208 protein-coding genes, 3 pseudogenes and 1 riboswitch (2 of these 212 cut by a window edge) are annotated in these 230,686 nt (G+C 44.4%); of the genes and pseudogenes, 20 read left to right on the forward strand and 191 right to left on the reverse strand.

All coding sequences use genetic code 11. The features are described 5' to 3' along the window. The 8 genes from KCTCHS21_RS27415 to KCTCHS21_RS27450 form a co-directional block, all read right to left on the reverse strand. Positions 1-683: the 5' portion of a transketolase gene (locus KCTCHS21_RS27415; protein ID WP_130615367.1), read on the reverse strand. It extends 109 nt beyond the left edge of the window; only the first 683 of its 792 coding nucleotides appear in the window; the start codon lies at positions 681-683; the stop codon falls past the left edge of the window. 9 nt (positions 684-692) lie between these two features. Then, positions 693-1,637, reverse strand: a complete 945-nt coding sequence (locus KCTCHS21_RS27420) for an NAD-dependent epimerase/dehydratase family protein (RefSeq protein ID WP_130615369.1) — start codon at positions 1,635-1,637, stop codon at positions 693-695. Next, positions 1,634-2,854 carry a class I SAM-dependent methyltransferase gene (locus tag KCTCHS21_RS27425; RefSeq protein WP_130615371.1) on the reverse strand — a complete coding sequence of 407 codons (1,221 nt, stop codon included), beginning with the start codon at positions 2,852-2,854 and terminating at the stop codon, positions 1,634-1,636. Before KCTCHS21_RS27425 ends, KCTCHS21_RS27420 begins: the two co-directional genes overlap by 4 nt. Continuing rightward, positions 2,851-3,981, reverse strand: coding sequence for a CDP-glucose 4,6-dehydratase (rfbG, locus tag KCTCHS21_RS27430; RefSeq protein WP_232057981.1), 1,131 nt, complete (start codon positions 3,979-3,981; stop codon positions 2,851-2,853). Before rfbG ends, KCTCHS21_RS27425 begins: the two co-directional genes overlap by 4 nt. A 183-nt stretch (positions 3,982-4,164) precedes the next feature. Then, the gene (locus tag KCTCHS21_RS27435; protein WP_130615373.1) at positions 4,165-4,926 is read right to left on the reverse strand and encodes a class I SAM-dependent methyltransferase; all 762 of its coding nucleotides are present in this window, start codon (positions 4,924-4,926) and stop codon (positions 4,165-4,167) included. Positions 4,927-5,046: 120 nt separating this feature from the next. After that, positions 5,047-5,820: a glucose-1-phosphate cytidylyltransferase gene (gene rfbF / locus KCTCHS21_RS27440; RefSeq protein WP_130615375.1), complete on the reverse strand. Its 774-nt coding sequence runs from the start codon at positions 5,818-5,820 to the stop codon at positions 5,047-5,049. Between the two features lie 12 nt (positions 5,821-5,832). Further along, the gene (locus tag KCTCHS21_RS27445) at positions 5,833-8,574 is read right to left on the reverse strand and encodes a glycosyltransferase (RefSeq protein WP_130615377.1); all 2,742 of its coding nucleotides are present in this window, start codon (positions 8,572-8,574) and stop codon (positions 5,833-5,835) included. Positions 8,575-8,607: 33 nt separating this feature from the next. Next, positions 8,608-10,320, reverse strand: coding sequence for a glycosyltransferase (locus KCTCHS21_RS27450; protein ID WP_157994134.1), 1,713 nt, complete (start codon positions 10,318-10,320; stop codon positions 8,608-8,610). Between the two features lie 131 nt (positions 10,321-10,451). Here KCTCHS21_RS27450 and KCTCHS21_RS27455 point away from each other — a divergent pair, with 131 nt between their 5' ends. Both KCTCHS21_RS27455 and KCTCHS21_RS27460 read left to right on the forward strand, forming a co-directional pair. Further along, entirely contained in the window at positions 10,452-12,293 is a 1,842-nt protein-coding gene (locus tag KCTCHS21_RS27455; RefSeq protein ID WP_162309393.1) for a glycosyltransferase family 2 protein, read from the forward strand. A 58-nt stretch (positions 12,294-12,351) separates the two neighbouring features. Then, a complete protein-coding gene (locus tag KCTCHS21_RS27460; protein ID WP_130615383.1) occupies positions 12,352-14,319 on the forward strand; it encodes a glycosyltransferase in 1,968 nt (655 codons plus the stop codon). Between the two features lie 10 nt (positions 14,320-14,329). On the opposite strand, the gene KCTCHS21_RS27465 is transcribed toward KCTCHS21_RS27460, so the two are convergent. From KCTCHS21_RS27465 to KCTCHS21_RS27555, 19 genes are all read right to left on the reverse strand, one after another. After that, complete coding sequence (locus KCTCHS21_RS27465; RefSeq protein WP_130615385.1) at positions 14,330-14,698, reverse strand: hypothetical protein; 369 nt, start codon at positions 14,696-14,698, stop codon at positions 14,330-14,332. Continuing rightward, positions 14,695-15,084 (reverse strand): flagellar export chaperone FliS, encoded by a 390-nt coding sequence (gene fliS / locus KCTCHS21_RS27470; RefSeq protein WP_130615387.1) that lies wholly within the window; start codon positions 15,082-15,084, stop codon positions 14,695-14,697. The genes KCTCHS21_RS27465 and fliS overlap by 4 nt, the downstream gene beginning before the upstream one ends. Before the next feature lie 8 nt (positions 15,085-15,092). Then, positions 15,093-15,473, reverse strand: coding sequence for a flagellar protein FlaG (locus tag KCTCHS21_RS27475; RefSeq protein ID WP_130615389.1), 381 nt, complete (start codon positions 15,471-15,473; stop codon positions 15,093-15,095). Between the two features lie 125 nt (positions 15,474-15,598). Then, positions 15,599-16,648, reverse strand: a complete 1,050-nt coding sequence (locus KCTCHS21_RS27480; RefSeq protein WP_130615391.1) for a glycosyltransferase family 2 protein — start codon at positions 16,646-16,648, stop codon at positions 15,599-15,601. A 72-nt stretch (positions 16,649-16,720) separates the two neighbouring features. Next, entirely contained in the window at positions 16,721-17,536 is an 816-nt protein-coding gene (locus KCTCHS21_RS27485) for a flagellin N-terminal helical domain-containing protein (protein ID WP_130615393.1), read from the reverse strand. Positions 17,537-17,705: 169 nt separating this feature from the next. Beyond that, positions 17,706-18,521, reverse strand: a complete 816-nt coding sequence (locus KCTCHS21_RS27490; RefSeq protein ID WP_130615395.1) for a flagellin N-terminal helical domain-containing protein — start codon at positions 18,519-18,521, stop codon at positions 17,706-17,708. Positions 18,522-18,690: 169 nt separating this feature from the next. Continuing rightward, complete coding sequence (locus tag KCTCHS21_RS27495) at positions 18,691-19,506, reverse strand: flagellin N-terminal helical domain-containing protein (RefSeq protein ID WP_130615397.1); 816 nt, start codon at positions 19,504-19,506, stop codon at positions 18,691-18,693. Between the two features lie 99 nt (positions 19,507-19,605). Next, a complete protein-coding gene (gene csrA, locus KCTCHS21_RS27500; RefSeq protein ID WP_130615399.1) occupies positions 19,606-19,857 on the reverse strand; it encodes a carbon storage regulator CsrA in 252 nt (83 codons plus the stop codon). Further along, positions 19,851-20,261 carry a flagellar assembly protein FliW gene (gene fliW / locus KCTCHS21_RS27505; protein ID WP_157994136.1) on the reverse strand — a complete coding sequence of 137 codons (411 nt, stop codon included), beginning with the start codon at positions 20,259-20,261 and terminating at the stop codon, positions 19,851-19,853. Before fliW ends, csrA begins: the two co-directional genes overlap by 7 nt. Positions 20,262-20,358: 97 nt before the next feature. Next, positions 20,359-20,928 carry a DUF6470 family protein gene (locus KCTCHS21_RS27510; RefSeq protein ID WP_130615403.1) on the reverse strand — a complete coding sequence of 190 codons (570 nt, stop codon included), beginning with the start codon at positions 20,926-20,928 and terminating at the stop codon, positions 20,359-20,361. Between the two features lie 27 nt (positions 20,929-20,955). Then, positions 20,956-21,852 carry a flagellar hook-associated protein FlgL gene (gene flgL, locus KCTCHS21_RS27515; protein ID WP_179952647.1) on the reverse strand — a complete coding sequence of 299 codons (897 nt, stop codon included), beginning with the start codon at positions 21,850-21,852 and terminating at the stop codon, positions 20,956-20,958. Between the two features lie 30 nt (positions 21,853-21,882). Continuing rightward, positions 21,883-23,439 carry a flagellar hook-associated protein FlgK gene (gene flgK, locus KCTCHS21_RS27520; protein ID WP_130615405.1) on the reverse strand — a complete coding sequence of 519 codons (1,557 nt, stop codon included), beginning with the start codon at positions 23,437-23,439 and terminating at the stop codon, positions 21,883-21,885. Between the two features lie 28 nt (positions 23,440-23,467). Continuing rightward, positions 23,468-23,965 (reverse strand): flagellar protein FlgN, encoded by a 498-nt coding sequence (locus KCTCHS21_RS27525; RefSeq protein ID WP_130615407.1) that lies wholly within the window; start codon positions 23,963-23,965, stop codon positions 23,468-23,470. A gap of 11 nt (positions 23,966-23,976) precedes the next feature. Next, positions 23,977-24,264, reverse strand: coding sequence for a flagellar biosynthesis anti-sigma factor FlgM (gene flgM, locus KCTCHS21_RS27530; RefSeq protein ID WP_331872400.1), 288 nt, complete (start codon positions 24,262-24,264; stop codon positions 23,977-23,979). A gap of 76 nt (positions 24,265-24,340) precedes the next feature. Beyond that, positions 24,341-24,757 (reverse strand): flagellar protein, encoded by a 417-nt coding sequence (locus KCTCHS21_RS27535; protein WP_130615411.1) that lies wholly within the window; start codon positions 24,755-24,757, stop codon positions 24,341-24,343. A gap of 85 nt (positions 24,758-24,842) precedes the next feature. After that, positions 24,843-26,030, reverse strand: a complete 1,188-nt coding sequence (locus tag KCTCHS21_RS27540; protein ID WP_130615413.1) for an acyltransferase — start codon at positions 26,028-26,030, stop codon at positions 24,843-24,845. 114 nt (positions 26,031-26,144) lie between these two features. Then, complete coding sequence (locus KCTCHS21_RS27545) at positions 26,145-26,945, reverse strand: ComFC family protein (RefSeq protein WP_130615415.1); 801 nt, start codon at positions 26,943-26,945, stop codon at positions 26,145-26,147. Positions 26,946-27,011: 66 nt separating this feature from the next. After that, complete coding sequence (locus KCTCHS21_RS27550; protein ID WP_232057982.1) at positions 27,012-29,237, reverse strand: helicase-related protein; 2,226 nt, start codon at positions 29,235-29,237, stop codon at positions 27,012-27,014. A gap of 166 nt (positions 29,238-29,403) precedes the next feature. Continuing rightward, the gene (locus KCTCHS21_RS27555; protein ID WP_130615417.1) at positions 29,404-29,832 is read right to left on the reverse strand and encodes a hypothetical protein; all 429 of its coding nucleotides are present in this window, start codon (positions 29,830-29,832) and stop codon (positions 29,404-29,406) included. Between the two features lie 307 nt (positions 29,833-30,139). Here KCTCHS21_RS27555 and KCTCHS21_RS27560 point away from each other — a divergent pair, with 307 nt between their 5' ends. Next, a complete protein-coding gene (locus KCTCHS21_RS27560; protein WP_130615419.1) occupies positions 30,140-30,820 on the forward strand; it encodes a DNA-binding response regulator in 681 nt (226 codons plus the stop codon). A 540-nt stretch (positions 30,821-31,360) separates the two neighbouring features. On the opposite strand, the gene KCTCHS21_RS27565 is transcribed toward KCTCHS21_RS27560, so the two are convergent. The 61 genes and pseudogenes from KCTCHS21_RS27565 to KCTCHS21_RS31585 form a co-directional block, all read right to left on the reverse strand. Next, positions 31,361-32,083 (reverse strand): response regulator, encoded by a 723-nt coding sequence (locus tag KCTCHS21_RS27565; protein WP_130615421.1) that lies wholly within the window; start codon positions 32,081-32,083, stop codon positions 31,361-31,363. Next, positions 32,073-33,251: a sensor histidine kinase gene (locus KCTCHS21_RS27570; RefSeq protein WP_130615423.1), complete on the reverse strand. Its 1,179-nt coding sequence runs from the start codon at positions 33,249-33,251 to the stop codon at positions 32,073-32,075. Before KCTCHS21_RS27570 ends, KCTCHS21_RS27565 begins: the two co-directional genes overlap by 11 nt. A 148-nt stretch (positions 33,252-33,399) precedes the next feature. Then, positions 33,400-36,195 carry a stalk domain-containing protein gene (locus KCTCHS21_RS27575; protein WP_130615425.1) on the reverse strand — a complete coding sequence of 932 codons (2,796 nt, stop codon included), beginning with the start codon at positions 36,193-36,195 and terminating at the stop codon, positions 33,400-33,402. A 256-nt stretch (positions 36,196-36,451) separates the two neighbouring features. Beyond that, a complete protein-coding gene (locus KCTCHS21_RS27580; protein ID WP_130615428.1) occupies positions 36,452-36,805 on the reverse strand; it encodes an MmcQ/YjbR family DNA-binding protein in 354 nt (117 codons plus the stop codon). Then, positions 36,802-40,848 (reverse strand): S-layer homology domain-containing protein, encoded by a 4,047-nt coding sequence (locus tag KCTCHS21_RS27585; RefSeq protein WP_130615430.1) that lies wholly within the window; start codon positions 40,846-40,848, stop codon positions 36,802-36,804. Before KCTCHS21_RS27585 ends, KCTCHS21_RS27580 begins: the two co-directional genes overlap by 4 nt. Positions 40,849-40,983: 135 nt before the next feature. After that, positions 40,984-42,186 carry a methionine adenosyltransferase gene (gene metK, locus KCTCHS21_RS27590; protein ID WP_232057983.1) on the reverse strand — a complete coding sequence of 401 codons (1,203 nt, stop codon included), beginning with the start codon at positions 42,184-42,186 and terminating at the stop codon, positions 40,984-40,986. A 158-nt stretch (positions 42,187-42,344) separates the two neighbouring features. After that, positions 42,345-42,611 carry an alpha/beta-type small acid-soluble spore protein gene (locus KCTCHS21_RS27595; protein ID WP_130615434.1) on the reverse strand — a complete coding sequence of 89 codons (267 nt, stop codon included), beginning with the start codon at positions 42,609-42,611 and terminating at the stop codon, positions 42,345-42,347. Between the two features lie 113 nt (positions 42,612-42,724). Next, complete coding sequence (gene rfbD / locus KCTCHS21_RS27600) at positions 42,725-43,582, reverse strand: dTDP-4-dehydrorhamnose reductase (RefSeq protein ID WP_232057984.1); 858 nt, start codon at positions 43,580-43,582, stop codon at positions 42,725-42,727. Positions 43,583-43,585: 3 nt separating this feature from the next. Beyond that, positions 43,586-44,591, reverse strand: a pseudogene (gene rfbB / locus KCTCHS21_RS27605) (dTDP-glucose 4,6-dehydratase). 7 nt (positions 44,592-44,598) lie between these two features. Beyond that, positions 44,599-45,156, reverse strand: a complete 558-nt coding sequence (gene rfbC, locus KCTCHS21_RS27610) for a dTDP-4-dehydrorhamnose 3,5-epimerase (protein WP_130615438.1) — start codon at positions 45,154-45,156, stop codon at positions 44,599-44,601. Positions 45,157-45,170: 14 nt separating this feature from the next. Beyond that, positions 45,171-45,914, reverse strand: a complete 744-nt coding sequence (locus tag KCTCHS21_RS27615) for a sugar phosphate nucleotidyltransferase (protein ID WP_130615440.1) — start codon at positions 45,912-45,914, stop codon at positions 45,171-45,173. A gap of 120 nt (positions 45,915-46,034) precedes the next feature. Next, positions 46,035-46,529, reverse strand: coding sequence for a hypothetical protein (locus tag KCTCHS21_RS27620; RefSeq protein WP_130615442.1), 495 nt, complete (start codon positions 46,527-46,529; stop codon positions 46,035-46,037). A gap of 109 nt (positions 46,530-46,638) precedes the next feature. Next, positions 46,639-47,553 carry a glycosyltransferase family 2 protein gene (locus KCTCHS21_RS27625; protein WP_269472734.1) on the reverse strand — a complete coding sequence of 305 codons (915 nt, stop codon included), beginning with the start codon at positions 47,551-47,553 and terminating at the stop codon, positions 46,639-46,641. Between the two features lie 452 nt (positions 47,554-48,005). After that, positions 48,006-48,833, reverse strand: coding sequence for a glycosyltransferase family 2 protein (locus tag KCTCHS21_RS27630; protein WP_130615444.1), 828 nt, complete (start codon positions 48,831-48,833; stop codon positions 48,006-48,008). Further along, a complete protein-coding gene (locus KCTCHS21_RS27635) occupies positions 48,812-49,978 on the reverse strand; it encodes a glycosyltransferase family 4 protein (protein WP_157994137.1) in 1,167 nt (388 codons plus the stop codon). Before KCTCHS21_RS27635 ends, KCTCHS21_RS27630 begins: the two co-directional genes overlap by 22 nt. Further along, a complete protein-coding gene (locus KCTCHS21_RS27640) occupies positions 49,962-50,873 on the reverse strand; it encodes a glycosyltransferase family 2 protein (RefSeq protein ID WP_130615448.1) in 912 nt (303 codons plus the stop codon). Before KCTCHS21_RS27640 ends, KCTCHS21_RS27635 begins: the two co-directional genes overlap by 17 nt. 32 nt (positions 50,874-50,905) lie before the next feature. Then, positions 50,906-52,486: a glycosyltransferase family 4 protein gene (locus KCTCHS21_RS27645; RefSeq protein WP_130615450.1), complete on the reverse strand. Its 1,581-nt coding sequence runs from the start codon at positions 52,484-52,486 to the stop codon at positions 50,906-50,908. Next, positions 52,483-53,655, reverse strand: a complete 1,173-nt coding sequence (locus KCTCHS21_RS27650; RefSeq protein ID WP_130615452.1) for a class I SAM-dependent methyltransferase — start codon at positions 53,653-53,655, stop codon at positions 52,483-52,485. Before KCTCHS21_RS27650 ends, KCTCHS21_RS27645 begins: the two co-directional genes overlap by 4 nt. Before the next feature lie 13 nt (positions 53,656-53,668). Further along, positions 53,669-54,970: an ABC transporter ATP-binding protein gene (locus KCTCHS21_RS27655; RefSeq protein WP_130615454.1), complete on the reverse strand. Its 1,302-nt coding sequence runs from the start codon at positions 54,968-54,970 to the stop codon at positions 53,669-53,671. Further along, positions 54,970-55,749 carry an ABC transporter permease gene (locus tag KCTCHS21_RS27660; RefSeq protein ID WP_130615456.1) on the reverse strand — a complete coding sequence of 260 codons (780 nt, stop codon included), beginning with the start codon at positions 55,747-55,749 and terminating at the stop codon, positions 54,970-54,972. The genes KCTCHS21_RS27655 and KCTCHS21_RS27660 overlap by 1 nt, the downstream gene beginning before the upstream one ends. An 11-nt stretch (positions 55,750-55,760) precedes the next feature. Then, entirely contained in the window at positions 55,761-56,690 is a 930-nt protein-coding gene (locus KCTCHS21_RS27665; RefSeq protein WP_130615458.1) for a GDP-L-fucose synthase family protein, read from the reverse strand. Next, positions 56,677-57,630: a GDP-mannose 4,6-dehydratase gene (locus KCTCHS21_RS27670; RefSeq protein ID WP_145988988.1), complete on the reverse strand. Its 954-nt coding sequence runs from the start codon at positions 57,628-57,630 to the stop codon at positions 56,677-56,679. Before KCTCHS21_RS27670 ends, KCTCHS21_RS27665 begins: the two co-directional genes overlap by 14 nt. 3 nt (positions 57,631-57,633) lie before the next feature. Then, complete coding sequence (gene gmd, locus KCTCHS21_RS27675; protein ID WP_130615463.1) at positions 57,634-58,608, reverse strand: GDP-mannose 4,6-dehydratase; 975 nt, start codon at positions 58,606-58,608, stop codon at positions 57,634-57,636. A gap of 39 nt (positions 58,609-58,647) precedes the next feature. Next, on the reverse strand, positions 58,648-59,706 hold the full coding sequence (locus tag KCTCHS21_RS27680) for a mannose-1-phosphate guanylyltransferase (protein WP_331871491.1): 1,059 nt from the start codon (positions 59,704-59,706) through the stop codon (positions 58,648-58,650). Continuing rightward, positions 59,687-60,880, reverse strand: a complete 1,194-nt coding sequence (locus KCTCHS21_RS27685; RefSeq protein ID WP_232057986.1) for a glycosyltransferase — start codon at positions 60,878-60,880, stop codon at positions 59,687-59,689. The genes KCTCHS21_RS27680 and KCTCHS21_RS27685 overlap by 20 nt, the downstream gene beginning before the upstream one ends. A 284-nt stretch (positions 60,881-61,164) precedes the next feature. After that, complete coding sequence (locus tag KCTCHS21_RS27690; RefSeq protein WP_130615469.1) at positions 61,165-63,396, reverse strand: O-antigen ligase family protein; 2,232 nt, start codon at positions 63,394-63,396, stop codon at positions 61,165-61,167. 15 nt (positions 63,397-63,411) lie between these two features. Continuing rightward, positions 63,412-64,932, reverse strand: a complete 1,521-nt coding sequence (locus KCTCHS21_RS27695; RefSeq protein ID WP_130615471.1) for a sugar transferase — start codon at positions 64,930-64,932, stop codon at positions 63,412-63,414. Between the two features lie 146 nt (positions 64,933-65,078). Continuing rightward, a complete protein-coding gene (locus tag KCTCHS21_RS27700; RefSeq protein WP_130615473.1) occupies positions 65,079-67,145 on the reverse strand; it encodes a hypothetical protein in 2,067 nt (688 codons plus the stop codon). A 116-nt stretch (positions 67,146-67,261) separates the two neighbouring features. Beyond that, a complete protein-coding gene (locus tag KCTCHS21_RS27705) occupies positions 67,262-70,099 on the reverse strand; it encodes a hypothetical protein (RefSeq protein WP_130615475.1) in 2,838 nt (945 codons plus the stop codon). A gap of 561 nt (positions 70,100-70,660) precedes the next feature. Next, the gene (locus KCTCHS21_RS27710) at positions 70,661-74,848 is read right to left on the reverse strand and encodes an S-layer homology domain-containing protein (protein WP_130615477.1); all 4,188 of its coding nucleotides are present in this window, start codon (positions 74,846-74,848) and stop codon (positions 70,661-70,663) included. 163 nt (positions 74,849-75,011) lie between these two features. Continuing rightward, entirely contained in the window at positions 75,012-76,157 is a 1,146-nt protein-coding gene (locus KCTCHS21_RS27715) for a glycosyltransferase family 4 protein (protein ID WP_232057987.1), read from the reverse strand. A 121-nt stretch (positions 76,158-76,278) separates the two neighbouring features. Next, positions 76,279-77,049, reverse strand: coding sequence for a WecB/TagA/CpsF family glycosyltransferase (locus tag KCTCHS21_RS27720; RefSeq protein WP_232057988.1), 771 nt, complete (start codon positions 77,047-77,049; stop codon positions 76,279-76,281). Between the two features lie 62 nt (positions 77,050-77,111). Further along, positions 77,112-78,245, reverse strand: coding sequence for a polysaccharide pyruvyl transferase CsaB (gene csaB, locus KCTCHS21_RS27725; protein WP_130615479.1), 1,134 nt, complete (start codon positions 78,243-78,245; stop codon positions 77,112-77,114). Positions 78,246-78,376: 131 nt separating this feature from the next. Continuing rightward, complete coding sequence (locus KCTCHS21_RS27730) at positions 78,377-80,335, reverse strand: DUF5693 family protein (RefSeq protein ID WP_408621823.1); 1,959 nt, start codon at positions 80,333-80,335, stop codon at positions 78,377-78,379. Between the two features lie 112 nt (positions 80,336-80,447). After that, positions 80,448-82,151, reverse strand: coding sequence for a phospho-sugar mutase (locus tag KCTCHS21_RS27735; protein ID WP_130615484.1), 1,704 nt, complete (start codon positions 82,149-82,151; stop codon positions 80,448-80,450). Between the two features lie 23 nt (positions 82,152-82,174). Continuing rightward, positions 82,175-82,612, reverse strand: coding sequence for a 3-hydroxyacyl-ACP dehydratase FabZ (fabZ, locus tag KCTCHS21_RS27740; protein ID WP_130615486.1), 438 nt, complete (start codon positions 82,610-82,612; stop codon positions 82,175-82,177). A gap of 158 nt (positions 82,613-82,770) precedes the next feature. Next, on the reverse strand, positions 82,771-83,283 hold the full coding sequence (pgsA, locus tag KCTCHS21_RS27745; protein ID WP_130615489.1) for a CDP-diacylglycerol--glycerol-3-phosphate 3-phosphatidyltransferase: 513 nt from the start codon (positions 83,281-83,283) through the stop codon (positions 82,771-82,773). Positions 83,284-83,403: 120 nt separating this feature from the next. Next, the gene (locus KCTCHS21_RS27750) at positions 83,404-83,640 is read right to left on the reverse strand and encodes a DNA-directed RNA polymerase subunit beta (RefSeq protein WP_232057989.1); all 237 of its coding nucleotides are present in this window, start codon (positions 83,638-83,640) and stop codon (positions 83,404-83,406) included. 68 nt (positions 83,641-83,708) lie between these two features. After that, a complete protein-coding gene (locus KCTCHS21_RS27755; protein ID WP_130615491.1) occupies positions 83,709-84,551 on the reverse strand; it encodes a flagellar hook-basal body protein in 843 nt (280 codons plus the stop codon). Positions 84,552-84,576: 25 nt separating this feature from the next. Beyond that, complete coding sequence (locus tag KCTCHS21_RS27760) at positions 84,577-85,443, reverse strand: flagellar hook-basal body protein (RefSeq protein ID WP_130615493.1); 867 nt, start codon at positions 85,441-85,443, stop codon at positions 84,577-84,579. A gap of 29 nt (positions 85,444-85,472) precedes the next feature. After that, positions 85,473-86,471, reverse strand: coding sequence for a rod shape-determining protein MreB (gene mreB / locus KCTCHS21_RS27765; protein ID WP_130615495.1), 999 nt, complete (start codon positions 86,469-86,471; stop codon positions 85,473-85,475). Between the two features lie 106 nt (positions 86,472-86,577). After that, positions 86,578-86,865 carry a sporulation transcriptional regulator SpoIIID gene (gene spoIIID / locus KCTCHS21_RS27770; RefSeq protein ID WP_115993949.1) on the reverse strand — a complete coding sequence of 96 codons (288 nt, stop codon included), beginning with the start codon at positions 86,863-86,865 and terminating at the stop codon, positions 86,578-86,580. A 284-nt stretch (positions 86,866-87,149) separates the two neighbouring features. Next, positions 87,150-87,890, reverse strand: coding sequence for a M23 family metallopeptidase (locus KCTCHS21_RS27775; protein ID WP_130615497.1), 741 nt, complete (start codon positions 87,888-87,890; stop codon positions 87,150-87,152). A 103-nt stretch (positions 87,891-87,993) separates the two neighbouring features. Further along, positions 87,994-89,250: a stage II sporulation protein D gene (gene spoIID / locus KCTCHS21_RS27780; protein ID WP_232057990.1), complete on the reverse strand. Its 1,257-nt coding sequence runs from the start codon at positions 89,248-89,250 to the stop codon at positions 87,994-87,996. Between the two features lie 341 nt (positions 89,251-89,591). Beyond that, positions 89,592-90,980: a UDP-N-acetylglucosamine 1-carboxyvinyltransferase gene (gene murA / locus KCTCHS21_RS27785; protein WP_130615499.1), complete on the reverse strand. Its 1,389-nt coding sequence runs from the start codon at positions 90,978-90,980 to the stop codon at positions 89,592-89,594. Between the two features lie 230 nt (positions 90,981-91,210). After that, a complete protein-coding gene (locus tag KCTCHS21_RS27790) occupies positions 91,211-91,471 on the reverse strand; it encodes a DUF1146 domain-containing protein (RefSeq protein ID WP_232057991.1) in 261 nt (86 codons plus the stop codon). A gap of 18 nt (positions 91,472-91,489) precedes the next feature. Further along, positions 91,490-93,586, reverse strand: a complete 2,097-nt coding sequence (locus KCTCHS21_RS27795; RefSeq protein WP_130615503.1) for a S8 family serine peptidase — start codon at positions 93,584-93,586, stop codon at positions 91,490-91,492. Between the two features lie 977 nt (positions 93,587-94,563). Beyond that, the gene (locus KCTCHS21_RS27800; protein ID WP_130616739.1) at positions 94,564-96,111 is read right to left on the reverse strand and encodes an NADH-quinone oxidoreductase subunit N; all 1,548 of its coding nucleotides are present in this window, start codon (positions 96,109-96,111) and stop codon (positions 94,564-94,566) included. A 1-nt stretch (position 96,112) separates the two neighbouring features. After that, entirely contained in the window at positions 96,113-97,726 is a 1,614-nt protein-coding gene (locus tag KCTCHS21_RS27805; RefSeq protein ID WP_130615505.1) for a complex I subunit 4 family protein, read from the reverse strand. Continuing rightward, the gene (gene nuoL / locus KCTCHS21_RS27810) at positions 97,726-99,594 is read right to left on the reverse strand and encodes an NADH-quinone oxidoreductase subunit L (protein WP_130615507.1); all 1,869 of its coding nucleotides are present in this window, start codon (positions 99,592-99,594) and stop codon (positions 97,726-97,728) included. The genes KCTCHS21_RS27805 and nuoL overlap by 1 nt, the downstream gene beginning before the upstream one ends. Before the next feature lie 6 nt (positions 99,595-99,600). After that, positions 99,601-99,903 (reverse strand): NADH-quinone oxidoreductase subunit NuoK, encoded by a 303-nt coding sequence (nuoK, locus tag KCTCHS21_RS27815; protein ID WP_408621825.1) that lies wholly within the window; start codon positions 99,901-99,903, stop codon positions 99,601-99,603. 2 nt (positions 99,904-99,905) lie between these two features. Next, positions 99,906-100,433: an NADH-quinone oxidoreductase subunit J gene (locus KCTCHS21_RS27820; protein WP_130615512.1), complete on the reverse strand. Its 528-nt coding sequence runs from the start codon at positions 100,431-100,433 to the stop codon at positions 99,906-99,908. Between the two features lie 3 nt (positions 100,434-100,436). Further along, the gene (gene nuoI / locus KCTCHS21_RS27825) at positions 100,437-100,883 is read right to left on the reverse strand and encodes an NADH-quinone oxidoreductase subunit NuoI (protein ID WP_130615514.1); all 447 of its coding nucleotides are present in this window, start codon (positions 100,881-100,883) and stop codon (positions 100,437-100,439) included. A gap of 13 nt (positions 100,884-100,896) precedes the next feature. After that, complete coding sequence (gene nuoH, locus KCTCHS21_RS27830; RefSeq protein ID WP_130615516.1) at positions 100,897-101,904, reverse strand: NADH-quinone oxidoreductase subunit NuoH; 1,008 nt, start codon at positions 101,902-101,904, stop codon at positions 100,897-100,899. Then, positions 101,904-103,004: an NADH-quinone oxidoreductase subunit D gene (locus KCTCHS21_RS27835; RefSeq protein WP_130615518.1), complete on the reverse strand. Its 1,101-nt coding sequence runs from the start codon at positions 103,002-103,004 to the stop codon at positions 101,904-101,906. Before KCTCHS21_RS27835 ends, nuoH begins: the two co-directional genes overlap by 1 nt. 6 nt (positions 103,005-103,010) lie before the next feature. Next, positions 103,011-103,814: an NADH-quinone oxidoreductase subunit C gene (locus KCTCHS21_RS27840; RefSeq protein ID WP_130615520.1), complete on the reverse strand. Its 804-nt coding sequence runs from the start codon at positions 103,812-103,814 to the stop codon at positions 103,011-103,013. Then, a complete protein-coding gene (locus KCTCHS21_RS27845) occupies positions 103,814-104,329 on the reverse strand; it encodes a NuoB/complex I 20 kDa subunit family protein (RefSeq protein WP_130615522.1) in 516 nt (171 codons plus the stop codon). The genes KCTCHS21_RS27840 and KCTCHS21_RS27845 overlap by 1 nt, the downstream gene beginning before the upstream one ends. Further along, positions 104,314-104,685, reverse strand: coding sequence for an NADH-quinone oxidoreductase subunit A (locus KCTCHS21_RS27850; RefSeq protein WP_130615527.1), 372 nt, complete (start codon positions 104,683-104,685; stop codon positions 104,314-104,316). The genes KCTCHS21_RS27845 and KCTCHS21_RS27850 overlap by 16 nt, the downstream gene beginning before the upstream one ends. Before the next feature lie 205 nt (positions 104,686-104,890). Beyond that, entirely contained in the window at positions 104,891-105,328 is a 438-nt protein-coding gene (locus tag KCTCHS21_RS27855) for a Dps family protein (RefSeq protein WP_130615529.1), read from the reverse strand. 278 nt (positions 105,329-105,606) lie between these two features. Continuing rightward, positions 105,607-106,479: pseudogene (locus KCTCHS21_RS27860) on the reverse strand (IS3 family transposase); the annotation flags it as partial. 2 nt (positions 106,480-106,481) lie between these two features. Then, positions 106,482-106,778 carry a transposase gene (locus KCTCHS21_RS31585; RefSeq protein WP_157994139.1) on the reverse strand — a complete coding sequence of 99 codons (297 nt, stop codon included), beginning with the start codon at positions 106,776-106,778 and terminating at the stop codon, positions 106,482-106,484. A 220-nt stretch (positions 106,779-106,998) separates the two neighbouring features. Here KCTCHS21_RS31585 and KCTCHS21_RS27870 point away from each other — a divergent pair, with 220 nt between their 5' ends. Next, on the forward strand, positions 106,999-107,193 hold the full coding sequence (locus KCTCHS21_RS27870) for a hypothetical protein (RefSeq protein WP_130615536.1): 195 nt from the start codon (positions 106,999-107,001) through the stop codon (positions 107,191-107,193). Between the two features lie 386 nt (positions 107,194-107,579). On the opposite strand, the gene KCTCHS21_RS27875 is transcribed toward KCTCHS21_RS27870, so the two are convergent. The 18 genes from KCTCHS21_RS27875 to KCTCHS21_RS27960 form a co-directional block, all read right to left on the reverse strand. Further along, on the reverse strand, positions 107,580-107,990 hold the full coding sequence (locus KCTCHS21_RS27875; RefSeq protein ID WP_130615539.1) for a F0F1 ATP synthase subunit epsilon: 411 nt from the start codon (positions 107,988-107,990) through the stop codon (positions 107,580-107,582). Between the two features lie 26 nt (positions 107,991-108,016). Next, positions 108,017-109,435 carry a F0F1 ATP synthase subunit beta gene (gene atpD / locus KCTCHS21_RS27880; protein WP_130615541.1) on the reverse strand — a complete coding sequence of 473 codons (1,419 nt, stop codon included), beginning with the start codon at positions 109,433-109,435 and terminating at the stop codon, positions 108,017-108,019. 67 nt (positions 109,436-109,502) lie between these two features. Beyond that, positions 109,503-110,363, reverse strand: coding sequence for an ATP synthase F1 subunit gamma (gene atpG, locus KCTCHS21_RS27885; RefSeq protein ID WP_130615543.1), 861 nt, complete (start codon positions 110,361-110,363; stop codon positions 109,503-109,505). Positions 110,364-110,452: 89 nt separating this feature from the next. Beyond that, entirely contained in the window at positions 110,453-111,967 is a 1,515-nt protein-coding gene (gene atpA / locus KCTCHS21_RS27890) for a F0F1 ATP synthase subunit alpha (protein ID WP_130615545.1), read from the reverse strand. 45 nt (positions 111,968-112,012) lie between these two features. After that, positions 112,013-112,561, reverse strand: a complete 549-nt coding sequence (locus KCTCHS21_RS27895; protein ID WP_130615547.1) for a F0F1 ATP synthase subunit delta — start codon at positions 112,559-112,561, stop codon at positions 112,013-112,015. Then, positions 112,558-113,049, reverse strand: coding sequence for a F0F1 ATP synthase subunit B (gene atpF / locus KCTCHS21_RS27900; RefSeq protein ID WP_232057992.1), 492 nt, complete (start codon positions 113,047-113,049; stop codon positions 112,558-112,560). The genes KCTCHS21_RS27895 and atpF overlap by 4 nt, the downstream gene beginning before the upstream one ends. A gap of 103 nt (positions 113,050-113,152) precedes the next feature. Next, positions 113,153-113,377, reverse strand: a complete 225-nt coding sequence (gene atpE, locus KCTCHS21_RS27905) for a F0F1 ATP synthase subunit C (RefSeq protein WP_094047624.1) — start codon at positions 113,375-113,377, stop codon at positions 113,153-113,155. Positions 113,378-113,418: 41 nt separating this feature from the next. Continuing rightward, a complete protein-coding gene (gene atpB / locus KCTCHS21_RS27910) occupies positions 113,419-114,210 on the reverse strand; it encodes a F0F1 ATP synthase subunit A (protein WP_232057993.1) in 792 nt (263 codons plus the stop codon). Then, the gene (locus KCTCHS21_RS27915; protein WP_130615552.1) at positions 114,188-114,598 is read right to left on the reverse strand and encodes an ATP synthase subunit I; all 411 of its coding nucleotides are present in this window, start codon (positions 114,596-114,598) and stop codon (positions 114,188-114,190) included. The genes atpB and KCTCHS21_RS27915 overlap by 23 nt, the downstream gene beginning before the upstream one ends. Further along, complete coding sequence (locus tag KCTCHS21_RS27920; RefSeq protein WP_130615554.1) at positions 114,595-114,837, reverse strand: AtpZ/AtpI family protein; 243 nt, start codon at positions 114,835-114,837, stop codon at positions 114,595-114,597. Before KCTCHS21_RS27920 ends, KCTCHS21_RS27915 begins: the two co-directional genes overlap by 4 nt. 297 nt (positions 114,838-115,134) lie before the next feature. After that, positions 115,135-116,256: a non-hydrolyzing UDP-N-acetylglucosamine 2-epimerase gene (gene wecB / locus KCTCHS21_RS27925; protein ID WP_130616741.1), complete on the reverse strand. Its 1,122-nt coding sequence runs from the start codon at positions 116,254-116,256 to the stop codon at positions 115,135-115,137. Between the two features lie 115 nt (positions 116,257-116,371). After that, positions 116,372-117,001, reverse strand: a complete 630-nt coding sequence (gene upp / locus KCTCHS21_RS27930; RefSeq protein WP_130615556.1) for a uracil phosphoribosyltransferase — start codon at positions 116,999-117,001, stop codon at positions 116,372-116,374. A gap of 277 nt (positions 117,002-117,278) precedes the next feature. Then, the gene (locus tag KCTCHS21_RS27935; RefSeq protein ID WP_130616742.1) at positions 117,279-118,526 is read right to left on the reverse strand and encodes a serine hydroxymethyltransferase; all 1,248 of its coding nucleotides are present in this window, start codon (positions 118,524-118,526) and stop codon (positions 117,279-117,281) included. 42 nt (positions 118,527-118,568) lie between these two features. Beyond that, the gene (locus tag KCTCHS21_RS27940; protein ID WP_130615558.1) at positions 118,569-119,189 is read right to left on the reverse strand and encodes a TIGR01440 family protein; all 621 of its coding nucleotides are present in this window, start codon (positions 119,187-119,189) and stop codon (positions 118,569-118,571) included. A 174-nt stretch (positions 119,190-119,363) separates the two neighbouring features. Then, positions 119,364-119,446, reverse strand: a riboswitch (ZMP/ZTP riboswitch). A gap of 44 nt (positions 119,447-119,490) precedes the next feature. Continuing rightward, complete coding sequence (locus KCTCHS21_RS27945) at positions 119,491-120,081, reverse strand: low molecular weight protein arginine phosphatase (protein ID WP_130615560.1); 591 nt, start codon at positions 120,079-120,081, stop codon at positions 119,491-119,493. A gap of 37 nt (positions 120,082-120,118) precedes the next feature. Further along, positions 120,119-120,682: a manganese efflux pump MntP gene (locus KCTCHS21_RS27950; RefSeq protein ID WP_130615562.1), complete on the reverse strand. Its 564-nt coding sequence runs from the start codon at positions 120,680-120,682 to the stop codon at positions 120,119-120,121. 149 nt (positions 120,683-120,831) lie between these two features. Next, positions 120,832-121,932, reverse strand: coding sequence for an L-threonylcarbamoyladenylate synthase (locus KCTCHS21_RS27955; protein ID WP_130615564.1), 1,101 nt, complete (start codon positions 121,930-121,932; stop codon positions 120,832-120,834). Positions 121,933-122,009: 77 nt separating this feature from the next. After that, entirely contained in the window at positions 122,010-122,702 is a 693-nt protein-coding gene (locus tag KCTCHS21_RS27960) for a stage II sporulation protein R (RefSeq protein ID WP_130615566.1), read from the reverse strand. A gap of 274 nt (positions 122,703-122,976) precedes the next feature. Here KCTCHS21_RS27960 and KCTCHS21_RS27965 point away from each other — a divergent pair, with 274 nt between their 5' ends. Further along, positions 122,977-123,519 carry a hypothetical protein gene (locus tag KCTCHS21_RS27965; protein ID WP_130615568.1) on the forward strand — a complete coding sequence of 181 codons (543 nt, stop codon included), beginning with the start codon at positions 122,977-122,979 and terminating at the stop codon, positions 123,517-123,519. 80 nt (positions 123,520-123,599) lie between these two features. Here KCTCHS21_RS27965 and prmC read toward each other — a convergent pair whose 3' ends face one another. The 5 genes from prmC to KCTCHS21_RS27990 all read right to left on the reverse strand — a co-directional run bounded on the left by prmC (position 123,600) and on the right by KCTCHS21_RS27990 (position 129,270). Then, entirely contained in the window at positions 123,600-124,520 is a 921-nt protein-coding gene (prmC, locus tag KCTCHS21_RS27970) for a peptide chain release factor N(5)-glutamine methyltransferase (RefSeq protein WP_130615570.1), read from the reverse strand. A gap of 17 nt (positions 124,521-124,537) precedes the next feature. Further along, positions 124,538-125,611: a peptide chain release factor 1 gene (gene prfA / locus KCTCHS21_RS27975; RefSeq protein ID WP_130615572.1), complete on the reverse strand. Its 1,074-nt coding sequence runs from the start codon at positions 125,609-125,611 to the stop codon at positions 124,538-124,540. A 193-nt stretch (positions 125,612-125,804) separates the two neighbouring features. Then, positions 125,805-126,935 carry a stalk domain-containing protein gene (locus KCTCHS21_RS27980; protein ID WP_130615574.1) on the reverse strand — a complete coding sequence of 377 codons (1,131 nt, stop codon included), beginning with the start codon at positions 126,933-126,935 and terminating at the stop codon, positions 125,805-125,807. A gap of 175 nt (positions 126,936-127,110) precedes the next feature. Further along, the gene (gene ychF, locus KCTCHS21_RS27985; protein ID WP_130615576.1) at positions 127,111-128,211 is read right to left on the reverse strand and encodes a redox-regulated ATPase YchF; all 1,101 of its coding nucleotides are present in this window, start codon (positions 128,209-128,211) and stop codon (positions 127,111-127,113) included. Between the two features lie 141 nt (positions 128,212-128,352). Next, on the reverse strand, positions 128,353-129,270 hold the full coding sequence (locus KCTCHS21_RS27990) for a DUF6612 family protein (RefSeq protein ID WP_130615579.1): 918 nt from the start codon (positions 129,268-129,270) through the stop codon (positions 128,353-128,355). A 110-nt stretch (positions 129,271-129,380) separates the two neighbouring features. Between KCTCHS21_RS27990 and KCTCHS21_RS31420 the strand changes: the two genes are divergently transcribed. After that, entirely contained in the window at positions 129,381-129,524 is a 144-nt protein-coding gene (locus KCTCHS21_RS31420) for a hypothetical protein (protein ID WP_170211445.1), read from the forward strand. A gap of 329 nt (positions 129,525-129,853) precedes the next feature. Then, positions 129,854-130,567, forward strand: a complete 714-nt coding sequence (locus tag KCTCHS21_RS27995) for a hypothetical protein (protein WP_130615581.1) — start codon at positions 129,854-129,856, stop codon at positions 130,565-130,567. An 81-nt stretch (positions 130,568-130,648) separates the two neighbouring features. Here the strand turns inward: KCTCHS21_RS27995 and KCTCHS21_RS28000 are convergent, their stop codons facing one another. From KCTCHS21_RS28000 to KCTCHS21_RS28020, 5 genes are all read right to left on the reverse strand, one after another. After that, positions 130,649-132,673, reverse strand: a complete 2,025-nt coding sequence (locus KCTCHS21_RS28000; RefSeq protein ID WP_130615583.1) for a YhgE/Pip domain-containing protein — start codon at positions 132,671-132,673, stop codon at positions 130,649-130,651. Positions 132,674-132,762: 89 nt separating this feature from the next. Next, positions 132,763-133,338, reverse strand: a complete 576-nt coding sequence (locus KCTCHS21_RS28005) for a TetR/AcrR family transcriptional regulator (RefSeq protein ID WP_130615585.1) — start codon at positions 133,336-133,338, stop codon at positions 132,763-132,765. A gap of 451 nt (positions 133,339-133,789) precedes the next feature. Further along, positions 133,790-134,101 (reverse strand): thioredoxin, encoded by a 312-nt coding sequence (gene trxA, locus KCTCHS21_RS28010; protein ID WP_130615587.1) that lies wholly within the window; start codon positions 134,099-134,101, stop codon positions 133,790-133,792. 95 nt (positions 134,102-134,196) lie between these two features. Continuing rightward, positions 134,197-134,622 (reverse strand): RrF2 family transcriptional regulator, encoded by a 426-nt coding sequence (locus KCTCHS21_RS28015; protein WP_130615589.1) that lies wholly within the window; start codon positions 134,620-134,622, stop codon positions 134,197-134,199. Between the two features lie 133 nt (positions 134,623-134,755). Beyond that, positions 134,756-135,586: an aldo/keto reductase gene (locus KCTCHS21_RS28020; protein ID WP_130615591.1), complete on the reverse strand. Its 831-nt coding sequence runs from the start codon at positions 135,584-135,586 to the stop codon at positions 134,756-134,758. A gap of 154 nt (positions 135,587-135,740) precedes the next feature. Here KCTCHS21_RS28020 and KCTCHS21_RS28025 point away from each other — a divergent pair, with 154 nt between their 5' ends. Further along, positions 135,741-136,382, forward strand: coding sequence for a DsbA family oxidoreductase (locus KCTCHS21_RS28025; protein WP_130615593.1), 642 nt, complete (start codon positions 135,741-135,743; stop codon positions 136,380-136,382). On the opposite strand, the gene KCTCHS21_RS28030 is transcribed toward KCTCHS21_RS28025, so the two are convergent. Further along, the gene (locus tag KCTCHS21_RS28030) at positions 136,351-137,274 is read right to left on the reverse strand and encodes a LysR family transcriptional regulator (RefSeq protein ID WP_130615595.1); all 924 of its coding nucleotides are present in this window, start codon (positions 137,272-137,274) and stop codon (positions 136,351-136,353) included. The two genes, KCTCHS21_RS28025 and KCTCHS21_RS28030, sit on opposite strands and share 32 nt — an antisense overlap. Positions 137,275-137,352: 78 nt before the next feature. On the opposite strand from KCTCHS21_RS28030, the gene KCTCHS21_RS28035 reads away from it, so the two are divergent. Next, positions 137,353-138,462, forward strand: a complete 1,110-nt coding sequence (locus tag KCTCHS21_RS28035; protein WP_232057994.1) for a YeiH family protein — start codon at positions 137,353-137,355, stop codon at positions 138,460-138,462. 128 nt (positions 138,463-138,590) lie between these two features. On the opposite strand, the gene KCTCHS21_RS28040 is transcribed toward KCTCHS21_RS28035, so the two are convergent. Genes KCTCHS21_RS28040 through KCTCHS21_RS28050 form a run of 3 tightly spaced genes read right to left on the reverse strand, consistent with a single transcriptional unit; the run spans position 138,591 to position 141,917 of the window. Beyond that, positions 138,591-139,457 carry a transglutaminase family protein gene (locus KCTCHS21_RS28040; RefSeq protein ID WP_130615597.1) on the reverse strand — a complete coding sequence of 289 codons (867 nt, stop codon included), beginning with the start codon at positions 139,455-139,457 and terminating at the stop codon, positions 138,591-138,593. Next, positions 139,454-140,407: an alpha-E domain-containing protein gene (locus tag KCTCHS21_RS28045; RefSeq protein WP_130615599.1), complete on the reverse strand. Its 954-nt coding sequence runs from the start codon at positions 140,405-140,407 to the stop codon at positions 139,454-139,456. The genes KCTCHS21_RS28040 and KCTCHS21_RS28045 overlap by 4 nt, the downstream gene beginning before the upstream one ends. 55 nt (positions 140,408-140,462) lie before the next feature. Continuing rightward, a complete protein-coding gene (locus KCTCHS21_RS28050) occupies positions 140,463-141,917 on the reverse strand; it encodes a circularly permuted type 2 ATP-grasp protein (RefSeq protein ID WP_130615601.1) in 1,455 nt (484 codons plus the stop codon). A 357-nt stretch (positions 141,918-142,274) separates the two neighbouring features. Between KCTCHS21_RS28050 and KCTCHS21_RS28055 the strand changes: the two genes are divergently transcribed. After that, entirely contained in the window at positions 142,275-143,180 is a 906-nt protein-coding gene (locus KCTCHS21_RS28055; RefSeq protein ID WP_130615603.1) for a cation diffusion facilitator family transporter, read from the forward strand. 602 nt (positions 143,181-143,782) lie between these two features. On the opposite strand, the gene cyoD is transcribed toward KCTCHS21_RS28055, so the two are convergent. The 11 genes from cyoD to KCTCHS21_RS28110 form a co-directional block, all read right to left on the reverse strand. After that, entirely contained in the window at positions 143,783-144,127 is a 345-nt protein-coding gene (cyoD, locus tag KCTCHS21_RS28060) for a cytochrome o ubiquinol oxidase subunit IV (protein WP_130615605.1), read from the reverse strand. A gap of 1 nt (position 144,128) precedes the next feature. After that, on the reverse strand, positions 144,129-144,764 hold the full coding sequence (gene cyoC, locus KCTCHS21_RS28065; protein WP_130615607.1) for a cytochrome o ubiquinol oxidase subunit III: 636 nt from the start codon (positions 144,762-144,764) through the stop codon (positions 144,129-144,131). Next, complete coding sequence (locus tag KCTCHS21_RS28070; RefSeq protein ID WP_130615609.1) at positions 144,764-146,734, reverse strand: cbb3-type cytochrome c oxidase subunit I; 1,971 nt, start codon at positions 146,732-146,734, stop codon at positions 144,764-144,766. The genes cyoC and KCTCHS21_RS28070 overlap by 1 nt, the downstream gene beginning before the upstream one ends. Before the next feature lie 20 nt (positions 146,735-146,754). Continuing rightward, entirely contained in the window at positions 146,755-147,741 is a 987-nt protein-coding gene (cyoA, locus tag KCTCHS21_RS28075) for a ubiquinol oxidase subunit II (RefSeq protein WP_130615611.1), read from the reverse strand. A 300-nt stretch (positions 147,742-148,041) separates the two neighbouring features. Next, the gene (locus tag KCTCHS21_RS28080) at positions 148,042-148,278 is read right to left on the reverse strand and encodes a hypothetical protein (protein WP_130615613.1); all 237 of its coding nucleotides are present in this window, start codon (positions 148,276-148,278) and stop codon (positions 148,042-148,044) included. Positions 148,279-148,397: 119 nt separating this feature from the next. Continuing rightward, the gene (locus KCTCHS21_RS28085; RefSeq protein WP_130615615.1) at positions 148,398-149,849 is read right to left on the reverse strand and encodes an ABC transporter substrate-binding protein; all 1,452 of its coding nucleotides are present in this window, start codon (positions 149,847-149,849) and stop codon (positions 148,398-148,400) included. Between the two features lie 177 nt (positions 149,850-150,026). Then, positions 150,027-151,019 carry an ABC transporter permease subunit gene (locus tag KCTCHS21_RS28090; protein WP_130615617.1) on the reverse strand — a complete coding sequence of 331 codons (993 nt, stop codon included), beginning with the start codon at positions 151,017-151,019 and terminating at the stop codon, positions 150,027-150,029. After that, positions 151,009-151,893, reverse strand: coding sequence for an ABC transporter ATP-binding protein (locus KCTCHS21_RS28095; RefSeq protein ID WP_130615619.1), 885 nt, complete (start codon positions 151,891-151,893; stop codon positions 151,009-151,011). Before KCTCHS21_RS28095 ends, KCTCHS21_RS28090 begins: the two co-directional genes overlap by 11 nt. Beyond that, positions 151,868-152,278 carry a GntR family transcriptional regulator gene (locus KCTCHS21_RS28100; protein ID WP_130616744.1) on the reverse strand — a complete coding sequence of 137 codons (411 nt, stop codon included), beginning with the start codon at positions 152,276-152,278 and terminating at the stop codon, positions 151,868-151,870. The genes KCTCHS21_RS28095 and KCTCHS21_RS28100 overlap by 26 nt, the downstream gene beginning before the upstream one ends. Positions 152,279-152,765: 487 nt before the next feature. After that, on the reverse strand, positions 152,766-155,810 hold the full coding sequence (locus KCTCHS21_RS28105) for an EAL domain-containing protein (RefSeq protein ID WP_130615621.1): 3,045 nt from the start codon (positions 155,808-155,810) through the stop codon (positions 152,766-152,768). A 328-nt stretch (positions 155,811-156,138) separates the two neighbouring features. Further along, positions 156,139-156,615 (reverse strand): CcdC family protein, encoded by a 477-nt coding sequence (locus tag KCTCHS21_RS28110; protein ID WP_130615623.1) that lies wholly within the window; start codon positions 156,613-156,615, stop codon positions 156,139-156,141. 179 nt (positions 156,616-156,794) lie between these two features. Between KCTCHS21_RS28110 and KCTCHS21_RS28115 the strand changes: the two genes are divergently transcribed. After that, positions 156,795-157,727 (forward strand): ketopantoate reductase family protein, encoded by a 933-nt coding sequence (locus KCTCHS21_RS28115; protein WP_157994140.1) that lies wholly within the window; start codon positions 156,795-156,797, stop codon positions 157,725-157,727. An 86-nt stretch (positions 157,728-157,813) separates the two neighbouring features. Here KCTCHS21_RS28115 and KCTCHS21_RS28120 read toward each other — a convergent pair whose 3' ends face one another. The 7 genes from KCTCHS21_RS28120 to KCTCHS21_RS28150 form a co-directional block, all read right to left on the reverse strand. Beyond that, on the reverse strand, positions 157,814-158,812 hold the full coding sequence (locus tag KCTCHS21_RS28120; protein WP_130615627.1) for a zinc-dependent alcohol dehydrogenase: 999 nt from the start codon (positions 158,810-158,812) through the stop codon (positions 157,814-157,816). A gap of 68 nt (positions 158,813-158,880) precedes the next feature. Further along, a complete protein-coding gene (locus KCTCHS21_RS28125; protein ID WP_130615629.1) occupies positions 158,881-159,684 on the reverse strand; it encodes an amidohydrolase family protein in 804 nt (267 codons plus the stop codon). Beyond that, entirely contained in the window at positions 159,681-160,424 is a 744-nt protein-coding gene (locus KCTCHS21_RS28130; protein WP_157994141.1) for an amidohydrolase family protein, read from the reverse strand. The genes KCTCHS21_RS28125 and KCTCHS21_RS28130 overlap by 4 nt, the downstream gene beginning before the upstream one ends. Continuing rightward, entirely contained in the window at positions 160,417-161,250 is an 834-nt protein-coding gene (locus tag KCTCHS21_RS28135; RefSeq protein WP_130615633.1) for a hypothetical protein, read from the reverse strand. Before KCTCHS21_RS28135 ends, KCTCHS21_RS28130 begins: the two co-directional genes overlap by 8 nt. Positions 161,251-161,265: 15 nt before the next feature. Further along, complete coding sequence (locus KCTCHS21_RS28140; RefSeq protein ID WP_130615635.1) at positions 161,266-162,171, reverse strand: carbohydrate ABC transporter permease; 906 nt, start codon at positions 162,169-162,171, stop codon at positions 161,266-161,268. Then, a complete protein-coding gene (locus KCTCHS21_RS28145) occupies positions 162,125-162,994 on the reverse strand; it encodes a carbohydrate ABC transporter permease (protein ID WP_130615637.1) in 870 nt (289 codons plus the stop codon). The genes KCTCHS21_RS28140 and KCTCHS21_RS28145 overlap by 47 nt, the downstream gene beginning before the upstream one ends. 131 nt (positions 162,995-163,125) lie before the next feature. Then, on the reverse strand, positions 163,126-164,490 hold the full coding sequence (locus tag KCTCHS21_RS28150) for an extracellular solute-binding protein (protein WP_157994142.1): 1,365 nt from the start codon (positions 164,488-164,490) through the stop codon (positions 163,126-163,128). A gap of 331 nt (positions 164,491-164,821) precedes the next feature. On the opposite strand from KCTCHS21_RS28150, the gene KCTCHS21_RS28155 reads away from it, so the two are divergent. Then, positions 164,822-166,204 carry an extracellular solute-binding protein gene (locus KCTCHS21_RS28155; RefSeq protein WP_130615641.1) on the forward strand — a complete coding sequence of 461 codons (1,383 nt, stop codon included), beginning with the start codon at positions 164,822-164,824 and terminating at the stop codon, positions 166,202-166,204. A gap of 98 nt (positions 166,205-166,302) precedes the next feature. Here the strand turns inward: KCTCHS21_RS28155 and KCTCHS21_RS28160 are convergent, their stop codons facing one another. The 10 genes from KCTCHS21_RS28160 to KCTCHS21_RS28205 form a co-directional block, all read right to left on the reverse strand. After that, positions 166,303-167,211, reverse strand: coding sequence for a Gfo/Idh/MocA family protein (locus KCTCHS21_RS28160; RefSeq protein ID WP_130615643.1), 909 nt, complete (start codon positions 167,209-167,211; stop codon positions 166,303-166,305). After that, a complete protein-coding gene (locus KCTCHS21_RS28165) occupies positions 167,204-168,388 on the reverse strand; it encodes a M20 metallopeptidase family protein (RefSeq protein ID WP_130615645.1) in 1,185 nt (394 codons plus the stop codon). Before KCTCHS21_RS28165 ends, KCTCHS21_RS28160 begins: the two co-directional genes overlap by 8 nt. Further along, entirely contained in the window at positions 168,385-169,278 is an 894-nt protein-coding gene (gene sdaAA / locus KCTCHS21_RS28170) for an L-serine ammonia-lyase, iron-sulfur-dependent, subunit alpha (protein ID WP_130615647.1), read from the reverse strand. Before sdaAA ends, KCTCHS21_RS28165 begins: the two co-directional genes overlap by 4 nt. After that, on the reverse strand, positions 169,275-169,958 hold the full coding sequence (gene sdaAB, locus KCTCHS21_RS28175; protein ID WP_130615649.1) for an L-serine ammonia-lyase, iron-sulfur-dependent subunit beta: 684 nt from the start codon (positions 169,956-169,958) through the stop codon (positions 169,275-169,277). The genes sdaAA and sdaAB overlap by 4 nt, the downstream gene beginning before the upstream one ends. 5 nt (positions 169,959-169,963) lie before the next feature. Continuing rightward, a complete protein-coding gene (locus tag KCTCHS21_RS28180; RefSeq protein ID WP_130615651.1) occupies positions 169,964-171,046 on the reverse strand; it encodes a dihydrodipicolinate synthase family protein in 1,083 nt (360 codons plus the stop codon). Beyond that, positions 171,046-172,062, reverse strand: a complete 1,017-nt coding sequence (locus tag KCTCHS21_RS28185) for an NAD-dependent epimerase/dehydratase family protein (RefSeq protein ID WP_130615653.1) — start codon at positions 172,060-172,062, stop codon at positions 171,046-171,048. Before KCTCHS21_RS28185 ends, KCTCHS21_RS28180 begins: the two co-directional genes overlap by 1 nt. Positions 172,063-172,181: 119 nt before the next feature. After that, positions 172,182-173,498: a GGDEF domain-containing protein gene (locus KCTCHS21_RS28190; RefSeq protein WP_130615655.1), complete on the reverse strand. Its 1,317-nt coding sequence runs from the start codon at positions 173,496-173,498 to the stop codon at positions 172,182-172,184. Positions 173,499-173,522: 24 nt separating this feature from the next. Next, positions 173,523-173,867 carry a hypothetical protein gene (locus tag KCTCHS21_RS28195; protein WP_130615657.1) on the reverse strand — a complete coding sequence of 115 codons (345 nt, stop codon included), beginning with the start codon at positions 173,865-173,867 and terminating at the stop codon, positions 173,523-173,525. Positions 173,868-173,920: 53 nt separating this feature from the next. Further along, positions 173,921-176,281 carry an FUSC family protein gene (locus tag KCTCHS21_RS28200; protein ID WP_145988991.1) on the reverse strand — a complete coding sequence of 787 codons (2,361 nt, stop codon included), beginning with the start codon at positions 176,279-176,281 and terminating at the stop codon, positions 173,921-173,923. A 114-nt stretch (positions 176,282-176,395) separates the two neighbouring features. Next, positions 176,396-177,526 (reverse strand): DUF3900 domain-containing protein, encoded by a 1,131-nt coding sequence (locus tag KCTCHS21_RS28205; protein WP_130615661.1) that lies wholly within the window; start codon positions 177,524-177,526, stop codon positions 176,396-176,398. Positions 177,527-177,676: 150 nt separating this feature from the next. Between KCTCHS21_RS28205 and KCTCHS21_RS28210 the strand changes: the two genes are divergently transcribed. After that, on the forward strand, positions 177,677-177,817 hold the full coding sequence (locus KCTCHS21_RS28210; protein WP_130615663.1) for a DUF4023 family protein: 141 nt from the start codon (positions 177,677-177,679) through the stop codon (positions 177,815-177,817). Positions 177,818-178,022: 205 nt separating this feature from the next. Here the strand turns inward: KCTCHS21_RS28210 and KCTCHS21_RS28215 are convergent, their stop codons facing one another. From KCTCHS21_RS28215 to KCTCHS21_RS28300, 18 genes are all read right to left on the reverse strand, one after another. Beyond that, positions 178,023-178,373: a DUF3243 domain-containing protein gene (locus KCTCHS21_RS28215; protein WP_130615665.1), complete on the reverse strand. Its 351-nt coding sequence runs from the start codon at positions 178,371-178,373 to the stop codon at positions 178,023-178,025. A 630-nt stretch (positions 178,374-179,003) separates the two neighbouring features. After that, positions 179,004-179,369, reverse strand: coding sequence for a response regulator (locus KCTCHS21_RS28220; RefSeq protein WP_130615667.1), 366 nt, complete (start codon positions 179,367-179,369; stop codon positions 179,004-179,006). Between the two features lie 58 nt (positions 179,370-179,427). Then, on the reverse strand, positions 179,428-179,931 hold the full coding sequence (locus KCTCHS21_RS28225) for a chemotaxis protein CheX (protein ID WP_130615669.1): 504 nt from the start codon (positions 179,929-179,931) through the stop codon (positions 179,428-179,430). 12 nt (positions 179,932-179,943) lie between these two features. Then, complete coding sequence (locus KCTCHS21_RS28230; RefSeq protein WP_162309394.1) at positions 179,944-182,490, reverse strand: ATP-binding protein; 2,547 nt, start codon at positions 182,488-182,490, stop codon at positions 179,944-179,946. Between the two features lie 152 nt (positions 182,491-182,642). After that, positions 182,643-183,161 carry a peptide deformylase gene (def, locus tag KCTCHS21_RS28235; RefSeq protein WP_130615673.1) on the reverse strand — a complete coding sequence of 173 codons (519 nt, stop codon included), beginning with the start codon at positions 183,159-183,161 and terminating at the stop codon, positions 182,643-182,645. Between the two features lie 92 nt (positions 183,162-183,253). After that, positions 183,254-184,042 (reverse strand): hypothetical protein, encoded by a 789-nt coding sequence (locus KCTCHS21_RS28240; RefSeq protein ID WP_130615675.1) that lies wholly within the window; start codon positions 184,040-184,042, stop codon positions 183,254-183,256. 70 nt (positions 184,043-184,112) lie between these two features. Beyond that, complete coding sequence (locus KCTCHS21_RS28245) at positions 184,113-186,398, reverse strand: ATP-dependent DNA helicase (protein ID WP_130615677.1); 2,286 nt, start codon at positions 186,396-186,398, stop codon at positions 184,113-184,115. A gap of 175 nt (positions 186,399-186,573) precedes the next feature. Next, positions 186,574-187,881 (reverse strand): 6-phospho-beta-glucosidase, encoded by a 1,308-nt coding sequence (locus KCTCHS21_RS28250; RefSeq protein ID WP_130615679.1) that lies wholly within the window; start codon positions 187,879-187,881, stop codon positions 186,574-186,576. Positions 187,882-187,922: 41 nt separating this feature from the next. Next, entirely contained in the window at positions 187,923-188,897 is a 975-nt protein-coding gene (locus KCTCHS21_RS28255) for an N-acetylglucosamine kinase (protein WP_130615681.1), read from the reverse strand. Positions 188,898-188,999: 102 nt separating this feature from the next. After that, on the reverse strand, positions 189,000-190,337 hold the full coding sequence (locus KCTCHS21_RS28260) for an ABC transporter substrate-binding protein (RefSeq protein WP_130615684.1): 1,338 nt from the start codon (positions 190,335-190,337) through the stop codon (positions 189,000-189,002). Between the two features lie 45 nt (positions 190,338-190,382). Then, a complete protein-coding gene (locus tag KCTCHS21_RS28265; protein ID WP_130615686.1) occupies positions 190,383-191,264 on the reverse strand; it encodes a carbohydrate ABC transporter permease in 882 nt (293 codons plus the stop codon). Continuing rightward, positions 191,261-192,157 (reverse strand): carbohydrate ABC transporter permease, encoded by an 897-nt coding sequence (locus tag KCTCHS21_RS28270; RefSeq protein WP_130615688.1) that lies wholly within the window; start codon positions 192,155-192,157, stop codon positions 191,261-191,263. Before KCTCHS21_RS28270 ends, KCTCHS21_RS28265 begins: the two co-directional genes overlap by 4 nt. A 39-nt stretch (positions 192,158-192,196) precedes the next feature. Continuing rightward, the gene (locus KCTCHS21_RS28275) at positions 192,197-193,531 is read right to left on the reverse strand and encodes a family 8 glycosyl hydrolase (protein WP_130615690.1); all 1,335 of its coding nucleotides are present in this window, start codon (positions 193,529-193,531) and stop codon (positions 192,197-192,199) included. Positions 193,532-194,010: 479 nt separating this feature from the next. Further along, entirely contained in the window at positions 194,011-195,009 is a 999-nt protein-coding gene (locus KCTCHS21_RS28280; RefSeq protein WP_130615692.1) for a LacI family DNA-binding transcriptional regulator, read from the reverse strand. A 170-nt stretch (positions 195,010-195,179) separates the two neighbouring features. Beyond that, positions 195,180-196,055 carry a protease HtpX gene (gene htpX, locus KCTCHS21_RS28285; protein WP_130615694.1) on the reverse strand — a complete coding sequence of 292 codons (876 nt, stop codon included), beginning with the start codon at positions 196,053-196,055 and terminating at the stop codon, positions 195,180-195,182. 176 nt (positions 196,056-196,231) lie between these two features. Further along, positions 196,232-196,687, reverse strand: coding sequence for a hypothetical protein (locus tag KCTCHS21_RS28290; protein ID WP_130615696.1), 456 nt, complete (start codon positions 196,685-196,687; stop codon positions 196,232-196,234). Positions 196,688-196,769: 82 nt separating this feature from the next. Then, positions 196,770-197,429: a TVP38/TMEM64 family protein gene (locus tag KCTCHS21_RS28295; protein ID WP_130615698.1), complete on the reverse strand. Its 660-nt coding sequence runs from the start codon at positions 197,427-197,429 to the stop codon at positions 196,770-196,772. Positions 197,430-198,272: 843 nt separating this feature from the next. After that, entirely contained in the window at positions 198,273-200,123 is a 1,851-nt protein-coding gene (locus tag KCTCHS21_RS28300) for an LTA synthase family protein (RefSeq protein ID WP_130615701.1), read from the reverse strand. Positions 200,124-200,355: 232 nt separating this feature from the next. Between KCTCHS21_RS28300 and KCTCHS21_RS28305 the strand changes: the two genes are divergently transcribed. Continuing rightward, entirely contained in the window at positions 200,356-200,805 is a 450-nt protein-coding gene (locus KCTCHS21_RS28305; RefSeq protein ID WP_130615703.1) for a MarR family transcriptional regulator, read from the forward strand. An 85-nt stretch (positions 200,806-200,890) separates the two neighbouring features. Here KCTCHS21_RS28305 and KCTCHS21_RS28310 read toward each other — a convergent pair whose 3' ends face one another. The 7 genes from KCTCHS21_RS28310 to KCTCHS21_RS28335 form a co-directional block, all read right to left on the reverse strand. Continuing rightward, the gene (locus KCTCHS21_RS28310) at positions 200,891-201,166 is read right to left on the reverse strand and encodes an alpha/beta-type small acid-soluble spore protein (RefSeq protein ID WP_130616745.1); all 276 of its coding nucleotides are present in this window, start codon (positions 201,164-201,166) and stop codon (positions 200,891-200,893) included. 89 nt (positions 201,167-201,255) lie between these two features. Then, on the reverse strand, positions 201,256-203,178 hold the full coding sequence (abc-f, locus tag KCTCHS21_RS28315) for a ribosomal protection-like ABC-F family protein (RefSeq protein ID WP_130615705.1): 1,923 nt from the start codon (positions 203,176-203,178) through the stop codon (positions 201,256-201,258). 97 nt (positions 203,179-203,275) lie between these two features. Then, positions 203,276-203,419, reverse strand: a complete 144-nt coding sequence (locus KCTCHS21_RS31425; RefSeq protein ID WP_170211446.1) for a hypothetical protein — start codon at positions 203,417-203,419, stop codon at positions 203,276-203,278. A gap of 159 nt (positions 203,420-203,578) precedes the next feature. After that, the gene (locus tag KCTCHS21_RS28320) at positions 203,579-204,529 is read right to left on the reverse strand and encodes a DMT family transporter (RefSeq protein ID WP_232057995.1); all 951 of its coding nucleotides are present in this window, start codon (positions 204,527-204,529) and stop codon (positions 203,579-203,581) included. Continuing rightward, on the reverse strand, positions 204,505-205,278 hold the full coding sequence (locus KCTCHS21_RS28325; protein WP_130615707.1) for an ABC transporter permease: 774 nt from the start codon (positions 205,276-205,278) through the stop codon (positions 204,505-204,507). Before KCTCHS21_RS28325 ends, KCTCHS21_RS28320 begins: the two co-directional genes overlap by 25 nt. A 30-nt stretch (positions 205,279-205,308) precedes the next feature. After that, the gene (locus KCTCHS21_RS28330; RefSeq protein ID WP_130615709.1) at positions 205,309-206,079 is read right to left on the reverse strand and encodes an ABC transporter ATP-binding protein; all 771 of its coding nucleotides are present in this window, start codon (positions 206,077-206,079) and stop codon (positions 205,309-205,311) included. A 125-nt stretch (positions 206,080-206,204) separates the two neighbouring features. After that, positions 206,205-207,110, reverse strand: a complete 906-nt coding sequence (locus tag KCTCHS21_RS28335) for a LysR family transcriptional regulator (RefSeq protein ID WP_130615711.1) — start codon at positions 207,108-207,110, stop codon at positions 206,205-206,207. 124 nt (positions 207,111-207,234) lie between these two features. Here KCTCHS21_RS28335 and KCTCHS21_RS28340 point away from each other — a divergent pair, with 124 nt between their 5' ends. From KCTCHS21_RS28340 to KCTCHS21_RS28355, 4 genes are read left to right on the forward strand one after another with little or no spacing between them, the layout of a single operon-like run. Beyond that, positions 207,235-208,233, forward strand: a complete 999-nt coding sequence (locus KCTCHS21_RS28340; protein WP_130615713.1) for an aliphatic sulfonate ABC transporter substrate-binding protein — start codon at positions 207,235-207,237, stop codon at positions 208,231-208,233. A 59-nt stretch (positions 208,234-208,292) separates the two neighbouring features. Next, entirely contained in the window at positions 208,293-208,769 is a 477-nt protein-coding gene (locus KCTCHS21_RS28345) for a DinB family protein (protein ID WP_130615715.1), read from the forward strand. A 17-nt stretch (positions 208,770-208,786) separates the two neighbouring features. Further along, complete coding sequence (locus tag KCTCHS21_RS28350) at positions 208,787-209,278, forward strand: DinB family protein (RefSeq protein ID WP_157994144.1); 492 nt, start codon at positions 208,787-208,789, stop codon at positions 209,276-209,278. Further along, positions 209,275-210,453 (forward strand): amidohydrolase, encoded by a 1,179-nt coding sequence (locus KCTCHS21_RS28355; RefSeq protein ID WP_130615719.1) that lies wholly within the window; start codon positions 209,275-209,277, stop codon positions 210,451-210,453. The genes KCTCHS21_RS28350 and KCTCHS21_RS28355 overlap by 4 nt, the downstream gene beginning before the upstream one ends. A gap of 86 nt (positions 210,454-210,539) precedes the next feature. Here the strand turns inward: KCTCHS21_RS28355 and KCTCHS21_RS28360 are convergent, their stop codons facing one another. Further along, positions 210,540-210,932 (reverse strand): ArsR/SmtB family transcription factor, encoded by a 393-nt coding sequence (locus KCTCHS21_RS28360; protein WP_130615721.1) that lies wholly within the window; start codon positions 210,930-210,932, stop codon positions 210,540-210,542. A 1-nt stretch (position 210,933) separates the two neighbouring features. Next, positions 210,934-211,359, reverse strand: coding sequence for an SRPBCC family protein (locus tag KCTCHS21_RS28365; protein WP_130615723.1), 426 nt, complete (start codon positions 211,357-211,359; stop codon positions 210,934-210,936). Positions 211,360-211,565: 206 nt separating this feature from the next. On the opposite strand from KCTCHS21_RS28365, the gene KCTCHS21_RS28370 reads away from it, so the two are divergent. Then, positions 211,566-211,973, forward strand: a complete 408-nt coding sequence (locus KCTCHS21_RS28370; protein ID WP_130615725.1) for an exosporium protein C — start codon at positions 211,566-211,568, stop codon at positions 211,971-211,973. A 7-nt stretch (positions 211,974-211,980) separates the two neighbouring features. On the opposite strand, the gene KCTCHS21_RS28375 is transcribed toward KCTCHS21_RS28370, so the two are convergent. The 14 genes and pseudogenes from KCTCHS21_RS28375 to KCTCHS21_RS28440 all read right to left on the reverse strand — a co-directional run bounded on the left by KCTCHS21_RS28375 (position 211,981) and on the right by KCTCHS21_RS28440 (position 226,261). After that, the gene (locus tag KCTCHS21_RS28375; RefSeq protein ID WP_130615727.1) at positions 211,981-212,592 is read right to left on the reverse strand and encodes a flavin reductase family protein; all 612 of its coding nucleotides are present in this window, start codon (positions 212,590-212,592) and stop codon (positions 211,981-211,983) included. After that, complete coding sequence (locus KCTCHS21_RS28380; RefSeq protein WP_130615729.1) at positions 212,589-213,206, reverse strand: alpha/beta hydrolase; 618 nt, start codon at positions 213,204-213,206, stop codon at positions 212,589-212,591. Before KCTCHS21_RS28380 ends, KCTCHS21_RS28375 begins: the two co-directional genes overlap by 4 nt. After that, a pseudogene (locus KCTCHS21_RS28385) lies at positions 213,206-214,152 on the reverse strand (ring-cleaving dioxygenase). Before KCTCHS21_RS28385 ends, KCTCHS21_RS28380 begins: the two are co-directional and overlap by 1 nt. A gap of 167 nt (positions 214,153-214,319) precedes the next feature. Beyond that, positions 214,320-214,763, reverse strand: coding sequence for a MarR family winged helix-turn-helix transcriptional regulator (locus KCTCHS21_RS28390; RefSeq protein WP_130615731.1), 444 nt, complete (start codon positions 214,761-214,763; stop codon positions 214,320-214,322). Positions 214,764-215,350: 587 nt separating this feature from the next. Beyond that, positions 215,351-215,800 (reverse strand): Dps family protein, encoded by a 450-nt coding sequence (locus KCTCHS21_RS28395; protein WP_130615733.1) that lies wholly within the window; start codon positions 215,798-215,800, stop codon positions 215,351-215,353. A gap of 267 nt (positions 215,801-216,067) precedes the next feature. Then, positions 216,068-217,240 carry a M24 family metallopeptidase gene (locus tag KCTCHS21_RS28400; RefSeq protein ID WP_130615735.1) on the reverse strand — a complete coding sequence of 391 codons (1,173 nt, stop codon included), beginning with the start codon at positions 217,238-217,240 and terminating at the stop codon, positions 216,068-216,070. Positions 217,241-217,255: 15 nt separating this feature from the next. After that, positions 217,256-218,230 (reverse strand): ABC transporter permease, encoded by a 975-nt coding sequence (locus tag KCTCHS21_RS28405; RefSeq protein ID WP_130615737.1) that lies wholly within the window; start codon positions 218,228-218,230, stop codon positions 217,256-217,258. 2 nt (positions 218,231-218,232) lie between these two features. Further along, the gene (locus KCTCHS21_RS28410; RefSeq protein ID WP_130615739.1) at positions 218,233-219,732 is read right to left on the reverse strand and encodes a sugar ABC transporter ATP-binding protein; all 1,500 of its coding nucleotides are present in this window, start codon (positions 219,730-219,732) and stop codon (positions 218,233-218,235) included. Further along, positions 219,729-220,646, reverse strand: coding sequence for a polysaccharide deacetylase family protein (locus tag KCTCHS21_RS28415; RefSeq protein WP_130615741.1), 918 nt, complete (start codon positions 220,644-220,646; stop codon positions 219,729-219,731). The genes KCTCHS21_RS28410 and KCTCHS21_RS28415 overlap by 4 nt, the downstream gene beginning before the upstream one ends. A 15-nt stretch (positions 220,647-220,661) precedes the next feature. Next, positions 220,662-222,767 carry a glycoside hydrolase family 20 zincin-like fold domain-containing protein gene (locus KCTCHS21_RS28420; RefSeq protein ID WP_130615743.1) on the reverse strand — a complete coding sequence of 702 codons (2,106 nt, stop codon included), beginning with the start codon at positions 222,765-222,767 and terminating at the stop codon, positions 220,662-220,664. A gap of 92 nt (positions 222,768-222,859) precedes the next feature. After that, complete coding sequence (locus tag KCTCHS21_RS28425; RefSeq protein WP_130615745.1) at positions 222,860-223,906, reverse strand: sugar ABC transporter substrate-binding protein; 1,047 nt, start codon at positions 223,904-223,906, stop codon at positions 222,860-222,862. 84 nt (positions 223,907-223,990) lie between these two features. After that, positions 223,991-224,362 carry a sensory rhodopsin transducer gene (locus KCTCHS21_RS28430; RefSeq protein ID WP_157994145.1) on the reverse strand — a complete coding sequence of 124 codons (372 nt, stop codon included), beginning with the start codon at positions 224,360-224,362 and terminating at the stop codon, positions 223,991-223,993. A gap of 5 nt (positions 224,363-224,367) precedes the next feature. Beyond that, positions 224,368-225,378 carry a LacI family DNA-binding transcriptional regulator gene (locus tag KCTCHS21_RS28435; protein ID WP_162309395.1) on the reverse strand — a complete coding sequence of 337 codons (1,011 nt, stop codon included), beginning with the start codon at positions 225,376-225,378 and terminating at the stop codon, positions 224,368-224,370. A gap of 394 nt (positions 225,379-225,772) precedes the next feature. After that, a complete protein-coding gene (locus KCTCHS21_RS28440) occupies positions 225,773-226,261 on the reverse strand; it encodes a hypothetical protein (protein WP_130615752.1) in 489 nt (162 codons plus the stop codon). A 186-nt stretch (positions 226,262-226,447) separates the two neighbouring features. Between KCTCHS21_RS28440 and pepT the strand changes: the two genes are divergently transcribed. Then, entirely contained in the window at positions 226,448-227,689 is a 1,242-nt protein-coding gene (gene pepT, locus KCTCHS21_RS28445) for a peptidase T (protein WP_130615754.1), read from the forward strand. Here pepT and KCTCHS21_RS28450 read toward each other — a convergent pair. Both KCTCHS21_RS28450 and KCTCHS21_RS28455 read right to left on the reverse strand, forming a co-directional pair. Continuing rightward, entirely contained in the window at positions 227,655-227,984 is a 330-nt protein-coding gene (locus KCTCHS21_RS28450; protein ID WP_130615756.1) for an MGMT family protein, read from the reverse strand. The genes pepT and KCTCHS21_RS28450 overlap by 35 nt on opposite strands. A 149-nt stretch (positions 227,985-228,133) precedes the next feature. Next, positions 228,134-230,686, reverse strand: the end of a protein-coding gene (locus KCTCHS21_RS28455) for an S-layer homology domain-containing protein (RefSeq protein ID WP_130615758.1). Its footprint extends 4,146 nt past the window's final position; the window shows 2,553 of its 6,699 coding nt (coding positions 4,147-6,699); its start codon lies off the right edge, out of view — the gene reads right to left on this strand; its stop codon occupies positions 228,134-228,136.

The raw sequence follows: 230,686 nt of genomic DNA on the forward strand, positions 1-230,686 counted from the left end.
ACGGTATGGGCGATAACAACCTTAGGCCTGTCTGATTTGATTCTAAAAACTCGTTCAAGCTCAACCGTATCGTGACCATTGACTTCAAAAGCATTCCAACCAAAGGCGGTCCACCTAGCAGCCATATTTTCTTGATTAATGACTTCATTTGTTTCTCCGAACCCTTGAAGACGATTATAATCAATGATCGCAGTAATATTAGACAATCTTAAAGTAGCTGATAGCATGACAGCCTCCCACACAGAGCCCTCATTACATTCACCATCTCCCAGTAGCACATATACCTGTCCTGGATTTCCCGATGAACCGTTGGCGATAGACATGCCCACTCCGACAGAAAGCCCGTGACCCAAAGATCCGGTGGAAAGTTCTATCCCCGGAGCAGCAAACTTGTCTAAATGTCCTGGGAGTAATCCGCCATTCACATAATACCGATCAAGAAAATCCTTCGGAAAGAACCCTCTCTCGGCTAACGTCGCATAAAGCGCTGCACTCCCATGGCCCTTGCTTAGTATAAACTTATCCCTTTCGGGGCATTCGGGATTAAAAGGGTCTACGTTTAATACTTTAAAATAAAGGGTGTAGAGGATGTCTGCTATAGAAAGTGAAGTTCCTACGTGGGAGGATTTAGAATAATGCGTCATGTAGACGATCGATTTCTTGATATTAGTTTGCTGCATCATCGATCCCCCCTAACTTTGAGCTAGTCTACTATTGCGAATATATTCAACGGTTTGGTTCAACCCGTTCTTAAGATCAATCTTAGGTTTCCAACCCGTTTGTTCCCTAAGCTTGTCGACATTCGCTTCCAAGTGCATAACTTGATCAGGTCTATAGGGAATGTCTCCAAAACATAAGGGAATGTCCGGATCAATAATATCCCTGACCGTCTCAACGATAGCTCGGATGGTCTGGCTACTTCCTGATCCTAAATTATATGTATTGGAGTCCACTGGGGCTGATTCTGCAAGGGCAATAAGGGCTTCTGCAGCATCTTGAACATGCAGGTAGTCCCATAACTGTTCCCCTAGCGTAAGCTTAGGAGTAACTCCGTCAAGCAATTGCCCAATAACGTCTATTAGCATCCAACCGCCGCTGTCCCCAGGGCCGTAAGTACTGAATATCCGAACCCATTGACACGGAATACCCAGTTCCCTGCCCAAAATCGCCGACATATTCCCTCCCGCCACCTTGGTTGCACCATACAAAGTGGTAGGTTTATTGGGGGCCTCTTCTTGGATAATCTCATTTAATGGGCCGTACTCGGCTTGCGAGCCTGTTCCAATCCATTGGCTACAGCCCAATTCCTTAGCCAGCTTGATCGTTTCCAGAAGTGAGTTCAAGTTGTTAATCTGGATTTGATCATTGCGATATTTATTACCGACACCTTCCCAAGCCAAATGATAAAAGACGTCAAACCCACCTTGTACCCTCTTTAGCTCGGTACTCCATTGAATAACGTTGTTAAGATCACCCTCGACAATAATTAATCCTGAATGATTAAGCAACCGGGTACGCTGAGAAGAATTTGACCGAACGACGGCGTATACAGTTACTCCCCTGCTCAATAACTCCTCACAAAGCTTTGAACCGATGAATCCTGTTCCACCTGTCACAACCACTCTTGAAGAACTCATAGTACCTCCAGCATGGATATTACTTCTTTCGGTGCGTTATTGAAAGCAGAGACAGCTTCTTTAATTTCTTGCAGATACCCAAAGCTGAATACAAGGAGAATATCTACTGGGTTTTCTTCCAAATATTTTGGCGGCTTTACTATTACATTTGATTTGGGCGTAAGGAACCCATGGAAACTTGTGTTGTTGTCGCATACATAAGACAGCTTATGAGCGGATTGCATCGCCGCCATCGTCATAACGCCCCGACCACCAGCACCATAACCAGCTACTTTTTTCCCCTCGCTGATTTGTTTTTCTATGAAATCGTCAAGCCTCCTAATTCCTGCTACCATATCCTCATTAAAAGTATCAAATGAAATCAATTTGCTGCTCTTAATAGGCTCTTTAAACCGCTCAACGTTTTTCGATTCACTTGGCGTGGCGACAATTAATAGTGAATTACCCCGACGTTCCGATTCAGGAAGCAATTCGGTAGATAACAATTCAAAACCGTTTCGCTTTAACGCTTCCCCCATCGTATCCGAGGTTAAGTATACGAAGTGTTCATGCTCGAATAAGCAATACTCCCGACGTTCTACTATCTTCTCGAGATCGTGTACCTCAATGACCAACAAACCGGTTTCCGGATTGACCATCTGTTTAGCTGCTTCAAGGAAGTAGGTGGGTTCTGGGATATGATCGAAAGTGTATGTCAGTAGCAACACATCTGCATTTCTGTATTTGGTCGGAACATCCCTGATTGAATCTTTAGAAAACAAGCCTTGAAACACAGGCACTCCGATCTCTTCACTTCTTCTGCATAATTCGCTAGATGGTTCAAACCCAAATACATCTGCACCTAACTTTTGAAAATAAGTCAATTGCTTTCCGTCACCCGAACCTACTTCAAGAACGGTACAGTTTGAGGATAATTCGTACTTCTGAAATAGGCTTTCAGCCAGCCTCTCCATAAATCGATTTGCAAATCCCGAAGAAGCAACTGTGTAGGCATAATCCTTGTAGTACTCATTCAAGTCTATAACCTTCACCGTTTGGGACACACCGCATGATTCGCAAACGTACACATCAATATCAGCGAGAAAAAGATTATGATCTTGTATCTCGGTCCGTAAATCATCTGTTAGCGGCATTTGCGCCAAATGTACCCATCTATTTAGAGATGTGCTACCACAGACTCGGCAATCTTGCCTTTCCGTAATCCTGACTGCCGTCACTGCATTGCCCCCTTATCCATTCTTTGCTGATATTCTTCAATCTGGCCGAATGATAATTTTACTAAATCTTCCGAGTTGGCGTAGGCATTGGACCAGTCACATATTTTATCTATCGCCTCTTCTAGAGTCCATTGAGGAATCCATCCCAATCTTCGCTTTGATTTCGAGCAATCCAGTTTTAAGTAATTTGCTTCATGCAATTTTTCACTATCAGCAACAATTTCGAACGCCGCGCCATTGCCCCATTTTTCACAAAGCTTAGAAACAATCCATTGAACCGACTTTGCATCTGTTTCTTCGGGACCGAAGTTCCAGCCTTCTCCATACGTCGTGCCTGATAAATACAAGCGCTGAGCCAAAATAAGATACCCGCTCAAAGGCTCTAATACATGCTGCCAAGGTCTGATTGCGTTTGGGTTTCGGATAGAAACCGGACGTTGCTCTTGAAATGCCTTTAAAGCATCCGGAATCAATCGATCCTGCGCCCAATCACCGCCTCCAATTACATTGCCTGCTCGTGCGGAAGCAACAGCCACACCATGTTCGGTATATCCAGATGGATTAAAGAATGAACTCCTAAAGGCAGACGTGATAAGCTCTGAACATGCTTTGCTGCTGGAATAGGGATCATAGCCGCCCAATGCGTCATTTTCTCGATATGGCCAGTCCCATTCCTTATTCTCGTAGCATTTGTCAGTAGTAACATTCACGATAGCTTTAACGCTCCCACAAGCCCTCGCAGCTTCAAAAAGATGAACCGTGCCCATTACATTCGTTGAGTATGTCTCAATTGGATTACGGTACGATTCTCTTAAAAGAGGTTGTGCCGCCATATGAATAACAACTTCTGCCCGGGCATCTATCATTGCTTCGATTAACCGCTTGGGGTCTCTTATATCAGCATAGACGGAATGGACGTAATTATTTACGGAACAAACGTGAAACATGGAGGGGGATGTTGGAGCTTCAAGCGAAAACCCTGTTACCTCTGCGCCTAATTGATGTAGCCATAGAGACAACCACGACCCTTTGAAACCGGTATGTCCGGTAAGGAAAACTCTTCTTCCCTTCCAGAATTGACGATCGATTACTCCCATATCTCCCATGGTGCTTTCCCACTCTTCCATTTAGTCTTCCAGATACTTTTTAACGTACAATATCTACTTTTAGTTCAACCCTTCTTATATATCGGCCAAATAGGAAGGTTGATATTATAGCACAATCGAAAATTGTTTAGTTTAGTTCACCTTCAGACCATCCCATAAAAAAGAGCCGCGTGCGCGGCTCAAATATATGTGATATGGGATTAACTATAGCCGTAAGTAGGAAATCCATGGGTCAAACGGGAAACGACGGAGCTCTGAGCTCCGAATTGGCAACATTTCCAACATAGCAGTTGTCTCTCCTGGAAAAGTAGCACAATTTAGCTCATCAAAACAAATAATTGCTCCCTTAGGCATTCGAGGGAGGAATAGCTCCAGTGCCTTTTTCGTTGGTTCGTAGAGATCAAAATCAAGATACAACATTGCTATCAAAAGGTGTGGATTAGCCTCAAGGTACCCTTCAGCAGTTTCAAGGAAATCTCCAGCCACAAGCTCAACATTGGGAATATGGGATAGGTGGCGTTCTGCATTATACTTAGCGATAGATGCTTGAAGTTGTTCTACAGTATCTCCCTGAAGATCCCCTACTGCATAAGTACTATTAGGTTCAGAATCCTGTTCGGAGAGGTTCGGGAAACCAGCAAAAGTATCAAACCCAATAATTTTGCGTGTATAGTTTGATGGCTCAAAAATGTTTGCAAACTGAGCCCACGAAAAGAGCCCAGCACCATTGAAAACGCCACACTCTACGATACTCCCATTTACAGAGACCAATTCTTTATATATCTCATACCGGGCTAGAAAGCGAGCAGTACTTCGCTTTGTAGCGAACCGAGGAAATGCCTCTAGCTTATTAACTAGTGAAGTCTGTGATGAGAGAAATGTTTCTTCAATTAATTGAACCGCAAGTTTATCTTTGGATGAATGATGCTGAGGAATCGCAGCCATTTTTTGTCTAGGATTTTGCATATTATTTTAGAAGCTCCTTCTATTAGCAAGAGTTAATTTGAGTACCTATTCACACTGTTTGATCTTATCTTTACAATAAAACATTGTCTATCAAGCTGTGAATTAAAAGAAGCCCCTACTTTAATTTCCCCAAACTCTCCAAGGGTGATTCCCTGATTCCCACATCTGGTTCACCTTCTCAATATCTTTAAATGTATCAATCGAAGTCCAAAACCCTCGATGCTCAAAAACTGCTAATTGTCTCTCTTGAGCAAGCTTCATTAATGGTTCTTGCTCAAAATAACAATCTTGAATTGGAAAGTAATCAAAAACCTTACGATTCAATACCATATATCCACCGTTGATCATGTCATTAATTACAGGTTTTTCTCGAAATGAATGAACGGTATGATTATCAACCTCTAACAATCCGAATGGCGACAATGGAAAAACCCCTGTAAGTGTTGCGACATGTTGCTTTTCTTGATGGAAGGCTATCAATTGTTTAATATTCACATCACTAAGTCCGTCTCCATAAGTAAAGAGAAAATCTTCTCCATCTATGTAGTTCATCACTTTTTTTAATCGACCAGCGGTCATAGTTTCTAAGCCCGTATCAACGATCGTCACATTCCAGTTCTCTGGTGTCTCCGTATGATAAGATACCTTAGACGGGTGTCCGAAATGAATTGTAAAATCGTTGTTTCGCCAGTACATCTCCATGAAGTACTGTTTTATCATTTCTCCTTTATAACCTACACATAATACAAAATCCGTAATTCCAAAATGGGAAAATGTTTTCATAATATGCCAAATGATTGGCCTTCCTCCGATATTTACAAGAGGTTTGGGCCGATATTCCGTTTCTTCCCTCATGCGAGTTCCCTTACCACCACATAAAATAACTGCCTTCATGTTTCCCCCCCTTTAAGCATCAATCTGGAGTTTTCCTTGAGTTTGTAAAATAAAGTTATATGTTTGCTCATAATATGGCTCATCTTTATAATACTCAGTGAAATAACTGTCGAAATCGGAGACAAACTCCCTCATTCCCTTATCATGAAAGTTCTTGAACCTTGGAAGTAAAAACTCGAACAATACCTTCTTCTTATCATCTTGAATAAGCTGTTCTGATAACCCTCTATCTTTAAAATAACTAACAATATCTAGATAACTCTTTATAAACACGTCTCCAAAATTATATTCAAATGGTTCATTACCTGCATAGGAAAACGATACATCGTTAATAATACAAAACTTAGAGTTATTCTCCAATATACTATATTGCATGTATATGTGATTAAATGACGAACCAATATACTTCGTAGGTTCTGCTAACTTTTCAAATTCTTTTCTTGGAATAATTATTGAAGAAATAAATGAAGAATAGATCGAGGTTTCACGTAGAAATTGATCCATTCCTTCAAATATATTTATTTCTTTATCGTCATTAAACACATTAATGAAATATAACCCACAATCTTTTTGATTCATAATAGCTTGAAGTATTTTGTTTAAGATGCCAGGATTGAAAAAGTCGTCATCTCCATGGAGAATCATATACTTCCCTTTTGATCTTTCCATCGTTAATACAATATTTCTTTCTGCACCAATATTTTCACTGTTTTTGTTATAGGTGATATTCCCATATTTATTTTGGTATTTCATTACAACTTCCTCAGTGTGGTCAGGAGAGTCATTATTTGAGATAAAGACTTCATACAAAGAGTGATGACCTATTTGGTTAAAGATTGATTCCAAGCAGCGGTCTAAATCATTTGCTCTGTTATAGGTAGGGATACAAATGGATATCAGCGGATGTTCCTTACGATTAAGTAAGACTTCTTCGATTTCTTCGTTACCTCGAACTCTCACCCAACTTAAAGAAGTAGTATCGAACATTTTAATAATTTGGGCAGGGTTTCCGGCTACTACGCTAAAATCCGGGACATCTTTATTCACGAAGGAATTAGCAGCTATAACACAACCCTTGCCAATTCGCACGTTCCCTACTATTACACTATTAATTCCTATCCATGTACCTTCTCCAACAATAACCTCATTTGTAGTCGAAGTAACTCCCTGAAACATAATAGGTAATGCTATGTTTTCATATGCATGTCCGCAGTCTGAAATATAGACATTGGGTCCAATAATTACGTTTTTTTCAATAACTGCCCTATTTGAAACAGAAACCGTGAAATGCTTACCAATTTCGCAGCCATCGTCGATTACTATTTGGGGTTCTCCATAGAAGTTATTCACTGCTATATTAAGCCATGCATCTGGCCTGATAGTAACGTGGTCGCCAATAGATATTACTTCAGGGCGTACTATTTCAGCACCCAATTGTATAATAGAACTAGCCCCAAAATTAAAAAAGGATGATGCTTGCAAGCCTAGATTTTCCTTATTAACTACGGGGGGGGCAGAAGTATGTTCAGTATTTCTAGAATCCCTCTGTGGCTGTTCTACAGGCACTTGAGTCGTTTTACGCTTCTTTCTACAAACAGCTACTACATACAGGGGTTGGGCGTCTTTCACTTCACTTAATGAAACCAATTCATATTTTTTAGCTTGGTATTGTTGTACTGGCACGAATTGAGTGTCCAGATAACGGGCTTCTCTCATAACTTGAGTGTAATATAAATCATGATCGCTAGTGAATGTCTGTCCATATAGCTCTAGCACATCATATTCTTTAGTCAACTCACCTACAAACTCGGTAACCGTATATTCATATTTATGGTGGGTATTAAGCGGTTGCTCCACAAAATAAAGGCCTGGATTTGTAATTGTACGATTAGGAGTAGAGACTAAAAATATTCCATCCTCTTTTAATACTCTAGCAGATTCTTTAATCCAATTCGCACCGTTTTCGATATGTTCAACTGTCTCGAATGACACAACGATATCGAAGCTCTCATTTTCGAATTTAAGACTATTTACATCCCCGTAGGCAAAATCAACATTATTAGAACCATAAGTCTTTTTTGCGCTCTGTAAGCTCTCTTCTGAAATATCGACTCCAAATACTAATCTAGCCCCAGCTTGTTGAAGCATTTTGGAGCCGTATCCTGCGCCGCACGCCGCATCAAGAACATCTTTTCCTTTCACAAAGCGACATGCCAGCTTATATCTCTCTAAATGCTCTTCGAGGATATCGTTATATTTTTCCTTTACTTCCTGATTAATAACTAACCTCTCTCCGGTAAATTGCACATCATTTTGTTCTATGCTTAAAATATCGCCACTGTCCAAATTTTCGTTGTAGCCCAATTTATGTAACCATTCAAGCACATCCTCACTCTTGTCCTCGATCTGGCTAGCATATTGTATCGCAAGCTCCAATTCTCCAAACTGAGCGAGAATAATACTTAAATTTAACAATGATTCTTTATGACGACTATCATATTCTAGTGATTTCTGAAGTAACGGAATCGGCATATCATAATATTCATTTTCAAAACCTAGAACAGCTAAAGTGTTACATACTTTGTTTTTATTATTAATTGACGCATCGTCTATGATTTCAATAACTTCTTCGAAGAGTTGTTGATTGCTACTTAATCTCGTAAGAACTTCCTGTGCATTTTCAATCGCATTAACATCGTTATCCACATTAAGTAATAAACGACTTAAGCTCTGTTCGCCAATACCCACTTCCATGCCTAATTCCTCCAAAGTAATTTATTGTCTTCATTACACCTGTATGGAGATTTCCATTCGAATTTGCTCCATCCAGTGTAGTACTTGTGGACTTTTCTGGGGAATTAATTCAAACCATTCCAATGCTAACTCAAATTGTTCCATACGGTACATCGTCAGTCCCAGATTAAACAAAGTGGACGAATTACCTTGATCCTTTTCGAAAGCAGCTTTAAGGTAGGCAAGTGCTAGCTGTAAGTTATTCTGATCTAGATATTGGACAGCTAAAAAGTTGAGGATTTCAACAAACTGCCCGCCACCATTCTCTTCAATTAAGTTAATAACAATTTGCTCATCATAATCTAGCATTTTTTCTAAGTAAAACTCTGTATGAGTTTGTGTCAGGATGTAGTTAACCATTGATTTCATTTCGGCAGTCTTGTCCAATCGCTTAGCCTTCACATAAAAATGCGTAATCTCATGCACCGTCGAAATACTCATATTTTTTATTTGGTTTAAGGAGCTTAAAAATTGCTTATTCTCATCCGTTATTGTTTTCTCTACAACACCTACAATTTCTACATGACCAAATGCAGTCTTTTGAAATATTTCCTCTACTTCAACCAACGTCAATGCTTGCAGTTCTCGTCTGTTTATTCCGCCTGTTAACATTCCTTTAATAACTTTGTAGTGTAAAAGATGAGGGTACATGGTAATAAGTGTCCCATCTTCCTTTAACATTTTCGATACAGAATCGATATTAATCACTAGAGGATTTTGAATGTAGATATAATCAAAATAATTATTTAACAAATCCGCTTTACTGGGGTTTATATCAACATACTTAATATCTAATGATTTGTTTAGAAGTTGTACCATACTCTCATTCATCTCATGACCATATAATTCCGCGTTGGGATATTCATGTTTTATTCTTAGTAAAGTCCCACCCAACCCACTTCCAATATGTAATACACGTAGATAGGAGTCATTGGGTTTTTCTAATGAGGAAACAAAATCCATCTCAAAATGATGGGCTTCATCGGGATGAAAGCCCCACTTACTAATAAACTTTCCTCTATTTCTATTTAATAAGTCATAATAGCTTTTCTCAACCTCACCAAACGAAACACTCCCAAAGTGATGAATAAAAGTGTCCTTACACAGGAGAAGCTTGTAACCTTCCAATCTAATACGTAACGAGTAGTCATCATCCTCGTAATTTCCCGGCGTAAATCTCTCATCCAATAGCCCTATTTGATCCACAACTGATTTCCGGATAAGCATGCAATAACCAATTAGCTTTAATCTTTCTTCCCAACTCGATGGATTAGAATGGTTTATTTGATGTGCAAAATCCTGCATTTCTTCCATATTCGAATAATTTACTGGAATTGTCTGTAAATAAGAGCAATTATTCGTTACGGATCCAACTGCACCTACATTAGATGCACTATATAAGGCAGTAATTAAATTCGTTAGCCAATTACTTGTAACAATTGTATCGTTATTCAGAAGCAAAATATTATCTCCAGCTGAAATCTCAATGCCTTGGTTGCAAGCCTTGGGGAACCCCAAATTCTGATTATTATAAATTGCTTTGATATCATCTTGTTTTTTTAGCCAATCGACTGTCTCATCGGTGGACTGATTATCTACAACAATGATTTCGTAACTACCTCGCTCTGTATATTTCCTTATGCTCTCAATACATAACTGGGTATATTCCAATTTATTATAAGTCGCAATAACGATACTCGTTAACACGATATCTCCTCCAAGTCCCAATAAACTCTGCTATACTATCTATAACATTTATCGACAAAACATAAGTATAAATGTAGCCAATAAATATGGAAATAAAAGGTGACTCCATGAATCCTCTATTAAGCCTATGCATGATCGTTCGTAACGAGGAAGAGATACTAGAACGTTGCTTACAAAGTGTTACTGGCCTCGTTGATGAAATTGTAATTATTGATACTGGATCAAGCGATTCTACAAAGAAGATTGCTGCTCAGTACACCTCGAAAATATTTGATCTCGACTGGACTCAAGACTTTTCAGTAGCCCGAAATGAATCGATTGCGAGAGCTACAGGAGAATGGATACTTGTATTAGATGCGGATGAATACATGGACTCTTCTAGCTTTACAACACTGTTAACATTCTTACAAAACCATCGTAATAGAGCACCCATAGGAATCATTCTTCCCATTTATAATTTTGTAGGTGCTCATAATTCCGGGAAGATTTCTCAATCCAAGGCTATGCGGTTATTTACCCGACATCCCGATCTTATGTTCGTCCGACCTATTCATGAACAGCTAAAGCTTGTTAACGGTAACTTGACCGAATTCGAGCTGGAAATCCCTATTTATCACAGTGGATATATAGAGGAAGCAATTAAAAGTAAACAAAAAACGAAAAGAAATGACGAGATCTTTCAACAAATGCGAAATCAAGGGCGGCTAACTCCCTACGATTCCTTTACGCTTGGTAACGAATATATGGCTCAGGATCTCTATGAGGAAGCACTATCCTTTTATTTGGATGCAGACCAACCATCTGAGCAATATAAATCATGGCTCCCTAACTGCAAAGGTGCCCGGATAAGCTGCTTAATGAAGCTTCATCAATATACTGAAGCCTATGAACAAATTCAGCTCGCCATAAATAGGTGGACTGGCGTTTGCGACTTTTATTGGCTGGAGGGCTACCTGTATGCTCAACTTGGCATGGATAAGGAAGCTATTCTTTCACTTGAACGCTGTATTGCCATTGCTGAGAAGAAATCGGAGCACCCTACTTATCTGATTAGTCCAAATTACGGCAGCACTTTACCCTTACAGCAGCTGTATGTTCTTTATTCACGTTCTTTCGACTTACAAAAGACCGTTTTTTGTCTAACCAAGCTGTGCTATGCCAATCCAACCAATCAATCTGCACTTCTTCAACTAACTAAATTAATTATTACACCTGAGCAGTATGATCAGGTACAATCTCTCATCCAATCCTTATACCCACTTCCGACATCTAGCCAATTGACAATGATTGTAGATGTTTTTATTCAATTAGGACATAAGCCTTTATCAGAAATATATTGGAACAATTGCCGTGTCTTTAACATTGAATTACCTTTAGAAGTAAAATTAAAATACTACCTTCTGCATGAGGACTGGTCTCTCTTTCAACAGACACTTGTGCAAGAGTCTGAGGAGAGGAGTGCAAATTGGGACTTCTCGATTTATTGTGCAGCTATCGTATGGCCACAACACGCAGCAGAGCTTTATGCTCTACTATCACCAGAATTTGACTCCAATCCAGCCAATGTTGCTTCTGTTTGTTTATATTTATTTCGTACAGGTCAGTACAATCAATACGACGAATTGATTCAAAGACATGAAGAACATTTAGAAGATTTGGCTAATATTCTGGGCGGAGCTTTCTATGAAGATCGACAATATGAATTGGCACTAGATTATTACTCGCTCCTTCTCAAGCAAGAAACACTTTCAGCAAAGGGTTTTGAAAATTTAGCTCGCTTATACTTTATGCAAGAAGAAACAAACGAAGGTCTGCAGTTTGTCGAGAAAGCTCTTGAACTGCTACCAGAACGAATTGAGCTTTATATGATGATGCTCACACAAACAGTTAATTCCCATCATAAAATGCAAATTAAGTCGAGATTGATAAAGGCTTATCCAGGTCTTCTACATTTTCCGAAATTTCCGTTGTAAAAGATGGCTTTGAATTAGCCGATAGTAGAAGTAGAACAAGGTAATCACAGGAGGAACTATGGAAAAGCTATTATCGCTTTGTATGATAGTTAAGAATGAAGAGAAGGTGCTTGCACGATGTCTAGAAAGCGTGCAAGGATTAGTGGATGAAATTATTATAGTGGATACAGGGTCAACCGACGGTACTAAGGATATTGCAAAACAATATACAGAACATCTGTACGATTTCGTTTGGATAAATGATTTTGCTATTGCAAAGAATGAAGCTCTCCGAAGGACCACTGCAAAATGGATTCTAGTACTTGATGCTGATGAATACTTGGATAAGGATCAGCACGAGGAGCTAAGAGCATTTTTGTCCAAGACAGATTGTACTCAGCCCATCGGATACTCATTGCCGATATACAATATTATTGAGTCGATTAATTCTGGAAAGTTTTTAGAATCGTTTGCTATTCGCCTATTCCCTAACAGTCCTAATATTTATTTCGAAAGACCTATTCATGAACAAGTCGTTTATCGCAATGGTGAGCTTCCTATCAAGAATTATCCTTTAATCATTTTCCATACAGGATATTTGAAAGAGACGTTAGTGGAGAAGGAGAAGTCCTCACGAAATCTCGGTATTTTCAAAGATTTGAAGGCTAACAAAAATTTCTCGGAATACGATTACTTCACATTAGGTAATGAATATTCAAGCATTCGAGATTATAAGAAAGCACTATACTACTATGAAAGAGCTTTGACCAAAAATTCAGAGACGCTTTCCATCTTCCCCTTCTGCCGGTATCAAATTGTTCTTGTATACATAGAGTTACAACGATATAAAGATGCCTTAAGCTATATAGACGACAACATCAGAAGATGGCCACAGCACCCTGATCATTACTCCCTAAAGGCATCCATATACGAAAGGCTGGGGCTGACTGAAGAAGCCATAGAATACTATCTAACAGCGATTCAAAAAGCCGAAACCTATTCTGGTGCGGATGGTCGGTTCTGGCACATGACCCCAAGTCTTGGCACACATGTTCCATTAAACAGTCTTGTTAACTTATATCAAAAGTTACAGAACATACCGCAAACGGTTTATTATTTAACCAAGCTCGTCAAGCTCAACCCGAACGATCATTTAACACTATTCCGACTATTAACCTTGCTTACCCAAAATGAGCAAACACCTGCCATCATAGATTTTTTAAAGAAAATATTTGAATTCGATAACTCCGTTCATTTATTAAAGCTGCTTCATGTCAGTCTACTTCTTGGAAGTAAAGAACTCTCGCAGCACTTTTACGAACAATGTTCTACTTATGATGTGGCTCTTCAGCCTCAGCAGCAATTGTACTATGCTGTCTTATTTGATGACCAAGAAAGATTTAATCAATTTTTACCAGAGGTCAAAGATCATACAAACTCAGGACAAGTAAACAAACTTCTATTCTATGCCGCCATTCTTTGGCAGGACCCCAAATATGGTGAACATTTGCTCGAATCGTCTGATGACAATGATTTCAGCTTACCTCTGCTTAAGAGCATGTTTGCAACTTTATTTGACCAGGGTGAATCAGATAATGAAACACCATTTGATATTAATTATATTGCTACGCTTCTTATTGATCTATTTAAAATGGGCTACTACGACCGCTATGATTGGCTCATTCAAAAATATCCATCCTACTTTTATGTTGTAGCTAATCTACTTGGGGATTATTTCTTTAATCAAAATCAGCTTCAGTTAGCTGTCGATTATTACTCCATTCTTATTGAGAACGATCAGATTGGTGGCACAGGATATTATCATTTATCTCTACTTTATCTTAATCAAGGAGATATCGATGACGGATTAGTTTATTTACAATCAGCAATCAAACTTACTCCTAACCAAGCAACATGGTACATCCTTTATCTAAAGAACAGCCAAGCTTCACCTGAACGTGATAATATCATCAAAAAGTATAAAAATGAGTTTCATCAATACTGCCACATTCCTATTATTGATCAACTAATAAAGAGTCAGGCATAAGCCTGACTCTTTATTTCTTATTATCAACAAAATATCCTTCAGCCTGAGAGTAAGCTTGATGATAGGCATTCTTCATTCGGCTGCCTTCTTGTACTTTAGACAAGTGATCTGAAATAAACTCTTTAAATAGGGTTAATTTCTGATTCACTTTTACTTCCGAATAATAAGCATCATGTAATAAATCTTGTATATCTGTATGACTTACATCGGAGGTTAGCATTAAGCTCTCTATTTGTTGTTTTAATACTTCCTGCTCCAGCTGTAGTGCCTCAAGCCTCGATATATCATCTTCTTCCTCTAGATCCAAAGACAATATTTGTTCAGAGGTTGCAGATAGCTGCATTATGAACTGCTTAAGAGATTGTCCATCCTGATTCATGATTGCACCTTTGCCGTAGCATGGTACTGCTTCATAGATTTAGTCCAAGTATCTCTAAGATCAGTTATAAGTTCAATACATTCATTTAATTTGTTGCTATTATTTTTGATATTTGCTTCAAAAAGTGTAGTGAGAATGTACTCGTATAAAGATGACAAATCGTTGGAAATCTCATAATTTCTATCGAGTGTAAAAGATAGCTCGTTAATAATATCTGTTGCTCTTTTGATATTGTAATTTTTCATTTCAAAATTTTTATTTTCTATCGCCACCAATGCTTGCTTCATAAATTTAATACATCCGTTATACAATAATGCCGTAAGCTCCCATGCTGCCGCAGTGTTAATCTGCATTCTAAGGTATGTATCCTGGGCTTGCTGGTTCATATCATGAATTACCTCTTTTCGTCAATGTTCAGTCCTGCTAGCTCTTGAAGTTTAGCCATCATATCTATAATTTTTTCATTTGGAAATTCTCTTAATACTTCATTGTTTGTTTCATTAATTACTTTAACCACAATTTCGCCGGTCTTTTCATGAACACTGAATTCAAAACGACGTTCGCTACCTTCCAAAGCTTTATTAGCTCTTTCAATAGCATTACGGATAGCTAAATCCGACACGCTTAACTCAAATTTATCCTTGTGCAGAAGCTCTATTGCCGAGGGATTAGTGCTCCTCGACTTTGATGTGGTGCCTTGATTAATTCCACTCTGTTGTTGATTAGTTGCTGGATCAAAGTTTTTTACATTTGTCGATATTGCTTTAACGTCCATCTTACTCAGCTCCCTCTGCTTGGCTTATTTACATTGTTGAAATTAACTTCCTTCTACAATAAACCTCCTGAATTATTCTCCTTATCTTATTTATCGTACTTTTCCAATAATTATATAAGAGTAATTTATTTTTTATTTAGTCTCACCAAGGCTGGCTCGAATTGATATTCGGCCGCAAAGTGATAGCATTGCTGGGATAAATCCGAATTGCCGGTGAACTCATAATATAAACCCAAATTATATGCAGCCTTAAACGTCCCAACTCCATAAACAGTTGTATATTTCTCCGTCTCACCAATTGCAAGTGCTTGTGTAAAATAACCTTCTACTGCTTCTATATGGCCTGAATCCATAGCTAATAGACCAAGGAGAAAAAATAAATCTGGAAAATCCAAATAAACGGGTTCAAACGGTTTTAGTAAATCGTTGGCTTCCTCAACACGATTTTGTTCCTTCAGAACATAGCCAAGCATAACTATAACAACCGGAAAATGTAAATGATTATATTCTTTCTGAATATAGGCTCGCCCTAAGTAATGCTCTGCCATTTTCCATTCGCTCATGGAATAGTAGAGCTTACCCATCTGATAAAGCATGTAACCATCATCAGGATTTTCCTTCAAATGAGCTTCGTACATCGGGAGATAACGGTCCATTTTTTTCTTGTTCTTGTAATCCTCTTCCTCGTATCCATCATGCAACAATTCTAATTGTAGCATCTCAAAAACAGCTGGTTTATTATCCTTATATACTTGCTCATGTACATTACCCTCAAAATAATAGGATGGATCTTTGGGATACAACCTAACCATTCGATGCTTCTTCATTTCTCCACTCATTATATTATTTATAACGACACAACCCGCAGCTCCTGGATACTGTCCGATGAATTGCTGAATTTGGTCGTCCGTATTCGTAGGTAGTACTTCGTCCGCATCTATAACTAATATATAATCACCGGTTGCCCATGAAGCGCAATAATTCCTTGCCGATGCAAAATCGTCATTCCATATATATTCATAAGTTTTAGCTTTAAATTGCTTTGCAATATGAACTGTACTATCAGTGGATCCTGTATCGGTTACAATAATTTCATAGTTCTTTGGAATGCTTTGCAATGCTCTATGTAATTTTTTTTCCTCATTCCTAACTATTAAACACACGCTAATCTTCATATTGACACCTCGATAATAAGAAAGAGTCCATCACTTCGTAATGGACTCTTTCTATATTGTTCTTTATAGAAATTAACGAAGCAATTGCAGTACGCTTTGCGGCGCTTGGTTGGCTTGTGCCAACATGGAAGTCGCAGCGGATTGCAAAATGTTAAGCTTCGTATAGTTCATCATTTCTTTAGCTATATCTGTATCACGGATACGGGACTCAGCTGCTTGCAGGTTCTCAGTTGTTGCACCCAAGTTGTTAAATGTGTGCTCCAATTGGTTTTGTGTAGCACCAAAGGAAGAACGCAATTTATTGATTGTACCGATATCTGTATCAATTTTAACTAGAGCGTTGGAAGCTGCAACAGCAGTTCCTAGTGATGCACCTGTAATCGAAAGCGCAGTGAGTTGAATATCTTGCAGAGAAATTTTAACCGTGTTTGCAGCTGTTGTGGAATCACCTGCTTGGATACTGATGTTAGCAGTACCATTCAATACGGTAATACCGTTGAAGGTTGTGTTTTTAGCGATGTTGTCGATTGCCGTGCTAAGTGCTTTGAACTCCATGTCAATTGCTTCCAAATCGGAAGTGTTGTACGTACCGTTCATCGCTTTAACAGCAAGCTCTTTCATACGAGAAAGCATGTCAGAAACTTCATTCATCGCGCCTTCAGCTGTTTGTACGAGGGAGATACCATCTTGAACGTTAGCTTGCGCTTGGTTCAAAGAGCGGATTTGCGTACGCATTTTCTCGGAGATCGAGAGGCCTGCTGCATCGTCGGCTGCACGGTTTACTTTGAAGCCAGAAGACAATTTCTCAGATGATTTACCTTGTGCGATGTTGTTTAGCAACAAGTTACGGTGCGAGTTCATTGCGTTAAGATTGTGGTTGATAATCATGTTGTATTCCTCCTTGGATGTATGAAGGCCCACTTCCTTGTGAGCTCTCTATAAATTTATCGGCTTAATTTGGCCATTACTTTAGAGCTAATTGAATTTATTCATTGTAAACTCCAAAAGTAAAAAAAAAGCCCATTTACGAAAATGGACTTTTCTTACTTTACAAGTATTAACGAAGCAATTGCAGTACGCTTTGTGGCGCTTGATTGGCTTGTGCCAGCATCGATGTCGCAGCGGATTGCAAAATGTTAAGCTTCGTATAGTTCATCATTTCTTTAGCAATATCTGTATCACGGATACGGGATTCTGCAGCTTGCAGGTTCTCAGTTGTTGCACCCAAGTTGTTAAATGTGTGCTCCAATTGGTTTTGTGTAGCACCAAAGGCAGAACGCAATTTGTTGATTGTACCGATGTCTGCATCAATTTTAACAAGAGTGTTGGAAGCTCCCACAGCAGTACCGAGAGATTGAGTATTAATTTGAAGCTGATTCAGTTGAATATCTTGCAGAGAAATCTTAACCGTGTTTGCAGCAGTTGTGGAATCACCTGCTTGGATACTGATGTTTGCAGAACCATTCAATACAGTAATACCGTTGAAGGTTGTGTTTTTCGCGATGTTGTCGATTGCCGTGCTTAGTGCTTTGAACTCCATGTCGATAGCTAGTAAGTCGGAAGCATTGTACGTACCGTTCATTGCTTTAACAGCAAGCTCTTTCATACGAGAAAGCATGTCAGAAACTTCGTTCATTGCGCCTTCAGCTGTTTGTACGAGGGAAATACCATCTTGAACGTTAGCTTGCGCTTGGTTCAAAGAACGGATTTGCGTACGCATTTTCTCGGAGATCGAGAGGCCTGCTGCATCGTCTGCTGCACGGTTTACTTTGAAACCGGAAGACAATTTCTCGGACGATTTACCTTGTGCGATGTTGTTAAGCAACAAGTTGCGGTGTGAGTTCATTGCGTTAAGATTGTGGTTGATAATCATTACATTATTCCTCCTTGGATGTGTGACGGCCCACTTCCTTGTGAGCTCTCTATACATTTATCGGCTTAATTTGACTATTACTTTAGAGCTAATTAAATTTATTCATTATTAACTCCAAAAGTAAAAAAAAGCCCATTTACGAAAATGGACTTTTCTTACTTTACAAGTATTAACGAAGCAATTGCAGTACGCTTTGCGGCGCTTGGTTGGCTTGTGCCAACATGGATGTCGCAGCGGATTGCAAAATGTTAAGCTTCGTATAGTTCATCATTTCTTTAGCAATATCTGTATCACGGATACGGGATTCTGCAGCTTGCAGGTTCTCAGTTGTTGCACCCAAGTTGTTAAATGTGTGCTCCAATTGGTTTTGTGTAGCACCAAAGGCAGAACGCAATTTGTTGATTGTACCGATGTCTTGATCGATTTTAACAAGAGTGGTAGAAGCCCCTGTAGCAGTTCCAAGTGATTGCCCTGTAATTGCAAGCGAAAGAAGTTGAATATCTTGCAGAGATATCTTGACCGTGTTTGCAGCAGAAGTGGAATCGCCTGCTTGGATGCTAATGTTTGCAGAACCATTCAATACAGTAATACCGTTAAAAGTAGTGTTTTTCGCGATGTTGTCGATTGCCGTGCTTAGTGCTTTGAACTCCATGTCAATAGCTAGTAAGTCGGAAGCATTGTACGTACCGTTCATTGCTTTAACAGCCAGCTCTTTCATGCGAGAAAGCATGTCGGAAACTTCATTCATTGCGCCTTCAGCTGTTTGTACGAGGGAAATACCATCTTGAACGTTAGCTTGCGCTTGGTTCAAAGAACGGATTTGCGTACGCATTTTCTCGGAGATCGAGAGGCCTGCTGCATCATCAGCAGCACGGTTTACTTTGAAACCGGAAGACAATTTCTCAGATGATTTACCTTGTGCGATGTTGTTCAGCAACAAGTTACGGTGCGAGTTCATTGCGTTAAGATTGTGGTTGATAATCATTTCATTATTCCTCCTTGGATGTGTGACGGCCCACTTCCTTGTGAGCTCTCTTTACATATATCGGCAAATTTTCGTGCGACTTTAGATCTATTTATAAATTTATTCCTTTTTTTTTAGTTTTTCTGTCGCAAGTGCTGCTAGATCCTTAATAGATTGCATCTGATTGGGAGGAGTAACCGCTTGTTTGTTGTTTTCTCGAATTGATTCCAATACTTCTTTTCGATAAATTTTCACTTGAGAAGGAGCATTTATACCTATTTTTACTTGATCCCCTTCATACCCAATTACAAAAACTTCAATTTCATCATCGATGATAATAGACTGGCCCTTCTTACGCGATAAGATTAGCATGATGATAAACCTGCTTCCTGCTCAGTTGAGGGACCAAATAGCGGGGCTCTGGTAGGGAAATGTCCGTCCTGAGACAATACAATCTGCCGCCCCATCATGTTGCGCACATTTATGAGTAGCGGTGCTAGAAGATTTATTGTTGATTGATCAAAGTGTTCGGCAAGAGTAACGATATTTAATACAATAACATCCTTAGGATCAGTGGTATCCAGTACCGTTTTTTCGCTATCTCGCACTTGAACCTCATAGCCTGGAATAAACGAGAAAGGGTTAGTAACTAAGAAACCCAAGCTTTCTTCTTCTGTGCTCTGCAAGTATGCAAAGGGGGATTGCGTATCCGTCTCGTCGATTGGCAATAACGTAAAGGAATTCAGATGTTGAAATCCTAAAATTGATCCGTCCATGGATATGATTTTCCTGTATAGCTCAGTGAACATAGCCTATCCCCTTATACCATGATGAAATGAAAATGAGCTATTGGCACCAATGGCGCTCATAGCTCTATGCATACAGATCATAATTACTTACCCACATTTTAATGGCATTCATTTGATCCATGTATATATTTACTTTTTGTGGAGTGTAGTTAATCCCCGGCTTGGAAACATGATAATTAATTTCAGGATGCTTCGGAGTGATATCAATTTCTGCAGGACGTGGCGTATATTGAATCTGCACATTCATATTCGATGCTCGACCAGCTACCCTGAGATTCTCAGGATTGTCTGTCATAACCTGAGCAGCAATATCCGCAACAGCACTGGAGGGATTGGATATCTGTTTCATACGATTACCTTCTTGAACGATCTTCGCGATAGCCTGCATTGTTCGCTCATTATATTGAGCAGTCAATATTCGGGTCGTTTCAATAGGGCCACCCTTAGCCAAAGCTAACCATGCAGCAGAGGAATCAACAGTTAATTCCCCTCGGGGCTGACGAATTTGCATATCCACCCGAGGAGAACTAATTTCCAACTCTCCCGGAGGGGATTCAATCTTATGATCTCCTCTCGGGCTTTCCATGCCTAAGCGACCGAGTGTTGAACGAATGGATAATCTTTGTAATTCCATTCAGACCACACCTTTCTAGTATGTTCTTTATCTTAAGTAATCCACAAGGCTTGGCTGTATGATCTTAGAACCGACTGAAAGAGATGCTTGGTACACATTCTCATCTCGTTGAAGATTCATTATGGCCTGCGCGATATCGGTATCTTCCGTCTTCGCAATTAGTCCATTCAATGATTGATTGAGATCCTGATTTCTATTGTCCAGCATTTCAATCCGATTGGCTCGAGCACCTACCTCAGAACGTATGCCCAAAAAGGTGTTAAACCGTGTGTCTAACCGTTCCATAGCTGAACGGGCTGCGTTACTATCATTCGAATTCATGGCATCACGCAATTCCTTAAATACAGTGAATACATTGTCTGCATCTGTCGAAGCACCAAACACAGAGTTACCAGATATATTCGTCTGAATTTCTACTCCCGGAGCCAGCGGCAATAAGATTGAGGCTTCATCTGTATCCGTTGTACCTGCTGTAGTCGTATCGTAAGGTTGGGTAGTAGTCAATTGACCATTAAAAGTATATTTCCCATTTACTTGATCGTTACCCAGCGTCACGGCTTGCTTGAAAATCCCATCTAGCTCCTTGCCAATGGCTTCACGAGCTTCCTTAGAGCTAGAATCACTAATCCCTCGGACAGCCAATTCTTTCGCTCGTTGCAAAAGCTCATTAATTTGATTCAATACCGTATCCACATGGTCAACAGAGGATGTAGCCGTCGTAATATTCCGCTGATACTGATCATTCATTGACAATTCACTGCGATAGCGCAGTGCATAGGTAATGCCTACCGGATCGTCAGATGCACGATTGATCTTTCTACCGGTTTCAATCTGCTCTTGAGTAGCACTCATGCGGTTATAGTTATTATTCAAATTACGAATTAATTGATTATGGATCATTCCAGAAGTTACTCGAATAGTCATTAGTATTCACCTCATCCATTCACATCAGTATTATCTTCCAACAACGCCCATACCATTAATGACCTTATCAAGAAGCTCATCAACCGATGTCATAACACGAGCAGCGGCGTTATAGGCATGCTGGAACTTGATAAGATTAGACATTTCTTCATCCAATGAAACGCCACTGACGGATTGTCTCCTACTATCTACCTGAGCGAGAATGGCGTCCTGATTGCTAATCTGACGTTTCGCATCTTGCGATTGAACGCCTAATTGTCCGATTACGGAACGATAATAATCGTCAATAGTCCCGTTGCCTATAACTGGAGTTGATCCATCTGGGCTAACAAAATTCATCTTAGTATCCTTCAAGTTAGCCATGAGAAGCGCCAATGTATTATTCCCTGGCACTACCTTTTCCGGAGTCCCTATTGTACGCATTGAAGTTGCTATAGCATCTGGTGAATCTGCAATAATAGAGTTTAATCGAATAGTTGCAGCGGTAATAGGTCCACCATTACTCGATACGAAGAAAGGCACCCCTGCTGTTGGTGGATTCTGCAACGTATACCCCATTGTATGAAGCTCGTTAATTCCATTTACAGGAACTGTTAGAGGCGTTGATAGAGTCCGAGAGGCACCATTATATGTAACTCCGTTAAGAGTAATTCCATCTGGTAATACGCTACCCGCAGGAATAGTTACTGTGAATTGACCATTAGCTAAGCTGTTGGCTAAAGTATCTAATTGACGCTGATAATCTCTCACGTAAACATCACGTGAAGTAATCATCCCATAGACCTCGCCGCTATTTAAATCCGTTCCATATGCCCCTTGCAAACCAGCCGAATCAACTGGATTATAATCTTGGCCGGCCACAAGGTTCGTGCCGCCCATGTTGATTTCATATCCTTGATCGGTGTCGGTAACCGTAATATTGACGATCTTGGATAGCTGATCGACTAGAAGATCCCTCTGATCCTTCAGATCGTTCGGGTTATCTCCATAAGCTGATATTCTAGAAATTTCTTTATTTAGCTTGGATACATTCTCAAGCATTGTATTGATTTGAGTTGCCTTCACATCCAGGTTACTGGTCAAATCCTGCTCTAAGTTAACGAGCTGTTTACTAGACAAATTAATCGCATCGACTAGGGCAAGCGTATTCTCACGAAGAATTTTACGCCCTGTAATATTTTCTGGATCCTGAGCTAAGTCAGACCATGATTTCCAGTATTTATCAACTAATGTCCGGATACCCGTCTCATTAGGCTCATTAAATATCGCTTCCAGCTTCTGCAGAGTATCAGCCTGAATCGACCATTTCCCCTGGTCCTGACTGTTGCTCCGATACTGGCTATCAAGAAAAGATTCCCTTATCCGAGTAATTGAAGTGAATTCTACGCCCGTACCAAGCTGACCCGGCGCAGTTGAATGAGTCATGCCGACCGCTTCAATAGGACGAGTAGCTTGCATATTTACAGTTTGACGGGAATAGCCCGCCGTGTTGGCATTAGCAATGTTATGACCAGTTGTCTGCAAAGCAGCCTGTTGGGTGAATAATGCACGTTTGGAAGTCTCGAGTGAATGGAATGTAGATCTCAAGGATACACATCTCCTTGGTTCAAGTTGGTTAAGCTCTTGTATCGAACGTTCTTCTTGGAGTGCCTGAGCTGCCCGAACGATTCGGAGAATAAGTCATATCCTCGTCGTACGGCGCTGATAATAAATCAATCTGAAATCCTAGAAATTCCAAGGATTGGCGAACGAGCAGCTGATTCCGTTCATTCTGATCCTTTAACAGCTGAACCTGTTCCCTTAATCGATCTCCGGCTGCTTTCAGAGCTTGCTTGTGCTCAGCTCTATGCAGAGCTTGCATAAGATCAGCTAGAGTTGATGCTGGCTTAGGCGTAAGCCCCAATTCCGTCCAACACTGAAGCGTGAACTGGGTAATATCCCGGTTTAACTGCTCCATCGTAGCTATCGATTTAGATTCCTTGGCTGTGAAAGTCATCAGTTGGTCAATACGATTTTCGATGACAGCCTTCTGCTTCTCATGAGCTAGCTCAAGTAATTCTTCATGTATGTCTGACAAGCTGTTCAATGTATTTAACAGGCTCTGGATGCTCAAAGAGGGTCACCTCATTCTTTACTTGCAACAGGACGGAAGAAAGGGAGTAGCTTTTCAACCAGTTTTCCAGCATCCACCTCATAGGTACCCGCTGAGACTTCATTCTTTAAGCTCTCGATACGTTGAGCCCGATTGGGTTCGTCCGCACGCTGGGCACCTAACAGTTCCATTGCTTCTGCGGAAAACTGAACCTCATCCTTACGACGTTTACCAGTAGACTGGTTCGTGCGCGTATCGGATTGTTGTTGGTAAGTGCGATAAGCACTTATACGCTGGGAATCATTAATTTTCACGTTCATCACCCCAATATATAAAAAAACCGATAATGTATAATCTTATTATCGGTCGATGTTTATGAAATGTTTAGAGTTACAATTATTTGTCACGATCGTGGATCCGATCCCCGATTCGGTAAGCCCCTTTGTTCCTATCGTCTAAATTCTGCTGATGCAATCCTCTTGAGTTTGCATCCTTTACGCCCTGTTGTAGACGTTTTTTGCAAGATTCACAAATGTGATTCTCACGAATAAGAATGCCGCAAGATTCACAAGGATAAGACATATTAGGAGCATTAACAAGCGATATTCTACCTTCGCGTATCCATCGGGTAATTTGTTTAATGCTTATTTCCATTTCCTCAGAAAGCTGCTGAATATCTAAGCCTTTATGCTGGCGCAGATAATCTACACATCTCTCGTAATCTCTCTCCAAATCCTGGTAACAATTATTGCAGACATCTCGGAAATTTTTGTTGAACAATTTCTCGCATCTTGGACAGTAGGTCAAATTCACGCAATTATCTCCTCGATTTTCCGACATTAATTGACATAGGACAACCCCATTGTACTAAATATTTCAAGGCCTTGCTATTGTTTGTTTAGGCTGAAGCCGAAGGCTTCGACGGTGAAATTTCATTAGAAAGTGTTGGCTGATCTGCAGCCTTTAATTGGGCTGGAACACTACCAAACAGAACCCAAGACCAGCTTGTCAACCTACTGATTAACGTTACAACAATCCATGAAATAATCAACGCTGATAGGAACTGACCTGCATACCACATATGATGAGCCATTGTGCCTCCCCCATTTAAAGGGAATTTCCGATAAACTAGCAACACAATAGGATGGAACAAATAAACTCCGAACGATACGATTCCTAAATGACGTAATCTCCCGACCAAGAACGAGTTATTCATTCGACCTCCAAGTAGGAAAGCGACTTGAATAAGAACTAGCGGTGTTAGCATCGTATATATGTCCCATAGCCCATCATAAAGTGCATTGTGGAATCTCGTTTGATGCACTCTTTGATAATAGAAGATCGTTACATAGGATATACCGGCTGCGAGCCACGTTGCCCAAAGAGTAACCCATACAAGCACTCTAGATTTAGAAACATTTTCTTTAGCAATAATAAGCCAAGACTTAATTCTATCAAAATAAATCCCTAGCCACGCACCAAGAAAATACTGCCCGAAATACGAGAGTGACCAGCTACCCCGGTTTTGAACGTGCCAATACTCCCTGTTATACAGGAAAAATGCCCACTGTAGCCCGACACCTATGATCACAGCCCCAGCTGCCAGCCATCTAAATCGCTTGAACAAGAATAACAATACAGGGAACAATAAATATAACTGAATACTTATAAAAACAAAGTACAAATGCGTATAAGCTTGACCCCTAAGCAGCTTCTCAAAAAAACTAGGCCACATAAGAGAAATATTCCATTCAAATCCGTTCTGATACCATCTTAGTATGAAATAAAAAGCTGAGAACAATATATATGGAACTACAATATACGTCAGCCGATTGCGATAAAACTTCTTAAAGCGAGCAGCAGTAAGCGGCTGAGGATAGTAATTATAGAACAGTACAAAGCTGCTAAGTAAAATAAAGGTAGTTGTCCCTATCTTCGAAAATATATTAAGAAAATTATAAACTCCGTATAAGCTTGTCCCTTTCATTTCCAATGTAGCGAACGATGTGGAGTGTACCATGAGTACACCTAAGATGGCTAAGCCACGAACGATATCGATTTGAGTTAATTTTGTACGACGCTCCATGACGCCCCCCTCTGGACTTTCACCCTAAATAAATTTCCAAACAGATTCTCTCATCATAGCATAGAAGGAAATATGTCGAAAAGAGAATTAATCCAGTAGTATTTGCACAATTTGCTATGAACGCGCCCACAAAAGACCGTAAACCTCAGGCTGCGCTTTGAAAGTAGCTGTATTTCTTAATACTCTTGCACATTCATCCAATGTACTTCCAGTCGTATAAATATCATCTATAATAATAATTTTGCTATGTGTAGATTCATTAGATAGAGTCCTTTCGGAAAATGATTCAGAAGCTACAGAAGCAAAATTGCCCCTCATATCCTCCACTCGGCTTTGACGGGTTTTCAAGCTTTGCTTCTCAGTGTGACGTAATCGGAGCAGCATCGGACTGTAAGTGAGCCCATACCATCGCGATAGATGGAGCGCAAGTCTTTCCGCTTGGTTAAAGCCCCTATCCTGCAATCGTTCAGGAGCAAGAGGAACAGCTGTTATGGTATCGAATGCCGACTGCTTGGAATATGGACTTCCAATGGACAGGCAAAGCCTTTCATAACCGAAAGATAGCATGGCAGCTAAGATAGACTCGAGCTTTTCATCACCCCGATATTTGTATAGTGCAAGCCACTCTTTCATTAAATCGTCATAGCGAACGGCACAGCGGCTTAATGAATAATGTCGTGCTGTACGTCGAACACAATCCTCACACGTTTCAGCCCTTCCGCATATTCTACAAACCGGATGCACGATCCAAGGAATGGCATGCTGGCAGGAGTTACACAAGGATGCTAAGATTTTGCGCGGCATTGGATTATGTATAGGCATGGCTATGCTATGGATATTGTTAGAGCTGTTGCGTCCACAAATGGGACAAGCTGCTTGTTCCGGGGCGAACCATGAGCTTATGTTTAGCTTCATTTTAAACATCTCCTATCAGACGTAGATATGTCCTAAAAAGTTCAAAAATAAGGAAGAAGAAAGCGTTTATATTAAAAAGCCTTGTTGTCGAGCCATAGTATTCATACTACGTATTTGACTTATCGCGCTCCGCTGAGACATTGTCCACGTGGCCGCACCAAAGAATACAAAGCCGTGTGGATCATCTGAGGATCTGCCCGCCCTCCCAGCCATCTGAACTAGTGATGCTGCATCAAACAGAGGATTATCAGTATCTAGAATGAATACATCACTTTTAGGGATCGTAACTCCGCGCTCAAGTATTGTGGTCGTTACGAGTAAATTGATGGAGCGTTCGCGAAATGAAATGACTTTATCCGTGCGTACGGCGTCCTTTGACGAAGTCCCATCTATGATTTGTGGCATGACATTGAGCAGCTTGGCGTGTTTCCTCAGTAGCTTAACGAACGGCTCAACCTGCTTAACATAGGGGACAAAAATAAAAATTTGAGCGGTGCGCTGAATGGAGTGTTGAAGAGCTTCTACTAGCTTAGAAGGCAGCTTATTTTTCCGTAGCATTTGATTAATCGTGGGGATAGTGAGTCTTTTCGGGACCGGCAATGGATGACGATGATACCGAACGGGCACACGGGCACATGCAAGTCGTTTGCGCCTTGCTGCACGCTGTAATGGCACGGGTGGAGTAGCACTTAATAAGACGGTAGAGCCCGACTTTTTGCGACATTTGTCTGCTGCATAATACAGCATCTGATCGTTGTGGTAAGGAAATGCATCTAACTCGTCTATTAGAACGAGATCAAATGCTTCCTGGAATCGGATTAATTGATGAGTCGTTGCAAGAGTTAGAGCACCATTGCTCCATCGCTCCGTGCTGCCGCCATACAGAACAGCTCGTGTGTCGTTTGGGAATGCTTTGGCTAGCCTTGGGGCTAGCTCGAGCACTACATCACGACGAGGGGTAGCTACAAGCGCTCTCCCCCCTTGCGTTAACACTGCTTCTAATAGTGGAAAAATCATCTCTGTTTTGCCGGCGCCTGTAACTGCCCATAAGAGAAAAGAATCGCCTACTCTTTCGGCCTTGCTCGATGTGAGGAACTTTAAGGCTGCTGCAGCCGCATGGCTCTGGGCAGGGCTAAGCCCCCAGCGCTCTGCTAAGTGAGCAGGTGTTAGCTGCGTGGGGCTGAGCTTGGGGGTGAAGGGGTGGGGATGAGAGTGTGAGGAGCCGGCTGAGTGAGAGTTTGATGACAGCGATGGGATAAGGGATGGCGATGAGAAGTTCGAGTTAGATGATTGCGATGGGGCAGCGGATGGAGATGGGAATTTCGAGTTGGATGACTGGAATGGAGTAACGGTTGCAGATGGGAAATTCGAGTTGAATGATTGCGATGGGGCAGCGGCTGGAGATGGGAAATTCGAGTTTGATGACGACGATGGAATAACGGATGCAGATGGAAAGAGGCTGCTTGTGGTGATCGTAGCGTTAGAAGGTACGCCGAGAATAAGCAGGCCGCACTCGCGGCTGCGGCCCATTGTTAAACAAGCCTCGCAATATGCGCAGGCTTGTCCGCAAGCGGCGCAAGGTGTGCGCCTTAGCTTGTCCGGGCCGCTGCCGCAACGCCGGCAGGCCAGCTTGTGGGGGCGGCGTTGCACAGCCGCAAGCCCGAGAAGGCGAGCGGAGCGTAGCCGCTCGCCCCAAGAGCGGAAGCCGCGTTGCGGCGGAGCAGTGGGCTTGGGGGCAACCGCAGCGGTGAGCTGCAGTTGCCCGGTAAGCGCCGCAAGCTGTAGCGCGGCGGAGAAGTCGGCGGGATCGGTCGCCGGCATTACGTTTTCAAATATCTGCAAGGCTTCCTCCTTAAGTAGAGATCGTCCCGCCAAATAATAACTAGCTATACGGGCTCCCTCGGCCAAGCTACCCATCTTCCGCTGAAATGCCACTTCACCCTGCTCCTGAAATCTAGCATCGTTAGATCTATCAGTTTTTACAATTACCTTATCTACGCTGCAAGGTAAATTCTCTTTAGTATCTCCTATAGCCATGTTTACCATCTGTTTAAAATCTTCCTCCCATGCAGGATCTGGCATCATCAACCTCCCCCTTCTTTTCCCCTCCCTACTCCACTGCTCCTCAAAAAGACGACGAACCTCTTCAGCAATCCCCAGCGGCAATGCTTCTCGCACCCTAATCATTCTATCTGCCCTATTTCTCCAATAGCTCTTATCCACTTCCCATGCAATAGAAAACATTACCTGCTGGACTTGTCCATGCTGTACCGAATAGAGAGTTACCCTCATCACTATCGCCCCCATTTACATAATAAAAAAGCACACCCTTATACGCTGCTAACAGCGATACAAGAGTGTGCTTCACCCGGATTCCATTTTATTCCTTATGAATCTCATTGTATGATAGAAACAAGCTTGCGGCAACTCTTTTTCAGCTCCCTGTCAGTAAACGCCTTCAAATCGGCAATCGCGCCAAATCAGCAGAACGTGCCAGCTCTACCCAAACAACATCCTGCTTAGACATACCAACACCCTTGTCATCCTTAAGCAAACACTCCTGCTCCAAGCGGGCTACATTTGAAGAATATTCTCCTTCATCTTTCCTTACCCAACCAATGCCTGAATGATCACGCGCAAAACACTCCATAATTTTACCCGTATCATCCGAAGACTGATCAAGCACAACCGTTATCCCGATTTCCGTTCCTGTACGCCTTGAAAATTGCTGAAGCGCCCTAATGTACCATTCAATCTGCATTTGGTGGTTGCCTGCAACAAGCACGTAATGTCGACGAATCCCGCCTGATCCTCGCTGAATTGTCCAATGTGCGAATGCCGCAGCCGCAGCGTAAAAGCCGATTATCCACAATAGCTCGGGAATCACGGCGGCCACCTCCTTTTGTATAAGCGTGAGCAGCATCCTTGCCGAAATAGAACTGTCAACTATCCTCAGCATTCCGCCAACTCGTTCAACAATATATGCCGTTCAGGATTCGAGAGTTCCAACACATCATCCGCACATATCCATCCAGCAGAATCCAACAAATTAAACTATATATTTACAATTGTTATATCAGCAATTACAATAAGCTTAAATTTTATCTTTATTCTGGTCGTGAAGCACACGCCACTTTCTCGTCAGCATTAGCTGAACGGGGGAGTGGCTATTTTATTTTAGGGAGGAATACATAGTGGACTTTGAGACGGCTTATTCTAAATTTAAGGAGAAGCACAAAAAAGCAAGACACGGGGAAAGCTTACGCAGACTAACTGAAGGACATGGACATGGCGAAAAATTATTACTCCAAAACATATGGTGGCCAGCGTTCCAAAATTTTGACAACTTATATCCAGAATACGAGGTGAGTGACTTTAAGGATGGGACAAGATTTTTAGATTATGCTTTCCTATTGAATTATGTGATGTTGGATATAGAATGTGATGGCTTTAATCCTCATGCCAAGGAAATCAGCCGCACCAAATTCTCAGATAATCTTATGCGACAAAATCACCTCATTCTCGATGGATGGAAGGTTCTGCGTTTCTCTTATGATGACGTTGTTGAACGTCCGCGGATGTGCCAGCAAGTCCTTCAACAATTTATGGGCAAATGGATTACTGTTAAAAAGGGGGACCAAGTCGCAAGTTTGTCTGCAGAGGAGCGAGATATTTTGCGTATGGCATTAAGGCGTGGGAGAATCGTACGACCAGGAGACATCTGTCACCTGTTAGCGGTAGAAAATCAGAAAGCTAGAAAGCTCCTCCAAAGCCTCTACAGAAAACAACTTGTCACGCCTTCTGGGAAGGGCATTGATCGTATTTTTAGTTATAGGCTTGCTGAATCTGTAACCTCAGACGACCTCGGCTTGTGAAACAACAATGTAAAACATAGTACTTGGACTACAGGCGGTCATTGCATGGTTCATTAGCGATGCAAAACATCGTATTTGGACTGCACACGGTCACCGCTTAGTTCATTAGCGATGCAAAACATCCTTGTCTTCAATAAAATCAGTGGCATTCGGAGAAAAGTGCTCCAAGTAGAATGAATTACATCGCTATCGTGCATAGAGATTGGATAAATAATGGAGATAGCGATATAAAACATCGTATTCAATATTGGCGGAGGAAAAAGTTAGTTTTATGGCGCGTTTGCTTCGGGAGGGGACGGACTTTTGGCGAGACCGTTGTTCGGCGAGTTAGCCATTGTTCGGCGACTCATCCATTGTTCGGCGACCCAGCCATTGCTCGGCAAGTTAGCCGCTGTTCGGCGTGGCGATGGCCTGAGCGGACGATCACTCGTGATAAGAACAATCACCAAACAAAATTCGCGACTACCTGGGTCGTTGAAAGACCGTGGAGGCGCGAATGATGATTAAGCATTATGTAGTTGGTACTTTAGTTTTAAGTTACTAGAGTGTTACCCAGCCGTATTTGATAGAGGTGATAACGGCTTGTGTGCGGTCGTCAACTTCCATCTTCTGCAGAATGCTACTAACGTGATTTTTGACTGTTTTTTCGCTAATGAAGAGGTTTTCTCCAATAGTCTTGTTACTCTTACCTTCAGCCATTAATCGCAGCACCTCAGCTTCCCGACGAGTAAGCGGATTGTTGCCACGCGGTATGAATTTCGTAACCGTCTCACGACTAGCCGCAGCACCCGATGTTGCACCAATTTCGTCCAGATAAGTCATCCTGCGAAGCTGATTGATTAATTTTCCTGTCACCTTAGGATGGATGTAAGCATGCCCTTCCGCAACTGTGCGAATAGCATTGATAAGTGCCTCGGCTTCCATGTCCTTCAGCAGATAACCCGTCGCGCCCTTGCGAAGGGTTTCGAACACATAGCTCTCGTCATCGTGTATTGATAGAATAATAACTTTAATTTCCGGAAAAATATCGCGAAGTCGCTCTGTTGCTACAACACCATTTTCCGTAGGCATGTTAATGTCCAGCAACACGACGTCTGGTTTCTCATGATTACAGAACTCCAACACCTGTATGCCGTCGCCACACTCGCCAATGACTTCTAGATCGTTCTCCATGTTCAAAATTCGTTTCAGCCCTTCGCGGAACAGCTGATGATCGTCGGCAAGGAGTACTTTAATTTTACGAACCGCATTTTTATTCTCCATGTGCGATTAACTCCTTTCCTGATTCAGATTTAATGGGAACATTGATCTTTATTTTGGTGCCTTGCCCAATGATTGATTCTATGTCCATTTTCCCCTGCAGTAGCTCAACTCGCTCCTTCATCCCAATCAGACCAAAATGCGAATGGGTTTTCGCGCGGGACTCCACTACATCCAGATGAAAGCCGACTCCATTATCCTCTATAGTTAGATATACGGTTTCTTCATTAAAGGTCATTTCCAGAGATACAAAAGTAGGCTGAGCATGTTTTAACGCGTTGTTATAGCCTTCTTGAACGAGTCTGAACATAGCCGCTTCCATTGCACTAGGTAGACGCTTTTCCTTACCTATAGTCTCAAAAACAGCCCTGATGCGAGTCTTCTCCTCAAAATCCTGCACAAACTTCCGCAAAGTCGGAACCAATCCCAAATCGTCCAATGCCATCGGTCGGAGGTTAAAAATAATTTTGCGAATATCCTCCAGCCCAATACGAATTTGCAATTTCAAATCGATCAGCTCGTTTTTAACAAGCTCCATGTCTTTCGTATCTAACAGCCGCTCCGCAATCTCCGTGCGTAGCACTAGATTAGCCAAGGACTGGGCTGGGCCATCATGGATTTCCCGAGCAACTCGCTTACGCTCGTCTTCCTGTGCCAGAATGATTTTAAGTCCAATTAGCTGACGGTTTTTCGCCGATTCTAGAATCCGTGTTATCTGATTCAAGTCACCAGAAAGATAGTCAAGCACGACACTCATCTGAAGGTTGATCGTATCCGCTCGCTCAATGGAAATCTCCACATTTTTTACTCGGTGCTGCAGATCGTCACGACGTGTTTTCAGGTAGCTCTCCTTCTCCCGATAAACCATCAGGTCCAGCTGAAATTGAGTCGCCTTCTCATAGGCTGACTTAATATCATGCTCGGAGAAACGAACGAAATCACGGCTAACCTCAGTTAACCGTATTCTCGCAAGCCGATAATCCCGCTCCAACAGATCTACTTTATCAATAGTATCCGACGTTTCTCGCAGTACCTTCTCCAGCTCAAGAGTTAAGGCAAGAAGCTCACGACGGGCAACCTCGCAAATTTCAAAAACCTGAACCTTACTATCTTCCATAACAGAGATGGCATTCTGGATTACACGATCTATTTGGTCTACATGATAATCCATATTGACGTCTCCCTTATGATCTTTAACGCCTGCTTATATATGTGTCATTCCCATAAAATCAAGGCCGCCCAGCGTCTTCTAGCAATATTCCCATCATACCATAATTATTAGTTTCAATGAGAGGAGGTTTAGGACTTTTGATATAAAATTAATGAATTGTAATGGTTTTTGTTTTGCTTACCCAGTCTACCTTCTGACCGAGCTGCTCTGATATGACGCGAACAGGTACATAGACACTACCATTAACAATGGTAGGTGTGACGGTAAGTGTTTGACGCACGCCATTAACCGTCATTTTATTACTACCTACCCACAATTCAAGCATGGTGTCGCCTCTTAGAATCGTAACTCTCTTAGATTTATTATCCCAGAGAACCTGAGCTCCAAGCGAATCCGCAACAAACTTAAGTGGAAGGAAATTCGTGTTCGTGCCTTGCTGCATGAAAGGAGCCCCTGGCAGTGTAACCTTCTTCCCGTCAACCTTCGCTTGTTTACTGCCAACCGTCATAACGATAGTCGAATTAGTAACTTTAATCCCTGATGGCGGATATTGCAAGGCGAGATTATCAAAAGCGAGTTGGCCCTGTAACGCACGTTCGTCTTGGTCCTCCTCCGCATTAACAATATAAAGCTTTGTCAGCTGTGCCGGACCCTTTAATCCTGCTGCAGCTAAGTCTACACGGATATTCTTCCATCCCATCCAGTCAATCTTATCGGCTATCGTGGCGTATACCGTTTTACCGTTCACATCTGTAAACTCCGCCCTCAACCAGTTATAGCTCTGATCACCTAGTACATCGAGAGTAAGTGCGCTTGGCGTTCCCGTTACGGTAATCCCTTTGCCATCATTAAGAACAGCATTAGCATATCGTTTGCCAGCGCCTACAGTGAAGTCATAATCCATTAATAGAACATTGGAAGATTCACGTCCCTGAACTCCCGTTGTAATGGATGTATTTCCTACCGTTTCCTTCGGTGTTGCGGTAAATCCAACCTTATAAGAAACCTTCTCAAAGTCCTCAAGCGGTTTCTCAGTTCCTGAAGCGAGCGCAGCTACAGTACCGAAGCCATCATATCTGGCTACAGCATACCCGGCAGTAATGTTACTATTAACTTTATCTATCGTTATTTTCCCATTGCTAGAGCTCCCCGTAAATCCATAGAATTCCCAAGCTACTGAAGATGCTGGTAGTGACAATTGACGCCCGTCCGTTAACTGAACCTTAACCGGAGCATTAATGGTCATCCCTGGCTTTAGCAATGTTGTGCTCGGCTCTACGATAAGCTTCGATATCTGAGCCTCTCCAATTACCTCAATTGGAATAGTATCTGATGCACTGCCCGCATTAACGCTGAGCTTTGCTGTTCCGGATTTAGACGCGAGGAAAGTGCCCTCTGTGAAAGCCCCCAACGGCTTGTCGATGCTCCATGTCGGTGTTAAGCCACTCGGATCAATCGGATTGAAATAGTTATCGTAGGCTTTCAACGAGAAATTAGATTGTTGGCCTATGAACAAAGTTTTGGATCCACTCGCTACTATCCCCTTAATCGTGCCTTGTGGGGCAATGGTGTAGACACCAATCCCATTGGCTACCTGACGTTGAGTCGTTCCATATGACGTAGGGTGCGTTAGCCCAACTTGAAACTCACCTAGTGGACGGGAAACCATCGTCGTTGAGCCGCCACCATCAAGATTTACTGCTTTCCAAGCTCCTAACTGGAGAAGCATCTGCTGCAGTACCTTGAGAGTTACACCTTTACGTCCCCCATTCTCCTCAACGGTAACCAAATACACCGTGGATCCATCCTTAGAATATCCGACAGCTGTACGGGCTCTATTGGCACTACCACTGACACCATCAATATCCCTTGAGAAGGCCGCTGCAACACCATTATCTAGCAAAAGCGTATGTCCGCTTACCATCATCTGAAAGCTAGATTGATCATAGGATTGACCACTATTATTTGATTGGAGCGAGTATTCCGTAGTAACTTTGTCACCAATAATAAGATGCGACTTGATGAAATCTGTTGCTGTCTTATTACCACTTCCACGTAATATATAGCCATTCGCAGGAATTGCCGTCTTAATCGGCGTACCAATTGAAACTTCGGTTACATTACCATCCACTATTAAAGCCTCACTAGGAATTGTACTACTAGCAATTGGCCTCTCAGGCGCTGTCCAAGCACTAGTATACATATATAGGGTATCGACATGGCTATACGCTCTATCAGGTTCTGTGCGATAGGCAGACTTATTTAATCCTGTTAGTTTAAACGTTGTTCCGTCTGCTGCTGTAACCATTCCAGAGAAGCTAAAATTGTCGATAACCGGTTTACGGTCTTGGGTCACTCCGAAGGTATACATTCCCTTCAATTGCTCGCTGCTTACTAGAAGCTGGCCGGAAGTAATCTGTGCTCCCATCGGAACGGCTTCTGTCGTAATTCCTGTTCTGAAAACATCTCCATTAATACCGGCAACAGCTCCGGTTTCTTTAGACATTGCTCCGACGGATTGTTTGGCCGTAACGCTGCCTTGGGGTCCGCCCATCGCGTTTAGCTGTACGTAGGGATTTGTTAGATCAATTTCTAATACATGAAGAACCTCCGTTGCTTTGGTCGCGTTGGAAGGTACCCAGTTATAGTTTACCTGACGGGCTCCAGACGTAACCATAGTTTCGGATTGCTTTACTAGCTTGTATGTAACAGCAGCAGGGGCTGTAGCAGCAGAGACGTGCGAGATTGAGGTTAATGGTGAGAAAGAGGTGAATAGGTTTAATGGTGCGGTGAACACCAATACCCCCGCAAGAATGGGAACAATAATGCGGAATCGTACACTTTTATATCTAGATTGATTCGGTTTTTGAGACGGAATTAGGGTAGTTTGAGATGAAAATGATTTCTGCTTACTACGGGATGAGTGAGATTGTTGTGGTGGCATGTAAGTCTCCTGCAATTCTATTAGTATTTGGCCGAAGCGTCGCAGCTCCTATAAAGCTCCTACTCTATTAGACTCTTTAAGAGTCAAAAAGTTACACCTCAATAGAGATTGTCATTAAAAATTAATATACTGCAAATATGACTACTATTTGCTAGATTTGTCGGAATAACGGTGTTTTGCGAATATAGTGCTGTAACTTTTACATTCTGAATAACGTAAAAAAGCGGCAACCATCGCCGCTTTTCCCCACTACTATTTATTTAAGCTCTGCACGTTCACGCTTAGTCAGCTTATTCCATACGAGCTGATAGGAATGCTCGAGCATAGCATGCACCTCACTATCAGGCACACCACCATCAAACACTACTGTATTCCAGTGCTTCTTGTTCATATGATAGCCCGGTAGGACAGAGCCGGGATATTGTTGCCGCAGTAGCCATGCTTCTTCCGGCTCTACCTTCAGATTAACACTTTCGTGCTCACCTGTTCTGCCTAGCAAGGCAAACATTTTACTTCCTACGAACAACACCGGTAAATTAGGATCGAAGGGGTAATGCAAACTTGAACCTACCCATTCCAATCCTGCCTCCATTATCTTTGCATGGTTCATAGGAAATCCACGTATTCCAAAAATCTCTTAATCATAATTGCTGCCTCTGCACGAGTCGCATTGTTTTTTGGATTGACCGTCTTCTCGGGTGTCCCTTTAATAAAGCCAGCTGTTACACTAATGGCCATGCCATCCTTGGCCCAGCTGCTAATTTTGGTGCGATCCTTGAAGCCATTAAGGGCAGTACTCGTTGCCGTCTTGCTCACTCCCGCATACTTCATCGCTCTTACTAACATCGTAGCCATCTCCTCACGGGTAACAGGAGCTTCCGGACGGAACTTCCCGTCTGTTCCTCCCTCTACAATACCCGCATCGCTAACGGCACCAATGTAAGCAGCAGACTTATAGTTGGAACCAACATCCTTAAACTTTGCTGCGGATGCACTAACGCCATTAAGACCTAGACCACGTGCAATAAATACCGCAAAATCTGCCCTCGTGATAGCCTTGTTAGGAGCAAAGCTTGTTAGGGAGGGTCCATCTACAATGAACTTAGAGGCTAACTGGGATACATCATCTCTAGCCCAGTGCTTAGCCATATCTGTATAGGTTATATTGGCACGAATTGCCGCGTACACGCTATTACCTTTTCTCATAAAATCAACCTTGACGCTACCGTTGGAATTGCTAACCTTAGACGGTACATAAGTCACATCACCAGAATCACTATCCATACGTACGACGGCAATATCGTTCGTAGCACCTACCGACGAGGGAAGGACAAAGGTTCTAGTGACATATGCTTCATAAGAGTCGATCTCCCTTTCTCGTCCACCCGCAAGTATAATCGCTGTAAAATCAGCAGGAGTCACAAGCATCTGTGCACCTTTGCCACTTAGCTTGGAAACAAGAGGGGTGCTAGGCGTCTTCTCAATATTGAGTAATAAATACGCTGCAGACACGTCCCCCCCAGTCGCTTGAAGCTGCTTACTGTAGTTAATTGCTTTAAGCGGTAACGTGAACTGCAAATCTCCAAAATCTAAACGGATTGAAGCATTGGCGGATCGTGACGCCGCATCCATAATCGAACGCAGTGGAATACCTACCAAAGCTCCCGCTTCAGTCGTTGGAACCTTGAAGGTTACCATTGGTACAGTAACTCCAGCCGTTGTTTTAACCAAGTCGAAAGCAGAAATTAGTTTATCTCCATTAATCATATAACGGTTCGCCGATCTTCCTGAAGCTGTCGCTGCAGAAACGACTGTTGCAGCCTTTGCATTGATAAACCTTAGTGCTCCCGCTCCGTCAGTTTCTAGGTAATCTGGTAAATTACCTATCACAGCAGATCCGCCTTGGTTGGTAACTGTTAAATCATTAAAAACGGCTACCTGCTGACTCAAATAATCCTTTAACGTTACCCCTGTACTACTGTAGCTGACAGTAACACGTTGTCCTGCTTTAACGGCAGAGGAAAGGGTTAAAATAACCTGTGTTCCTGATACAGAAATGTTTGTTACCGGAACGGCTACACCATCATACTTCACAGTGTACTGAGTAATATACGGTGTTGAGTAAGAGCTTAAGTTAGTTGAATAAACAATTGATAATTGACTATTTGATATATTCAGCGAAGCGACCTGCGCCACTGCCCCCGCTGCACCTGAATTGAAGCTGTGACCGACAATAGCCAAGGCGGGATTACCCGAGAGATCAGATATCCCTGGACTCCCAGGGTAATAAAATAACTGTACAGGAACATTGCTAGTTACGCTTTGAGACAATAGCAGCTCCACCGTATTGTTGACGATATTAACAGAAGTAATTATAGCCGCTGTTCCACTTATCGTTAATGAAAAACTAGATTTAGGAGGGATCGTCGTTGTATTTAGTCCCTCATTGTAGGTCAAGATGACTTTATTGCCATTCAGAGTAGCCGAAACAAACTGCGGCTCCGTGGTATCAAGAACATTACGAATATAATAATCGGTAAAGGCCGGCATCAAATTTCCATTCTGGTCCCTAATGGGATTAGAGCCTGGGGTATAGCTGATAGAAACAGGCTGGGGGCTAGTCGATGTAGTATTTAACGTCAAGCTTAAGACTGTTCCGCCCAACGTAGAAGCATTGAAGGCTAGTGGAACTCCGCCCTGCTTAACTACGAATTGATTGCGGTATTCTCCAACAGGAGTCGTTAATGCACGATTAAACATCAAAAGCACTGAGCTTCCAGAAAAGATCCCGCTTACCGGCTTAGGCAACGCTGTATCTGTGGTATTGGTAACAGCGCGATTAGTAAATCCAGCCGCTTCATTTCCTGCTACATTTTTCAACCTTTTGTCGATCGAAAAGCTATCCGGATAATAAGAAACTTTAACTGACTGTCCCGCTAAAACAATACTTTGTAGCACTAACCTAACCTCATTATTAACGATGCTCACGCTCGTGACAGGACGCGCTACATCATTAACCTGTACATAGAAGTTACTACCGGACGGAACTTTGGTCGAATCAAGATTTTCGCTATAGGTAAGTAATATAGTAGAACCATCTATTGTTGAGCTGCTTATTGTCGGAGTACTGTTATTAGCCGTTTGAAAAGTCCATTGGTAAGGATTAGCTATACCCGCAAAAGCATTGCCGGCTAGATCAGTTATTAAATTCACGGGAACAAGCACAGAGTACAGGGTTGAGCTACTCAATTTGGAGTTACCCAAATTAAATAGTACCCGGCTACTATTAGTTGGGTCTATAACCATTTTCAAATCCGTCTTATAGGTTTGGTTATTCTGCGGAAACACTTGAGAGGTTGGATTGGCACCCACAAGCGCAACAGGTTTATTAAATGTCAGGCTCAACTGAGTAGTTGATACACCCACAGTTGTTACGCCTACTGCAGGTAAATACGAAACGATAGTAGGCGGTGTCGAATCGACAACAATCTTAAATCTCCATGTAACTCCATCGAAATAGTTACCGCTAGCATCACGGAACACATCATTCGCAATGGATATTGATAAGTCTAGATTATTAGTTAATTTAGGACACGAAGATGTGGCTAGGTTAATAGATATTGAAGAACCACCTGTAGTAGTACTATCTGCAGGTATGGTGCAAAATAAGGCATTGTTAGCTGCATTAAGAATAACTAGACTTTTATTAGCATTAACGAACACTGGCTTATCAAAGGTTAGAGTGAATTGAGTGGTCTTAATATCACCCAAGGTTCCATTATTAGCTGGATTAAATACTACCGCCTTAGGTTTGGTCGTGTCCAAAGCTGGCTTCGTTGTGAAGGCCCAGACACCTACTGCTGTGATTCCCGCATAGGCACCATTATCTGCATCCTTTAATGCCCCTGGATTAATTAGAACATAATATGACGTATTATAATCTAACCCCTTTAATGGAGCGCTTACTCTCCAGTTAGAGCTAGGGCTGGCATCCACTGGAGCAATAGTCACTTCATTAGAAGCAATGTCAATGGATTGGACAGTGACGTTGTCAGCTGTCCGCTTAACTTCGATATATCCTGAAGTCCCCTTAAAAATCTTGCGAGTAAAATCGAAAGATAAATTGCCGGGTGCAACCGGATCAACCGCATTCGCTCCCTGACGCGGACTGAAATTTGATGCTACAGGAACAAGCTGTTCGGCTCTAAAGGTCCATTGCGAGGTTGTAAGACCTTGATAAGACCTTCCAGTCGCATAGCTTATGATCGCAGTACTAGGAACAATAACATAATAGCTGTCCCCGGAATTAAGAGTGCTTGGCTTAATGACAATAGATGTATTCTCATTATCAAGCTGGACTGTGTTCACATCCGTAACATTATATTTCCCAACAAGAGTTCCATTAGCTAAATAGAGATCAATAGTGCCTGTCCCTCGAATTATCGTCTCATCGAAGCTGAGCTTGAGAAAGGTATTGGTAACAACAGCAGTGGCGCCATTACTTGGAGTCATTCCAGTAAGCTGAGGACCATTGTCTCCTCCTAGTGCCCGCACCTCAGAACCAACTGGGGCAGCAGCAGCAACCATTACTGACAGACACTGGACGACAAGTGCAACAATTAAGGTAAGTGAAAGAGTTCGAATACGTTGCAACAAAAAAACCTCCCGAAAATAAACAATCTTGTACTTATTACTTCGGCTTAATAGTGGAACAAAATTAGTGTTTTGGACAGAAAAAAGCACAATGCACCTAGCTTAGCGGTGCATTGTGCATTAGAAATCAGTTTACTATGCTTGAGCGCCTTGTTTCAAAGCTTCAACTCTGTCCAAGCGTTCCCACGGAAGATCAACATCCGTGCGACCAAAGTGGCCATAAGCTGCAGTCTGACGATAAATCGGGCGACGAAGATCAAGCATTTTAATGATACCAGCAGGACGAAGATCGAAGTTATTAACGATAAGTTCAACAAGCTTCTCTTCCTCAACTTTACCAGTACCATAAGTATCAACGTTAACGGAAACTGGACTTGCTACACCAATGGCGTAGGCAAGCTGAATCTCACATTTATCAGCAAGACCAGCAGCAACAATGTTCTTCGCCACGTATCGAGCAGCATATGCCGCGGAACGGTCAACCTTTGTAGGATCCTTACCAGAGAAAGCACCGCCACCGTGGCGAGCATATCCACCATAAGTATCAACAATGATTTTACGGCCAGTTAACCCTGCATCACCTTGCGGTCCGCCGATAACGAAACGACCTGTTGGATTAATGAAGAATTTGGTATTCTCATCTAGCCACTCAGCAGGAACCTCCGGATAAATAACATGCTCGCGAATATCACTTTGGATCTGCTCCAATGTAATATCCTCGGAATGCTGTGTTGAGACGACAATCGCATCCACACGAACTGGTTTACCATCTTCATATTGAACGGTTACTTGAGTTTTACCATCTGGACGTAAGTAGCCAAGTGTGCCATTTTTGCGCACCTCGGCCAAGCGACGGGACAAGCGGTGAGCTAATGCAATCGGAAGCGGCATTAGTTCCGGTGTTTCATTCGATGCAAAGCCAAACATAAGACCTTGATCCCCTGCACCGATATCCTCATTCTCTTGCTGAATATCTTTGCCATCACGGCTTTCCAGAGCTGCGTTAACGCCTTGCGCAATGTCAGCAGACTGTTCGTTCAGTGATGTTAATACAGCGCATGTGCTGGAGTCGAAACCATATTTAGCACGTGTATAACCAATTTCCTTAATCGTGCGACGCGCGATGGCGGATATATCTACAAAATCAGCTTTACTGCTTATTTCACCTATAACAAGTACAAGTCCAGTAGCTACGGATACTTCGCAGGCTACACGAGCGTAAGGGTCTACTTCTAGGAAAGCATCCAATACCGCGTCTGAGATTTGATCGCATATCTTATCCGGATGGCCTTCAGTGACCGATTCGGATGTGAAGAGATGCCGGCCTTTTATCGACAATTTCTCCAACCTCCACATATAAAAAAATCAACCTTTTCCAATTGGAAAAGGCTGTTAATAGAAACCTTCGATTAATAATGATACCGGAATTGTCGAGGGGTGTCAATGTATGTCAGCCTATCTTAGGGATGAAACAGGCTGCCATTCTTTCACATTTGCTACACGATTGTTTGTTGCGCTTGTCGTATTAAACGTTGCGTAATTCCCCCACCAAGTGCCCCAGCTTCCCGGGACGAAAGATCACCGTAGTATTGTTTACCATAGCTTACAGATCCTATACTTCCCAGCTCTCCAGCAAATTCCGTATCCAGACCTCCGGTTGAATACTGATTAATCGGTACACCGAGCTCCGCTGCAACCTCATATTTCATCTGCCTCAACGCATTTGCGCACTCCGGTACAACTAATTTGTTGCTTCTCGCCATGATGTCAGCCTCCTTGAATGTAATGATCCTAGTATGTGTTGGCTCAATCGATTCAAGGCGTATGACATTATGGGTCTTAGGGTAAAATGTGGCTTTCTTAGTATACTACTAGATCATGTATCAAGTTCCTTCAAGAATGCTTGAAGCCCCTCCCGCCAAGGACGCAAATCTGTAAACCCATTCTGACGAATAGCCGAATGATCCATTACCGAGTAAGCAGGACGGGGCGCAGGACGAGGAAACTGCTCTGTTGTGCATGGTTCTGTTCTCATGGCTAGGTTACTCTCTTCAAAAATCGCTTGAGCAAACTCATACCAAGTACAAGCTCCAGTATTCGAAGCATGATAAATACCATATGCTTCTGTTTGAACAAGGTCAATAAGGAAACGTCCTAAATCGTACGTATACGTAGGAGAACCAAACTGATCATGAACAACGGATACCGAGTCACGTTCCGAAGCTAGCTTTAGCATCGTTTTCACAAAATTATTACCGTATTTTCCATATACCCAGGACGTTCTCACGATAAAATAACGATGACCTAGCGATTGCAGAAGCACCTCTCCCGCTCGCTTAGACTTTCCATATATCGACTGAGGATTAGTATTGTCATATTCGTTATAGGGCTGTGAAGCAGTTCCATCAAAAACATAGTCCGTGCTAATATAACACAGCTTTGACCCATGCTCATTAGCAGCAAGGGCAAGATTACGCGTGCCTAGGGCATTAATTCGATATGCCTCATCCGATTCTGTCTCTGCTTTATCGACAGCGGTATAAGCTCCTGCATGAATAATTGCATCTGGGCGAACGGTAGCAACCACTTCACGACATTGTAATAAGTTAGTCACATCTAGTTGTGTACGGACACACCCGATAATGTTAATCCGCTCATCTCCAAGCCTAATCAGCTCTTGTCCTAGTTGTCCGTTGGCACCTGTAACTAGCAGTGTAATCTTGCCTTCGTGCATTTGTTACCCTCCCAGACGTTCGCCATACTGATTCTCATAATACTCCCGAACGAACTTGTTCCATCCATTCTAAGTTGTTCAGGTACCAACGAATCGTTTCACGAATACCTGTTTCGTAATTATATTTTGGAATCCAGCCTAATTCTTCGCGGATTTTCGTTGCATCGATAGCATAACGACGGTCATGTCCCAAGCGATCTTGAACATAACTAATTAGTGTCTCTGGCTTATTCAATTCCTGCAAAATCGTCTTAACAACTTGAAGATTATTGCGCTCATTATTGCCACCTACATTGTACACTTCACCGCTTTGACCCTTTCTAATGACAAGATCAATAGCACTGCAATGGTCTTCTACGTATAACCAATCACGTACATTCAGACCATCTCCATACACAGGAAGGGACTTGTCTGCCAATGCATTCTGTATCATCAGTGGAATAAGCTTCTCCGGAAATTGATAAGGACCATAATTATTCGAACAACGGGTTATATTTACATCAAGCCCGAAGGTTTCATGATAAGCTCGTACAAGCAGATCCGCCCCTGCTTTACTTGCCGAATAAGGGCTATTCGCTTGAAGAGGCGTCTCTTCCGAGAACAAACCTGTATCACCCAATGTTCCATAAACCTCATCCGTGGATACTTGAATAAATTTAGCAACACTATATTGCTTCGTTAAATCCAATAAGGTTTGGGTTCCCATAATATTCGTGCTGACAAATATGCCAGGGTCCAATATACTCCGGTCTACATGGGACTCTGCTGCAAAATTCACAACGACATCAATACCTGCTTCGAACAAAGGCTCCAAGGCAGCACGATCCGTTATATCCGCTTTGACGAAACGATAACGAGGATTAGAATCCACTGATCGCAAATTCTCCAAATTCCCTGCATAGGTCAAAGTATCAACATTAATAACTTCATCCTCGGGGTGCTCCTGCAAAATATAATGAACAAAGTTACTTCCTATGAAACCTGCTCCGCCGGTAACGAGTAATTTCATATCTTTTTCACCCTTTATTTACGAAATTAATCTCTGCATCAGCTAGCAACGGATGTTTTGAATCTTTATCTGAAAGAATAGGTTGCTCAACAGGCCAACTGATACCAATAGCTGGATCATTCCAAGCAATACCTCGATCATGCTCGGCTGAGTATAAGCCATCTACTTTATAAAGAACTTCTGTGTTGGGTAGAATAGTACAGAAGCCATGAGCAAAGCCTTGAGGTATAAATAGCTGACGTTTGTTTTCAGCAGTCAGTTCAAACCCTTCCCATTGCCCGAAAGTTGGTGAGCCTTCCCTAATATCTACTACAACGTCATAAATAGCACCGGTAGTAACCCTCACAAGCTTGCTTTGACCCTTTGGTAGCAATTGATAATGAAGCCCACGTAGAACTCCCTTATGCTTAGATAAAGAATGATTGTCTTGGAGAAAGCTCACGGTAATCCCTAATGAAGCGAAACGATCTGCATGATAGCTTTCCATAAAGAATCCCCGATTATCTTCAAATACAACTGGTTCAATCAGTTTTACACCTGCTAGTTTTCCTTCTACAATTTTCATTTTATTTAATCACCTTACAATTTTAATTTTCCAAACTCTTCCCCGAAGATAACATCCTGCGCCATTTCATTCGCTCTCATAAGCGATCCATAAGTGCCTGCATCAGTCCACCAGCCATTGAGCTCGTCGTAAGTAAGCGTCCCCGCTTTGATATATGCATTATTCACATCGGTAATCTCAAGCTCTCCCCGATTAGAGGGCTCAAGCGTTCTCACGATTTCAAACACTTCAGCATCGTACATGTATATTCCTGTTACCGCATAGTTGCTCTTAGGTTGCTGCGGTTTCTCCTCGATGGAGATGATATGATGTCCTAAAATCTCAGGAACGCCGTACCGATTCGGATCAGGAACTTCCTGTATCAATATTTTAGCTCCTCTTTTTTGTTTACGAAAATTATCGACATAAGAAGCAATACTATCTGCGAACACATTATCACCAAGTATTACGACCATAGAATCGTTCCCAACAAATTGCTCTGCTAATCCAAGTGCCTGTGCAATACCGCCTGCTTCATCCTGCACCTTATATGTGAAAGAGAGACCGAAATCTTTGCCGCTACCAAGAAGATTTACTACATCCCCCATGTGATCCTTGCCTGTTACGATAAGAATATCTTTAATTGAGGCTTCTTTGAGCTTCGCAATTCCATGAAATATCATCGGATACTTTCCAACAGGAAGCAGATGCTTGTTCGTTACTTTAGTTAAAGGGAACAGCCTCGACCCTGTGCCGCCTGCTAAAATAATTCCTTTCACGCTGATTCACTCCCTAATTAATGGTGTCGAATAATTTATCGGCTATATATAGTACGGAATGTAGTCATAAAAAATAACTGCCAAGCGTCCTCTGGCAGTTATTAATGACATTTAAATAAATTATGGCTCTTGCAATTTGTATGCTCCACGAACAAGTACAATCAGTCCCCTTGTCTGCTTAGGGTCTGCTTCAACGCCTCTTGCGCCCCTCGGGTTAAGTATGAGGTGATTGTTCGCGATTGGCTTACCAGGCTTAATATCGATCCCATCCGTCATATCAGATAGACCATTGACATCTGAGCTATATGCAATTGCTTTCCCTGTACGTACTATAATTTCCCCACCATCTGCTACAATTAGTTTTGTCCCCAATGGTAGTGTTACTGTCTCAATCTTCGAAGAGCCTCCGCTGCCAATTGTCCCGACTTTCTCTAGCTCCTGTTGAACTAATTTAGCAACTACAGAGTCTACATACCCTTTGGTCACTATCGGATCGTCTACTGATCCAGGGTTAGAGTTGCTGTCAGCAAATGAGGATTGATACCAACCAAAACCTCCAAAAATAATGACTACTACAAATAACATAACCGTAATAACTATTCCTTTTTGTCGCATTCCCATCATTCCTCTACATGATTCGATAGTAGGTTATATTAATCTACATAATAATATAACGACTTTAAGCTAGGAAAGTTTCGCTTCGTACTAGAATAGCTAGCTTGAGTTACCAAAATGATCTTTGCATACTGCATTTCTTGAGCATCTTTCTTGGGATTCTCTTATAAGAAAGTCCTAGACGATATCCTGAATATTTGACCACGGTCTCTGCAGCCCATCTTGGAATCCACATCCATAGCCTTGCAGTCATTAGATGTTTTAGTTGAGTTTTTATTAACCTCACGCCTTCACCTTCGGGCTTGGCATATTGAAATAACCACTCGTTCATTCTCAAAGAAACACCAATATCAAAGTGCCGACGAAATTGTTGCATCAGTGTAAAGTGATGCGAATGAACAACACTTGCTTTCGGAGTATAGACAATTGAGTACCCCTGTAATATACACTTTGCGGCGAAAATCATATCTTCGTTTGAAATAATAGGTTCTGGGAAACCACCCACTTTATCAAAGAAATCTTTGCGCATAGCTGAGCATACATTGGTAAAAAAAAAGGTTTTTATTCCATATCTATTTACGTCCGCCATTGACTTGCGAATGGGCTTCATAGAATAGTTGAATTCTCTTGTCATCCGTTCAATGGGGTCAGCTTCCGGCCTTGCAACCTGCCTACCATAAGCAGCTACCACTTGTGAATCTTCGAAAGGAGCAATTAATTCTTCAATAAAGTGATACCCAGAAGGAAGGGCATCTTGTGTTATATATACAAGTATGTCCCCCTTAGCATGTGAAGCAGCAAAGTTGCGAGTAGCACCATGATCAAAAGAACTACGATCAATGGACAATACAGTAGCACCCAAGCGTTGCGCCACTTCGATGGTATTATCATTTGACATGGAATCCACCACTATGATTTCATTCAGGACAACTGATTGATCAAGTAATCTGGTTAAAAGTCCATTCAGATAAGAGGCAGCATTCAATGTAGGTATTATGACAGAAACCTGTATAGTAAACTCCACCTCTCCTATGCCAATAATCTATAAATCTGTTTCTACTAATAAAATTCGTATGTTCAATTAAACCACCAAAAGGAATCTCGTTATCAGCAATATTCAACCAATATATATTACCTACAGACTTATTTAGTGTCATTAAGCTACCAGTGCGCAATCATATTCAACAGCCCTCAATGGAGCTAGATAACTCTCTGGAGCATTTTTGCAAAGTTTAATGAATACCGAAAGGCTGCAGTGCAAACAACCTGAACACAATAAAGGTTGTAAATAGGTTTTGAACTTTTCTATGGATTCCAAATTTCCTTCTGACTAAATGCAGAAAACTCCCACGTTGAAGGATTATTAACTTCAATATTCCTTAACGCTGATACAGAAGCCACTCTAGACAAAGCAAGGTTTACGGTTTACTCTCTGAAAATAAACAAGGCTTTCCACTATTCTTCACCCCAAAAAAATTAGAATCTATATTTAATATACATATAACTGGCCCAAGCCTTCTCGAGGATTTTTCTCATAACATATGGAGCTTGGATCTGTTTCTCTGCTGCTCGGGATAGACACCAATTCAAAGGCACACGCCCCGTATAATTCTTCAATAACTGGAAGGCTTCATTGAAATGTGTTTCTTTGTTATTGCGTGTTTTCGTTGCTTCATGATCACGAGAGCATGCTGTAAATTCAGACAAATAACCGAATACTCCACTTTTACTGAGTCTCCACCATAAATCATAATCTAAACACATTTGGAGCTCTGCATTTAGACCATTTAACTCATTCCATATCTTTCCTCGGATAAGTGTGGCCGGTTGGCAGATAAAACAGTGATGAGCAAGTCTTTCCACGCTAAAAGGCTCTGTCTCATACGGTTCTATGACTTCATTTAGAACATTCGTAATATATGCCTTTGAGTATACTGCAACATCATTAGGATGACTTTCGAGAAATTGCACCATTTTGGTTAGACCATTCTCCAAGAAGACGTCATCTGCATTTAGCCAACAGATATAATCTGAATTCGGAAGTTTCTTTACCCCTTCGTTAATGGCGGCTGCTTGTCCTTCATCACGTTCGGATCTCCAGTATGTGAGCTGACTTTCATATTTGTGAATAATGGATACAGATTCATCTCGAGAACCAGCATCCATCACTGCTATACGAATGTCTAAGTTAGGTTGGTTAAGAATACTTTGCAAAGCTTCCTCCAGAAATTGTCCCTGGTTAAGGTTAGGGACAATCACTGAAACAGAAGGCTTTCTATGAGTTAACTGTCTGCTCTGTTCCACGAATCTTCCACCATTACCTTTTCATAGATTTCTAGCAATTGATCAGCAGCTTTGTTCCAGGAGAACTTCTCCGCTTGAATCTTAGATAGATCAATAAGACTCTCTCGTAGTCCTGATTCCACGCTCAACCTGCGCATAGCTTGAGTCAGTTCTTGAACCTTATCTGGATCGATATAGATTCCAGCCTCCCCAGCCACTTCTGGCAAGCTGGACGTATTACTAGTAATTATAGGAGCACCGCAACTCATTGCTTCTAATACAGGCAATCCAAACCCCTCGTACCGGGATGGGTATACAAACCCAAAGCAATTAGAGTACAAGACTGATAATTCGTCGTCTGATACATACCCCAGAAACTTCACAAGATCTACTATGCCTAATTCTCTGACTTTATCCTGGATGTGATCTTCCATCCACCCTTTACCGCCGGCAATATATAAGGGTCTTTTTTCTTGATTTTCTGCTACTAGTTGTGCGTATGCTTCTAGTAGCATTCCATAATTCTTCCTTGGCTCTACCGTTCCTACCCCTAGCCAAAAAGTTTCTTCTAATTCAAATTTATTCTTAACCTGCTCAAACACGTCTCCATCAGTAATCCATTTTAAAGTAGGCCGATTCCCAAGATAAATGACCGATACCCTACTCTCCGGATAATAAGGAAAATACTTAAGAAAGGATTGCTTGGAGAAGTTGGAAATCGTGACAATATGGTCGGCATTCAAGCTCGCCGCATAAGCACCTTCGAAACATACTAGCCTATTGGCTTCCGTTGTATACTCTGGACAATCTAAATATCCCATATCATAAATTGTCACGACTTTCTTCGCTTTAATTCCATCGGGGAAGCTAAAATTATTAGAGTGAACAATATCCGGGTTACCGAGCAATTCATCCTTATCTTTCACTTCGCTCCAAATTCTATTTGCCTTATGCCAGGATAAATCCCTGAAGAAACTCTGTACGTTTGGCTGCTCGCTATGATATGCCTCTTTGAAATTAGGATGACGATAACCATAAAACATAGGATATAGAAAATATTCATTTTTCCGATCTCCAAGAATCATATGCGAGGCGACTTGTTTGGAGAAGAAACCACATCCTGCCATGTCCTCCGCAGTCTGACTGACATCAAAGCCGATTTTCATTCCGTTTAGCCTCCCGCTTAGCGACATATGCATGCTTCAACCAAGACATCATTGCTCTAATATCAGTTAACGGAATATGTCTATTATATTTCAAAAAAACCTTCATCGAAGTGAGGACTAATGCCTTTACAAACTTATAATTATCACTAGCATTGGCTCTAGTGTAACCCGATTCTTCTGTTATGACATGCGAAAGGTTATACATCCATTTTTTTGGAGCTTTACGTAATTTCCCCTTAAGCATAACAATAATTTCCTCATGAACAGCCTTGCGGTTTCCAAGAGTTTTATTATCTGAATATAATCGTGACCCCGCTAACTTCTGATTCAAGAAATAAAACGGTTTTTTTGCGCCAATTCGCATCCAATATTCATAATCCATACAGTAATTCAACTCTTTATTCAAGACACCAAATGTATCCACTACTGATTTCCGAAAAAATACAGCCGGTTGACACAGGAAACATACTTCTTTTAATCTTTCATAATCCCATTGCTCTGTATAATAATCTTCCATGTAGAGATCATTTTCATCAATATGATCAGCTTTACCATAAATGACATCAACATCAGGATTCTCTTCGAAAACCTTCAGAACTGATTCTATTGATCCTGGATAGTATACATCGTCTGAATTAAGCCACCCAATAATCTCACCATGAGCAGCCAGTAACCCTTTATTCACAGCATCTGACTGCCCTCCATCCTTGCCGGAGACAAATGACAACCTGTCACCATAACTTTCTAAAATCTCTACCGTCTCATCTTTGCTTCCTCCATCAAAAACAAGATACTCCAATCCTTCTATGTTTTGATTAAATACACTATCCAAGGTCCTTCTTAGAAATATTCCTTGATTGTACGAAGGGGTTACGATTGTAATTTTAGCCTTCACTGTCCTATCAGCTCTTTCTCGTCATATCATTATTAGCCATGAAGTGCCTTAATAACTTCTTGAGTTTGTTTGTTTAATAAATGTATTTTCATGATTTGGACTGCCAATTCTCTTTCATCAGGCATACCTAGATCTTTAGGACAAAACGAGGAATAGAACACAAAGGATATTTCAGAAGCTCCTATTGATAGTTCCTCTTTAATAACGAGTGATTCACCAGCAATAACTTTGTAGCTCTTGCGTTTCCCATTCACAATAACCTTTAGCTTGCCATTACGGTAAGGTACAAATGCTGGAACAACAATCTCCGCATAAAGTATGCTCTTATCTTGTATATCCCCGAAAGATATCAATACATCCTTCCCGGCCCAGTTATCCTGATGTACCCCCGATATATATGTGCCTTTACTGGATTTATTGTTAGCAGCAACTGTAAGAAGGTTCCGATATTGGTTCACCATATTCTCATTACTAAATTGTTTGACCTGTTCATGTCCTCTTTGAATTAGTTTTTCTCTCATGTGATTATCAGTCAGAACAAGATACATTGCTTCTACCATTTCATCTGGCCTTCTAGCGTCAAAATAAAGCGCAGCCTCTCCTCCAACTTCAGGAAGGCTAGTATTTCGACTACAGAGTACTGGTGTACCTGCAGACATAGCTTCTGCTACAGGTATGCCGAAGCCTTCAAATAAGCTAGGGAATATGAGGAATTCAGCCTCACTCATTAGAACAGCAACTTCATTCTCTTTTACATATCCAAAATGATGAACTTTCTCATTAACTCCCATTCGCCTAAGATCATCATAAAACTTGTCTTTTTCATCTAATAGACTTCCTGTTAAAACTAAATATAGGTCTAGTTCCGGGTACTGCCGTAGAAACATCGAGAAGGCCACTAACAGCATATGGTGATTTTTATGATTCCAGTAATTAGCAGGATAATAGGCAAATCTCTTTCCTTTTAATTCTAATCTATTAACAATTTCAGCTGATGTAGAATGATCCGGTTGTAATCTATCCTGAATACTAATATAAATGACTTCAGCCTTGTCACTTGGAAAGTTTAATTTCTCGATAAAGGTGTTACGTGTAAATTGGGAAATGCAAGTAACGTAATCGGCCATTTCTTTAATACCACGATAAAAGGTTCTGCGATGCTCCAATTCTTCGCCCGCAAAAAATTGCGGATAATATTCGTGCTGCATATCGTAAATTAAACTAACTGTTGGAATACCTGGCTCTTTGTAATTTATTGCACTCATTGGACAAAACAAAACATCCACACCCTTGGACTTAAGAAGAGGTAGACGACGTCGGCGAAAGGACCCTATATTTATATTAATATTTAGTAATTTAAATACTTTTCTTATGACTCTCTTGATTAATCTCTTCTTGGAAGCGGCTATTGGTTTAGTCGTTACGCAAACCCTTTGTAAACCGTATTTTTCGTATTGTTCAAAGAAATCATGATTCCAGTCAGCTGTTAACAATAAATACTGTTCATCTTTACGTGTTTGTGCCAATCCCTTGATCAATTCAACAACCAGTTGAAAAGCGCCGCCCATTTCTCCCGTTGTTCTTATTGGAGTAAGATCGATGGCTACCTTCACTTCTTCACCCCACCTGTCTTCTCACTCACAAGAGCTTCCAAAGAGTTTATAGTTTCAAGCCGTGCATGTCGGTCTTGTTCAGATTCCCTAAGTAACCGTTCCAACGTTTGAATTGATTCTAACCGTGCTGCGCGATCCTGTTCAGATTCCCCAAGCATCCGTTCCAACGTTTGAATTGATTCTAGTCGATGAGTTCTGTCCTGCTCAGATACCTTTAGTAAACGCTCCATTATTTGGTTGTTTTTCAGCCGTTCTTCTGCTTCTGCTAGAACTCTCCTATGTTCATTAAACAGATCAAGCATCGCCAATATTAAACGAGTATCTGGCTTAGCCTCCATAAACTCCGTAATTCTATCAGTTTCCAAAGCCTGCAGAGAATTAGCACTAGCCATTACGAACATATCATAAGGAAATAACGGATCTAGAAACTCAATATTTCGTATATCAAGTTGCTTAAGGAGTATCGCTATTGCTTCTTTGCTAAACAAAAAAAGATGCTCCTGATCCTTAAGTTGTATAAGGAACGGATCGTTAGCGTCAAGCATTTCTTGGTAACTCATATGATTGTAGCACGGGGTCTGAATAACCAATAATCCATCGTCTTTTAACACTCTTACTACATGAGACATAGTTTCAACTGGATCTGTGAAGTGTTCCAATACATCCATCATAGCAATCACATCTTTTGCGTCTATACCATCAGATACATCTTCAATTCTAGAATTAATTATTTTTACCCCATGTGTTTTACTTCCGTATTTAGCCACCCAAGGGCTTAATTCAAGACCTTGAGCATCATAACCTACACTTTTCATCATTTGTACAAAAGCACCTGGACCGCTCCCTACCTCTAGCGAGTCTCCGGGCGGCAGTTTATATTTAAGCACAGCTTGAAGCCAGTACAAGCATCTCTCGCCTAAATCCTTACGTGATCGTTGAAATATACTTGGATGTCCGAGGTCATCTGTTTGATGACCCATCCAGTAATTTTTCCCATAGAACGCATCATCATCATTCTCATTTTCTACTTCATAGAAGGAGGTTATTTGACGTGGAGTATTGATAAGAGTAAAACATGACATACACTTTTTATATTTATCATTGAATACTTCAAGCTCCTCATTCCCACACCAGCACTTATTTATTTCAACTTCCTTAATATCTTCCATCTACTTCACCTCTCTATGGTTTATAGCTTTCAATTTTGAATGATGAGTCCATATAAGCGGCTCCATGAAATGTACGCCATATTGGTCTAAGAATTTCCAACGTCATACAACCTTCTACCCAATCATATATCAATTGTGCTGATTCTGTCTGACATTCCGTTACTGCAACCATAACGGTGTATAATCCTTGGAAAAGATTCATCTCTATTTCAAACTCAGCTTTTATTATCTCGCTTTTGGAGGCACTTAGCATCGTCCGATCCAGCATATAGGAGTTCTGTCCAAAAACAACTGTATTATGTCTATCAGAAAACTGGTATGCGAAAGTCAAATTTGGTGTATCCTTTATTACCTCTGCATAGATATTTAAGAAAACCCGATCCCCAGTCTGAGCTGTACGCAGTTCATTTCCTTCGACATCACATATAACAGCGCCGATTATTTTTATATCTCCATTTCCTCTGCGTGAACCTACTGCATGTAGCACATTCCTCTTACTTTCTTCAGGAACTTCAATATACTCATCTAAGGAGTTATTTATCATTTGTCTATTATTTTCGTCAATCTGTTCATTCAATGGGCCTCTCCCCATCGTGTAAAACAAATTGACCATTTCTAGAGGATTTCCTTCATGAGTAATACACCCATCCTCCATGATTATGACCCTATCGCAATATTTTTTAACGGTCTGCATGTCATGGGTGACCAAGATAATAGCAGTTCCATTTGATTTCAGTTGTTGGAGGAAGTCAAAACACTTTTGTTGAAAGAATATATCCCCAACAGACAGCGCTTCGTCGACAATGTATACGTCTGGTTCCAAATTAGCAAATAACGAAAATGCCAATCTTACATACATCCCCGATGAATAGGATTTGACTGATTGGTTTAAGAATTGTTCACTCAATTCCGAGAATTCAATGATTCCATTTAATTTACTCGTAATATATTCGTTAGAGTAACCTAATAGCTTGCCACTAGTATAAATATTTTCTATACCGGTAAGCTCTGGGTGAAAGCCTGTGCCTAATTCTAACAAGGAAACTACATTCCCCTGTGCCATTACGGTGCCGGTTGTAGGCCATAGTGATTTAGACAGCAACTTTAATAAAGTGCTCTTGCCTGCTCCATTATGTCCAATAATTCCGATACACTCACCTTTATCAACAGACAAGCTCACATTTTTCAATGCCCAGAAATCCTCGTGCATTTTAATTTTCCCTGAGGTTATCCATTCAAGTAAGCGATGATGGGACTTTTTATATCTCTTATACTTTTTGGATATACCTTGTAGTTTAACAGCGTGGTGTTCCATCAGATAACATCCCTAATTTCTGCACGTAGTTTTGTATACACGATATATCCCATAAGAAGAGATAACACTGATACACTTATCATTACAATCCAATCATTTCCGTTGGGAAGTGATGAATACACAATAATTTGATGAAATGCGTTTACAAAATAGTAAGCTGGATTATATTTAATTACTTGTGCAAAACCTGAAGGCAAAAAGTCTTCAACATACACTATTGGAGTCATCCACATCCAAATTTGAACAATGCTAAGAAGTAACTGAGAAACATCTCTAAAAAAAACATTAATACTAGCAAACATTAAAGCTAAACCTAGTCCAAAAGCAATAAAAAGCAGGAGTACGATTGGAAGAACTAGCCAGTATATACCAATATGAAATCCTAACACTATTGTTAGCACGAATAGTAATCCCATTGAAATGAACAAATTCAAGCTAGTTGTAATTGCAACCTGTAGCAAGAATACATGTTCTGGAATTGCCAATTTCTTGAGATAGGTTGCGTTCTCTACAAAAGAATTACTTCCTCTATTAATCATTTCAGAGAATGCTAGCCATGGGATAAAACCAGCAGATAAATAAATAGCAAAAGCAACCGATGAATCCATCCCTGGAATCTTAGCAGCCATAACTTGTGAAAAAACGAATGTAAAAAGAAGAATCTGAATCAGAGGCTGCAATATATTCCAATAGGCTCCCAGAGAGGAGCCTGCATAGCGATTCTTCAAGTCAGAAACTGAATTGTTCCATATATATGAGCGATATTTCCAAATACCCAATTAAATCCCACCTAGCTATTGGAAATATACCAATTAATAGTACTTCTTAAACCCTCAGAGAAATCAGTTTTTGCCTTAAAACCAAATTTCTCAGAAGCTTTTGACGTATCCAAGGATCTTCTTGGTTGACCGTCAGGCTTTTCAGTATTCCACAAGATATTGCCATCAAATCCTGTTAGTTCTGCAATTTTCTCCACTAAATCATGTATCGATATTTCAGACCCTGCTCCCAAATTAATAGGGTCACTCTCATTATAGTTTTCTGTAGCTAAAACGATACCCGCTGCAGCGTCTTCAACATACAGAAATTCCCTTGTTGCTTTTCCAGATCCCCAAACCTCGATTGACGATTCTCCTTTCCTCTTTGCATCGATGCATTTCTTAATAAGAGCGGGAATGACATGAGATGTTTCTGGATTAAAATTATCTCTAGGTCCGTACAAATTAACAGGCAATAGGTAGATTGAATTAAATTCGTATTGCTGGCGGTAAGCCTGCGATTGCACTAACATCATCTTTTTAGCCAAACCGTAAGGAGCATTCGTTTCCTCTGGATACCCCCCCCAAATATCATCTTCTTTAAAAGGAACAGGGGTGTATTTGGGGTATGCACATATTGTACCAATAGCTACAAATTTATCCAACCCATATTGTCTTGACTTTTCTATCATTTGTGTTCCCATCATTAGATTATCATAAAAATATTTACCTGGATTTGCACGATTAGCACCAATCCCACCTACAACCGCTGCAAGGTGAATAATTAAATCAGGCTTCATTTCCCTGAACATTAAATCTATCCCGGATTCCGTAATTAGATTATATTTATTACTGCGAGGTATAAACACCTCAGAACATCCCCGTGAATATAGCTCCTCAACCACATGATGACCTAGAAATCCTGCTCCACCAGTAACCACTATCCTTTTATGCTTTAACACGTAGGTTCTCCCTCCAGTACTCTAACAAATCCCCAATTGTTTGTTCAATTTTGTAATTAGGCAGCCACCCAACGTTAGTAACAATCTTCTTATTGTCTCCTACTCTTAGAGCAACGTCGTTTTCTCTTACTTTTGCACTATCAACTTTAATCTCATACTCTTCTATATCTGCAAATCGGAATAACATCTTAACGATTTCACGGATGGATACCGCTTGACCCGAGCAAACATTGTATAATTGCCCAGATACTCCATTATTTAATAGGGCCATATAAGCTTCCACAACATCTCTAACGTCCAGGAAATCTCTTTTAACATCAATATTCCCGGTAACAAGTTGCTTCTTCATTAAACCATCTCGCATTGTCGCTACCTGCTGTGCGAAGCTTGAACATACAAAGTCTGCAGATTGACCTGGTCCAGTATGATTAAAGGGACGTGCAATAATGACATCCGTACCATATGAATAGAAGAATTGCTTGCTTAATAATTCTGAACAAGCCTTCGCTGTTGAATATGGGTTTGCTGGCTCAAGTGCATCTCGCTCGGACAGAACACTCTTTAGTCCTGATCCATAAACATCCGCGGAGCTCACATAGAGCAACCTAGATGCCAATTTTAACTCCCTCATGCTTTCAAGTAAATTTAACGTACCTTTAAAAATGACATCATACGTAATTTCTGGCTTGTCGAATGAGTGAGGGATAAATGCCGGACCAGCAAGATGTATAATATAATTTGGCCTATAGAAACCCAGTATTTTCTTAAGCTTTGATTTTTCTTGTATATCACATACATACTTCTCGGTTACTTGTCCGTTTAATGCGCTAGTTGTTCTCGAAATACCCATAACTTCTATATTGTTCTTTAGAAGCGTTTTTGTCATTTCCGTCCCAACAAAACCACTCGCACCTGTAATTAGTGCTTTCAGAGAAATCACACCTTATCGTATTTCTTTTTCAACTCTAGCTCTATCACTATCTACCATTATCTTCACAAGTTTCTCGAAGGAAGTTTTTCTAGGATTCCAACCTAGTTTGCTTGCTGCCTTCTGAGGGTCACCTATCAACAATTCAACTTCTGCTGCTCTAAAATATTTAGGATCCACAACGACATGATCCTCATAATTCAAGCCTACATATTCAAATGCAATTTTGCAGAAATCTCGAACTGAGTATGTTTCCCCAGTAGCTACAACATAATCGTCACATTTTTCTTGTTGCAGCATAAGCCACATACATTCAACATAATCCTTAGCATAGCCCCAATCTCTCTTAGCATCCAAGTTGCCTAGTCGAAGCTCGTCCTGGACACCACTCTTTATTCTCGCTACCGCATCTGTGATTTTTCTAGTGACAAATTCTATACCCCTTCGCGGAGATTCATGATTAAACAATATGCCAGAACAAGCATACAAATCATAGCTTTCTCTATGATTCACCGTAGTCCAATGTGCATAAAGTTTAGCAACTCCATATGGACTTCTAGGGTAAAATGGAGTAGTTTCCTTTTGTGGAATCTCTACAACTTTACCAAACATTTCGCTACTGCTTGCCTGATAAAACTTAGATTCCGGGCTTGTTTGGCATAATGCCTCGAGCATATTGGTCACTCCCAGGCCCGTGATTTGTCCTGTGAGCAACGGTTGCGACCATGAAGATCCTACGAATGATTGTGCAGCTAAATTATATACTTCATCTGGCTTTGAGACCCGAAATGCATTAATTAACGAACTAACATCAAGTAAATCGCCATCAATAAATTCAATTTCCTTCTTAATGTGTTCAATATTTGTCATTATAGGACTGCTTGTTCTTCTTCTTAGTCCATATACTTTATATCCTTTTTCGAGTAATAACTCCGCCAAGTAAGATCCATCTTGTCCAGTAACCCCTGTAATTAAAGCTTTCTTTGCCATGAACTTTCATTTCCCCCTATTATGTAATCCTCATAATTATCATAAGTATTGATCCATCTTCTGAATTCGCAGTTCCTTAAGTAAAAGCTTCATTTCTTGCGCTTTTTCCTTCGAACAAATTAACGTAACGTCATCGGTGTCAACAACAATTAAGTCTTCAATTCCAAGTGTCGCTACGAGTTTCCCATTATTACTCTCGATAATACATCTTTTTGTATCAATGTTTAATATATTACCTTTAATCACATTACCAAACTCATCCCGCTCGCTTATACGGTCTAATGCAGTCCAACTTCCAACGTCATCCCAGCCAAACTTACACGGGATAACATGAATGTTGTTAGCTTTCTCCATAATCCCGTAATCAATTGACTCCTCTGGCATTCTAAGAAACTCACTGTGAATATCTTCTTGTAATAGTCCAGCATCCATTTTAACCTTAATATCTTGCATTACACGATAAATTTCAGGCATGTATGCTTCAAAGCTGTGTAATATGGTGGCAGATTTCCAAATAAAAATTCCGCTATTCCAATAATAATTCCCAGCATTCAGATAACCTTCTGCGGTAATTACATTAGGCTTCTCCACAAAACAACGTACCTGATGTACTTCCATCCCATTGACGATTTGTACTTCCTTCGAACTTTCAATATAGCCATAACCAGTCTCTGGATAAGAAGGTGAAATACCCAAAGTAACAATACTTCCATCTCGCTCTGCCACTGTTGTTGCAGTTCTTAGAATTTCAACAAACTCACTTTCGTTCTTAATGATATGGTCTGATGGAAGAACAATCATTGTATTATCCGGATAACGCTTCTCAATATATAAAGATGAAAGAGCAATACATGGAGCAGTATTTCTTCCTGATGGCTCTATTATTATATTATCTATGGGAAGATGCGGAATCTGAGCTCTAATTAATTCTGCATAGAGCTCATTAGTTACGACAAATATCTGCTCAATGCTCATTAGCTTCTCTAATCTTGCCACTGCCTGCTGAATCATCGATTTGTTTCCAGATATGTTAAGAAATTGCTTGGGTAAGTTAGTTCGACTTTTCGGCCAGAATCTCTCACCCTTTCCACCTGCCATTATCAGACTCGTTATCATCAACTGAACCTCCAAAATGCATTTGTATGTACTTTAATCTTTTAGCAATCAGTTTCCCTACAGCACTCGGAGAGAAATTACGTTTAATCGTCTGTTCTCCACTTGTCGCAACTTGGTTATAATACGAAGTCTCAGTGGCTAATCTCTTCATATATTGGCTTGCATGCTCTACATCTGGGTCGGCCCATACTTGATAAGCTTGATACGGCCCATAGTCTCTGCCGAGCTCGACTAATTCATAATTTACTAAACATGAATTCTGACTATTCATAAAGTCAGTATTGGCAGACCAATTTGTACCGATTGCCGGTTTGCCTAAGTACATCGCTTCCGCTAGGCCTAATCCAAACCCTTCGCTGCGATGAAGGGAAATGAAGCTGTCAGTACATTGAATTAATGCATTCGTATCGCTTCTACTAAGAGTAGAGGTAATAAGAAAAATATTGTTATATCCAGCAGTCATTTCGTTAATAGACTTCATATCATTTCTATTTGAACTGGCGTTGTTGATCTTAATAACCAATCCAACGTTAAGATTATCTGGTTTGAACGCTAGCTTGAAAGCTTCAATTGAAGCCATCGGGTTTTTGCGCTCCTGAAAGCTGTTCATGTCATACATAGTCAGGAACAAAAAAGGCTGTGTAGGCAAGCTGTAATATAATCTGTCTCGAGGTGTCTCTATTTTCACTTCTATGCCATGAGGGATTCTTATTACTGGTACTGGACTCTTCATAGAGACGGAATTAGCAACAAAAGATGATGGCACCCAAACCTCATTTACAAATTTAAATCCATCCAACCATTCATCCGGAAAGTCTTCCAATTCCCAATGCCAGAAACCAATGTTATATCGACCCTCAAAATTCTTTTGCCCAAAATAGGTATAGGACTCAAACATCTGCTCAGCATTGAGATGCAATATATTGACATTGTGTTGCGGCAAATCAATTTCCTTATGCTTCCACGAAAGATCTGACATTCTAGCGGAATTTGATCCTTTGAAATTAACGATCCCAAATGGAATGTCTGTAGTGTCTAAACACTTGGCAGCAATTCTGCACGACTCTCCAATTCCCATCTCTGCTCTCGCATAACCAATTAGATTAACACCGATTGCTCGTTCAAGTTGATGAGATTTCAAACTGTGATCATTCAAACTATCTAGATTACCAGAATACGCCTTACTAATGATGGTCTGCTTGAGTTTTTTTCGTGCAGATTGGGGGATAACTAGAACTAATAACTTCTTAAATGGAAGAGCAGTTCTATATAAGGCCTTATAAATAAGAGATTTCATCGTTTTTTCACCGCCATGTTTACAAAAGCTTATTTTTGATTTTATTCTTGTAATTATAGCATACAGCTTTTGTTATTTAACTGGGTTAACAATATAGACGAAAACGACACGTTGATATGACACGAACAATTTCATTCTTTGCCTTAGTCCCGCTGTACCTTATCTGCAGCCAATCTAACCGTATCCGTCACCGCAAGCGTTCTTATCAAGAAAACCGTATCCGGAAGATCAAGCAAGGTCTGTTCCCGCCGCTTCATTTCCTCGTATAGATCTACTATTTTCTTTGCAATTATATTAGCATCGACAGAACCCGCAGCATGAAGCTCTTCCCAGCTCTTTAATAACTCTGAAGCAGCTTGATCATAAAGAGATTGCTCGAATGGATATTGTTTTACTCCAGCTAATAGAATATCTATGGCCTTCTTTTGATCACCACTTTGTAATGCAATTACGTAGCCTAGCTCCACTGCTGGACGATAGTAAGGCTCGGCTTTATTTAATTTATTAATGTAGCCTTCCGCAATCTGAAGGTACTTCTTATCTTCTAGTTGTTCATAAGCTTTATAATTCAAAAGTGCTAACTGATACAACAACACGGGATGTCCTGGAGATTTAGATAACCCCTCTTCAATAGGCTTTACTATTTTATTGAAATCTTCGTTATTAACCAACGCACTCTCAGATTGCTTATATTTGTTATTAGCATACAATTGTTTGCCAGAAGGCACAGCAATTACAAGTATTATTGCAAAAGCAATAACGAAGGCCACCCACTTAACCCTTAACATTGCCTTCTTATTTAAGCTTTCTTTTACTGACTGGCGTTGTGTTCCAGCCAGCACACCTAAACAGAGGAATACTAGTACTAGAAACAGAATATAACTCATTTCAAAGTCAATCAGGGAATGAATTAATATCGTAATAGGAACTGTAAAATAGAAAACCCACTTCAGTCTTTCTGACTCATCAGACTTGCGATAGAACCTAATAAAAGCGTAAACAATTGTTGTAATAAAGCCCACATATATTATTATTCCTATAAGACCCACCTCTACGAGCAGCTGTGCAAGATAACCGTGGGTTTGTCCACTCATATAGGAATAAGATTGATGTTGCTCGTATAACGCATCCCACACCCCAGCGCCTCCGCCAATTAATGGAGAGTCCTTCCATATAGCTATTGCATCCTTATACATTGTTAACCGTTCATATACAGAATGAGTCTGAAAATTAACATTCTCTACCCGAGTTCGAATGGCATCTGGAAGGAGTTGAGCTATCCAATCGCTTGTAACCGCAACTGCGCCGATAATAAAGACAGCCAATAAACCAATTGGAACTACTTTATCGGCCCACGCCATCCTTACTTTCCCTACTATATTAGTCACATAAGGGTCAACATATTTTACAATTATATAGACAAGCAAACTCATTACGAAAGATACGCCTATTAAGAAAGCCCATGAAGTAATAGATGGAGATGAGAAAATAGACTTCGTCTGAAACTCTACCTCATCTGCCCTAGCCTGTTGAATTCGTTCAAATACTTTAACGCCTGCTTGTTCCAAATGTGTATAAATTATTAAAGAAAACCCCATTGCAATAACTGAATAGATTATTATCATAATTTGTTGTCTAAGCTTGAACATAAGTAAAGTAACAATAGCGATAATCGGGAGAATGATTATTGCACCGCGAGACAAGGTAAGCAGGAATGATACACATACAGGGACTAGCATAAATCCGTGTAATATTTGCGCTCGCTTGCTAGAGCTTCTTATGATTTCAATCAGAATGGCTATCCATAAAGTCAGGAGTAATGCAGCATATGCATTGGCGTATTGAAAGATGGATGTAATTCGAATTCCATCAATAAAAGATAGCGAATCCAATAGATACGTATTACCGAATAGATTAAGAAATCCGTAAATCACAATCATGTAACCAAATATCAAATACACCTTCGGAAGTTGATTTACTATTCGATTATACTGTGCTAAAAAAGTACCTGCTATGAAGAATACGACTACCATTAAGCTTATAAATACACCAAACATTGCAAGAATAGTTGACTCAGCTCTGAAGCTACTCAATACATAAGTTACACAGAGTAATGAGGCAAGTAGAGCATAGATCATCCTCTGTTCAATCCGGAGCTGCTTTTGATAGAAATGAATGGTAATCCAGATCACAATAGCTGCTGTCAGGAATAGTACATAAAGTATAGGTCTCTCATAGATTATGAATACAGTCCCCTTATGTACACCAAGACCCTGAAATATCCCATTTGTACTAATGCCAAGTAATAATAGAACACCTATCCAGCCCCAAGCAAACCATTCCATTGCACCTATACTATTCTGCCGTTTCTTCACCAGTGACACTCCTCATCAATATGCGCCTGATCCTTTAATAACCGCAGGAATTGTTTTAAATATAATTTTCATTTCAAGTGAAATACTCCATCGTTCTATATAATAGATATCTAAGTCTATCCACTGTTCGAAGTCCAGATCACTTCGACCACTTACCTGCCATAACCCAGTCATACCTGGCAGAACATCCATTCGACGCCAATGATAGTCCGTATATTTCTCAACCTCTTCAGGTAGAGGCGGGCGTGGTCCAATAAGACTCATCTGGCCTTTAAGAACATTCCAGAGCTGAGGCAACTCATCTAAGGAGTATTTCCTAATAAAACGACCAACACGGGTAACTCTTGGATCATTGCGTAGCTTAAAGACAGGCCCCGTCATATCGTTGTCTTTTACAAGCAGTGATTTGTTCAAATCAGCATCATTTTTCATAGATCTAAATTTAATCATTTGAAATGGTAGGCCGTTCTTTCCTACCCGTTGCTGTTTGAAGAATACTGCCCCTTGCGATTCAACTTTAATTAATATAGCCAACAGGAGAAAGAGTGGTGATAGTATCAATAAAAGAAACAAACTCCCACCTATATCTGATAATCGCTTTAGAAAGACATTTAGCCCTCTGAGCGGCGTTTTCACTATTTGTAAACAGGGATACTCAAGATCATTTCGAAAGGCAAAAACTGTGTTCATTCTATCAAACATTTCCGGAATAATACGGATGTCGACATCGTATTTATATATGGTGTGAAGCATGGATTCAATAATATGCTTTTCTGATGGAATTGTAATGTAGATGATATCTACTCTTTTTTGTTGTAAAATACTTTCTAGCTCTGATATTTTCCCAACAATATCTTTACCTAATTTGTGATCATCCAAGTACCCTATAAATTCCTTCTTCACCGGGTTCACTTGAATAACCTTATTAAAAACCTCTAAACCAACTCTTCCAGCGCCCACAATGAGCACATGACTTCTAATTCTCCCCTTTTTATTTAAATGCCTCATAATGATTCGCCTTGTTGCCAACCATAGCAATGATTCAATTAACATCATTATTATAAATAGCACTAAGGTTACCCTTGAGTATAAAAAAGTGGTTTTCAGAAGGAATGTAATTCCTATTGTAATTAAAAACGAGAAGACAATAGAACGAAAATCAAACATATATTCTTCTAAAATGGAGCTCTCTGCTTTACCAGAAAACAACTGATTTTGAACTAGCGTAAATGCATGTAGAATCAACAATATTCCTAAAAACAAAGCATAATCATTAAATACAGGTATTTCTTTTGCCCATACAATAGGATTAAAACGATTTACGTTCTCATAAGTAGGCAGTACCCTTACAGTCATTAATATATAAAAAGTAAGAATAAACCCCAAATATTGTGCTATAAGAGTTGCCCTATGTATTTGTATAGTGAGTTTATCTGTTCGTATTCTCTGCTGAGCAATCGTACCAATATGATTTATTTGTCTTTTGTAGGACATCTGTTTAACTGAATCACCTAAGCCCATACCATATTTCTCCATTTTATATTATTTATATGCTTTATTTTAACATACTTCTACACATAAGGTGTCTAAATACAGAGAAGTTCCTTTATTTATGTCAAAAGGGTTGAGCAGTATACAAGTTCTGCCCAACCCTTTTGATTTAATTTTTGAAACAATTAATTCTACTTGATCATAATAGCGTATATAATTCTAGTTCCAAGTAATTTCCTGTATCCTTGATACTGGTCATAAATATTAATTTTCAATCCATCCATCTGACTGATCTTCAAATTCGGATTATCAATATTCATTTCAGCAACCATAGTCTGCTTCTGCGATCCAAGCAATAAATCCGTCTCAAATTTAAACTCTTTGGTATATGAAGCATCTTTATCTACTACTTCCATGATGATGCTATGTCCATCTGGTACAGATTGATATTCATTCAATTTAGAAAGCTCATATTGAAAATTTATGGTGGCATTTCGATCAAGATCTACTGTCATTGCACCAAAGCTTAACTTATACGGATAAATAGCAAGGTTCTTTAAGCTACCATCGACATTGCCTTGAGCCTGTATCGGTATTTCAAACTCAGAAGCAGCTAAGTAGGTGTTTTCATCAATTAATTCTCCAAGGATAAGCTTCATTGAATTCGTATTTATATACGAAGGTATTCTGGCCGACAATGAAACGATAACTTTACTATTTGGATTAATCTTATCCTTAACCTCTGATATTTTCACCGGGAAATAATTATCATTTTGACCTTTGAAATAAGCAACTAGTTTATTCAGAGCTGCCGCCCTACCATCTTTATTTTCCACTTCCAGCAAAATATTATATAGATAATCATTAGCGCCTTCGTAAGCCTCTAAACTATGAATCTTATAGCCTGATGCTTTACCGCCAGTGTTAAATATCACACTGTCATTGACAGCTACTTTGGAAAAATTCTCAAAGGATACTCTAGGGACAGAATACGTTGTGATTTTTTCCTTAAATGGATCCGTGCCTTCTGTCTTAATTTGATTATTAAGCTCGAGCTTTACTGTAGTGAAAGGAGATGTATACGCAGTTTTAGTATGAATAGCAATTTCTACAGAACCATTAGCTGGTATACCCACACCGCTAGTAATCTGTGTCTTTTTAGTTTTGTCTGCAGCAATAGAAACACCATCCAAGTAATATACGCCCAGGATATCGGGTATAGGTAATACTTCTGGCGTCTTATTAAGAATTGTTACGGTAGATGAAATAATATTCTCATCTTCCCACGGCAGCTGCTTAATTGAATCTAGTCTAACGGCATATTTGTTATTGTTCATTAGAAATCCTTTTTCCGTGCCGAGTGTGACTGGCTTTTCTGCTATTGCAGTCGCTGCAAGCTTTACAGTTGAAGTAAGAACAGGAACCTCTAATTTAGATTGCTCATCGTTAAACACGAGACTTATACTCCCCGTGGTTGCTTTAACCGCTGTTGGAATTACCATTTTCATTTGTAGCTTAACTTTAGCTTTGGGTTGAATTTTCACATCGTCAGTCTTAACTGGTGTGACTTCATAAAGGTAATTATCTGGTGTCATGTAAAAATATTTATATTTCGGAATCGTAACTGATCTATATCCCAGATTTAAATACTCAACATCAAATTCAATTCGTTTTTCTTCTTCAAGTTGATATGTACGGAAATTCGTATAGTTAACACTTAGTTTAGTACCTTCAACGAAAACTTCCTTCGCGTTGTTAATTGGTGAATAAGTTGCTGGCATTTTGATACTACCTAAAATCCTTGTATAATTAGCTACACTAAAATCCCATTTAATGAGTTGAATAATTACGTCGGTATACTTTGTGTTTCTGTTTACTGTGCCTACATAAGTATATTCAGCTGATGTCTTAGGAGAAATCTCGCTCTTATTTACATTTACGTTCGTTAGTTTAACAGGAATAGATGCTCCATTGCTTAGCTTAACTTTAGTCCAATAATCGTAGAACATTATCGGTTTATTCTCGTTGTTTACAATTTCAATAGTAAAAGCTAGCGTCTGTTTATTATTGCTTGGAATTAGTTGAACATTCTTCACGTTGATAGAACTCTTAGTTCCTATCTTAACTTGCCCAATAATAGGTTTATTTACTGTTGTTCCCGCAGCAAATGCTCCCCCAATCGAAATGGAACTCGTTAACACAAACACAATAGCTAGCACTAAGCATAATAATGTCTTACTCTTACGTAGCAACAACATGCTTCTACCTCCTTGAAGATCTATATATATATAACGCTTCTAGGGCGGTAAAAGTTTCTACTAATACAAAAGAAGCCGAACAAAGTTCGGCTTCTTTTGTTAATCGCTTAGGGCAATTATGCTTTAACGATTACTTTGAATTGATGCCACTTACCATTAGTAGTAACAACAGTTACTGTGAAAGTATCTTCAGCAGCAAGAGCAGTACCAGCAGCACCTGCAGGAATTAAGTGACCTTTAGAAATGTTGGAGATATCGATGTTAGCAGCTGAAATAACAGTTGCATTATCCAACTCAACGCCATATTGATCTTCAACTTTAACAATTCCTCTAACAAGAGCTACAACACCAGCTACAGTGTTAACATTAGCTACAGATGCAGATACAACACCGTCTGCTTCTTTAGTACCGTTACCACCACTGTCTTTCAAAGAAACCGTTGTTGCAGATGGAAGAGATTTGGATACTTTTACTGTTACTTGTTGAGTTTCAGAAGCTGCACCTCTAATTAGTACAAGAAGAGATACTTCTACTTCAGATTTGTCACCAAATCCATTAAATGCAGGAGTAACTTTTACTTTACCAGCATTGAACTCAACACCAGTTGTAGTACTCTTAATGGTGTAGTTTTCAGAATTATTAGGGATGGTAACAGTAGATCCATCTTCTAAAGATCCTTTAACAGTTAGAGCTTTTTCGTATTTTGCATCGATTGATTGATAAACAGTGCCAGATACAGTTGGAGTGTAAGACTTGATATCAGCCTTTTCTACAACTTTTTCTGAGAAGTTATAAGCGCTGTTTGCAACATCTTTCCAACCACCATCATTGATTTGCAGTGTAAGAGTAACAGAAGCTGTACCCTTAGCAGCAGCATTTAGAGTAACTGTATCAGTACCATCAACGATGAACTCAGTAGCGTTAGTTTTCGCCAAGCTAACTGCAGATCCCGATGATTGTACTACTGCACGATATTGTCCTGGAGCTGTACCCCAGTTGAAAGAACTAAAATCATTGCCGTATTGATCTTTTACTTTGATGTTGTCTTTAGTGATTGTAGCAGTACCGCCATCTTTCAACAACGCAGTATCAAGATCTTTAGTACCAGAGATAAGGGATGCTACTTTTCCATCAGTTACATTAATTGTAACTTGAGCTACTTTGTTCGTGTGAGTGATAAGTGTAATAATTACTACACCTTTAGTAGCTGGCAAAGTATATTCTAGGTTCGTAACATCTTTAACAATGTCTTTAACAAATGAAACGCCGTTCAAGGCAGAGCCAGTTGCTAACATATCATTATTAGGGTGTTTAATCGCAGCGCCAAATTGATCAACTGCAGTGTAAGGGATGTTAATTTTCGATCCAGCTGGCGCGGATGCAGGTGCAGTCAGCGTCAATGTATCGATTTTAACATTTTCTTTAACTACAATATCAAAGCTATCTTTCGCGCCAGTCGACTTGGAAATGATAGTTACATTTGAAGTACCAGCATTAAGAAGTGTGCTGTTTTTCAATGTAAGAACAACTTGATTTGTGCCATCAACAGGAGCAATAGAGTAAAGTGCAGTGTTGCTGCTAGCAACGTAACCTACTAGATCTGCTTTGCTCGGGTTGGATACTGAAACAATCAGATCGGACAATACTGGTGGTGTAGCAGCTGAGTTACCATTCAGGTAAGTCAGGCTATTAACGGAAGCACCGTATTGATCTTTCAATTCAAGAACTAATCTGAACTCTTCACTGGAACCAGCTACCAGTTCTTTACCATTAGCATTGTAAAGTTTAACGATTTTAACAGACGCAACTTGAGCAGCCGAAGAAACTTCAGCTGTTACAGTAGCAAATGCACTACCAGTGTGTACTAGGCTAACTACTACTTTTTCACCTAAAGTGAAAGGAGTTGTAGCAGAAATTGTTACTGTTCCATTAGCAGCAACCGCTGAACCTTTACCAGCAGTAGCTGAAAGTGGAGTACCGTTAATTTCTTCGTTGTATTGGTTGAATACTTTATAACCAACAGTTACGATTTGGTTATTACCACGGTCAAGAGCAGCTTTTTCATTATTAAAAGTAATTTTAGTTACTTTTTCAGCTTCAACTTTAACAGTACCAGTCAAAGCAGCATCAGTGATTCCTTCAACCTTAACAGTGTACTCAGCAGCAGGAAGGTTCAATGCGAACTCAATTACTGCGGATTTCTTGTCTTCGGAGAAAGTTACGGATTTAGAGTTAACTGTGTTAGCTCCGTTAAGAACAGTGATTTTAGCTTTTGCAGTGTCAACTGTACCATTGAAAGCTACAGTCAATTTTTTAGCAGCAGTAGCAGTTACAGAGCTAATAGCTGTTGCAGCTGTTACTTCAAAGCCTTTAAGGTTAAGGATTTGTCCAAGTGTTTTACCACCGGAACCAGCAACTTCAGTGTGAAGAGCAGCTACTAGAGCAACATAAGTGTCGCCACGTTTAGCAGCAGCTTTCCAGTCAGTACCTTCTGGAAGAATTCCAGCTTTAACTGCCAATTCAGGAACAGAAGCATACTTGTCGCCAGTTGTTTCTACTCCAAGTGCACGCAATACTACAGCTGCGAACTCTTGGTTAGACAACGTACCGTTGAAACCGAATTTTGTAGCGGAAGAACCTTCCAGGTAGTTCTTCTCTTTAGCCCAAGAAAGGTAGCCATCGTAGAAAGTACCTGTTACATCTTTGTAAGTGTGGGATTTCTTAGTTGCTTGAGCTTCTTTCTCTACGTTCAGAAGACGGGAAAGAAGAACTGCAAGATCTTGACGTTTCCAAGTGGAGCCTGACAGAAGATCGCCAGTAGCGGTACCTTTGATAATACCTGCTTCTTGTAAATACTTGCCTGCGCTAGCAGGTGTTTCAGCAGCAGATGCCATGTTGGCAAACAGGCTGATTACTAGTGCGAAAGTTAGTAAAAGGGATAAACTTTTTTTCATAACCTTTTTTTCTCCTCCTCGAGAATGTATCTGTTTTGTTTGTGTGTAAGAATTATAGCTCGAATCTCTCATTGGTGTTTCACCCCCTTCCTTGAGTAGAGCATTGTCTATAATTGATGTCTGACGGCATGCCTAATGGTAGATCATGTCGCAGAAACTTGTAATCAAAAGAATAGAATCGAAAACCAAGCCAAAGTACGCAGGGAAAAATATGCCACTTTCCCCATTATACATGAGTCGCTTGTGTAGCGTAAAGAACATTTTCATAGAGAGCTAATAAAGATTAGTACTAGAGACCCTCTTGAATGTCTCATCATGTTAAACGCACGACGCGGAGAAAAGTTGCGGATTAAATCAAATTCGTCTAACTTTTTTTAACCTCATTACCTACAACTGAATCGAATTCATTATGTAAGGTCGCTTGGCTTCTCTAGTATAGCTTGGACGAGAGACTACGTCATTGGTAAATCATTTCCTATAGAACCAAGTTGAAGCATATAGATAGCGAGGCACCTTCCCCATATTAGATGGGTGAAGATGCCCGCTTGACCAAGCTTATCTTTAATTAATCTTTGGTAGGCGTTTCTTATCTGCAAGCATTCTAGCTACTAGGATTGCTGAATCCGAGCGAAGCAGGTTTGACTTAGGCTCGAATACAAAGCCTTTCTTAGCATTCTCAGGATCTACTTGAGTACCTAAGATAAAGCCTTTCTTAGATACTGCCAATACGGCAGCACGAGCGTAGAAGTCAATCTGTGCATAGTCCTTGAATTGCTTCTGCAATGCAGCATCAATTTTTTTGGCATCTGTATCTAATTTCAAATTCAGTGTACGGGCTATAATGACAGCTGCCTGTTCTCTGGAGAGAGCTGCATTAGGCTCGAATGATCTCGGTGTTGTTCCTTTAATGAGACCTTGGCGGGCCGCTGTCTCTACATAACGGAAATCCCATAAACCATCAGGATTAATCGTGTACGGCACATCATCATAGTGCGATTTACTCAGCTCATAATTCAACGGAATATCAATAGCTTTAACCATCATCCGTGCAAACTCCCCACGAGATGTATAGATATCTGCTCCAAATTGGTCGTAACTAACCGGATTCATGATACCTTTAGCATAAATAGCTTCTAAATAGTTCTTAGCATATGGATGCTGTGTAATGTCGTAGAAGGAGTATGCCATCTTAGAAACGACATAATATCCAAATTGTGTGAACGGAACCTTGATCGTGTGTTTCTTCGTATCGACTACTCCACCGAGATTCTCCCAATACTTGTTCTTCACATCGTAACGTAGCACTGTAATGATTGTACCTACATTATCACGCATATTCTCATCGTATTTCAATTCAAGCGTGCCAATCTTGGAGGTTACCAGCTCGCGGTTATCTGGACGATTGTCATAGGTCGGAATATCAGTCCCACCAGGCCCTTTGGCACCTGGGAATTGATAAGGATCCACACCCATCTTTAATGGATCGAAGGTTGTTGTAGACGGATCATCCGCAAGTCCCGCGTCAATCCAGAATACCGGACTTGATTTAATGAAATGAGTTGGGAATGAAACATTAAATCTTGTCCCGAAGCTCTGCAGGATTAAGTCAAAGTTAGCTGGCAGAGTCTCATACTCATGACGATCTACCACACCATCTTCCGGGTTTGCAATGGCGAACATCAATTTGTGGCCATCAAATATTTGATTTTTCAAATTCTGCGGCACATTAAAATCTTGACGGATCAACGAAGTACCTTTAGGGAAATTAAGGCTTAAGCTACCATCAAATTGCTTATGAGAGCTCTTCATTGTTTCTAAGTAACCCGCACCTGGAATATTCGTCGGTACGTATTTGATTAGAATGCTGTCTTTTGTAACATCTTTACCATTTGAAATAATCAGATCAATCTTGTTGTCCTTACCCGGCTTCAAGCCCGTAACAAAAGCGCGATACGCATTCGGATAATCTATTGTTCCGTCGTTGTTGGTGTCGAAATCAATTTTTTCCATCTTGAAAGCCTTGAGATCTCCGCCGGTAACCAGAACCTTATCAGCTCCTGGTGCAGCAATAACAACCTCGATAAAATTCTGATTCACAATTCTCTTCTCCGGTAAAATCGGGCGCAGCACCTTGTAAGGGATTGAGGTCGGATCGACTTCTAAACGGAAGCTCGCACGCGGCCCTGTTTCGCCACTGTTGTAGACGAAGAAGTTATAAATTTTAGAGCTTCCATCTGCATTCAATTGCTGGTCCTTCAAAATGAAGGAAAAGGATTGAAGATTCATGTTGTACTGAACGGCTAGATTGCCGGTATTCGAAGTAGAAGATGTTGCCGGTATTGTCCCAACAACCTTGCCGTCCTGCAGTAACTGAATAGCATCAGTCAAATTCCAGCGTATATCATTACTTCCAGGCGTACTGACTTTCAAAATATAATTGACCGCTGTTCCTGAATCACGCATGCTATCTACCTTATTACGAACAACTTGTTCAGTTGTACCGAGATCTAAGAAACCAAAGGTTCCGAAAATGTTCATTTCTGATAGCGTTGTTGTATAAATACTACCGCGAATCGGAAAGCTTGGATCGTTCGGCAGAGGAGCATCCTTGTATTGCGTTCCATAAGGGAACACACCTGATGTTCCAGGCGCAGGTATTACCGGCAAGTTCGTTGGAATGACACTTACCTTGATTTCTTTCTGATAATAATCTGTTTCCGTCTGATACACAATTTTAATTTTATTCTCACCGGAATAGAACTTCTTATAAACATCTGTAAGACTTATTTGGCCTGCGGCTGTTCCTATATTTAACTTGAAGTCACTCACGTTGGTACCTTGGGTTAAAGGAACGAGAGTGTTGTTGATATATAAGAATACCGTCTGATTTAATGTAACATTATTACCAGAAGTCACTGGCACGTATCTTATTTTACTAGTATTCGGGATATTCTTGAACGATCCCGCAAGGTCGCCCAGCTTATTAGTAATAACTTCAATAGCCTGAACCGTATCAGTTTCTGTTGTATCCACTTTAATTATCATACCATCGACAGCTTTATCGTAATTGGCAAAAGGACCATACAGAAGATTTACTTTTACCGGCTTAACTACAGAAGATGCAGTACCTCCAGTCATCGTGAAATCGATAGTCTGAGTGCCTGTTACTGGCATCTTACTGAATTCATATACTACACGGTAAAAGGTCTTAGTCACCCCGTTGACCATCTTAGTAACGGTAGTTACATCAGTACCTTTGATGTTTACCCTCTTATACTCAAACGGCTTAGGATCAATATATTTATATTCGTTATTCGCTACATCGCGAATTGTCGGAACACTAATCGGACTATCATTGATACCATAATTAGTCGGATTACCAATCAGCACCTCAACCGCAAACGGCATAGCGAAGATGTTAGAGCCAGCTAATGCCCCACCCGTGATGTTCTCGTAATTCGTACCATTATACGATTGGAGATAATTGATCTCATAAATATATGGCTTTGTGCCGTTCTGCAATGTAAATCCAAGGGAGCTAGTTCCCTCTAGTGTAGGTGTAACATTGAGATGCTTATTCACTTCGTTGTCGGACATTAGTTGCAGGTTATATTGCTTGTCATCAACAAGAGCTCCACTCGCTGCTAGCACACTATTGTCCAATTTAAAGGAATAGACAAAGAACTTGTCTGTTTTAGAGGTTAACGGATCAATTGTAGCATAAACAGATCCAATTACGGATGATGTTCCACCCGTGAGTGTATAGTTTACTTTAACGAGCTTCGTGCCTGTTGGGTCAGACCCTGTACTAGGCAATGATGGATCCGGATGGGGCTGAAGGGCACCGCCGACTACATCCGCATATTCGGAATTCGGAACAATAACTTTACCTGTTACTTGCACTTTACTGGAATCTGTATAGTTATAGTTCGGATAGTACTCAAGCGGGGACCCACCTGAGCCCTCATTAACATTTACATCGTAATAAGTGACGCTGCCGTTGTAGAAAGCGATCTCACGTGTCGTCTCAAGCGTCTGGGAGTTGTTCTTCACTCGAATTGTTACGAGGTTCTTCCCCTTTTTCAAGTTCACCGGAGATGCAACGAAGCTGTTATTGTTGCTTGGGTTAACATTGTACGTCTTACTGTTACCGTTAACGATAATCGTCACGCTCTGAGCGTTCGGCGCATTACCGGTAATGCTGATATCGTAGTTGCTGCGTCCTTTGGATGCATTCGAATAGACGACAGTTGTGTTACTATCGTTAACAGGGAATGCCTGTCCATCGATCTGGGCCAACAAGTTATAGAATACAGGTCCATTGCGGTAATCAATATAGAAGGTGTCTGCAACCTCTCCTCCACCTTGAAGACCTTTGAACGTGATTCTATTTTTACCAGGAAACAGCTCTAAATTAAAAACAGTAATAGCATTGCCTTCATTGTAAACATTACTTGTTTGATCCACTTTGGAATTACCGATGATGTCATCGGATGGATCTTCATTTCCTTTGTCGTCAATAATCTGAAATACGCTGTAAGAAATCGTAGAAGCGTTGATGTTGTTAATTGAACCTTGAAGAGTAACCCGTGCATCCGTCGTAATTCGAGGTGCTTGAGGGTCAGTACTTTCACTTGGAAAAATAAAGCTTCCGTTGCCTACAGCCGCATTAGCAACTGGTGCTTGAGCGGGGAACAACTGAAGTAGCAGTGCTACTACTAGAATTACGGCACTGAATTTTCTAAACACAATGAGTTCCTCCTTACGTGTCTTCCCGGCATTATGGGTGTACCTCTGTTATCGGACACGAGGGGAGGAATATTTAGGCGAAAACGATAAAAAATCCCCGAATCTCATAAGAGACCGGGGATTTATTGAAGGTATGAGAAAATATTAATGTAAATATGAAGTGCTATTTCCCCCGAGAATCAGTCTGCGGCTTCATCCGTAATCGAGCTAGCAAGTCGAGAACAGGGCGACGGGATTGATCTACAATTCCGATAAGCTCTGCGCCAATCTGCAGCAAGAACACGAGAGCACAGATAACAATGAAGGTTATCCAGTTACCTAAGCCCGAATTCGAGACAGAGGACTGAACGATCGCACATGTGCCGAAGAAAGCTGCAATCCCATAAATAATGAGCACAGTCTTACGATGGCTGAAGCCGAGCTGCTGCAAGCAATGATGCAGATGCCCTTTGTCCGGTGCAAAGATCGGTTTCTTGTGCACCCAGCGACGGATTATCGCGAAAAAGGTATCCGATAACGGAACCCCGATAATAAGTAACGGTGTTACGAAAGAGACAACTGTAACTTGCTTAAATCCGAGCATGGACAACGTCGCCAAGGCGAAGCCGAGAAACAGCGAGCCCGAGTCACCCATGAATATTTTCGCGGGATGGAAATTAAAGAATAAGAAGCCTCCAATAGAGCCAAGCAAAACAGCTGATAGGATAATAATGGCCTCATTGCTCATTATAATACCCATAACAAGTAGCGTAGCGACTGCGATACCGGACACACCAGCTGCTAGCCCGTCCAAACCATCAATCAAGTTGATCGCATTAGTTACCCCTACAATCCATAAGATCGTAAGCGGAATACTAAGCCATTCACCCAAAGGCTGCATCGCCGAGCCGAATGGAATGTTAAGCAAATCAATTTTGATATTATATCCAAATACAACAATACACGCTGCGCCAATCTGTACGAGCAATTTGAGCTTAGCTGACAGATCGAACTTGTCATCAAGCGCACCCAGCACTACAATTAGCGTTCCCCCTACAAGTAGAGCGCTAATCAAATTGCGGTCGTAAGTACTGAGCATATCAGCAGGTACCCAAGGCAATATAAGTAGCAATCCCACTGTGAAGGCGCCATAGATAGCAACTCCACCCAAACGGGGCATTATTCTCGTGTGAACTTTACGATGATTCGGCACATCAATTGCGCCAATTCGAATTGCCAATTTCTTTACGAGTGGTGTAAAACCAAGCGCAAGCGCCATTGCAGCGATGAATGAAATAAGTCCAATTCCGAGCATCCAGCCAGACATCATCTACAACTCCCCTTTTTATGTACCGGAATGAATTATACTCCGATCACAAGGACTTCAACAAGGTGATAATTCTGTCGTTTTCCGCCATTTTTAACGATTTAGCTTGTAATCATGAAAGTTTTCATGATGGATTGTTATGTTTCAGGACTTTTTCTCCGTCTTTAATCACTTTGAGAGCAAATCGAGGTAATACCAGCATTCTCCTGAACCGTGTAGGCTCCTGAAGTAGCCTATAAAACCATTCCATGCCCAGCTTGCGAAATAGTGCCGGGGCACGCTTAAGCTTACCAGACACAACGTCAAAGCTGCCTCCTACACCCATTACAACAGGGACGCCGAGTTGATCTTGATATTTCTCAATCCAAGGCTCCTGATTCATCGTAGAACGGGCAACAAACAACAAATCTGGTTTAGCCGCTCTTACTAGCTCGACGACCTCTCCATCTTCTTTATCTGTAAAATAACCATCTCTGTGACCGACGAACCGCATTCCCGGAAATTGCTTTTGCAATTTATCGTGTGCGGCCTTAATGATGTCAGGCGAAGCACCAAGCATATACACGCTCCAGCCCCGTTTATCTCCTTCTCGTAGCAATTCATGCATGAGATCGAAGCCAGCGACACGCTCTTGGACCGGCTGCTTAAGGCGACGAGCCGCCCATACAACGCCTGAGCCATCAGGAACGACGAGATCAGCCGTGGACAAAGTGTGGTGGAATGACGGATTGTCCAGTCCGACCATAAGCATAATTGGATTTCCCGTTATTACCCGTTGTGGACGACGAGACTCAATGGCTTGTGCAAGATAGCCGACAGTTTCCTTCATATTCATCTTGGAAAACGGTACGCCATACAAGGAAACCGTTGGGTACGGCTTCGTTTTGGACTTCAATTGGGTCACTCTCCAGCAGTTTGGTTTGTATGTCTACAAGCAATATCAGAATATTACTTATACTAAGTACGTATGTGAGCAATGATTTGTTGCGAAGGACGGGTAGCTTCCTGCTTAAGGCGCTGAATTGTAGCTCCGCAGGATTGCTGCCACTGCTCGGGATTGCTCAATATTTCAATAGCTTGCTGCGCCAAAAATTCTGGATCGAGTGATTCCGTTGTGCCGACTGCACGTTGATCCAGCCGATGCAGGAACTGATCGATCTTGGGATCGTACGAGAGGCCGAGCAGCGGAACCTCTTGATTCGCCGCATAGATAAGCGAATGCAGGCGCATCCCGATGAGCAACGCGCATCGGCCAACCTCCCGCAGCATCAGCTGCGGGTCATCGTGCGCCGGGGCCAGCTCCGCTGAGACCCCGGAGCCCGCTAGCCGTTCCATCACATAGCGCGACGCATCCTCGTCCGCGCCTTGATGGAACGGCAGGAAGCGCAGCCGGACGGCATAGCGTCCGGCCAGCGCTTCAAGCGCTGCAGCCGCGCGGTCCAGGTCCGCGCGGTCGCTGCGCCAGAACCTGACGGACACGCCCACCACAGGTGGTGTGTCCTGAACAGCCCCAGCGGCGCCGACAGGCGCCGCTTCTCCCTCACCCTCAGTTCCGCCAACCTGATCACCCTCCGGCAAGCCCATCACAGGATCGGGCACAACCTCTATGTGACCTGGAGGCACGCCATAACGCCGCAGCAGCATGGCCGACTCCTCATCACGCACCGACACATAAGCAGCCTTCTTAAAAACTCTTGCAATAAAAGGCTGGAAAATTTTGCGATGAACCGGCCCGATTCCTTGTGCATACACGAACGTTGGTTTACCACACCAGCGAGCCAACGCCATGATACCTAAGTAATACGGAATGGAGCCAAGCCCCGTTGCATCCTGAAGCAGGCTGCCCCCTCCGCTAATAAGTCCATCACTGTTCTTGAGCGCTTTACGCACTTCACCAAGCTTCGTCCGATGGACTGCCTCAACGCCGTACTGCCGCTTCGTCCACTCAGGATCGCCCGACAGTACAATTGGAATGACTGTAACGCCGACAGCTGTTGCGGCTTCTTCGAGCGCGGTTAGGATGCTTTTAAGCACCGCTTCGTCCCCGCTATTGCGGAAGCCATAATATCCCGACAGGACAAGACGATACACCTCTCCGCCTTCTCCTGATCTATTGTTACCGCGATTTCCGATTTTCTTCCGCCCCTTTAACGTTACCGAGCAGCGTTAGTCTCTGCAGAATAACATTTCCTATCGTATAATCCCATGGGTTAAGGCTTGTTTTAGACCGCTTGTCCAGCGCCCTTAACCCATCTTGACCATAGCTTCTCGCCAATTTGCCACACCGCAATAATAACTAATCCGAGCAATACCCCGATACCTAGTCCGAGGAAAATCCGAATGAGTGACAACAGGAGCGGCGTATGAATGTGTGCGAACGTGTCGACCATTGATAGCTGCGCGATTGTTCCAGCAATGAGTAACACCATAGCCCAACGATAGCGGAGCGCTAGGAAGATCCCTGCAAAGAACAGCGGATGTCCCAGTAGAAACTCCTTCGTACGAGGTCGCACGCCGAAAGTATTTTCGAGTAATGAACGGAATTGTAGCTCCAGACCCGACACTTGACCTGCATTACCCGTTCTTGTCATATAGTACAAGCCTGCCGCACCGAGAATACCAATACCTACAATCCACAACACTGTAAGTGGCATGGATAGAATTCTCTTTGTATTCCCTAGAACCGTATCTCCGGAGCCGTACAAGAATACATACAGCGCAACCAAACCAATCGGTAGAATGTGTAACAAGCTCACACCCCGGAATTGCTGCAAGACCAAGCTATAAGTAATATGGTTAAGCAGCGCAACGATAAATGGAATAGCTGCTAAAGATAAAATTGTCGTTCTTACGAGTAGGAGTATAGCCCCCCCTAATCGACGCATTGGTGATATCGGCTGAGCCTCCGTACCTTCACGAAGTACCCGAATCCTTTTAATTAGCAATACTACGGAAGCAGTTGGTGCAGCTATAGCTGCTGCCAAAGCTAACATTTGTACCATTAGCGTTGGGCTTAGAACATGTAGACCAGCCCCTCCAATTACTCCAGCCACAAAAACAGGCAATAGAAGTGCTGGAATGAACAAACCAATCATTAATGCTACAAGCGCTATAGCACCAAGCATCGCAAGTCCTCGCAGCAACGTTTCTTGAGGAGCTTTATGAACCTCGAAAGCCTTAGGCTCTCCTATCTTAAACCCGAAATTGTTTAGCTGCTTCACAGCGCCTACAGAATCTTCTTCATCTCCCTGTAGAACTTCGACAATGTCTTTCATTGGATTAGTAACTTGTCCTTTAGTTCCATCCTTGACCGTTATCGCATTTAAGTAGAGCAAACGAATATTGCGATCCTTAACCGCCAATACGAGTCGGTCCTCCAGCACAGGGTTTTTAATAATCGTCATTTCCGCTTCCCCAACCGAATGCGCTCTAATCGCATTATACTTCAGTAGGTTGGCTAGCTTAGACATCCCCTTCTGCGGAGTCTTCAGGTTCTCGAATATAGCTACGCCAATACCATTTTCATTAAGGTCGTCAGCAAAGCGCTGCACGCCGCCAAACTTAAGACCTTTACCGAATCCAGTAACGGCTTCACCGTCGAACAGAACACGAGTTACCCCAAATTCCTTAAACGATTTCAACCACTTGGCAATCTCGTCTGGGTCATAAGGAGTAAACCGATCCGATATTCGAGGAATAATTAGAAAGCCTTGATCCTTCAGCATTTTCATAGATAGTGGATTCGGCTGCATCGCACGAATATAGGCATCTTCATAACCCATGTTTAAACGCAAGCCAGTATGATCCTTAATCGACCAATTCGTTACCTCTGCACCATGGTGACGGAATGCCCACTCAATGATCGGACGAATGACCTTCTCATTTTCGGGACGGTTAAATACCACATATGTACCATTATCCTCTGGAGGTGATACACGATCCTCTAACAATGCCGCTTGAGTGGCGTTGTATACGTTAATTTCCCCTGCCCAAGAAAGCTCCTCTAAGGTGCTTTCAAAAACAGCCATGGCATTTACTCCCGCACCCTTCAGCAGCTTAAGCTGCTCCTGCACATATTGATTCGGATTAGGCTGAGAGCTACTAACCTGCAGTAAGTCACGGTAGTCCATTACAATCGCTACATTATCAGCTGATGTTTCAGTTTGCACCCTCGCATACATAACAGGTAGTGCAGCAACGACACCAAGCAAAACAACATACCAAAGCCAACGAGCAAATCTTGCATTCCATGTATTCAACCACTGGGGCACAACGGTCACTCCTTCATTTTAACTAAGCTAACGAATCCACACGGGCCATTACGACGTCAGCTAGCTGCTTCAAGGAAGCCGTCGCTCCATCTAGTCCAGTTCCACGTACCGCAAAATAAATCTTAATCTTCGGCTCTGTCCCCGATGGACGCAAGCAGAACCATGAGCCGTCAGCAAGTAGAAATTTCAGTACATTTTCCACAGGCAGCCCATCTAGACCCTTCCCATAATCAAGCACCTGGGTGATGGCTACACCTGCAATTTCTTCTGGAGGCTTCGTGCGCCAATCGTCCATAATTGCACCGATTTGGGCGACGCCATCCTTACCTTTAAGCGTCCGTGACTCCAGCTTTTCCAAATAAGTGCCGTGCTTGGCATAAAGCTCTAGCAGAACATCATATAAAGTCTTGCCCTGCGATTTGTAATACGCTGCAGCTTCACAGATAAGGAGCGCGGCTACTACAGCATCCTTGTCCCGCGCATACGTTCCAGCTAAATAACCATAGCTCTCCTCATAACCGAAGAGGAAGGTATGAGAGCCCGTTGCTTCGAACTGCGACATTTTTTCTCCAATATATTTGAAGCCCGTCAGAGTACTAAACACCTCACAGCCATAAGAAGAAGCAATGTCTGCTCCCATCTCACTCGTTACAATTGTTTTAATGACAGCACCATTTACAGGCAGCTTGCCCTGAGCTTTTAAATTCGATAGCAAATAGTTAACCATCAAGGCACCCGATTGATTGCCCGTCAGAACGACGAAGTCACCTTTATCGTCCTTGACTACGGCTCCCATTCTATCACAGTCCGGATCGGTGCCTACAATAATGTCAGCATCCGTTTCTTTAGCTAGTTTAATGGCCAGCGTGAACGCCTCTTGCTCCTCTGGATTAGGAGATTTGACCGTTGGAAACAGCCCATTAGGCTGCTCCTGCTCCCAGACGACATTTACATTAGTAAAGCCCGCTTGAGCTAGCACACGCTGAATAGGCAGGTTCCCAGCACCGTGTAGAGGCGTGAAGACAACACCCAAGGCTGCTCCCGCTCCCTCTTTAATAAGGTCTGGCTGAACAGTCTGAGCGACTATAGTATCAACAAACCGTTGATCGTCTTCATCACCTAGCCAGCAGAGTAACCCTTGGGCTTCCGCCTCCGCTTGAGTCAGGCGCTTCACTTCGTCGAAAGATGTGATATCTCTAATTTGACCAATAACCTGCTCCGCTTGATGAGGGACTAGCTGTCCTCCATCCGCTCCATATACTTTATAACCGTTATATTCAGGTGGATTATGGCTTGCCGTTACAACAATTCCTCCGGTAGCCTTCAAGTCTCTTACCGCGAAGGATAACTGAGGTGTTGGGCGTAAGGAACGGAACAAATAAGTACGAATACCATTTGCCGCTAACACACACGCCGCTTCAAGAGAGTAAACATCAGAATTGTTGCGGGAATCATGAGCAATGACAACTGATGGAGAAGAGCTCTCTCCTAATAAAAAATGAGCAAAGCCTTGCGTTGCCTTACCGATTACGTAACGGTTCATACGGTTCGTTCCGGCACCCATTACACCGCGCAAACCACCGGTTCCAAATTCAAGATCGCGATAGAAGCGATCTTCGATTTCACCCGTTTCGCCTTGAATACTACGCAATTCCTCTTTTGTTTGTTCATCTATGTCAGGATCATTTAACCAAGCTTCATATAGGAGTTGAGGATTTACAGCCATCGTTATCTCTCCCTCTCTTTTCTTTAGGCTTTAGATGGATCGGACAAAGCAAACATAAGCTCGCCTTCAGCAACAACAGTATCTCCTACACGCGCTGTGCCCCGACCTTTGCCGATTGGGCCTTTCAAACGTGTTACTTCAAGCTCTAATATTAAAGTGTCACCAGGCTTAACCTGTCCACGGAAACGGAAACCGTCAATGCCCGCAAAAAAACCAAGCTTACCTTTGTTTTCTTCGAGCGCAAGCATGGCCACTGTGCCTACCTGTGCTAGCGCCTCTACGATAAGGACGCCCGGCATCACTGGATATCCTGGGAAGTGCCCTACGAAGTGAGGCTCGTTCATAGTGACATTCTTGAGCCCCACAGCGCGTTTACCTGGTTCAAGCTCTAAAATACGATCGATTAAGAGAAACGGGGGGCGGTGGGGAATTAATTCTTGTATTTGTACAATGTCCAACATGGTAGGTATCCTCCAATTTAACTGTATAATTTATTTCCAAATAGCAAATCATACATTCATCCCTGATGCGAGCTGCAGTCGCGAAGGTTGATATAAGAGAGCTTGCCGTCGCCCGCAGATCTTCAAAGCCGGCGGCGGGCTCTTTTGTGGAGCGCAGCTTAAGTAGTTGTTTGGTTTATACTTTTGAATTTCATGAAATAAATAACCGAAGTCAAGAAGGATAAAACAATACCACACCAAAACACGGTTACTCCTCCACGCAATTCAAGGAACAAAAGTAGTATAGCTACATAGTACAATATTGTTGTTACTTTACCGAATAGGTTTGCAGGCACGGTTTTTAATCCACGGAAATGATAGATAGCTGAACCAATGATCATGACTAATTCCCTAAAAGCCATAACCAGAAATGCGGATAGGGGAAGGACACTCTTGATTAGTAGCGCCACTACGACAGCTAGCATCATAAGCTTGTCTGCAAGTGGATCAAGCATGCTGCCAGTAACCGTAACCTGCCCGCTCTTACGTGCAATGTAACCATCTAGAAAGTCGGTTAACCCTGCAACAAGTACAATGGATAAAGCAGTAATCGTTTGATCGTTGAAATAAAAAAATAAAAATAAGGGGATTAATACAAAACGGGACATTGTAAGCATATTAGGTACGTTCATTCCCTGTACTCCCCCGTTCTCTAAAGTTCCCCATCATTATAACGCTCACCCCTAAAAATGAAAACTCCCCGAGCAGAAGCCGGAGAGTTTCTGTCCCGGTTGCAAGGCGCAGGCCAGGCATCAGCCGCCCTCCGCGAACACGAGATCATACATATGCTTCCATGTACTGGAATCAAATACGTCCGCCAAGGGCTTGTCCCCTAGAATGACGTATCCTACTGCCAATCCAATTATTAAAGCCGAGATACATAGAACAGGAATAATTAATATTTTTATACTCATCCAAATAACACGAGCAACGATCCTTCCAGAGGAGGTTCTGTTACCTTGGTCATTTGAACGGGGGGTTGCTGTCATGAAGATTTCGTCTCCTTCATCGCACAACATGGCGGAGGTTTATTACACCCATTATCCGCCATCAACACTTATCCGCGCAAGTTATTAGCCATTCCCATCATTTGTTCACTTGATGTTAGAGCCCTTGCACTTAGCTGATAAGCACGCTGTACCATCATCAAATCAGTCATTTCGTCCGCCATGCTAACATTGGATTGCTCCACGAAGCCTTGATGAACAGATATACCGGACCCACCATTAGGACCAGCGACTATGTCACGCACTACATCTGTCGCATTAACATTTGAAGGTATACCGAACATATTGTCAGAGACAGCCTGTAGCAGCTCAGAGTTAGTAACCTCTACTAGCTTCAGTCTGCCCAAATTAATTGGTGTCGTACCTTCTTGTCCAACCGCTGTCAACGTCCCATCAGCAGCAACACTTAAATCGTAGCCAGCTGGAACGCGGATAAAGCCCTCTCCCGCTCCTGTACTTCCGACAACTTGCTGTCCTGTGTTCGTAACGAGTATCCGGTCGCCATTCTTATCTGGCATCAGCTGGAATGGACCGTGACGAGTAAATGCCCGTGGTCCATTAATGTCCCCGGCTGTACGTACCTCGAACAATCCATTGCCTTCGATTGCCACATCGGTCATGTTGCCTGTTTCTAGAAGAGAGCCTTGAGACATATCCGTCTGCATCGAGGCTAATCTTGCTCCCCAGCCTTGGGTAAAACCAAGCGGTGTACGACGTCCAGGCTGATTAAAATCCTCAATATGAGGATTAAGGCTTGTCATAATATCTTCAAAGACCGCTGTTTTACGTTTGTAACCGACAGTATTAGAATTCGCAATATTGTCCGCAAGCATATCCAGCTTTTGTTGAAGGGCGCCCATGGATACGGACGCAGTAATCATGGAGTTGTTCACTTAGACGTTCCTCCTATTGGGGTTGTTAAACTCGACCAACTTCATTAACGGCTTTCTCCAAGCTACGATCATAGGTCTGAATGACTTTCTGATTTGCTTCATATGCGCGAAGAGCAGCCATAATATCAATTGAGGATTGGGCAGCATCCACATTGGATCGTTCCAGATAGCCTTGACGAACTTCAACTCTTTCATCATCAGCTATTTGTTCAATACCCGCCGGGTCGCCCGCATAACGAAACATCCCATTCCCTTCTCTAATGAGCAGGTTAGGATTATCTACTCGCATGATGCGTAGCTGAGGCGCGCCTTGAAGCGGTAACCCGCTGTTTGCATCTACCAGTCTGCCGTTTGCAGTTACACCAACCTGTTCCCAAGGAACGTTCACCGTAATCGGATTGCCGTTCACCCCAACAACCTCGTAGCCGTCTGAAGTTAATAACGTCCCGTCTGGAGCTGTCTTAAAGCTCCCGTCCCTCGTATATTGCTCTTCACCTGTTGGCGATAATACAGAGAAGAAAGCCTGAGGCTTATAGGTTACATCGCCATTCTCGTCAACAGATTTTCCTGACGCATTAAACACGGTACCATCAACTAGCAAGTCGGAAACAAGAGCCAAATCCTGGGACCGATAGGTTTGTTGTAAATCCCCTTGGCCCATCTGCAGCAAATTTTCTTCAGCAAATACGCCTGTACTTAGCTTGCCAAGTGTACCCGCGGAAGGATTTGATCCTCCTTGCGCAGCGATGAGCATATCAGGAAAGGATCGGGAAACTACACTACTGCTCTTAAAGCCTGGCGTATTCATATTGGCGATATTGTTCGTAATCGTATCATGACGTCGTTGTTGGGCGAGCATCGCCGATGCAGCTGAATATAAACCTCTTAACATGGAGCTTCCTCCCAGTTGGTCACTCTAATTTATCTAATCTTGCGAGTCATTTTGTCGAGATGTTCAAGCATGATTCCTGTTCCTTTAACGACGCAATGCATAGGATCCTCAGCGATTAGCACAGGCACTTTAATCTCATCTGAAAGCAAAGCATCCAGTCCATCCAGAAGCGCGCCACCACCAGTAAGAATAACTCCACGGTCGATAATATCCGCAGACAATTCTGGTGGTGTACGCTCCAATACAGTTTTAGCTGACGCTACTATGGACATGACAGGCTCCCACAAAGCTTCGCGTACTTCATCAGAGTGAATAGTTACCGTTAGTGGTAGGCCGGTAACCATGTCTCTACCGCGAATATCCATCTCTTCTCTACGACCGCCGAGGTATACGGTTCCAATCTTTATTTTGATATCCTCGCTCGTTCGTTCACCGATTAACAGCTTATATTTATTTTTTATGTATCTCATAATTGCAGCATCGAACTTGTCCCCTGCAACCTTAAGAGAAGAGGCGGTTACGACGTCGCCCATAGAAAGAACAGCAACATCCGTCGTACCTCCGCCTATATCTACTACCATATTCCCGCTTGGCTGGAAAATATCCATTCCCGCGCCGATTGCAGCCGCCTTAGCCTCTTCCTCAAGAAATACTTCTTTGGCTCCGCTTCGTTCGGCTGCTTCACGGATTGCTTTCTGTTCCACAGATGTTATGTTCGTAGGAGCGCAGATCAGAATACGTGGACGACTGTACCAGTTCCTGCCTCCAACCCTTTGAATGAATGCCTTAAGCATCATATCCGTCACTTCAAAGTCCGCAATAACACCGTCCCTAAGAGGACGAATTGCGATAATATTGCCTGGAGTACGCCCGACCATGCGATGAGCTTCCTCACCGACAGCAAGCACCCTGCGAGTGTCACTTTCAATAGCGACGACAGATGGCTCGTCGAGGACAACTCCCTTGCCTTTCACGTGAATAGATACATTCGCTGTACCTAGATCGATGCCAATGTCTTTGCTAAACATGCGTCTATTATCCCTCACCAAATATGGATTGTCTGCAATTGTAATAGTATAATATTCGCCGCTTCTGCTGCAAATCCTTCTTTTTTTCTCGACATTATTAGTAAAATTATGCCTTACCCACTGTCATAACTTCCCGTTTTTTAATCGTTGTCTTCTTATACTTGATTTTGGTCGCTTCTCCCCCCCTTAGGTGCCGGATTGACTTATGATATTCAAGAATGTGCTTAACCTGGTCTGCTAAGTCCGGATTTATTTCCGGTAGACGCTCAGTCAGGTCTTTATGCACCGTGCTTTTGGAGACGCCGAATTCTTTGGCTATCGTACGCACCGTATTGCGCGTCTCCACAATGCTTCGGCCAATCTTGATCGTGCGTTCCTTAATGTAATCGTGCACGCTCCCGCCTCCCTGCTGAAATAGATTGGTACAGTATATGAGGGGCGCGGTCACTTATTCTAGGTTGCCAAGCCTGACAAGCTAGGAAAGTCCATTTTATGACGCTTTTTATAGGACTAACAGCATTCCACGTGCATCTTTAGCCCTAATAAAAAAGACGAGAAGGAATTCTCCTTCCGCCTTTGGGACAGGTACTTCCCTCCACTTGGCTCATGTATGCAAAAGAAATAGGGTGATTCTACTGCATCGTCTGCAATAAAATCACCCTATATTCTTTCAGCCTCTTACTTCGCCGATTTAATCAGCCCAGCAGGATTAACTGATGTCCCATTTTTAAGAATCTCGAAGTGTACATGTACGCCTTCTTGTGGCTCTAACTCACTTTGTCCAGCAGTTGCGATTTTAGCGCCTTGCTTAACCTCGTCACCAACCTGGACCTTCAAGTCAGTTAAGCTTTGGTAGACAGTAACCAAACCGTTCGAGTGCTCAATCTGCACTTCATACCCATTTGTAGGCGTTTGGCTGGCAACCTTCACTTTACCGCTTAAAGCAGCTAGTACATCGAACGATTTTGAATCTTTACGAGCCAAGTCGGTAGCCATGTGCGGTTTGAACGTGTTCTCGAACTCGACAGTAGCAGCTTCACGCTGTTCCAAGGACGCCGTTTCATCATAGAACGGCACGATTGGAGTCATATCCTCAATCTTGTCTACCGGCCAACGAACAGCTTCTCCGTTAGCAATTACTGCAGAGGCTTCCGGGGATGTTTTCCCGTTTACTGCTGTTTCGCTTTCGACACCCGTCAGACCAGGAACGGCTTGCTGCGGATCTTTCTGACCCGTTCCCGAATTCAGCCAGAGAATCGTTACGATAATTGCTGCCGCGGCCATGTAAGCTGCAGGGAATACCCAGCGCTTGGAAAGAAACTTTTTCCATCCGGTAGGCCTGACAGCGGGAGACGATCCCGCAACTGACTTGTGAGACTCTTCGATTTTTCTTGGTGTTTTGTTGTTTCCATCATTCATTATTATCATCACCTCAGTAAGCCATTGTTACCAGGTGAGAGAGTTTTATACCTGTTTACGATGAAAGATTACAATTTTTATAGTGATAGCCTCTTTATAGGTGTTATTCAGAGCTTTTCACAAGCTTCGAAACTTCCTCCAGGCGTATTCCAGAATAGTAGTGTTCAACAATTTGACGAGCTGTTTTCCCACTTTTAGCCATTTCTTCCGCACCCCATTGGCTCATTCCCACACCGTGCCCACTTCCATAAGTGGTAAGTATAATCTTTCCTTTACTGATGTCCATATCAAATGCAGCTGACCTCAACCCTAATCTATGACGTATTTCTTCCCCTGTGAACTTCTTGTTTCCTACTAACATTTGCTTCACTCTTCGCCCTTTCGTCCATTCTATAATGCGGATAGACTTCTTTGCCGATAGGCTTGAGCTGGCCGTAATAGATTTCAAGTCCAATTTATCATAAAAGTCCTTTAAGCTTATCTCTACCGTTTCTTGAGCTCTAGGAGAGCCCTCTTTATCCCATGGGCTTGCAACAGAACGTAGATAGGGACGCGCAGCTGCAAATACTTCTTCGGAGTTTTCGGTATAGCCGTTACTAGTGGAGAAAAATAGTGCCTCTATCGGCTGATCCTCATAAACGATAACTTGGCCTGCTGTTCTAGAGACTGCCTTGTCCACCTTCTGCCAGCCTACCTCATTATCAATCCGCAGCTGCTCCATTTCGGAGAGTGATCGATATACTTGATTTACTTCTGTATCCATTACATCAGCTTCCTTGACAGTGACACCCGATCTATCATTCAGCCATAATCGCCTAATGATATACGTCCTGGCTGCTAACGCCTGAGCCTCAAGTGCCGCAGGTTGGAAGTCCAATGGCATCTCCGCAGCTACAACACCCTTAACATATACCTCAAGGGGCACCTTCTCGATCGTACCAGATCTAGTGAGATACACTCGAACGGTAGGTTGTTGATTATTTACTATGTCGGAATTCAAAGCGCTGTTAGAGCTATCTCCATCAGTTTCTATCAATGGTTCAATTATGTTTGTCGAAGAGCCCCCTTGCATCGTCTTTAATGCGTTCCCCTCGTTCGTCATATCCACATTCCCATCAAACTGATAGAGCTGATTAAATTGTTTATGACCAATGCTTGTCGGCTCTATCGAATCATTGCCCAAGCTTCCACCATGGACTATAAGCCATATAAGACACGCTGCAATGACTCCAAAGGTGAATGGATACCAAAGGTTTAACCCACCTGTCTCCTTGGCGGCCTTAATAACATTTCCTTTCCTATCAGCTATCAATCTGTTTCGCGAAGCTGGCCATTCGCCGCCCTTCCGTCTCTGCTTCATGGCCCACCTCATCTACACCAATTTCGGAGGTAAGCTCCTAAATGCCTAGCATGCACTACTCTTACCAGCCGATGCTTTCAAAATATGCGAGAGTTAGAAAAGGTAGAACAATAGAACATACGTTTGGTATAATGGGATTATGGATTAGGTATGGTGGGAGTGAGAGAGGGAAGTAATAGAGTATTTGTAGACAAAAATCCCCAAGCCTTGGAGGCTTAGGGACAGGTATCATTCAATAATAGCTAAGTATAAGAACAAACGGCATCATTATGATCAACAGCAAGCTTTAGTACTTTATGATACAGAAGCTGGTAAATTCCTAGCATTCAGCAAACGTGTAATCAAGCAAGAGTCGGCTGAATATTGCGAGGAATAACAACCTCCGAAGTTGCTGCTGCGCGTTGTTCCATCTGCTTCAAGAGATTTTCTGGCTGTAAGGAAGCTTTCTCAGATTCCTCCAGTACATCTTCTGGTGAAGGTGCACGGTAGACATCCGCACCAAGAGCGACCAGCTTATTCACAATGTTCATGTAACCACGTTCAATGTGATGAATGCCACTCACTTCCGTACTTCCATCCGCAACTAAGGCGGCGCATATGAGTGCAGCTCCTGCTCTTAAATCAGTGGCACATACGCTAGCTCCAGATAGCTTGGTTCCGCCAGTCACGATGGCCGTTCGTCCATCCACCTTGATCTCAGCGCCCATTTTTATTAATTCTTCAACATGCATGAAACGATTCTCAAACACTGTTTCGGTAACAATGCTTGTTCCTTCAGCAACGAGCAGAAGAGTCATCATCTGAGCCTGCATATCTGTAGGAAATCCAGGATACGGTAATGTTTTGACATCTACAGCACGAAGAGGTTGAATAGCTTTTACGCGAATGCCGTTCTCGTCACAATCAACGACAACACCCATCTCCTCCAGCTTGGCAACGATTGGCCCAAGATGGTCACGAATAGCTCCTTCGACATACACATCTCCGCCAGTAATGGCTGCCGCAATCATATAGGTTCCCGCTTCAACCCGGTCGGGGATAACATGATGCTCTACACCCCGCAGCTGCTCTACACCCTCGATGCGAATGATACCAGTCCCCGCACCGCGGACTTTGGCTCCCATTGCATTAAGGAAATTAGCAAGATCAACGATTTCCGGTTCTTTAGCTGCATTTTCAATTATTGTTGTACCTGTTGCAGTTGTAGCTGCCATCATAATATTCTCAGTTGCGCCAACACTTGCAATGTCCAAATAAATTCTTGCCCCACGTAGCTTACCCACTACGCTTGCTTCAATGGTGCCTTGACCGAATCCAATCTCCGCTCCCATTGCTTCAAACCCTTTTAAATGCTGGTCAATAGGACGTGTTCCAATTGCACAGCCGCCTGGAAGAGAAATTCTAACCTTGCCAAGACGAGCCAACAACGGTCCCATTACCAAGAACGATGCCCGCATCTTCCTTACCAACTCATAAGGTGCTTCGCATGAAGTTAGCGTTTCAGCTTGTAACCGGACACTTCCGTCACTTTGCTGCGCGTAAACCCCCAAAGCCGCGAGCACTTGCAGTATGTTCTTAACATCATCCAGAGCTGGAACATCATGAATGACACTGGATCCTTCTTCCGCTAACAAAGCAGCGGCGAGGATCGGAAGGACAGAATTTTTAGCGCCATGCACGCGAACTGTTCCCGATAGGGTACGTCCGCCGCGGACGATGATTTTGCTCATGGGTGGTTCCCTCCGCGCGTTATAGATTCATTCCGAAGGTAATGGCAACGTACCATCCCCCGAAAAACCCAAATTTTATCATACCACTACAGTCATCATTGGCACAAGCGGCATTTTCTGGGGTATAACCTTCTTTTCGACTTGTTTCGCCATATTAGTGTTTGATTACTCGGCTTTGAATATTATTACCCAATGTGATCATTCCGTCGCATCTTTATAATAAATTTTCATCACCCGTTACTGAATAACCATTTTAACATACCGACCCAAGTCCAGTAATCTAGAACGAAACGTGCGGTTAAATGTCCAAGAACAATCGCTATAATTAACTGAAGTAGCCGAGCTCTCGGGCTTCTTGGCTGTCGTAATATTTTATCAAAATTGACCTCTTGCAATACAATCCAAGCGACCACTACACAACCTAACGTAACGAAAATCGAAAACAAACCATTCCATCCAGTTAAAGCAAACAACCCCGTGTCGTCACCCAAATCTAACATCCTCCCGCTTTACACTTCCAACAGCTTAACTTTGAGCCCGTAAAAATGATTTCGGTCGTACGGAGCGCCCGTTACTTTCACATAATACGTACCTGGCAACAACACTTTTTCACCCAGTAGTGTTTTCTGTCCTTCTTTATTGTTCCATTTGTCTAGGGTTTGCAGCTTTTTATTACGCAATTCAACGTTTATTGCCATGTCTTTAGGTATTGGATCAATCGAAAGCCTTACAATCTGTTTCTTGGTGAGAACAATCCGGTACCAGTCCTGATCTTTATCCGTATTTATTAATGCGTTATAAGCTTTATCGGGCAAAAGCGGAGTTGCCGTTAACGGACTATCATTAGGCTCGAACAGATCTTCCTTTTCGGTAATATATTCCATATTGACGGTATATGTCCCGATTACTGGCTCAGGGTTCGCGGATACCGCATTGGAAATTCTAAAATAATATTTACCGGCCTTCGCTTGCTTCAGAACCCACTGCTCAGTTCCGCCATCACCATGCTCATCAATGATTGTCGCCGTACCACCCGCCGCTTGCACCCACAGCTCAGGATCGATTCTAGTCGTATCAGTTGAAACCTTCAATTTAAGAATTCCTGGTTTAGGTAGCGTAACCGACACCCAATCCACATCACCACGTTTGTGAAAGTTTCCCGTCCATTGCTGGCTCCGGGGAGGTAGCGTAAATGCAGATGCAGCGCTATCGTTCGGCTCCTTAGAATCAGGGCTCATAACAAACTGTGAAACCAGTCGATAACTACCTGTGTCCCCTATTCCTTCTTCAGGAGGTTGGGCTAGCAACCAGTAACGCCCCTTCTTTACTTCCCATTGCTTAATAACACCTTTAGTAATAATCGGACCTGATTTCGGTTCAATTATTTTGTCTGCGCTATATAGAGATAGTCTGGATGGGTTGCCCGATATACTAAAAACACCATCATACGGAGCCTCGACGACGTACCAATACTTACCACTTGGTGTTCCCCAATCCCCTATAATCTCTTTACCTAGAGGAAACGTACTTGCCTTACCACGACTATCGTTGGGTCCACGCCAATCAATTGTAGAATCAGCTTGAACAGCTTTGTTCGCTGACAGAAAGCCATAACCTATATTTATGTTCCAGGATTTCACACCCTTGTTTAGAGCGGTTCGCCTAATGACCTCCCGTACCTCAACAGGACTCCATTCCGTATGTATAGCTTTTACTAAAGCTGCAGTAGCAGCTACCTGAGGCGCCCCCATTGAGGTGCCCTCCATTTCAATAATCCTGCCACCTATAGCTATCGTTTGTATCCTCCATGAAGCACTAACGTCATTTTCTGAGCCTGATGTGGATTGAGGAGTTGGCTTGGTGCCTTCAGACCCTGCAACAGCTAGCACAGTTGGATAGGCAGCCGGGTATTGGACCGCGGCTCTATTACCAAACACCGCTGCATCGTTACCACTAGCAGCGATAAGCAGAACCCCTTTATTCTCAGCATAAGCTACAGCATCTCGTAAGCTGGGAGCATCACGTCTTAATCCTAGCGATAACACGATAATGTCAGCATCCTGATCCACGGCATAACGGATTCCTTTAGTTAGCTTGTCTTCATCGCCTAACCCAAATTGATCCAACGCTTTAATCGGTAAAATTTTCCCTTTCCAGCGACCTTGGCTGGGTGAGGCTTCTCCTGCTTTCGCCACAGCTGCTATAACACCTGCTACTGCAGTCCCATGACCATTATCGTCCTGCGCCGATTTATTCCCGTTAATCAGATTTTTACCTTCAAGCAAATATGGTTTTAATTCCGGATTAGTATAATCTACACCCGTATCTATAATCGCAATCGTAGACAATACATCACTGTTTATCATCGCCCAAGCTTCTGGAATACCAATTTCCTTAAGAAATTCAGGAGCAGGTGGGCCAATTAGAGCAGACAGACTTGTTGGTGCTGGTTCTATAGCTTGGGTATAGAGCGCAAGCCTCACCTCAGAAGTAATAGGTACATTCGGCTTTATCAACTCAGTTGCCGGCGTTCCTAAAGAGGCTAGCAGCACAGTAGCTGCACACAATACAGTCGATAAAGCTTTGGTATAACTTATTTTAACCACACCTTTAACTCAGCAAGTATAAATTATAGTATATAAACCTTCTATTTTCGACACCGATTCCCTGCTTAACTCATAAAATTCGGTTTATTAGTCATCTTTCGTCACATTATGGTGTTTTTTAGAGCCTGCCCGTTCTGGTTTATTGAGTAAAATGAATTGGCTTGCGGGCACCTGGACTGAATTGTGCGGCATCTCCGACTAATTCGAACATGGCTGGGTGTAGCTACTGTTAGTTACGCGGCATCTCCGACTAATTCGATCATGGCTGGGTGCAGAAATGGTTAGTTACGCGGCATCTCCGACTAATTCGCACGTTGCGAGGTGCTGAGTTGGTTAGTTATGCGGCATCTCCGACTAATTCGTGCGTGGCAGAGGGCAGAGATGGTTAGTTAAGCTGCGACTCCTACTAATTCGAACATGGCAGGGTGTAGAGACTGTTAGTTACGCGGCATCTCCGACTAATTCGTGCATGGCATGGGCAGAGATGGTTAGTTATGCGGCAACTCCGACTTATTCGAACATGGCAAGGGGCAGAGATGGTTAGTTACGCGGCATCTCCGACTAATTCGAACATGGCTGGGTGCAAAGATGGTTAGTTATGCGGCAACTCCGACTAATTCGAACGTTGCGAGATGCAGAGATGGTTAGTTACGCGGCATCTCCGACTAATTCGAACATGGCTGGGTGCAAAGATGGTTAGTTATGCGGCAACTCCGACTAATTCGAACGTTGCGAGATGCAGAGATGGTTAGTTAAGCTGCAACTCCGACTAATTCGAACGTTGCAGGGTGCAGATTTGGTTAGTTATGCGGCGACTCCGACTTATTCGAACATGGCTCGGTGCGGAGATGGTTAGTTAAGCGGTGGCTACGACTAATTCGAGCTTCGTGAGACAGAGTTAACGCGGAGGCCAACCATTAGCAAAAAGAGCAGACTCAAGTCAATGGACTTGAAGCTGCTCACAGAAACATTGCCCTCTATCTCCCTAAGAATAAATCCGTCGAGATCGAGAATATTTGATTAATTCCGTCTAAAATCGGAACAGGTAGGAAGCCTAACAATAAAGTTACGATCGTACATATCCAAATGGTTATGGCCGCCGGAACAGTTAGCTTTAATCCAGAATCACTTTCTCCGCTTCTCATGTACATTTGACGGATAAATGTGAAATATACCGCATAGGAAATCACTGTTGTAATAAGCAATATAGCTCCAAGCCAGTATGTGTGCGTCTGAATCGTTCCGAATAAAATGAACAGCTTTCCGAAAAATCCTCCCGTAATCGGCAATCCAGCAAGTGAACAGAGTAGTACTGTCATTGCTCCCGCAGTCCACGGTGCTCGATGGTACAATCCAGCAAAGCTAGACAAGGTCTCATTACCGGAGCCCCTAGAGACTACCGTTAGCACTGCGAATGCTCCGATGTTCATAAAGGCATAGGCAATAAAGAAATAAAGAAATTCGGAAAAGAATGATAAATGAAGCTGTGTCAGAGGTAATGCTAGTGGTGTAAGCAGTATCCCTGCGTTCGCCACTCCCGATAAGGCTAGGAGCCTCTTCACGTTCCGTTGCTTTAAAGCTCCTATCGTACCCACGATCATGGCTGCCGCAGCAATGACGGCTATGCCCGTGAAAATATCTTTTTGCATAATACCTTCGGTACCTGATGTGAAGAAAGCCGAATTCATGAATATGCGGTATAGCATGGCGAACGCCGCACCTTTGGCAACGACAGCTAGAAATGATGTCACAGGTGTTGGAGCACCTTGGTAGACATCCGCTGCCCATGCGTGAAAAGGCGCTAAAGCAAGCTTAATGGCGAAGCCCGCTAGCATTAGGAAAAAGCTAATGTAAAGTAAGGCTTCATAATTCTCTATTGCAGAGTCAATTCCTTGAACAATCAGCAGTAAATTAGTCCCCCCGGTAACACCGTAAAGAAAGGACATTCCATAAAGGATGAAGGCCGAAGCTACGCCACCAGTTATGACATACTTAAACGCCGCTTCGCTAGAGAGACGGCTTCTTTTACGAGACGCGACTAGTACATAAGAAGTAATGCTTAGTAGCTCTAGTCCGACAAACATGGTAATGAGATCTCCGGAAGAGGACATAACCATTGCACCCAATACGGCGGGTAGAATCAGATAATAAAGCTCTCCCTTAATGGGTACTTCTTGGTCTTTCACTGTACCAAGTGATGAAAACACAATAAATGCCGATGCTCCAAGGAACACTAATTTCAATAAATTGCCGAAGTCATCTATTCGATAGCTTCCTGCAAGTAGGTTATAAGCTCCCGGCGCACTATCCGTCACCGCCCCATTGCTCAAAGAAGTCATAAGAGCGACAACAAATCCTGCGGCAATAAGCAAGCCACCTAGCGTAAGCCATCCAATTATGTCGCGATTAATACGCTTTGGGAGGAACAGATCAACTAGAGCTAGCAAAATGGCTGAAATAGATAACACGATTTCAGGGGCAACATACCATGTATCGCTCCACGTTAAAGTTGGCAAAGCAACCATGTTATCCCCCCATCCTCGTTTGAATTTGTTCAAGCACGCTCGTAAATCCATGCTGCATTAGATCCGTTAGTATGGATGGGTAAACTCCAAACAGAACAATAAGTGATGCCAGGGTAATCATCGGAAAAGCTTCGATGAAGCGTGCATCCTTCATCCCCTCGAACTTATCCGGCATCGGGCCGTACGTAATGTTCAGTATGCTTCTCAGGACATATATTGCCGCGAATAATATACCTAAGACTCCGATTGCCGTTAAAATTTTCATTGAACCGAACAATCCAAGGAACGACAGAAATTCGCCTATAAACCCTGACAATCCCGGCAAGCCAAGTGAAGCTAAGCCAGCCAACAGAAGAATACCCGACATAAAAGGAACCGCCTTAGCGAGTCCGCCGAGCTCATCTAGCCGTGTAGTGTTTGTTCTTTCATACAAGCTGCCTACGATAAGGAATAATAATGCTGAAATTAGACCATGCGAGACGGATTGGTAGATAGCGCCTTGTAACCCAACCTCCTCTAGCGATGCGATCCCTAGAAGCACAATTCCCATGTGGCTAATGCTCGAATATGCGAGAACGAGCTTGAACTCTTTTTGCACACAAGCAAGAATCGCCCCGTACAAAATATTAATTACCCCTAGTACTGCGAGCACAGATGACCACGATTGCAGCTGCTCAGGGAATAAAAATACGGCAAATCTAATGAGACCATACACACCCATTTTCAACAAAATACCGGAATGGATCATAACGATAGCTGGCGGAGCTTCCGTATGCACCCGTAACATCCAAGTATGGAATGGGAAAATAGGAACCTTAATGCCAAAAGCAACAAGCAGAAGGATGAAAGCCGCCCACTTCATATTATCCGAAAGCAAAATCCCTAATTGACTAGCAATATCCATATTGGCGCTTTGACCTGACAGGTTACTGAGTAGGACATCGTAATTACCGCTAAACAGCAGGCTATAACCATTAGTCCCTTCAACTGCACTAAATCCTAGCGAAGAAATGAGGATGAGGAAGGACAACAGCATAGCGGCAGATCCGAGCCCGTTGTAGATAAGAAAACGAGTTGCTGCTTTTTCCCGTCCAAAGTACCCCCAAATGCCAATTAAGAAAAACATCGGAATAAGCGTAACCTCGAAAAAGATAAAAAACAGAATGAGGTCGCGAGCTAGAAACACACCGTATATTCCCGTCAATAACAAGAGAAACAAAAAGTAGTACGTTTTCCACCGCTTACGAACATGTACAGAGGCCAGTACTGCCATGGTGGACACAATACCCGTTAGAAACAGCAGTGGCAATGATATTCCATCTACGGCTAAGTGATAATCAAATCCGAGCTTTAGGGAAGCAACTACTTCATGATTAAATCCTTCTTTGTTCAATGGGATAGCTAGCCATGTGGATTGCTCTGTATAGATGCCACCGCCCACTGAAGGCTCATACGAGATAAATAGCCACAAAACTAGAGCAAGAGGAATCAATGTAAATAGGATTGCCGTTATACGGAGCCAGTTTGTGCGAGAGCTTGGTAAAAGTAGGACAATAAGTGCGCCGATAAGCGGTATAAGTACGATAAGGGACAATACCGGTAGGTTCTCCAGCATTACCAGAACCTCCTTCCGGCGATCGCAAGAAGCACAATGACAAGACCGATGAGTGCCGTGAGTGCGTAAGCTTGAACCTGCCCATTTTGCAGCCTAGTGTTAAGTCGACCAAGCGCCGAGACTGAATAGCCCGACAACCGCACAGCACCATCAACAATATATTCGTCGAAAAACTCTAAAGCTTTGCCAAGCCCCTGCAACGGTTTAACGAATACGAAATGATAGAGCTCATCGATATAATATTTACGTTCAAGTAAAGTAACTAGCCCTGGGAATCTTGACGAAACACTGTCTCGACGAATCGTTCCTTTTATATACGTGAGCCAGCCAATATAAAGCCCAAGCAAGCCGACAGCTGAGGATATGACCATCACCACGCCGCTGACAGAATGCTCCTCCTTACCCCCTAATAACCAGTGACCGAACCAGCCGTTGAATGGAGTTTCTATGAATCCCGCAACCACTGCCAAAACTGCCAAGACAATTAACGGAATCGTCATGACCGATGATGACTCCTTAGCTTGCTGACCTTCACGTGGCTTGCCTAAGAATACAAGGAAGAACAGTCTCGCCATGTATAGAGCAGTGAAAAAGGCCGCAACCACACCTACAATGAATAGAATAGGTTGTTTATCGAAGGCGGCAGTTAGGATAGCATCCTTAGACCAGAAGCCTGAGAACGGTGGAATTCCCGAAAGCGCCAAAGCACCAATTCCGAACGTCCACGCTGTGATTTTCATTTTGCTGCCCAATCCGCCCATTTCGCGAATATCCTGTGTATGTACACTATGAATTACACTTCCTGCTCCTAAGAAGAGCAATGCTTTGAAGAAGGCATGAGTAAGCAGATGAAACATAGCACCTGTTACAGAACCAACACCTAGGGCTAACATCATGTAACCCAATTGACTTACGGTTGAGTAGGCAAGAATTCTCTTAATGTCGTTTTGTACGAGTCCTATTGTTGCCGCAAATATTGCCGTAAAGGCACCTACAATTGCGACTGTGTTCATAGCAACCTCAGAAGCATGGAAAATATCAAATGTCCGCACAACGAGGAATACTCCAGCTGCAACCATTGTCGCCGCATGAATCAATGCACTGATAGGTGTAGGACCCTCCATGGCATCAGGTAGCCAGACATGCAACGGAAACTGACCCGATTTACCTATTGCCCCTAAGAAAATAAGAAGAGCGATAAGAGTCGTAATACCAGTTGCTATTGTGCCAGTCTGTGTATCAAACACATTATGAATAGTCGTGAAGTCTAGCGCGTGACCTGGCATGTACCAGAATAACAGAAGGATGGCAATTAATAGTCCCAAATCCCCAATACGCGTTACAATGAAAGCCTTCTTAGCAGCTGCCTTTGCCGCAGGCTTCTGGTACCAGAAACCGACAAGCAGGAAGGAGCATACCCCCACCAGCTCCCAGAACATATAGAACGTGAGCAGATTGTCGGATAGCACTAATCCAAGCATTGAGCTTGTAAACAACGCCACATAAGCGAAAAAGGTCGATATCCGCTCATCATTCTTCATATATCCCTGCGAGTATAAATTGACTAGAAACCCAACCAGTGTAACGATAACAAGCATTAGCGCTGTCACATTCGTAACCTCGAAGCCTGCTCCCAGCTTTAGATTTCCGATATGTAACCAATCAATCTGCTTACTATAATCCGGCGCATTGCTCGATAGTCGTTCGATAGCAATGCAGATGGATAATACTAAGGAAATGAATGTTGCCCCTGTTCCGATCCAGGCTCCGGTCTTCTTCAAGCCTTTGCCCATCGCTGTTAGTACTGCAAAAGCAGCAAGCGGAAACACCGGAACGAGCCAAGCATGCTCGGCAAAGAAGGTGCTCATAGAAGTTTACCCCCTCAACTCGTCGAATTCGTCCACGTTCACCGTTGCGCGGCTACGATAAAACACAATCAAGACCGCTATGCCAACTGCCGCTTCAGCCGCAGCGACTGCTATTGTGAACAAGGAGAAGATTTGCCCTGAAAGTGAAGGATTGACCCCGTATTTGGAAAAGGCGATCAAGTTGAGGTTAGCCGCATTGAGCATAAGCTCGATCGATAATAGGACGACTATCGCATTTCGCTTCGTCAGAACACCATAAAGTCCAATGCAGAATAATACGGCTGCAAGTGTTAAGTAAGAGGACAGCATACTCATTGCGGGTCCTCCTCCTCTCTTTTCGCTAGGGCAACCGCACCAATGAATGCAACCGTTAGCAGTACTGAAACCAGTTCAAAAGGAATCGCATATTGTGTGAAAAGCTGCATCCCAATCTCACGAGTATTATCATCCGTGAAAGGAGCAGATTCTGCTGGGAAATTCGCATTTCTAATGCCGTAGAAAATAATACCAAACAGACAGAGACAACCGATAGCAGCCAGTGTTTCTAATAAAGGCCGTCGCGGCTCGAGACCTTCACTGTCATGCTTAGTCATCATTATGCCAAAAATCATAAGAATCGTAATGGCCCCCACATACAGGAGCACTTGCACGAATGCGAGAAACTCTGCCTCTAGAAGAATATAAAGTCCTGCTATCGCAATAAAAGTAAATGCTAATGAAAGAGCCGTATGGACAACTTTAGTAAAATTAATAGCCATTACAGCCCCTACAATTGCGCAAACGGCCAATAAAAAGAAAGCCACGAACTCGCCTGTAAAATCAACATTAAAGTTTAACACCTTTTATTTAGCGCCTCCCTTCGGAGAGCCAATGTTATTGTTATCTTCACGAATGTTCTTGTTGTTCTCATAAAGCCATTCTTTGTCCTTGTAGAGATCGTCGCGGCTTAGAACAGCGAGCTCGAAGTTGTTAGTCATAACGATAGCTTCCGTAGGACAAACCTCCGTACACAAATCGCATAGGATACAAATCTCGAAATTAATATCGAATGTATCAATGACCTTGCCCTTCTTCTCCGGATCCGGATTGGCTTTACCTGTCAGTGTGATACAATCTGTCGGGCATATTCGCGCACATTGGTTGCAGACGATACATTTGTCCGGCTCGAAATACTGAATCCCCCGAAAACGGTCCGGCATTTGGATCGGAACGTCGGGATATTTCAGCGTCACCTTCTTGGTACCCATCGTTTTCAGTGTTACGCCGAGCCCTTTGAGCATTCCTTTCATGGCGTCAGCCCCCCTATCCGATCAGTTCTATGCCTAAAGCCGTTAAGAAAATATTAAGTATAGCCAGTGGCAGTAATACTTTCCATGCCAGTCCCATCAATTGATCGACGCGAAGACGTGGGAAGGTCGCTCGAATCCAGAACAAGCTAAACACAATAATTGCAAATTTCAAGAAGAACCATATGATCCCTGGTACAAAATCAAGCTGCGGAATAGGTGGATTCCAACCGCCAAGAAACAGTATTGTTGTAAGACAAGCAATAGCGTACACGTAAATGTACTCCGTCAGCATGAAAAATGCGAACCGGAAGCCGCTGTATTCGACATGATAACCCGCAACTAGTTCCGACTCAGCCTCCGGCAAGTCAAACGGTGTGCGATTAAGCTCCGACACTGCAGCAATTAAGAAGATCCCAAAGCCAAGGATTTGGGGTATGAAGTTCCAATGCCAGAAGTATCCGCTCTGTGAAATTACTATATCCCTAAGATTTAAGCTCCCGGACATCATTACAACGCCAACGACTGACATGACCAGCGGAACCTCATAGCTGATCATCTGCGCCGCAGAACGCATTCCGCCCAGTAAGGAATACTTATTATTCGATGCCCATCCTGCAACTACAATAGCAATTGTCGTTATTCCAGAAAGTGCGATGTAATAAAGAAAGCCAACATTTAAGTCCGCGAACTGTAAGTCTAACCCATAAGGAATAAAAGCGAGAACAGCAAACGAGGGTACAAATGCTAAGACTGGAGCAAGGATGAATAAGCCCCTGTCTGCTTTCTTCGGAATCGTGTCCTCTTTGAACAGCAGCTTAGCAACATCCGCAACGGATTGCAGCAAGCCCAACGGGCCTGTGCGGTTAGGTCCTTGGCGGTATTGCATCCAGCCAATGAATTTGCGTTCGAAGTAAATCGCATACGTAACGAAAAAGATAACGAATGCGAGCACTCCGATCGCCGCAGCTACGAAGATACCCGCCGTCCCCCAGCTGAGGGGCTGATCCCAGAAGTGCTGCATTAGCAGTCTACCTCCCCGAGCACGATATCGATTCCACCTAGAATCGTAACCAGGTTTGTCATGCTTTCTCCTACGAGTAGCTTGGGCAAGATTTGAAGATTAACGAAAGATGGCCGTCTGAATTTCAAGCGGAAGGGCTCTGCTTTTCCCTTAGAAACAATATGACAACCAATTTCCCCACGCGGTGACTCAATTCTTACATAGATTTCTCCTGCTGGTGGCCGGATGACGCGAGGTACCTTCCCCATCGTATCGCCTTCCCCGGGAAATTGCTCTATTGCTTGCTCAAGAATTCGTAAGCTCTGAACGATTTCTTCCATTCGAACCTCATATCGATCGAAGCAATCTCCGTTTTTCCCGACCGGAACGTCAAAGTCAAAACGATCGTACAGGCTGTATGGTTCAGCTTTACGCAAATCCCATTTCACACCCGTACAACGTAGATTGGCTCCAGACAAACCATAATCGATTGCTGTCTTCGCATCATATTGTCCGATGCCTTTAATTCGGGAAAGAAATATTTCATTGCCGCTTACTAGATTATGATACTCGTCGAGTCGGTTGTACATATCTTTGACCAGGATTTTTACTTTAGCGATCCAACCTTCTGGAGCGTCCCACTTCACTCCACCGACTCTCATATAGTTATAAGTGAGTCTAGCGCCGCACAGCTCATTGAATAACTGTAAAATTCTTTCTCTATCGCTGAATGCGTATAGAAAAGGACTCATCGCTCCAATGTCTAGCAAATATGTTCCCCACCAAACCAAATGACTGGCAACCCGTTGCATCTCCATAACAATAAGGCGCATAAATTCCGCACGCTCAGGAATTTCTAGCCCCATCATTTTCTCCACCGCATGGCAGAGAACGTAATTGTTAGTCATAGCAGATACATAATCCATACGATCGGTATACGGGATGATTTGCGTGAAATTCAAGTTTTCCGCGAGCTTCTCCGTACCTCGATGCAAGTACCCCATAACAGGAGTAGCTTCAGTAATGACTTCCCCGTCCAATTTGACAATAATCCGAAATACTCCGTGTGTGCTTGGATGCTGTGGACCAACGTTGAGCAGCAGCTCTTCTGTACGAATCACGCGTGCTTACACCTCCGGGTCAAGCGGAACGTAGTCTTTGCGAAGCGGATGACCGATCCAATCGTCGGGCATCATAATACGTCTAAGGTCTGGATGCCCTGGAAAATCCACGCCGAGCAAATCATAGATTTCTCGTTCGTTCCAGTTGGCCGTCTCCCATATCGGCGTAACCGATGGGATTGAAGGCTGATCACGATTAGTACGAACTTTGATACAGTACCCACTCCGATTATCCATGTTGAGTGGATAATAAACGACTTCCAGGTGCGTTTCATAATCTACGCCAGATACATTACGTAAATAATTGCAGCTTAATTCAACGTGGTTACGGAATAAATGCGCAGCGTCTAGCCAATATTCGTTTTTCAGCACTATAGTTGGAAGATGGTCGTTAGGCTCATTAATATAAGCTTCCTCAACAGCTTCTTCCGATAAGCTTTCTCTTAGGAGAGCAACTACTCGGTCAAGTAGCGGTTGATTATGAGATGGGGGCTTTACAGGTTGCTCCTCCTGATTACCCTCTCCCTCTGCTGCAGTCTTGCTTGCTACGCGCCCGTCGGTACCCGCCTGAGCGGCTTGAGCGGCAGCTTGAGCTGCTGCAACCTTAGCAGCCTCACGTGCTTCTAGGGTAGCTTTGCGGCGAGCAGCCTTCTCTTCATCAGTCTCTACTCGACGAGCTGGTGGGGCGGTAGCCTCCTCCGCTGGTGGAGGCTGTGTAACCACCTCTTCGGCTTTCTTTTCCCCGTCCGGTTCTGGGGAGCTGGCCGCAGTTGGGACCTCTTCCGGCTCGCGATTATTTTCCTCGCTCATCAGCCGGTCACCTGCTTCCCTGTCTTGGCTTCATAACGAATTTTCGCTTGAAGCTTGTTAATTCCATAGATTAGAGCTGCAGGATTGGGCGGGCAGCCCGGGATATACACATCGACAGGAACAATCTGATCGACGCCTTTAATAACAGAATAAGATTTAACATAAGGACCACCAGCTGTTGCGCACGATCCCATGGCGATAACCCATTTTGGTTCCGGCATCTGGTCGTACAGTCGCTTTAGCAGTGGCCCCATTTTCTTCGTCACCGTGCCTGAAACGATCATTACATCTGATTGGCGGGGAGATGTTCGGAACATAACCCCAAAACGGTCTAAGTCGTAGTGAGCCCCACCTGCAGCCATCATCTCGATTGCACAGCATGCCAAGCCGAAGGTCATTGGCCATAGTGAGTTACTTCGGGCCCAGGCTTTCAATTGATCCACTGTACCAAAGAATACGTTGCGCTCCACTTCTTTACGATCTTCCGGCGACACTTTCGTTAAATCGAATTCCATTTCAGCACCTTCTTCTTCCAGGCATAGACAAGCCCGATTAGCAATAATCCAGCAAAGATCAACATTTCCACCAAAGCAAAAAGACCTAGCTGCTTATACGCTACGGCCCACGGGTAAAGAAAGACTGTTTCTACATCAAACACAACGAACATCAGCGCATACAAATAATATCGTACGTTAAAGCGGATCTGGCTGTCTCCCACCGGATCGTTACCGCTCTCATACGTGGTTTGCTTTTCCTGCGTCGGTTTATTGGGCCGCAGCAAGGAGCCTAACCACAATACAAAAATCGGAAACGCGATACCTAAAATGAGGAAGACGGTAACTATGACGTATGAATTGATGTATTTCTCCACCTTCAACGCCTCCGCAAACAGGTAAATTTACCTTGTAATTATAACAAATGCTCCCAGTCACGTCCATGTAAAAAAGCGTTTTCATTGGAAATTGATTGGAATTGCAATTTAATTCAAAATTCTTATTTTAAAATTAAAGGAGCTGCTCCTTAGGCTAGCTTATACCTAAAGAAACAGCTCCTTACTATACGCCTATCTGACACTCTTAGCCTAGCGTTGATTTTAGCATCCATATTTGTTTCTGAAGCTCTTCGATTTGGCCTGTTAGAATATCTGCTGTCGCCGCATCATTCGCTTTTTCTTCAGCAATAACAGCCGTTTCCTCCAAGCCTTTAACCAGCTGCTGTAAGTCGGCTATTGTTGCTGAAAGCATATCATTCTCGGAGTTTGCTTTATCAGCTTCCTTAATCGTGGCCAGCGATAAAAATTCCTTCATTGTGGATACTGGACTGCCTTCGATTGCAAGTATCCGTTCCGCAAGCTCGTCAAGCTTTAAGGCAGCTAGCTCGTACAGCTCTTCAAATTTAACATGCAGCACGGGAAAATGTGGCCCCTTCACATACCAATGAAAGTGGTGAAGCTTAATGTAAAGAACCGACCAATTAGACAATTGCACATTCAGTGAGTCATTCAGTTTACTCATAAGTATCCCTCCAGTATTCACTTATCCTTATCTCTTTTAACTTACCCCTGGGGGCTCCAAAAGAATCAGTGCTTGAAGAAGTCATGCTTGACCAGAACTGAAAACAAGCGTAAATAACAGCCCATTTATGTTAAGCCATGATGAACGGGTTCTCCGCTAACATTTAGAAGCTGTAACGAATCGTACTCGGCACCTTATTACGGCTGAACGTAAGGATTGGCGACCCATAGTGAACGCTCTGGACCTCTGTCAAGTAAGTAGACACTCATTAAGCGTAATTAGTTCATATTGCTATAGTACATGGCTTCGAACTTTACAGGTGATACGTAGTCTAGTGAACCATGGATTCTCTTACGGTTATAAAAGAGCTCAATGTACTCAAACATCTTTTGTTGTGCCTGCACCTTGGTCCGAAACTTCGTACAGTAAATAAACTCCTTCTTCAGCACGCTGTGGAAAGATTCGATGCAGGCATTATCATAACAATTTCCTTTGCGGCTCATGCTTGCTGTCATACCATATTGCTTAAGTTTTTCACGATATTCCTCAGAGGCATATTGCGACCCTCGATCGGAATGGTGTATCAGTCCTTCCGGTGGATTGTGGGATTCATAAGCCTGATCCAGTGCTGCGAGTACCAAATCTGTCGTCATTCGGCTTGCGAGCTTCCAGCCTACAATCTTCCGTGTATACAAATCTAAGACGCTAGCAAGGTACAATCGACCCTCTCGGCACGGGATATACGTAATGTCAGTCACCCAAATCTTGTTGGGTGCGGTTGTCTTAAAATTCTGATTCAATACGTTTGGTGCAATAGGCTGATCATGATTAGAGTCGGTGGTGGTCACCCGGAATTTCTTAGATACACAGGAGCGCAAACCATTCTCTTTCATGAGTTTTCCCACTCTTCGTTCCGATACGATCCACCCGTCGTTTCGGAGAAGTTTTGTGATCTTAGGACTGCCATACCTATTAGTAGAATCGATGAAATGCCATGTGATAAGCCGAATTAGCTCTCTGCGGCGCTTCTGATAATTGCTTACGACGGCTTTCTCTTGAATCCACTTGTAGTAACCGCTCCGGGATACAGCAAGTACTTCACACATCTTCTCCATTCGAAAATTGGAGCGATTCTCTTCAATGAATTGGAACCTTAGTTCCTTTCTTTGCTGAAGATGTGCATGGCCTTTTTTAAGATCGCGATTTCTTCTTTCAGATCCTCAATTTCGAGTTCTTGATCGTGGATCTGTTTATCTTTTTGACGGATCGCCTCCCGATCTAACAGAGGTTCATTCTCAAACTTACGGTGTGTGGACATCCAACGCTGTAGCGTCCCTGCTGGAATGCTTAACTCCTCCGCGATCTGCGGTATTGTCTTTGTCTGCTCCTGGATGTACCTGACCGTCTGCTCTTTAAACTCATCCGTAAACCTTTGTCTGATCTCTCCCACGCCGGACACCTCTTCTCTTTGTTATTTATTATCTGCATACGCTTATGAGGTGTCCACTTATTATTCTAAATCTACTCCGTACCTTATTTCGGCTGAAAGTCTGAATTGGCGGCTCATAGTGAACGCTCCGTACCTTATTTCGGCTAAAAGTCTGCACTGGCGACCCATAGTGAACACTCCGTACCTTATTTCGGCTGAAAGTCTGAATTGGCGACCCATAGTGAACGTTCCGTACCTTATTTCGGCTGAAAGTCTGAATTGGCGACTCATAGTGAACGCTCCGTACCTTATTCCGGCTGAAGGTCTGGACTGGCGGCTCATTGTGAACGCTCCGTACCTTATTTCGGCTGAAAGTCTGAATTGGCGGCTCATTGTGAACGCTCCGTACCTTATTTCGGCTGAACGTGTGGATTAGCGGCTCATAGTGAACGCTCCGTACCTTATTTCGGCTGAACGTGTGGATTAGCGGCTCATTGTGAACGCTCCGTACCTTATTTCGGCTGAAAGTCTGGATTGGCGGCTCATTGTGAACGCTCGGAAGAAGTTGATTAACTGAGCAAAAAACTTTTCGTATATGCTCAGGATGGGAATCGGGTTGGCTGCTGTGTGCGGCACTCGGGATAGCGGTTGCGGAGGGATACTGCGTTCGGAGTGAGGTTGACGGCGGTGGGCGGTCTCGGGATACTATTTGCGAAGGATTATTGTACTCCGAATGCGTTCAACTGCTGTAATTTTATACTTTTCTGATCGTATTAAAAAAGCCCTTGTCCAGACCAAATTGATCTGAATAAGGGCTTTTTTCTACATATGGTACTTTTCGCCGAGAGATTCCAAACGGCTAATCGCACGTTGTAGTGCTAGCTCTGCGCGATGAGCATTAATATCATTCTGCTTCTGCGCAAGACGGCGTTCTGCGCGTTCTTTGGCTAAGCGGGCACGTGAGACATCAATGTCCGATCCAAGCTCAGCTGCTTCTGCAAGAATAACTACTTTATCTTTGCGCACTTCCATAAAACCACCGTGAACGGCGATGAACTCATTCTCATTACCGATCTTTGCTTTAACCGGAGCGACCTTCAATGGTGTTACCAATGGAATATGCTGTGGCATAATACCTAGCTCACCCGCAATACCTTTGACGACAACCATGTTCACGTCTTTCTCGTAAACCTTGCGCTCCGGAGTCACGATTTCTAACCGTAAGGTACTCATATCGTTTCCTCCAAACCGGCGGCTGATTAAACCGCAGCAGCGAGTGTCTTCGCTTTCTCGACGGCATCTTCAATGGAGCCAACATTATGGAATGCCGGTTCTGGAAGATCGTCATGCTTGCCTTCGAGGATTTCCTTAAAGCTACGAATCGTGTCTTTGATCGGAGCATATACGCCCGGAATACCATTGAACGCCTCGGCAACGTGTAGCGGCTGAGACAAGAACAATTGTACACGACGTGCACGGTGAACGACTTGCTTGTCTTCCTCAGACAGCTCATCCATACCGAGGATTGCGATAATATCTTGAAGCTCCTTGTAGCGCTGAAGCAGCTTCTTAACGCCTTGTGCAACAGCATAATGCTCATCGCCCACGATTTCTGGAGCCAGAATCCGTGAAGAGGAAGCAAGTGGATCAACCGCAGGGAAAATCCCCATCGCAGCGATGTTACGATCCAAGTTCGTTGTCGCATCAAGATGCGCGAACGCTGTAGCTGGAGCTGGATCTGTATAGTCATCGGCAGGAACGTAAATCGCCTGAATCGACGTTACAGAACCTTTCTTAGTTGAAGTAATCCGCTCTTGAAGCTGACCCATCTCAGTTGCCAATGTAGGCTGATAACCAACCGCAGAAGGCATACGGCCGAGCAATGCGGAAACCTCAGAGCCCGCTTGCGTGAACCGGAAGATGTTATCAACGAACAGAAGTACGTCACGGCCTTCTTGATCACGGAAATATTCCGCCATAGTCAGACCTGTTAGTGCTACACGCATACGTGCGCCCGGAGGCTCGTTCATTTGACCGAATACCATGGCCAATTTCGCGATTACACCGGATTCTGTCATTTCATGATACAAGTCGTTTCCTTCACGAGTACGCTCTCCTACACCGGCGAATACAGAAATACCGCCATGCTCGGAAGCGATGTTGTGAATAAGCTCTTGCATGAGGACAGTTTTACCTACGCCGGCACCGCCGAATAGACCAATCTTACCGCCCTTAGTATAAGGAGCAAGCAGATCAACGACTTTAATTCCCGTCTCAAGCATTTCTGTTTGAGTTGTGAGCTCTTCAAATGTCGGAGCCGCACGGTGAATCGGGTTAGCATGTGTACGATCTACTACACCCTTACCGTCGATTGAATCGCCCAATACGTTAAATACGCGACCAAGCGTTGCAGGTCCAACAGGAACTGTGATAGGTACGCCAAGATCAGTAGCTTCCGTTCCTCTGACTAAACCATCAGTGGAGGACATTGCAACCGCACGTACAAGATTATCGCCAAGATGCGTTGCAACTTCAACCGTTAGGCTAATGTCGCGTCCGTTAGCGCTATCGGCTTTAGCTTCAATTTTAATCGCATTGAGAATGTCAGGCAGGTGACCGTGATCGAATTCGATATCGACAACCGGTCCCAGAATCTGAACAACGCGCCCTTTGCTCATGGATTTACCTCCTAAAGTGCAATTAGATCCTTACCCGTTAAGGCGACTTGATCCATCGTCACATATTTTATTGCTGTGCATTTGCTCCGCCGACGATTTCTGCGATTTCTTGTGTAATTGCCGCTTGCCGCGCACGGTTGTACGTGAGCGTAAGATCTGCAATCATCTTCGTCGCATTCTTCGTAGCGTTACCCATTGCTGTCATCCGTGCTCCGAACTCACTAGCTTTACCTTCAAGTACTGCGCTGAAAACGAGTGTCTCCGCATATTTCGGCAGAAGGACATTTAGAACTTCTTCCGAAGACGGCTCGTACTCGTATTCTGATTTGTCTGCGCTTGCCTGAATTTGGCCTAGTGGAAGTAGCCTCTTGAGTGTTGGTACCTGCGTAATCGCATTGAAAAACTCGTTATAAGCAAGATAGAGCTCATCGAAAGTTCCAGCTTCAAAGCCCTGAACAGCCTTTGCAGCAATCTCCTTAATATCCGAGAATTTCGGTGTGTCGGAAACTCCGGTTACTTCTTCAACTATCGTAATATTACGACGCTTGAAAAAATCGCGGCCTTTACGACCAATGACGAATACAGCATACTCATCAGCGGATTTATGATTTTCATTAATTGTAAGCAATACCTTGCGAAGGATGTTTGCGTTATAACCACCAGCGAGTCCGCGGTCAGATGTTATAACCAGATAAGCTGTTCTCTTAATTGGACGGCTTTGCAGCATTGGATGCTTGCTACCACCGGCACCAGAAGCGATGCTAGATACAACTTCCTTCATCTTGTCCGTATAAGGACGCGCGGCAAGTGCAGCCTCCTGAGACTTTCTCAGCTTAGCAGCTGCAACCATTTCCATCGCTTTAGTAATTTGCTTCGTATTCTGCTTACTCTTAATTGAGCGCTTAATCTCGCGCATACCTTTAGCCAATCGTTGTCACCACCTTATTGCCGGACTTTCCTAAGCAAGCCCGGCTCAAGCTAAATGTTACATTCCGAATAAAGCGGCCTGGCTTATACTTACGCCGTAACGGCAAAGCTCTTCTTAAATGCTGCAATTGCGTCTACTAAGGATTTGTCAGTTTCAGGTGTCAAATCTTTAGTATCACGAATGGAGCTGAAGATTTCTGGACGGTTCGCATCCACATAAGATAAGAATTCCGCTTCGAAACGACGAACGTCTTGAACAGGAATCGCATCTGTGTGACCTTTAGTCACGATGTACAAGGATACGACTTGGCGTTCAACCGAAAGAGGTTGGTTAACGCCTTGCTTAAGAATTTCAAGCGTACGGATACCACGATCCAGACGCGATTTCGTAACTTTATCGAGATCGGAGCCGAATTGTGCGAAGGCTGCTAGCTCACGATATTGTGCAAGGTCGGTTTTGAGCGTACCCGCAACCTTTTTCATTGCTTTGATTTGTGCGGAGCTACCTACCCGGGATACGGAGATACCAACGTTAACCGCTGGACGTTGACCGGAATAGAACAGATCAGCTTCAAGGAAGATTTGACCATCGGTAATGGAAATAACGTTGGTCGGAATATAAGCAGATACATCGCCCGCTTGCGTCTCGATGAATGGCAATGCAGTCATAGAACCGCCGCCTAATTCATCACTCAGCTTAGCTGCACGCTCTAACAGACGGGAGTGAAGATAGAACACGTCTCCTGGATAAGCTTCGCGGCCCGGAGGACGACGGAGCAACAAGGAAAGCTCACGATACGCAGATGCTTGCTTAGTTAAATCATCATAGATGATCAGAACGTGTTTACCGTTATACATGAATTCCTCGCCCATCGAACAGCCTGTATAAGGTGCGAGGTACAAGAGTGGAGCAGGCTCCGAAGCACCTGCAGTAACAACAATTGTATAATCAAGAGCGCCATGCTTACGAAGAGTTTCTACAACGCCACGAACAGTAGATTGCTTCTGTCCGATAGCAACGTAAATACAAATTACTCCGTTACCCTTTTGGTTAACGATTGTATCGATAGCAATCGTCGTTTTACCCGTTTGACGGTCACCGATGATGAGCTCCCGTTGGCCGCGACCGATTGGAATCATAGCATCGATAGCTTTAATACCCGTTTGCATTGGCTCGTGTACAGACTTCCGATCCATAACGCCTGGAGCCGGAGATTCAACTGGACGAGTTTTAGTCGTTTTAATCGGGCCATTACCATCAACAGGCTGACCAAGAGCGTTTACAACGCGTCCGAGCATAGCTTCGCCGACAGGAACTTCCATAATACGACCCGTTCTCTTTACTTGATCACCTTCACGAATACCTGTGAATGGACCCATGATGACGACACCAACATTATCTTCCTCAAGGTTGAGGGCCATGCCCACAACTCCATTAGAAAACTCAAGCAATTCACCGGCCATACATTTCTCCAAGCCATGAACCCGTGCGATTCCGTCTCCGACCTGGATGACGGTACCTACGTCAACGACTTGAATATCGGATTGATATTGCTCGATCTGTTGTTTAATCAATGTACTGATTTCTTCGGGCTTGATGCTCAATTCGTTCACCCCTGTCTCCATTGCTAACAAATGGTATTGTTATAATTAAATAGCTGCCGATTGCAGTGCTTTATCCAGACGTTCCAGCTTACCTTTAAGGCTTCCATCGTATAGCGTATCGCCAATACGTATAGTAAGCCCACCTAACAATTCAGGATTTACTGAGTTCGTCACCCGAATGGTCTTGCCAAGCAAGGCACCGAATTTTTCCGCTAATTTGGAATTCTCACTGTCAGTCATAGCCTGAGCAGTAATCACATGAGCGTCTGCGCGACCTAATACTTCACCCGCAACCTGCAGATAAGCGGTCAACACTGCAGACAATTCACCTTCACGTCCACGTTCAATCAGCAAGCTGACCAAGTTAAGGACGATTGGGGAAGCTTCTGCACCAAAGGCTTGAACAAGTGTTTGCTTCTTAATCTCAAAAGTAATGTTAGGTGCCGCAAGGAATGCGCGAAAATCGGCATTGCTTTCCACGACATCAACGATTAATTTTAGCTGAGTTTCTGTTTCCGCTACGAGTCCCTTTTGCTGTGCAAGCTGGAACAGCGCTTTGGCGTAACGCTTCGCTACTACCGTACCGCGGCTCATGACTTATTCCCTACGTCTTGCAAATATTTATCAACAAGCTGCTTCTGAGATTGCTCATCAACTTGTTTCTCGATAATTTTGGAAGCGATCTGGACGGACAAGCCGCTAACCTGTGCTTTCAACGATGCAATTGCATTGTTTTTCTCAGCTTCGATGTCACGAAGCGCATCCTCTTTAAGTCGAGTAGACTCGTTCTGTGCAGCTTTAATAATTTCATCAGCTTGTCTAGATCCCATGGACTTCGATTGCTCAACGATTTCAAAAGCTTCCTTGCGAGCTTGCTGAAGAGCTTGCTTCTGCTCTTCGATATATTGATCCGCTTCTGTCCGATTTTTCTCAGCACTGTTCATTTGCTCCAGAACCATCTGGCGACGCTTCTCCATAATGTCAAACAACGGTTTGAATGCATAACGTTGCAGCAGGAGGAACAATATCACGAAAGCAACCAATTGGACGAAAAAGTTGCTCCACACAATACTTTCTAACACGGACCTTCACTCCCTTCACACAGCTGTTCTTGGCTTTCATTTCTACATGCCTTGCAAAACGAAGGCGTGGAGGCAAAATGGCACTCCCCGCCTAATTCATAATCTACTCAGCTTGACCCATCAAGATAAACGCAAGAACTAGAGAGATGATCGGCAATGCCTCAACGAGACCAACACCGATGAATGCAGTCGTTTGCAAAGAACCACGAAGCTCAGGCTGACGGGAAATACCTTCGATTGTTTTGCTGAAGATCATACCGTTACCAATACTTGCACCAAACGCACCAAGACCAAAAACAATTGCTGCTGCTAAAAGACCGTATACCATTTGTAAATCCTCCTCGAAAGTTTAAGTTTGTTTTTAATTGATTAATGTCCTTCTTCGTGAATACTAGCTTGACCGATGTAAACCATAGTTAACATTGTAAACACGAATGCCTGAATAGCGCCGACGAATATACTGAAGCCCTGCCATACAATCAGTGCCGGTATACCGAACCAACCCATACCCAAGATGATACCGATCATCACTTCGCCCGCGTAGATATTACCATATAGACGAAGACCTAACGTCAGTGGCTTCGCAGCTGTCTCAATTAAATTGATAGGCAGGAAGAAAGGCCACGGTTGAAAATAGTGCTTAAGATAGTGCTTGCGGTTGTGGCGTAAGCCTTGAATATGAGACAATCCAATGACCGTCAATGCAAGCGCCATTGTCATTGCCATATCAGCTGTTGGCGATTTCCACCATAACCAAGCCATATGCTCAGGCGCTTCTCCCCTAATAATAAGCTCCTGCCCAAGGACAACTGGAATATGATTATCATGCGCTTCGGTAACGATCCCGAATGGCAATCCAAGCATATTGCTGACAAAAATGTACATAATCAGCGCTAAGCCAAGGCCTAGATAGACTCGACCTCTCTTGTAATCGGTTGCCATGCCAATAATACTCGACACGAATTCGACGACCCATTCCAAGAAATTCTGCAGCTTACCCGGATTTTCAACCGATAAATTGCGTACGGCCAGTCTGGCAAGAATGAAGACGACTAAGCTGGATATTACAACCATCATAATGGCCGCTAAATCGAATTCGATGCCAAAAACCTTAATAATGGGTACTAAATGATCCATACTATTGCTTTTCACCCCTTTCATCGGAGGGATGTCCACCACGCATGCGGCGAATGGACGTTAAACCCAGTACGAGTGTTGCCATTGGAGCCATAATTAAACCTGCTACTGTTGCCGCCGGATTGTAACCAAGCGTTCGTACCGAGATTACAGCTGCGAGTAAGGCGAGCGCTGCACGGGTCATAAATCCGAATCCGCGGGCTCTTCTTCCCCCGACTGCCATGTCCGCTATACGAACGATTTTCCAAGCAAGCTGCCACGTAAACAGAAGACTACCTAACGCTCCAATTAGAAAGCCACCGAAGACTGCCTTAAGCTCTGGACGAATGGCCCAGCCTAAGCAACCTAAGAACAAAAAAAAGAACATAATACGACTGATCTTGCGCGTAACTACTGGTAAATCATCCATCATAACTTCTTGCCCCCCGCATATTTGCGGATAAGCCCTACGGCAGAACCGATTCCCGCAATCAGTCCAACAATGAATCCGGTCAAATAACCGTACTCAGTGCCGTTGCTATCATCATACATAACGCCTAACCACCAACCGAGACCGATTAATATGGCTAGCTCTGCGCCGATGGCCATAACGAGTCCGGCTGCCCGCCAAGGATTATCATCTTGCGGGGTCCGTTGCGGGGAATTCGCCACGATTCGTCACTCCTTCGTCACCTTGAGTCTAAGAGGCTCGCGTAAGCCCTTTCTACCCATGTTCCACGATATATTGTAGCTTTGCTTTAGCCCATTTGTCAATTAAACGAAATTCAAATTTTATGTGAACGTCAACTGCACAAACCCTCTAATAACGGGAGTTCTCGGACTTCCAAACCATACAGTTCCGCTGTACGCTGTACGTTTCAGCCTCTTTAATAAATGCGCTCCCCTTGTTTTCCCAACCAAGCGGAACCGACTTTACGAAAATTGGCAAAAATAGTCCGAGTAAAATGATTAGCGAGAGAATTGTTCAGGCCGCTTCAAATGAAGAAAATGATGAAGAATGGAGGCAACAATCCTCTTAGAAGCTTGTCCATCTCCATATGGATTTGCCGCTTGACTCATTTGAGCATAGAGATTCGGGTCAGTAAGCAATGCGTGTGCCCGGCTATAAACCTTCTCTTCATCCGTTCCAACTAGCTCAAGCGTACCTGCACCAATTCCTTCTGGACGCTCTGTCGTATCCCTTAGGACGAGAACTGGAACACCATAGGACGGGGCTTCTTCCTGCAGACCACCAGAATCAGTTAAGATGAGGTGGGTATGTGGATAGAAGTTATGAAGCTCAACAACATCAAGAGGGTCAATTAGCTTGATGCGGGGATGGTTGCCAAGAATCTCTTGAGCGGGGCCCCGTACTGCCGGGCTTGGATGAACCGGATAGACGATTGCAATATCCTCGAATTCGTCAGCAATCCGCTTAACTGCACGGAAAATCTGACGATGTGGTTCACCTTGCGATTCGCGGCGGTGCGCTGTCATTAGGATAAGTCTCTTACCCGCTGCCCAATCTAGGACAGGATGTGTGAAATCAGATTTTACTGTGTATTGAAATACATCGGTAACGGTGTTGCCTGTAATATAAATCTGATCTTCGCTTTTGTTTTCTTTACGTAGATTACCTGCTGACCATTGCGTAGGAGCGAAATGCAAATCAGCTAAAACACCAGTCAGCTGTCGGTTCATTTCCTCGGGGTAGGGGGAAAGCTTATTCCATGTGCGTAAGCCTGCTTCGACATGGCCTACCTTAATTTGCTGCATGAACGCTGCATAGCTAGCTAAGAAAGTCGTTAGCGTATCACCGTGAACGAGCACTATGTCCGGCTTTGCTTCTCTTAGCACGGGCTCAAGCCCTTGAAGCACACGTATAGAAATATCATTCAGAGTCTGACTTGCCTGCATAATATCCAGATCGTAATCTGGTTTAATAGCGAATACCTCTAGCACCTGATCCAGCATCTGGCGGTGCTGTGCCGTCACGCATACTAGAGGCTCTATCTGCTCGGGATACTTCTGAAGCTCCAGTATAAGCGGAGCCATCTTGATAGCCTCAGGACGGACCCCAAAAATCGTCATTACTTTTATTTTATTGCTCACTCTAGTTATCTCCCCTTATAACATGCCCAAACACTGCAACACTACCGCGCGCTTGTTTTCATGGCAAGAATAAACGCATCTTTCACACACATTGCTACTTCGTTCCATATAGCCGATCGCCTGCGTCTCCAAGACCTGGCACGATATAGCCATGCTCATTTAATCTCTCGTCTAAAGCTGCCAAGTAAATATCAATTTCCGGATGCTGCTCCTGTACTGCCTTAACCCCTTCTGGCGCAGCAATCAGGCACATCAGCTTCGTTGGTCGACAGCCTCTCTTTTTCAGCATATCAAGTGCCGCATTCGCCGACCCCCCAGTTGCGAGCATAGGATCAATGACGATCAGTTCCCTCTCTGTAACGTCCGATGGAAGACTGCAATAGTACTCGACTGGCTGTAAGGTTTCATGATCTCTATACAACCCAATGTGCCCAACCTTAGCGGAAGGAATAATTCTCAGTACTCCGTCAACCATTCCGAGCCCAGCTCTAAGAATAGGAATCAGCCCCAGCATTCTTCCGGCAATTACCTTACCTTCCGTTGTCTGTACTGGCGTATCCACCCGCACAGGTGAAAGCTGAACATCCCTCGTAATTTCGTAAGCCATAAGCATGGACACTTCATCGACTAGCTCGCGAAATTGTTTTGTATTGGTCATTTTGTCACGAATAAAAGTTACTTTGTGTTGAATCAGCGGATGATCGCAAATGACGAGTTGCCCCATAATGTTCTTCCCTTTCTCATACGAACCGATAGATCTATTTCGTTCTACATTTTATCGGTCGCTTCCCTATGTATCTTGCCCGTACATTATATCATTGTCTCCGAATGGGTGCATAACATCCGTCAATCTCCCTCACAAGCATCAAAAGCTATTCCATTCGTCGAATCAGAGGCTTATTTTTGAATGATTGGCTGTAAAACAACAACAAACCGGAAACCAATGTGAATTGGCTCCCGGTTTGTTCATCATAAATCAATGATGCTATTTTAATCCAGAATTAATACCCTAATGTCGGGTAAAGTGGATATCTGCTAGACAGCTCAGCTACAAGTCCACGCGCTTTCTCAAGCGTCGCCTGATCTTCCGGGTTTTTCAGTGTTAGAGCGATAACTTTAGCAATAGTTTTCATATCTTCTGTTCCCATACCGCGAGTAGTAACAGCAGGAGTACCAATCCGAATACCGCTAGTAACGAACGGACTAGTTGGGTCAAAAGGAATTGCGTTCTTGTTAACTGTGATGGCTACGGAATCCAGAACGTGCTCAGCCACTTTACCAGTAATGTTCAAGCTGCGAGTATCGATCAGCATCAAGTGGTTGTCTGTTCCTCCAGACACAATGTTTAAGCCTTCAGCAACAAGAGCTTCAGCCAATGCTTTAGCATTAACAACAACGTTACGAGCGTAATCTTTAAAGGACGGCTCAAGAGCTTCGCCGAAAGCTACTGCTTTAGCAGCGATGATGTGCATAAGCGGTCCGCCTTGCGTACCTGGGAATACTGCTTTATCAATTGCAGCCGCCCAAGGCTGGCGACAAAGGATCAAACCGCCGCGTGGTCCACGAAGGGTTTTGTGAGTCGTTGTTGTAACAAAATGTGCATGTGGTACTGGACTCGGGTGCTCACCACCAGCAACCAATCCTGCAATATGAGCCATATCAACCATGAATAGAGCGCCTACGTCATTAGCGATTTGACCCAGTTTAGCGAAATCAATCGTACGAGGGTATGCGGATGCACCAGCAACGATAAGACGAGGACGGTGCTTGAAAGCAGCTTTGCGCACTTCATCATAGTCAATCGTGAAAGTTTTCTCATCTACACCATATGCAACGAAGTTATATAGCAAACCTGAAGCATTGGCAGGGTTACCATGTGTTAAATGTCCGCCATGAGCAAGATTCATACCCAGAACTGTATCTCCTGGCTTAAGTACTGCCAAGTAAACAGCCAAATTCGCTTGTGCGCCAGAGTGAGGCTGTACGTTAGCATGCTCTGCACCAAACAATTCCTTCGCACGGTCACGAGCGATTTGTTCAGGAATGTCTACATACTCACAACCGCCATAGTAACGCTTGCCTGGATAGCCTTCTGCATACTTGTTTGTCAGCACGGTACCCATCGCTTCCAGAACCGCTTCACTTACGATATTTTCAGAGGCAATCAATTCAATATTGTCACGTTGACGCTGCAATTCCAAGTTAAGAGCTTTAACAATTTCAGGGTCCTGCTTACGTAAGTTTTCCAACATAGTAGTAAATCCTCCCAAATGTTTTATAATTTTATTTCATTAATCACAAATTTTCGGCATTACTTCATTGCTAGGTGATTGTTTCAAAAGCTCACTGGCTTGCTTATCTGGCAAGAAATATTCAGCGCGTGACCCACCAATCAATCTCGGACGAGTCATTGCCATATTCACTCTCGCCTGACCAATCAAGCGAATTGTTGGTCTCAGTGGCACAGCAACAGGACGAAGGTGCATCCCAATCATTGTCTCGCCGATATCCATTCCAGCATGAACCTGAACGTATTCCACCAGACAAGGATCTTTCATCTGCCGATAGGCGAATGAAGCCATCGAACCACCAGCCTTGGGAACAGGTACAGCAGACACTTCCGTCCAGCCTTGCGCTTCCGCTAGGACACGCTCGGTTACAAGTGCTCGGTTCAAATGCTCGCAGCATTGCCATACCACTTGAAAATCAAATTGCTCCCGAGCCTTCTGAACACCGATGTGAATTTGCTCTGCTACAATCTCCGTGCCCAAAGTGCCGATATGATGACCCTGCACCTCACTTGTACTGACTCCCATCACGATCATCTGCCCTGCGCGCAATCCACTCGTTTGCACCAGTTCAGAAAGCAAAAGCTCCACTTGATCGGCTATAAATTGAGAATTTGAAGCCATGACAAGACCTCCCTATAGCTTGGCTGTCGCACAGATGACAATAAGGGTATTATACCTGAATTCACCTGTCTCAAACAGCTGGGCCAAAGTATGTTAAGGACGCTGGACCATCTCCTTCACACCTAGGATTTCAGCAAATAAAGTCAAAAAAGAGCACACGTGCTTACGCACGTTGCTCTTTGCCCAGGCGACCGGCCGTCATTCCGATGCTCCACCGTGGTTTGCTCCACTTGTCGTCGCCAGTTACATCGGAACCTTGAAGTTGTAGCTTTATCATAACCAAGGACGAAGCAAAAATCAATCACCGATCTTTGAAATCTGAGTCTAGCTTGTCGACTAATGTCAATAAAATATCTTCTATCTCATCTGCGCATTGCTCATATAGTGTTAAGGGACCTCCGAACGGGTCCGCGATGTCAAAGTCGGGTATGTTGCGTTGGAGCTCGAACAGACGTGCACGCTGTTCCGTGCTTAGGTTCTGGCCTAAGGCTTGTCTAACCTGCCACTCTGAGTACAATTGCTCAGCCTCGGCCACATCATCCATGACAGGGTCTCCCCGCAAAGCATATTCCTTAAGCGTAAAGGTCTTGGACAAAGCTTCGGGAAAACGCTGCAAAATCGCTCGTTTATGTCCGGCAGTCATTGTTAATATTAAATTTGCCCAAACAACCTCATCTGCCGACAACATCGTAGATGCTCCAGGCAAAGCAAGGTTTCGTTTTCTAAGTGTCACAGCTGCGTGAGAAGAAATTGGTAACCCGTTAGCAGTAGCAACACCAGCAGAACGAATTTCTATCGGCTTTCCGCTACGCTCGGCCAAATCCTTAAGCATGGCTTCGGCCATCGGACTTCGGCAAGTATTACCCGTACATACAATTAAAACTCGGTTCATTTTCTCCCCCCCAGTACTCTTGGTTGAGTTTTGAAGCTCATACTAGAAATAATAGACCAAATGCGAACAAAATGACACCGCCAAGTGCCTCTCCATATCCTCCCATGGAACGGCTCGCCCTTCTTCCTATCATCAAACCGAGCACACTCATTAATCCCCCGAACAAACCAAACATCAGAACCGTAAGAAGCACGTGTGCGGAAAACATCCCTAAAGAAACACCAACTGAAAAAGAATCAATGCTCACGCTAACGGAAAAGACGAGCATCCCCCATATCGTACGGTGATCAAAGGAATGCACCGCTCCTCCTCGAATGGAGCTGTATACCATATGTCCCCCGAGCAATAAAAGTAACGCACCTGCCGCAGAGGTCGCAATCCCTCCCAGTAATCCACTTACATATTGCCCAGTAATCATTCCACCAAGTGGCATCAGAACATGGAAAAGGGCGATAATGGAGCTTAGCTTAAGGATATCAAGTAGTCGAACGCCCTTCAAGCCGATTCCAACCCCCAACGAGAAAGCATCCATACCCAGAGCAATCGCCATCAAGATTATCGTTAGTATTTGTCCGGTTGCCGCCGCGGACACGTCAAACATAGTTTGTCCCCCTCTGTGCGACCATTCGTGTAATGAATGGTTGTCACATACGTGCATTGTACCTTGTCCTCTTTTCAAACATATGCGGATGAAAAGATGAACATGCACACCAGGGCAGTAACTTACTAAGGATAACTCTATGCAGGATTTTAGACGACTACTTCATGTCCACCTGCCGCTTTTCGAAGCCGATTCATAAGCGCGGCTCCAATACCATCTTCAATGTAGCCTTCTGCGATGATAAATCCTAGCTCTTGTTCATCACATTCGCGCAATAAGGCATATAAGGATTGGGCTGCTTTATCTGGTTCGGCGAGAGGACCGCAATCAAATACAGCTTCAGCCTTATAATATGAAGCATGCTCTGAGCAGGACAGAATGGCCACTCGATATCCTCGTCGCTGTGCGTCTACAGCCTTAGCCTGAATGAACGAGATAACCTTATTGGGATCTCCTGTTACGAGAAGCATGTCACCCTTGGGAGCGTAATGAGCGTACTTTACGCCAGGTGACCGCGGGGGTTGGGCAGAGTTAGTCTGAGAAGTAATTTCGCCGCCACTTAATGCTGTGGCTGTTTGTTCTTCTATTGGCGTTGGCTTAAATATTTGAACCCTTGTTCCTAAGACCAGTTGCAATTGCTCCCGTGTAACTCCACCCGGTCTTAGGATATGAACCTGATTATCTACCACTTGTACCACGGTAGATTCTAAACCAACACCAGTCGCCCCCCCGTCGAGCACTCCATTGATTAGGCCGTTTAAATCCTCCTTCACGTGCCTAGCCAGCGTTGGACTAGGTCTACCTGAACGATTTGCACTTGGAGCCGCCAACGGACAGCCTGATTGCTCAATGAGCTGTCTAGCTATTTCGTTCGCAGGCACTCTAACCGCCACAGTATTCAATCCAGCTGTGACTATTGGGGAGACGGCTCCTTCTCGCACTGGAAGCACTAAAGTTAGCGGGCCAGGCCAGAAGGCTGACATTAGCTTTTTCTCCACTTCATTTACCCGCTCTACTAACTCAAGCACATCTTCGGCCATTGCCAAATGTACAATAAGCGGATTATCAGAAGGGCGTCCCTTCGCGGCAAAAATCTGTTTAACGGCTTCTGAATTTCTAGCATCTCCACCAAGTCCGTAAACCGTCTCTGTCGGAAATGCAACAACGCCGCCAGCGGCAAGCACCGCGGCGGCTTCCTGGATTCCTCTTTGTACTTGCTCTGGTGGCCAATAGCTCGTATTTACCTTCATGTTGTATTCCATCCTTAATGATCACCAGTTTCGAACGGAGATCATCCTATTTTGCGTTTATTATAGCACAGCAGCCTTTAGAATAAGGACATAATGAACGCAAACAGCTTCTCAATGATCTCCCACAGGAAAAACTTCGCTTTCGGTTCCTCGCTGGGGGCAGATGAAGCCTCTTCCACTTTTGCATCAGCTTGATCTTTGGTTTTTACTAAAGATTTAATCTGGACCTCTGATGCCTTGTCGTCATCCGCCGCGGTAGCTGCCGTTAAGCACAAGGGTGGAAACAATACGCACCACCAGTTCGCCCCCGCACCTTCGCCAAGTGTAATCCGTAACGCCTCATAGTCTCCTGCTGCGTATTTAGCACTATCGAACATTTTTTCAGGAAAAGGAACCTTCGCTAGCTCTACTACTCCGCCGTAAGATATTCCGTTCTCACGAAGCTTCTTATCCACGAGCTGCTGTATTTCCGGCAAACGAGCTTTAATTAAATTGCGGGCTTCATCGTGTGAGCCAGGCATTTGACCCCAAGACTCAATAAAAGCCGCTACATCGTCACGCACATTATATTTAAAGGTTTGGTCTGATTCACTGTCAGAGTTGCCGATAATACGAATACGTATAGCATCATCAGGAATGAGTTGACTAGTATTAGCCGATGCAAATTGCCCGATTAATGCGGTAATCCCTAAAAAAAGTGCAAAAAACATCATCGTGATTTGGCTAATTGTACGAAAAAAGAATGAATGGGAATGATGGCTAAATCGCATAGGTTTTCTCTCCTTGAAGCACCCGTCAGTGCATCGCTATGCGTTCCGGAACGTCTTAGCCATCATTATGTCCCGATTTGGACTCTATAAACCTAGCAAAATAAATTTTCGAGAGATTGGGGAATATTAGCTGCCATTTCTTAGTTGATGAACAGTTCCTGGTCCCTTGCAAGAAGTGGTTGTGGACGCCCAAAACCACCTATGATAACATACAGTTAAGATCCGGAAGCACCGGTCAAAATGAAGCTTTTGACACGGGCGAGGAGGCCAGAACGTGGAACAACCAATTATGCTCAAGATTCTAGATATCGTGACTACGCTACAAGTAGACATGAGTGAGATGAAGCAGGATATTCGTGTATTGAAAGATGATGTGCATGAGCTTAAGGCCGATGTACATGCGCTTAAGGAAGACGTACAACTTCTTAAGGATGATGTCCATGCGCTTAAGGAAGACGTACAACTTCTTAAGGATGATGTTCATGTGCTTAAGGAAGACGTACAACTTCTTAAGGACGACGTGTATGCTCTGAAAGTCAGTATGGATAATTTAGAAGTTAGAGTGAGCAGCCTGGAAACTTCCGTCTTCCAATTAGATACTAAGGTCATCAGCCTAGAATCTACAACGACGCGGATTGATGTACGAACGGAACGCATGGATCTGAAGCTAGACGCGACTTTTGAGACCGTTGGTTATGTGAGAGAAGACGTTACAGATTCAAGACATAAGCACGAAAGACACGAGCTCTTGTTAGGTGAAATCGCTAAAACATTACTAGAACAAACTGCGAGAAGCCGTCTAGCTAAGCCAATCTAAATCTATATCTATATCTATATCTATATCTTTATAATTAATAAAGACCGCTTAATCCGTCGCCCGGATATCGCGGTCTTTCTCTATTTTATGGCGATTACATGTCTATCTATTCCAGCATAGTCCTTAATGAATCGAATCTCATCCCAGTCTGTAACAGCTCGAAGTAACTCAGCAACATCTTCGGCCTGTCCTGCCCCTACTTCCCATCCGACTAGCCGAGGAAGCTGTGGCAATTGTCGTAATTGTCCGGACATGATTCGATACGGATTTAAGCCATCCTCCCCACCATCCAGCGCAAGCAAAGGCTCATGATCCTTTACCTCCCTTTGCAAATGAGGAATGTCTGAGGAAGGAATATACGGCGGATTAGACACTAAAATATCGATGATTTTCGGATCATCCAATTCATCCCTAGCAATAAACGGCTGTAGCAGATCACCCTGTACGAATTCAATTCGCTCCTCTACCCCGTTAAGCCCTGCGTTACGACCAGCAACTGCTAGAGCCTCTCTCGATAAGTCCGACGCCGTAATCCGCCAGTTAGGACGCTCTGATGCCATGGTAATGGCCAATATCCCACTTCCCGTACCGACATCTAATAAGGTCAAACCATTCATCTCATTAAAATCCGATGCAGGCCATAATACATCAGCTATGTTCAAAATAGCCTCAGCTAACAGCTCCGTTTCCGGACGAGGAATGAGTACCGAAGAGGTAACCTCGAACGCCCTGCCATAAAAGTATTGCTCTCCGATAATATACTGTACGGGCTCGCCGTTTCTTTTACGTTGGAGCAGGCTATTCCACTCTTCTAGCTTTGTTTCTGGAAAAGGCTCACGTAAATCGCGAAGTAAAACTGTTTTATTTATTCCAAGCAAATAAAGAAGAAGAAGCTCCGCATCTGCGTCTGCTTCTTCTACATCGGCTTGGCGTAAACGTTTCGCACCCTCTCGCCAAGCACTCCCTAACGTTAGAGGCTTAGGCTCATGTTCTATGTTCACGCTAAGTGCCTCCTAGCTTACTTCAGTTGCTCACGTTCCAGAATCTCCGCTTGTTCAGCAAGAGACAAGGCTTTAACGATCTCTTCCATATCACCATTAAGAACGTAATCTAGACGGTGAAGTGTCAACCCGATACGGTGATCGGTTACACGGCTTTGTGGGAAGTTATAAGTCCGAATACGCTCGCTCCGATCGCCTGTACCGACCTTCTCCCGACGCTCTCCCGAATATTTGGCTTCCTCTTCTTGGCGTTTAACGTCCATAATCCGTGTGCGAAGCACTTGAAGAGCCTTATCTTTGTTGTCGTTCTGGGATTTACCGTCCTGACAAGTCGCTACGATCCCCGTAGGAACGTGGGTTACACGTACAGCAGATTTAGTCGTATTAACCGACTGACCTCCAGCTCCGCTTGAGCAGAAGGTGTCGACTCGAATGTCCTTATCATGAATGACAATGTCCAATTCTTCCGCTTCAGGCATAACAACGACTGTGGAAGTAGACGTATGGATCCGTCCACCAGACTCCGTCTCAGGAACCCGTTGAACCCGGTGTGCTCCGCTCTCATATTTCATCTTGCGGAAAGCTTCCTGACCACTAATCGTGAAAATAACCTCTTTAAATCCGCCAAGATCACTCACGCTTGACTCCAGCATCTCGGTACGCCAGCCTTGACTATCTGCATACTTGGCATACATACGATAGAGCTCCGCTGCAAAGAGATTTGCTTCCTCTCCACCAGCAGCTCCACGGATTTCCACGACAACATTTTTACCATCGTTGGGATCCTTCGGTAAAAGTAGAAAACGAACCTCTTCCTCAAGCTCAGTCCGACGAGTATCAAGCTCGTCGATTTCCATCTTTACCATCTCGCGCATTTCATCGTCCAATTTATCTTCCTGCATCACTTTAGCATCCTGCAGTTGGGTAAGCACTAGCTTGTATTCTTCATAAGCGCGATAAGCATCCTCAAGCCCAGATTGCTCCTTGGCATAAGTACGCAGTCGCGTTGAGTCGTTAACCACATCGGGATCGCTAAGCAATTCGTTAAGCTTCTCATATCGATCCGCCAATATTTGCAGACGGTCTAACACTTTACCTCATCCTCCGTTGCCACTATGGGCTTTTTGTTCCGTTTACTTGGCAAGACATACTGTAATTTATTATACCATAATCCAACCGATTCGTGCGGGACTCTAATAAACGTGCATAGCTTTCCGAAAATAACCCTTGTCAACAGAAAAAACCCGAGAGAAGTCCCCGGGTTTGATCTCATATGAGCTTTCCTTACCTACGTATAAAGTATCCCACAAGCTCCTTAGTAACAGGATCAATTGCCATTTGCAACGGTCCAATCAATTCATCTTGATCCGTGTTGTATTTGATTTCAATCAGTGGGGCATTAACCGCTTTTAATTCAGCCAGTTTTTTCTTCTGAGCATCGGTTACCGCTATAATAGCTGCATTATTCGATTCAATAATCGCGACTTGCGCATCGTCCTTTTTAGTCGTCAAATGGGACTTCTGTTCTGTCGGAAGAATGCTCCATGCGAGCTCACGATATTGCTGCGCGACTTCTGCGGATAGCTTACCTAGCGGGGCAGAAGTAGCATCATCTGTCAGAACGACTAAGTAGTGAAGCGGACTTTGAGGAGGAATACTCCTTGTCGTGCCTGGACCATAATAGGCACGCACTTTAGTTCCTGCTTTAAGGTCCTCCCATTTCACTGATTCACCCTGGAAGGACAATACACTAGTTTCCTTGCCACCGTTTAAGATTAATTCCGGAGTAGCTACGCCATCCTTCCCGAAGCTTACCTGCCAGCCGTCTTCCGTTTTCTCGACTGATTGAATCACATCTTCTTTAACAAGACTTTCGCTTCCCACTATGATTTTATGAGCATGCGATTGACCCGGGAAGCTCATTGCCACAACCGGACCATACTCTGCTTGAATACGAGTTCCAGCTTTCAAATCCTTAGCAGCAAAGGCTTCACCGCTTTCATTCGTCAATATCGTATCCTTATCAGCGTAAAGAATTATCCAACTGGTGTTTCCTTTGCCAAGTGCCTCAATTCGATATTGCCCATCATCTGTCGGCTTAACATCAACGATGACTCCCAGCATTTTAGCGTATTCCACCTTCTCCTCACCTTGTCCAGTGAACTCGATTGTTTTACCATTAGTACTCCAATTCAAGTTAAAACCGAACGCCGCTGCCGCATCACGCGCAGGCAAGTAAGCTTTGCCATCAATATAAACAGGGTGCATGCTCGTGTCTTTTCCATTGACGGATATATTTATTTCTTTATGGAATATCCCGTTCACCTTGCTCACTAATCCGCTTGCCCCGACCGCCGCTGACGTTCCAAGCAGTCCAACTGCAGTTACAAGGACCAATAGTTTTTTATGTTTCATTTTTGTTGCTCCTTTCAAATTCAGCTCTAGGTTGCTGGTTCAATAGCTGTTGTTATTGTTACACCCTCTATGACGTAAGGAGTTTCCCAAATGTTACATTAGAAAATTTTAAGAGTTTATTGGAAAAGAAAAAGACCAAACAGGAACAATCCCGCTGGTCTCTCACATTAATATTTTATACGTTGAACAAGAAATGCATAACATCTCCGTCAGCTACTACATACTCTTTACCTTCAAGACGGGTAAGCCCCTTCTCTTTGGCAGCCTTCATGGAGCCCGTACTAACTAGATCACCATAGGATACGACCTCAGCACGGATGAAGCCGCGTTCGAAGTCCGTATGAATAACTGCTGCTGCTTGCGGTGCCTTCGTTCCCTTACGAATCGTCCAAGCCCGAACTTCCTGCACACCCGCTGTAAAATAAGTGTACAGACCTAGCAACTTGTAAGATGCACGAATAAGACGATCAAGACCGGATTCAGTCAATCCCAGCTCTTCGAAGAAAAGCTCCTTGTCCTCACCCTCAAGCTCTGCAATCTCCGACTCGACCTTCGCACTAATGAACACAACCTCAGAGCCTTCAGCGCTAGCGAATTCACGTACCTGCTGCACATACGGATTGCCGTCAGCATTAGCCGCTTCGCTCTCACTTACGTTGGCCGCATAAAGCACAGGCTTAATCGTTAGCAAATGAAGATCGCGGATGAGCAGCTTCTCTTCATTGGTAAGCTCAACGCTTCTAGCTGGCTTTTCTGACATTAGAACCGCATGCACGCGCTCCAAAACCTCTAATTCTTCAGCAACCTTCTTATCCCCGCCTTTAAGGCCTTTGCGGGTACGATCCATACGTTTCTCAATCGAATCGATGTCCGTGAGGATAAGCTCAAGATTAATAACCTCGATGTCATTAATCGGATCGATCTTTCCGGAGACATGCGTAATATTCTCGTCTTGGAAACAACGAACAACGTGAACAATTGCATCAACCTCACGAATGTTGGCAAGGAACTTATTTCCTAAGCCCTCTCCGCGGCTTGCGCCCTTAACTAAGCCTGCGATATCCACAAACTCAAAAGCAGTTGGTACAATGCGATTCGGGTTTACGATATCCGCGAGCTTCTGAAGACGCTCGTCTGGAACTTCAACGACACCAACATTCGGGTCTATCGTGCAGAATGGATAGTTAGCCATCTCTGCGCCCGCTTGAGTAATTGCATTAAATAAGGTCGACTTACCTACATTGGGAAGTCCGACAATTCCGCACGACAGTGCCATTGCTCTAACACTCCTGACTCCTTGCGATCATAGTCCAAAGGCATCGCCTTGGCTGATCGTCAAGCTGTTCAATTCTCACGCAATTATAACGGATGATCAGAGTAACGTCCACAGCAACTAAGTGGACAGCCGAACTTATAGCTAGTTATTGTCTTCTCCAAGATCCTCTAAATTCAGTTGCTTATCAATTTGATCGGGATCCAATGCATCCAACGCTTCTTTAGGCACGGTTACCGCAGCAGATACATTATGTTTGGTGTAGGAGCCTGCTAACGCCTGATTTACAACGGTTTTGTGGCCAGGCTCCAGTTCGATCGTCATATCGGATTCAATGCGGTATGTGAGTGGCAAGTGGCTATCTGCATTCATAGTTACAACCACTTTAAGCATCTGCACAGCAAGACTGTCTTGAACTCCCGAATCCATAGTAGATATCCCCATCGTACTTTCAAGTATTCCTTTAAGAAAAATGGCTGCCTCTTCTCCAGCACCTTCATATCGGATAGTAACGACTTGTCCGTCTTGCTCAGCTGTTAATGCGGCACCAAGCTCCTGAACTTCCTGAAGAGCCTTTACAGGATCTATTTGAAACGCAGACAAGGTTTGCACATTTTCCGCAGCAACCTCCTTAGAGAGCTTGCTCCATTCCTCATATTCCGGAAGATACATGTAATAAGCATCGGCTACCAGTAATGCTCGCAAAGTTGAAGCTTCACCATCTATATCGCTCTTAATCGTCTGATCCAGCTTTAGCGGATTAAGTTCTGCACGCCCCTGCATGTCTATACTGACTTTTGATTCACCCGTTTGTTCCTTTATTTTCTGATTTAGCTGCAATTCAAATCCATATTTATTCATTTGGCTTGCTGCTGCTCTTGCTTTTGTTAGCCATTCCGTTGCAGGACTTCCCCCTGAGGAAGGAGATGAACTGCCATTGCCATTGGTTGGAGAAGCTATTGGCTCACGACTGGCGCAAGCCGTAAGGCAGGCCAGTGCTAAAATAACCAAGTAAGCGAAATATTTTGTTTGAATCCGGAGTTTCTTTTCTGTAAATATCATGATGTCTACCTCCTTGCGGATAACGTTACAGGGGATTGCACACAATGTCGACGTAACCCTTAAGAAACAATACCTGTATTACATTCAATCGTATGGGAGGAGGATATAACATGGAAAATAAATCGCACAAAGGAAATTACAAAGGTACAACGCACATGAAAGTAAGAAATCAGGACATGGCATTCGTCAACGATACTCTAGAGAGAACCAAATCAGTTGCGCCCGTTCCTTCTAAAGAGAAAAAAACAGACTAGACTCCCGAACCCACCAGTCTCATTTCGGATAATAATCCAGCTGAACACAAGCGGTGAACCCTTGGTTAGCCGCTTGCTGTTCTAGCTGCAGCCCTTTAGCTTTCCCATTATGTTAACATACCCCATCTCGCTATTACATAGCATTCGCCCCTTTACCTCGCATTCCATTATTTGTCCTAGTTACGCTCAATTCCACTAACAACCCCTTGTAGCTAATAGCTTTCTTCAACATTTTACTGAACAAAATATTGAACTCAGCATTTTCCACCGGAACATCTGGGCTTATTCTGCGTCTAACTAAATACTTAACTGCAAGGAGGAATAGAATAATGCGAAGAATGTACCCGCTGCTAGCTGCGGCGCTTCTCGCTCTCATATTGGCTGGCTGCAGTGCCAATTCCAATAATGGGGGAACAACCGATGTTCCGAATAATACCCAAAAAACACCCATTTCTTCACCACAGGGGTTAGATCCTACAGTCACTTCAGGTAGTGGGGCTTCCGCATCGCCAACCGAGACTAGCCCTCCCGGAACAAATGACTCACAGGTTGAATTAAAGAATACTGCTCGAGAAGTCATTGAAGCCTTGAGAGAAAGAGACTTGAATTCCCTGAATCTCTGGATCGACCCGGAGCAAGGATTAAGATTTTCTCCTTACTCTCCTATTAGCACGGACTCTGATCTTGTATTCAAAGCAGATCAGCTTCCCACATTTAAGGATCAGACAAAGCTAAAATGGGGAACGGCAGACGGTACTGGAGATCCTATTGAGCTTTCTTTCCGAGATTATTATGAGAAGTTCGTATATAATCAGGATTTTATAGATGCACCTAGTGTGAGTGTCAACAAAGTTGTTGGTACCGGCAACTCCATAAACAACATAACAACCGTTTATCCGAACGCCTCCTATGTAGAATATCACTTCCCCGGCTTTGACAAGAAGGTGGAAGGAATGGATTGGCAAAGTCTTATTCTTGTCTTCGTTCCTCATGAGGACGAATGGAAGCTAGTTGCTATTGTTCACAACCAATGGACCATATAAGGTACTTAGAATAGAAAAGGTTGGACTAGGGGGCATCGCCCTCTTCGTCCAACCTTTTTACTTATGCCACCGGGTAATTGCTTATGCAGTAATAACATCATCCTTAGTATATTTTGTTTCAGTGTTCATTTTACGATACGCCACTACAAAGTAAACGAGAGTCATAGCTGCAAAGAGAGCAGCGAAACCAAGTAGTATCCACATATTACTCCACATGAAGGCATAATCCCCACTAGATATTACAGCTTTAATTCCGGCAACAGAGTAAGTCATCGGCAGCCAATGGCTAGCATTCTGCAACCAATTCGGAATGAGTTCTAGAGGGAACGTACCTGCAGAGCTAGTGAGTTGGAAGATAAGAAGGACGATAGCTACAAATCTTCCTGGTTGCTGCAATACTGTTACCAAGAACTGAATAAGAGCCATAAAAGCAATGCTCGTAATGATGGTGGATAGAAGGAATAACGGTATGCTTTGCACTTCTAAACCAAGTCCATACAGCAAGACTAGATCGGCAATAAGTGCCTGTACAGTACCGATAACAACCATCGTCAGCCACTTTCCGATAAACCAGCTCAAGCCGCTTGTTGGCTTAACCACGGGCTCCTTCACCGTAAATACGATTGTCAGAAGAAGAGCTCCAACAAACAAACCCAACGAGATAAAATAAGGAGCAAACCCTGTTCCATAATTAGGAACCTCTGTCGTCTTGACCACATCAAGATCTACTGGATCCGCAAACATATCAACTACCTTGTCGCCACCGTTTATACTAGACGTTTTCTGAGCCGCTTCATGCAGCTTGCTCGATAATTCACCCGTTCCATCCGTGAGCTTGATAAGACCTTCACTCATTTGTTGAGCACCTTGATCTAGCTTGCTAGATCCATCCACAAACACATTAAAGCCATTAGATAATTTTCCTAAGCCTTGATTCAACTTCGTTGTACCACTATGAAGCTCCACTGCGCCTGTAACGAGCTTTGAGCCCCCCATACTAGCAGCTTCTAAATTATCTCCGAATTTCTTGAATCCATCCGCCAGCTGAGTCGTACCCTCGTTTAACTGCTTGGCTCCTGAAAAAAGCTGATCTTGACCCAACTTAGAAGCACTTACTCCAGCCGCGACCTGTTGACTGGACGCAATCAGTTGCTGGAAGTGAACATCTTCAGCAAGCTCCGGGTGCTCCTTGGCATATTGCTCTAAAGCATGAGCAAGACCTTGAGCTCCTGTCTCCAGCTTGCCTGCTCCTGTTGCTAGCTGCGTAAGACCTTTGGCAAGCTTAGTAGCGCCATCATCAGCTTGTGCCACACCCTGCTGGAGCTTGCCACTGTTAGCATTAAGCTGTGACAAACCATCAGCCAACGAGCTAACGCCCTGCTGAAGCTTAGACGCCCCAATCTCTAATTTGCTCCCCCCACTAGCAAGCTCTGCTATTCCACCTTGTACAGTAAGAGATCCTGTTGCTAATTTATTAAGATTCTCTTCAAGTAACGCAGCACCTTTCTTAGCACTGTCCGTTCCTGCGGCTATTTCACTTGCACCATCGCTTGCTTGAGTTAAACCATCAGCTAAAGTTTGAATTTGATTAAAGACGGTGTTCGTATATGCCTTAGTCACTTCTTTACTCAGCCCGTTTTTCATCTTCTCGATAGCCGAATTGCCAATTTGTGCGGCCAAGAAGTTAAAGCTCTCATTAGGCAAAAATACGATTTGTGCCGGAGTAGGCTGCTCAGAGGTTAAAGTTGTCGTCTTAGCAGAGAAATCCTCCGGTATTTCGATTGCCATATAGTATGAATTGTCTTTTAAGCCCTCAAGTGCTTCTGATTTACTAACAAAGCTGTACTTAAAATCACGGCTTTCCTTCAGCTTATCTGTGAAATCCTGCCCAATATGCATCGTTTTACCTTCATACACCGTACCTTGATCTGAATTAACTACCGCAACCGGTAAATCAGCCAGCTTGTCATAAGGGTTCCAGAAAGCCCCTAAGAACATGGCACTGTATAACACTGGGACCATCAGAACCGCTACCACAGGAATGAGTACTTTAGGATTGCGCCCAATCCCTAATATTTCTCTAATAAATTGCTTAAAACCTCTCATATTCCATCTCTCCTGTACGATATGACTATTTTGTTCAATTGGTCATTTTGGTGCAAAAAAAAAGGGATAACCCTCAGTAAGACAAGCTACTACTCTACAGCCAATCCATTCATTAAGTATAGCTGGAACAGCTCTGTAATTCTTTCCTTATCCAGCGGGGCATGCGATTTCTGCCATTCGGACGCTAAAGCCACATACAGCTTAAACATGACGAACGCCGTTATCTCAGCATCACAGGACTTGAGCTCTTTCTTATCAATTGCCGCCTGAATTTTAATCTGAATATAGGAGATTATCGCCCCTTCCAGCCTATTAATTCCTTCAACAGCCTTAGGCGTTCCTATATCCCTTACTTCATGCGCCATCTTAATGGCAAGCTGATGCTTATCACGAAAATCGAGCATTTTATATAAAATACGGCCCCAATTATCGAAAAAAGTTCGATCCGCATCGTATTCCTCATCCGCTACCTGCTTCATCTCTAGAATAAGATGCATCATAATTTCATCGAAGAGCTCTTCTTTATTCGAGAAAAAGGTATAAATTGTACCTTTGCCCACATTAGCAAGCTTAGCCACTTGATCCATTGTTGTTGCTTTATATCCGAATAAAGAGAATGATTGCGAGGCTGCTTCAACGATAAGCTTTCTCCGATCAACAAACATGATTTGTCTCCCCCTCTCTCAACAAACTGACTATAATAACAATTCGGTCATTTGGTCAAATTGATAATAACACGTTCATGGTTCCTTTGCAATAGAATCCAATTAATACTGTTGTTGCTTAGTCGATTCACAGCTGTATTGACGAATGCGGATAAGATGATTTTCGGGGATGTCATCCTCAAGATCCTTTGGCACATGACCAAAGAGAGGTTTCTTTTTGTGTTTTCCCTTGTTTTCGTCGATGAGAAAAAGAGGGGGAAGTATCTCCTGTAGGAGCGAAGCGTTTGCCTTTGGAATCGTGAAATCTCCTTGTTATGTTTTACCCATTCAGATTTCACGATTCCAACAAGCAACCGGAAGGAGATACTTCCCCGCAAAAACTATAATCGATAAAAAAAGAAGCTGCCCATAAGTTACCTTAGGGACAGCCTCTTCGGGATTACATTAAAGCTTACAGGTGGCTTTGAATTTTTGCTTTAAGCGAATCTTTGGATTGCAGACCCACAAGCTTATCAACCGGCTGACCGTCTTTGAACAAAATCAGCGTCGGAATGCTCATAACTCCGAATTGGCTAGCTAGCTCAGGCTCTTCATCAACGTTTACTTTCGCAATTGTTGCTGTGCCTTCCAACTCAGTGGATAGCTCTTCAACGATTGGAAGCTGCATTTTACAAGGTCCGCACCAAGGCGCCCAGAAATCAAGCAAGGAAACCCCTTGCGCTACATTCTCAGTGAAATTGTCTTTCGTAACTACAACTGCCATGATACATCGCTCCTATCTCATTTAAATAATGTATTAAACCTATGATGATCGGGTACTGTTATCATTACCCGTTCCACCCCAAGTAAAATCAAATCTTAAGCTCTTGCCTTAGCAGTTAACCGAGATAGCATCTGCCCTATCGTAATCGACTCGAAATACACCTCGAGCTGCTGATCCGCTCCACAGAATACCGCGTTCATGACATCCCCCATATTGGATCCAACTAGACAGTCCGACTCAGGGTCACCACTGCACCAGCTTGGGGCAAGGGAGCCCGCAGCAAGAGCACGATAAACATCAGCTAGAGTAACTTCGCCCGGTTCCTTAGACAATCGGTAACCGCCACCTGATCCTTCTCGCGTATCCACGAAACCATTTTTCCGCAAGCAGCTCATCACCTTACGGACACGTACCGGATTCGTGCACACATTGGATGCGATTTCTTCGCTCGACGCCATTCCGTCGGGACGATGCGCCAGGAGAACAAGGCTGTGGACAGCTATGATGAATTCACTGTTCATAATTAAGCCTCCCCGGTGAATACTGTAATAATATCAGTTACAGTTGAAACTGTCAAGGGGTCTTGTATCACCTATTATCCCAGATCGCCCGAGGTTTTATCCCTATGACACACCCTATCGCGCAGCAGAGGTATCAGAAATCGAAATTGTCAGGATCAGCACCAAATCGTTGATTCTGATTCAATGCATCAATCCGATTCATATCCTCCGGCTCCAGCTCAAAATCAAAAATAGCAGCATTCTCATGAATCCGATTCTCCTGCACCGATTTCGGTATTACAACCACCCCAAGCTGTAAGTGCCATCTAAGAACAATTTGAGCCGCAGTTTTACCATACTTATTTGCAAGCTCTGTCAGAAGCGGCAGCTCAAGCCTCCCCTGCATGAGTGGACGCCAAGCTTCAAGCTGAATACCCTCCTTACGACAGAAAGCGAATAGCTTCTTTTGCGTATGCAGAGGATGGAACTCCACCTGATTGACCATCGGCTTAACCCGACAGCTCCCCATCAAATCCTCAAGATGGGAAATATTGAAGTTACTTACCCCAATTGCACGAACAAGCCCCTTCTCGTATAGCTCCTCAAGGGCGCGATAGGTTTCCTTGTACTTACCCACAACAGGCCAATGAACCAAATACAAGTCCACATAATCCATTTGCAGACGATCAAGACTGCTCTCCAAAGCCTTAATCGTGCTAGTATAGCCTTGCTCACTGTTCCAAACCTTGGTCGTCACAAAAATCTCATCACGCGGAATTCCCGAATTTCGAACAGCCAGTCCAACACCTTGTTCATTGTTGTACATAGATGCCGTATCAATGCTACGGTAGCCCGTTTCCAAAGCAGTCAAAACGGCTTTCTCCGTTTCTTGACCATCCTCTGCCCGCCATACGCCAAGACCAAGCCGAGGCATCTCTATCCCGTTCAATAGCTCGACTGTCGAGCCTATCGTTAACGCCGCCATTGCTGTTTCCTCCTTTGATTGCCTATCGCATCTAAATTAAAGCCCTATTTTTAACATTTTAACACCGTTGGTCTCGTACCGTACATTGAATGCCGCTTTGTTGTCTGCCATACTAGGAAAATGAGGTTACAATTCATAAGTTGAGGTGATTCCAATGAAAATTGATGTTTATTCTGATATGGTATGTCCTTGGTGTCGTATTGGTAAAAAGAATATGAGTGACGCCATAGAGGCATGGAACGAAACGACAGGACAAACAGTCGAGGTCAGTTATCACGCTTACCAGTTGGATCCCACTCTCCCGCCAGAAGGCTTACTCTTTAACAGTGTAATGGAGAAGAAAATGGGCGGGGCTGATCGGTTTAGACCGATGCTGCAAAGAGTAACTGAAGCTGGAGCTGCCGTTGATCTCACCTTCAACTTTGACAAAGTGGAACGTATGCCTAATACCGTGCTGGCTCATCGTATAACAGCATTATTGCCAGAAGAGGACGAGGTTTACTGGATTGATGCGGTTATGAAGGCCTATTTCGAGGATGGCCGCGATATCGCTAAGCTGGACACCCTTATGGAGATCGCCTCGGAGCTTGGTATAGATGCTGACGAAGCTAGGCGTCATCTCGAAGCTGGGGAAGGTCTTGATGCCATCAAGCAGGATCAAGCGTCCGCTCAAGCATTAGGCATTTCCGGAGTACCTTTCTTCATTATCAACAACAAATACGCATTGTCAGGCGCATATCCGTCTGCTCAGTTCCTGGAAGCGTTCAAGAAAATCTCTCAGGAAAACGCGAATTAAAAGTTAGAATCTTCTCTGTAGTTGTTCTGAGAGTTTGCAAAAACACATCCATTGTTCGAGTTCTTAAATCTCCATGACGCAAAAGAATATGAAAGCTGCGCCTGAATGGAAGCCCTTCTATATCTAACACCTTTAAGGAGCCGATCTCGACTTCTTTGCGAAGCGCCCAGCGTGATTGCAAAGTAACGCCGAGCCCGGCTTCTACTGTTTCTTTGATCGATTGTGTGCTCCCCATCTCCATAAGGCGCGAAGGCTTTACAGAGAGTGTATCGAACATTTTATCTGCCGCCGCCCTCGTTCCAGACCCCTGCTCCCTAACTAGCCAAGTTTGAGCTTCAAGCTGCTGGCGCGTAATAGTAGATTGATTAGCCAAAGGATGCTCGGCACCCGCTGCCACGTACATCTCGTCCTCCGCTAGCTTTTCCAAGCTTAGTCCCGTTCCGATCTCTTCTCCTTCGACTACACCTACATCCAGCAATCGGTTGCGAACCTGATCTGCAATATCAGCTGTGTTCCCAATCGTTACAGAGGGCCGGATATCAGGAAAATCCATACTCAAGCGAGCCAATGTCGAGGGAAGAACGTACTCTCCGAATGTGTAGCTAGCTCCAATGGACAGTGGCCCTCCAGTATAATGCATTAGCTCCTCTACCATTTCCTCCATCCTACGATATAAGCCGCCAATCTCCCTCGCATGATGAAGCACGATTTCCCCCGCCTTAGTCAGGGTGACGGACTTATTATTACGCTCTAGCAGCCTTACTTTAAGCTTTTCTTCTAACGCACGAATATGCTGGCTGACTGCAGGCTGTGTCATATGCAGCCGCTCCGACGCACGAGAGAAATTCCGCGTTTCAACTACCTCTAGAAAAACGAGCAAGGATTGATCCACTCATCATCCACCGTTCATTAGTATTAACTTATCATAAATATAATAATAATTGATTTTTCTTATCGTTAAAAGAGGCGTATGTTAAAGCTACCAAAAGCGATCAATGCAACGGAGGTATCAGACATCATGCACGCCAAAATAACTCCCACAATGATAAGACCACCATTTCCTTTCCTATCCGCAAAAGTAAACGGCATTCTTTTCACTTTACTACTCGCGCTTATTGGCTGGGGATTATCCTTGCTTCCTGGTCTAGCAAGGCTGGGCCCACTCGCGCTTACATTGCTGCTCGCCGCAGCTTATAGGCACCGATTCGGTTATCCTCTTGCACTGAGTAGCGGTTTCCATTACTCCTCTAGCACACTTCTCCGTTTCGCGATCGTTCTTTTCGGGCTTAAGCTCAATATTAACGATCTCGTGCATCAAGGACTTCCACTTCTCCTAAGAAGCTGCGGAACAGTGGCCTTTTCTCTTATCGTTGTACTTGCGCTTGGACGCCTACTAGGAGCAGATAGCAAACTAACGTTACTACTCGCTGTAGGGACGGCGATTTGCGGTGCTGCAGCCATTGCCGCTGTATCGCCTTTACTCAAATCAAAAGATGAGGATACCGCTATCAGCGTTGGGCTAATCGCCCTTATTGGAACGTTGTTCGCTGCAGCATATACCCTTATCCAGCCTTGGCTGCCTATTGATGAAGCGACATACGGTATCTGGTCAGGACTTACCTTACACGAAATTGCCCATGTCGCAATGGCCGCAGCCCCTGCGGGACAGGACGCTCTCTCTGATGGGCTGATCGCCAAGCTATGCAGGGTTATCTTACTTGTCCCAGTCTGCCTAGGCATATTAAGCATGCAGAAGCTTCGGACTCAATCTAAACCTAAACCAGCGCATCCAAAAACGAATGACACAGGGAACGCAGCGACATTCCCCTTTCCTTGGTTCCTACTTGGCCTTGTGGCTATGAGCCTACTTGGAAGCTATGCCCTTCCAGCTATCTTGCCAGATCCGACCACCTTATTAAATGGGGTATCCATTGTAACCACACTACTGTTAGGCATGGCTATGGCTGGGCTCGGACTAAATGTAAGCCTACGAGATTTCCGCAATCGCTCATTGCGACCGTTGGCGGCCATGTTTATCACGTCTGTACTGCTAACAGTGCTGACGTATATTTCTTTATGAACAAAATGCCGTGACCAACCCCATACAATAAAATGACTTAAGGAGGCCACCGACGGGTTTACCGACGGGCGCCTCCTTTTCCTTAAGATTATCCGCTTTTTCAGTCTCAGACCATTCCCCAGACTTGCCTATCCCGTCTCAGCCAATCGAACATCGACAGTAACCTGAAGCGTCTGTCCCGAGGCACCTCTGTAGATCCCTTTTACAGGAACGATATCATTATAATCACGTCCATGACCCAGCTTAACATAGCGCCAGTCAATCAAGTTATTGTTTGTTGGATCAATTCCTTGCCAGCCTACTCCAGGTATATATACCTCTACCCACGCATGCGAGGCCTGCTCGAAATCTGCATTTCTACCCTGCAAATCCCCAACGAAATGATATCCACTCACATACCTTGAAGGTACGCCTCGCATCCTACATATCGATAACAGCAAATGCGCAAAATCCTGACAAACTCCTGCCCCAATGCCAATTAGCTCATCGGCTGTCGTATGCACGCCCGTTGAATGTGGTTTATATTCGAAATCTCCATAAATTGCGCTAGCCGCATGACGGATAAATTCGAAAACTCCATCCTGCTCTCCACGAATGCTAGAAGCATATGCCTCTACCGTTGGATTAAATGATGCATACATGGTTGGCAGCAGGTATTCTGCATTTCCGTCAATAAAATCCTCGCTCCGCAGCCGATTCCAGGATTCCTCCGGCCCCCACGCAGCCGTCCACAACACATCTCTATCCCGCGTAACAACGGTAGAGTGTGAAGTAATAGTAAGCTCTCGATGCGGCGCGTTAGCGGTAAAGGAGTGTACCCTATTGCCGAAATAATCCTCATAGGACAGCAATTGTACATTCGGTTCAATGATAAGTTGATGCTGATAACAAGCCTGCCGTTCATCCGTGCGTGGCGTTAGTCGAATTTCATTGACACTGTCGGTCACCGATGAGTCGTATCGGTATTTGGTCACATGACATAAGTCCAATCTCAAGCGATAACCTCCTGTCCAGGGGAAAAAAAGGTGCTGGCAACCGCTTCTCCAAGCTGCCGATTCGTCTTAAGTAGCTGCTGAAGGACAGTATTCAATGATTCCAACGTAATCTCATTACGATCAAGGAATCCGAGCTCTGAGCGAGCTTTCCCTGCAAGTCTAATCATCCTCTCGAGAGTAGACCCCGAATGATCAGATAGACCCCTCATCGCCTTAAGGTGCTGCTCGAAGGTCGCAAGCGCGAAATGCACCGAACGCGGGAAGGTTTCCTGCAGCAACAGAAACCGCGACACCTCTTCCAAAGAGATATCTTCTACATCTAGACGCCGATACGCCTCATAGCCACCAACCGATTTCAACAGCGCCATTGTGTAGGCATAAGACACCTTACGTTTCTCAGGCGTAATGTTACTAACCGACTGAAGCAGCCTGACAACATTCTCAGAGCGCTCCAGATATCTGCCGCTCTCAAGCATCTGCCACGACTCATCCCTTAACGCAATAGAAACAGCTGTCCCTTGAAAGGCAGCAAGCCCTTCCTTCACCCTCTGAAAAAAGCTATGAGGCGATTGCAATGTTACTTCCTCTAACTGGACTCCTTTAAGCCACAAGTAAAAGCCGTTCAGAAGATTCCAAAGCTCCGAGGGAAGCTGCTCGCGAATTTTCTTCAAATTATCACGAGCTTGGGTCACACAAGACAGAATAGAATTATTTTGAGTTACATCTAAGATAAGGAAATAAAGCACATCTTGCTCCCGATAAGCTTCATAACGCTCTTCATATAGCCCGCAATCTCCAATTGCATTGGCAATCCGTTTCCATACTGCCTCCGCCTCTCCGCTACCTTCCTCGCGCAAGTGATAATACACATCCAGCAGCCGGGCATGATTCTCCGCACGCTCTGTGTATCTCCCGATCCAGAACAAACATTCCGCTATCCGATCCAGCATGGGACTCCACTCCTTATGGACACGAATCCAGATTCTCTTCTCTTGCTTACTCGTGTTATTCCGCCAACACCCACGTATCCTTTACCCCTCCGCCTTGCGAGGAATTCACAACCAAGGAGCCCTCCTTCATCGCAACCCTCGTTAGCCCACCTGGCAGAACATGAACATCCCTTCCATCTGCTAGGGCAAACACGCGCAAATCAATATGACGATGTGTCATCCGACCTTCTAAGTTAATGGGAGATGTCGATAGCTTAATGGTTGGCTGAGCAATGTAATTATCGGGGTTCTCACGGATTTTAACAGCAAACCTCTTGCGTTCCAATTCCGTGGATGAGGGCCCGACTAGCATCCCATACCCACCAGACAAAGATGTTTCCTTAACAACCATTTCCTCCAACCTAGCCAATACATGCTCCCGTTCATCCGGTCGACTCATCAAGTAGGTAGGAACATTGTTTAGAATTGGGCGTTCATTCAGATAATACCGAATCATCTCTGGAACAAAAGTGTAGATGGCCTTGTCATCTGCAACTCCCGTGCCCGGAGCATTGGCGATTGTAATGTTCCCGAAGCGGTAAGCATTCATCAAGCCAGCCACTCCCAGCATAGAATCCGGACGGAATGCTAGTGGATCAAGATAATCGTCGTCAATTCTGCGGTAAAGCACGTCAACCTGTTTCAAACCCGATAGCTTGCGAATATAGATTTTGTTATCCCTACAGACAAGGTCGCGACCTTCTACGAGTTCCATACCCATCTGTTGTGCAAGAAAAGTGTGCTCAAAGTATGCGGAGTTAAAGCTGCCGGGAGTGAGTAGAGCAATGACCGGCTCCGCTTTGTCGGTTCGAGCTAGATTACGCAAGGAAGAACGAAAATCATGCAGTGCCCGCTCAATACCCTTAACGGGATATGAGAAATAAAGCTCAGGAAAGTCATGAGTCATAATCGACCTACTCTTAAATACATATGAAAATCCCGATGGCGACCTCAGATTATCTTCAAGCACATAGTAATCGCCCTTCTCATCACGGATTAAATCAATTCCAGATGCGGTAACATAAGTCCCTCCTGGAACCGCAAGTCGCATCATCTCCGTCCGAAAATATCGATTGCCCATCACCATCCGGCGAGGAACAAGCCCATCCTTCAGAATGCATTGCTCGTGATAAATGTCCGCTAAGAAAGCATTCAGTGCTCTTACCCGTTGCCTTGTTCCTCGCTCAATCATCTCCCATTCCTCCGCTGGAATGATACGGGGGATAAGATCGAAGGGGATAGTACGCTCTTGTGAATTCGGTTGATCCTCACCCGATAAGGTAAAGGTAATCCCCTCCTCCAGCAGTCTGCCGTTCATCTGTGCCTGTCTGGTCACTCGTTCCTCTAAGGACATACGAGAAAGCGTCTGATGAACCTTACCATAATGCGCACGAACCTGGGCCCCGTTATACATTTCATTGTAAAAACGGGAAGAAGGCGAAGCAGCCGATACATCGTTCATCATTTCCATGTAGAACGGCTCCCTCTCCCTTAATGGGTTTTATTGTAATCATATTCTTCTCTTATCCTTATGTCAACAAATGTAACATAAATTTCTACTATTTTTTATTTAAATTACATATATATAACATTATGAGTAATATAAATGTTATGTAAACAAATACGTTTAATAATTAGCTTGAAGCCTTGTATTGTGTTAGAATATAGAAGCATTTCAGTACTGTCATTTTTAGAGAGGGTGGTTGTCACCCATGATAGCGAAACCTAAGCAACCCACCATATGGACGATAAAAGGCTTTCAACCCCAAGGTTGAAAGCCTTTCTTGTTTCTTGCACCGGGTAAACTTTCTTTGAAGGAGCAATCTTTGTGGCGGATAGGCATCATTCAGGATTATTAGCAATTTGGATCAGTCTTTTTAGCAATATCATTTTAACAATCTTAAAGCTCGTTGCGGGTATAATGCTTGGGAGTCCAGTACTCCTCGCAGACGGTGTTCATAACGCCGGCGACATTATCGCTACCGTCGCAGCTTTAACCTCATCTATGGTGTCGAAGAAGCCTGCTGATGACGATCATCCTTACGGACACGGCAAAGCAGAGGTTGTGGCCTCAGCATTCGTCGCCATCATCCTTGCACTCGCCGCCTTATGGATCGGCTACCAATCGATTAGTGCATTATTTAAGCCTCCCGGAGAGGAAAACTGGCTGTCATTAGGGGCAGCGGTTATTTCCCTCGTCTGGAAGCAAGCACTTTACATTTATACTATTAGAGTCGGAAAAGCCACTAAGAGTAAAAGCGTTCTAGCTACAGCCTATGACCATTTAGCAGATGTTTACGCATCGTTAGCAGCGGTCATCGGTATCGGGCTTGGCTTGCTGGGAGATCGATTACATTGGGAATGGGCAGCTTATGGAGATCCGATCGCAGGTATAATTGTATCCTTACTCGTCCTCAAGCTAGCTTACGAGATAGGTAAAGATTCCGTCGACATTCTTATGGAGCGTAATGTCGCCCCTGAGAAGCTTGCTTATTATGAATCCTTAATCCGCTCCGAGGCAAACGTAAAGAGAATAGACCGAGTGAGAGCTCGCGAGCATGGACATTACATCATCGTAGATATCCGGGTGGGCATACCCTACGACTATTCAATCCAGCAGGGCCATGACATTAGCAGGCAGCTCAAAAAGCTAATTATGGATTATGATCCTGACGTTATTGAGGTCATGATTCACCTCAATCCATGGGACCCAAGCGAACTGGCAAAGCATTAAGCTTTCGTTTTTGATAAGTGCATTCTTCTGGTAAGTCCCCTCCATATCAAGTTATTGGGCTGTCCCGTTAGCAGTTCTCTTACGATATTCTTCCAGATAGCTTTGGCCATTTGGCTCGATGAGTGGACTCGCCGGTTTATTGGCGCGTTTTGGGACAGAGTTAGGCGGAGATGCGGACTAATTTCCCTTATTGGCACGTTTTGGGACAGAGTTAGGCGGAGATGCGGACTAATTTTCCTTATTGGCGCATTATGGGGCTGAGTTAGGCGAAGACGCAGACTAATTTTCAGTATTGGCGCGTTATGGGGCTGAGTTAGGCGGAGACGCAGACTAATTTTCAGTATTGGCGCGTTTTGGGGCTGAGTTAGGCGGAGACGCAGACTAATTTTCAGTATTGGCTCGTTATGGGGCTGAGTTAGGCGGAGACGCAGACTAATTTTCAGTATTGGCGCGTTATGGGGCTGAGTTAGGCGGAGATATATTAATTACGAGCCACCGGCCCACAGCGGGGCAGGTGGCTTGCCCAGCGCACAAAAGGCTATCCCTCCGTCATCAACTGACGTTGGGATAGCCTTTTTCGAGCGCTACGCTTCTCACTTAAATTAAGCCACTTTATTGTAAGTCATAATCCAAATCGACCCGGCAACGATAGTTAGCACAATGATCAAACCAAGGAGGAGCACCATAAGATTATATCTAGGCTTCCCTTCCTCCTTCAGATGCATGAAGTAGAACAATTGCACCACGAACTGTAACACTGCCGAAGCAAGCAGCAACACAGTAGCCGCCTTGCCTTCCAGCAAATCGTTCATAACGACGATGAGCGGAATAGCCGTCAGTACAAGCGACATAACGAAACCAATGACATAAGACTTTAGAGAGCCATGTGATTCATGATGCTCATGCTCACCGTGGGAGTCATGTGTATCAACAGAATGCTGCGCCATCTTACATCACCCCCATCATGTACACGATCGTAAAGACGAATATCCATATAACATCGAGAAAATGCCAGTAGAGGCTAATAATATTTACTTTGCGACGCGTAACAGAATTGATGCCGTGCTGCTTCAGCTGAATCATGATTGCAATCATCCATACGAGACCGATAGTGACATGAAGTCCGTGAGTCCCGACTAATACATAGAACGCAGACCACTGAGCACTCGTAGAGATAGAAGCACCCTCGTGAACCAATGTCATGAATTCAGTTACCTCAAGAGCAATAAACGAAGCTCCCAGCAATACGGTAACCAATAACCATCTAATAAGTCCTTTGCGGTCCCCACGATTCATTGACAGGACTGCCAAACCACTCGTAAAGCTACTTGTCAGCAAAATAAACGTCTCTGCGATGACTCCCGGCATTTCGAACAGTTCAGCTGGTGTCGGACCGCCAGCCGTATTGCCGTTTAACACGACATAAGTCGCGAACAACGTACCGAATAATATACAGTCAGTGATCAAGAATATCCAGAAGCCCATCATACGCAGCGATTCGAGATCGTGATGTCCTTCTTTTCCATGGCCATGATCATGCTCTTGTGAAGGCTTAGCAATGATATGATTTCCTGATTGCGCCATTAGACAACCCTCCTCGCCGCAGCTTCTGTGCGTTTAATTTCATCGACCGAGATATAGTAATCCGTTTTATAACGGAAAGAGTGTACGAGCATACAGACAGCAACACCGATTAAACCAGGAATAGCCATCCACAACCAATCGAATACGAAGCCAAAACCCGCCACAAACCAGAATGCCGACATGACAAAAGGAATACCCGAGTTTTTCGGCATGTGAATCGGTTCAAGCTGCGGCCGTGGCTTAGGCGCATGACCTTGAGCAATTCGCTGCTTTTCTTCCCAGAAATCATCCTTCTCAGTCACTTGAGGCAATGTGGCAAAATTATAAAGCGGAGCCGGTGATGGAATGGTCCATTCAAGCGTTCTTCCGTCCCAAGGATCGCCAGTCGTATCTTTCTCCATGAACTTAATGCTGTGCAAAATTTGCCAAACCTGAAAGAGGAATCCGATTCCCATTAAGAAACCACCGATGGTCGAGGTCAGATTGAGCTCATACCAGCCCTTATCCCAGCCGTAGCTGCTTACGCGACGGGTCATCCCCATCAAGCCAAGGAAATATTGCGGCATAAAGCACACATAGAAACCGATATTCCACGTCCAGAAAGCCCATTTGCCGATTTTTTCGTTCAGCTTGAAGCCGAACACCTTCGGCCACCAGTAATATAGTCCCGCGAAATATCCGAAGGCAACACCACCAATGAGCACCTGATGGAAGTGGGCAATTAGAAAGTAGCTATTATGGAACTGAAAGTCAGCCGGTGCGACGGACAGCAGTACTCCCGTCATCCCCCCTACAACGAAGCAGGGAATGAAGCCAATCATCCAGAGCATCGGCGTTGGGAAGGAAAGTCTTCCGCGGTACATAGTGAACAGCCAGTTAAACACCTTAACACCTGTCGGAATAGCTATGATCATCGTCGTTACCGCAAAGAACGCGTTGACATTTGCTCCCGACCCCATCGTAAAGAAGTGATGCGCCCAGGTGAAGAAAGAGAGCAAGCTAATACTCATCAAGGCAAATACCATCGATTTGTATCCAAACAGTTTTTTCTTAGCGAATGTCGCTGCGATCTCCGAGAAAATACCGAAGGCAGGAAGCACGACGATATACACCTCCGGATGTCCCCACATCCAGATAAGGTTAATATACATCATCGGATTTCCCCCGCCATCTAGCGTAAAGAAATGCGCTCCGAGGTAGCGATCTATGAAGAGCAAGGCAAGAGTAACAGTCAAGATTGGGAATGCTAGTATTATTGTCAGACAGCTCGAGAGCACTGACCATGAGAACATCGGCATTTTCATCAGCTTCATGCCTGGTGCACGCATCTTAAGAATGGTCACTATAAAGTTGATTCCTGTCATCAGACTCCCGATTCCAGATATCTGAATACCCCAAATATAGAAGTCTTGCCCTACTCCAGGGCTGTGTGAAATTCCGGATAATGGCGGATACGACAACCACCCTGCATCAGGCGAACCACCGATAACGAACGATACGTTAAACAGCATCGCACCAAAGAAGAACAACCAGAAGCTTAGGGAGTTAAGGAATGGAAAAGCAACGTCCCTTGCACCTAGCTGAAGCGGAACGACCAGGTTAAATAATCCGAACATGAGCGGCATCGCCATGAACAATATCATGATGACCCCATGAGTCGTAAAGATCTGATTATAGTGTTCCGGAGAAAGGAATTCCGAATCCGGAATTGCAAGCTGCGTCCGCATGAGCAACGCATCGACTCCGCCACGGAATAGCATGAGCAATGACGCAATCACGTACATGATGCCGATTTTCTTATGATCGACAGTCGTTAGCCAATCACGCCACAGCCACGTCCATTTTTTGAAATAGGTAAGCGCGAATACGACTGCAATAATTGTAAGTCCAATGGAGACGTCAGCTCCATAGATAAGTGGATCGCCCGTAACGAAGAAATCAGAGGCGAAATCTTTAATTTTGTCTAACATGCAGGCACCTTCCTTTCCCTTTACTTCGTATGACCTTCATGATTTGTTGAAGAATGATCTTCCTTTTCTATTACAGGCGCTTTATCACTATCAGCGGCTTTGTCCGAATTTGAATGAGAGCCATGCTCATTATTATTACTTCCACCCTCAGAAGAAGGATGATTATGACCACCGTACTTCGTCACAATTTCTTGGAACAATCCTGTTGGAATGGAAGAGAACGTTTCAACCTCTGACACACCCGGAATCGCTAATTGCTCATAACCTTCCTTAGTAAGGGCAGGTGAAGAGTCCTTAACGCTTTGTACCCAAGTATCAAATTCCTCTTGAGAGGTAGCTTTGGCTGTAAACTGCATTTTCCCGAACTCACGTCCGCTAAAGTTAGCACCCATACCTAAGTAAGAGCCAGGCTCATTTGCAATGAGATGAAGCTTCATAGCCATCCCAGACATTGTGTAAATTTGGCCGCCTAGCTGTGGAATCCAGAAAGAATTCATTGGAGCGTCGGAGGTAAGTTCAAATTGTATCGGTACATTATCAGGAAACTGAATATAGTTAACCGTCGCTATACCCTGATCAGGATATTGGAATAGCCACTTCCAGTCCAACGAGGTCACTTGAATGACAATTGGCTCTGCTTCATGCTCAAGTGGTTTTGACGGCTCAAGCTTATAAGAATATTGAACAGTTATGACAGCAAGTATCGCTATTATTACAATGGGAATGGACCACCAGATCGTTTCGAGCTTCGTGCTATGCTCCCAGTTGGGATCGTACTTTGCCTTTTTCTCCTTACGATATTTCCATACAATATAGAATGTAAGAATCAACACTGGCACGATAACCACCAAACAAAGCACGGTGGAAATAATGATCAAATCCAATTGGTGCTTGCCGATTTCTCCTTTCGGATTCAGCACGATCAACTTATCGCCACATCCGGTCATTAGAATCGTCATCGCAAGTAGCGACATCATTGCCGTAAGGCGTCGAAGCCCTTTCATCATTTCCATCTCTCCCATCTTCTTGCTAAACCATTACCCTTTTATAGAAACCCGAAAGCATTTAATGCCGAGGGCTGTCGAAATTTCAGTGCTTCAGAAACTCAGCATCCCCTCTTCTGTAATCAACATATCAGAAAGATCAGCAATGTTCTGCACAGTTAACAAAGGCGACAAATAAACGTTGAAATTTCGCAATACTTTGTTCACCGTTTTGACGAATTGTGAATTTTATTACATACTTTTAACAAAAAAAGATCGCACCCGCAGGAAGAACCTGCAAGTGCGATCTTTTTCCGAAGCTTCTTAGACAAGCTCCTCTGCAGCTGTTGCTGGAGAGGCTTCCTGGTTTTTCTGCATAAGTGGAGCAATTACACCGAAAAGCATAATTTGACTTCCTCCAATTAAGAAACCAATTCCGACCATCAAGCCTAGGTTGCGATCGTTAAACTGTGCAATGTTCATAAGGCAACAGAGAACACCTACACCAATAATAATCATGGCAACCCATTTCAACATACGTGACATTTCTTTATTTTTCATGAGGCTCAGCTCCTCCCGTGAAAGCGCTATATGTGAATATTCTATCACAACCTTGTGACGAATTAAAGTCGAAATTCACATTTTAGACAAAAACGGGCTAGAGCCGTGCAAGCGAACGGTTATTCTGCAGGTACAGGTGCAACAGCAGCTTCAGGTGCCTGCTCGATAGCTATGCCCGGCTCATTCGATTTAGCTTCTGTATCGCCCTTTTTGCTGCTAAGCTCGGTTAGAAGCTGTTGACCTTTAGTTTGAATGTTATCTAGAGCTTCCGATATTTTTAGTGTGCCAGCAGTTACGCCTTGCATCTCCTGCTGTGTCAAGCCCTCGAATCTCATGTAAAATTCCTGTGGAAGCTTATCAAAGTCCTTATACATGTTCGATTGCGTCGGCTTAAGGCTGTAGAAAGCTTCCATGTGATGGCCATCCTCGTTGCTAAGGAACTGCGTTCGAGTTGGAAAGCCACCATTCTGAGTTTTAGAAGTCACCCTTGCAAATTCTGGTCCATTGACGTAGCTTACAAATTTCCAAGCAGCATCTATGTTCGGTGATTTAACGTCAATAGCAAATATTTGGTTAAGGCTCATTCCCGTGCTTTCGTCAGGTGATTGCGGATTTACAGGAACAGTCACTAAATCCCAATTCTGAACACCCTTATCTTTAAGAACGGTTTTAGCTGTTTTTATCTGTTCTAATAAGTAGTTGCCATCAATGCTCATTGCAACCTTACCTCCAATGAATGGATCACTAAGAAGGTAACTCTCGTATGTGCCGCCTTGGTTATTTGCATAAGGATCTTCTGTATAGAGGGAGCCTGACTTTATCGCCTTATCCGCTAGCTCGAACGCAGCTTTCCATGAATCTGAATTAATCATCATCTTCATAGTCGTTGGGTTAATATAGGAAAGCCCTTGAGAAGACCCAATATTAAGGCCTAAATAATATAAGCTGCTTTGATAACCTTGTTTTAATCCATATACGCGGTCTTCCTTCGTACCATTGGTAGGGAATCTCTCAGCCAGCTGCAATAACTTATCCCAGCTCATTCGATCCTCTGGGAAGGGGACTCCGTATTTGGTAAAAAGATCTTTATTGTAGTAGATCGCTTGACCGTAGAAGTTAGGTGTTAATCCATATAAAACCCCATCGCTTTGTTGTTTTATATAGTCAATAACTCCTGGCACTATGCCTTCAATATCATATTTATCTTTTTTAATTAAGGTGTCGAGATTGTATAGCTTCCCTTCACCAGCCATTCTCGCATACTCGTCTGTACTGAGCATCAAGACATCCGGCTTCTTCTCATCAATAAATTCCTGCATCGCTTTTTTCATATCCTTGCCTTCTTCATAATTGACACTTTGAGTAGAAATAATTTCTACCTCAACCTCAGGATACAGTGCGGAGAATAGCATACCATACTGCTGATAGAAGCCTCTCTCATCGTAATACATAACTTTAATAGATGACTTTTGTCCGTCCTTAGAGTCATTTCCGCCAGAGCTACAACCCGCCAGAATTCCTGCAAGCATGGCAATAAATAAACCTATAGTCAAAATTCGATTCGTACGCATGAATACACTTCCTTCTTCTATTGGATATATGTATTTTAAGAGTAATTCTCCAGCAACCCCCTTTGCCTCCCATAATTTGACTCCATTTTTACATATTGTACCATAATGGCATTTGATAGTTTGTTAAATTTTTCTTAAAAGAGCCTTATTTTTATATGATATTAGTAGGATGAGAACCTAAATCTTAAACCTAATACGTGTCAGGTAGCGGATGATATTCAAACCAAGGAACACACCTGCAAGAGCTCCAATGTAATACCAAATCAAACGACTTTGACTATAAAAAAAGCCAGACAGTATTGATCCACTCGCCAATGCGAAGCACACCACAAAGCTGATCTGTACTGCCCGTTCCCACCCTCTGAAAATAAGCAGCTTCCCATTGTTTTCTGTACGGGTGCGTATAAATGCCATTAACCCGCCACCGACAGTTATAGCCAATAATCCGCCCATAATCATGACGTACTTAAGAGTAATTTGAATGTGGTCTACTGCAACATAGTTTATGGGGTTGAAATACTGCTCTATTTTATAATACGAATTAGCATTAATGGGGATATTATTAATCCGCAAGAAGGATTGAACCAATGTCCATAACGAGTAGGGCAAAATTAAAATCAAAAGCGAGAACACGCTTTGAGAGGCTATACTCCCGCATATGGTTCCTATAAACATAGCAAGCGAGTATACTGCCCCTACTGACAACACAGTGTATAGAACCTCTTTGACGTGAAAAGCAAGACTAAAATAGGAAGAAACCGGTGAGCTCGCAATAATAGCCATATCAATAAGTGTATTAATAAGTAATGAACCGATTAACAGCCCGGTGCCAAACAACCACTTGGTAACAAAGATGCTGCTCCGAGAATAGGGAAATGAGAAGAGTAATTCCTGAGAACCGTTTCTTCTCTCCCAGCCTACCTGTACAAACGCTAACACAAATAAGGCGATCATTAGCCAAATTCGGCTACCGGACTCGAAAGCGCCATATTGATAAGCATCAAGGGTATGACGAACAGCGCTCACATTCCTGTCGATCCATTCGGGCTCGCCCATAAACCATGAATTGTATCGTTGCAATCCCAATGTTAACAAATGACCCAGAGGTAATATCCACAGAATGGCACTCGCTTGCTTCGCTTCCCTTAACGCCAACGACTTAATCCACATGCTTACGACCTCCCAGCTTCCACACGAACAAATCCTCCAGCTTCATTGGCAATGGCTCCATTAATAGCGGATTAAACTTACCCATTTCCTCCAATATGCTAATTTGAGCTTTCGTATCTACTAATACTGTATATACACGCCCAACTCGATCCAAGACATGGACACTTGGAGATTTCAGCCACACCGTAGGAGCCTCTTCTCGGAATACGACTTGAAACTTGCAGATGGCTCCATTCGTCGCATCCGTTATAGAGTGCGTTTCTATTGCTCCATCCTTCATTAGCAGTATCGTATCCGCGATTCTTTCAAGCTCCCCCAGCATGTGGGAGGAGATGACGAGCGTCGTGCCCTCTTCCGCAGCTTCCATCAGTAATTTCGTTATCTGCTTGTTGGCTATGATATCAATCCCGTTCGTTGGCTCGTCCAGCAATATGTATTGCGCTTTAGTAGATAATCCAAGAGCGATGCTGAACATCATCCGCATTCCTTTAGAGAATTGCCTGATTTTTCGATTGTGCGGGAGCTCCAGTCTATGTAGCGTTTCTTTGAAATAATCTCTATCGAAGAAAGGGTAGACTCGGGAAAATAACTGAGCGCTATCCATAGCTGTATAGTTCAATAACGCCTCTGGGCTATCGGGTATAAAAACAATGTTCATCTTGTTTCCAGGCGAGCTGTAGATGGACTCCCCCTCATACTCCACGGTCCCAGAATCCGGAGTAAGAACACCAGCCATCGTCTTGAATAGCGTTGTTTTACCGGTTCCATTACGCCCTACCACTCCAACAACCTGTCCCGGCATAAGCTTGAAATTAACATTCCGCAGCACTACCTGCTTATCTATCGTCTTATTCAGGTCTCTTACTACTAGCATCTGTTTCCCCCCAGTAATGTTCGACTTCTTGATTTATCCACTTTTGAAAATCCACCTTAGCCACACCTAAATGACGAGCTTCCACAACTAGTCGCTTTAGCTCCTCACGAAGCTGCTTGTGCCTTTCCCGCTCCATCCCCGGAGCTGAAGCTGGCTTACACACAAATGTACCCTTGCCTCTCACGGTTGCAATGACGCCCTGCCGTTCCAGCTCTTGGTAGGATTTCGCAACTGTATTTGGATTGATGAGCAGCATGCCTGATAGCTCTCTAACGGAAGGAATCTTGTCCCCCTCGCGTAAAGCGCCTTTAACAATAAGCTCCTTCATTTGATTAACGATTTGTTCGTAAATCGGTGACAGACTCCGTTCATTGATCTGTATCATAGGCCATCTGGTCACTCCTTCGCCTCACGAGTGTATTACTAAACATAGTACACATAGTACTATTTAAACTTTAAAATGGCAACATAAAAAAAGGGGAAGGCCGTCCCATAAGGTAACTTATGGGACAGCCTTTTGCTTTATCTATCGATTATAGTTTTTGCGGGAAAGTATCTCCTTGCGGTTGTTGATTGAGATCGTGAAATCTGAATGGGTAAACTCGTAACAAGGAGATTTCACGATCTCAAAGACAAACGCTTCGCTCCTACAGGAGATACTTTCCCTCTTTTTATCATCGATTAAGATGAGAAAAAAGCAAAAAGAAACCTCCCTTTAGTCAAATGGAGGTGTCGAGTTACCATTTTTTCACTTGCGCTTAATCTGCTCAACCAGCAGTTGAAAACGAAAGGTGTTGGCACAGGAATAGCTTCCCGCATCAACACTTTTTCGTCCAAACCTTCCTTACAATTCATTTTCTATCGTTCTATTTTTAGCTCATCCAGCTAGAGATTTCAAGAAAGTATGCGATAAATTGGTCCGAGGACATGGGGCGACCAGTGAAGAACCCCTGAATTCGATCACATTGCAATTGCTGCAGCCTTTGCAGCTGGCTCTCCGTCTCAACACCTTCTGCCGTTACAGATAGACCAAGGCTGTGTGACATTTCAATTACGGCCTTAGCAATCGCATCATCATCCGAATCCTCTATCATATTGAGGATAAAAGAAGGATCTATCTTCACAATGTGTACGGGAAGCTTCTTAAGCCACAGTAGTGAGGATTGTCCGATACCGAAATCATCAATAGCAATCTTGACACCGATCTCAACAAGCTCACCTAACATCTTAATACTATGCTCAAGATTCTGAACTGCTGTGTGCTCAGTAATCTCCAAACAAAGATTAAATGGTTGGATGTCTGTATCCTTAAGCACCTTACGAACTAAATCAGGGAAGTGCTCCTGTTGGAATTGTAGCGCTGAGATGTTAACGGAAATGACTAAGGATGGCATTCCAGCATGAATCCACCGTTTACATTCCAAGCACGCCTGCTCTAGAACCCATTGTCCAATTGGAATAATAAGTCCCGTTTCTTCTGCTAGCGGGATGAAATCTCCAGGCTGTATTGTTTTGCCGTCAGGCGTTTGCCATCTAAGCAAGGTTTCGGCACCGTAGACTTTACCCGTGGAGAGTGATATTTGCGGCTGAAAATGGACCACAAGCTCCCCTCGTTCCAAGGCATATCGGAGTCCTGTTTCCATATTAAAGCGCTCTACCCTCTTGGAGCTTAGAGTCGGGGTATAGATTTTCAAAGCATTACCGCTGTTATCCTTCGTATAATACATGGCCAAATCCGCATACTTGATCAAAGAGTCTACATCTTCGCCATGATTGGGATACAGACAAGCCCCAATACTCGCAGACAAGTAAAATTCCTGTCCCTCTAAGAAGAAGGGTCTTGTTAACGTCTGCAGCATCTTATCGGCTACAAGAACAACATCTTCTACTCCGTCTATTACGGATAGCAATACGATAAACTCATCTCCGCCAAGGCGGGCAATGATGTCCTGCTCTCCTACACATTCCCTTAACGAATGGGCAACACGTTGAAGCAGCAAATCACCCGCCTGATGACCAAGAGTATCATTGACGATCTTAAACCGATCCAAATCGATCATCATAACAGCGAGCTTCCGCCCATCCCGCTTCCGATCCTCCATTGCTGTTTGCAATTGATCCTTGAATAAAAGTCGGTTGGGTAATCCGGTAAGCGCATCTTCATAGGCTAGCTGGGTTATTCTTGCCTCATTAAGCTTCTTCTCCGTAATATCAGTTAAAGATCCAATAATTCGGGTTGCTTCCCCTGCTGCATTCCATACCCGATCCCCAGCAAGGAATACCCATAGGAATTGTCCATCCAATCCGCGAATGCGAAGCTCTAATTGGACCGGCTTATCCATCTTCCTCATCTTGTCCGGTTCCATGAAGGTGGCTTTGATTAAGCGCTGATCGTCTGGATGAACAAGCTCCAAGAACGATTCAGGCTCATCCGTTAGCCGCTCCGTCGATCGGCTTAGAATTTTATGTGCACGAATGTTCCAATCAATCTTGTTCGTTTCCAAATCCCAATCCCATATTCCATCATTAGTCGTTCTCGACACGATCTCCAGCTTCTCGGCAATGGATCTTACTTGTTGGAATAGTAGCTCTCTTTCCAGCGCTACAGCAAGAATCGTGAAGCTATGTCGCGACAAATCATTAGCGACGAAATTGTTTAAAGGATCGAGCGGGCCCACTAGAGCAATGTATCCCCAATTCTGAAGATCAGATTTAACAGGATGAAGAATAACGATATCTTCTCCTCCTGGAAGGGCTCCAGGCGGCAAAAAGTCTAATGGCGGGAACTCCTCTAGTGAGTACTTCGATCCTTCTAGAGGCACCCTATGACCATTCTTGCTGAACACCTGGCGCACGACCAAATGCCTTTGTTGGTTTTCATCCTCCTCCCATAGAGCTAAGCAGCCCCAATGGGATAAATTCCAGAATAAATTAGAAATATGTATTTTCTCTTCTTTGGTAGCTAAAATTAAACCCTTTGTCATCTTATAATTGTTAACCGTAATATTGTGAAGGGAAGTTCTTAACTGGGAAAGGCTCTGTAAGTAGGTATCGAAATGGGCAGCAGAATGGAACTGTGTTCTCTCGGCACAGGCGCACGATGACCTTACTATAAATTGAGCGGGTACATATACTGTATTATCTGTTAGCTCTCGGCCTTCAAGCATATCCAGAATCCTGCTTACAGCTTCTTTGGCCATCTCCTCGAAGGGCTGCCGAGAAGTCGTCACAGAAGGATAATTAACGGCTGCCTGATGGATGTCATCAAATCCAGTTACCGCTACATCCTTAGGGATAGAGTAGCCCTTGGATTGTAAGCAGTCTATAACCCCGAGCGCATTCAAATCAGATCCTGCAGCAACTGCTGTAAAAGGAAGCCCCATCTGAAGCAGCTTTTCCGTTGCGAGGATACCGCTCTCCAATAGATTGTCATTCGTCTTTATAATAAGCCGATCATCAAAAGGCACTCCGCGCTCTTCCAATGCATCTCTGTATCCCAAATACCGTTCATGTAAATCGTATTGATCCAGATGACCGATGAATGCAATCTCCCTATGCCCATGGTCAATGAGATGATTTACCATCTTCTTCATGCTCACACGATTATCCACCAGAACAGACTGCCCTTGCTGGAACGGCGATGGAAATCCAATGCAAACGAAAGGCTTCTCACTTTTTCTCAGAAACTCAAGAAAAGAAGCACTTGCACTTGGCAATATGACAATCCAAGCTTCGACAATTCCGAACGCAATCGGCTCTTCCAATGCCATTATGCCCAGATAGTCATCCGCAACCTGTATGGCGAACAGCTGTGATTCAATATCCCTAATCGCCTGATGAATAAACGGTAACATGCGACCGTAATACTCCCCGTCCAAGTGCGGTGCGATTACACCAATCCGATAACCCTGACCCACGTTGTTCCCTGCTTTCTGTGTGTAGGTAAGTTTTTATGTTCGTATTGACAAATTTCAACATTTATTTACGAAATCCTCTAGTTAGCAAATGAACTCCAGAAAAAACTTGCAGTACCGCAATCGACACCCTATTTGTTTCTCTTATTTCCCTTATCGGAAAATATGGCTCACTCTGAGAGCACATGAGCCATTTTTCTTCATAACGGACAAATCTGAGGCGTTAGAGGCTTATCTTGATTGGAAAAAACATGAAACCTTCGGTATGAAGGCTTCATGCTTCGATATAAAGAAGGCGCTTAGTGATTGTATTAAGCCTATATTCCACAGATTAAATAGCTAACTTAGGTTTGCTTAAATAGAGCTTACGAAATCTAACATAGGATACGATCCGCCAAGGAATAATGTAGCTTAACGCTACAGTTAGGAAGAGAGCTGTTTTCGTCTCGGCATCTATTCCAATTAAATAGTCTCGAAGCAAAAACCGAATAACTAGCACAGCTAGGAAGGCAATGATAAACCATACATTTTTCACAGCATAGATATTCTGATCCTCCCTGCGCTCATACCGTGTAGTTAAGATGAGAGGCACGGATAGCAAGCATCCCATGGCCGCCGCAGCGACCCATTCCCAAGATACAGCATGCACCTTAGGATTAGTCATTAGAGCAATTGCGGGTAGCATGAATAGAAGAGGGACAAGTAATCGAATTCCGTTCCCACGAATCGGACGGAACATTCCTCGCGTCCTACGCCATATAACTAGCACCGCAACCAATATAGCAATTGAATAAAATGAAGAATCCATTTTAGCTCACCCCTGAAGTGGTTTTTATATTCTAATCATATGGCAAATCGCACCCTTCAGTTAGTGACTATCGTCATCTTTTTCATCTATCCAAAGTCATATCATTTATGCCTCTCTTGCTGTGCGTCTTTAATATTCGTTATGATAGACAAAAATAGTTAATGGAGAGAGCTGAGACTATGAGGATTGTTGTGATCGGAGCGGGAGCGATCGGAGGATATATGGCGGCAAGGATGCTAGAAGCTGGACTCGATGTAACGCTTCTAGTTCGTGAGAAGCGGCGCAGCCAGCTGGAGAAAACAGGGCTTGTCGTGCTAAGCACGGCTGGCAATCACACCAGTCACCCTCCTCTACTCGTTAGTGGAGAAGCTGGAGGTCCTTATGATCTTGCGATTATTGCAACCAAAGCATACGGACTTGCTGAAATACTCAAACAAATGAAGCCTTATACGCATAGCCAGACTGTTATACTCCCGTTTCTTAATGGGATGCAGCATTTCGAGCAGATCACAAAGGCTTATCCGGAGCATCCTATTCTGGGTGGAGTAGCACGGATAGAAGCAACATTAGGGGAAGATGGAGCTATCCATCACTTAAGCGCCATTCACCATTTTGCATACGGCAAGCTTCGCAATTTAACCGATACCCAATACGAGACCATAAAGGCTACTTTATCTGCTGTGCCCATACTTGTGGAGAAGTCGAATATAGAACGAGATCTATGGGAGAAATATGCCTTTATTAATGTTTTATCCGGACTGACAACCTTATTTCAGGCTTCAGTTGGGGACATTCTCAATACAGCCTTGGGGTTGGAAACCTTCAAGCAAGCGTTCACTGAAACCTATGCGGTTATCCAGCATGCAGGTGGCGAGCTAAGTGACGGATTGATGGAAAAGCAGCTCCAGATTATAAAAGGGCTATCTGCGACCAGCACCTCTTCTATGCTACGCGACCTGATTCAAGGGCTACCGACCGAATCAGCGCATATTCAAGGTTACCTTGTTGAGCTAGCTCATCGGCATAATTGTCCCGCGCCGTTACTAGAAATCATTAACCAACGATTAGAGATTTATGAGAATAAGAGAAACCGTCAGGAAAGTTCATCCTGATATATTACCCAACAATGCCTTCTACACCGAAAATATCGAATAACAGATCAGGCCCATGAGTAAATTTATGGACCTGATCTGTTCACTCATCCTATCTTCAAAAGCATCCCAAGCTCATCCCCCGGAGCTTCCGAGCATCGGCGATACGCTTCACCAATCTCACTTAAAGACCATTCGCTCGTAATCATTGGATTAACCTTAATCCGTTTCTCTTGTAGTAATCGGATATACGCCGCAAGGTTTCTTCCTTCTGTCCAGCGCACGTAACCAAGCGGATAATCAACGCCGGCTTTCTCGTATATCTCATCGTAACGGCCTGGCCCTCCCGCTCGGGAGATGCGAATATCCACTTCCTTGGAGAACAGGGCATTCCGGTTAAAGATCGGGTTCGGCACGCCCACGATCACGATTCGACCGCGGTCCCTTAGCCAGCCGATACTTTCGTCGAGCAAAGTATCATTGCAGCCTCCGGCGCATAGGAGTACGCAATCTACTCCTTGACCACCCTCAGTATGCTTCTTTAGTTGCTCTGCAAGCATCTCATCTGATGAAGCTACATAAGCTGATGGCATACACTGATTCGCTACGCGACTTCGGGTCTCCAGCTTATCCGTGGCAAGAACGATAGAAGAGGCCGCGTAGCCAACTTGTGCCACCAATTGTCCCAAGATGCCGAGACCTACGACGAGAAGACTCTCACCGAAATGTACATCGGCCTGTCGCAAGGCATGAATCGCGATCGTGCCCAATCCGGCGAATGCGGCCTCTCGCGGATCTACGGAGTCCGGAACTGGAACTGAAAGATGCTTGGGTGCGACAATGATTTCACTATGAGTCGGCACCCCATACACTGCAGCTCTCTGTCCGGGCCGAAGATGCTCCACTGCCCCTCCAACCGCCTCAACTATCCCTACTCCACTGTACCCCGGAAGGACAAGAGCAGCTTTATTTCTTAGATGCATTAGCTCAGTTCCCGGGCTAATTGCAGAGTATTCCGTCAGAATTCTGACTTCATTATCTCCTAGCACCCCGGGTTCGAAATCCTCTAATGCCGGTACTCCATCTCTTACAACAACACGTCTCATTCCCAAAAATCCTCCAGTCCGTCCTTTACTAGGAGCGGCCGCCCTATCAACACTACTCATCCTACCTCTCATTCAAATAGACGCATGGCATTGCCATAGATTAGGTCGATACGCTCCTCTTCTTCGATGTCACCACTGGCCAGTTGTAGCGCCGTTGCCTCGGCGGTCTGAAGCGGTGTACAAGAGCTGTACGCATAGGATTGGGCCAGTCCGGCCCGACATATCGATGCAATTACGGCCAGCGGACCGTTGCAGAACCATAAATCGAACAGCACTTGGTGTATCTTGCTATCAGATGCAACGTTTCGCATGACCAAATCTCGCTCCTGATCACGTAAGCCGCTTATGAGCAAGGGATGACCATTAGCAGCCATGATCAGCTCCGCCAGTTCGTGTAGGTTAACGGCATCGACTAGCAATAATCGATGCTGCAGCCTCTCGTCCTGCAAACGTGTGCAAATCTGCAAAGGAAGCTGATGTTTACCCACCTCATCTAAGAGTTCCTGCACCCCGTCCTCACGCAACCCGTATCCGTGATAACCGGGAACGAGACGTATTCCCCTGGCCCCCATGCTTACTGCCCAATCCAGTTCTTCCTTCCATCCCGCTTCAAGTGGATTAACGATCGGAAACGGCCACAAACGCACATCCTTTGAGACTGCAGCGAACAGCTCTTCATTGCCCGTGCGGGTATCATGTCCGAGCACCGAGGATAAGTGACTTACACATATCGCTCGTAGCCCTAATCGATCCGCCATATCTGTTAACTCGCCTGCATCGGCGCGTAACGCTTGACGATCTGGCCATTGACCGACGAAAGCAAGCAAGTCGATGGCTCCATAACGGGTAAACCTATCCAGCATGATGTTCATTTCACCACCTCGGCAAGAAGCTTCGCCATATTCCCTTCCGTAACGAGCTCGAACTCCCGTTCCGACAACCGGGCGCCTAGAACTTTGCCCAAGTTGCTCGCGAGGCAAGCGTAAGGCAGGTCAGAACCGAATATAACTCTTTCCGCCCCGAGCCGATTAACGGCAAGCGCAACTTCTCCTGCGCCGATAGGGGTTCCTGATGTATCTGTGTAAATATTACGATAATTAGCGATTGTATTGATGGCCGTTTCAGCTTGTCCGCCTAGATGAGCCATAATGAGACGTGCTTCAGGATATCGTCGTGCCAACTCTGCCACATGAACGGCTGTGGACTCATAATGGAGCTGATCTATAGATTTTCTCCATGCATGAATCAGAATCGGTGCGCGATAAGCAATTGCTTGCTCGACAAAAGGGTAGACGAGCGGATCATTGCAGAGTGTAGCTACCCAAAGCTTAATTCCGATCATCCCTTGATCTTCCATTCGTCTACGATAATCCTTCAAGGCCTCTTTGCCATGCCGAGGATTTATATAGCAATACCCAGCCACCCGATCTCGATGGGTGCGGATGACATTAACCATGTCATCGTTCGCTTTATGAACCTCCTCGAATGTCGGGCTGTGGTTCAAGGAATTCAACGAGCTCCCTACAAAGAGTCTTATTCCTAAACGATCGCCTTCTTCTAACGTTTCATGATGCAAGTCGGAGCCTTGGAGATGGATGTGCGCGTCAATCATTGGCGTGACCATCCCCTAGCTTGGATTCAGATAATGCCGAAACGAGATCTTCAAGGGCATACACGAAACCGAAAAATAGAGACACGCTCCATAGGGATAGCTGTTTAGCCTCTTCACCCCGTGCCGTTTCTTTATTTTCGACAGCCGTTACTGCTTCAGGGACTACCGAACAAAGCAGCCCATGCCGCTTCATATCATGCATTCCCCCGGGATTCAACAGAAGACAAGCATTAAGAGCAAAGCCTGTATAGATCAAATGGTTAATTCCACGTTCTTGGCATAGGGCAAATAATTGTCCCGAAGTGGCAACTACACCTTCATTTCCACGCGGTTTAACCGAATCAGGAATATCCAGGCGGGCAAAGCCAGCGTTAATATCATCGATATTGTGAGTCCCTGGGAAAGCATTCGCCTTGCGAAAAGCTTCTAGGCTAGCATGAGACTCATCGACAGAAATTTGCTCGATCTTGTGATCCTCTTCCCCTGCGAGCTCAACCGCATGCTTGTATCCCGGATATTGTTTATAATAATCTCCGATCGGCTCTACCACATGAAACACCGTCATACCCGCTTCTCGGCTAGCGCTTAATAATCTAGGTAGCTCCTGCTCGGCAATCGCATTGGCTCGAGTTAAAAATTCAACCGCCCTATACCATCCAGGAAATTGGTCTCGCGACCCGGAATCCCATGCATGCATAACAACGATAGCCGTGCGGGATAGATCCAGCTCCAAGTCGTCTTTGCACCACCCCGCGTAGCCTTCACCGGGGAATTCAAGCTGATCGTCTGCATCAAACTGTTTGTAATAGCCTGTTTTCACCCTCATCTTCAATGTCCCCCATTATCCTTTAACCGCGCCGATCGTGAGTCCTTTTACGAAAAAGCGTTGGAACGCAACGAACAAAATGACGATAGGCGCCATCGTCCACGTTGCCCCTGCCAATACAAGACCATAGTCAACGTTCTGCAATTGCATAGAGGCAAGTCCGACTTGCAGTGTTCGCATATTCCGAGATTCCGTCGCAAGAAGCGGCCATAAGAAATCGTTCCATTGTGTAATGAATCCGAAAATACCTACGATCGCCAACACCGGCATTGAAACAGGCACGATGATATTCCAGTACGTACGCCATTCCGAGCATCCGTCCATTCTCGCCGCTTCAAGCAAATCTTCGGGAATGGTCTGCATAAACTGCTTCGATAAAAATACCGCCAAAGGCGATACGAGTATCGGTAGCAGCAGTGCCCAATACGTGTTAAGAAGGCCCATATCTCTGATTTGCATGAACAGGGGTACCATGATGATCTGAGTCGATGTCATCATGATGCTTACGATAGCCCAGAACAGAATGCGCTTGCCTGGAAACTGCTTCTTGGCGAAGGCATAGCCAGCCATGGAACAAAGAATGACGTTTCCTAACATCCCGCTTATAGCCACGATCAAGCTGTTGGATGTCCAGACCCAGATATTCCCGTCCAACAGCTTCTTGAAGTTATCAAGTGTAAATCCTCCCCAAGATAAATCCGGAGGGGTTTGAATTGCAGACGTTGGCGGCTTAAACGACTGAAGCACCATCCAGTAAAACGGAAAGAGCAATGCGAGAGCCGCTATACTCAGTATGATGAAGCTTACCAATTGATACCCTTTAATACGAAGGATGACTAACCCCTCCCCTTCTTTATAGCACCTGTTGTCGCCATCAATATTCCAAATCTTCGGACATTGTTCGGAACTGGAAAATAGCAATAATCATAACGATAACTAGCAAAACAACCGCCTGCGCGGATGCAACGCCAAAATCAAACTTCTTAAACGCATTCTCATAAATCAAATAACCGATTGTCGTTGTTGAACGGTTAGGACCGCCCCCAGTAAGCATATAGATCGGAGCGAACACTTGAAAAGATCCGACCGTATTTACAACGATCAAATACGTTAGCGTCGGCTTTAACATCGGCAATTTGATTTTGATCATCTCTTGCCATAGATTTGCTCCATCGATGCGCGCCGCTTCCTGATAATCCTTCGGTATACCGCCGAGTGAGGTTACGAGAATTAAGATGTTCGCTCCCTGTGAAACGGCTACCGTCATTAGAATAATCGAAAACAAAGCAATTTTCGGATCGCCTAGCCACAAAATAGGGGAAACCCCGACAAAATCAAGCAGATAATTAAGCAATCCGAACGAGGGATGATACAGCCAGAGCCATATGATCGACACAATGACGATCGGAGCAACACTCGGCAAATAAAATGCGGATTTAAACACACCTTGCATCCGTTGCTGGAAGGGATCTATCATGAACGCTGCAATCAATGACAAAACCAGTCCTGCAACTACCGTTATGACGGTAAAAACCGCGGTAATCCATAGGGATTTCCAAAAGAAGCTGTCGCCGAACACATGATTGTAATTGCTGAAGCCAACCCATTCATAGCCGTTTAACGTCCACTTCTGAAAACTAAGCTGAAGACCCTTGAAGATGGGCAGGAACATGAATCCGGCGAACAAGAGGCAAGCCGGCAATAAAAAGAGATAGCCCGGAAGTGCTTTTCGTATACGATACATATGTTCTCACCTCAATCACTGCTTCTCAGCGATTTCACTCCAAAGTCGTCAAGTCCATTTACATCGGGTTTATGAAGCGCCTGACCACCTAACTTAGTATCATTAAGCGGTCAAGCGCCCTTGAATTCCTGTTATTGCAGCTTTTCCTTGATTAACTTGTCCAACGAATCGAGAGATTCGCCGACCGTCTTACCACCGGTAAGGATCGCCTGTATTTCCTTCTCCCAATCTCCCACGCTAACTAAACCAAATGCACGTGAAAACACGGAGTTTCCATAATTGGACAAGGCGTCGAAATACGTCATTACTGGATCGTCGCTATACAGGTTTCCGGAAGAATTTCGTGCCGGGAACGTTCCGATTTGCTTAACGATTTTAGAGTTTTCGGCATTCGTAATAAAACGCGCGAATTCCATGACAAGCTTCTTCTTCTCTTCCTCTTTCTGCTTAAATACGATAAAGCCACCTACGTTATTCCATGCTGCAGTCTCTTGGCCTTCTCCATGAGGAGGAGCGACAAATGCGATTTCAAAAGGCTTCGGAGCCTTCTTCACTTCTTCAAGCAAGAAAGGAGCATCTGGCATCATCGCGATTTGCTGATTTAGAAACATTTCCTTCGCATTCATTGCGCTTATTCCCGCTCCACCCGGAGGAGCAACTTTATGCTTATTAGCTAAATCTATCGTGAATTGCAAACCATCTGCGAACGCCTTATCGGTTATCGTGGATTGATCGAAATTCGGGTTCACGATATTACCGCCGTTCGTCAATCCGTTTAAGTACATGTAGAACGGTGCATCCTTGCCCCAGACTACAGTCCCGTAAACATCGGGCTTGCTCCCTCCACTCCGATTGAATGTCGTAGCTTGAGCCGCTTTAAGGTACTCGTCTAAGCTCCAGTCCCGTAGCTCCCTGCTTGTCGGCAGTAGGTCGGTAGCATTTCGCTCCTTAAACAAATCCATGTTCACGGCAACCGCCGATACCATTTTTAGCCAAGGCCACATGTAAGCTTGATCCTTATATTTAATCGCGCCTTTCACCGCTTCCGAATAATCGTCCCAGTCGGCTTGAGTTAGAAATTCGTCTATCGGCTCGAGGACACCCATTTTGCCGTATTTCGTAACCCCGCCAAAGTTATTGATGGTGTAAACCAAATCCGGTGGCGATCCAGCGGCGACGCCTACATCGATTTTCTCTGTACCGCCAGACCAGTCAAGTAGTTCAACGGAGATGTTCGCTTGAGGATACTGCTCCTTAAACTGACGGGCATATTCTTTAGCCCAATCGTCCGGATTACCATTCCCATCACCATTAATCCCGTTCATCATCGGATAGATCCAAAGCTTAATCGGGATTTCGCTTACTTTGCCTGTCTCTTTCGCGCCTTCCGATGATTGGCTCGCTGTAGAACCCTTATCGGAGTTGTCCTTCGCACAAGCCGACATAATCATGCCGAAAATGAAAACGGTTGCTAAAATAATGGATAATTTACGCATTTGTGTACCCCCATTTTTGTAGTATGAACACATTCATTAACTATCGGCTTTATAACGATCACTCCAACGCAGCTCACAACCTCCTAATGAGTTTATTCTTCTTTCAAATTTCGTCAAAAATATGATATAATTCAAGTACGCCATAAAGGTTATATGTACCGCACCTGTACCCTTTATGTTAGAGGTCGTTTCCACCTCTGTCAATCTATTTTTGTTACTACATCTCACATTTCGTCAATTAATCTAACATGCATATCCCCTGTGTCTTCCTAGATTGGGAATATGCATCGGTTTATTTGCTTGTTGTTCTTATAGGATTAGGAGGGACTTCATGCGTAGAGAAAATGAGTTTCTTTACACTAAATTGTACAAAAACCTAAAGGAGCAAATCTGCACCGGACTTATTAAGCCCGGAGAATACTTGTTGCCCGAAAATGAATTGAGCACCCATTACGGGATTAGCCGCAAATCGGTACGTCACGCTCTTTCCTTGCTTCAGGAAGACGGACTGATCATCAAACGCGTCGGTCTTGGCACGATGGTACCGGAAGATTTAATAATCGAGAAATCGGAGCCGCAAACACTACGGATTCTGACTCCATCCCCCGCTTTCTTTCTTGAACGCGGTTTGCCTATTTTCATTGAGGCCTTTAATAAGAAGCATCCACATATCGAAGTTAAAGTTCTCGGACTACCGGTCGATAAGTTTTGGGAGTCCTTCCGCTCAAGCAATGAGATGGGCTTGATTGCCGACCTCGTCCTTGTCCCTGACATGAAGTTCTCGGAATGGAGTGGCTCAACCGATTTCGTTGACATAGCTCCGTTCATATCAGATCTCACCAATTCGATTTATCCCAAGCTGATGAATCACTTCGGTAGCGAAGGTAAAATGTTAGCTGCTCCGTTTACCTTTTCTTCCGTATTTTTTGCCTGTAACCCGCGGTTGTTCGAACAACATGGTATACCGGTTCCGAACGACCGTTGGAGCTTCGATGAATTCATTGCCGCTGCCGAGCAGCTTACTCTCGTACAGGACGGCATCACGACACAATTCGGTTTTTCCATGCATCCCGTCGTTAATCGTTGGCTAGCTTTGGCCGTTATGAACGGGTTTGCGCCTAGAGATCAAGCCAACCATACACAAATCCTGTCACGTACCTTGTCTGTTATTCAGGACTTGTTTTTCCGCAAACGAATTGCCACTACGTTTCCTGATATGGTGTGGCCTAGAACCCCATTCATTCACGGAAAATCCGCCATGGTCCTGACCACGACATTCGAAATGGCAAACTGGCAAAACGACGACATGGACTTTATCCCGAAGGTAATTCCAATGCCGTTCGACAATGATCGCTCAACATTGCTTCTGGCGAATGCCTTTATGATCCCAGCTTCTAGCCAAAATGTGCAGTCCGCCGTATCGTTTATCCGCTCCGCATTGGAGGACGCTACACAACGGGAATTGACCGAGCAAACACTGTTTCTTTCCGTTAAGGAACCTATTAACCTGCAAGCGAAAGAGGATCCTTATTTGCACTCTTTGAATATTGCCAACAATCAAATCGACAACGACTACTTTATTAATGAGTTGTTCGATGATACCGTTCGGAATGCTCTTGAAGAGGAAATGAGTATGTTTTGGCTTGGGCTTGAGCCCCCTTCTTCGATTGTGGATGTGTATGACAAGCTGATTCTGGAGTGCGTGCAAAGATAAAAGTGAAGGACCCTGCCCGCTTAAGAGCGATCAGGGTTTTTTTGAATTCCAAGCAAGCATAAACGGCTTTCGCTGTCTTTTGGTTAGCGAAAGATTGTTTATGTCGGGATGGGAACCCCCCCGAGCTTTCTGCTCTCTTCCGCGGCTTCCAGGAACCGAATGATTTCGGCGGTTTCCGACCATTGAATCGGCGATTGCTTTGTTCGGAAGAAATTCATGATCTGTTCAAGCAGACTTGCGTAAAAAGGCTTGGCATCCGGACTTATTTCAAAGGAGAACCGTTGTTTATCCTCGCCATGAATAACCGCCCCGAAGCGACTATCCGGTCTACGTTCGAGCCTTACAGTGCCGATACGACCGTCGTGCCAGCGTCCGGTTACGATTTCATAGTCGTCTTCTACCCAAGCACTTATGCTAGCACAACCTGTTCCCAATATCGCATATAACATTTCTACGGAATGAATTCCATACCAGAAATAAACAGATTGAGTCGGTTCAACGATAAATGGACCTCGAGTCTCGGCAGCCGCAACGTTTGATCTACCAATTGCAGCTAAGCACTCGCGCATTTGTTCCGCATAGCGCAAGGAAGAGCTACTCATGATCGGAGTCCCCCAACGTTTGGCTATTTGATGAATCTCTGCCGCTTCTCTAGCGGACAAAGCCAAAGGTTTATCGATAAACACCGGCTTCCCATAGGGGGCGATGGCTTGAAATTGCTCCAGATGTACGCGTCCGTCCGCCGATTCCAGCAAGATCGCGTCGCAGCTTTCCGCGACTTCTTGGAGGCTATCCATCTTCAATATACCGAATCTGTCGCTTAATAGATTCATATAATCGTCCACGCGACTGATGCTTAAGGGGAAATCCGCTGATCCGCCGGCATAAGCGCAAACGACGCGTCCCCCAGGGATATGATCCTTATGGTGAATGTCATTAATCATACTCGAGAACACTACGGCATGCGACGTATCTGTGCCGATTAGACCTATTCGAAGTTCATTCATAGGCAGAGAGCGCAGCGAGTCTGCTTATCGCGATATCGGCCAGCAAAGCCGCACCAAGCGGAATGCACTGTTCGTTTAACCTATACTTCGGATGATGGAGTCCGTAAGCGGACTGCGCATCTTTCTCTGGACCCGATCCCAGCCAAAAGAAACACCCCGGAATATGATTCAGGTAGACGGAAAAGTCCTCCCCAGCTAGAGTCGGCAACGCATGTATTCTTCTTTCGGATCCAATGGTATTGTCGATAATCGCATTCACATGGGCAACGTTCTCATCCGGATTAACGAGCACCGGCACCTGTCGGATATAATTCAGCCGAGCTTCGCATTGATAACCCTCTGCAATTCGTTGAACAATTCGCTCGATCCGTTCGGCCAATCCGTCACGAACGTCCGGATGGAATGCACGGACTGTCCCCGTCATCTCGCATGTATGCGGGATAACGTTATTCGCTTCACCAGCGCGAATGCTTCCGATCGTTACGACGACCGGATCGAAAGGCGATACTTCGCGGCTAACAACAGTCTGCAGCGCCTGAACGATCGCCGAGGCGCAGACGACCGGATCAATGCTTTGATCGGGAATCGCACCGTGCCCACCTTTGCCTTTCAGAAAAATCTCTATACGGTCGACGGAACCCATCATAGATCCGGCGCGGGTAGCTGCCCATCCGGCGGAAAGCGTCGGTAGATTATGCAAGCCGTAAATTTCGCTTACCCCATTCAAAACGCCTTGTTCGATCATCGCTTTCGCGCCAGCATTTATTTCTTCTGCGGATTGAAACAACAACCTCACAGTTCCGTTCAACTTAGCACCTCCGGCAAGCAATTCCGCCGCTCCGAGCAGTATCGCCGTATGTGCATCGTGACCGCAGGCGTGCATAATTCCCGGGCGAGACGAGGCAAACGGCACACCCGTTTCCTCCTGAATCGGAAGAGCGTCCATATCCGCCCGCAATGCGACAATCGGACCGGAACGTTCGCCGACAATTTCGGCGACAATACCATGACCCCCAACGCCCGTGCGGTAAGGTATGCCGAGGCGGTCAAGCCGTTGCGTAACTTTGGAAGCCGTCTCGGCCTCTTCGAAACTAAGCTCCGGATAACGATGAAGCTCCCTACGGAAATCCGTCCATTCTGGCGCTAATTCATTTGCTTTCTCCAACCATGTCGTCACTTGGGTTTCCCGCCTTTCTTTCCGTAAAGCTGCTCCATGATTTTGCGCCCTGTCGGCGTCTGCGCGAGGCCGCCTTTGGCGGTTTCCCGATGCTTCTCCGGCATTGCTGCTCCGACCTCCAGCATGACCCCGATCACTTCATCAGACGGTATCGCGCTGCGGACGCCGGCAAGCGCCATATCCGCCGCGGCCAATGCCGTAACGGCGCCGAAGCCATTTCTCACGATGCACGGAATCTCCACCAGTCCGGCAACCGGATCGCAGATGAGCCCCAGTGAGTTTTTCAGCGCCAGTCCGACGGCATGAACGGCTTGCTCCGGCGAACCTCCGCGTATTTCGGTCAGCGCGCCGGCGGCCATGCCGATCGCCGAGCCGACTTCTGCTTGGCAGCCTCCTTCCGCGCCTGACACGAACGAATTGTTGGCGATCACGTAGCCGATCGCACCCGCGGCGAACAAACCGTATACGAGTCGTGAATCCTCCCAATCAAACCTCTCCTGGGAGCTGACGAACACTCCCGGAATGATGCCGCAGGATCCGGCAGTCGGCGTGGCAATCACTCGTCCCATCGAAGCGTTAACCTCCGAAACGGCAAGCGCATAAGCAAGCGCTTTGCTCGCTTCATCCCCGAGCGAGGATTGCTGTACACGCCCGTAATCGTGGACCCGACGCGCATCTCCTCCAGTAAGGCCGCTACGAGACTTTGTCTCCTCTTCGATACCCTTACGAACGGCTTCTTTCATCACTTGATAGTAAGAAGCCATTTGTTCGTATATTTGTTCTGTGCTCTGGCCGGTTTCTCGGGCTTGTTCCACTACCATGAGTCTGCCTATCGACAGAGATTCTTCCTTGCACAAAGTCATTAATTGCTCCAAGCTGGAAAATCTCATGGCGTTCCCCCCTTGCTCGCTAAGTCGATTACGCTAACGCGGCGCACGTTCGTCAGCTCGCGAATCCGCTCGATCACTTCCTCACGAATCCGCTGATCGCTTTCGATGACGGTAAGCGCCTCGCCGTTCCGGGCTTCACGGTCAACCTCCATATAGCTGATGTTCACATGGGCGTTTTTCAAGATCTCGGTAACTTCAGATACCATACCGTATCTGTCCTCGTGGTAGATTAGCAGCGTAGGGTAATTCGCCGTAAACTTCACGTCGAAACGATCGATGCCGACGATCTCGACATTGCCTCCGCCGATCGATCGCCCCGTAACACTTACGTTCGTATCCCCGAGTCTCATCGTAATCGTCGCGGTATTAGGATGAACGTCGGGTTTCCGTCCTTCCTTAAACCTCACGAGAAGCCCCGCGGCTGCCGCCAAATCCAAGGCATCCCTAATCCTCTCATCGTCCGTATCGTAATCCAACAAGCCGGCGACGATCGCGAGATCGGTCCCGTGTCCGCGATACGTGTCAGCGAACGATCCATATAGAATGATGTCCGCTTCCTGCGGCAAGCCACCCATTGCCTGTCTCGCGGTTCTGCCTAAACGAGCGGCGCCTGCCGTATGGGAACTGGAAGGCCCGATCATACTCGGACCGATAATGGAGAACACATCCTTGAATCGCATGACCGTTAGTCCTTAAGCCAATCTTGGAGGCCAGATGCAACGAATTCATCGTCATGTAAGTGAGGATATTGCGAGTATACGCGATCAATTTCTCCCGATTGGCCGGGGGACAACGTTTCCTCGGGATTCAAGCACCATATGCCTTTCAGTAAGCCTTGTCTTCTGAGCACCTCGTGAATACCCGGTATGCAGCCTTCAAAATGATGCGCGGGATCGAAGAACGCCGCGTTCGTGTCTGTCACTTGGATGGCTCGCGTCAGCCAATTGGCGGATATCGAATCGTCGTTCCTTACCTCCTTAATCTCCTCGAGTAGAGCCACCGCTTTATTCGTCCATACCGCCCAATGGCCGAGCAAACCTCCAACGACCGCTTTTTCCACAACTGTGCCGTCGATCTCGAATCGGAACTTAGTAAGCAGGTCTACGATAATGTTATCGTCGTTGCCCGTATAGAGGGCGATCTCGTCGCGTCTGCTGGAATAACAAACCGCGCGGGCGACGTCGAGCGTTTGATAACGATTGAACGGAGCCATCTTAATCGCGACGACGTTCGGAATTTCGGAGAAACGGCTCCAGAAGTCGTAGCTAAATATTCTTCCCCCTACGGAAGGCTGCAAATAGAAGCCGATAACTGGCATCAGCTCCGCGACCCGTTCCGTACGCGCGATCAAATCGTCCTCGCTCCAATCCGCTAGTCCACCCATGCTAAGCAGGGCTGCATCGTATCCGAGCGACAATGCAATCCGACTTTCGCTCAGAGCTTGAACAGTCGGGCCGCATATACCGGCCACTTGGATGAAGGGACGATCCAGTTTGCCTTCCCTTTTCGCTTTCTTCACTTCTTCGGCTGCCATAGACAACACCGTTTCGTAGAGATCATGCTGTGGATCGCGAATTTCGAACTGCGTCGAATGCACACCGACGGCAATGCCTCCAGCTCCGGAGGCGATGTAATAACGGGACAATGCCCTTTGGCTCGCCACATCCAGCTGACGATTCTCGTCCAAGGCAAGGGGATGGGCGGGAATGACGAGGCCGTCTTGAAGCGCGGCCGACAATTCGGCCGACAACCGGTTTGATGCAGCCATTAGAAATTCCCCTTTCTCTCTTGGAAATGAGTCGGTTTGTTCCAAGTCGATCCGCCCTGAAGTACCCATTCCGCGGTCCAATCAATCATCTCAAGCAAGGAGACTGTAGGGTATCCGAACTGCTTATGGGATTTGGAAGCGTTGTTCAGCAACGCGTTATCTGACTCGGAACCCGTGAATAACGCTTCTTTGCCGATGCGTTTCGCGAACTCGTTCGCCGCCCAACGGATGGACATCGTCTCGGGTCCCGTAATGTTCATAATACTTGGAGGCGACGTGCACTCCGTCAAGCAACGCAAAGCCATCGAATTGGCATCCCCTTGCCAGATGACGTTGGCGAAACCCATCGATAAGTCGATGCTCCGTCCTTCGGTAACGGCTTTGGCCAGCTCAAGCAGCACGCCATACCGCAAGTCGATTGCGTAGTTCAGTCGGTACATGACCATTGGCGTCCCATTCTTGTGGGAGTGATACTCGAATATCCGTTCCCGGCCGAGACACGATTGAGCATACTCGCCCAGCGGGGCTGGTGAGATTCCTTCATGCGCTCCTCCTCCGGAGACAGGAAGAAACGGATAGACGTTTCCAGACGAGAATACGACGATACGGGATTCCTTGTATTTTTCCGCGACGCGGCCTGGCAAATAGGCATTCATCGCCCACGTGAAATGCTCCCGTCCGGTCGTTCCGAATTTGTTGCCGGCCATATAGATGACATTCTCAGCATTAGGCAACGCGCGCAACGCGTCGTCGTCCAATAGCTCGCAAGAAATCGTCTCGATGCCTGCGTCCTCCAGTTCTTGGCGTGCTTCCGCGTTAGAAAAGCGCGACACTCCGATCACTCGTTTGTTCAAGCCGCCTTCGCGGATCGCGTTCATCGCGAGCTTTGCCAAGCTCGGTCCCATTTTCCCGCCGACGCCCAACAGGACGATATCTCCATTCACTTTCGCCAAGTCTCTAATTAATCCCTCAGACGGTTCAGCTAGTTTATTCTCCAATTGTTCAACCGTTCTCATTGCCCACTGCTCCCTTCGAAATCGTATCACACCCTAAGCATACGTCTCGAATAGATATAAAGACAGGTCTTTATATTGTCTTTATATCCACAATAAACGGGCTCTTTCCCGGTTCGCTATTAAAGAGATTTGTCCATGAGAAAGGTGAAGCGATAAATTTGCCTCGGTCGACCTTTCGGAGCTTTATCCATGCCCGAGATTTCCACCAATCCGCCGTCGGTCCACATGAGTAACAAGCGATGCGCGCTGCGTACCGTAATGTTAAGCATCGAAGCGAGATCATGCACCATGTATTCGTATTTGTTAAAGCGCGCCATATGGTGGAGCAGCTTGCTCAGATAGGCGCTCGTCATCCCCGCTTCCTCCGCCCTCTTGATCATCGCGGCATCCGTTGGAGACAAAATCGACTGAACGGGATCGGCCATTTCTAACGGACCAATCAAAGATGAATCTTCCCGAACGATATAACAAGCGTTGCCTCCTGCTTCCTTCGCTTTGCGCAGCGCATTCCTAGCGTTCGTGCCGGCTTCGTTGGCCGATGCGCCAAAACCGATTCCTACGCTTAACGAAATCCCGTAAGACTTGTTGGCTTCTTTCGCTAGGGGAATCGTTTTATAACCACCCGTTTCTCTCTCGAGGATGCCCCTTGTCGTAAAAAAGAGATATTCGTCCCCGCCAGGAGAAGTCAAATAACCGTCGAGGGATTCGACGTAACCCAGTACCATTCGGTGTATATCCAGCTTTAGCTTTTGCACCTCGTGCTCGTTGCTTCGCCTCATCGCCAGCTTGCCGAAATCGTCCACATTAATCATTCCTACGACGATCTGGGACTCCTTACCTCGTCGCGACTCCGTCGAGAGCAATGCGCGTTCTAACGTCACGATAATGTCTTGGTCGGAAGGGACGAGCCATTCGTTGGCGATGTTCAGCTCGAACAAGAGATTAGCCGCTTGTTCATCGCCGGTCAAGGCGACTGAACTATTCCCGGCTTCCGCATGTAATCGATGAAACGCGACGAGCCTATCGGCTGACGTATGCACCGGACCGTCGTAGACGACGACTCTCGTATGCTCTAGTCCGAGATCCTTGAGCGTTCTCGTAACCATCGCTTTCGTTAACGTGTCGACAGAGACGCCTCCTTCGAGACTTCCCGTTCTATGGGCGCGAAACAAGGCTTTGTACAAGCCGGCTCCGGTCAGCGGAATATGGTGAACAGGTACGGATATCGGTAACTTCTGCTTCACGATGCGATGCAACAACGGCCCGGACAGCAATAGAACTTCCGCTTCTTCGCCGAGCTGCTCGGCCGCTTGCAGTACGTTCTTCTCGTTATCGACGATACGCGTCAACGGAGCGAACGTCGGAAACGACTTCAACACTCTCAGCGTTTGCTCTACGATCTTACGCGTTCCGATAACGCCGATTTTGATCTGCATCCCGATGGACTCCTCTCCTGCTCCCTATTTTGCAACATGCTCTGAGCTATCAACAGTAAAACCAACTCGCTCCGACACTTCAATCGTGAGCAGGCTATTGTCCGAATCATAAGCCAACAGAGGGTATTTAAGATCGCTTAGCCACCATTTCTGATGGGACTGCTGTTCCTTATCATCTTCGTAATAGAAAAAATGAATTTCCTCCACAAGACCTTTTAACGACTCCGCCATTTCCGCGCTAACATCCTCTATTTCCATTTTCCAACCACGCTCTGACGGCTCTAAAGTAAAACCGCACCCCAGCTTTGAAGTGTCTAACAGCGCCCTACCTACCCCACCTTTAACAATTAACCTTTTCTCCATCGCCATGATATCCGCCCCTTTCACCTTGTTATGTCGCACCTATTCGTGTATTTCCCTAATTATTCAGGCATTAGCCCCAAATCATCCAACATCACCTTGCCTGGTCCTTCATTAAAATAAAACGAAATTCGAGACCATTCAGACGGGTCAAACTCAGGGTTGGCCTCCAAAAATTCATTTAGAGGAAGCTCGTAGGTTTGAAACACGGGCTCCTCCACATCCTTGAACTTCCCTTCCGACACAACAGACTCCATCCCGGGAAGCCAAGTAAACTGAGTTGCCACTTGCGGCTCTATTTCCATAAAACGACTTAGCGGAAGTCTCACGGCAGTACCTGAATGATCCTCCAGTTCAATGTCGATGGATAAATTTGTTTCAGCCCGCTCCTCGAATCCCTCTTCCTTTTCCAAATCCCGATCCATGTTTGCCATAGAAAACATCAGAATATCCTCATTACTGACACCGCTAATTGCTAAAGGGCTTAGAAGAATGGAATACTTCCCCTTAGCCTTCCACTGAAGCTCCACACCTTTGTTTCCTTTCCCTTTGCCCTGCCGATTCAGCGCTTCCACATGCCTCCAATCGCTCATATCGGTTGCCTCCGCAGTAACGCCTGAAGCAAGCTTCTTCCGGTCACTCCCTGTAAAATCAGCAAGCTGCACGAAGCCGCCGCTCTCATACTGGTTAAAGTAACGGGTTGGAGGAAGAAAGCTGAGGCCTTGCCGGTAATCTCGAAATAATAGATCATACTGCTCATTGTTGTGGAAAACAGCCTCAAGAAATGCGGATACGTATACCTCAGCGACCTGTTTTTGCTGCTCAGGCTCGAGTAAATCCTTCGGTCGAATGAACAAGCCAGCGGGCAATGCATTATCCGATTTGCCCCACTCCGTATTAAATTGACTATGATTAGCATCCTCTATATAGAGCGAGGCCTTAAAAGCCTCCGATGCACTGGAAAAAGTAGTTCTCCCATACTGCCTGTCACCGTAAAAGTTGACTAAATCCGCATCCTTTGCACCCTGTAACGTTAAATAAGAAATATCCTTAAGCTCCGTTACCTTTCCATCCACTGGAGTGTCCGTTGGCGCAATTCCGATCACCGCTTGGACGGAGTAGCTGTCGGGTTCAGGCAAGCCGTCCTCATCTGGAAACCATAAGCTTCTATCTGCAGCCATTGCAGCCGCTTGACCGCCACGGGAATGCCCGAGCAAAGCTACCTGGGTAAAATCAACACGATTATAAAAGGGGGATTCCTCCTGCACACTGAACTGCTGTATTTGTTGAATATGCTTTAGTAGAATCCATGCTCGTAGCTTCATATCTTGCTTGGGAATTCCGGACCAGAAGGAATAGTTCAAGAAATTTTCATCAATGGATAAGGCAATGCTTCCCCTACTAGCCAATAGCTCACCCAGATAGTCATAGCCTCCATCTGAGAATTTTTCCATCAGATGATTGCCATGCACCATAAGAACGATAGGAAATGGTCCTTCACCTTCAGGCATCCATACCCTCGCGTTGAGCGGAAGCTCAGTCTCATCAAATCCCCAGAACTTGCTCCGTAACCACGGCCAGCTATCGATATAGGCAGATGCATTAACTGGCTGAGACAGCTCATCCGTTTCGTCCCCGAACTCGGAACGATTACGATCCTCTCCACTACCATAGGTGAAGGAGTTGAACTGATATTCTCCAGGCTCCGATGGATCAGGGAGATTAGAAGCTAAGGCGTGCACATCACCGGCTGTTAGACTACCCACATTATCTGCAGTATCCGCATCAGCCCTAGAACTGGTAGGCAAAAGTCGGGGAAACCCATTGACTGTGTAAGCCGCAGCTAGACCAAAAATAGCTATTACACCTATAGAAAATATTAGTGCTCTGCGACTCAGCCGTAAGCTTGTCAGCCATCCAATAAGTAGCCCTACGCCTCCAGCAAACAAAGTAACTATAGCGGAAAATATTATAGAGCCTAGGCTTCCAAGCTGTGAAAATAATAATACAAAATAGAGGATTACTCCAACATAGAGAAACGTACCCAGTGTATATCGAGGAACCCTCAACCCACAAATTGCGAGAATGATAGTAATTAATGCAGATGATAAAGCCAATCCGATCGTATTTAAACATATGGCTGTTACAACATCAAATAAGACTCCGAATCCAGTCGGCATGCCAAAAACGCAAATTCCTACCGCCGTGCAGCTCAGTATCCACATAGATACAACTACAAATCTCCATATTCGTGTGTCCAATGCATACTTGTCTGTTAAGCGTCGCTTTAACCATAAAACTAACCTTTTTCTTCTGCTTAATTCGATATATTCAAGCTCAAGATTCATGTCCATCGCCTCTGTAGAAATCAGACTTCTCTCTACCTCGATTATAAACTGAAGTTGGCCTTTCGAGTAATCCAAAGTCTAGAAATTAACTTCTATTTCTATATTCTCGTCTGTTCAGTAGAAGAAGACCGAGAGCATTTGCTCCCGGCCTCCTATTCATTCCTTGCTTTGTGATTCCCGTCACCATTTCTAGTCCAATGGCGGTGCTTCGCCAGTTGGCACACGTCTTACGCCTTTTCCTACCCGTCGAAGCACTTCGTCTAGCTCCTCTGGGTGGAGCAGCTCAATGGGGGACACGCCTTTGTCGAACTGGAACGAGTCACCTTCAATAAGCACAACGTATCTCCCGTTTACACGAGCAATATGAATGTTTTTACCGTAATCGTCCATGTGCCCTTTAATAGATACGTCATCTAGCTTGAATTTCATCTCAATCTCAGGCTGTACCTCGACGATCTGCTTAGTTGCTTCAACCACATGCTCGTGTGTCCATTTCTCCTGAAGCTCGCGTTTCTCACCTGCTACCCATACGTCGAATTGCTGCTTTTCTTCACGCATCGCTACCGTTTCCTCGGTCTCATCGGCACCTTCAACGGCTTCCGTCCCCTGCCACTTGGTTTCCATATAATGATGGACCAGTTCCATCACCTGATCCGTCACAATTTCTGGCTTCGACTTCTCATAGCTAACAAACTTAAGGAAATCCTCAAAATATCGGGCATGGGAAGCTTGATGAATCTTCAATTCCCACTCCTCCAGCATCCCCTCTTCTGGCATATGAGGGTACTGAATAGATTTAATGTTCTTGGCATTAATAGCCATCTCTACTTGCGAAATCAGACTTCTCTCGTCCGATATTCTTGCTATCTTCGATTCAAAGTCGCACTTAAACAAAAAGAGAAACGGCTCATCGAAGAGCTCGTTCAGCTTGGCTGTAGCCAAGACGAACGCTCCGCCTCTAACCGAATTGGTTTCCATGTACATACGAAGAACATCATCACTGAAATTATGGAACTCTTCCTTATTCTCAGCCGTTCTTAATCGTTGAAACTGGTTGTAGTTGGGATTACTCGTCAAATCATGCCCGGGCTCTGTGATGAACCGTCCAATTTTGGTCGGTACTTGCTCAGACGCTGCATGGATCTCAGCCTTACGCTTGGCAATCCTTTTAAACTCAGAATCAAGAAAGAGCTTGAGCTCGCTATCCTGATATTCCTCATGCGTTAAAGTCTGATAATGCTTGTATTTCTTAGGACCGTCTGAATCGGTCCCTTCACTCTGAATGACAAAGAAGGATAAGTATTGGACAGAAAATTTCATATTGGGCTCCCCGCTGGCTAATAGAAATTAGATAATAGGAGATCATAAACCTTAAACCTATCCGAATATTATCAGTTTCGTTAGGTTACGACAACCCACGGATGGACATATTAACAATAATTACACCTTCAAGGAGGCACCTTCTTCCATATGGACACTCATGAGTTCGTAGAAAAATTACACGATACGCAGAAAAAAGCGAAAAGGAACAAAAATCGGCAGAGTCATGGAAGTGCAGGCGAGAACCACAGCTCAAATCTTCCCGGTAAGCAGCATAGTACTAACAAATAAGTTAAATTCCTGAGCAAGTATGTTTGTGCTTAAAGATAACATTTCTATAACAAAAAGCCTCCTCTTACCATTCATCAATTTGGTGTAGGAGCTTTTTGTTTTATTTGAGTAGCCGTCAGTGGGTAGTGGTTAATCTGCAATTCTGGCTTCTTTAATATAAAAAGCCCCTCCCAGCGATCAGAAGAGGCTTTATACTAAGGATTACTTAGTGTCTTTGGCCCTGCTGAGCCAATCGAACGAGCATATGAGCCAGCTTATGGCGCTCTTCTTCCGTACCCACTCTCCAAAGCTCCTGAAGCAGCTTCTCTTCACTATTACGTGCATCTTCATGGCTGGACAGGTAATCTGCCACCTTCTGTGCAATTACAGCAATTTGCTCTTCGCCCAGACCTATGCTCTCGGCCAATTTAATCCTTTTACTCAAATAACCTTTGAAATCATCAAAATTACTGAGAATGCGCTCCCTTTCACCGGAATTCATTCTGGAGATCGCGCTCTCCACCTTGCTCGGATCAACATCACCGTCTTTGTCTACAACATGATTGTATTCGGACATCTTAATTCCTCCTAGCGCGGTTTGTTTTTTGCTTTATTATTTTATCCGATCGCCTAACCTTTGAACCCCGTAACCCCGTAGTTCGAAATTTTTGCACTTCTCCCTCCAATCGCACCTCTTTCCGACACCGTTACTCGAAATAATCGTACATCTCCCTCCAATCGGGCCCCATCCAGACCACGTTGCTCGATTATTTCGTACATCTACTGCAAACACCGAAAAGCGAAGAACGAATGTTAGTGAAGTGAAAAAACCTGGAGGGAGCTTACTGAATGCGTGGAAATTAATACTACGAGCTCTAAGGTTTGTTAGTGTAATTATTTGTGTAATTATTTGTGTGATTGTTAGCGTAACTATTTGTGTGATACTCGGCTTGATGTTTGCTACAGAAACATTGGGCAACCCATCGGGTGAGAGAGCTAAACAAACTAATTACTTTGACCTTAACGACCCAGAGAAAGTGAATCGTTCAGCGCATTATGCTTTCGAATTGCACAAAAAAGACACCCTCCAAATGCAAAGGTGTCCCGTCTCCTGTTTCGTGTCCCATTTCGTGACTCGTGTCCTGTTTCGTGTCCCATCTCGTGCCCCGTATCAATATCCCGCTTTTAACAACCAATTTTCTTTAGATCACACCTGCTCAGCAACCTTATTAACGATATCCAGAAAGCGGGCTCTTTCGATTGGCTTAACCACATACGACTTGGCACCTAGCTTGATGGCATCAAGTACCTGTTGCTTATGCCCGATGGCACTTACCATAACTACCTTCGCCGTTGGATAGGATTTCAGTAGCGATTCTAGCGCCTCAATCCCGCTTACATTCCCCATACTTATATCCATTGTGACAATGTCAGGCTTTGCGGTGACATAGCTGACCAGTACCTCTCGTCCGTCTGCTGCCTCCGCTACGACTTCATGTCCAGCGCCTTCCAATATAGAGCGAATGTTCTTCCGCATAACGGCCGAGTCATCCACGATCATAAATTTTGCCATTTCACTCTCTCCTTATGTATGAAGTATGAATGCCGTGCCAGGTCTCGTGCCAAAGCCTCTACTCAGACTTAGTATTCATTATCGTTGCTAGCTCTGATTCTTGTTCCATCGGAATAAACATGATTTGGAAAGAACCGTTATCCGTATTAAAATATTGCGTCAATGGCTTAGCCGACCTCGTACGGATTTCGGCTTGCTGTGCGACAAATAGAAGAGGATTACCCAAATAAATAGGATGCGGAGCCTTGTCGGTAAGTGCATTTCCACAAATCACATTGGAAAGCTCTGCCACAACCTCTACCGCGTAAGATTTTGCTTCCTCCGGCGTGACTGGATCAAGAATGTAACTCTGAGCTAAAGCAAGAGCCAGCCCCGATTCAACAGTAAAGATAACTCCACCTTGAATCGCTCCACTTACCTGCACGAAGGACGTATAATCATCTAAATTCTTTTCACGGTCTGGTACCCTAAAAGTCTTTTTAGCCGGAATGCCTAGCTTCAATATATTCTGCTCCGCCGATCGCTTTAGCTCTGAGAAAAAACTAGCTTGCTTTTGCTTCATCCGTATTTCCTCCTACTCTCTATCTTCTTCCAGCGGCATCTTAAAAGTAAAAGTAGTTCCCTGTCCCGGTAAGCTGTTTACTTCCACGGTTCCACCCAGCCTGTCCACTTCATCCTTAACCGCAGACAGCCCGACGCCGCGTCCAGACAATTCAGACACAGACTCAGTAGTCGTAAGCTCATCCCGGAAAATATAAGAGAAAATCTCTTCGTCCGACAATCTGAGTAGCTCCTGCTCCTCGCCAAGCCCTTTGGCCACTAGTCGTTGACGAAGTTTATTCGCATCAATGCCTCTGCCATCATCTGTTACCTTAACGATAAAATCGTTATTTACTTGCTCCATCGCTAGGGTTACGGTTCCTCTTTCATCTTTCCCAAGCTCCAACCGTTCCTCTGGCGGCTCAATGGCATGAACGATAATATTACGAAAAACATGGATTAAAGATTGTGAGAATAAAAGAAACCGATGTGCATCGACGGTAACTTCATCTCCGATTACCCTCATCGGGTACACATGGATCCCCGCACGTTCGGAAGCGATACCTAGATAATCTGTATAATGTGCAGTCAGCTCACGGAAAGACTTGCTTCTGACTTCCCGAAGCTCGGCGAGCAAGCTCAGATGCTGAGGCTCCGCCAAGGCTTCAGTAAGCTTCTTCTCAAGCATCATCCAATCCTTGCGTGGCATCGTTACATTCTGGACTCGCTTATGCTGCTGGAATAGCATTTCTTCTCCAAGGATATCGGTGAGTGCCTTGAGATCGTCTTCCACCCAGGTATGAAGCTGAAGGGAACGAAGAAATTGTAGGCTTTGCTCCCCAGTGCTATTCTCCACGTCGTTGATTCTCTCATGAAGCTGAGACTCCAGCTCGTGCAAGCGAGGTACAATATTCGGGAATTGAAGTAGAGAGAAGCTTCCCTTAAAGGTATGCACACGTTTATAGACGGATAGAAGTCTTTGATCGAGTGGTTGATTGCTATTCATATTGTCCACAATCCACATTTCACAAAAAAGCTTATACTCATCCAATATTTGATTCGTTTCCTCCAGATGAGTAACCACCTGAACGACCATCTGCTGGACAAGCCGATCCTGAATCATCTGGTGCTCGATCTTCATTTTCTCCGTTATATCCGTCAGAATAATCATTACTTCCTCTGCTTTACCAGAGCTATCTTCAATCACCTTATATTCCGCGCTTACCGTCAGTTCCCCGATAATCAGCTCTTCTGGTAATAACGATATGATAAGCTCTCGCTTAAGATCATTCTTATGTAAGAAGCACTCTTCAAAAATTTCCCTAAGCAGCTTCCTCTCCTGCTCATTGTCAGGATAAAGGAGCAAAGGCAGATCCATTCTCGCAATGTCCTTCCCGAATATTCGCCAGCATTGCAGACTATATTCCTCGCCTACTATTAAATCGGCATGTACTGTAAAGAAACCTTGCTGAGCATAGTTCAATAGGTTTTGTATGGCGGCTGTCCTCTTCTGAACCGTCTTCTCCAAATCTTGGTTTAAGGAGCCGATTCGTCCAATCGCTTGCAGCAATTCCATATCAGCCTGCTCAACATGCTTTGGAATATCATCCACCCGATGACCAGCAGCTACTTGCTCCAGCATGAGTGTCAGATGTCTAAGGGGCAGCATAATTCTACGTCTTAGCAAATAGGTGACCAGTACGAGTAAGAGCACCATAACAACTAGAGAGTAGATGCCCAGCCTTTCTAGCGCATTTACTGTCTTCATAGCAGCAGTTGATTGACTTTCTGTATAAATAACCCCAATGATTCGACCGGATATGTCTATAAGATCCTCAGCCGACTTCGTCAGACTGACATCCTCGCGCCCAACAATCTGGAGTGATTCCCCTACCTTATGTCCTGCAAGAAACCGATGAATATCCTCGGCTCGTAATTCATCTGTCGAGGATAGAAACTGTCCCGAGCTCAGCAACAACGCAATATCGGTTTGCAGCGTATCCTGCAAGCGAGTCATGTTCTCTTGATTTAGAAAATGTCCTGTAATGAGTAGCCCCACTGCCCCATTCTGTCCTCTATCGCCCGTCACCTGTGAGACTGCGACTATAGCAAGCCCTTTAGCGGTATCCAATATGCCAGAGAATGATTTCACTGTCTCGAATTTTTCCATCAGATGGGGAACCTTAACCTCATCCATGAAGAGTTCAATATCTCCTGCTTGTACGAGAATACGTCCCTGTAAATCTGCTTCGGCTACAAAGTCAATGTCAGGAACGACTCTTGGCATATCCGCGATATTCCGTTCAAGCCACTCCCTATCCTCTGCGAGTAGTGCTTGCCGGTTATCTTCCCAGTACCCATTCGTTATGGTAACCCCAAGTATAGTTTCACCTAATGCTTCGATAGACTTCTTGGCTGTATGGTTGGTCTGAAGCTCCTTCTCGTAAGCTGTGTCTCTTAAGGCTGATGTAATCGATGTATAAAAATAGATCATCAAGGCGAGCACAGGTAATACGACCAGCAGCCCAATCCATAACACCATCTCTGATGTGAGGGAACGCCGTTTACGTCTGTTGTTCATGCCGCAGTCCCCCTGAGAAAGTTGTCGAAACGCGCTATCGCTTCCATATTGTAGCATATACGGTGATAGCCCTACTATGTATTAAGCCAGTATGATTACAAAAAGCATCCCCAGCGGCATAAATAACCTGCCAAGGGATGCCTCTACGTTTGCTATAATCCTTTATTCGTTAGCTTTACGACATCAAAAATATTAATTTTACGCTGAGTCTGATCATCGTATAACCAAGGCTCTTGAACATGGTCGACGAATAGCACACCATCGAGGTGATCCATCTCATGCTGTATGCAGCGTGCTAGTAAACCCGTGCCCTCAAGCTCAATCGTCTCTCCCTGCCGATTAAGCGTTGTAATCTTAACCTGATTCGCTCTCTTCACATAACCGTGATAGCCCGGATAGGACAAGCAGCCCTCTGCGCCTTCCTGCTCCCCGCTTGCCTGAACAATCACTGGATTAATAAGCTCGATCAATCCTTCGCCACAATCTAGTACAGCTATACGCCTAATAATTCCGACTTGCGGTGCAGCTAGACCCGCTCGCCCTTCCGTGGCATAGAGCGTTTCAGCCATATCGTCTAAGAGCTTAATTATTTTTGGCGTTATTACATCTACCTGCTTCGCCTTCTTGCGCAGGATGGATTCTCCAAAAGGTACAATATTTAATACGGACATAGGAATAATGCCCCTTTCATCTAGATAAGGCATAGATCACTGCCTCATACTAGCATAACGCATTGATTCTCTTACTTAAACTAAAAAATTACCTAGTCAATGTTCGCAATCTTCCATTTGCCTTCTTTATTTTTGCGCGAAGTAAAGGTGTTACCTGACTGGTTGACTATGCCGTCTTCTTCATATTCATAACGAATACGAAGGTTTTTTCTACCGGTGGATTCATCGTAGGGTTCAATCATCTCTAGTTCAGTAAACCGGTACCGTCTTGGGGAGTCGATCAAAAAATCCAGATAGTCATTATCAGGATGCTCAAGATTGGAATGAAAAGCCTCCTTATCCTTGTTGACCATAGCTTCTATCGTCTTTTTCACTAAATCTATAACCGCTTGTTCATCGGGGTCAGCCCCTGTTGGAAAGTCAATTTCATTTCCTGGCACGAAGTTTTTACCCTCATCATTACTCCACTCCGCGACGAACTCCTCAAACTTTTGCCTGTCTAATTTATATGCGATTTTCGCCGTCTGATCTTCAAAAACATTTCCGTTTCCTGTCACAAGTAACTTGCGTTTAATGCCATCTTGCGACTCGATTACAATCTTGTTACTCAAGTCGGATGGATATGCCCCAGAAAACGATTGTGCATGATCCAAGATTCCAGCCAGCGTATTCCATTTTTCAGAATCAGTGAGTTCTACGACAAGCTGATCATCACTTCGATAAATGGTCACTTTAGTCGTATTGTCTCGGTCAAAAACGAATGCCACAGGCTCCTGGGTAGGAAGCGCACTCTCACCTTCTGCCTCTTTAGTTGTTTTACCACAGCCAGCCGTTAAGGTCAGTGACAAAACGACCACGATTAGAAACAAACGATATCTCATACGGTTGAACCTCCTTTCATTAATAGACGTGACAATTTTTAGTTAAGTTTCACATCCTTGGATATAGCCCTTATTTCCGCCATTCTTCAGGCAGCAAGCGAGAATATTGGGGCTGCAAATAGCGGTCGTCGATAAGAGCAAGTACGCCACGGTCCTGCTCGGAACGAATGAGTCTTCCCCCAGCTTGTAGCACTTTGTTAATGCCAGGGTACACATAGGCATAATCAAATCCGTTACGCCCTTCCTCATCGAAGTAGCTCTTGATTAAATTTCGCTCCATTCCGATCTGAGGCATTCCTACCCCTACTACAGCTACCCCTCGTAGCCTATCTCCGACAAGATCAATGCCTTCGGAGAAAATCCCACCCATAACAGCAAACCCAACCAAGCTTCCCTGATTATTCTCATCGAATTCCGCAAGAAAGCTCTCTCTCATCCCCTCAGCCATCTCCGGTGTTTGCAGCAGTGTTCGCACGCTCTCATCCTTATTTTCTGCTATAAAATCCTCATAAACAGCATTCATATAGGCATACGAAGGGAAGAAATACAAATAATTACCCGGTCTTATGCCCACCAGCCCCCGAAGCAGATGAACCAATGTCCCCTTCGTCTCTTCTCGATCCGCATATTTTGTGGAGATTGGAACAATAGATACTTCCCATTGCTCCTTGGCGAAAGGTGAACCGAGTGTGACAGAATAATCCTCTTCCTCCGCCCCAAGCATATCCATAAAGTAGTTAAGAGGGGAGAGTGTAGCCGAGAAGAACACATGCGAACGAAATCCCTTGCCCATCTGATTAAGCAGCCGCGAAGGGTTTAAGCAGAACATTTTCAACCGGACATCATTACGAAGAACTTCAGAGTAGGTAACATAGCAATCATCGTAAAGCTTTCCAATCCTGATAAAGCTTACAGTCGCAAAATAAACTTCCAGTAGCCTTACACTTCCAGCCGCTGTTCCCCCTGTCGCCAGCCCACGTTCTGCTTGGGCAACGAAAGCTTCCACTAGCTCTAAAAGCTCCTTAGGCGGCTCCTTACTAACGACTGCCCCTCCATTAGATTGCTTCCTAGACTCGATGAACCACTTATTGATTGCTTTTGCCGCTTTATGTATATCCCCGTGAACTCCTTTAAACTCCCGCTCCAGCTCGAGGAAAGCCTTCTTGTCCAATTCGGCAGAATACATCTCTCTAGCCCGATCAATCAAATTGTGTGCTTCGTCTACTAGCAAGACAGTATCACGTTTAAATTCCCCGCCTAAGCGCTTTAAGGAAACGCGTGGGTCAAATAAATAATTGTAATCGCAAATGACAGCATCTGCCCCATAAGCTGCATCGAGTGACATCTCGAATGGGCATACCCTATGCTTTCGTGCATACTGCTCAATGACACCACGACTGATCAATGTTTCATTGTCCAGCAGGTCAAGTATTGCTCCGTTTATTCGATCATAATATCCCTCCGCGTAGGGACATTGCTCTTTCCGGCAATCGACCTCATCTTGAAAGCAAATTTTATCCTTAGCAGTGACTGTCACCGAACGGAAATTAAGGCCCTGAGATTGCATAAGAGATAACGCCTGCTCTGCGGCAGTCCTTGTAATGGTTCGTGCCGTTAAGTAGAACAAATGCTGAATGTTACCTCGCCCGATAGCTTTAATAGCCGGATACAAGGTTGATATCGTCTTCCCGATTCCCGTGGGTGCCTTAGCGAACAGCTTTCTCCCCTCGTCAATCGCCTTGTAGACGGAACCGACCAGCTTCCTTTGACCTTCTCGATAGGTTGTAAAAGGAAACGCTAAATCTTGAATACTCGCGTCCCTTAACCCCTTATTCCGATGAAGCAATCGAGCATAGGGTGCATACTGCTTAATAATATCCGTTATATAGATTGCCAATTCCTCAAAGGTTACTTCCTGCTCGAACCTCTTTTGCTCCTCCGTGTCCACATGAACATAGGTTAAGCGAACACGCATTTGCTGCACCCCGTTCTCCAGCGCAAACATATAGGCATAGCATTTAACTTGCGCCCAGTGTACAAGTGCAGCATCGTCTTCAGTCATTAAACTAATATCCCTTGAAGTCGACTTGATTTCATCGATAATGACGCCACCATTTTCGCCAATCAGCAGCCCATCACATCGCCCATCTACGACAAATAGGAGCTCCTCGAAAGGAATCTCCGTGCTTAAATAAACTTCCTTCCGATCCTGCTCGCCGTATTGCTTCTGTATTTTCTGATGGGCCTTCGTCCCCTCTGACAGCGAGCTAATTGATCGAAACCCCGAGTCGATGCTTCCACTCAGGAACACGTATTCGACTAAGCTCCTAACAGAGAGGGCTACCGTATCCTGCATAGATGTAGTCCTCCAGATGGGGTTAATCTCTATACAAAAGAACATTTGTTCCTCTATTGTAACGGTTAACCCTCGCTTGATTCAACTGCTGCAATGGATATGGTGAAACTTATACATTCTGAATAACCAAAGAAAGAGAGCCACAATGCGGCTCCCTCTAGCTTCATCTTCTATATTATTTGAAAAACGCCGGAAGATAAGGCTTGTTCTTCTCCAGCATCTCATCAAGCATGGCTTTGGCTACACTCACTGATGGTACTAGCGGATGACTTGCCATCGCTTGAAGAGCAATCGCCCGATCTCCCGTAATAGCTGCCTCAATGGTTAGCCTCTCATAGGTTTTGACCGCAGAGATTAAGCCCTTCGTTTGCTCAGGCACCTTCGTCACTGGAAGCGCCAGTGGTCCCTTACTAGTTACGATGCAATTAACTTCTATAGAAGCATTCTCAGGGAGAAAATCCAGCACTCTACCGTTCCTTACGTTTAATGTTTGGATATCACGCTTGTCGTTGTAAAGCGAGTCCATAAGGTTAACCGCTGCTTCTGAGTAGTAAGCCCCGCCGCGTTTCTCCAATTGCTTTGGCTTTTCCTGCAAATCCGGGTCCTTGTACAGCTCGAACAATTCGTCCTCTACCCGCTTCACAACCTCTGCACGAGTACCGTTCGCTTTAAGAGATTCAAGCTGCTCCGCAAGCATGACATCGGTGAGATAGAAGTATTTCAGATAATAGGACGGAAATCCACCTAAACCGCGTAGAAAATCAAGATCCCATTCCGTTGCCGGAACATTTTTCCCCGAATATTCTTCACGTTTATCAAGCAGCTCTGTCAATTTATCCTCGCCACCCACTTCAATGCGAGTTACCCAGTGGAGATGGTTTAAACCGACAAACTCCGTATAAATATGATTAGATGAAACGTCGTATTTTTCACTTAACCATTTGTGCAGTCCGATTGGCGCATTACAGAGTCCGATGCTCTTTACCTTGGAATACCGAGTAATAGCCTCAGTGACCATTCCTGCCGGATTGGTGAAATTCAGCAGCCAAGCGTTAGGCGCCAATTCCTCAATATCTTTACAAATATCCAATAGAACCGGAATCGTGCGGAGTGCCTTCATCATGCCGCCTGGTCCCGTCGTCTCTTGCCCAATAACCCCGTATTTATTCGGAATATGCTCATCCCATTTACGAGCTTCTAGAAGGCCGACCCGCATCTGTGTGGAGACGAAGTCTGCTCCTTCGATGGCCTTACGCCGATCTAGTGTCAAGTGGACTTCGATAGGGAGACCTGACTTAACGATCATGCGCTTAGCTAAAGCACCAACGATATCAAGCTTATGTTTACCTGCCTCAATATCGACAAGCCAAAGTTCTCTAATAGGTAACTGCTCATATTTCTGGATGAATCCTTCGACAATTTCAGGAGTATACGAGGAACCTCCGCCGATTACAGCGATTTTCAACCCTTTGACTGTACTCATCTCTGTCCATCTCCTTGGTCAAATCTATTTCTATTGTAATATCACACTAAGCTATAGTCCGATACAGTACGAAGTCGATTATAGATTACATCCGGCAATTCGATTCCACTTGCTTCCACAGCCAACCACACCGCCCCAATTACAGGCTCTAACCCCAGCTTCACGATGCCAGCATGTGGGGAAATCCCTTGAACTGCTTGTTCAATATAAGCTCTCACGAAGTCTCCTTCTCCACGAGTAATAATGCTCCCCGCAAGAACAACATCGAAGCTTTCATTTTCCATGCCGAGCTTTTTAATAACTGCTTGTGCTTGTTTGCCTAGCTCTATGCCTTGATCTCGTAAAATGTCCTTGGCTACTTCATCTCCTTGATTGGCAGCTTGGAACAACAGCTTTGCAAGACGAATCGGCGGCATTTTGTTATGGTCAAGGTAATCATCGTACATGTCTTGAACACTATTATATTCTAGGTCCTTAAGCAATAGCTCTGTTAATAGGGTCGGACGCTCACGTCCATCCCAAGCGCGAATAACTGCACGAAACGCTTCGACACACAACGTGCCACCGCCACCGAAATCACCAAACTGATAAGAGAAGCCACCACACTGAAAAAATTGTCCTTGAGCATTTACTCCTGCGCTATTTGTACCCGTACCACATATAAGCACTACGCCGTAAGGGCGATTCGTTCCTGCTCGGAGTGCAATCATGGTATCGCAATTAATTTCATGCTTAGCAAATCCTAGCTCTGCAATCATCGGACGCAAAATCTTATAATCTATCTCCCGATCTGCTCCAGCTAAACCGAAATAAGCAAACTCGATATCCTCTCGAGCTAGCCCTGCATTTAGCAAAGCCATCTCTACAGATTCGCGAATGTTATGCTTCGCGACCTCATAATCGTTCTGATGGTTGCCATTACCGCTATGACCCTTCCCTACGATTACTCCCTGTTCATCAACTATTAATGTATATGTCTTGCTACCGCCACCATCAACGCCTAAATAATATTTCATGGCAATCACTCCTACCCTATTCCCTCTATGTTTTACCCGCTGTCATTTCTATTACTTAACCATCAGGGGAGGATGGATCGCTCCATCCTCCTGCCCTCATTCCTACTTATTCACACGCTCTAATAGCTTCTTCAGCTTTTCCTCAATATTTGGCAGCACTTCCTCTACCTTTTTGTCCCCATTCTCAACCACTGCCAGCTCATTGATGAACAAATCATTAATCTGAGAATAGTTGGAGATAAGGTGATTATAGGATTCGAAGCCGTATTTGTAAGCCCCTTCGAACACTTGCTTGATTTGCTCCGGATCAATTCCTTCGAAATTGCTATAGTATTTCTCGGCAGCCTTCTGGTTAACAGGGGGATTGCCGCCACTCAGCTCGATGGACTTCTCTTGCACTTCCGTCGTAAGCAAGTATTTAATCCACTCCAAAGCTTCTTTCGGGTGCTTGGAATCCTTCAAAATAAAGAGAGGATCAACGTACAGAACACTTCTCACCTTTTCATTAGGTCCTTGTGGAACAGCCGCTACGCCAACCTTAAAGTTAAAGTCGCTTGATGCAGCTAAGCTCCAAGATCCAACAACAGACATCGCAATTTTGCCTGAGAGGAAGGGATCTCCGAATTGACCAGATACAGATTTGGAAAAGGCCGGTGTTGGAGAAATCTTCTGATCCCAGATAAGACCGTATATTTTTTTGTAGGCTTCGATAACATTAGGCTTAGTTAAATTAATTTCTGATGGCTTACCGCCGTTCGTCCAAGTATCTTCGGAATACACGTCAGCTCCGAAGTACTGTGGTCTTTGATCCCGCTCGCCAAACCCGAAATCAACACCATATTGTGCCTCTGATAGATTTTTAGAATCTACTGTCAGCTTCTTAGCGTTCTCAACCATTTTGTCGAACGTCCAGCTCTTATCCTCGTAATCTGTCGGTGGGTAAGGAAGATTTACTTTATCAAACAAATCCTTATTGTAGAGCATAACGGTTACATAGCTATTTAGCGGAATACCGTAAGTCTTGCCATCAACCTTATAGATGTTCATAACATCCTCTGGAATGTTATAGTCGGCTCCAGTCAACCCATTGAGATACGGTGTCATATCCATCAGCATGCCTTTATTATAGTATTCCATAAATCCACCATAGCCCCAATGGGAAGTAACGTCTGGCGAGTTCTTAGCAGCTATAGACGATTGCAGCTTGGAGTCGAATTGCTCGTAAGGCGCCTTCGTAACCTTAATCTTAATGTTTGGATGCTTACTTTCGAAATCGGGTATGAGCTTCTCAACGAACGTACGGTCAGGCGAATCAATCGTATAATGCGTGATCGTCACCTGGTCCCCTTCTTTACTACTACCTTCGCTTGAACAAGCCGTTGCCACTAGCCCGAATACTAATGTAAAGCCTATTGCCAGCTTGCCTGCTTTCTTACTCATGTTATTTCCCCCTTTAATAATTGTGTTGACGGAATATGTGAGTAGTTACTTGATGCCAGTAAGAACGATCCCTTCGACAAAGCGCTTTTGGGCGATTGCAAAAAGTGCGACGACAGGAAGCACTGACAGCAATGAAGCAGCCATCATCAGGTTCCAAGGTGCTATCCGGAATTTCGAAGAAAGCATGGCCGCCATCCCGATTGGAAGGGTGAAGTTTTCCTGCGAATCTAAGTAAAGCACAGGTGTAAGAAGGTCGTTCCAGCTCCAGAGAAAGGAGAAGATAGCAACCGTTGCAAGCACGGGCCCCGACAATGGAAGAGTCAGAGTCCAGTAGAGACGAATTTCCTTGCAGCCATCTATTCTGCCCGCATCATATAGCTCATTCGGGAGTGTAGAGAAAAACTGCTTCAACAGAAATATCATATAGGCCGACGCGAAGAACGAAGGCAGAATTAGTGGCAATAAGGAATCATGAAGTCCCAGCTTCGTAAAAAGTAGAAATTGTGGGATCATAATCGCCGGGTAAGGAAGCATCAACGTACTTAGCACAAGTATGAAGAAAAAATTGCTGCCTCTGGCACGATAACGAGCAAAGCCGAACGCCACGAACGATGATGAGAATACCGTTCCGATAACCGTGGCGATACCAACGATAAGACTGTTCATATATTGCCGGCCGAATTTAATCTCCGAATTAGTGAAGAGCTCCTTGAAATTTTCCCAGGCAAAATACTTTGGAATGAACGATGGCGGATATACAAACATTTCTTTCGTTGTCTTGAGCGAAGTCGATATCATGAACCACAGAGGCATAATCATGGCCACTGTAACCGCAAGCAAGATAATGAAGCCTATTAGCTTGGGTACATCCACCTTCGTTTTTCTCCTTTTAACCGACTGCTCCTTGGCAAGTGCTATTCCACTCATCGTTCACTCCCCCCTTCGTAGTAAACATACCTATTCGAAAGCTTCATGATAATGAAGGTGATGATCGTGACAGCAATGAGAAGTATCCACGCCATCGCAGAGGCATAGCCGTAACGAAAGTTTTTGAACGCATTAATATAAATGTTATACACGTAGAACCAGGTGGAGTAGTTAGGGCCGCCCTGCGTAATGGTATAGGCTTGGGTGAACACTTGAAAGGATTCGATGAGTCCGATAATAAGCTGGAATAGAAATACTGGCGAAATAAGTGGGAAAGTAACATTCCAGAACGTTCTTAGACGACCCGCACCATCTAATCTTGCCGCTTCAAGCAAATGTGCAGGCACTCCCTGCAGACCGGCTAGGAAAATGAGCATACCGCCTCCTAATCCCCAGAAAGACATAATAATAAGCGCCCACATGGCATATTTCTCGTCTAGAAACCAATTGATCGTGTCGACTCCGAAAAATGACAAAATGTAATTGAAAAGCCCTGCTTGAGGGTTGAAAACCCAGAACCATAACAATGCCATTGAAACACCCGAGATCATGCTCGGAAAATACATCGCCGTCCGGAATAGCCCCCTGAACGGTATTTTTTGATTAATTAGCATAGCGAAGATTAGAGACAAGAACAGAGTGAGCGGAACACTAATGAAGGTGTACTTTAGTGTGACTTTGATTGAATTCCAGAACTGATCATCCTTGAAAAGCTCCGTATAATTATCCAATCCGATAAACCTCGGGGCATGGATAATGTCAAATTCCGTAAAGCTATAATAGAGAGATGCCAATACCGGAAATAGCGCAAATACAACAAAGCCGATGAGCCAGGGCGAGATAAAAAAGTAAAAATTTCTGCTTTCGCGTCTTTCTTCCCTGCTGCGCTTCAATAACAACGCCCCCTTATGTTCTCGTGCATTCTCTAATGATTACCTCAGCTTCGAGTATGGCGTCCACCAATTACCAGACACCACAATCACACTCAGCAAGCGAAGATTATTTCCGAAATAAAGCTCATCAGCCGTTTTCACCGCAGTATTGTAATCCCACAATTTATTCAACCAAGCTTGGTTGGACGAATCGAGCATTGCACTAACCATCAGTGGGGCAGAGAAAGAGATATCTTCATAATCTGCTATTGGTGCTGATCCATTCAGCTTGTAGCCTGCCATAATCTTATGAGGATCGTTATTCGTCTTTTTCCGAATCCATTTATTAAGTGTAGTCAGCTGTGCCTTCGCCCTATCATCCCCCGTTAAGAGATAGTCGGTACCGATACGCCATGGCGTCCGAGAGGAATTATAATTGTAATCACCGTCGAATTCAGACTCCAGATATTCAGGCGGTGCAGGAACGAAGCTGCCTTTTATTTTCACTACAAAATCAGGAAGCAAGCCAGCATTCGGACTATTATTGTTATAGAGACTCTTCATGATACTGTAGGTTTTATTAATCACCTTGCTCCACCTGGTATCACCCGTAGCCACTTGAAAATCCTTCATATGCTGTAGCATGAAATCCGAAGGACGTGTCGCTAAAGCTCTGTCACCTGAAGTAGCCCAGTCTCCATTTTTTAATATCCACTCTGTTTGGTTAACCTCGCTTTTCATAATGGCATTAATAACTTTGCGTGCCTGGGTTAAGTAGTTTATTGCTCCCCCACTACCCCACTGCTTGTTAGCGAGCAGCAACGCATAGGCAATATCCATATCGCCGTCAGTTGCGGAATCAACACCATTGACGTCAACAAGAGCTTTGCCATTATCCGCTTGCTGCCAAGCCATTAAATCTGGATTATTACTACTGGGATGTGCCCTGAAATAACGATACATACCGTCAAAATATTTCTTAGCATCCGCATCATGGCCTGCCATTAATGCTGTAATCAGCATCCCGTAGCCATGTGCTTCCGATACCGTCACTTCATTTTCCTTAAACCAATCCCCATCCGCATACCAAACGTAATATTGACCCTTAACATATGGATTCTCTTTCACATACTTCGCTTTCCATTCGTCATATAATCTCTTCACCGTTTTATCCATCTGGGTCTGAGTCACATGATTAGGCTTAATCGAACCTTTCTTGTATGTGGTGTGCTGCGGGAACGCTTTAAAGGGGGCTTCACCTTTAACCTTCACAGCAGAGCCGTCTGCAGATGCTGCAACTGAAATGCTAGAAATGTTTAACGTTAACAGAATGAGCACCAACAACAGAGCTGACAGATAACGAAAACCAATTGGCCATTTCTCTTCCTTCCGCATACAACCAGCCTCTATTCTATTTGGTATGATTGATTCCTGCGAAATACTTTACATCACTCAATACTTACGGCAATCCGCGCTGCTCCTCGCGCAAGGTGTGACGGTGTTTGATGGCTGCCAATTTGATGTATACGGTTACATAATGAGATGTTTGGATTACGAAATTGCAGCACCCAACCCATTCTTACAACATTCCCCTTACTAGCTTCTAATCTCTTCGTATAACATTTGATCATTTTCAACCTCAAAAGTTAAACCGCTTTAACTTATTAAACAAAGTTTATCCTGTAACCTTAAACCTGTCAATCGGTTTTACTTTTATTAGTTCTAATCAACAGTTAAATACAGGATTCACCATCATAATTTGTCATGTTTCTTCTTCCTCTATTGTTTAAGCGTTTAAACTTAAGTTCATCAAAAAAACAGCTGCTCAGATTTTTCGTAAACTTGAGTAACTGCTTCTAAACCTGTCGACACGATTAAGATGTTCTGGGCGCCCCAGATGAATCTCTAACAATTAGCTCTGGATCAAATTCCACCGTTGCATTTCGTTTGGTAGGGTCTTTGATCATTTTTAACAGGATATCTACACCCTGCTTCCCTATTTTCTCAAACGGTAGACGTATCGTTGTTAAGGCCGGACGGAATTCGGAGGCATAGACTTGATCATCGAATCCAACAATCGAGATATCACGAGGAATTCGAATGCCTTCATTCTTGAATGCATCCATTGCTCCAAGCGCCATATAGTCGTCCGCCGCGAATATCGCAGTAGGCAGCCGTCCCGAATCGATCCATTGCTTGGCAATACGATAACCAGACGGAATATCAAATGAGCCTTGCTCAATGGCAAATGGCTTCAGCCCTACTTCCTCTAGCGCGTGCAAGTAACCCTTCTCCCGTTCCTGACTGCTAAAGAGTGGCTCAGGTCCGCTAATGTGGGCGATTTCAGTATGTCCAAGGTCAATCAGATGCTTCGTAGCATCATAACCACCCTTATAATTGTTGACAATTACCGATGGAACGGATGAATTCCGCTGCTGGTTATCAAGGATGACGAACGGGATTTTCCGCTTTTTGAGCTCCATTACGTACAAATCAGCATTAATAGGCGACAACAAAATAACCCCGTCTACGCGGTCCTCCTGAAACATGGATCGATTAAATGATTCCTCGTCCCCCTGCGAAACCGAGAGTGCCAGAAAGTAGCTTTGTTCGGCTAGACAGTCATTGATTTCCTTAACTATGGCATCAAGAACGGTATCGTTCAATGTCGTTAGTGTCAGTCCGATAATACCGGTTTTGCCGCTGGCGAGACTGCGGGCTGAAGCGTTCGGATGATAGTCCAACTCCTTCATTGCCTGCAATACCTTATCTTTATTTTTCTTGCGCACGGATGTCGAATGATTAAGTACTCTGGATACTGTCACCACGGACAAACCGGATTTCTTCGCCACATCAAAAATACTAACCTTCATCAACGAACCGCTCCCGTTTGTCAAAAATGATATATAGTAAACGTACCATAGTTCAAGCAATTATTCATCAAGCTTAAACATTATGAGATAACGTACAAACAAAAGACCGCCTCTCAGAAAATAATCTGGTGCAGGCGGTCTTCGTATATGCTTGAATTGCTCACGGTTTATTAAGCTTGTAAACGGCGAATTCTCTCTTCCAAATCTGGATGTGTGGAGAATAGCGCTGAGCGTTTCTTTCCGTTAATCTGCAAAGTGGAAATCGCGTTCTGCTCGCTGTCCTTCATTCGGCTTGTATAAGCTTGCAGCCCACGAAGAGCATGAATCATCTTATCCTTACCAGCCAGGTGGGCACCGCCAGCATCCGCGTGAAATTCGCGATGTCTGGAGTATGCCAGTACAACCATGCTTCCGAGTATGGAGAACACGATCTGGAACACAATAACTGCGATGAAATGAACGATTGGAGCAATATCTTCTTTAACCACTCGGGACACTGCCCATGCTGCAATACGAGACAGGAACACGACGAAGGTGTTCACGACTCCTTGAAGAAGTGTCATCGTCACCATGTCTCCGTTAACGATATGGGCGACCTCGTGACCGATAATTCCTTCAACTGCATCAGCATCTAGTTCCGTTAATGTTGCTGTGGATACGGCAACCAACGATCTTTTCTTCGATGGTCCTGTAGCGAAAGCATTCACTTCTTTGGATTCGTAAATTCCGACCTCCGGCATATGCATCATACCGGCAGCTTGGGATAACCGATGGACCATCTCAACAAGCTGTCTCTCCCCATGAGAGAGGTTATCTTCGGGCTTCAGAACATGAACATTCATCATCCGCTTTGCCATCCAACGGGACATAGCAAGCGAGATCAACGCTCCAGTAAAGCCTACAATTCCACTAAAGATGAGCAGCGAAGTGAAATTGATGCCACCCGATTCATTAATATACGAGCCAATTCCGAATACGGATAAAATAATTCCGATGGTAAGCATGACAAGTAAGTTCGTTAGAATAAACAAGAGAATTCGTTTCATTGTTTCCCTCCTAAGAGATTTAGAATAAGGCAACTGAGGTATTTCATCTTAATTGTTGCCGTTATTGACTGAATTATCGGCTATCTCTATTATCTACGTTGAGATTGAGCATCGCGTTTCAAGAAATAGCCGACTTTACGTTCCAATTATTGAAATAAAATGTGGGATCCGTACGCCTAGAGTCGGTTGAAGCCCTCATCCCGCAAATACTCTCTGGCTTCCTCGTATGTTTCGAATGCCATTTCGAGGTTTAAGCCTGAGAAGATATACCACATATCATCTTCAAATTTAAGCTCCAACAAGTTACGATCGGAGTCGAACCATTTTTCCTGCTGTCCTTCTACCCACGATGCTTCTCCCGTTAACGACTGAATAGACTGCTCTATGAGGGAACGAAGGTCCTCCGCGCTATAGTCACGAACATTGATGAAGCCCTTCTCATCTGTATCGCAGCCTTCAATCTCCCCTGCAAAAATATAGCCGTTACCGTTCGGATGAAAGTGAAATCCTACATTCTTTTTCTCAATTACACTACGATCATAATGGAAATTAACCCGTCCGAGAGACACGTCCCTGCGTTCTAATTGGTCAAAGGATTCCAAAATCGCGATCTTCTCTGCAAAGCTTAACATATGCTCATCCGCCTCATGGTTTATTGTTGGTAGCGATTATAACATAAATCTCGAACGTAAATCGGTAACAAGATTAGTCTATTCAATCTGTTTTAGACTCAATACCTTGGCTTTCTTCTTGGACAGGCTGGTTTTTAGAGGAATGTACTGTCTCTGCTGTAAACCACGCTTCGATTTTTTTGCTGATCCAAAGTGAGCCCCCTATGAATAACACTACGTATAAGAGCTCTAGGGGTTTTTCGATAAACCTTGCAAAATCATGACCAATAATGGAGATGGACATGACCATAATGGCTTTGCCGAACACAATAGCGATAAAGAACGAGCGCAATCGCATTTGTGCGACTGCTGCCGCCATGTTTATGACTACGAAGGGCCCAACGGGAAAGAGACTGAGTAAAAACACATAGCTAAAAGCATTTCGACGGACCCATATCAGGCTTTTCTGCACCTTTGGTTTCTGTGCCCATCGTACGAAATACGGACTACCCGCTATTCTGCGGACGACAACGAATGTCACAAGACATCCACTCACTATCCCTAACCAAGAATAGAGAAAACCAAGCCACAAGCCATACACCGCTGCATTTACTCCAACAATAAGTATCGTCGGCAATGGCGGAATGAATGACTTCATGAAAGTTAAGGCAATGCCGGGAAAGGGCCCAAAATCCCGATATTGCTCCAATAGACTCTTCAAATTCTCTTCAGTCAGGTTCGACAAAATATCTGATATGTTCATGTTGTACACATGCACCTGTTTCTCGTTTAATGTTCTAGTGGCATTATACCATTAGTACGGGGATATTCGGTAATGGGCGGGAAGTTAGTCGGCGAGGCCGCTTATTTACTACCCAGTCCCGCTCCGAGAAGGGGAGTTAGTCGGTGATACCGCTTATCTCCCCCCCAATCCCGCTCCGTGGGGGCGAGTTAGTCGGTGAGGCCGCTTATTTACGGCCCAGTCCCACTCCGAGGCGGCGAGTTAGTCGGTGATAGCGCTTATCTCCCCCCCAATCCCGCTCCGTGGGGGCGAGTTAGTCGGTGATGCCGCTTATTTACGGCCCAGTCCCACTCCGAGGCGGCGAGTTAGTCGGTGATAGCGCTTATCTCCCCCCCAATCCCGCTCCGTGGGGACGAGTTAGTCGGTGATGCCGCTTATTTACGGCCCAGTCCCACTCCGAGGCGGCGAGTTAGTCGGTGGCACCGCTTATTTACTCCTCAATCCCGATCCGAGGCGGCGAGTTAGTCGGTGACTCCGCTTATCTCCGGCTCATTCCTGCTTCGAGACGGGGAGTTAGTCGGTGATGCCGCTTATCTCCGGCTCATTCCTGCCCCGGGACGGGGAGTTAGTCGGTGATGCCGCTTATCTCCTCCTCAATCCCGCTCCGAGACGGCGAGTTAGTCGGTGATGCCGCTTATCTCCGGCTCATTCCTACTTCGAGACGGGGAGTTAGTCGGCGAGGCCGCTTATCTCCTCCCCAATCCTACTCCGGGCGGAAGTTAGTCCGCACAAAAAAACCTCCAAACCCACAATGCTTCATGGTTTTGGAGGTTTTTCTTGTGCGAGGCTCGCGCGCCCCCTATATTACTTATCGGGAAGCTGCACAACATAGCTGTCCGACAAGCTAAGCAGATCAAGCGCATTGTTATACTGCTGCTCTGTTGCTTTGCTTTCGTCCTCTTTGAGAGGATCGAAAGGATAATTTTTTCCATCCTCGAACGAGATGCCCGGCACGAACACACTCGCATCTGCAACAATGGAGCCCGACGGGAGGAAATGGCGCATAGGCAGCACATTCGGACCTGGGTTAAGCAGATCCTCTCCAAAATGAATCTGATTAGCAATCGATACGCCCGTTAAATTCGCCACCGTTGGCAGGATATCAATCTGTCCTCCGGTTTCCTCTATAACTGCTGGATAAGTAACACCCGGAGCAGACAGAATAAGCGGAATATTGAACATATCAGGGTATCCATACTCATGTCCGAGTATTTCTTCCATCAGATTACGCTCCTTATTATCCAGCGAATAGACCGGCAGTCCTTGGTGATCACCGTATAACAGGACAATACTATTTTCCCATAACCCGCTTTGCTTCAGCTCATCGATAAACTTACCCAGTGCGTAATCCGAATAATTCTGAGATCTAATGTAACGACCAACTAAAGTATCCTCTAAGCGATCAGGAAGCTTCATTTGATATTTGGATTCCGGAATATTATAAGGATGATGAGAGCTCATGCTAATAATCTGTGCATAGAAAGGCTTGCCGTTTTCACTCATTTTCTTCAGTTCCGCAGCAGTCTTCTTATAGAGCACTTCATCTGATGCACCAAAAGCGACATGATCCTCGTCTCCGAAAAAGCTTTTGTCATAGTAACGATCCCAACCGAGTGAGGAATAGAGCTCACGCCGGTTCCAGAATTCAACATCATTCGTGTGGAATGTAGCTGTCGTATAGCCTTCTTTACTAAGGAGCTTTGGCAAGCTTGGAAGCTGTTTTTTCACATTTTTCTGAGTAGCAGCCTCATGCTTCGGAACATAGAGAGACGTGTTTACTACGAATTCAGCATCCGACGTTGTCCCTTGTCCAACCATAGTGTAGAAGCTGTCAAAATGAAAATTTTCCCGTGCAAGCTTGTTCATATTCGGTGTCACTTCTTTACCGTCAACCTCAAGCCCAACTAAAAAATTCTGAAATGATTCCATCTGAATGATGATAACATTCTTGCCTTTGCCTGCAGCATAATACTTTGTTTCCTCTATATGTTGAGCACCCTTGAGCTTATCGATCTCGTCCTGAGTGATGTCTTCCATCTCTATCAACTCTGTGTCCTCAGTACTGTCAGCGAATATGGTATAGATCTCGTAATTTAGTATTCCCATACCTTCAGCTTGCTTATTCTCATTCATGCTCGCCCGATTAGGCCATATGCTAAAATAACACAAAACGATTGAAACAAGAAAAACCACTGACAGAGCCGTCTTGCTGATTGGCTTCAGATTAATATGAATTTTTTTCGTCTTCACTCTAAGCCAAATCGGAATGGCGATCAACACGAATATATCTATAAATATGAGCAAATAGTAAGGATCCATTAACGAATAAGTGCTATTACCGACCTTCGTTACTTTATCCGCTTGGCTGAGTGCATGGTAAGTTACAATAATTCCATAATATTTGTAGTACATTAGCACCGTGAAATAAAGGATCGTGAAAAATAAATTGGCTATCGTGTAGTAGAGCAGCTTTCTCTTTGTAGCAAACCATTCTATTAAGCAGAATACTAGCCAGAAGAATGGAATTTCCGTCAGCATGGTCATAAAGGATGGCCCGTCTTCGAAAACAACAAACCACGCTAAACAGCATTTAAACAATAGGAGCAATGTAAAAAGTAAAAACCGCCTGTTACCAAGCCTGATCAATAAACCCATTTCATTTCATCCCTTTCAGCTTTCCTCCATTTTCCGTATTCACCATATGTGCTCATAATAATAACGTGCTCGCTAATGCTGGTTTGGACAAACAACCCTGTTAATATCTCTTTAATCCATATTAGTTATATCACCATAACAATTATATGACAATATCTATTCATAAGCCACAATGTTATACTGATGACATTAATAAACCCGTGCAAGGCAGCTAAAATTAGAGGGTGGAAAAATGAAAGCTGATCTAATAGATACCATTTCCCACTATTTCTTAACTGATGTCCGTCTCCTCAGGAAGAAATTGTTCACATCTTTTCCAACAGATAAAATACCCCATCATTTAACACGTTCTAATTTGGAAGTGCTGTTCGTCTTATTTGAACTGCGTAGAACATCCGTTACTGACCTTTGCAATAGACTATGTATTTCAAGACCTAACATGACACCCTTAATCAACAAATTAGTGCAGCATGATTGGGTGGAGCGGCAAACAAGCAGTGAAGATCGCAGGGTCATTCAAATAGCAATTACGACAAAAGGAGATCAGTTTTGCAAGGAGATTCACGAGCTTCTACTTAGTCAAATCAAGCTAAGGCTTGAATCCTTGGAGACTGAAGACCTAATTGAATTAAAAAGATGTATGGATTCTCTAAAGTCCATAGCCAAAAAGATTAGCTGGTAGCATTAGGGGCTGTTCCTTGGATCTTATCAGATCCGCTGGAACAGCCCCTTTAAAATTTTTATTGCTTCTTCGGTAACCTCATCTTTTAATTTTGCTTAGACAGCTTTTCCTGAGCTAAACGAATCATCTCACGTACCATTGAGCCGCCAATCTTCCCGCCTACTTGACCGACCTCTTCAGTCGTCAGCTTCCCGTTATCACCGGGGGCTAACGGCACACCTAAATCCTCGGCTACTTCATTCTTCACATCGTCCGGCCGTTCCGGATCTACGGAATAACCTTCACGACGCATAACCTCAGCCTTCAAATTACTCACACCCTGCTCCGCTCCTGGTACAAGTAGCTTCCTTCTTCTCGCCATAATAACTTCCCCCGCTTCCATTCGAATGGCTCCTACGATGCTATCGTACCCGGATGCCTGTGAATTATGCGGTGTTATGGCCCTGCACACTAACCTTCAGACTCTTCCATCCAACACTCATACAAGAGCTTCAGGCTCTGCTGAATAGCTTCTCGTTCCGCCCATGCCTGCTCCAGCTCACTTAAATCCTGACGGACAGTCAGCTCGTTCATAGCATCATCCAGATTACTAAGCTTCTGCTCTAATTCAGCAATCTCTTGCTCCAATTGACCTGAGTCCCTCTGCGGTAAATTCTTGGGAGATGAAGGCTTCTTCTGCTTCTGTGCGGGATTTTCCATTTGAAATGTCTCTTTGACAGCGAGCCTGCCCTTAACGCTAATCTTCTGACGACTCTTTTCCTTATAGGAGTCAAAATCCCCCAAGTAAACATGGATCTGCCCACCTTCAAGCTCCCAGATTTTCTGGGACAGCTTATTGATGAGGTACCGATCATGAGTAACTGCCAATATCGTGCCTGGGAATTCAGTCAGCGCTTCTTCCAGCGCCTCTCTCGAAGCAATATCCATGTGGTTGGTCGGCTCATCTAGAATGAGAAGATTTGGCCTCTGTAGCACCAGTAAGGCTAATCTCAGCCTCGTCCATTCCCCTCCAGAGAGTAAGCTCACGGACTTGAATACGTCGGCTCCATAGAATAGATAACTGGCCAATCGGGAGCGCGCTTCCCCCTCTTCCATCCCTGCCTGTTCACGAAAATAGTTCAGAACACTCTTCTTCGGGTCATCAGGGTATTGCTGCTGTGCCAAATAACCAACGCTGACGCGGGAGCCTAGCAGTAATTGTCCTTCGTCCGCTTGTAGCTCTCCAAGAATGAGCTTAAGGAGCGTACTTTTACCTGAACCATTATTTCCAACAAGCATCACTTTCTCGCCATATTCCAGCGCGCCCGCCGCCTGATCCAATATGACAGAAGCACCGAACCTCTTGCTGACTCCTGCAAACTCAATTACACGCTTACCTGATCGATCCGAGGGCTTCATGTCGTACTCGGCTTCCTTCCGATCAACCGCTGGTCGCTTCAGCTTCTCTATCCGATCCAATGCCTTCTGCATGGAGGCCGCTCTGCGAAAAAACTTACCGTTGCCGCCAAGCTTCCCCCACTCCATCAGCTGCTTAATCGTTTCTCTCATCTTCTTCAGCTGCTTTTGCTGCTCCTGATAATCCGCAAATTCTTGAAGCAGCCTCTTTTCTTTCTCCGTCACATAGTGGGTGTAATTCGTAGTGTAAATCGAGGATTCCCCATCCTCTAGCTCAACGATCTTGGTCACGACCTGATCTAGAAAATATCGGTCATGAGATACAACCAGTACAGCTCCCTCATATTTAATCAAGTACTCCTCCAGCCACTCGACTGCACTTAAATCCAGATGATTGGTTGGTTCATCAAGCAACAGCAAATCAGGCTTCCGTATGAGTTGGGAAGCTAGCCCCACCTTTGTCTTCTCTCCTCCCGAGAGCGAGGAATACAATCTTGAGTAACTTTCCTTTTCAATGTGTAAGCCATTTGCAACCTGATCAATTCGTGCATCTAGCTCGTAGCCATCCTCACGCTCGAAGGTTTCTTGCAGCTCAGAATATCGCTTAAGCAGAGTGCTCAGCAAATCTGGATCATTCCCCGCCTCCGGCTCGGACATGAGCTTCTCAAGCTCCGCCATTGCTGTTCGGCAAGTAATTAACTCCTGGTAGCCCAGAGCCATTATGTCATATACGGTTTGTTCCGCTGTTTCCGCAGGAATTTGCTCCAAATATCCGATTCGAGCATCCTTACGTATGGTAAGCAAGCCTTCATCCGGTACATCCAGCTTAGAGATCATCCTCAGCAGGGTAGATTTACCGCTTCCGTTGCGACCAACCAGTCCCACCTTCTCCCCTTGGTGAAGCTCGAAGGTTACATTTTCTAGTACTAGCTGAGCGCCGTTATATTTTTTAATGCTTTGACAATTAATCGTTAACATGAAGGTTCCTCCTATATTGAAGGCCCCCTTACCATGATAGCTACAAAAAAATGGCGTAGGGAAAATTCCCTACGCCATTCGGATTGATCCGTTGTGGTTAAGGTAGGAGCCTTTTCGTGAGCTGTGAAATCGTATGGTGGCCAATAGACAGACTTCTCCCGTCTTCACGCACGCCATGAACGATGCCAGCTGTCGCAAGGGGCAGTCGGCTAACTTGGTTGTTCACAAACTCTCGATTCATCCTACCTTCACCTCCTTAAATGCAATACAACGAGAATAACACAATGGAGTTTCCCGTTGCAAACAAAACCGTTATGCCATCATCCTACAACTACACTTAATTTCCATTATCACTCAAAATATACGCTAAATATAATAACATAGTTATTTAATAATATAATTATATACCCTGTGAAAAACGACTTTTTCGATAAGAAAGAGCTTGGGTACCAACAACGCCGCCGATGATGAGGAAGGCTCCCACGAAATAGAAGTAGGATAGCTTTTCATCTAGGAAAATCACGCCGGCAGCAATCGTAACCAAGGTGGAGAAATTGACGAATACGCCCATCTGTGACGCTTCCATGTGAGACAGGGCGTAGTTGGTTAGAAAAGAGGTTACGAGGGAGGACATCACACCTAAATAAATAATGGATACGATGAAAATAGGATCAGCTAGCGGGTCAAAGTAATGACTCAATGTCCCTTCAGATACATGACGGATAACGGACATCCCATTAAAAACGAGGAAGCCAATACCCATCATCATAACGGTAATATCCATAGCCCGATATTTACGACTAAGCGTTCTAGCCATTACGTTATACGCTGCTGATGAGACAGCCGAAAGGAGGATAAATAAAGAGCCTTTGAAATCCCCTATTTCCATCTGAGCACCCTTCATAACAAAAATATAGACGACTCCAGAAACAGATAGAACGATACAAGAAATTTGCAAAAGCGTGGAGTGCTCCTTCAGGAAATACGCCGCCAAAACCATAGTTAGGATCGGAATTGTCGCTTGGATAATACCCGCCTCAGAGGAGGAGATATAGAACAAGCCATAAGTCTGAAAGGCAAAGAACATTGATGGATAGAAGATGGCTAGAGGCAGCAGCTTGATGAGATCTTTGAGCTTAAATTGAGGCCGATTGTTGCTTAAAAATACAAGAAGAGCCGCAAGACCGAACGAGAGCGTGAACCGATGTGCAAGCATGTCGATTGGATGACTAACGGCTAAAGCAAGCTTAACGAATAGAAAAGAGAACCCAATGATTCCCGCATACAAAATGGCAGCATAATAAGCTTTCTTGAGAGGAGACGACATCATCCCCTGTAGCTGTCCTGCCATTTTAATAACCGTGCCTCAAGAATCCGTACAAAAGAGTCTGTTAGCTTGCCTACGATAGCGAAAATAAATATCCCTACAAACACAACACCCGTACGCAAGTATGCACGAGCATCCTGAATCAAATAACCGATTCCTTGATCCGCACCCATCAATTCGGCGACGACGAGACAGAGCCAAGACACGCTAAGGGACAGTCTCACTCCTAGTAAAATATTCGGCATTGCTGCAGGAAGGACAACCTTCGTAATTTGATGAAACCGGCTGAATTCCAGCACACGGGCTACATCGAATAGCTTTGAATCCACATTGCGGACTCCAAGAAACGAATTGACGTACAGAGGGAAGAAGGCCCCCATTGAGATCAACAATACCTTCGATAGCTCCCCAAATCCGAACCACAAAATGAATAGCGGAGTAACAGCAAGTAAAGGCACTGTTCTGAGCATCTGAATCGTCGGATCCAATACATGCTCGGTGCGTTTGAATAAACCGACTGCTATTCCAATAACTAAGCCGGACACGCCGCCGATGGCAAAGCCAAGCATTGCACGCATCACACTAATGCCTAGATGGTGGAATAATTCACCGGAACGAATCATGTCGAAGAAATCATGGAATATTGAAGTAGGGCTAGGAAATAGCATCGGATTTAGAAGGTCGAACGCAACCGCAAGCTGCCATATGACTAACACCAAGATAGGGATGGAGCTGCCAAGCGCAAGCCGGATGACTCTTTCTTTTCTAGACATGTGAATAAACAACCTTTCTTTCCTAAGTCGTTAGATGTGCCAGCTGACGTTGTTATCCTCGACATGGTTTAGTGCACTTAGCACCTTCGCGCGAAGCTCCTGAAAGGGTGGGCTCACCCGATTTCTAGGATAGGGTAACTCTACGGGAATAATAGCCTTGATTTTGCCGGGACGCGCATCCATGACAACTACACGATTAGACAGGAATATCGCTTCATCGATATCATGTGTAACTAGCAGCATCGAGGTCTTATTTTCCCGCCAAATGTCTAGCAGTGATTCTTGCATATGATTACGAGTGAACGCGTCCAACGCACCGAAGGGCTCATCGAGCAGAAGTACTTGAGGATTTCTGAGCAATGCACGAGCAATAGCAACCCGCTGTGACATCCCACCTGAAAGCTGCTTAGGGTAAGCCTTCTCGAAGCCGGTAAGCCGAACCAGATCAATCATCTCGTCAACCTTTTGTCTGACACCTTTATCCTTCAAGGATTGGTCCGCTGCTATATTTTTCTCTACCGTTAACCATGGGAACAATCGATGCTCCTGAAAAATAAAGCCCTTGTCCTTGCTCGGTCCAGTAATCTTAACGCCGTCCAATTCAACAGTACCTTCGTAATCAACGTCCAGTCCTGCGGCAATCTTCAGCAACGTGCTCTTGCCACAGCCACTCGGTCCGATTATCGAAACAAACTCTTCTTTGACCAGTGTAAGATGGATCTGATCAAGCACATGTGTAACCGTATCCGCAGAACGAAATGTTTTGTTTAATTGGCGAATTTCCAAAGCTGCTGCTGTCATTTCGAATCCCCCTTGCTTTCTTTCCACAAGCCCTCTTGAATTTACGGAGAATCTTATCAGACAGATAAAATAATTGTCAATACGAGTCTGCTGGGAATTTAACTAGTGATTGTCCACCCATTAACTTATTTAAAATTGTTATACTCTCGAATTAAATACTTAAGAAATTCCTTCTGAGCGATGGAAAAATGCTTATTCGTAAGTCTCGCCCAACCAAGCGAAATCGTATGAGGCTCATGATTCACAAGTGGAATGGCTACAATATCTCCATTGGCGACTAAAGGATCATTTTTCATGCTAAACTCGATAAATATGCCGATGGCTACGCCCTCTGCGATCGTTCTTTTCAGAATATCTACGTTATTGGAGGTAAAAATGATATTAACTGGACCATATTTATCCATGAAATCACGAATGTACCAGTTCGAGTAATTGTTGTCCGCGTTAACGAAGGTTTGAGCGAGTAGCTCTTGAGGGGTAACACTAATTTTCGAGGCTAGCGGAGAGCGCTTGCCCACATACACGACTATTCTCGAATCGAGCAGCTTGGTCATCGTTAAGTCTTTGACATCCTCTTGCTTGTGATTGTCGAAGTAAATAAGCCCAAGGTCGGTACGATTTTCCTTTAGGTCCTGAACAATGGCTTCCGAGTTTTTGGCAGTAATCGCTAATCGAACATTCGGATGATCCTTCTTGAAAGAGATGATTGACTTGGATAGAATGGTCACGATATTCGGGCCCGCCGAGAAACGAACCTCTCCTTCAATGAGCGCGCTCTGGATTTGCGATTCCTCTTTGATCTCTTCAATCCGCGCCAGTATCTCATTTACCTTCTCGATGATGACCTTACCTCTATCTGTAGGCTCTGTTCCTAGACGCGATCTTTTAAATATTTTGATACCTAGCTCGTCCTCAAGCTTGGACAAGGATTTGCTAACCCCCGCTTGGCTGACATGAAGCTGTTCAGCTGCAATGGATATCGATCCTGTTTTCGCGATCGCAGCTATGTATTCGAATTGCTCAATATTCATACAAAACACCCCTTTACATAACCACTGGTTATACAACTATAATCCATAGTTATTTTACTAGATTACTCGGAAATAATACAATGCAATTAACAAAAAGATTTTTACAGACGAAGGAGAATGGGAAATGAAAACAGGAACACATCGTAAATGGAAGAAAACAGGCTTGCTAGTGCTAGCCTTGGTTATTGGATTACTAAGCTTAGCAGCATGCGGTAAGAAGGACGGTTCGTCCGAAAAAGTGACTGTAAATATCGCAATTAACGGTGGCTTAAATCTTCTGACTATCGCTAAGAACAAGGGCTGGTTCGAAGAAGAATTCGCTAATGCAAACGCGACCGTGCAATGGAACGAATTCCAAAGCAGTGTTCCCCTTCTTGAAGGTCTTGTATCCGATCGAGTAGATTTCTCGTTCATCGGTGATGGCACAGTTGTAACAGGCAAGGCAGCTAACAGTCCTTTCACCGTAATTTCCGTAACAGGCGTTGAAGGAAATCAAAATAGCGTAATCGTTAAACCTGATAGCCCCATTAAATCCATCGCTGATTTGAAGGGTAAACAGATCGCCGTTGCTAAAGGCTCGTCTGCACACATTTTCCTCATCAAGGCATTGCAGAAGAACGGTCTTAAAGAATCCGATGTAAAAATCGTACAGCTACAACCGGATGAAGCAAACCCTGCATTCCAAGCCGGACAAGTTGATGCTTGGGGCATCTGGGACCCGTTTGTTACTACAGAAACAGCTGCTAATCGTGCACGTATCGTAGAAAGCGTAAAAACAATGAACTTCATCGCTCCAGCCGTCATGATTGGTCGCGACAAATTCCTTAAGGATCACCCTGATCTTACTGCTATCTACTTGAAGGTGTACCAGAAGGCTGTTGATTGGGTAAGCCAAAACATTGATGAAGCTGCAGATATTCTTGCTACTGAGAAGAAGATGGACAAAGCTTTAGTAAAAACTCTACTTCAGAACACCCATTACATTAACGAGCCAATTACTCCTGAAGTAGCTGAAGCCATTCAAACTACAGCTGATATCCTATTGGAATCCGGCACTATTAAAGAAAAATTGGATGTAAGCAAGGTTTATGACAACTCTTATTTCGAGAATTCAAAGAAATAAGCATAAACAGCTAAGCCACGAGCATCTTATGAGGCTCTTACCGAACAGGAGGACAATCAATGAGCACGACAAGAACGGATTCTATCGAAAATTACTTGCAAACGGCAACTAAAATCCGCAACAGCGTGCAAGGACTGTCTGAGGACCAGCTTCTGTGGAAGCCGGGTCCCGCTAAGTGGAGCATCAACGAAATCGTCGGTCACCTTGTCGATTCCAATATCGTTAATTCTTACCGTATTCGTAAAATCATCTCCGAGCCTGTGTCTCCGCTGGCTACGTTCGCCCACAATGAGTGGACGAGCCAGCAACGCTTTAATGAAACAGAGCTAGATGAAATTCTAGCCGTTTACGATGCGATTACCCGCTATAATGCACTATTACTGCGCAAGCTCAATGAAGAGCAATGGTTGAGCGTGGGTATGAAATTGGATGAGCCTATTTCCATCGCACATATTATTGATAGATTCATATGTAACCATGTTCAAGAGCATCTTGGTCAGATTGAGCGAAATCTCACAGCATATCGTGCAAGGTAAAAGGGATGACGCAGCCGATGAATAATACAAACAGCTCCGCAGCTTCTATCCAGCTATACCAAAACACATTCATTAAAATTCGAGAAGCTGTAGATACTTTAACTGATGAGCAGCTCCAATGGAAACCCGCTCCTGGCAAGTGGAGCGTTACTGAGGTCGTGACACACCTCGTCGATTCAAATCTAGTTAATTCGTATCGCATTCGCCAGCTGCTATCGGAATCACGTCCTGAATTGATGCCTTATGCACACGATCAGTGGGTGTTTCATCAGCAAACCAATAGTACTCCTATGGAAGAGCTTCTTCTGATCTATGAGGCGATTACTCGGTATAACGCCCTTCTGCTAAGTCGTATTGACGACAATGCTTGGGACAAGCTGGGGTGGGAAGAATCCCACTCCTACACCTTAAGACATATCATCGAAGTATTTGTTGCCGGGCATGTAGATATTCATATGGCACAAATCGAGCGGATTAAGTCAGCTTATCGTGAGGAGGGGATTTCATGAAGCTCGAAAATTTACTGGCACAAGTCGAGTCACTCTATCCTGAGGTTGTGGGTTGGAGACGGTACCTGCACCAGCATCCCGAATTAAGCTTCGCTGAGAACGAAACGGCTGCTTATATTGAGGGTATCTTGAAATCGTTCGATCATCTCACTGTCACTAGACCTACAACGTCGAGTGTAATGGCACGACTAGTAGGTAAGCTTCCTGGACGGACGCTAGCCATTAGGGCTGATATTGATGCGCTACCTATTCAAGAAGATACGGGATTAGCCTTTACCTCGCAAAATGATGGCGTTATGCACGCGTGTGGTCATGACGGCCATACAGCCACAGTTCTGGGAGTCGCCAAAATTCTGTCCCAGCATCGGGACGAGCTTGAGGGCGAGGTTAGATTTCTTTTCCAGCATGCGGAGGAGCTACCTCCCGGCGGCGCCGACGAAATGATTGCGGCAGGTGTCATGGACGGAGTCGATTGGGTCATTGGGGCACATCTTCAATCGCCGGTAGAGGTTGGTAAAATTGGAGTTGTCTCCGGACCAATGCTCGCTTCCCCTGACACATTCCATATTACGATAAAAGGGAAGGGTGGCCATGCTGCGGAGCCACATGCGACGGTCGATTCTATCGCTATTGGCGCTCAGGTTGTCACAAACCTTCAGCACATTGTCTCTAGAGCCGTTAATCCGATGGAACCTCTTGTTGTGTCCGTAACTCAGTTCATCGGGGGCCACGCTCACAATGTCATTCCGGGCTCCGTTCAGCTGACGGGAACGGTTCGCTGTATGGAGCCTACGCTTCGGGAAGAAGTTCCGCAGCGCATGGAGCAGATTATAGCAGGAATTACTCAAGCTCATGGCGCCGAGTATGAATTTAAGTATATCTATGGCTATCGCCCACTCATTAACGACAAGGAAATCTCGCAGCTTGTGGCGGATACAGTCGTTGAGCTGTTCGGAGCGGAAGCACTTTATACGATTAAACCAAGCATGTCCGCTGACGATTTCTCGGCTTATCTGAACCGTGCGCCAGGTACTTACTTTAACATTGGAGCCGGTAATCAAGAGCAAGGAATCGTGTATCCTCATCATCATCCGAAGTTTACGATTGACGAGAATTCCTTACGGATAGGCATGCAGGTGTTCCTCGCTTCGACCGTAAAGCTTCTGAACAAGTAATCATGTATGCAAAAAGGCGTTGGTACCAGAGGATATAACCTCTCTGTACCAACGCCTTTTGTTCACTTCCCTCTAAGTGAACCAGTCTACTTAGAGGACTGCCCGTTCATATCGGTTAATCTCAATGCTGTAGGAGTTTTACCCTCTTCGGACTCATCAGATTCCACATATCTCTTGAGCACATCCAGCTTATTTTCCCAATACCTTTCATAGAAGGCAAGCCAGCGCTTGAGTTCAAGCAGGGGATCCGTATCCAGCCGGTAACGAGTCTCTCTCCCGACCTTCCTTTCTTTCACGAGTCCAGCATCCGCCAATATGCGCAAATGCTTGGAAACGGCTGTTCGAGTCATCGGAAAATGTCCGCTAATGACGGTTACCGGCATCTCCTTATCGGCAAGCAAATGCAGCAGCCCTCTACGGGTCGGATCTGCGATGGCTTGGAACACATCATGCTTAGGGGAAGGTGCCTCTAACGACATCTTAACCCTCTACATATTTTCTCAGTGATAGTACAAGCCCTGCCCAACCGCCGCTCATCTGTTCGCGTACCGCTTCATGTGGTTGTCCAAACTCCGTCACTTGGTCGACATTCCATCCGCTATGAATTAATGTAAACTCTGTTTGGTCGCCCTGCTCGCTTAATTCGAACGTTAATGTCCAATCCTTGCCCCACTTAAAGGAAAGGCGATTAGGCGGATCAATTACCGTAACTTTACATGGAGATTGACCGAATGGCCCTGCCTCTAGATGAAATTCATAGCCTTCAATAGGCTCAAAATTATTAGGCATAAACCACGCTGCAATTCCCGCTGAAGTAGCGACGGCAGCCCATACCTTCTGGATAGAAGCATTCAATACTAAGGTTTGACGAATATCAGGCAATGTATTTGGATTGCTATTGGACATGTAATGGCCTCCTCATTATTGCGAAACCATTTGGTTTCTCATTGCTATTATATGAAACCAAATGGTTTCGCGTCAAGACCACATTTTCAGATTAGCATTCACATAACGAAATGGAATAATTCAAAAAACAATTAAGGTTGTCCAATCCATTTCTAATATCTTAAATACAATATAGTAATCTTCGAGAGAAAGAGGTGAAAGAAAAGATGACAACCTTACTAGCTTATAACGCAACTGTTGTAACCCCGATTACAGATGGAGTCCAAATTAATGTTCCTCAGACTCCCGCCGGCGTGGGAATCGCAACAGTAATCGTGAATGTTCCGAATGTCGTCCCCAGATACGTGGAGATTAGAGCAACGGTTGGTATTCGTGGAGATGAAGGTACTGGACAATATCTCTTCCGCCTGTTCCGCGGTACAACAGAAATTTATTACTCACTACTCGGTGCCGAAGCTGGATTTGAGAAATTCTATCTAAACACGATTCAAAAAACCGATGGGAATGCAGCGCCAGGTCCACACGCTTACACGCTATCCATTGAAAAATTTACTCCAGACCTATCTTTGACTGTAATCGGCCCTGTAGAAATCAGCGCATCAGTATACGGTTAATAGCAGTTCACCTAGGACGCTCAATAGAGAAAGTCTCACCCAGCATCGAATAAGAATTACCGGCAAGTCGGCTAATCGGCTTTAGAAGCTCTGAATCAACATGTCCATTCTCGTACAGAGCCTCATCTATATGAAAATAAACGATTCTACCGATAAGTAAATCACATGCCGGTGTAGTCTCTGATCCACCAAGAGGAATTGCCCGTTCCAGCAAGCACTCCATGCGAATCTTTGCCTCTGCTATCCCTGGAACGGTAATTTTTTCACTTGATACCGGAGTCAATCCTGCGAAAGTAACCTCACTTTCCTCTGGGGGCAGGTTGGCTGCCGTTTCATTTAGCTGTTTAATATAAGATTCATCTGAGATATGAACGACGAATGCCCCTAGCTCTATCGCATTCCTCGAAGTATCCTTCTGCTCCCCGTTCTTTCTTTGGACAGACACGGAGATAAGAGGCGGGTTAGCTGCAACGATATTAAAATAGCTAAAGGGCGCTGCATTCAACACTCCAGATGAAGACAAAGTAGTCACGAGGGCAATGGGCCTAGGTATGATGCTTCCGATTAACAGCTTGTAATTGTCCTGTTCGCTTTGGGTAGTCGGATCAATAGTTATCATGTCAGCTCCGCAAAATGCTGCTCATACCATATTGCCGCAGCATTCACTTCCGATGAGGTGAGACGATGACCAAACTTTTCCCAATGGACGGTGACAGAAGCACCTGCATCCTTAAGTAAAGCATTCAATTCCTCAGTCTCTTGAGGGAGACATATCGGATCATTTTCCCCGGCGGCTATAAAGATCGGAACCCCGGACAACACGGGCAGCTCAATATCTCTTAGAGGAACCATCGGATGGTGCAAAATAGCCCCTTTCAACGAGTCAGCATAATGGAAAAGAATACTTCCGGCTATGTTAGCCCCATTAGAGTAGCCTACGGCCACCAGATTCCGGCGATCAAACCCATATTCCTCCGACGCTTGATCCAAGAAATCGTTCAGCTCCTTCGTGCGGTAAATAAGATCTTCGATATCGAATATCCCTTCAGCCAATCTGCGGAAATACCGCGGCATACCATTTTCCAATACGTTACCTCTAATACTTAGAACCGAAGAAGCTGGCGAAATAACATCCGCTAATGGGAGGAGATCATGCTCTGTCCCTCCCGTTCCATGTAAGAGAACGAGCACAGGTGCATTAGGGTTCGTTCCTTGCTTGAATATATGCTTCATTATAGGTCAGCCTCCAATACTCTCACTTTAATCGGGGGTAATCCCTTTTCAATCTGCTCGCGATGTACCTCTAGCCATTGTGGGAGCATCAGCTTCTCACCCAATGTTTCAGCTGGCTCATCCCGCGCAAACCCTGGTGAATCAGTCGCGATTTCGAACAAGATGCCGCCTTCCTCCCGAAAATATATCGCATTAAAATATTGTCGGTCAATAACAGGTGTGGGTTGGAAGCCACTCTCTTCGACTAAGCTTCTCCAAAGCAGGTGATCTGCATCATCTTTCGCCCGCCAGGCAATATGATGAACGGTTCCTGCCCCACCAATTCCCTGGGCCATAGCCTTTACATTTACATCGAGTAGGTTTCCTAAATCTCCAGCCGCTTTGAATCGGGTGTACTCCCCGTCATCAGCTATTTTTTCCATACCTAGCACATGCTCAAGCACAGAAGCAGTACTCTCAGGATTTGTGCTGAAAAGCATAGCACCCCCGAAGCCTTTAATTGCATGATGTACAGGCACACCACCATGAGACCACTGGCTCAAAGCACCTTCTTTGCGCTCCACGATTTCCAATCTTAAACCATCTGGATCAGAAAGCTGCAAATAATGCTCACAAATCTAGTTGTTACGGCCACCGGAATTTGAAGTTTCTCCAACCGCTCCTTCCAGAATTCAAAAGCTCCCACAGGAACAACATAGGTAGTAACCCCCACCTGTCCGCCACCAATACGCCCTTGACGAGAGGTTGCCCATGGGAAAAAGGTTATGGCCGTCCCCGGACTTCCTGCCTCGTTACCGAAATATAAGTGATACACCTCTGGCGCATCGAAATTGATTGTCTTTTTCACAAGTCGCAGCCCTAATACTCCAGAGTAAAAATCGACTGTCGCTTGCGCATTTCTCACAAAAGCCGTCACGTGATGAATTCCTAAGGTTTGTTGTCTCATTTGAGTTAGTCTCCTCTATTGTATGATGTTGTACCGACGGATGCTGATTTTTAATCTGTTGCGATTCTGTCCTAGTATTCATATTTACACTTAAGTTAAGAATCTTTACCTTAAGATATATGGCCTAACAAAACACTTCCTAGCCTACTGTTCCACATTCCCCGCCGCTAATAACCTTCCTCCGCATATTTTCCTAGCTTTTTGAGTAATTGGCTAACCAATTTCTTCTCTTCCTCGTCCAAACCGTTCACTGCCTGTTGAATAACTGCGGTATGCTTGGGGAACACTTCTTCAATCAATTGTTTGCCTGCGTCCGTAATCTCCGCATAGATAAGGCGTCTATCCTCTAATGAAGCTTTACGTTTTACGTAGTTTTTCTGTTCCAGCTTATCCACCACATAAGTAATGTTCCCGCTGCTCATTAACACTTTTCCGCCAATCTGCTGCAAGGGCTGTGGGCCTTTGTGATACAACAGTTCCATTACACCAAACTCTGTACGGTTTAATCCATATTGTTTAATATCTCGATCAGCATGAGCATTAATCCATTGACTCGCTCGATTCAGAGAGATGAAGAGATCCAATGAAAAATCTTGATTGTTATCTGCCAAGCTGCTCACCGCCTCGTTGAATATCTTAAATTCATTTATCTTAATATTAAGATAATATATTTGTGAGCCATTGTCAAGTCATATTAGGGGAAATCCACTCTAGTGCGGAGAGTTAATCGGCGAGACCCGCTTATCTGCTGCTTAACTTCACTCTGGTGCGGAGAGTTAGTCGGCGGGACCGCTTATCTCATGCTCAATTCCACCTTGGTGCAGGAATTAGTCGGCGAGACCGCTTTTCTGCTGCTTAACTTCACTCTGGTGCGGGGAATTAGTCGGCGAGACCGCTTTTCTGCTGCTCAATTCCACCTTGGTGCGGGGAGTTAGTCGGCGAGACCGCTTTTCTGCTGCTAAATTCCACCTTGGTGCGGGGAGTTAGTCGGTGGGACCGCTTATCTACCGCTCAAACCCACTCTGGTGCGGGGAGTTAGTCGGTGGGACCGCTTATCTACCGCTCAAACCCACTCTGGTGCGGGGAGTTAGTCGGTGGGACCGCTTATCTACCGCTCAAACCCACTCTGGTGCGGGGAGTTAGTCGGATGAATCAATTAGAGGCTTCCCCCTATTCAAAATGGGGGAAGCCTCTAAGTTCACTGTCCACTAAAGGCACGAAGCATCCAAACATGTTTCTCAAGACCGGTCTTGATGCCGAGAAGAAGATCTGCTGTGTCCTCATCATCACAAGAGTTTGCAATTTTGATGCCTTGACGTAGCTCACTTATAAGTTGAGCGAAATCATCCGCAATAGCAATCGTCATTTGTTCGGCCGATTCTACTCCATTTGCTTCATTAACGGATGACAGTCGCAATGCGTCAGCGTGTGTCGCAACTGGCTTACCTCCCACTGCGAGCAATCTCTCTGCCAAAACATCGATATGTGTAGCTGCCTCAGTATACAGTTCTTCGAACTTCACATGTAGTGTAAAAAATTGAGGCCCCTTCACGTACCAATGAAAATTGTGCAGCTTCATATGGAGCACATTCCAGTTGGCAATCTGTTGGTTAAGTACCGCGCTAATTGTGATGATATCTGTGTTCATATCGATTCCTCCCACGACTTATTTATACTTAATCTAAATATAAATATATCTTATCATGGGTATCGAGCTCCTTCATGAATGTTGCATTAAGGTTTAATTAAGATTAGATGAAGAGTGCCGAAGACTCTTATCACATTCAAATTTACCGGATAAACCATTCCAGCAAAAAACGCCCCGGCCCGCTAAAGGAATGTGAATCCCTCAACTGACCGAAACGTTATTTTTTACTACATAAACAGAAGCGTCATTCACCTACATATAATGAAGTTAAAATTCCAACTCATGGATCGTACCGATTGGATTACATAGTAGCTCGCAGCCTTCAGGACGAATAACTGCGCCCTTTTCCCAACGAATACCGAAGGTGTCCGTCGTAACAAAGGTGTCAATCTGGAATGTCATGTTCGGCTCCAGCAAGTAGTTCGATGAGGTTTCCATCCAAGGAGCTTCAACTTCAATCATGCCCGTTCCGTGACAAGGACCATATAGATAGTTCTTCTCGTAGCCATTATCTTTGTAGAATTGATAGAAACCCTTCGCTACATCACTCGCCAATATCCCTGCCTTTAAGTTAGCTTGCGTCCATTCATGAGCCTTTAATCCAAACTCGATAACGGCACGACGCTCAGGAGACAGCTTCCCTAAACTGATCGGCATCCCGATACTCGGCGAATAACCGTCAACCTTAGCGGACAAGTTAAGCTGTACGATATCCCCCTTGTTGATAATGCGATGTGAAGAACGAGAGATGGCATGCCGAGTGGATTTCTCACTGAAAATATACATAGGAAGACCTTCATACTCAGCACCGTTCTCGTAGATCACGCGTTGAGCAACGCCTACCATTTGAGTTTCTGTTACGCCTGGACGAATCGTTCTAATGACCTCTTGGGTTGCAAGCTCTGTAATCCGGAAGCCTTCGCGCATACAAGCAAGCTCATTCTCCGACTTAATTCTCCGTAGGGACACCATAATCTCGTCTGCGCTAGAAATTTCGGCATCCGGGAAATTGCTCTTCAGCCCCTCCATCATGACGACGCTGGTGTCCAGCATACTTGCGACACCTATCTTGAGCTTAGAGCCAGTAACTCCAAGCGCTTTAAACACATCCTTGTATGAATCAGGCTTCAGCTCCGGATATGCTGGGTTGGCAGACTCACGGTATTCCATCAGAGTGAAAATTTTATCGATTTTGCCGAAATCACTAGCATAAATCGTACTTTCAGGACCAACCAGCAGAGCTGCATCTCCAGACGCAGTGATCGCTACGCCTGCTCTTTCGAACAAAGGCCAGAAGCCGCTGAAGTAACGAACATTCGCATAATCTGCCTCATTGGAATTGACAATCATAACGTCTAGTCCTTTTTGCTCAACAAGCTTAGCCGCTCTTTGGATTCTTTCCTTGTACTCGTTATCCGGAATGTATATTCTTGCTGTCATAATAGGTAGTCTCCCTTAGTCTTTTTTAGTTTTTGCATCAATGAGAACAACAACGGCTAGAATGAGTCCTTTAATGATCCATTGCCAGTATGAGCCAATGCCCAGAAGTACCATCGCATTGTCGATAATCCCGAGAATCAAAGCTGCGATAACAACCCCGATGACTTTACCACGGCCACCTGATAACGAGGTTCCGCCGAGCACGACTACTGTAATAACGTCGAACAGCATATTTTCCCCGAGTGTCGGTTGACCAGCCATCGTCCTTGAAGTGATCATAATGGCACCAATTGCCGTTAAGAAGCTACCGATAATAAACGCGATCATCTTGATTTTGTTCGTATTAATTCCTGACAATCGGCTTGCTTCCTCATTGCCACCTACAGCATAAATACTTCTGCCTGTTTCCGTATGCATCGTGAAGATGTAGCAAAGGATAGCGATAAATGCTAGGATCAGGATCGGAACGGGTATCGGCCCGACATAGCCTGCTCCTAAGTTTTTGAAGCCAGAAGGTAAGCCTGAAATCGGAATACTATTGCTATACAGGTAATTAACTCCCTTCAGCACGATCATCGTAACCAATGTTGCGATAAAAGCAGGAATTTTCCCGTACACCGCCATTAATCCATTCACAAAACCAACCGCGACGGACGCGAACAGAACGATGATAATGGCAAGTACAATCGGCACATTTTCCCAATGGACAAGACCTGCCAGCAATACGCTAGTAAATCCTATGGAGGAGGAAGCCGACATGTCGATTCCACCGATCAGAATGACGAAAAATTGTCCTAAAGCAATAATGGCTAGAAATGAGATTTGCCTAACGATATTTACAATATTGTTCGTATCGAAAAACCCGTCTACGAAGATGGAGCATACAGCGAACAATCCAACAAAGATGAATAGAATGGCCCATTCCTTGAAAAGCAAGGAGAACGACCCTCCCGGTACGATGCTTTTGTAACGTCTATCCGTTGCTTCCATGGTCACACCCCCAGCAGCTTGCTAATAATATTGCTTTGCGTTTTCTGTTCGCCCGACACGCAGGCATGAAATTCGCCCTCGAACATGACATAGATTTTATGACACAGCCCAAGTAATTCCTCCAGCTCCGGGGAAACGATAATGACGCATTTCCCTTTCGCCGTTAAGTCGTTGATGAGCTTGTATATTTCAGCCTTAGCACCAACATCGATACCGCGGGTAGGCTCGTCGAACAGAAATAGCTCTGAATCCGCAAGCACCCACTTGGAGATGACAATTTTCTGCTGATTACCTCCACTTAGCTTAACAACCGATTGCTGGGGGGTAGCCTTTACACGCATCAGCTGCGCGACACGATTGGCGTCTTCCCTCTCCTTCTTATGCTGCATAGTGCCTTTTTTGAAGTTTTTCAGAGAAGGAAGAGTTATGTTATGAACGACGTTGAAATTCATGACGAGCCCGAGCTGCTTACGTTCATCAGGGACTAAACCGATCCCTTTACGGATTGCGGCGGATGGCTGCTTGAATTTGACCTTCTGGCCCTTCCAATGAATTTCTCCAGCGACCGTCTTGTAGTTACCGAAGATCGCGTTGAGCAGCTCCGTCTTACCTGCACCGACCAGCCCCGCAATCCCGACCACTTCTCCAGAATGCACTGTTAGGTCGATATTCCGAAATGACTTTTCAGACGTTAAGCCTTTTAGCTCCAGCACAGGATTACCGATCTTCTCGTTAAGTGGAGGGAATATTTGCGTCATTTCCCTACCGATGATCATTTCGATAAGACGATCCTTATTCACGTCAGCCACTTCACCGGAATGGATTAGCCTGCCGTCGCAGAGGACCGTATACGTATCGCAAACCTCGAAAATCTCATCCAGACGGTGAGAGATATAGATAATCCCCATCCCTCTTTCTTTAAGCACTCGAATGATACGATAAATATTTTCGATTTCCTTCTCCTGCAACACGGCCGTCAATTCATCCATAATGATCATCTTCGCTTGCATGGAAACTGCCTTCGCAAGCTGAATGATTTGCTTCTCTGCCATCCTTAGTTCCTTGACGGGTACGGACAAATCCAATTGTGTGCCAAGAAATGCTTGAATCTCATCCGCTCTCCGGTTCATTGCCTTCTTATCTATGAACCCGAACTTTTTCTCATAGCTTCCAATAAAGAGATTTTCCAATCCACTTAGCTCCGGAATAAGCTGCAGTTCTTGATGAACAACTGCAATCCCCATTCCTTGGGAACTTCTTACGTTATAGCCGCTTCTCTCGCTGACATTCGTCCCATTGACGTAAAGGGCGCCCTCGGAAGGTGTGTAATGTCCGATAATGATTTTGGCAAGCGTCGATTTACCGGCACCATTTTCCCCAACAAGCGCCCGGCACTCCCCCGGCTTCAAACTAAATGAAACATGGTCCAGCGCCCTCACTCCGGGAAACGATTTAGAAACATCCCTCAATTCAATGATAGGTTGCGCCGTCGCCTGTTTCATCCTAGCCCCGCCTTCCCTGCCTTGTTCCAATAAGCAGCGAAATCGTCAGCACGATGAAATGTCGATCCCATATCCTTCAGCCGGTCAATCAGTAGCGAGAACTCGCGCATTGCTTTATCCCCACAGCCCAGTGTAAGGAATCTATCTGGCGTTACCCTCGCCTCGCCGTAGTGATAGCTTTCTTGAATCGGAATGAATTCCCACGGGTGAAAATAAAAGCAGAGCACAACCGGCAAGTTTCTCTCCCGGAGGAAACGAACAAAGCTATCGATATGCTTCATCAGCTCATCTGTTCCCTTAGTGCGAAACAGCGGCCATTGATCCCGATCCCGTTCCAGGCCCGGGTCATTACTCTTCATGACCATATCTGCGAAGTTAGGAATTTCGACGATCTTCATGTCTCCTTCCTTCGTCCAATCGGCCTTGCTAGGATTGTAAGGAATAAATCTTTCTCGATAGAAATACATCGGATAGGAGGCATCGGACACATAGTTGAGCTTTTCGAGCGAATTCAGCAATGCCGTCGAACCCCATAGCCTTGGTGCACGGAAGGATACCGGTTGATGCCCTAGCACCTGCTCGACCCATTCGGTAGCCTTTTCAATACGGAAAGGGACTTCCTCTGGCAGAAGTGGTACAACGCCTGGAATCGGAAATAGTTCATCTCCTACCGTCTCGTGGAACAGAGAATGGCAGCCTACTTCATTACCGCTTTTCTTGACGATCTCAACACTGTCCGGATTTCTCCGTGCAGCGTCCCCTGTATAATAGAAGGTTCCTTTAATCCCCTTCTTATCGAATAGCTCAATTAGCGGAGGAGTCGCGTTCTTAACCCCATCATAATAGGGTGTAAAGCTTCCTACGTCAGTCTCCATATCAAATCCGAAAATTACATGGATATCGTCCTTCTTCATCCTACATCCCCCTTCTTACAGCCATAACCATCCGAGTGCTTCGACGCCCAGGAAGATTTGCCGATCATCCCGCTTATCGGGATATAGTTCGTTATGAATGACTCTCTTAAGCTCATGGTAAGGATACATACATGACGGTGTGCCCGTCTCATCAACCGGATTGACATCGAAATACGTTTGCTTCACTAGGGAGAAATCCTGCTCGTTTAAGCTATCCATCTCGAGCAAGTATTTTCTTTTCTCATCTAGTGTTGCCGCACTGTCATAAGCGATAGAGGTCAGCGCCAAGTCGTATATAATCCGATTCCGTTCATGGGAATTTTCAATTTTTTCGAAATGCTTGACGTAAACCTTAAGCTGCTCATCCTTTCGGAGCTCCTCTTTTACCTTGCGAATTTTAGCCCCAATATTCGGCCAATCCGCAATAGCCTGCTTAATGACGGGAATATCGTTCTCGTTCACTTTATTGCGCAGGAATGGGAATTCCGTCGGGAAAATGTTCAATTGGCTTTCGTGAATGGTGAGCATGTTCTGCTGCACGTATAAAATATCGTCCACGAGCTCCGGACCGAATACGGCCTCAACGGAATGCCGGTAGAACGTTTCAGCACCTTTATCCGATCCCCAGCCATAATAAGAATGGGAATACAGATTGAGGAAATATCCGTACCATTCGAACATGTATCCATTTATGCCTCTGACCTGATGCTTCACCGAATCGATGTGCATATCGATGTCTTTCTCAATATATTGGTGATTCGTCTCTTCTTCAGCCCGGATCACGTTGGATTTGAATATCCGCATCAATCGACCCATTGTTGCTGCAACCGCGTTGGCTTCCGTATCTCTCGCCCATATCCGCTCTTTGCCGAACACATCGACCCATTTCGGAAACTCGTCATCAGAGACATATAATCCCGGCGCCCAGAACAGGACGACATCCTCCGGAATGTTGTTTTTACAATCCTGTAGATAACTCACACTTTTCTCTAAAGGCGGTTCTCTCCATGCCCGAACTCCCACGACGCAATCCTGATTCTCATCCTTGATCTCTGTATAAAGCGTGTTGAGTAGCCAGAAATTCGCTTTGTGCTTCGCCTCTGCAGGTGTGCGGTTATTCATGAAGGTTTTCCCGCATCCCTCGCAATTGCAGAACCAATAGGACTCCTCGCTTTCCTCGAAATCGATGCCATCAAAGCCCAATTGCACGATGCGACGCATCGACGCTTTCAGATAAGCTATATTTTCCGGCTTGCTCAGGCACAATGTATCGAAATCATTTACGAATTTTCCATCCTTGGGTAGAACCATTCTCTTGTCTTTATTAATGCTTGGGTAACCACCGTTATAGCTGTTCAAGCCGATATACGCATAAAAGTCGATGCCTAGCTGGTGCCCATAATCGAATAACCGCGATAGAAACTCTTCCGTAATATTCGGGTGTGTGTAGGCGACCTCGATCCAATTGCTGCTTTCTTCATTCCAAACCTTCATCTTATAGTCTTGAAGCATCGTTTCGGGATACTCGTCAAATTGGAAAGGCCAGTATCCGTACATGCACATATTAAATTGGTTAATCTTGAGGTCTGAGCAAATATTCAAATATTCTATCCATTCCTCATAGCCCCATAGCTGCATATCAAATCCAATTCGTCCATAGCCCGCATACCAGGCAAACGTGTTCGATATGGAACGTTTTTCGATCGAAGGCCAATCTAGAATAGTAATCTCAGACAGAACATATCCCCCGTCATCTTGACGCTGGAGCAGCTGCTTAAGCGTTGAGAGCGCATTCACATAACCATCACGATGGGCAAATCCGATATGAACAGCTGCTTCTTCGACCTTAATGGTGTAGCCTTGCAGCAGGAACAATTCAGGCTGCTCGATTGACTCGTTCCCCGAAAGCCGATCATAAAGAATAATATCTAAATGCGTGGAATCCGCGGTGTCTACCTGTAATGTGATGTCCTGATAATTCCACAGCTTCTTATCTGCAATTTCTTTTACTTCAAGCTCCGAATTTGTTAAACCGATCGTCACCAGATTAAACCCTTGAAATCGATTCGTCGTACCCTCGCCATACTGAAAGCTTTTTGGTTCGGGAAGTAATGCACGCATCGCCCTTCCTCCTCTTGGATGTCTTATAGTGATGATTACTTGGATTTGAGGTTTGGAGAAGGAACCACTATCGCAGTCCCTTCTCCCCTACATTATTTACCTAGCCACGACCAGCTTTTCCAGTCATAATCCTTGATATTATCAGGGGTAATCACTTCAGGCTTAGGAAGTGGAGTCGTATCCCCAAGATCCTTGCCATCCATTGCTTCCATTAGCGCTTGAAGAGCAACCTCTCCCAGAACAACTGGATCTTGAAGCACTTCACCTATCCATGCTGAATTTCCGTCTTGGATGAATTTAAGGACCTCTTTGTCGCCCGCTATTCCGATGAACTTTACTTCCTTATCACGATTCGTACTTACCGCGGCATTGTAAGCTCCTAGAACTAATGCATCATTATGTCCGCTTACAACATCGATAGATTTATTACGTTGAAGAACATTCTCGAACAGAGTCTGAGCTGAGTTTCTATCTCCTTTAGGGTCACCCTCTTCGATCACTTTAGCGTTAGGAAAAGCTGCTTTAATGACGCTGGAGAAGCCTTCAAAACGATCTACTGATGCTTGACCGGATGCCGGTACCGTTAAGTAAGCGACTGTAGGGTTGTCCTTATTCAGAGTTTTCAAATAATTTACAGCAACTTCACCTGCGGCTTTGCCCATTTCCTTGAAATCATGTCCTACGAATGTTTCCCAAACTACATCTTCCGGATTGTCTGGTGATTGCGGATAATCGCCAACTACGATTTTGACACCCTTCTCATGTAGCTTCACAAGCGTCGGAATAATGGCTTTACCATCAACAGGGAATACTACGATCCCTTTAGCGCCTAACTGCGCCATATTTTCAAGCTGAGTAATTTGCGTGTTAATATCGAATTTACCGTCCTCGAATTGTAGCTTTAAGCTTTTGTCTGATTTCTTAGCATAGTTGTTCATGCCGTCAATCGCACCTTGGTACCACGGCCAACCGAGGTTCATTATGGCTCCACCAATTAAGATTTGATCGCCGCCACTTGTCGGACTTCCACTTGCATCCCCACCGCTAGATGAAGACTCTTTGTTTGAATTCGAACAACCAACGAGCACTAACGATAATACCAACATAGCTGCGAATGACTTGACCCAACCCTTTTTCATAGATGATGCCTCCCTATTATGTTATAGTCCCCGAGTTAAACTCGGGAGCCCATGAAACCAGATGTGACAAGCGGAGGAGTGTCCTTAGACACTTAAACCCATAGTTGTATAGAAGGCCATATTAGTTTGTCTCGTATCCAGTCTTCCGTATTGAACGACAACTGGCACATCGCTGACTAGCTTTACGGCATATTGCGTTTCTCGAGGAACGATGTACCCATTCAAGTGCTCGGGGTTGTCCAATCTAAAGCAACGAACCCTCTCCCCTTCTACTTCAGCTGAGATAGTCCCGATAGGTTCTTGATCTGCAAAATAGAGAGTAAACTCCACCGTTGCCTTCGTTGCATTCATATTAAGTACGATGATAGACTCGTGTCCTTCGAGCAAAGAATCACCAGCAGGTGGCAATTCGCAATCTGGAAATACCCATTGCAGCTTTCCGTTGTTGTCGTTCATGATGATCATCTCCCAGTTTGACTAGATTCATTGATGATAAGCTTCGGTTCAAGGACGATTTTCTCAAACATCTTTAAGTTCTTATTCTTCTCTTTCCTCATGATGATGTCCCCAGCTATAGACCCAATCATATGTGCCGGTTGGATAATTGAAGTTATCTGCGGTTTAACTAACCCTGTCTCATCGTTGGCATCAAAGCAAACTGCTGCAATATCATTCGGAACATTGAGACCTCGTTCTTGGATTGCTTTAATTGCGCCATATAGCAGAAAATCATTAGCTGCGAATATTGCGGTTGGAAGCTCGTCCTGCTGAAGCCATTCGTTCATAATCTGATAACCGCTCTCTCTGCGGAACTGTCCAACCCCAATCCACTTCTCATGGACGGTTATGCCGTTATCCTCCAGACATTTCTGGAAACCAAGCAAACGCTCCGCCGCTGTTGATTGATTCTGAGGTCCGGTAATGATGGCAAGCTTTTTATGCCCTTGATCTACTAAATGCTTAGCTAGGTCATAACCCGCTTTGACATTGTCTATAGTTACAACATCGAAATTTTCCTGCGTGTTCGGTAGGTTATCAATGAAGACGAAGGGGATACCCGAGCGCTTGTATTGCTCGAACAACTGCGGATTCCCACCTACGGTTGCAATTACAAGCCCCGTAACCTGCTTCTGGAGGAGTAGCTGAACGTACTCTTCTTCCTTCTGAATATCCTCGTCGCTGTTGCATACGATGACGGAATGCTCGTTCTCACTGGCAATTTTCTCAACGCCCTTGATCACGCTGGCGTAGAAGCTGTTCGAGAGATCCGGCACGATAACACCAATCGTATTTGCGCTTTTGCGCTTTAAGCTTCTAGCGACTTCATTTGGATGATAGCCTAGCTCCTTGATGGTTTTTAGAATGAGCTCTCGCGTATCCTTATTCACTCTTCCCGTTCCGTTAATGACTCGGGACACTGTGGAAATAGATATATTGAGATGTTTGGCTATATCCTTAAGTTGCACTGACACTTTTATCCCTCCCACCATTTTGCGAGAACGTTCTCTCAACTTTGTTAAAAAAATATCGGCTACCCGATAAGTGGTTTTCTACTAAATTACCTGTCATTCGACACATTCACAATAATGATTGCGTTTACATTCGTCATTTTACATTAAAAATTTGCTCTCAGCAAGATAAAAATAAAAATTATTTATTCAACCGTCTTCTCACAAACAGGCAGAAGGATGAAAAATGGTTAATTTTGAGCAAACGTTCTCTCACTTAATAATAAAATATAGCTAGTTGTTTGTCAACATATATGACATATAATTTATAAAAAGCGTGTTTTCAGTGTGTGACCCTATAATAAAGTAACATAATCGTGCTGCCGAACCGTCTAGATTCATAACAAAACCTCACAAATCAGTAACTAACCTTACACGAGAAGCCGAGAGGAATAATTTCCGACAGGTACCTATTGATGAGCTCCTTTTCAATTTCAGTCAGAATAGTTGTCGTATACACGTTAAAATGAAGGGTCCCCGTATTCATATCAAGTCTGCTGAAAGTCATCCCTCCACTCGCGAGCATCGTATTAATAACGGCTACAATACCGTACTGATCCAAATCTCTTTGCATGGCTGTTTGTACAATCTTCTCGGGTAGCTCATACACCTGGGGCACGCTATCGGCTTGAATCATCGAATACGCTTTGATTTGAAAGCAAACATAGGAAGGCAAATAACCAGAAACAAACTGCTTCAAGGCAGCGACATCCTGCTCGGGCAGCTGTAAATCATTATTCCAGACGTACAGTGTCGCCTTGTTCTTTCCATTAGTATGGGCCCTCACATATCTCAGCTGAGGATTATATTTCTTAATGAGATATTCAGACAATAATCGCGTTCCCATCGCTATTTCCTCCCGCTATCCGAATAGGGTCCTAGATTAGCTGTGTGACTCCATGTTTGCGCTTACATGATATTGTATTTCCTTGAAGCCAGAAATAGTATGAATTCCCTTAACCCAATGGCGGATCTCAGCATTTCATACTCTCTCCGAACTTTGGTAAAATAGCTTCAAGGAGCTGATCGCACAATGAAGGATGAAATTATAGCCAGATTTAAGACGTATGTTCAAGTGGACACCCAGTCCGATGAGAGCAACAAGACTTGTCCGACTACTGAGGGTCAATTAACGCTTGGGAAAATGTTAGTTGAAGAGCTAAAGCAAATTGGAATGGAGGATGTTACGGTCGATGCCAATGGATACGTCATGGCTACACTGCCTGCTAACACCGATAAGAACATTCCCACAATTGGGTTCCTCGCGCATCTCGATACAGCAACCGACTTCACGGGCAAAGATGTAAAGCCTCAAATCGTAGACAGCTACGACGGCAAGGATATCATCCTTAACGAAGCTCAGAATATCGTGCTGTCGCCACAGGATTTCCCAGAGCTCTCCAGCTACATTGGGCAAACTTTAATTACAACTGATGGAACGACACTACTAGGTGCAGACGACAAAGCAGGCATGACTGAAATCATGACCGCAATGGCTTACTTGATTCAGCATCCTGAAATTAAACACGGCCGCGTCAGAGTCGCTTTCACTCCGGATGAGGAAATCGGGAGAGGGCCTCATCGGTTCGATGTAGCTGCTTTTAATGCTAGCTATGCTTACACAATGGACGGCGGACCGCTTGGCGAGCTGCAATATGAGAGCTTCAACGCTGCTGTTGCTCGGATTACTTGCACAGGAAAGATCGTTCATCCAGGGACGGCCAAGGGTAAAATGGTAAACTCCGCGAAGATCGCGATGGAGATTAATAATCGGCTGCCTGCGGAAGAAGCACCGGAATATACAGAGGGCTATGAGGGCTTCTATCACCTCATCTCGATTCAGGGGGACGTTGAAGAAACCAAGCTTCATTACATCATTCGGGATTTCGATAAGGAACGTTTTGACGGGAGAAAGGCAGAGCTGCAAGAAATCGTGAAGGAATTACAGGAGACATACGGAGAGCAACGGATATTACTTGAAATTAAGGATCAGTACCTCAACATGCGGGAGAAAATAGAGCCCGTTAAAGAAATCGTAGATATCGCCCATCAAGCGATGGTGAACCTAGGCATTGATCCCATCATCCGTCCGATTCGCGGTGGCACCGATGGCTCTCAGCTGAGCTACATGGGATTGCCTACTCCGAATATTTTCACAGGTGGAGAGAACTACCATGGGCGATACGAATACGTCTCAGTAGATACGATGATTAAGGCTACTAACGTGATCATTGAGATTATTAAGCTTTTTGAGCAGAAGTCGGCGGCGGAGTAAAACGGTAAATATCGAGGTCTATGCGACCGCCTAAGCCAATCTCGACGTGCTCATTTTCCAAATAGAGAGCTTGCATATATCGCCCTTCACCTTCTTGAATGGCAATTTCCCCTTTAGCATTAACAACTCTATGCCAAGGCAGGTCATGCTTCGCGCTCAGCGAATGTAGAATTCTAACGACCTGCCTGGCCCCTCTTGGGCTCCCCGCACATTCCGCGATTTGCCCATACGTCATCACACGTCCTTCTGGTATGCTTTTAATAATCTGAACGACTCGTTCTGTAAATGGCTGCATTCGTCTAACCTTCCTCTTCTCGTAGATAGACTTGGTATGCCCATTCTAGCACATTTCCCTGCACTAACCACTAGTCCCCTTTCACATAATAGAATAGCAAAAGCTGCTAACATCAATCGTCAGCAGCCTTTGCATCTTTCATTTATCGCTTACTTCAGCAAGTTCCAGATAGCCTGCGCTGTCTCTGCGCGAGTCACCTTGTCTGAAGGGCTGAAGTAGCCTGCTTTTTTGCCATTCATGAGCCCGGATTGAATCGCTTTGTTAACAGCTTCAGTTGCCCAGCCGGAAACATTGCCGCGATCTTGATAACTGTTTAGTCCGTCGTTATCCGAAGTCAGCTCATGCTTCGCATATTCGGATGCCCGAACGAGTAATGTAGCCATCTGCTCACGGGTGATCTGCGCATTAGGCGTAAACTTATCATCTGCTACACCTTGGATCAACCCTGCGGCATAGGCCGTACGAACCGCTTCAGCATACCATGCATCGGATACGATATCCTTAAATGGGGCCGTTTCCTTCACTGCTTTCAAATTGAACGCACGGACGAGCATCGCCGTAAACTCAGCCCTCGTTGTAAGTCCGTCTGGCTTGAAGCTGTTTCCGTCCACTCCCGAAACCACATACTTAGCCGCAAGTGTTTTGATTGCATGGGATGCCCAATGGGTGATTGGCAAATCCGCGAATTGCTTGTCGTACTCCATGACCGCGTATTTACTGAAATGATGGAGCTCCGTAGAGATGATTCCTTTGGAGGCATCTAGTATTCCTCCGACATACTCCCAGCTGAGGTTTGTTTCATTGTAATAATAAATTCCGATTAGATCTTTATTCTGCGAGGTTTGGTACGAAAGCTCAATGTGAACAGCATCCGTGAAAGAAGCCAATCGCGTCTGTTTGCCTTTATTGTTGACTGCGTAAAGCTCTAATTCATATACGGTTCCCCCAGATTTCAGCGAGGAATCACCAGTAGCTGTCGTTACAGTTGCCGATACGACCTTCACAATGATCGATGTCGCATCCAGCGCTTCCTTCACCGCTTGCTCTTGCAACGCCTTCAGTACGCTGGATGGAATGACTATAGTTGCTTGACCCGCTTGAACAATTAAATCATGATTTTGAAGCCATTCAGCTACGTTCATCGGCAGAGACAGCGATTCCTTGCCTGATTGGAGCGGAATCGTTCCGTTGCCTTCTTTTAGCTGCGATTCAGTTACTTTCTGCATTGTCGGGCTTTCTGGATTTGACGTCACAACACTGCTGCTATTGTTATTATCGTTAGGGCCAGCTTCTGTTGAAGAAGCTGCTATAGCTAGTGTCGGCTGACTAACCGCAGGCGTTCCCGCCAATCCGTGGTTGTCCACTGGAGTCACTTCAAACTTGATATGTTTACCTTGATCCACTGCAATTGGAGAATAAGATGCACTTGTTGCGCCCACTATCGCGGAATAGGCCCCATCCAACGTGCTGCTAATAAGCCAACGGTAAGTCGAAGCCCCTTCCGTATCTCCTTCATCGGGATCACTAAATGTATGCGTTCCTGTTAACGCTGAGCCCACTTGTGCCGCACCTGTGATGCTTGCCGTTGCAGTTGGTGCATGATTTGTACCGCTACCATTGCCGCCCCCAGCCGCAACGACCCGAATAGGAGTCTCTTTTAGTAGAATTTGATCTCCGCTAGACTTATCCGTAACGTTAACTGTAAGGATATAGGTCCCCTGCTCTTCAATCGACAATATTACGTCTCTCGTCAGCAGCTCTGTGCCCGCGGGAACGAGCCATTCGAATGTTCCTCCATCTACATTAGTTGTCGCATCGCCCTTCACCGCATACTGTACTATTAACATACGCTCACCCGACGTAGCGTTTCTCGCCGTCAAGGTTAAAGCCTTGTTATCTGTCGTAGCGAACTCCGACCCCGATACTGCCGCACGAGCAATGACCTTGTCTTCCAATAGAACGACATCGTCCACCCATAAGGTAGTCCCTGCACGAACGATCACCTTCAATGCTGTTGTGCCAGCAGCGAAGTCTCCAAGGTCCTTGAATACGAATTTCTTCCATTCTGTACTCCCGCCAATAGACAACGCCCCGGAGTCTCCGACATAAAGACCGAGCTCAGCTCCGTGTTCATCCAGCTGCATAATTTCAACACTTGCTCCGTTTGGTGCTGTTGCCATATCTTTCGTCCATAACGACAGGACATAGCGCTTCGCTGAATCGATGGATATCGAATCGCTTCCCGTGTAGGCATCGCCACCACTTGGTGTCAGCTTAACGCTAAAATCTCCACCATGCTTAATGCTCGCATCCAGCGTAGTCCTTTGGCTAGTTACCCATGGTCCAAGCTCAAAACCGCCATTGCTTATCAAGCTAACAGGCTCAGGTTTTACTGCACCCCCATAACCGTAAGTAAACGATATTTCGCCAAGCTGAGGTGACCAGGATACTTCGTTGTCATCTCGGAAGAGCACTTTCAAATAATTCGTCCCTAACGGAAGAGTATCATTAGACACATTGATGTTGGTCCAGCCGTTAGGCGTAAGACTCTTCACTTCCTTGATCTCCAGCTTCGTCCATGTGGAGTTATCTGGAGATCCATAAAAATCAACCTTCATCGCACTCGATTGGGAATAAAATTTCGCCAAAAAGCTGTTCATATTGCGTACATGGTAAATTAAATACTCATTCGTGTTGGACAT

Source organism: Cohnella abietis (assembly GCF_004295585.1).
Classification (GTDB): domain Bacteria; phylum Bacillota; class Bacilli; order Paenibacillales; family Paenibacillaceae; genus Cohnella; species Cohnella abietis.

Excerpts from the sequence above, each read along its gene's own strand:
- KCTCHS21_RS28125 (WP_130615629.1), bottom strand. The coding sequence starts at position 159,684 with ATGAACATCATGCTGGATAGGTTTACCCGTTATGGAGCCATCGACTTG.
- KCTCHS21_RS28100 (WP_130616744.1), bottom strand. The coding sequence starts at position 152,278 with ATGATACAGATCAATGAACGGAGTCTGTCACCGATTTACGAACAAATC.
- KCTCHS21_RS28420 (WP_130615743.1), bottom strand. The coding sequence starts at position 222,767 with ATGCGTGCATTACTTCCCGAACCAAAAAGCTTTCAGTATGGCGAGGGT.
- sdaAA (WP_130615647.1), bottom strand. The coding sequence starts at position 169,278 with ATGAGATTTTCCAGCTTGGAGCAATTAATGACTTTGTGCAAGGAAGAA.
- KCTCHS21_RS27445 (WP_130615377.1), bottom strand. The coding sequence starts at position 8,574 with ATGGAAGTGGGTATTGGCGAACAGAGCTTAAGTCGTTTATTACTTAAT.
- KCTCHS21_RS27915 (WP_130615552.1), bottom strand. The coding sequence starts at position 114,598 with ATGATGGATGATTTACCAGTAGTTACGCGCAAGATCAGTCGTATTATG.
- KCTCHS21_RS28145 (WP_130615637.1), bottom strand. The coding sequence starts at position 162,994 with ATGTATCGTATACGAAAAGCACTTCCGGGCTATCTCTTTTTATTGCCG.
- KCTCHS21_RS28325 (WP_130615707.1), bottom strand. The coding sequence starts at position 205,278 with ATGTCTAGAAAAGAAAGAGTCATCCGGCTTGCGCTTGGCAGCTCCATC.
- KCTCHS21_RS27635 (WP_157994137.1), bottom strand. The coding sequence starts at position 49,978 with ATGAAAATCGGCTTTGATGTCAGTCAGACTGCGGAGGACATGGCAGGA.
- KCTCHS21_RS27565 (WP_130615421.1), bottom strand. The coding sequence starts at position 32,083 with ATGGAGAATAAAAATGCGGTTCGTAAAATTAAAGTACTCCTTGCCGAC.
- rfbD (WP_232057984.1), bottom strand. The coding sequence starts at position 43,582 with ATGCACGAAGGCAAGATTACACTGCTAGTTACAGGTGCCAACGGACAA.
- KCTCHS21_RS27805 (WP_130615505.1), bottom strand. The coding sequence starts at position 97,726 with ATGCTGGAGAACCTACCGGTATTGTCCCTTATCGTACTTATACCGCTT.
- KCTCHS21_RS27485 (WP_130615393.1), bottom strand. The coding sequence starts at position 17,536 with ATGATTATCAACCACAATCTTAACGCAATGAACTCGCACCGTAACTTG.
- KCTCHS21_RS28430 (WP_157994145.1), bottom strand. The coding sequence starts at position 224,362 with ATGAACGACAACAACGGAAAGCTGCAATGGGTATTTCCAGATTGCGAA.
- KCTCHS21_RS28215 (WP_130615665.1), bottom strand. The coding sequence starts at position 178,373 with ATGTCCGAATACAATCATGTTGTAGACAAAGACGGTGATGTTGATCCG.
- KCTCHS21_RS28130 (WP_157994141.1), bottom strand. The coding sequence starts at position 160,424 with ATGATTGACGCGCACATCCATCTCCAAGGCTCCGACTTGCATCATGAA.
- KCTCHS21_RS28245 (WP_130615677.1), bottom strand. The coding sequence starts at position 186,398 with ATGCAGGATACGGTAGCCCTCTCTGTTAGGAGCTTAGTCGAATACGTG.
- KCTCHS21_RS31420 (WP_170211445.1), top strand. The coding sequence starts at position 129,381 with ATGGAAAATAAATCGCACAAAGGAAATTACAAAGGTACAACGCACATG.
- KCTCHS21_RS28425 (WP_130615745.1), bottom strand. The coding sequence starts at position 223,906 with ATGAAAAAGGGTTGGGTCAAGTCATTCGCAGCTATGTTGGTATTATCG.
- KCTCHS21_RS28250 (WP_130615679.1), bottom strand. The coding sequence starts at position 187,881 with ATGAGTACAGTCAAAGGGTTGAAAATCGCTGTAATCGGCGGAGGTTCC.
- KCTCHS21_RS27940 (WP_130615558.1), bottom strand. The coding sequence starts at position 119,189 with ATGGCTTCAAATTCTCAATTTATAGCCGATCAAGTGGAGCTTTTGCTT.
- cyoC (WP_130615607.1), bottom strand. The coding sequence starts at position 144,764 with ATGGCGCAATCAGGAAATCATATCATTGCTAAGCCTTCACAAGAGCAT.
- KCTCHS21_RS27980 (WP_130615574.1), bottom strand. The coding sequence starts at position 126,935 with ATGAAACATAAAAAACTATTGGTCCTTGTAACTGCAGTTGGACTGCTT.
- KCTCHS21_RS28090 (WP_130615617.1), bottom strand. The coding sequence starts at position 151,019 with ATGTGGATTAAGTCGTTGGCGTTAAGGGAAGCGAAGCAAGCGAGTGCC.
- cyoA (WP_130615611.1), bottom strand. The coding sequence starts at position 147,741 with ATGATGAAAGGGCTTCGACGCCTTACGGCAATGATGTCGCTACTTGCG.
- KCTCHS21_RS28300 (WP_130615701.1), bottom strand. The coding sequence starts at position 200,123 with ATGGGTTTATTGATCAGGCTTGGTAACAGGCGGTTTTTACTTTTTACA.
- KCTCHS21_RS28335 (WP_130615711.1), bottom strand. The coding sequence starts at position 207,110 with ATGAATATTGAGCAATTCGAATACATAGCTGCGATCGCGAAAACAGGA.
- KCTCHS21_RS27480 (WP_130615391.1), bottom strand. The coding sequence starts at position 16,648 with ATGAAGATTAGCGTGTGTTTAATAGTTAGGAATGAGGAAAAAAAATTA.
- KCTCHS21_RS27580 (WP_130615428.1), bottom strand. The coding sequence starts at position 36,805 with ATGAACCATGCAAAGATAATGGAGGCAGGATTGGAATGGGTAGGTTCA.
- KCTCHS21_RS28255 (WP_130615681.1), bottom strand. The coding sequence starts at position 188,897 with ATGAAATATTATTTAGGCGTTGATGGTGGCGGTAGCAAGACATATACA.
- KCTCHS21_RS28355 (WP_130615719.1), top strand. The coding sequence starts at position 209,275 with ATGAAGCTCGAAAATTTACTGGCACAAGTCGAGTCACTCTATCCTGAG.
- KCTCHS21_RS28015 (WP_130615589.1), bottom strand. The coding sequence starts at position 134,622 with ATGAACAGTGAATTCATCATAGCTGTCCACAGCCTTGTTCTCCTGGCG.
- KCTCHS21_RS27620 (WP_130615442.1), bottom strand. The coding sequence starts at position 46,529 with ATGCGACAAAAAGGAATAGTTATTACGGTTATGTTATTTGTAGTAGTC.
- atpD (WP_130615541.1), bottom strand. The coding sequence starts at position 109,435 with ATGAGCAAAGGGCGCGTTGTTCAGATTCTGGGACCGGTTGTCGATATC.
- KCTCHS21_RS27955 (WP_130615564.1), bottom strand. The coding sequence starts at position 121,932 with ATGAAGGTAAATACGAGCTATTGGCCACCAGAGCAAGTACAAAGAGGA.
- KCTCHS21_RS28080 (WP_130615613.1), bottom strand. The coding sequence starts at position 148,278 with ATGAAAAATAAAGAAATGTCACGTATGTTGAAATGGGTTGCCATGATT.
- KCTCHS21_RS27855 (WP_130615529.1), bottom strand. The coding sequence starts at position 105,328 with ATGAGTAAACTGAATGACTCACTGAATGTGCAATTGTCTAATTGGTCG.
- pgsA (WP_130615489.1), bottom strand. The coding sequence starts at position 83,283 with ATGAACGTACCTAATATGCTTACAATGTCCCGTTTTGTATTAATCCCC.
- KCTCHS21_RS27760 (WP_130615493.1), bottom strand. The coding sequence starts at position 85,443 with ATGTTAAGAGGTTTATATTCAGCTGCATCGGCGATGCTCGCCCAACAA.
- KCTCHS21_RS27695 (WP_130615471.1), bottom strand. The coding sequence starts at position 64,932 with ATGGAGAAATATGGTATGGGCTTAGGTGATTCAGTTAAACAGATGTCC.
- cyoD (WP_130615605.1), bottom strand. The coding sequence starts at position 144,127 with ATGGCGCAGCATTCTGTTGATACACATGACTCCCACGGTGAGCATGAG.
- KCTCHS21_RS28085 (WP_130615615.1), bottom strand. The coding sequence starts at position 149,849 with ATGCGTACGAATCGAATTTTGACTATAGGTTTATTTATTGCCATGCTT.
- KCTCHS21_RS28340 (WP_130615713.1), top strand. The coding sequence starts at position 207,235 with ATGAAAACAGGAACACATCGTAAATGGAAGAAAACAGGCTTGCTAGTG.
- KCTCHS21_RS28380 (WP_130615729.1), bottom strand. The coding sequence starts at position 213,206 with ATGAAGCATATATTCAAGCAAGGAACGAACCCTAATGCACCTGTGCTC.
- KCTCHS21_RS28220 (WP_130615667.1), bottom strand. The coding sequence starts at position 179,369 with ATGGCAAAATTTATGATCGTGGATGACTCGGCCGTTATGCGGAAGAAC.
- KCTCHS21_RS27875 (WP_130615539.1), bottom strand. The coding sequence starts at position 107,990 with ATGAGTACCTTACGGTTAGAAATCGTGACTCCGGAGCGCAAGGTTTAC.
- sdaAB (WP_130615649.1), bottom strand. The coding sequence starts at position 169,958 with ATGCGATTCAAGGATGTGTTCTCCATTATCGGTCCGAGTATGATCGGG.
- KCTCHS21_RS27495 (WP_130615397.1), bottom strand. The coding sequence starts at position 19,506 with ATGATTATCAACCACAATCTTAACGCAATGAACTCGCACCGTAACTTG.
- KCTCHS21_RS28310 (WP_130616745.1), bottom strand. The coding sequence starts at position 201,166 with ATGGCGAGAAGAAGGAAGCTACTTGTACCAGGAGCGGAGCAGGGTGTG.
- fliW (WP_157994136.1), bottom strand. The coding sequence starts at position 20,261 with ATGGACGGATCAATTTTAGGATTTCAACATCTGAATTCCTTTACGTTA.
- KCTCHS21_RS28050 (WP_130615601.1), bottom strand. The coding sequence starts at position 141,917 with ATGGAAATGATGAACGATGTATCGGCTGCTTCGCCTTCTTCCCGTTTT.
- KCTCHS21_RS28410 (WP_130615739.1), bottom strand. The coding sequence starts at position 219,732 with ATGAAACAGGCGACGGCGCAACCTATCATTGAATTGAGGGATGTTTCT.
- KCTCHS21_RS27455 (WP_162309393.1), top strand. The coding sequence starts at position 10,452 with ATGATCGTTCGTAACGAGGAAGAGATACTAGAACGTTGCTTACAAAGT.
- KCTCHS21_RS27705 (WP_130615475.1), bottom strand. The coding sequence starts at position 70,099 with ATGAAAAAAAGTTTATCCCTTTTACTAACTTTCGCACTAGTAATCAGC.
- KCTCHS21_RS28035 (WP_232057994.1), top strand. The coding sequence starts at position 137,353 with ATGTTAAAGCTACCAAAAGCGATCAATGCAACGGAGGTATCAGACATC.
- KCTCHS21_RS28070 (WP_130615609.1), bottom strand. The coding sequence starts at position 146,734 with ATGTTAGACAAAATTAAAGATTTCGCCTCTGATTTCTTCGTTACGGGC.
- htpX (WP_130615694.1), bottom strand. The coding sequence starts at position 196,055 with ATGAAACGAATTCTCTTGTTTATTCTAACGAACTTACTTGTCATGCTT.
- KCTCHS21_RS28095 (WP_130615619.1), bottom strand. The coding sequence starts at position 151,893 with ATGCTAGTAGTAAGAGACCTGAATAAGACGATAGATAAGCAGGTAGTG.
- KCTCHS21_RS28370 (WP_130615725.1), top strand. The coding sequence starts at position 211,566 with ATGACAACCTTACTAGCTTATAACGCAACTGTTGTAACCCCGATTACA.
- fliS (WP_130615387.1), bottom strand. The coding sequence starts at position 15,084 with ATGAACCAGCAAGCCCAGGATACATACCTTAGAATGCAGATTAACACT.
- rfbF (WP_130615375.1), bottom strand. The coding sequence starts at position 5,820 with ATGAAGGCAGTTATTTTATGTGGTGGTAAGGGAACTCGCATGAGGGAA.
- KCTCHS21_RS28305 (WP_130615703.1), top strand. The coding sequence starts at position 200,356 with ATGAAAGCTGATCTAATAGATACCATTTCCCACTATTTCTTAACTGAT.
- KCTCHS21_RS28045 (WP_130615599.1), bottom strand. The coding sequence starts at position 140,407 with ATGCTGGATCGGATAGCGGAATGTTTGTTCTGGATCGGGAGATACACA.
- fabZ (WP_130615486.1), bottom strand. The coding sequence starts at position 82,612 with ATGTTGGACATTGTACAAATACAAGAATTAATTCCCCACCGCCCCCCG.
- csrA (WP_130615399.1), bottom strand. The coding sequence starts at position 19,857 with ATGCTAATCTTATCGCGTAAGAAGGGCCAGTCTATTATCATCGATGAT.
- KCTCHS21_RS28290 (WP_130615696.1), bottom strand. The coding sequence starts at position 196,687 with ATGTTAAGCTTTGCAGAGAAGATCGCGATTTTGGAATCCTTTGACCAA.
- KCTCHS21_RS28440 (WP_130615752.1), bottom strand. The coding sequence starts at position 226,261 with ATGGGAACGCGATTATTGTCTGAATATCTCATTAAGAAATATAATCCT.
- KCTCHS21_RS28295 (WP_130615698.1), bottom strand. The coding sequence starts at position 197,429 with ATGAACATATCAGATATTTTGTCGAACCTGACTGAAGAGAATTTGAAG.
- KCTCHS21_RS28195 (WP_130615657.1), bottom strand. The coding sequence starts at position 173,867 with ATGGCGATGGAGAAAAGGTTAATTGTTAAAGGTGGGGTAGGTAGGGCG.
- KCTCHS21_RS28180 (WP_130615651.1), bottom strand. The coding sequence starts at position 171,046 with ATGGCTGCATCAAACCGGTTGTCGGCCGAATTGTCGGCCGCGCTTCAA.
- KCTCHS21_RS27570 (WP_130615423.1), bottom strand. The coding sequence starts at position 33,251 with ATGGATTATCATGTAGACCAAATAGATCGTGTAATCCAGAATGCCATC.
- flgL (WP_179952647.1), bottom strand. The coding sequence starts at position 21,852 with ATGACTATTCGAGTAACTTCTGGAATGATCCATAATCAATTAATTCGT.
- KCTCHS21_RS28395 (WP_130615733.1), bottom strand. The coding sequence starts at position 215,800 with ATGAACACAGATATCATCACAATTAGCGCGGTACTTAACCAACAGATT.
- KCTCHS21_RS28005 (WP_130615585.1), bottom strand. The coding sequence starts at position 133,338 with ATGTTTGTTGATCGGAGAAAGCTTATCGTTGAAGCAGCCTCGCAATCA.
- atpB (WP_232057993.1), bottom strand. The coding sequence starts at position 114,210 with ATGAAAGGGGTGAAAAGCAATAGTATGGATCATTTAGTACCCATTATT.
- KCTCHS21_RS27680 (WP_331871491.1), bottom strand. The coding sequence starts at position 59,706 with ATGGCAGGTGGAAAGGGTGAGAGATTCTGGCCGAAAAGTCGAACTAAC.
- gmd (WP_130615463.1), bottom strand. The coding sequence starts at position 58,608 with ATGGCAAAGAAAGCTTTAATTACAGGGGTTACTGGACAAGATGGATCT.
- KCTCHS21_RS27550 (WP_232057982.1), bottom strand. The coding sequence starts at position 29,237 with ATGAGGGTAACTCTCTATTCGGTACAGCATGGACAAGTCCAGCAGGTA.
- mreB (WP_130615495.1), bottom strand. The coding sequence starts at position 86,471 with ATGTTTAGCAAAGACATTGGCATCGATCTAGGTACAGCGAATGTATCT.
- KCTCHS21_RS27895 (WP_130615547.1), bottom strand. The coding sequence starts at position 112,561 with ATGAGCCGCGGTACGGTAGTAGCGAAGCGTTACGCCAAAGCGCTGTTC.
- KCTCHS21_RS28275 (WP_130615690.1), bottom strand. The coding sequence starts at position 193,531 with ATGCGGAAGGAAGAGAAATGGCCAATTGGTTTTCGTTATCTGTCAGCT.
- KCTCHS21_RS27475 (WP_130615389.1), bottom strand. The coding sequence starts at position 15,473 with ATGGACGTTAAAGCAATATCGACAAATGTAAAAAACTTTGATCCAGCA.
- KCTCHS21_RS28365 (WP_130615723.1), bottom strand. The coding sequence starts at position 211,359 with ATGTCCAATAGCAATCCAAATACATTGCCTGATATTCGTCAAACCTTA.
- KCTCHS21_RS28225 (WP_130615669.1), bottom strand. The coding sequence starts at position 179,931 with ATGAAGCAAAAGCAAGCTAGTTTTTTCTCAGAGCTAAAGCGATCGGCG.
- spoIID (WP_232057990.1), bottom strand. The coding sequence starts at position 89,250 with ATGAAGCAGAGACGGAAGGGCGGCGAATGGCCAGCTTCGCGAAACAGA.
- KCTCHS21_RS28230 (WP_162309394.1), bottom strand. The coding sequence starts at position 182,490 with ATGAACAACAGACGTAAACGGCGTTCCCTCACATCAGAGATGGTGTTA.
- KCTCHS21_RS27650 (WP_130615452.1), bottom strand. The coding sequence starts at position 53,655 with ATGGAAGATATTAAGGAAGTTGAAATAAATAAGTGCTGGTGTGGGAAT.
- KCTCHS21_RS28400 (WP_130615735.1), bottom strand. The coding sequence starts at position 217,240 with ATGACAGCAAGAATATACATTCCGGATAACGAGTACAAGGAAAGAATC.
- KCTCHS21_RS28375 (WP_130615727.1), bottom strand. The coding sequence starts at position 212,592 with ATGATAACTATTGATCCGACTACCCAAAGCGAACAGGACAATTACAAG.
- KCTCHS21_RS28320 (WP_232057995.1), bottom strand. The coding sequence starts at position 204,529 with ATGGCAGGACAGCTACAGGGGATGATGTCGTCTCCTCTCAAGAAAGCT.
- KCTCHS21_RS27420 (WP_130615369.1), bottom strand. The coding sequence starts at position 1,637 with ATGAGTTCTTCAAGAGTGGTTGTGACAGGTGGAACAGGATTCATCGGT.
- KCTCHS21_RS28205 (WP_130615661.1), bottom strand. The coding sequence starts at position 177,526 with ATGAAATTTTCTGTCCAATACTTATCCTTCTTTGTCATTCAGAGTGAA.
- KCTCHS21_RS27700 (WP_130615473.1), bottom strand. The coding sequence starts at position 67,145 with ATGTTGTTGCTACGTAAGAGTAAGACATTATTATGCTTAGTGCTAGCT.
- KCTCHS21_RS28120 (WP_130615627.1), bottom strand. The coding sequence starts at position 158,812 with ATGAGACGTGTTGTTGTAAGAGATGGAGTACCGGCATTAGAGGATTTC.
- ychF (WP_130615576.1), bottom strand. The coding sequence starts at position 128,211 with ATGGCACTGTCGTGCGGAATTGTCGGACTTCCCAATGTAGGTAAGTCG.
- nuoI (WP_130615514.1), bottom strand. The coding sequence starts at position 100,883 with ATGAAAGGAATGCTCAAAGGGCTCGGCGTAACACTGAAAACGATGGGT.
- wecB (WP_130616741.1), bottom strand. The coding sequence starts at position 116,256 with ATGACGATTTTTGGGGTCCGTCCTGAGGCTATCAAGATGGCTCCGCTT.
- KCTCHS21_RS27575 (WP_130615425.1), bottom strand. The coding sequence starts at position 36,195 with ATGCCACCACAACAATCTCACTCATCCCGTAGTAAGCAGAAATCATTT.
- KCTCHS21_RS27800 (WP_130616739.1), bottom strand. The coding sequence starts at position 96,111 with ATGGTTGCTTTGCCAACTTTAACGTGGAGCGATACATGGTATGTTGCC.
- KCTCHS21_RS27995 (WP_130615581.1), top strand. The coding sequence starts at position 129,854 with ATGCGAAGAATGTACCCGCTGCTAGCTGCGGCGCTTCTCGCTCTCATA.
- KCTCHS21_RS27465 (WP_130615385.1), bottom strand. The coding sequence starts at position 14,698 with ATGAATCAGGATGGACAATCTCTTAAGCAGTTCATAATGCAGCTATCT.
- nuoK (WP_408621825.1), bottom strand. The coding sequence starts at position 99,903 with ATGCTGTCCTCTTACTTAACACTTGCAGCCGTATTATTCTGCATTGGA.
- KCTCHS21_RS28360 (WP_130615721.1), bottom strand. The coding sequence starts at position 210,932 with ATGTCGTTAGAGGCACCTTCCCCTAAGCATGATGTGTTCCAAGCCATC.
- KCTCHS21_RS27960 (WP_130615566.1), bottom strand. The coding sequence starts at position 122,702 with ATGCGATTTAGCCATCATTCCCATTCATTCTTTTTTCGTACAATTAGC.
- KCTCHS21_RS27655 (WP_130615454.1), bottom strand. The coding sequence starts at position 54,970 with ATGGAACACCACGCTGTTAAACTACAAGGTATATCCAAAAAGTATAAG.
- trxA (WP_130615587.1), bottom strand. The coding sequence starts at position 134,101 with ATGGCAGTTGTAGTTACGAAAGACAATTTCACTGAGAATGTAGCGCAA.
- KCTCHS21_RS28135 (WP_130615633.1), bottom strand. The coding sequence starts at position 161,250 with ATGAGGGTGAAAACAGGCTATTACAAACAGTTTGATGCAGACGATCAG.
- KCTCHS21_RS28110 (WP_130615623.1), bottom strand. The coding sequence starts at position 156,615 with ATGGATTCTTCATTTTATTCAATTGCTATATTGGTTGCGGTGCTAGTT.
- rfbG (WP_232057981.1), bottom strand. The coding sequence starts at position 3,981 with ATGGAAGAGTGGGAAAGCACCATGGGAGATATGGGAGTAATCGATCGT.
- KCTCHS21_RS27460 (WP_130615383.1), top strand. The coding sequence starts at position 12,352 with ATGGAAAAGCTATTATCGCTTTGTATGATAGTTAAGAATGAAGAGAAG.
- KCTCHS21_RS28155 (WP_130615641.1), top strand. The coding sequence starts at position 164,822 with ATGCGTAGAGAAAATGAGTTTCTTTACACTAAATTGTACAAAAACCTA.
- nuoH (WP_130615516.1), bottom strand. The coding sequence starts at position 101,904 with ATGCAGCACTTCTGGGATCAGCCCCTCAGCTGGGGGACGGCGGGTATC.
- KCTCHS21_RS27435 (WP_130615373.1), bottom strand. The coding sequence starts at position 4,926 with ATGCAAAATCCTAGACAAAAAATGGCTGCGATTCCTCAGCATCATTCA.
- KCTCHS21_RS28025 (WP_130615593.1), top strand. The coding sequence starts at position 135,741 with ATGAAAATTGATGTTTATTCTGATATGGTATGTCCTTGGTGTCGTATT.
- KCTCHS21_RS27735 (WP_130615484.1), bottom strand. The coding sequence starts at position 82,151 with ATGGCTGTAAATCCTCAACTCCTATATGAAGCTTGGTTAAATGATCCT.
- KCTCHS21_RS27545 (WP_130615415.1), bottom strand. The coding sequence starts at position 26,945 with ATGAAGCTAAACATAAGCTCATGGTTCGCCCCGGAACAAGCAGCTTGT.
- murA (WP_130615499.1), bottom strand. The coding sequence starts at position 90,980 with ATGAGCAAAATCATCGTCCGCGGCGGACGTACCCTATCGGGAACAGTT.
- KCTCHS21_RS28020 (WP_130615591.1), bottom strand. The coding sequence starts at position 135,586 with ATGGCGGCGTTAACGATAGGCTCGACAGTCGAGCTATTGAACGGGATA.
- atpE (WP_094047624.1), bottom strand. The coding sequence starts at position 113,377 with ATGGTATACGGTCTTTTAGCAGCAGCAATTGTTTTTGGTCTTGGTGCG.
- KCTCHS21_RS27945 (WP_130615560.1), bottom strand. The coding sequence starts at position 120,081 with ATGAACCGAGTTTTAATTGTATGTACGGGTAATACTTGCCGAAGTCCG.
- KCTCHS21_RS28160 (WP_130615643.1), bottom strand. The coding sequence starts at position 167,211 with ATGAATGAACTTCGAATAGGTCTAATCGGCACAGATACGTCGCATGCC.
- KCTCHS21_RS27510 (WP_130615403.1), bottom strand. The coding sequence starts at position 20,928 with ATGGAATTACAAAGATTATCCATTCGTTCAACACTCGGTCGCTTAGGC.
- KCTCHS21_RS28185 (WP_130615653.1), bottom strand. The coding sequence starts at position 172,062 with ATGAGAACGGTTGAACAATTGGAGAATAAACTAGCTGAACCGTCTGAG.
- KCTCHS21_RS28330 (WP_130615709.1), bottom strand. The coding sequence starts at position 206,079 with ATGACAGCAGCAGCTTTGGAAATTCGCCAATTAAACAAAACATTTCGT.
- KCTCHS21_RS28115 (WP_157994140.1), top strand. The coding sequence starts at position 156,795 with ATGAGGATTGTTGTGATCGGAGCGGGAGCGATCGGAGGATATATGGCG.
- KCTCHS21_RS27775 (WP_130615497.1), bottom strand. The coding sequence starts at position 87,890 with ATGAATGATGGAAACAACAAAACACCAAGAAAAATCGAAGAGTCTCAC.
- KCTCHS21_RS28210 (WP_130615663.1), top strand. The coding sequence starts at position 177,677 with ATGGACACTCATGAGTTCGTAGAAAAATTACACGATACGCAGAAAAAA.
- KCTCHS21_RS27950 (WP_130615562.1), bottom strand. The coding sequence starts at position 120,682 with ATGTTTGACGTGTCCGCGGCGGCAACCGGACAAATACTAACGATAATC.
- KCTCHS21_RS27715 (WP_232057987.1), bottom strand. The coding sequence starts at position 76,157 with ATGATGTCTGGCTGGATGCTCGGAATTGGACTTATTTCATTCATCGCT.
- KCTCHS21_RS28260 (WP_130615684.1), bottom strand. The coding sequence starts at position 190,337 with ATGAGTAAGAAAGCAGGCAAGCTGGCAATAGGCTTTACATTAGTATTC.
- rfbC (WP_130615438.1), bottom strand. The coding sequence starts at position 45,156 with ATGAAAATTGTAGAAGGAAAACTAGCAGGTGTAAAACTGATTGAACCA.
- upp (WP_130615556.1), bottom strand. The coding sequence starts at position 117,001 with ATGGGGCAACTCGTCATTTGCGATCATCCGCTGATTCAACACAAAGTA.
- KCTCHS21_RS28280 (WP_130615692.1), bottom strand. The coding sequence starts at position 195,009 with ATGAAGGTTAGTATTTTTGATGTGGCGAAGAAATCCGGTTTGTCCGTG.
- KCTCHS21_RS27750 (WP_232057989.1), bottom strand. The coding sequence starts at position 83,640 with ATGACAGCAACCCCCCGTTCAAATGACCAAGGTAACAGAACCTCCTCT.
- KCTCHS21_RS27595 (WP_130615434.1), bottom strand. The coding sequence starts at position 42,611 with ATGGCGAGAAGCAACAAATTAGTTGTACCGGAGTGCGCAAATGCGTTG.
- KCTCHS21_RS28415 (WP_130615741.1), bottom strand. The coding sequence starts at position 220,646 with ATGAAGAAGGACGATATCCATGTAATTTTCGGATTTGATATGGAGACT.
- KCTCHS21_RS27540 (WP_130615413.1), bottom strand. The coding sequence starts at position 26,030 with ATGGAGCGTCGTACAAAATTAACTCAAATCGATATCGTTCGTGGCTTA.
- KCTCHS21_RS28405 (WP_130615737.1), bottom strand. The coding sequence starts at position 218,230 with ATGGAAGCAACGGATAGACGTTACAAAAGCATCGTACCGGGAGGGTCG.
- nuoL (WP_130615507.1), bottom strand. The coding sequence starts at position 99,594 with ATGAGCACCTTCTTTGCCGAGCATGCTTGGCTCGTTCCGGTGTTTCCG.
- abc-f (WP_130615705.1), bottom strand. The coding sequence starts at position 203,178 with ATGTTAACGATTAATTGTCAAAGCATTAAAAAATATAACGGCGCTCAG.
- KCTCHS21_RS28150 (WP_157994142.1), bottom strand. The coding sequence starts at position 164,490 with ATGCGTAAATTATCCATTATTTTAGCAACCGTTTTCATTTTCGGCATG.
- KCTCHS21_RS28350 (WP_157994144.1), top strand. The coding sequence starts at position 208,787 with ATGAATAATACAAACAGCTCCGCAGCTTCTATCCAGCTATACCAAAAC.
- flgM (WP_331872400.1), bottom strand. The coding sequence starts at position 24,264 with ATGAACGTGAAAATTAATGATTCCCAGCGTATAAGTGCTTATCGCACT.
- KCTCHS21_RS28345 (WP_130615715.1), top strand. The coding sequence starts at position 208,293 with ATGAGCACGACAAGAACGGATTCTATCGAAAATTACTTGCAAACGGCA.
- KCTCHS21_RS27840 (WP_130615520.1), bottom strand. The coding sequence starts at position 103,814 with ATGAGCGAGGAAAATAATCGCGAGCCGGAAGAGGTCCCAACTGCGGCC.
- KCTCHS21_RS28000 (WP_130615583.1), bottom strand. The coding sequence starts at position 132,673 with ATGAGAGGTTTTAAGCAATTTATTAGAGAAATATTAGGGATTGGGCGC.
- KCTCHS21_RS31425 (WP_170211446.1), bottom strand. The coding sequence starts at position 203,419 with ATGAATCGAGAGTTTGTGAACAACCAAGTTAGCCGACTGCCCCTTGCG.
- KCTCHS21_RS27490 (WP_130615395.1), bottom strand. The coding sequence starts at position 18,521 with ATGATTATCAACCACAATCTTAACGCAATGAACTCACACCGCAACTTG.
- KCTCHS21_RS27845 (WP_130615522.1), bottom strand. The coding sequence starts at position 104,329 with ATGGAATTCGATTTAACGAAAGTGTCGCCGGAAGATCGTAAAGAAGTG.
- KCTCHS21_RS27990 (WP_130615579.1), bottom strand. The coding sequence starts at position 129,270 with ATGATATTTACAGAAAAGAAACTCCGGATTCAAACAAAATATTTCGCT.
- KCTCHS21_RS28190 (WP_130615655.1), bottom strand. The coding sequence starts at position 173,498 with ATGCAGATCAAAATCGGCGTTATCGGAACGCGTAAGATCGTAGAGCAA.
- KCTCHS21_RS27730 (WP_408621823.1), bottom strand. The coding sequence starts at position 80,335 with ATGTATGCGAGGGTGCAAACTGAAACATCAGCTGATAATGTAGCGATT.
- KCTCHS21_RS28240 (WP_130615675.1), bottom strand. The coding sequence starts at position 184,042 with ATGAGATATCGTTTGTTTCTAATCGTGGTCGTTTTGTCACTGACCTTA.
- def (WP_130615673.1), bottom strand. The coding sequence starts at position 183,161 with ATGTCCGTATTAAATATTGTACCTTTTGGAGAATCCATCCTGCGCAAG.
- KCTCHS21_RS28265 (WP_130615686.1), bottom strand. The coding sequence starts at position 191,264 with ATGAGTGGAATAGCACTTGCCAAGGAGCAGTCGGTTAAAAGGAGAAAA.
- KCTCHS21_RS28450 (WP_130615756.1), bottom strand. The coding sequence starts at position 227,984 with ATGCAGCCATTTACAGAACGAGTCGTTCAGATTATTAAAAGCATACCA.
- pepT (WP_130615754.1), top strand. The coding sequence starts at position 226,448 with ATGAAGGATGAAATTATAGCCAGATTTAAGACGTATGTTCAAGTGGAC.